Source organism: Achromobacter sp. ACM03 (assembly GCF_014851665.1).
GTDB lineage: Bacteria > Pseudomonadota > Gammaproteobacteria > Burkholderiales > Burkholderiaceae_B > Achromobacter > Achromobacter aegrifaciens.
In genome coordinates this window covers 1,312,664-1,539,090 of record NZ_JACVAD010000002.1, presented here as the reverse complement: position 1 = coordinate 1,539,090, position 226,427 = coordinate 1,312,664, and the positions used below count along the sequence as shown (strand labels likewise).

The window sequence follows — 226,427 nt, the reverse complement described above, 5'->3', positions numbered from 1 at the left end:
CGCGCGGTCTCGACTATCAGCTTCTGTTCGTCCGAAAGCGAAAAGTCCATGTGATCTATCCTTGAGTATGGGTACGCAGCAGCCGGTAGGGGTCCTGCAGCAATTCGATGACGTGATTGAGGAATTTCAGTGCGCCCGCACCGTCGTGCAGCCTATGGTCCGCTGCCAGCGCCAAGCCCATTTCGCGCCGCAGCGCGGGCGCGCCTTGCGAGTCGGGCCGGAATATCTCGCGAATGCTGCCCACGCCCAGGATCGCGGACTGGGGCGGGTTGATGATGGGCGTCATGTATGTGACGTTGAACATGCCCGCGTTGGAAATCGAGATGGCGCCGCCACTCATGTCCTCACGGGTGGCATTGCCCGAGCGCACGCGTTCGAGCAATGCATCCGACTGCCGTGCGATGCCGTCCAGCGTGGCGCCTGCCAGCCCGTGCAGGACGGGCGCCATCAGCCCGCGCTCGGTCGTGACCGCCACACCGACGTCAATGGCCTGGAACTGCACGATATGGTCGTCGTTCCAGATGCGGTTCTGTTGCGGCAAGGCCTCGAGCGCCCGCGCCACCGCGGCGATGACGAAGTGGTTCAAGGTCAACCGGGGTGCGTCAGCTTGGCCATTCAACCGGCCGCGCAAGGCGAGCAGCTCGCTGACTTCCGCTTCGGCCGAGAGATAGAAATGAGGTACCTGCTTGGCTTGCGTCATGCGGCGGGCCATGGACTGCACCAGCCCGCTGGCGGTGACTCGCTGGCCGACGTCCTTTGCCGCAACCGTCAGTTCGTCGGCGCTCTTCGCCAGCGCCGCCGGCGCTCCCGCCTGGCGCACATCGGCCGCCTTGATGCGTCCGCCAGGCCCCGTGCCGCCGACCTTCGCCAGATCCACGTCCAGTTCACGGGCCAGGCGCCGCGCCAGCGGCGTGGCCACGATGCGGCCGCCCACGACTGGCGCCGGCTCGACGCACGCCGGCACGGCCGGCTTGGTCATGACGGTTGCCTCCTCCCTGGCAGCAAGGCCGGGTTCCTGCTCCGCCCGCTGGCCCGGGCCCGTCCAACGCGCGACCACAGCGCCGACGGGAACGGTTTCGCCCGCCTGCACCAGGATCTCGCCAATCTGCCCGTCTGCCTCCGCCGCGATTTCGTTGGCGACCTTGTCGGTCTCCACCACGAACAAGGGATCGCCAGCCTTGACCTGGTCGCCAGCGGCCACGCTCCATTCGATCAACATGCCCTCGGTCATGGTCAGGCCGAGCTTGGGCATCAGCAGGTCATTCAGCGCGCCCATGGGCTATTGCCCCGCGAAGCGCGCTTCGCGCTTTTCAAGGAATGCACCGATGCCCTCATGCGCGTCGCGCGTGTCCAGCACCAGGCCTATCATGGCTTGCTCGTGCGCCAGCGCATTGGCCAGGGGCATGTCGGCGCCGTCGCGCAGCGTGCGCTTGAGCAGCTTCAACACCAGCGGCGACTTGCCTGCTATCTGCTCCGCCAGCGCCAGAGTCTGCGCCATGAGTTCGTCTTTCGGAACTGCGCGGTTGGCCAGGCCCATGCGCACCGCATCGGCGGCGCTGATGCGCCCGCCCGTGTACATCAGCTCCTTGGCCAGGCAAGGCGCGACCTGCCGGATAATGCGCTGCGTACCGCCCGCCCCCGGGAACAGGCCCAGGTTTATCTCGGTCAGCGCAATCATGGCGCTATCGGCCAGGATGCGCAGGTCCATGGCCAGGAGCAGCTCGGTGCCGCCGCCCAACGCCCAGCCGTTGACCGCAGCGATCGTCGGCTTGTCGCTGACTTCGATGCGCCGGAACACGCGATGGATATCCTCGGCGAACTCCTGGTAGTGCGCCAGCCCCTGGCGTGAATTCAGGTCGGCCAGGTCGCCTCCCGCCACAAAGGACTTATCGCCGGCGCCCGTGATGACGATGACGCGGCAGTCGTCGCTGGCTTCCAATGCTGCGAAAGCCCGTTCCAGTTCGATCAAGGTTGGAATGTCCAGCGCGTTGTGCACCTTCGGCCGATTGATGGTGATGATGCCGACGCGATTGCGGACTTCGGCAAGAATGCTGGGTTCGTTCATGCTGTCTCCTGGGTTCACGCGCAGAGCTTGCGCGCGGCGGCTATGACATCGGCCTCTTGGGGCTGGTACTGTTCTTCGAGCGATGGAGCGAATGGCACCGGAACGAAGGGCGCCGCGACACGAGCGATGGGCGCGTCGAGTTCGTCAAAACCTATGTCCGCCATTCGTGCAGCGATCTCGGCGCCGACCCCGAATGCCTCCACGGCTTCGTGCACGATGAGCAGCCGATGGGTGCGTTTGAGCGATGCCAGCACCGCCTGTTCGTCCCAGGGCTGGATGCTGCGCAGATCCAGCACCTCGGCCTCGATGCCATCGGCAACCAGGGCCTCGGCGGCCCGCAAGGCCTTGTGCACGGTCGCGCCGTAGCTCACCACGGTCAGGTCTCGGCCCGGGCGTGCAACCCGGGCGCGGCCCAGCGGTATCGGTCCGGCATCATCGGCCACCTCGCCCTTGAGGGCATACAAGGCCTTGTTCTCCACGAACACCACCGGGTCCGGATCGCGAATGGCTGACTTCAGCAGGCCATAAGCATCGGCGGGGTTGCTGGGGCACACCACTTTCAGGCCCGGAATGTGGGCAAACCATGCTTCCAGGCATTGGGAATGCTGCGGCCCCGCGCTGATGCCGCCGCCATGCGGGGTGCGCACCACCATGGGCACACTGGCCTGCCCGCCAAACATGTAGCGAGCCTTGGCCGCCTGGTTGACCAGCGCGTCCATGGTCAGCGTCATGAAGTCCATGAACATGATTTCAAGCACGGGACGCAGACCGGACAGAGCCGCTCCCACTGCCGCGTTGGCCATGGCGGCTTCGGAAATCGGCGTATCGCGGATGCGGTCCGGGCCAAAACGGGCATGCAGCCCGCGCGTGACGCCGAACGGCCCTCCGGCTTCGGCGATGTCTTCGCCGAACAGGAAGACCGTGGGATCCTCCTCCATGCACTCGGCCAACGCGCGGTTGATGGCATGGGCAAAACGTAGTTCAGCCATCTCAGTTCGCCTCGTTCATGGTGTAGACATCATTGCGCGCGTCCTCCCACACGGGCTGGCGCCCCAGGCGCGCGCGTTCGACCGCGCGTTCGACCTGGGCCTGGACCTCCTCGAACGCCTGTTCGCGCTGCGCCTTGGCGACCCCGTTCTGATCCAGCACCGCTTCGAAGCGCGCTACCGGATCATGCTCGCCCAGGCCCTCGATCTCTTCGGAAGGGCGGTACTTCTGGGGATCCCCTTCATAGTGGCCGCGCCAACGGTGAGTGATGCACTCCAGCACCCGCGGACCTTCACCGGCGCGTATGCGCGCCACGGCCGCGCTGGCGGCGTCGGCCACCCCCAACACGTCGTTGCCGTCGATTTTTTCGTGGGGAATGGAAAAGGCGGCCGATAGCTTGTCCAGCGGCGCCACGAACTGTTTGTGGGTGGGAGAAAACTCGGCCCAACCATTGTTCTCGCACAGGAACAGCAACGGCAGGCGCCACAGCGCAGCCAGGTTGAGGCTTTCATGCAGCACGCCTTCGGCCATGGCGCCGTCGCCAAAGAAGGCCACCGCCACGCAGTCCTTTTTCTGCACCTGATGGGCCAGTGCGCTGCCCAGGGCTATCGGTATGCTGGCGCCGACAATGGCGTTGGCGCCCAGCATGCCGATGGACAGGTTGGCGACATGCATCGAACCGCCACGGCCCTTGCAGATACCCTCTTCGCGTGCCATCAGCTCCAGGAAGAAATCTTCGATGTCGATGCCCTTGGCCAGGGCATGACCATGGCCACGGTGGGTCGAGGCGACGGTATCGTCCGCCCGCAGCACCATACCCATCGCAGCGGCGACGGCCTCCTGGCCGATGCTCAGATGGATGAAGCCGGGCACCTCCCCGTCCGCGAACAAGCGTCCGAGCCTGAGCTCGGCCAGCCGGATGCGCAACATGCGCCGGTATGCGTCCAGCAACTGCTCTTTGTTGGCGCTAGCCACCATTGCCTCCTCGTAACAACCGCTATTTTTGATTCCACGCCGCCTGCCTTGGCGCCATGCTGTTACATATAAGTTATCGGTCAGTTAATTTACTAACCGTACGGTTAGATGAATCATAAGCAAAGGTTCTCGAGAACGTCAATCGGGTTTTTCAGGGAGTTTTCCCGCGCTGGAAGGGGCAGCGGCCGCGCTGCCCGCACGGCGACACGGGCAGCGTGGCGTCAGCGGTGGGGAATCAGGCGCGGCCGCCCGAGAGTGCGCGGGAGATCAGCGCGGCGCGGTCGCGCAGGTCAACGCCCAGGCGCTCGAGCGCCTCGCCCGAAACCTGGGCGCTGAAGCCAACGGCGCTGATGGCCATGGCGGCTTTGCCGAATTCGTCGAGCACCGCGGCGGAAACCGTGCTGACGCCTTTGACGTAGTTGCCGGCGTCCACCGCGTAACCCTTTTCACGGGCGTCGCGCACGCCTTCCATATAGTCCTTGAAAGGCGGCTTGTCGTCCCACCTCAGGTTGTCGAAACGTTGCCGCAATTCCTTGTCATCCAGCCCGGAATGGGCCGCCATGCAGCGGCCCAGCGCCGCGATGTACATGGGCAGTCGCTGGCCCACGCTCATGTGCACGCGCACCGAACTGTCGGTGTCGGCACGGTCCACCAGCACTACGCGCTCATTGGACGTGCGCTGCCAGAGCGTCGCAGTCACGCCGTGGCTGCGCGCGATATCGCGCAAATGCGGATGCACCAGCCGCACGTAGGATCCCTGCTCCAGCGCGCCCTTGGCGAGCTCGACCAGCCCCAACGCGATGGAATAGGTTTTCGTGGCTTCATCGAACGACACCAGGCCTTCATATACCAGCGTCTTGAGGAAGTTGTAGCAAGTGCTGGAATTGAGTTGCAGGTCGCGCGCCACGCGGGTGACCCCCACGCCCGAGGGCGCCGCGCTCAGGTAGCGCAGGACGCGTAATCCGCCCACGAGAGCACCTACGAGTTTTTCCGGTTGTTCGGTCGTCATTCTGAAGACAGAGAATTTCTCTGGATAGAAAAGATCAAAAATTGTGGCATAGAGCGCCTGCCCGCACAAACCCGGCGGGCATATCAACCGGAGCGCCTGGCGCGCATGCTGGAAAGATAGCCGCGTATGGTTTCCTGCACGCCGGGCCTGGCGAAGTTTTCGTGCATCAGGGGCTCGAGCGCTTCGATGCGTCCGACGGCGCAATCGGGCGGCTCCAGCAACAAACGCGCCTTGCGGGCAATGACCAGCGCCTCGCGGCGCGCGATGTAGAACGCCAGGCGCTCGGCGGAAAGCCGCTCGAAGTCCTCGGCCGGCAACACATCGGTCACCAGTCCCAGGTCGCGGGCGGGCTCGGCCTTCAGCAGTTGGCCGCTGAGGCACAACTGGCGGGCCCGCGCGCCGCTGATCTTGGTTTCCAGCGCGGTCTGGACCATGACGGGGTACATGTTGAAAGCGATTTCCGGGCACGCGAGCGTGAGGTCCGCCGAGGCAATGACGATGTCCGTCATCGCCAGCAGGATGACGCCGGCCCCCGCCGCCTTGCCTCGGGCGACAGCCAGGACGGGAGCCGGAGAGCGCGCCATGGCGGCCATCAGTTCACGCAGGCCCTGCCCCTGCGCTTGCAACAACGCAGCACTGCGGACGAACTCCTCGATATCGCCGCCGGCACAGAACAGGGAGGGCGAAGCGCTGCGGAGAACGATCAGCCCAATCCCTGCGGCCGGGGCGCTTTCAATCGCGCGCCGCAACACGTCGAGCATTTCCACGTTCAGGGCGTTGGCCTTGGCCGCACGGTCCAGGATCAGCGTACGGACGCCAGCGGCGTCGTGAACCAGCACATGGTGCGAGGATGCCGTCATTCGAACCTGCTCACGACCGCATCGAGCACCCAGGCCTGCCCCTCGCCCACTGCCAGCGGATTGATCTCGATTTCCGCCAGGTCCGGCCGCGCCAGGAATGCTTCGCACAACCCCGCAATCTGCCGAGCCAGAGCTGGCAGGTCAACGGCGCCGCGCCCCCGAAACCCCTGCAGCAGCTTGGCCGAGCGCAGGCCCTCGATCATTTCCTGGATGCTTTGTGCGTCCAGCGGCAGCAAACGGCAGACCACGTCGGGATCGAGCTCCACTTCCACCCCGCCGCGGCCCAGCGTCAAGGTGGGGCCGAATCGGACGTCGCGGCGTAGGCCCAGCAGCAATTCGTGGTCGAAGCGCTGCATGGATTCGAGCAGGATGCCCCTCGCGTCGATGCCCCTGTCGCTGGCGATTGCGCGCAGGCGCAGCAGGGCTGCTCGCAATTGCTCGTCGTCCATGATGCCGAGCACCACGCCGCCTATGTCGCTCTTGTGCAGGACAGTACTGGCCTGCAGCTTGGCGACGACGGGGTAAGCCAAGGGCGCGGGCAAGCGGTCGGGCATATCGCCGTCCACCAGCACGCCGTCGGGGATGCCGGCGGTTCCGAGTTCGCGCAATAGCGCCTTGCTGTCCCACTCAAGCAGAAACGCGATACTAGCGGCCGGCATCGCATCGCACCGGAGTGCCGGCAACGCCGGCGCCGTCAGCGCCGCATGGCGCAAGCCGTTCAGACGCACAGCAGCGCCCAGGGCTGCAACCGCGGGCGGGATATCGCGGAACACGGGTATGCGCGCCTGCTCCAGCACACTCACCGACTCTTCCTTGGCGCCGATCCAGATCACCACGATGGGACGATGGGTACGCTGGCGCGCCTGGGCGATGGCGTCGGTAAACGCCGTGGCGATGCTGTGCATCAGGCCAACGAACAGCACGATGGCGTCGTTGCCCGGGTCTCGCGCCACGGCCTCCAGCGCCCTTGAAATGCTGGCGGTGTCCTGCACCACATTGCCGGTCAGGTCCAGCGGATTGGCCGCCTTGACGAAGGAAGGCAACACCGGCGCCAGCGCCTGGGCCGTCTGCGGCGCAAGCGCGGGCAGCTCCAGCGCCCAGCGTTCGGCTTCGTCCGCGATGAGCACGCCCGCGCCTCCCGACACGGACATGACGGCCAAGCGCTTGCCCTGCGGCACGCTGTCGAACAGGAACAGCCGGGCCACATCCATCATCTGGCCCAGCGAATCCACCCGCAGCGCGCCATGCTGACGCAGGCAGGCGTCATACAGGGCATCGTCGCCGGCCAGCGCTCCCGTATGCGAAGCAGCAGCCGCCGCGCCCGCCTGCGAGCGGCCCGCCTTGATCGCGATGACCGGCTTCCCGGCTGCCGCCGCGCGCAGCAGCGCCCGTCGGAACGCCAGGGAATCGCGGATATCCTCGACGTAAAGTCCGATGACGCGCGTCTGCGGATCGTCGGCAAGATAGGCAATGGCCGACGCCGCATCCATGTCGCACTCATTGCCGGTGGTGATCCATTTGCTGAATCCCAGGCCAGAACGCAGGCAGATGTCCATCCAGTACGCGCCCAACGCGCCACTCTGGCTGACGAAGGCGAAGCCGCCCTGCTTGATTGGCGTTTCCTCCAGTGCGGTGGTGAACGAGGCGATGAGTCCGGTGGCGCTATTGGCCACGCCCAGGCAGTTGGGGCCGAGTATCGTGACGCCTTGGGCCCGCGCTAGTTCGCCCAGCCTGCGTTGCAGCGCCGCGCCTTCTTCGCCCGTTTCGGAAAAGCCCGAAGAAAACACGACGAACGCCTTGACGCCCGCGGCCGCGCCCTCGCGGATCACATCCTCGACCAGCCCCGCCGGCGTACCGACTATGGCCAGATCCACCGGCTCGCCTATCGCGGCCAACGAGGGATAGCTCTTGAGACCCTGCACCTGATCGCGCGTCGGATTGACCGGAAACAGTTTGCCGACAAAGCCGCGCGACAGCATGTAGGCCAAAGGTCGGCCGGCGATCTTCCCCGGATCGGCTGAAGCGCCCACGATGGCCACGCTGCGCGCCTCCAGCACGGCGGCCGCGCGCGCCGCCCCTGCCAGCGCCTGCGGTGACGCGCCGCCCACGATGTTCATGTCTTCCATCATTTCAGTTCGCATCGATGCCCGCCGTCTTGATGACCTGGTCCCAGCGCTTCATCTCGCCGTCCAGGAACTCGCTGAAAGCCTTCGGCGCGGAAGCTACCGGAATGACGCCCTGCCCCAGCAGACGCTTGCGCACGACGGGATCCTCGAACTCCGCGCGCACCGCTCCCTGCAATTTGTCGACGATGTTCTTGGGCACGCCGGCAGGCGCAACCAGGCCGAGCCAGGTATTGCCGTTGAACCCCGGCAAGCCGGATTCATTCAGCGTGGGATAGTCGGGATAGGCCGGCGACCGCTCCAATCCGGTAATCGCGATCAGCTTCAGCTTTCCTGACTTTACATAGGGTTCGGCCGAAAGCGCGTCGACGAACATCACCGAAAGCGACCCGCCGAGCAGATCCGTCAACGCCTGTGCGCTGCCCCGGTAAGGCACATGCACCAGCTTGATGCCGGCGGCCTGCTGCAGCAACTCGCCTGAAAGATGATTGGATTGTCCGACGCCCGCAGAGCCGTATGTCAGGGTGCCTGGCTTGGACTTTGCCAGCGCGATGAACTCCTTGAGGTTGGACGCGGGGACCGCAGGATTGGCGACCAGGAAGTTGGTCAGCTCCACCATTTGCGTAATGTTGCTGAATCCGCGCGCGGTGTCGTACTGCAGCTTGGAATACATGCTGGGATTGATGGCGTGGCTGGTCGCTACCGCCCCCAAGGTGTAGCCGTCTCCCGGCGCGCGCGCCACTGCCTGCGTGCCGATGGTGCCGCCGCCTCCCGGCAGGTTCTTGACCACGGCAGGCTGGCCCAGGCGTTCGATGCCGTGCGCGGCCGTGCGCGCGATAGTGTCCAGGATGCCGCCCGCCGAGGACGCCACAATCACCTCTATCGGTTTGGACGGGTAGACAGGCTCGGCACGGGCCGACCCTGAGCCCAAAGCCATAAAGGCAGCCGCAGCCAGGCTGGCCGCCCGCGACGAGAATGAGGATTGAAGCAGGGGTAATCCGGTCTTCATGTTGTCTCCTTTATTCTGTATAGCGAATATTTATCTTTATAGCGAATAGAGTCTAGGATTGACCCTCCGGCTTGTCAAGGACAAAACCGCCTGATCCGATGATTGACGCATCAATGAACGCTGGCTATTATATTTTTTAACGAGAATATTATTCTCTATAAAGAATTTAAAGATACCCGACACGCCAAGGGTGACGGGCATCGCCAGCGGAGACAAAGGAGCATATCCGTGAGCTTGAGCTTTGCGTTTTCCAGTGAACACGAAGCCGTCCGCGATACCGTGCGGCGGCTTTGCCAGGATGAACTCGCCCCCCTGGTCTTCGATGCTGAAGAACAGGAAACCTTTCCGAAGCACGTCTTTGAACGCTGGGGCGATCTGGGCCTGCTGGGCGTGCGTTATCCGGAAGCCGATGGCGGCAGCGGCCTGGACAAAATCAGCGACTGCATCGTGCGCGAAGAGCTGAGTTACCTGTCCCAGGCGTTCGCCTCCACCTGGTCGGCCCATACGCATCTGGGCATCTGGCCCATATGGAAAGCAGGCACGCCGGCGCAGAAGGCGCGTTTCCTGGCGCCCGCGCTGGCCGGCCGGAAAGTGGCCGGCTTCGGCCTGAGCGAACCGGACGGCGGCTCCAACGTGCGCGCCATGAAGACCCGGGCCGAACGCGTTGAAGGCGGTTGGCGCCTGCATGGCAGCAAGCTTTACATCACGAATGCGCCCTTTGCCGACTTCCTGCTGGTAGCCGCGCGCACCAGTCCCGACCTCCGTCCTGACTCGATCAGCCTGTTCATCGTCGAACTGCCCAATCCTGGCTTCGAAATTTCCAAGCTCAAGAAGGAAGGGATACGCGCGTCGGAAACGGCGCTTATCCACATCGACAACGCCTTCGTGCCCGACGATTGCCTGCTCGGCGAAACCGAAGGCACGTATCCACTGATCCTGGAATCGCTCAGCGAAAACCGGGTCGGCGTGGCGGCCAATGCCCTGGGCATGGCGCGCGCGGCCTTTGATGCCGCCACCGCCTACGCCAACGACCGTCTGGTGGCCGGCAAGCGCATCGGCCAGTATCAGGCCATCGGCCACAAGCTCGCCGAGATGTCGGCGCAGATCGAAGCGGCCCGCTGGCTGGTCTATTACGGCGCCTGGCGCGTGGATCAGGGAACCCTGGACGCGGCCACGGCCGCGCGCGTCAAGCTGGTCGCCAGCGAAACCGCCGTTTCGGTCAGCGAGCAAGCCATCCGTATCTTCGGCGGCGCCGGCATCATGCGCGAGTATCCGGTCGGCCGCATCCACCGCGACGCGCTGGTCTACATCATCGGCGAAGGCACCAGCGAGATCCAGAAGAACATCATCGCCAACAGCCTGGGATTCAAGCCATGAACGACTATGTCCTGCGCGAGCGCCGCGGCGCGACACTCCTCATCACCCTGAACCGTCCCGAACGACGCAACGCCTTCGATCTCGAGGTGCGCCAAAGCCTGGCCGAAGCCGTGCTTCAAGCGCGCGACGACGACACGGTCAAAGCCGTGGTCATCACGGGCGCCCAGGGCGTGTTCTGTGCGGGCGGCGATCTGAAATCGCTGTCCGAGGCCAAACGGCCTGTGTACAAGGACCGGGATCGCATACGCCGTCTGCACACCTGGTTCCATGAACTGGTCAATCTGGAAAAGCCCGTCATTGCCGCGGTGGACGGCCCCGCCTTCGGCGCGGGCTTCAATCTGGCATTGGCCTGCGATTTCATCCTGGGCACGCCGGGCGCGCGGTTCTGTGCCGTTTTCGGACGCATCGGCCTAGTGCCGGACCTGGGCGGCTTTTTCCTGTTGCCGCGCATCGTCGGCCTTCAGCGCGCCAAGGAACTCGTGTTCTCGGCACGCGAAGTGGACGCCGAAGAAGCGCGCGCCCTCGGCATCCTGTACCGCATCGTCCCGCCGCAATCCCTGCTGGACGAGGCATTGGCGCTTGCCGCCCGATTCCATGCCGCATCGACCGAAGCGCTGGGCATGTCGAAGAACATACTCAACCGCTCCTTCAACCTGGACCAGAACACGCTGGCCGAACTGGAGGCCCATGCCCAGGCGCTGGCTCTGCACACGGTCTACCACGACGACGCCGTGGCGCGATTCCTGGACAAGCAGCCCCTCGCATTCAACTGGTCCGCCAAGCCCGCCAAGGACGGCGCCGCATGAGCATGAACGCCTACATCACTGGCGCCTGCGACACGCGCGTTGGCGAACTGCCAGGTTCCAGTTGCATGGGCCTGCACGCCGAAGCGGCATTCGGCGCGATACGCGACGCGGGCCTGGACCCCGGCGACATCGACGGCGTGTTGTGCGCCTATTCCTTTACCGAGCCGCACCTGATGCTCGGTTCCGTGTTCTGCGAATACGCGGGCCTGAGTCCGAACTTCTGCACCGCGATACAGGCCGGCGGCGCCAGCGCCTGCATCATGGTCATGCAGGCGGCCGCCCTGGTGGCCAGCGGCCAGTGCAACCACGTCCTGGTCGTCGCGGGCGACAACCGTCTGACGGGGCTGTCCCGCGACGGCGCGGTGGCGGCGCTGGCCGAGGTCGGCCACCCGCAGTTCGAGCGCCCCTTCGGCATCAGCGTGCCCGCTTCCTATGCGCTGGTTGCGCAACGCTACATGCACGATTACGGTGTGACATCCGAGCACCTGGCAGCAATCGCCGTGGAGCACCGCCGCCATGCCGGCCGGCATCCCAAGGCCCACAAGCGCGAGCCGATCTCCATTGAGGACGTGTTGAACTCGCGCGAGATCAGCGCGCCCCTGCGCATGCTGGACTGCTGCCTGGTTTCCGACGGCGGCGCGGCGCTGGTGGTCAGCCGCCGTCCTGCCACCAACACCAGCCACCGTGCCGTGGAGATCCTGGGTGCGGGCCAGGGCCACACGCACGAACATATCGTGTCCGCACCCAGCCTGGTCGATTTCGGCTGCAAGGCCTCGTCGGCACGCGCGTTCGCGGCGGCCGGCCTGAAGCCCGCCGACATCGACGTCGCTCTCATCTACGACTCGTTCACCATCACCTTGCTGGTCGAACTTGAATCCATTGGATTCTTTGCGCGCGGCGAAGCCGGGCCCGCCGCCCTGCAAGGCCAGTTGGGCCTGGGCGGCGCCCTGCCCTGCAATACCCATGGCGGCCTGCTGTCCTATGGCCACTCCGGCGCGGCCGGCGGCATGTTCCATGCGGTCGAGGCCGTCCATCAATTGCGCGGCCAGGCGGATGCCCGCCAGGTGGATGGCGCCAACCTGGCCTTCGTGCACGGAGACGGCGGCATCCTTTCCGCCCACTGCTCACTCATCCTGGGAGCCGCCTGAAATGGAAAAGCCGTCCATACGCCCCACCGCGGAAACGCAGCCTTTCTGGCAAGGTTGCCGCGACCGCAAGCTGCGCTACCAGACCTGCGGCGAATGCCGCGCGGTGCAGCGCATTCCGCGCAGTGTCTGCACTCATTGCCACGGACAGCAGCTGAAGTGGAACGAATCCGCCGGACTGGGCACCGTGCTCAGCCATACCACGGTGCATCGTGCACCGAACGCGGCCTTCAAGGCCGAAGCGCCCTATGTAATCGCTCTGGTCGACCTGGACGAGGGATTCCGCTTGATGGTCAACACCCGCAATGACGCCAACTCGCCGCTCGCCATCGGCCAGCGGGTGCGGATCGGATTCGAGCCCCGCGGCGACCACCTGCTCCCGATTGCCGAACCGGAGACGCCATGAGCGCGCTGTATACCTATGACAGGTTTACCCCTGGTTCCGTGCTGGGCGAATGGGAAGAGCCGCTCGACGCGAGGCTACTGGCGCTCTGGGAACGCCTGTTCGGCCAGCACGCGCAGGACGCACCGGCCAGGCAGGCCGGCCTGGCCGTCGCGCTGATGATGCGCGCCTACCTGAATGTGGTGACGCCGCGCCCGCCCGGCAACATCCATGCGCGGCAAGCGCTTTGCGTCCAAGGGCTGCCGCGCTCTGGCGAACGCGTACGTTCCACGGTGCGCTGCCTGGACAAGGAAATGCGGGGCGAACGTCGCTATCTACGACTTGAAGTCGCTGGCGAGGGCGCAACTGGACGCCCCCTCTATACCGGCCGAATGAATCTGATCTGGGCCGCCTAGGACACACCATGACGCCTACACTGGAAGAAGTATCCATGAAGGTCACTCAGGCGGACATCGATCTTTATGCCGAACTGACCAACGACTTCAATCCCCTGCACGTAGATCCGGCATTCGCCTCGGCCACGCCCATGGGTGGCACCATCGCCCACGGCACGCTGTCGGTCAACCTGATCTGGCAATCGCTGGCGCGCAGCTTCGGTGCCGCGGCGCTGGAACGATTCGACCTGGACATCCGCTTTCTCAAGCCGCTGCATGCCGGCGGCCTCATCACCGCAGGCGGCCAATGCGTGGCCGATGCGCCAGGGAGATATGACGTCTGGGTAAGAGATGCCGGCGGCGTCGCGCTGATCGCCGGCCACGTCACGCTAGCCGACGCCGGCGCGCCGGCAGCCAACTGAACCAACCGGAAACAGCCATGCACTTGACCCACGAGCATCGCGAACTCGAACGGACCACCCGCCGCATCATCGCCGAACACCTGGATCCCTATCTGGACGAGTGGGAGGCCGAGCAGATTTTCCCTGCGCACCGCGTGATGAAGGCCTTCGGATCCGCCGGGCTGCTGGGCATAGGAAAGGCTGCCGAGTATGGCGGCATGGAGCTGGATTTCAGCTACGAAATGGTCTTCGCCGAGACCCTGGGCGAAGTCCGGTCCAGCGGGCTGACCTCGGCCATCGGCGTGCAAAGCACGATGTGCACTCCGGCCTTGGCGCATCATGGCAGCGATGCGCTCAAGCGCGCCTACCTGGCGCCCACCATCGCGGGAGATCTGGTCGGCTGCATCGGCGTAAGCGAAGCCTCGGCAGGCTCGGACGTGTCGCAGATAAAGACCTGGGCGCGGCGCGACGGCGACGACTACGTCATCAACGGATCGAAGATGTGGATCACCAATGGCGTGCAGGGCGACTGGATCTGCCTGCTGTGCAATACCTCGCAGGACGGCGGACCGCACAAGAACAAATCGCTCATCATCGTGCCATTGAACGCTCCCGGCGTCAGCGTGTCGCGCAAGCTGGACAAGCTGGTGCTGCGCGCCTCCGATACGGCCGAACTGTTCTTCGACGACGTGCGGGTACCAGTCAGCAACCGCATCGGCGAAGAGAACATGGGCTTCATCTACCAGATGGAGCAGTTCCAGGAAGAACGCATGTTCGTCGCGGCGCGCAGCATGCGGTCGATGGAGCGGGCCATCGAAGAGACCATCGAATACGCCGGCCAGAGGCAAGTGTTCGGCGGCACGATCCTGTCCAATCAGGTGGTCTACCACAAGCTCGCCGAAATGCAGACCGAGATCCAGGCACTGCGCTCTCTGCTGTACCGTGCCATCGAGCAATACCTGGACGGCCAGGACATCGCCCAGTTCGCCTCCATGGCGAAGTACTACGCTGGCAAGCTGTCCATGAAGATTCCCAACGAATGCCTGCAGTTCTGGGGCGGCCAGGGCGTCATGAACGAGAACTGGATCTCTCGCGCCTATCGCGACCTGAGGCAGACGGCCATCGGCGGCGGCGCCAACGAGATCATGCTGGAAGTCATCGCGAAGACCATGGGCATACATCCCGGCAAGCGGGCGTAGCGCCGGTCCGCGTTCAGCCCGCCCCGCCCCGCTGCGCCATGTACGCATGCCGGAAATAGTCCCGCACCGCCTGCATGGCGGGCGACACTTCCGCGCCCCGGCGCCAGGCCAACCCGACGTTCATGGGCGGAATCGGGTCCTTGAGCTGTACCGTTTCAATCCGCCGCCCCTCCAGCGACCAGGGCCGGTAGACCATGTCCGACAGCAGGGCCACGCCGCTGCCGTTGGCCACCATGCTGCGCACCGCCTCGACGGATGAGGTGCGCAGCCGCACGTCGGGCTTGAAGGGGGTTTCGTTCCAGTAACGCAAGGCGGTGTAGGCCGCCTCGTCCACGGTCAGCATGATGAAGGGTTCGCGCGAGACGTCCTCCAGAGTCACGGCGTCCGCCGCAAGCAAGGGATGCCTGGCCGGCAGCCACAGGCGTCGCGGCGAGCCGAAGAAATGCTCCACCGCCAGATCCGGATTGGCGACGTTCGAGGTCAGCAACACCGCCATGTCATAGCGGTTTGCGATCAGGCCTTCCTCGATTGCGCTGCGGTTCAGTTCGTGCAGCTGGATGTCCAGGCGCGGATACAGCTGAGACAGCCGCTGCAGGTGATACGGCAGGAAGTAGCCGATCACCGTATAGGACGCCGCCAGCAACAGGCGGCCCGAGACCTCTTCCGCCGTCGCCGGCATGCGCAGGGCCTCGTCGACCGACGACAGGATGTTGTAGGCGTGGTTCAAGAAGGTGCGGCCGCTGTGAGTCAGCGTCACGCCGTGGGCGCCCCGCAGGAACAGCGCCGTGCCCACTGTCTCCTCCAGTTCGCGGATGGCGCTGGTGATGGCCGACTGGGATATCGCCAGCTGGATTGCCGCCTGCGAAATCTGGCCCAGTTCGGCTGCGGCGATGAAGTATTTGAGCTGACGTAGGGTAATCGACATGTCTGGTCTTATCTTTTTAATCGATATCTTTACCCCAGAATATCTGAATATTCTCTCTGCGATCCGATGCGTCTTATCAGGGGTATCCCTTATTTTTCATAGGAAAAACGTCGGAACGATGCTGCCAATTCGACGGATAGTTATCTAAAAAACAGATATTGATCGATCAATAAAAAGATCTTTTTGTCCCCCTCGGCCTTGGCTAATGTTCACGTCACACGCCGCGTCGAATGCGGCGAGCAACGCCAAGGAGCCTCCGGCAATGAGCAAACGCAGCATCGACCTCAACTCGGACATGGGGGAAGGATTCGGCCCGTGGACCATCGGGGACGGCGTGGACGAAGCGATCATGCCCTTGATCAGTTCGGCCAACATCGCCACGGGATTCCATGCCGGCGACCCGCGGATCATGAACCGCACGGTGTTGCAGGCCCGCGAACACGGCGTCTGCATCGGCGCCCATCCCGGCTTTCGCGACCTGGTCGGCTTCGGCCGGCGGGACATGCGCGAAAGCGCCGAAGCGCTGGTGCACGACATCGTCTATCAACTGGGCGCGCTGCGCGAATTCGCCCGACTGCACGGACTGCGCCTGCAGCACGTGAAGCCGCACGGCGCGCTGTACATGCAGGCCGCCCGCGACGAAGCCTTGTCGCGCCGTTTGATCGAAACGCTGCAGGAGCTGGAGCCCACGCTGGCGCTGTACTGCATGGAAAGCTCGGTCACCTACCGTCTGGCGCGCGAACTGAACCAGCCCGTGGTGCGCGAGTTCTACGCCGACCGCGACTACGACGCCAGCGGCTCCATCGTCTTCACCCGCTACACCCAGCCGCTGGACCCCGCCCAGGTCGCCGAAAAAGTGCTGCGCGCCTGCACCGAGGGCCGCGTGCGCACGGTCGAAGGCAAGGACATCCCCATCGACTTCGATTCCGTCTGCATACACAGCGACACACCCGGCGCCCTGTCCCTGGTGCGCGCCACCCGCGAGAAGCTGGAAGCCCACGGTATCCGGATCGCGCCGCCCAGCGTGACCGGCCCCTGACCCCCTGCCGCCCGAACGACATTCCAAGGAGAAAACCATGCCGTTGCACGATATTCCCAGCCCCCTGCCCGGAACCTTCTACCGCCGCCCCAGCCCCGACGCTGCCCCCTTCGTGGAGCGGGGCGCCACGGTCGCCGCCGGCGCCGTGATCGGCATCGTCGAGGTCATGAAGCAGTTCAACCAGATCGAAACGCCCACCGGCGGCGTGGTGGCCGAGATCCTGGTGGAAGACGGCGAGCCGGTGGAAGCCGGACAGCCCCTGCTGCGCATCGAGGGATAGGCCGCGCCATGTCCGATACCCATCTTCCCTACCGGCCGCGCAACATCCACAAGGTGCTGGTGGCCAACCGCGGCGAAATCGCCTTGCGCATCATCCGCGCCGCCCGCGAACTGGGCATGCGCACCGTGGCCGTATACAGCGAAGCGGACCGAGACGCGCTGGCCACGCGCATGGCCGACGAAGCGGTGCTCATCGGCCCCTCGCACGCGACGCGCAGCTATCTGAACACCGAAGCGCTGCTGGAGGCCGCCCGCAGCACCGGCGCCCAGGCAGTACATCCCGGCTACGGCTTCCTGTCGGAAAACGCGGCATTCGCGCAGGCCGTGAGCGACGCCGGCCTGATCTTCGTCGGGCCCGATGCCGCCACCATCCGCACGATGGGCGACAAGGCGGCGGCGCGCGCCTGCGCCCAGGCGGCCGGCGTGCCGACGGTGCCTGGCAGCGAAGGCGTGCTGTCATCGCTGGACGAAGCCCTGACCCATGCCGCCATCATTGGCTACCCGCTCATGATCAAGGCAGCCGCGGGCGGCGGCGGGCGCGGCATACGCGTGGTGCGCGACGAAGCCGAACTGCGCGCGCAGATGCCGCAGGCCCAGGCCGAGGCGCAGGCGGCCTTCGGCGAAGCCGGCGTATACCTGGAGCGCTATCTGCCGCGCGCGCGGCACATCGAAGTGCAGGTTCTGGGCGACGGCAGCAACGCCGTCCACCTGTATGAACGCGAATGCTCCCTGCAACGGCGCCGGCAGAAGGTATTGGAAGAAGCGCCCTCACCCGCCCTGAACCCCGCCACCCGGCAGAAGCTGTGCGAATCGGCGGCGCAACTGGCGCGCTCGGTCGGGTACCGGGGAGCGGGCACGCTGGAGTATCTGTACGACGACAGCCGCGGCGCCGGCGAGTTCTACTTCATCGAGATGAACACCCGCATCCAGGTCGAGCACCCCATCACCGAAGCCATCACGGGCGTGGACCTGGTGCGCGAAATGCTGCGCATCGCCGACGGCGAACCCCTGCGCTTACGCCAGCAGGACATCGCCATTCGCGGCGCAGCGATCGAATGCCGCATCAACGCCGAAGACCCCAAGCGCAACTTCGCGCCCAGCCCTGGCCGGGTGGAACACGTGCGCTGGCCCGGCGGGCCCGGCGTGCGCGTGGACTCGATGCTGTATCCGGGCTGCTCCGTGCCGCCCTACTATGACTCGCTGCTGGCCAAGCTGATCGTCTGGGACGAGAGCCGCGCGGCGGCGCTGGCGCGCATGGCGCGCGCGCTCGACGAAGTGGAACTGACGGGCGTGCATTCAACGCTGGCCCTGCACCGCGAACTGCTGGAGGATGCGGACGTGCTGGCGGGCCGCTACCACACCAATTATCTTGAAGCCTGGATGCAAAGGGACCGGGAGGAAAACCAATGAGCTTGCGCTACACCCATGGCGGCGACGAGTTCATCTTCGTCGAGATCAGCGAGGACATGTCGCTGGAATCCTTCTTCAAGGGCATGGCGATCACGCGGGCGCTGCGCGAACGCGCGGTCGACGGCGTGACCGAGATCTGCCCGGCCAACGCGTCCTATCAAGTACGGTACGACCCCGACCGCATCGCGCCGGACGCCCTGCTGGCCCTGCTGCGCGAACTGGAGGCGGGCATAGACCTGGCCAACCTGACGCTGGCCACCCGCATCATCGAAGTGCCGGTGTACTACAACGACCCCTGGACCCACGAGACCCTGATGCGGTTTCGCGAAAGGCACCAGGATCCGGAATCGACCGACCTGGAGTACGCGGCCCGCATCAACGGCCACGACTCGGTGCAGGGCTTCATCGACGCCCACTCCGGTTCGCCCTGGTTCGTGTCCATGGTGGGCTTCGTGGCCGGGTTGCCCTTCATGTACCAGATGGTGGAACGCGAGCGCCAGCTGCAGGTTCCCAAATACCTGCGCCCCCGCACCGATACTCCCAAACACACGGTGGGACACGGCGGCTGCTTCGGCTGCATCTATTCGGTACGCGGCGCGGGCGGCTACCAGATGTTCGGCGTCACGCCAGCACCCATCTTCGAACCTGCCCAGCGCCAGGCGCATCTGCGCGATTCGATGGTGTTCTTCCGCCCGGGCGACATCGTGAAGTTCAAGCCCATCACCCGCGACGAGTACGACCAGGCCACGGCGCAGGTCGAGGCCGGCAGCTTCGACCTGCGCATCCGGCCCGTGTCGTTCTCGCTGGCCGAGTTCCAGCGCGCGCCCGATGCCTGCAACGCCCAACTGCTGGAGACGCTCCATGCCTAACGATCCCATCATCGAAGTCATCAAGCCCGGCCTGGCCACTTCGGTGCAGGACACGGGCCGCCTAGGCCACTACCACCTGGGCATACCGCCGTCCGGCGCGCTCGATCAGTACGCGCTGGCCGCCGCCAACCTGCTGGTGGGCAATGCCGCCGGCGACGCGGTACTGGAATGCACGCTGCTCGGCCCGGAGCTGTTGTTCCACCGCACCGCCGTGATTGCCGTGACGGGCGCCAGCATGATCCCCAAGATCGACGGCGTGGCGCAGGCCTGCAATGTGGCGCTGGCGGTGCAGGCCGGCAGCCGGCTGTCGTTCGACTTCGTGCAGGCCGGCGCCCGCGCCTGCCTGGCGGTCGCGGGCGGCATCGACGTCCCTGTGGTCCTGGGCAGCCGCTCGACCTACGCGCTGGGCGCTATCGGCGGGCACGAAGGCCGCAAGCTGCAGGCCGGCGACCGGCTGGCGGTGGGCCGGGCGTCCATCCGCACACGCGTGGGCCGCGAACTGCCGGCCGCGTTGGCCGAGGCCCCGCCCAAGACGCAGACGCTGCGCGTGCTTCCGGGTCTATACGATCACCGCCTGGAGCCAGAATCCGCCGCCACTTTCTATGAAGACGCCTGGACCGTGACCTCCGAGGCCGATCGCATCGGCTACCGCTACAAGCAGGGCCGCCCGCTACGCTTTCGCGCCCGCGAGCAACCTTTCGGCGCGGGCGCCGATCCGTCGAACATCGTCGACGCCTGCTATCCCATCGGCTCCATCCAGGTGCCTGCGGGCGTGGAACCCATCATCCTGCATCGCGATGCGGTGTCCGGCGGCGGCTACGCCATGATAGGCACGGTCATCAGCGCCGACCTGGACAAGGTCGGTCAGATGCAGCCCAACCAGAGCGCCCATTTCGAGCGGGTGACGCTGGAGCAGGCGGTGGCCGCAAGGCGCGACTACCGCGCCCGCTTCGAGCGGCTGCATCAGGCGCTCAGCGGCTAATCCCCGGGGCGCGGCCGGTCCGCGCCCTTCTCCCGGTTTTTCTTATATCCCGGCCTTGCCCCCTGGCAAGGCCGGTGGGCGACCCGCGCCCGTTCCGCAGTCGAACCGCAGCATCCGATCCCGCCAGGAGATCCGACATGGCCAACATGACCCCACGCAAACCGTCCGATGAGACGGACAACTCGCTGCATGCCGTCGCCGACAGCGACCGCATGCCCCGCTACGCCCTCACCATGGCCTGGTGGGCCGTGTGCAGCGCCGTGTTCTACATCGTCGTCGGCGCCACGCTCGCGCTGAAATACGGCGCCCGCAACGCCATCATCGGCATGGTGCTGTCGGTGATCAGCTACGGGCTGATCAACGGCGTCATCAGCCGCTACGCCATCCGCAGCGGCCTGTCGGTGGCGCTGTTCTCGCGCCGGCTCTTCGGCACCTCGGGCGCGGCGCTGGCCACCCTGATCTTCTTCGCCACCGCCATCTACTACGCGGTGTTCGAAGGCGCGGTGATGTCGGTCGCCGCGCATCATCTTTATCCTGTCGTGCCGTACTGGCTGGTGGCGCTGGTGGTGGTCATCTACAGCGTGCTGTTGATCTTCGGCAGCGTGCAAACATGGCTCGACAAGTTCAACGGCGTGCTGCTGCCCTTCTATTTGCTGGGGTTGTTGCTGGCCGTGGTGATGGCGACGCAGGAATACGGCTACAGCGATGCCTGGCTGTCATTCGGTCCGCCCGAAGGCCCGGTCCCCGGCGGTTGGTGGGACGCCTTCGTGTACTACATGGGCGTATGGGTCCTGATGATGTTCACCTTCGACTATGCCCGCTTCGGCAAGCGCGAAGACCAGACCTACCATAGCCGCTACAACTTCGGCATGCCCTTTTATCTGGTGACCTTCCTGCTCAACGGCGTGGCCGGCATCTATCTGGTCAGCACCATCCCCAGCGACGCCGCGCTGTCGGAAGTGTCGGTGGTGCTGGCGCTGCTCAAGCTGATGGGCCTGGGCGGATTGCTGTTCGTGTGGATCACGCAGACCCGCATCAACACCGCCAACTACTACCTGGCCACCATCAACATGCAGGCATTCTTCGCGCGCTGGCCGGGCATGCGCTGGCCCAAGGCGATGTGGGCGGTCATCGTGGGCGCGGTGACGTATGCGCTGATGCTGCTGGACGTGTTCTCGTATCTGCTGCAGGCGCTCGCCTACCAGGGCATCTTTGTGGTGTCGTGGGTGGCGGTGGCCCTGGTGCACATTCTGGGCGACCAGGAGTCCGCGCCGCAACATGGCGGGGCCGCCTTCAACCGCGCTGGCCTGGCCGGCTGGTTCGCAGGCGCGATCTGCGGCCTGGCGCTGATGCACACGGAGGGTTTCGCGGCGACGCTGGCCGCGCCGGCCAGCTTCGTGGTGTCGGCGCTGGTGTACCGGATCTGCTCCACGGCGGCGGCACGGATGCAGGCGCAGGGCGGCTAAGGCCGCGCTGCGGGCAGCGCGGCAAAACGCCCGGCCCGAAAACGTCCTGTGTACACTTTCCGCTGGTCCCGAAGCTGGCGGAAGAAAATGAAGATGCGCGAAGATTTGGCGGCATTGCGGCCGCAGCTCATACAGATCGCCCAGAGCGCGGGTACCGGTGACGGCGCCCATGACCTGAGCCATCTGGAACGCGTATGGAAGGCCGCCAACAGCATGCTGGCGCACCACCCCGAAGCCGACGCCATGGTGGTCATGGCCGCCAGTTACCTGCATGACCTTGTCAACCTGCCCAAGAACCATCCCGACCGGGCGCGCGCATCGACCATGGCGGCTGACGAGGCCGTGCGTGAGCTGCAGGCCGCCGGCTATCCCTCAACCAAGCTCGCAGCCGTCCATCACGCCATCGAGGCCCACAGCTACTCCGCCAACATCCCGCCCCGGACCATCGAGGCCCGCATCGTGCAGGATGCCGACCGCCTGGATGCGCTTGGACCGGTGGGACTGGCCCGCATGTTCCATGTCGGCGGGCAACTGGGGCGGGCGCTTGCGCACCCCACCGACCCCATGGGCATGCATCGGCAACTGGACGACGGCGCCTACGCGCTGGATCACATCGAATTGAAGCTCGCACGCATCGCGGGAACCATGCAGACGGATGGCGGCCGCGCGCTTGCTGCCACGCGGCTGGACTGGATACGGCGGTTTCGTGATGAGTTCGTGGCAGATTGGTCGGCCTGATTCAGGTTCCCGCCCACGCCATCAATTGGCAGGCTGGCGGCGCCTGGCCGACAAACCACGGATCCATCACAGCACGAAGCAATCCGCCGAAGCGCGCACCGTCATGTCGCTGACCGAAACGCCCCACGGTTGATCGATGGCCAGCAGGATCGCGTCGGCGATCGAGTCAGGCTCCACCGGCATATGCGACAGGCTCTCCGGATCGCGGAGATCAGGCGGCAGGGCCCCTTCCTGCAGGCCCTTTACCATTGCCATGAATTGCTCCATGTTGTTCCCGACTCTCCCGACGGCGGCAGCGTGGTTGGCTACGGACCCGCCAAGTCCGGTGTTGGGCACTCCGGTGGGGCTGATGGTCGTAACCTTGATCTTCCCGCGCGCCTCCGTCCTCACGGCTTCCGACATGAAATCGACTGCGGCTTTGGTGGCGCCGTAGATTGCCGCGCCCACTGCGGGGAAGTCCCCATAGATGGACGAGATGTTGATGAAGTGGCCCCGCCCCTGAAAGATCATCGCATCGTGGGCGGCAATCATGCCATTGAACACGCCCCTCATATTGATGTCGATACAACGCATCCAGGCATCGTAGGCACGCGAGTGAGCCGCGACAAAAGCCAGCGGCATGATGCCTGCATTGTTGAGCATTACGTCAATCGAACCATAGCGCTGCACGCTGGCGCCGACGAGGCCTCTCAGGTCATCCAGAATGCGGACATCCGCGGCTAGGGCCTGCGCCCGGCCGCCCGCCGCGGTAATGCGCGCGACGGTTTCCACCACAGCGTCCGCGTCGATATCGCCGCACGTCACCAGCGCGCCACGGGCGGCGGCCTGCTGCGCGACTTGGCGTCCAAAGCCGCCGCCTGCCCCGGTAATGACGATGGTCTTGCCTGAGATGTAATCGCTCATGATTCTCTTCTCCAATGCCGCTATGCGAGGAGCCGCGCCATGCCGCATCGCCGCCGTGCGCATGACCTGCCGTTGCATCCACGCAAGTCGCGGACTGATCCGTGGGATACGGCAGAGCTGGCAGGAGGACCAACCCGCGGCCATATTTCGTTATCACACAATAATTAGAATTCTAATTCTATTATTGGAAGGTACTTGAGTCCCATCAACGCGAGGTTTCCCTAGGCCGAGATCAGTGCTGGGCCAAGCACCTGTGACCGCCGTTCGTCCTGCAAACAACCTCCCCGTTATGACGTGGCAGCAACAGGCGCTTGATCGATAAGAGAGCGCATCTGCTACGGCATAATGTGGCACTTCAGGTTTGGATAGATGTTGTCATGGCAGCCCCTCCATCGCAGAAAACAACTACCAAGACAACGCGCGCTTCCAGGGAGCGGAAAGCCGCTCGCCCGGTCGCGCAATCACCGGGCGTTCCGCGCCCTCCCCGTCAGTTACGCAGCGAGGAGTCCCTGGCCAGGATGATCCGCGCCGGCCGCGAATTGATAGAACGGCACGCCAACCTGGACCTGGTACTGATTGGTGACGTGATACGTCTCGCGGACACATCCATCGGCGCGTTCTATGGCCGTTTCCAGGACAAAGAGACCTTTCTTGCGGCAGTCCTGGACGCTGCCGTCACGGAAAGCAAAGCGCAAGCCGATAATCTTGTCCGCCAAGACGCCGTCTGGACCGAAGGCACCGCCTCGGATATCGTCGCAGCCATGGTGGATTTTTACGTCGATGGCTGCCGCGAAAGCCAGGGGACTTTCAAGGCCGTGCTACAGGATTTCTCGATGGCCGAACGAGAATCGAGTCCGTTGGTCATCTTGAATCGCCATATGCATGCCCTGTTCGTGCCGGCCTTGGCTCGAAAAATGCCGGTCCAGGCGGGCGTGGACACAGAATTGGAAATCCAGATCGCCATGCAGATGCTGCTGGGAACGCTCAGTGCCATGATGCTGACGGACCCGGGTCCAATGCGCCTCCCGGATGATGCAATCAAGCAGCTGCTGACGGAAAGGATGCGGCGGATGCTGGGCTTGACCTGAGGGTCGGCCCGGAAATGGCAAAAGGCCGTCAGCGACATATCGCTGACGGCCTTTCTTCATTGGTCGGGGCGGTGGGATTCGAACTCACGACCCTCTGCTCCCAAAGCAGATGCGCTACCAGGCTGCGCTACGCCCCGAAGGGTGGCAACTATACCAGATCCCGGCCCGGTTGGCCTATGCGGCTGGGCCTGCGGGGCTGTTACGCGCTGGCGGGGATGTTCATGGTGCTGATTCCCGGCCGCCATGCGGGCAACGTCCAGGAGCAGCCCCGGCGGGCTCCGAGCAGGTGCTGCTGTAACAGCAAATGAAAAACGGCGCGCTGTCCGAACAGCGCGCCGCCATTTGCAGAGCCGAAACGCAACGGTCAGCCGAAGCGGCCCGTGATGTAGTCTTCCGTTTCCTTGCGCGAAGGCTTCACGAAGATCTGGTCGGTCTGGCCGAATTCCATCAGCTCGCCCAGGTACATGTAGGCGGTGTAGTCCGAGCAGCGCGCGGCCTGCTGCATGTTGTGCGTCACGATGACGACGGTGTAGTCGTTCTTCAGTTCGGCGATCAGCTCTTCGATCTTGGCGGTCGAAATCGGGTCCAGCGCCGAGCACGGCTCGTCCAGCAGCAGCACTTCCGGCTTGATGGCCACGCCGCGCGCGATGCACAGGCGCTGTTGCTGGCCGCCCGACAGGCTGTTGCCGCTCTGGTGCAGCTTGTCCTTCACTTCGTTCCACAGCGCGGCCTTGCTCAGGGCCCATTCCACGCGCTCGTCCATTTCCCCCTTGGACAGGCGCTCGAACAGGCGCACGCCGAAGGCGATGTTGTCGTAGATGCTCATGGGGAACGGCGTGGGCTTCTGGAACACCATGCCGACCTTGGCGCGGATCAGCGAGATGTCGGTCTTGGCCGTCAGCAGGTTTTCGCCGTCCAGGATGATTTCGCCCTCGGCGCGCTGGCCGGGGTAGAGCTCGAACATGCGGTTGAAGGTGCGCAGCAGCGTGGACTTGCCGCAGCCGGACGGGCCGATGAAGGCCGTGACCTTCTTCTCCTGGATCGACATGTTCACATTGCGGATCGCATGGAACTTGCCGTAGTAGAAGTTCAGGTTCTTGACCTCGATCTTGTTCTTGACGGCGGTAGCGGTGTTTTCCATTTGGTTTCCCTTGGCTCCGGCGCGCCCGGCGCGCCGGCATAGCGATCTTTACTTGCGGAACATGTTGCGGGCGATGATGTTGATGCCCAGCACCAGCAGCGTAATCAGGGTGGCGCCGGCCCAGGCCAGGTTGTTCCAGTCCTTGAAGGGGCTGGCGGCGTACTGGTAAATCACGACCGGCAGGTTGGCCATCGGGCCGTTCATGTTCAAGGACATGAACTGGTTCGACAGCGCGGTGAACAGCAGCGGCGCGGTTTCACCCGAGATGCGGGCGATGGCCAGCAGCACGCCGGTGATGATGCCGGTCTTGGCGGCGCGATAGCACACCATGGTGATCATGCGCCACTTGGGGCAGCCCAGCGCGGCAGCGGCTTCGCGCAGGCTGTTGGGCACCAGCAGCAGCATGTTGTCGGTGGTGCGCACCACCACCGGAATCACCAGGATGGACAGCGCGATGGCACCGGCCCAGCCCGAGTAGTGCCCCACCTGGGCCACGTACACGGCGTAGATGAACAGGCCGATGATGATGGACGGGGCCGACAACAGCACGTCGTTCAGGAAGCGCGTGGCCGGCGCCAGCCAGCCGCGCTGGCCGTATTCGGCCAGGTAGGTACCGGCCAGGATGCCGACGGGCGTGCCGATGAGCGTGCCCACGCCAGCCATCATCACGCTGCCGAAGATGGCGTTGATGAGACCGCCGGTCTGCCCGGGCGGCGGCGTGATCTCGGTGAAGAGCGTGTACGACAGCGCGGGCGCGCCCTTCATCAACAGCGTCAGAATGATCCAGAACAGCCAGAACAGCCCGAACACCAGGGTGCCCAGCGACACGGTCAGCATGATGCGGTTGACTACGCGGCGCCGGCGATAGGTGCCGTTCTGCATATTGAGTACGGATACAGCCATGATCTTTTCCTTGTGCTCGCGGCGCGTCAGGTTTTCTTGCCTTCACTGGCGGACAAGCGGACCAGCAGCATCTTGGCCAGGGCGAGCACGATGGTCGTGATCAGGAACAGGATCAGGCCCAGTTCCAGCAGCGCCGACTTCTGTATGCCGCCCGCTTCATTGAATTCGTTGGCCAGCGCGGAAGCGATCGAGTTGCCCGGCGAGAACAGCGAACCGGACCACTTGAAGGCGTTGCCGATGACGAAGGTCACCGCCATGGTTTCGCCAAGCGCGCGGCCCAGGCCCAGCATGATGCCGCCGATGACGCCCGACTTGGTGTAGGGCAGCACCACGCGCCACATCACTTCCCAGGTCGTGCTGCCCAGGCCGTAGGCGGATTCCTTGAGCATCGCCGGCACCAGTTCGAACACGTCGCGCATCACCGCGGCGATGAACGGGATGATCATGATCGAGAGGATCAGGCCGGCCGTGAAGATGCCGATGCCGAAGGGCGGCCCCGCGAAGATGCCGCCGATCACGGGCAGGCTGCCCAATGTGGCGATCATGAAGGGCTGCACATACTGCTGGAACACGGGGACGAAGACGAACAGGCCCCACATGCCGTAGATGATGGACGGAATCGCCGCCAGCATTTCGACCGCTGTGCCCAGGGGGCGGCGCAGCCAGGTGGGCGACAGTTCGGTCAGGAAGATGGCGATGCCGAAGGACACGGGCACGGCGATGATCAGGGCGATGGCCGAGGTCAGCAGCGTACCGATGATGGGCACCACGGCGCCGTAGTTCGAATTGACCGGATCCCAGTCGTTGAGCCAGAGGAACGACAGGCCGTACTTGGCCAGCGATTCGCGGCTGCCGTAGATCAGGGAAACAAGAATCGCCGCCAGCAGGATGAACACCAGGAAGGCGAACAGGCGGGTCAGGTTCTTGAATAGCGCATCCATCAGCGCGTTTTTGTTTTGCTTCATAGGCGAAGGCGTGCCGGTAGTCACGGAGTCCGCCACGCTGGGCGAAAGCGGCACACTATTATCCATTACCGCGCTCATGGATGGACTTTCCTTAGGAAACCAGGGGAGAAACTTCGAAGGTCTTGCGGCGGACCGCCGCCAGCATCCCGTATCCGGAACGCCAGCGGCGGCCGCTGTGGATTGCGCGCGATGGAGATTGGCATTGTCAGCCGGCCTCCCTCGCGCTCAAGCCTTTATTGCCAGACGGCCTTGCCGTCGGCGGCCTTGACTTCGCCCCAGGCGGCGCGGATTTCCTTGGTCACGGCTTCCGGCAGCGGCACGTAGTCCATGGCTTCAGCCGACTTGGCGCCGTTCTTGAAGGCCCAGTCGAAGAATTCCAGCACGGCCTTGCCCTGCGCCGGCTTGTCTTGCGACTTGTGGACCAGGATGAAGGTGGCGGCGGTGACGGGCCAGGAATCGGCGCCCGGCTCGTCGGTCAGGACCACGCCCATGCCCGGCGCGCTCTTCCAGTCGGCGTTGGCGGCCGCGGCTGCGAACGCCTTCTGTTCCGGCTGGACGAACTTGCCGTCCTTGTTCTGCAGTTGCGTCCAGGCCAGCTTGTTCTGCTTGGCGTAGGCGTATTCCACGTAGCCGATCGAGTTCTTCAGCTGGCCGACGTAGGCGGCGACGCCTTCGTTGCCCTTGCCGCCCTGACCCACGGGCCATTTGACGGCCTTGCCTTCGCCCACGGTCGACTTCCAGTCCGGCGACACCTTGGACAGGTAGTTGGTCCAGCCGAAGGTGGTGCCCGAGCCGTCCGAGCGGTGCACGACGATGATGTCGGCGGCCGGCAGCTTCAGGTCGGGGTTCAGCGCCTTGATGGCAGCGTCGTCCCACTTCTTGATCTTGCCCAGGAAGATATCGGCCAGGACCTTGCCCGACAGCTTCAGCTTGCCGGGTTCGACGCCGTCGATGTTCACCACAGCAACCGTGCCGCCGATGACGGCCGGGAATTGCAGCAGGCCGTTCTTTTCCAGATCGGCAGCCTTCATGGGATCGTCCGAAGCGCCGAAATCGACGGTCTTGGCGATGATTTGTTGCTGACCGCCGCCCGAACCGATGGACTGGTAGTTGACGGCGCTATTGGTGGCGGCCTTGTAGTCGGAGGCCCACTTGGCGTAGATCGGGTACGGGAACGAAGCGCCGGCGCCAGTCACGTCGGCGGCCTGGACGGCAAATACGGCGGCGCTCAGCGCGACGCCCAGGGAAACTTGTTTGAAGACACGTTTGAACATCAGGGTTCCTTCTGTGCTCGTTGGAGGAGTCTGGCAGGCTTGGAAAACTGCCTGTCTTTCAGCGACCCTCGAATAATAGAAGTCCCACATGACAGGATAGTGACAGTCATGATCCTCCCGAGGCGCTGCGCGCCTCCCCCAGGGGGCGCCGGTGGCGGACCGGCGGAGCCGGATCCGCGCGGCCTGGATCTGGGGAGGATTTGCCTCGAACGCCGCCATCCTAAAAAGGGGGCGGAACAGATGGGAGGCCTTGCTTCGAAAACCGCCCCGGTCGGGGCGGCGGGCGTTACACGCCCAGCTTCTGCATCAGGTACTGGTGCACGTTGAAGGGTTCGCGACGGCTCTTGACGCGGGTGTAGTCGCCGTCGGGCAGTTGCTGCCAGGCCAGCTGGTTGTCGCGCAGGGCGTAGGTGAAGGCTTCGTCGATGACGCGCTTCTTCAGGGTCTTGTCGTATATCGGGAAAGCGATCTCTACTCGGCGGAAGAAGTTGCGATCCATCCAGTCGGCCGACGACAGGTACACGGTTTCTTCGCCCTCGGCGTAGAAGTAGAAGACCCGCGAATGCTCCAGGAAGCGGCCGACGATGGAACGCACCCGGATGTTCTCGGACAGCCCCGGCACGCCGGCGCGCAATGCGCATACGCCGCGCACGATCAGGTCGATCTTCACGCCGGCCTGACCGGCCTTGTAAAGCTCTTCGATGATCTGTTCTTCCAAGAGCGAATTCATCTTGGCCATGATGCGCGAACGCTTGCCGGCCTTGGCCGCGCGGGCCTCGGCGCGGATCAGCGCCACCATGCCGTCGTGCATGGTGAAGGGCGACTGCATCAGCGCCTTGAGCGAACGGCGCGCGCCCAGCCCGGTCAGCTGCGCGAACACCTTGTCCATGTCCTCGCACAGCTTCGGATCGGCGGTCAGCAAGCCGAAGTCGGTGTACAGGCGCGCCGTGCGCGGGTGGTAGTTGCCGGTGCCCAGGTGAGCATAGCGGCGCAGCCGCCCTTTTTCGCGGCGCAACACCACGGCCATCTTGGCGTGCGTCTTGTGCGCCACCACGCCGTACACGACATGCGCCCCCACCTCTTCCAGCTTGGAAGCCCAGTTGATGTTGGTCTGCTCGTCGAAGCGGGCCATCAGCTCCACCACCACCGTCACCTCCTTGCCGGCGCGCGCGGCGGCCAGCAGGATCTTCATCAGCTCGGAGTCCTCGCCGGTGCGGTAGATGGTCTGCTTGATCGCCATGACGTCCGGATCCAGCGCGGCGGCGGTCAGGAAGTCGATGACGGGTTGGAACGACTGGTAGGGATGGTGCAGCAGGCGGTCCTGCTCGGCCACGGCCTCGAACAGTTCGGCCGGCTTGTCGCCCACGCGGTCGAACGGCGCCGGCACGGGCGCGCGGTAATCCGGGAACAACAGATCCGGGCGCGAATCCGAGTTGCACAGCTGCATCAGGCGCGACAGGTTCACCGGCCCCGGCACGCGGTACGTGTCCTCGGCCTTGAGCGAGAACTCGCGCTGCAGGAAGTGTTCCAGTTCGACCGGCGTCAGCTTGTCGATCTCCAGGCGCACGGCGGCGCCGAAGTTGCGCTGCGACAACTCGCCCTGCAAGGCGTGGCGCAGGTTGGTGACTTCTTCCTCGTCCACGAACAGGTCGCTGTTGCGCGTGACCCGCCACTGATAGCAGCCCAGCATTTCCAGGCCCGGGAAGAGCTCGCCGACAAAGGCGCGCAGCAGCGAGGTCAGCAGGATGTAGCCCTCGGGCTGGCCCGACAGCTCCTGCGGCATCTTGATCAGGCGCGGCAAGGCGCGCGGCGCCTGCACCACGGCGATCGAGGCCTGCCGGCCAAAGGCGTCGGCGCCCGACAGCGACACGATGAAGTTCAGGCTCTTGTTGTAGACCCGCGGAAACGGATGCGCCGGATCCAGTCCGATCGGGGTCAGCAGCGGCATCACGTCGCGATTGAAGACATCGCGCGCCCATTCCTGCTGTTGCGGATTCCATTCGGACGCGTGGTGCAACGAAATGCCCTCGGCGTGCATGGCCGGCAGGATCTCGTCGTTGAGCAGGTTGTACTGGCGGTTGACCAGTTCGTGCACCGCCTGCTGCACATTGTCGAACGCCTGGTCGGGCGTCATGCCGTCGGGCCCCACCAGATTCGGCGACTGGCGCTGCTGCTCCTTCAGGCTGGAAATCCGGATCTCGAAGAACTCATCCAGGTTGGAACTGACGATGCAGACGTAGCGCAGGCGTTCCAGCAAGGGAGTCTTGGGATTCTCCGCCATCGCCAGCACGCGTTCGTTGAATTTCAGCAGCGACAACTCGCGGTTCAGAAGCAAGGGCTCGGCAGGAGGGCGTGAGGGCATACCGGATTCCATACGTAGGGAGAGCGTGGAGTTTTACTGCAAAAAAGTGACGGTTCCATGACACAGCAGCAAATACGTAGCGTACGCCAAAACCGGGACGCATAGCAGGCGGATCAGATGCCGCAAACCCCTGTTCCATAAGAAAAAAAACGTGGGCGGGGGCGCTGTCACATGGGATCTCTATAATCGGGCCACCTCTCAGACAATATTTACGAGCCGCATGGATCAACTTCTGGCCGCGGTGGACCTCGGGTCCAACAGCTTCCGCCTCTCCATCGGACGCATCGTTCAACAGGACGGTACGCCCCAGATCTATCAGATCGACCGCCTCAAGGAAACCGTCCGGCTTGCGGCCGGCCTGGACTCCGAAAAGAGGCTGGGCGACGAGGCCATCGACAGAGCCATCGCCGTGCTGGAGCGCTTCGGCGACCGCCTGCGCAGCTTCCATCCCAACCGGGTCCGCGCCGTCGCCACCAATACGTTCCGCGTTGCCCGCAACACCCGGGATTTCCTGCCGCGCGCCGAAGCCGCGCTGGGCTTTCCCATCGAAGTCATCGCCGGCCGCGAAGAGGCCCGCCTGATCTTCTCCGGCGTGGTCCACACCCTGCCCCCCTCGCCCAACAAGCGCCTGGTCATCGATATCGGCGGCGGCTCGACCGAGGTCATCATCGGCAAAGGCCACGAGCCCGGCCTGATGTCCTCGCTCTACATGGGTTGCGTCAGCTACAGCCGCCAGTTCTTCTCGGACGGCGTGGTGGACGCGCATCAGATGAAGCAGGCCGAACTGGCCGCGCGCCGCGAGATCGAAGTCATCGCCAAGCAGTACCGCAAGATGGGCTGGAAGGAAGCCTACGGCTCCTCCGGCACGGCCAAGGCGCTGTTCGCCATCCTGACCGAATGCCGCTTCTCGGACCGAGGCATCACGCGCGCCGGCCTGAACAAGCTGAAGGACCGCATCATCCGCTCGGGCCGCGTCATCCCATCCGAACTGCCCGGCATCAAGATCGAACGCTCGGACGTGCTGCCCGGCGGCCTGGCCATCATGAGCGCCCTGTTCGACGAGCTGGGCATCGACGTCATGCACACCGGCGATGGCGCCTTGCGCCTGGGCGTGCTGTACGACCTGCTGGGCCGCGATGACGAGCATGACAAGCGCGATGAATCGGTGCGCCAGTTCATGAAGCGCTACCACGTCGACGTCAACCAGGCGCGTCGCGTGCACCACGCTGCGCTGACGCTGTTCGACGCCATGTTCCCGGACGGTCCGGAACGCGCGGAGCTGCGCCCCGCGCTGGGCTGGGCGGCCGATCTGCACGAAGTGGGCCTGTCCATCGCCCACAACGCGTATCACAAGCACACCGCCTACGTGCTGGAAAACGCCGACATGCCCGGGTTCTCGCGCGCCGACCAGCAGTTGCTGGCGCTGCTTGCGCTCGGCCATCAGGGCAAGCTGACCAAGCTGGAACCGCTGGTGCGCTCGCGCCCGCAATGGAAGGCCATCCTCAGCCTGCGCCTGGCGGTGCTGCTGTTCCGCCGCCGCAATGAAATCGAACCGCTGCCGCTGACCGCGTCGGTGCGCGACAACTCGATCGTGGTGCGGGTCAACCGCGAATGGCTGGCGCAGCACCCCCTGAGCGACTTCACGCTGCGCGCGGAAGAAGCCGAGTGGAACAAGGTGGGCTTTTCGTTCGAACTGCTGGAGTTCTGAGGAACCAGCCGGGCGGCGCGCTCGCGCCGCCCTGTTCCGACCCCGCCCTGCCGGGCCGACGCGCTAGAACGGCGACAGATCGGTTTCGCGATCCAGCCGCTTGAGTTCCATGCGCAAGGGCCTGGTGGCCCGCCGTATCAACCGGATCTTCATGCGGCGGAACAGGCGGCGCATGGGGGTCTCAGCGCTGGACAGCGGCGGTTGCGGGCTGATCCAGCCCGAAATGGCGGCGGTAGCGCTCGTCCATGCGGTCCATCTTCAGCAGGACCGGGAAATCCGCGGCGTTGAAATCGGGGTCCCAGGCGGGCTCGCCACAGACCTTGGCACCCAGCTTCAGGTAACCCTTGATCAGCGGCGGCACGCGCGCCGGCAAGGTGCTGTTGAGCTTTTCCACCGGATAGCGGTGCAGCGGCGTCACGCGCGGCTCATCGCCCTGCGGCAGCTGCTTGGAAATGGTGCGCCACACTTCAGCGGCGGTGACGCCGTCGTCGCGCAGGCTGACGCTGGCGCAGCCCAGTACGTACTGGTAGCCGCCCCGGCGCAGGTATTCGGCCAGGCCAGACCACAACAGCATGATCACGCCGCCGCTGCGGTAGTCGGGGTGGGTGCAAGAGCGGCCGACTTCGACCAGCTCGTCCTGGATGGAGCCCAGCCCGGACAGGTCGAACTCGGACTGCGAGTAATACCCGCCAGCCTCTCGCGCCTTTTCCGGCGTCAGGATCCGGTAGGTGCCGACTACGCGGCCCGTATCCAGCTCGCGGACCATCAGATGTTCGCAGAACGGATCGAAGCGATCATGCTCGATGCCGTCCTGGGCGTCGGGGAACACCGCGCCCATGTCCTCGGTGAAGACGTCGTAGCGCAGGCGTTGAATCTGCTCGATTTCTTCAGCGGTGCGCGCCAAGCCCACCACCAGCACCTTGGCGGCGGCGCCGGTCCAAGGTTCCGCGGCATTACGGCTCGGATTGATGCGTGCTAATTCCAGCATTGCGCGAAGCTCCTAGAGAGTCCAGCCAGTGTGGACGCCCTGTATGTCAAAGACTTGACCAATATGTTACGTGACTATGAAGTTTAGTCTGGAGCGAATAAATCAATCCTCCGCCCAAATCGACAAAACTTTACAAATCTATACAACCCTTGAACAAACAAAGGCCACCCGTCACGCGCCGGGTGGCCTTGCTCGAAATCGTAAGGCAGCGTTTATCCCAGGCTGGCCGCAAGCTTCTCGGCGCAGGACACGGCCAGGGCTTCATCCTCGGCCTCGACCATGAGGCGCAGCTTCGGCTCGGTGCCCGAAGCGCGGATCAGGATGCGGCCGCGGCCGTCCAGCTCGGCTTCGACGGCCTTGCGCGCCGCGCTCAGGCCGGCATGCGTCTTCCAGTCCTGGCCCGGGGTCAGCGGCACATTGATCATCTTCTGCGGATACATGCGCAGATCGCTCACCCACTCCGCCAGCCCGACCGAGTTGCGGCGCAGCGCAGTCAGGACCTGCAGCGCGGCGACGATGCCGTCGCCCGTCGAATGGCAGTCCAGGCACAGCAGATGGCCGGAGCTTTCGCCGCCATACAGCCAGCCGCGCGCCTGCATCTGCTCCAGCACGTAGCGGTCGCCGACATTGGCGCGCTCGAAGCCCACGCCCAGCCGCTGCATTTCGCGTTCGAAGCCGAAGTTGGTCATCAGCGTGCCGACCACGCCGTCCACCTTGCCGCGCTGCATGCGTTCGCGGACGATGGCGTACATGAGTTCGTCGCCGTTGTAGATGCGGCCTTCGCCATCCACCATCTGCAGGCGGTCGGCGTCGCCGTCCAGCGCGATGCCCAACTGAGCGCCGCGGGCGTGCACTTCCTTGGCCAGCAGCTCGGGATGCAGCGCGCCCACACCCTTATTGATGTTGAAGCCATCCGGATTGACGCCGATGGCGTGCACTTCGGCGCCCAGTTCGCGGAACACGTGCGGCGCGATGTTGTAGGCGGCGCCATGGGCGGCGTCCACCACGATCGTCATGCCGTTCAGGTCCAGATCGTTGGGGAAGGTGCTCTTGCAGAACTCGATGTAGCGACCCTGCGCGTCGCCCATGCGGCGCGCGCGACCCAGCGCTTCCGAGGCGACGCAGCCCAGCGGCTCGTCCAGGGCGGTTTCGATGTCGGCCTCGATCTCGTCGGGCAGCTTCATGCCCTGCGCCGAGAAGAACTTGATGCCGTTGTCCTGGTACGGATTGTGCGAAGCGCTGATGACAATCCCCGCCACCAGTCGCAGCGCCCGGGTCAGGTAGGCCACCGCGGGGGTCGGAATCGGACCGGCCAGCAGCACGTCGATGCCTGCCGCCGACAGGCCGGCTTCCAACGCGGATTCCAGCATGTAGCCGGAGATCCGCGTGTCCTTGCCGATCACGACCTGCGGACGGCTGCCGCCGCGCACGGCGTGCTCACGCGCCAGGACGCGGCCGGCCGCGTAACCCAGACGCAGCGCGAATTCGGCGTTGATCACCGGACCGCCGACTTCGCCGCGGACACCGTCGGTACCGAAATATTTGCGTCGAATCATGAACTGAGTGCTCCTTGTTCTGCCGCGTGCCATACCTTGAGCGCGTCGACCGTGGCCGCCACATCGTGCACCCGCACGATGGAAGCGCCACGCGCCACGCAGGCAAGCGCCGCGGCGATGCTGCCGGGCAACCTGTCGCCCACGGGCCGGCCGGTAGCCTGGCCGATCATGGTTTTGCGCGAGAGGCCGATCAGCAATGGATAACCGGCGCTGCGCAGGCTGGACAGCCGGCGCAACAGTTGGAAATTCTGGTCGCCCGTCTTGCCGAAGCCGAAGCCCGGGTCCAGCACGATGCGGCGAGGATCGATCCAGGCCGCGCGCAGCTTGTGCGCGCGAGCCCCCAGGAAGAGTCCGATTTCACCGATCAGGTCGGTGTACTCGGGCGGGGCGGCCTGCATGGTGCGAGGTTCGCCCTTCATGTGCATCACGCAAAGCCCGCAGCGCGAATGCGCCACCGCCTCGACGGCGCCGGGCTGCCTGAAGCCGTAGATGTCGTTGATCATGTCCGCGCCGGCATCCAGCACGGCGCGCATGACTTCCGGCTTGAAGGTGTCGATGGACAGGGGCACGCCGCAATCGCGCAGCGCCTCCACCACCGGCAGCAGCCGAGCCAGTTCGTCGGCCACGGACACCGGATCGGCCCCGGGGCGCGTGGATTCGCCGCCCAGGTCCAGGATCTGGGCGCCTTCGGCGATCAATTGGCGCGCATGCGCCACTGCGGAATCCGTATCGTCATGCTGGCCGCCGTCGGAAAAGGAGTCCGGCGTGACGTTGACGATACCCATGACAAGCGGGCGCTCGAGATCAAACTCGAAGCGCCCGCAAAGGAAGTTATTTGCCATAACTCAGGATGAGCAGCCTCAGACAGCGGCAGCCGTATTGCCACCTGCCGCCAGGCCCGTGGGCGGCGTATCGGACGTATCCGACGGGCCCTGAGGCGTCTTCGGGGGACGCGGAGGACGGCCCTCGATGATGTCGTTGATCTGGTCGGCGTCGATGGTTTCCCATTCGAGCAGCGCGGAGGTCATGACTTCGACCTTGTCGCGGTTGTCTTCCAGGATCTTGCGCGCAACGCTGTACTGCTCGTCGATGATGCGGCGGATCTCGGTGTCCACCTTCTGCATGGTGGCTTCCGACATGTGCGTGGTCTTGGTGACGCTGCGGCCCAGGAACACTTCGCCTTCGTTCTCGGCATAGACCATCGGGCCCAGCTCGTCGGTCATGCCGTAGCGCGTGACGATGTCGCGGGCGATGGCGGTGGCGCGTTCGAAGTCGTTCGAGGCGCCCGTCGTCATCTGGTCCATGAAGATTTCTTCGGCGATGCGGCCGCCGAACAGCACGGCAATGGTGGACAGCAGACGACCCTTGTCCATGCTGTAGCGGTCGGTCTCAGGCAGCTGCATGGTCACGCCCAGCGCACGGCCGCGCGGGATGATGGTGACCTTGTGGACCGGATCGGTCTTGGGCAGCAGGCGGGCGACGATCGCGTGGCCGGACTCGTGGTACGCGGTGTTCTTGCGTTCCTCTTCGGGCATCACGATGGAGCGGCGTTCCGCTCCCATGATGATCTTGTCCTTGGCCTTTTCGAAGTCGGACATGTCGACCGTGCGGCCATTGCGGCGGGCGGCGAACAGCGCGGCTTCGTTGACCAGGTTGGCCAGATCGGCGCCCGAGAAGCCCGGGGTGCCGCGCGCCAGCACGGTCGCATCGACGTTGGGCGACAGCGGAACCTTGCGCATATGGACCTTCAGGATCTGCTCGCGGCCGCGGATATCGGGCAGCGGCACCACGACCTGGCGGTCGAAGCGGCCCGGGCGCAGCAGCGCGGGATCCAGCACGTCGGGACGGTTGGTCGCGGCGATGACGATGACGCCCTGGCCGGACTCGAAGCCGTCCATTTCCACCAGCATCTGGTTCAGCGTCTGTTCGCGTTCGTCGTTGCCGCCGCCCAGGCCGGCGCCACGCTGGCGGCCGACCGCATCGATTTCGTCGATGAAGATGATGCAGGGAGCGTGCTTCTTGGCGTTTTCGAACATGTCGCGCACGCGGGCCGCGCCCACGCCGACGAACATTTCAACGAAGTCGGAACCCGAGATGCTGAAGAACGGCACCTTGGCTTCGCCCGCGATGGCCTTGGCCAGCAGCGTCTTGCCGGTACCCGGCGAGCCGACCATCAGCACGCCGCGCGGAATGCGGCCGCCCAGCTTCTGGAACTTGCTGGGGTCGCGCAGGAAATCGACCAGTTCCTGGACGTCTTCCTTGGCTTCGTCGCAGCCGGCAACGTCGGCGAAGGTGATCTGGTTGGTGTTCTCGTCGAGCATGCGGGCGCGCGATTTGCCGAAGCTGAACGCCCCGCCCCTGCCGCCGCCCTGCATCTGGCGCATGAAGAACACCCAGACGCCGATCAGCAACAGCATGGGGAACCACGACACGAAGATGCTCATCAGCAACGACTGCTCTTCGCGCGGCTTGCCCGACACCTGGACGCCATACTTCAGCAGATCGGAGACCATCCAGAGGTCGCCCGGCGAAGTCAGCGTGTAGGCGCGGCCCGCGTCAGGGGTGACGTACAGCACGTCGCCCTGGACGTCGACCTTGCGGATACGTCCCGCCTTGGCGTCGTCCATGAACTGCGTGTAGGTCACGCCGTCCTGGGTCTGAGCGCGTCCGTCGAACTGTTTGAAGACGGTGAACAGCACGAGGGCTATCACCATCCAGACAGCGACTTTCGAAAATGAATTATTCAAGGTCGATCTCCTGCTTTCGATTCCGACCGGCGACCGCGCACCCGCATATGGCACAGTCACAAGTATGTCAATAGCTCATTCTACCCTGTCAGACCAGATTGCGTCCCGGGATGCCTGAGCCCCTCTGAGTTTTGTCTTATTCGCGAATTTTCTGGTCGTTGTCCCGGCAGGCTGTAGGTTTTTCGAATCCGAGGCGGCGCGCCCCGGACCCGGGCTACTTCAGATCGCGCGCAACCAGAAAGGTTTCGGAGGATTTGTCCCGCGATGCCTTCGGCTTGCGTTCGACCACCCGCTTGAAGCGCTGCTTGAAGGATTCCACGATCTGCGAAAAGCCGCTGCCGTGGAAAGCCTTGACGATCAGCGCCCCGTTGGGCTTGAGGTGGGCGCAGGAGAATTCCATCGCCAACTCGCACACATGCTGGATGCGCGCGGAGTCGGCAATACCCACCCCTGACAAGTTGGGGGCCATGTCGGAAATAACAAGGTCCACCGCGCGCGATCCGACCATGTCTTCCAATTGTTTCAAAACTTCATCTTCGCGGAAGTCGCCCTGGATGAATTCAACGCCCGCCACGGGTTCCATGGGCAGGATATCGAGCGCGATGATGCGTCCGTCCACGACCCCGCCCGGCCCCGCCAGGCGCTCGCGCGCCACTTGGGACCAGCTGCCGGGCGCCGACCCCAGGTCGACCACGAGGTCGCCCCGGCGCATCAGCTTCTCGGTATCCAGGATCTCGATCAGCTTGAAGGCGGCGCGGGCCCTGTAGCCCTTCTGTTGCGCCAGCTTCACATAGGGATCGTTGATGTGCTGGTGAATCCAGTCTTTAGAGAATTTATTCTTGGCCATTACCGTACAATTCCACGCATGCCTATATTAGAACTTACCTCTCGTGAGCGCAGCGACCTTCGGTCCGCCGCTCACCCTTTGCGCCCCGTCGTCCTGATTGGCGACAATGGCCTGACCGAAGCCGTGCTCAAGGAAATCGACCTGGCGCTGACTTCGCATGGCCTCATCAAGGTGCGCGCCGGCGGCGACGACCGCGAGGCCCGCGACGCAATGCTGTCGACCATCTGCGACACGCTTTCCTGCGCCCCGGTGCACCACCTGGGCAAGACGCTGATCCTGTTCCGCCCGCTGGCCGGCAACATCAAGCCCGCCGCGCTGGCCGCCATGGAACCCGAACGCCCTGCCAAGCGCCGCGCCTCTGAGCCGCACACGCCCAAGAAGCTGGCCGCCGAAGGCAAGACCCTGGCCAAGCGTCCGCGCCGCAGCGAATCCGAAGAGCCCAAGCCGAAGACGCGCTTCGTGCCCCAGGACCAGCTCAACAAGAACGGCAAGCCCATGCGCCCTGGCACCAGGAAGACCACCGCCAGCGGTCACGGCATTCCCCGCCGCGCCGGCAGCGCGCTCAGCCTGCGGGCCGGAGCACGCAGCGGCACCAGCCGCAAGTCGACGAAAAGGTAAGTGCAGGCACAAAAACGGGCGCTTTACGCGCCCGGTCCACCATAGCGATCCGCATTAAACCGCGGAATTCAGTCGAACGCACGGTTCGGACTATGGTGTTTTGACAACTTCCAGCTTACTACGTTGGCGTCAGATGTAGCGCACGCCCAGGACTTCATACTCGCGAACGCCAGCCGGGGCCTTGACCTCGACCACATCGCCTTCGCTTTTGCCGATCAACGCGCGCGCCACCGGGCTGGACACGGAAATCAGGTTCGACTTGATGTCGGCTTCAACGTCGCCGACGATTTGGTACGTCACACGATCGCCCGAGTCCAGGTCCTCGATGTCGACGGTGGCGCCAAACACGGCGCGGCCTTCGGCATCCAGGGCGGTAGGATCGATCAGGTGGGCGTTGGAAAGCGTGCCTTCAAGCTCGGCAATCCGGCCCTCGATAAAGCCTTGGCGCTCGCGAGCAGCGTCGTACTCGGCATTTTCCGACAGATCACCCTGCGCACGCGCTTCAGCGATCGCGTTGATAACGGCAGGACGTTCCACGGTTTTCAGCCGCTGGAGCTCTTCTTGCAAGCGCTCGGCCCCGCGCACGGTCAAAGGAATGGCAGACATGTCGTTTCCCAAACAAAAGTAGAAAACGCCCCGGACGGAGCGTTCTCGGTGAAGGTCGGAATCCTGGCGCGCGCAGGCAGCCGGGTAAAAGCAAAAACTGGCGAGCGGCGCGGACGACCAAAACAAAACCCCGGCTCGGGTCGGAACCGGGGCAATCAAGGTCATATTGTGGTCAAAGTCCACGGGAATTGCAAGCCGCCGGAGAAACCGCTGTTTTCGCCGCATTTCGCCGCTGTAACCCGCTAAAACCCGTCATTTTTTTCAGTTTTTCCTGATCCGCCCGAAAGCCGGATGGGGCAGGCCGCAATCGCGCTCCGCAGCGCAGGTGTGGCGTAAAAACTACTCTTCGATAGTTTTTTGCAACAGCCGAGGCTTACCTCTCAAAAACGCCAGCAAAAACGGACTGAATCAGTATAAAACAACAAATTGTGTCATTCATGACAATTTAATACATTGAAATCACTGCCGATTGGCCGGGCTGCTGATCGCAAGCACGTGCCAGGCGCAGGAGTCTTGTTTTTGCGGGTAGTTGCAGTGGAGGCGGACGCATCGCAGCCACCCGGCGCGACGTTCGCCATTCCGCCGCTCGGCGGGCGGCCTGGGCCGTTCCTTCGCGCGGCGGATCGCGTTCAAGAACGAGGAGCTCTCATGCTGGAAAAATTGAAAGTCCGTACTGGAATGCTGTTGGTGCTGGGCTGCTTCGTCGTCGCCCTGGCGCTGGCTTGCGGCTTGAGCTGGATGAACGCCGAAAAAAGCGTGACCGAAATCAAGGACCTGAACAATGTCGCGGTCCATCAGGTCGACCCGCTCTACGAGGCCAACGCCGCCCTGCTGCGCGCGCGACTGGCGCTCGGCGCGGGCATGGCTGCCATGCAGGCCGGCGGCATGGACCAGGCCGGGCTGGCCGGCGACGAAGCCGCCAGCCATCTGAAGCAGGCGCGCGAGCGCTTCGCCCGCTACATGGCCGTCCCCAAGAGTCCTCGCGGTCAGGAGCTGGCCCAGACGCTGCAGGGACGCTTCACCGAGTACGCCGCCATCCTGGACACACTGGAATCCGACCTCAAGGCACGCTCGCCTGCCAAGTACCGCCAGGACGAGGGGCGGCTGCCCCAGGCAGACGCCTACTTCATGAAAGACATGCAAGCCTTCCTGGCCCGGGTCCAGGAGCGCAGCGACGGCGTGCTGGCAAGCTCGGAGCAAACCTACTCCACCGCCCGGATCTCGGCGGTCGTGCTGATATCCGCCGCCCTGCTGCTGACGGCATTGTGCTGGACCTTCATCCGGCGCGCCGTGCTGCGTCCGCTGCAGGAGGCTGGCAGGCATTTTGACCGCATCGCGGCCGGCGACCTGACGAACCGCGTGGAAACCCGCTCCAACAATGAGATCGGCGTCCTGTTCGCTTCGCTCAAACGCATGCAGGAGGGCCTCACCCGCACGGTGACGTCCGTGCGCCAGGGGGTGGATGAGATCAATGTGGGCGCGGCGGAAATCGCTGCCGGCAACTCCAACCTGTCAGTGCGTACCGAAGAACAGGCCGCGGCGCTCGAAGAAACCGCATCCACCATGGAAGAGCTGGCGGTGACCGTCAAGCAGAATGCGGAAAACGCCGCCCAGGCCAATCAGTTGGCCGCGGTCAGCATGGACGTGGCGCAGCGCGGCGGCCAGAACGTGGAGCAGGTGGTGGCCACCATGCACGGCATCTCGGACAGTTCGCGGCGGATCGCGGACATCGTGTCCGTGATCGATGGCATCGCCTTCCAGACCAACATCCTGGCGCTGAATGCGGCGGTGGAAGCCGCGCGCGCCGGCGAGCAGGGCAAGGGCTTTGCCGTGGTCGCGGGCGAAGTCCGCACCCTGGCCCAGCGCGCGGCGCAGGCCGCCAAGGAGATCAAGACGCTGATCGAAGCTTCGGTGGACACGGTCGCCGCCGGTTCGGCCCAGGTCGCCGCAGCCGGGCAGACCATGCAGGAAATTGTGGATTCCGTGCAGCGGGTGGCGGCGATCATGGCCGAGATCTCGGCCGCTTCGACGCAGCAAGCCGGCGGCATAGACCAGGTCAGCCTGGCAATTTCGCAAATGGACGAGGTGACCCAGCAGAACGCCGCGCTGGTCGAGGAAGCGTCAGCGGCGGCAGCCGCGATGGAGGAACAGGCGCGGCGCCTGGCGGAAGCCACCGCAGTATTCAAGACGCAATCCGGACAGGTGATCGAGGCGGTGCCGGTGGCCGTGACCGCCACGGCCTCTGCCACGAGGCTGTCGGGCACCTAGGCGCGCTGGCCGGCCACGCGCGCGACGCCGGGTCCGCGCGTGGTCGCGCCGCTTACTTCCTGCGGCGCAGCAAGGCGTACAGGATGATGGCGCCGAAGGTGGCGGTGCCGATGCCACCCAGCGTGAAGTTACCCAACTTGACCGTGAAGTCGCCCGCGCCCAGCACCAGCGTGACCGCAGCCACGATGAGGTTGCGGTTGTCGCTGAAGTCCACTTGGTTGACCACCCAGATACGGGCGCCGGCAATGGCGATCAGGCCGAACACCACCACCGACATGCCGCCCAGCACGGGCCCCGGGATCATCTGGATCAGCGCGCCGAACTTGGGCGAGAAGCCCAGCACGATGGCGATCAGGGCGGCGACCACGAACACCAGGGTGGAATAGATGCGCGTGACCGCCATCACCCCGATGTTCTCGGCGTAGGTGGTGACGCCCGTGCCGCCCACGGCGCCGGACACCATGGTGGCGACCCCGTCGCCGACGAAGGCGCGGCCCAGATAGCGATCCAGGTCCTGTCCGGTCATGGCGCTGACGGCCTTCACGTGGCCCAGGTTCTCGGCCACCAAAATGATGGCGACAGGCACGATCAGGCCCATGGCCTCGGCCTTGAACACCGGCGCGGCGAAATGCGGCAAGCCGAACCAGGCCGCGGCGGCCACGCCCGAAAAGTCGATGGGCTTGCCCAGCCCCATGCCGTTGGCCAGGATGCCGTACACCACGCAGGCCAGGATCATGCCGACCAGGATCAGCAGGCGCTGCACCATGCCCCTGGTGAACACGGCGATGCCGCCCACGCAGAGGATGGTGACCATGGACATCACGCTGTCGAAACCGGATGCGCCCATCGCGCCCTTGGCGGCGATCGGGGCCAGGTTCAGGCCAATGACCGCAACCACCGCGCCCGTGACGACGGGCGGCATCAGGGTGTCGATCCAGTTCGCGCCGCCGCCGGCGCGCGCGTTGACGAACCAGACGATCAGGCCGATCAGCGTGTAGGCCAGGCCGCAGGCGATGATGGCGCCCAGCGCGACGCCGATATTGGCGTTCGCCCCGCCGCCGGCATAGCCGGTCACCGCGATCACGCCGCCGATGAAGGCGAAGCTGGAACCCAGGTAGCTGGGAACGCGTCCGCCCACGAACAGGAAGAAGATCAGCGTGCCGATGCCTGACATCAGGATGGCAACGTTCGGGTCAAAGCCCATGAGCAGCGGCGCCAGCACGGTGGAGCCGAACATGGCAACCACGTGCTGGGCGCCCATGGCCACGTTCTTGGGCCAGGACAGCCTTTCGTCGGGCGCGATGATGACGCCGGGCTCGGCGTCGTCCGCCAGGCGCCAGCGCGGAAAGTAGGAATTGGACATGGATATCCCAAAGTAGGTGTTGGGTGTGAGCGGGCGCCAGTGTAAAGGGGGCCGCAAACAGGGGGCAATGCTTAAGTTCACCGTCAGAATGCCGTACTAGTGAAAACCCCGAAATCCTCATAGGCGGCAGGAGCAATCATGGCGATCGATCCCATCAGCGGCAGTTCCCGAATCAACAGCCTGGCCGACCTCTGGGCCCAGAAGATCCAGGCCAACAAGGAAGCCAAGAGCGCCTCGGACGCGGAAGCGAGCACGGTGTCCGCGGACGGCAAGATCCGCGTCAACAACCCAGGCGGCCTGAAAATGGGCAACGTGCAGGAAGCCAAGGAAACCGAAGACTCCAGCAACGACGACGCCTACACACGCCAGATCAAGGAACTGCAGAAGCAGCTCAAGCGCGTGATGGACCAGATCGCCAAGGTCAAGGCCAGCAGCATGCCGGCCGAAATGAAGGCCCAGCAACTGATGGCGCTCAACGCCCAGGCGATGCAGATCCAGCAGCAGATCACCGCAGTGATGGACAAGCAGGCCCGGGCCATGCAAGGCGGCATATCCGCCACGGCCTAGCGGGCAAGGCTCGGCGCCCCGCCCGGCCGGGGCGCCCGCATTGATGGCGCGCATCAAAATTTGTGATTGGACGCTGCCCAGGCCGGCCAGTACTGTCTCCGGACAAATCTAAAACTACGGAGACAAACCATGCATGCAATGCGCACAGCCCTTGCAGGTGCGGTGCTGGCCGTTTGCGCGGCCCCTGCCCTGGCAGGCACCGTCACGGTGATCACGTCGTTCCCCAAAGACCTCACCCAGGCCTACAAGACGGCCTTCGAAAAGGCCAATCCCGGCATCACGCTGGAAGTCCTGAACAAGAACACGGTATCGGGCATCGCCTATGTGCGCGAAACGCCCGCCGGCCAGCGCCCCGAGGTGTTCTGGGCCAGCGCGCCCGACGCCTTCGAAGTGCTGGGCCGCGACAAACTGCTGGCAAGTTCCACCGACGTCGCCAACAAGCAGGTGCCTGACAAGATCGGCAACTATCCCATCAACGATCCGGGCGGCATGTATTTGGGCCAGGCCCTGGCCGGCTACGGCATCATCTACAACACCCGCTACATCGCGGCGCACAAGATCCCTGCGCCGGTGGAATGGAAGGACCTGCTGTCGCCGCAGTGGTTCGGCCATGTCGGGATCACCTCGCCGTCGCGCTCGGGCACCATGCACCTGACGGTGGAAACCATCCTCCAGGGCGAAGGCTGGGACGAAGGTTGGAGCACCTTGCTGCGCATGTCGGGCAACAGCAGCGCCGTGACCGAGCGTTCGTTCGGCGTACCCGACGGCGTGAACAACGGCCAGTTCGGCGCCGGCCCGGTGATCGACTTCTTCGGCCTGTCCAGCAAGTATTCCAAGTTCCCGGTCGAATTCGTCTACCCCTCCGAAACCGCCATCGTGCCGGCCAACATCGCGCTGATCGCCGGCGCGAAGAACTCTGAGGAAGGCAAGAAGTTCATCGCCTTCACCCTCAGCCAGGCCGGGCAGGAACTGCTGCTGGAGCCCAAGATCTCGCGCCTGCCAGTGCTGCCCTACACGGCGCTGGCCGGCAAGATTCCCCAGGGCTACCCCGACCCCGCTGAAATCGCCAAGCGCAGCAAGGTGCAATTCAACGCCGACCTGTCGCAGTCGCGCTATTACGTGGTGCAGTCGCTGTATGACCAGACGGTCACGTTCCGCCTGAAGGAACTGCAGGCCGCCACCAAGGCCATCTACGACGCCGAAGCCAAGCTGGGCGACAAGGCCAAGAGCGGCAAGGCTGCCGAACTGCTGGCGCAGGCCCGCAAGCTGACCTGGGCGCCGCTGATCGACGGAAAGAAGGCCGCCGACCCGGCCTTCCTGGCGATCTTCGCCGGCAACAAGAAGGACGCCGCCGTGAACCAGCAGATCACTCAGCTGGAAGGCGAATGGAACGGCCGTTCCAAGGCGAACTACGAAGAAGCCGTGAAGCTCGCCAAGCAGGCCGCCGCGCTCTAGGCCGCCACACCCGCAGGACGCGCAGTGGACGGGCCGGTCCCGTCCGCTGCCGCGGTTTTCCCCTGGCAACGATTTCGGGAATCTCGATGAATTCTTCGGGCCACTCGCGCCTGCCCGTCGGCCCCCTGCTGACGGCGCTACTGGTGTTCGGTTTTCTGCTGCTGTTCCTGGCCGTGCCGGTGGGCACGGTGTTCTACAGCGCCTTCGTGAACGCCGACGGCAGCTTCACCATGGGCCACTTCGGCGCCTTTTTCAACCAGCCGCTGATGAAGGAAGCCTTCTTCAACAGCCTGTACGTGGCGGGCTGGTCGGCGCTGCTGGCGTCCCTGATCGCCGTGCCGCTGGCGTACTTCACGGTGCGCTTCGATTTCCGCGGCGCGCTGCTGATCCAGACGCTGGGCGTGCTGCCGCTGATCATGCCGCCCTTCGTGGGCGCGGTCGCGATGCAGCTGATCTTCGGCCGCTCGGGCAGCGTGAACCTGCTGCTCAATGACTGGTTCGGCTTCACCATTCCGTTCATGGAAGGCCTGAACGGCGTCATCTTCGTGGAAGCGCTGCACTACTTTCCCTTCATCCTGATGAACCTGGTGGTGGCGCTGCGCAACATCGACGGCGCCATGGAAGAAGCGGCCTTCAACCTGGGTTCGCGGGGCTTTCGCCTGTTCCGCCGCGTGATCTTCCCGCTGGCCCTGCCCGGCTACGTGGCTGGCGCCTCGCTGGTGTTCGTCAAGGTGTTCGACGACCTGGGCACGCCGCTGGTGCTGGGCACCACCAACATGCTGGCGCCGCAAGCCTATCTGCGCATCACGCAGGTGGGCCTGGAGGACCCGTTGGGCTATGTGATCAGCGTGATCATGGTGGGCTTCTCGATCCTGGCGTTGTGGCTGTCGGCACGGGTCCTCAAGGGCCGCGATTACTCCACCCTGCAGAAGGGCGGCGGCTCCATCCAGAAGCGCAAACTGCGCCCGATGGAGAGCGTGCTGGCCAATGGCTGGATCATCCTGGTGCTGCTGCTGGTGCTGTCGCCGCACATGGGCGTATTGCTGCTGTCGCTGGCCAGCGTCTGGAGCTTTGCGCCGCTACCTGACGGCTACACGCTGGCGCATTACGCCGCGGTGTTCTCCGAGTCGCAAGGCATGATCGCCAACACCCTGCTCTATTGCGGCCTGGCCGCCGGCGTGGACGTGATCCTGGGGACTGCCATTGCCTACCTGATGCTGCGCACCCGCTTGCCGGCGCGCCAGTGGCTGGACTTCCTGGCTTCCGCGGCGCTGGCGATTCCAGGCATCGTGCTGGCCATCGGCTTTCTGCGCACCTTCCGCGGCATCGAGCTGCCCGGCACGGGCACGCTGCTGACCTCGTCGTGGATCATCATCATGATCGCGTACTCGGTGCGCCGGCTGCCCTACGCCCTGCGTTCCTGCGTGGCCTCGCTGCAGCAGATCAACATCTCGCTGGAAGAGGCGGCGCAATCGCTGGGCGCGACGCGCATGAGCACCATACGGCGCGTGGTGGTGCCGCTCATGGCGGGCGGCATGCTGGCGGGCTTCGTGACCAGCTTCGTGACGGCGGCCGTGGAACTGTCGGCCACCATCATGCTGGTGACCAAGGATAGCCAGGCGCCCATGAGCTACGGCATCTATCTGTACATGCAGAGCGCAGCGGGGCGGGGTCCCGGCGCCGCGCTCGGCGTCCTGGCGGTGGCCGCGGTGGCCATCGGCACGTATGTCTCGCACCTGCTGGTGGAGCGCGCCCAGTCGCGCCAGCGGCCGGCTCGCAATGAAGGGGAATCCGCATGAAGAAAGTCAGCGTCGAATGCCGCAACATCCGGCTGTCCTATGGCAAGACGGAAGTGCTCAAGGACGTCAACATCAGCATCGAACCCGGCGAGTTCTTCGCGCTGCTGGGCCCCTCGGGCTCGGGCAAGTCCACGCTGCTGCGGCTGATCGCCGGCTTCAACCGGCACAGCGCCGGGCAGTTGCTGGTGGACGGCAAGGACATCAGCGGCACGCCGCCCTGGAACCGCAACATCGGCATGGTGTTCCAGAACTATGCGCTGTGGCCGCACATGACGGTCTGGGACAACGTGGCCTTCGGCCTGGTCGAACGCAAGCTGCCGCGCGCCGAGATCCATGCCAAGGTGGAGGCCGCGCTGGACCTCGTCGGCCTGTCCCAGTATGGCAAGCGCCGCCCCAACCAGCTTTCCGGCGGGCAGCAGCAGCGCGTGGCCCTGGCGCGCACCATCGTGATCGAGCCGCAGGTGCTGCTGCTGGACGAGCCTCTGTCCAACCTGGACAAGAAGCTGCGTGTGCAGATGCGCCAGGACCTGCTCAGCCTGCAGCGCCGGCTTGGCATCACCACCATCTTCGTCACCCACGACCAGGAAGAGGCCATGACCACCGCCGACCGCATGGCGGTGCTGGACCATGGCGTGGTCCAGCAGATCGGCGCGCCCAGCACCTTGTTCGACTATCCGGTGAACCGTTTCGTCGCCAACTTCGTGGGCACGATGAACGTGCTGGAAGGCGACGTGCGCGAACGCACCAGCGGCAGCGTGGTGCTGGCGGTGGAAGGCGTGGGCGACCTGCACCTGCCGCTCACGGGCGAAGCGCCCGCCGCTACCCGGCTGGCGGCCAGCTTCCGCCCGCACACGGTACAGATCGAAATGGCGGACGGGCTGGGCGACGCGCGCTATGTGTGGCTGCCGGGCATCGTGGAAAGCAGCGAGTTCCTGGGCGAGTTCACCCGCTATCAGGTGCAGATCGGCGAGCAGCGGCTGACGGCGGACCAATCGCATCTGGCCGGGCTGTCGCCCTTCCCCATCGGCGCTCCGGTTTCCATCGGTCTCGAACCTACCCAAGTGCGGCTCCTGGCGGCCTAAACTCGGGGCCATGGAAATCTATCAGATCCGCGCCTTCGTCACCGTCGCCCGGCTGGGCAACCTGACGAAGGCGGCCGAGGCGCTGTCGCTGACCCAACCCGCCGTGACCGCGCAGATCAAGGCGCTGGAACAAAGCCTGGGCGTGGCCTTGTTCGACCGCAGCGGCGGCAGGCTGGCCTTGGCCAAGGCCGGCGAGGTGCTGCTGCCCACCGCCGAATCGCTGCTGGTGCTGGGCGCGCAGTTCAAATCCGAAGCCCAGCAGCTGCAAGGCAGCCTGCATGGGGCGGTCGAGCTGGGCGTGCCCAGCGAAAAGCCGGATTTCCTGCGCCTGGGCGAACTGGCCTCGGCCGTCACCCAGCGCCTGCCGCTGGTCGAGCTGAAGACCCAGACCCTGCCTGCCGCCGCGTTGGCGGAACAGGTCAGCACCGGCCGCCTGCCGGCGGCGCTGATCATCGCCGCGAATCCGCCGCGCGGCGTGCTTTGGCAGCCCCTGCGCAGCGTGCGCTACCGCATCGCCATGCCCAAGGAGCACGCCGCCGTGCTCAAGCGCGGCGGCTGGCGCGAGGTGGCGCAATTGCCCTGGCTGGACGGCCCCGCCGGCAGCCATACGCACCTGCTTTTGCGCGACATGTTCGAACGCCATGGCCTGTCGCCGCGCATCGTGATGCAGAATGACGACCAGGCCAACCTGGACGCGCTGGTGCGCGCGGGCGCCGGCTGCGCCCTGCTGCGCGAGGAAGCCGCGCTGGCCGGCGCGGCCTCGAACGACTTCATCGTCTGGGGCCAGGCGCGCGTGGACGCCATGCTGGGATTCATCCTGCCCTATGAGCGCGCTAGCGAGCCCGCGCTGGTCGCGTTAAGCTCGATCATTCAAACCATCTGGAAACCGCGCGCGCCCATCGCGTCCGGCCAGCTCTAAATCCGCATCAAGACCGTAATGACTGAAATCTGGTTCATCCGCCACGGCGAAACCGACTGGAACCGCCAGCGCCGCCTGCAAGGCTGGCAAGACATCCCCCTGAACGAATTCGGCGTCAACCAGGCCAGCCTGCTGGCCGCGCGCATGCGCGAAGAGGCTCGCCACACGCCCATCCACGCCATTTACAGCAGCGACCTGCAGCGCGCCCACGCCACCGCCGTGCCCGTGTCCGAACAGCTGGGCCTGCGCGTGCGCGTGGAGCCGGGCATCCGCGAGCGCGGCTTCGGCGTGCTGGAAGGCCTGGACCATGAACGCATCGATGTGCTGGCCCCCGAAGCCGCTGCCGCCTGGAAGAGCCGCGACCCGCTGCGCCCGCTGGACGGCGGCGAAACGCTGGGCCAATTCCAGTCCCGCGTCATTTCCACCGTGGACGACATCGCCAGCCGCCACGACGACGAACGCATCCTGATGTTCACGCACGGCGGCGTGCTGGACATCATCTGGCGCCATGCCTCGGGCGTGCCGTTGAACGGGCCGCGCGACGCCTCGCTGCTGAACGTCAGCATCAACCGCGTCGGCGTGCAGGGCCGTAAATGGCAGGTGCTGGACTGGGGCGACGTGGGCCACGTGACCGACGAAGTCGGCAACGACGTGGTGCCGTGAACGCTTAGCGCGCGCGGCGCGGCTTGCGCGGCGCGTTGCGCGCCAGCCTGTCGTAGACGGCATTGGGCAACAAGCGCATCAGCTTGGCCACGATGCCCATCTGCCACGGAATCACCACATAGGACGCGCCCCGCCCGATCGCGCTGCGCGCGCGGCGGGCGAAGGCGTCTGCTTCCATCAGGAAAGGCATGGAATACGGGTTGTGGGCCGTCATCGCCGTCTTGATGTAGCCGGGCGCGATCGTCACCACGTCTATGCCTTCGGCGGCCAGCTCCAGCCGCAGGCTTTCGCAATAGGTCACCACCGCCGACTTGGACGCGCTGTAGGCGCCCGCGCCCGGCAGCCCCCGCACCCCTGCCACGCTGGCGATGCCCACCAGCCTGCCCGACCCGGCCTGGCGCATGGACGCGATGAAGGGTTCGAAGGTTGCCACGGTGGCCAGCAGATTGGTGTCGACGATGGCCTTGAAGACGTCGTAGTCTTCGCCATGCTCGGTCAGGGTGCCGGCGCTGATGCCGGCGCTGGCGATGACCACGTCCACCCGGCCCTGGCAAAAGGCAATGAAATCCTGTGCCGCGGCATGCAGCGCCTGGCGGTCGCGCACGTCCACTGCATAGCAGCGGTGCTCGCCGGGCAGGCTGTCAGCCAGTTCGCGCAGCGCGTCCTCGCGCCGGCCCAGCAGGCCCAGCGTGGCGCCCGTGGACGCGTATTGCTGCGCCAAGGCGCGTCCCAGGCCGCTGCTGGCGCCGGTGATGAAGACTCTTTCCATGTGTGCCTGATGCCTGTCGTAGCGTTGCGGAATCGCGTTGCAAAAAAATAGGGCACGCTTTCGCGTGCCCTATTGTGTCGCTTGCCGGCTTAGCCTTGCAAGGAAGCGTGCAACTCCTGCAGCGGATACACCTGCAGGCCCAGGCCTTGGCGCAGGTATTGCATGCCTTCGACCGCGGCGCGGGCGCCGGCGATGGTCGTGAAGAAGGTCACGCGGGCGGCCAGCGCCTGGGTGCGGATGGTGCGCGAATCAGCGATGGCGTTACGGCGCTCTTCGACGGTGTTGATGACCAGCGAGATCTCGCCGTTCTTCACCATGTCGACGATGTGCGGACGGCCTTCGGTGACCTTGTTCACCAGTTGAACCGGAATGCCGGCGGCTTCGATCTCGGCAGCCGTGCCACGCGTGGCGACCAGCTTGAAGCCGAGCGCGTGCAGGCCGCGCGCCACTTCCACCGCCAGGGGCTTGTCCTGGTTCTTGACGCTGATGAACACCGTGCCGGATTCCGGCAGGCGCACACCCGCGGCCAGCTGCGACTTGACGAAGGCTTCGCCGAAGCTCGTGCCCACGCCCATCACTTCGCCGGTCGACTTCATTTCCGGACCCAGGATGGTGTCCACGCCCGGGAACTTCACGAACGGGAACACGGCTTCCTTGACCGAGAAGTAAGGCGGCACGACTTCCTTGGTGATGCCTTGCGCAGCCAGGGTCTGGCCGGCCATGGCGCGCGCGGCGATCTTGGCCAGTTGCAGGCCGGTGGCCTTGGAAACGTAGGGCACCGTGCGCGAAGCGCGCGGGTTCACTTCCAGCACGTAGACGTCGCCACCCTGGATCGCGAACTGCACGTTCATCAGGCCGCTGACGTTCAATGCCTTGGCCATCATCGTGGTCTGGCGCTTGATCTCGGCGATGACTTCCGCCGACAGCGAGTACGGAGGCAGGCTGCAAGCCGAGTCGCCCGAGTGCACGCCGGCCTGCTCGATGTGTTCCATGACGCCGCCGATGAAGACGGTTTCACCGTCGGCCAGGCAGTCCACGTCCACTTCGGTGGCGTTGTTCAGGAAGCGGTCCAGCAGCACCGGCGAGTCATTGCTGACCTTCACGGCCTCGCGCATGTAGCGCTCGAGGTCCTGCTGCTCGTGCACGATTTCCATGGCGCGGCCGCCCAGCACATAGCTGGGACGCACGACCAGGGGATAGCCGATTTCGGCGGCGTGGGCCAGGGCCTCGCCTTCGGTGCGCGCAGTGCGGTTGGGCGGCTGGCGCAGGCCGAGCTTGTTGAGCAGCTTCTGGAAGCGCTCGCGGTCTTCGGCCACGTCGATGGATTCAGGGCTGGTGCCGATGATGGGCACGCCGTTGGCTTCCAGGGCGCGCGCCAGCTTCAGCGGGGTCTGGCCGCCGTACTGGACGATCATGCCGACCGGGTTTTCCTTGTGGACGATCTCGAGCACGTCTTCGAGCGTCAGCGGCTCGAAGTACAGGCGATCCGAGGTGTCGTAGTCGGTGGACACGGTTTCCGGGTTGCAGTTGACCATGATGGTCTCGTACCCGTCATCGCGCAGCGCCAGCGCGGCGTGCACGCAGCAATAATCGAATTCAATGCCCTGGCCGATGCGGTTCGGACCGCCGCCCAGCACCACGATCTTCTTGCGGTCGGTGGGCGCGGCCTCGCACTCTTCCTCGTAGGTCGAGTACATGTAGGCCGTGCGGGTGGCGAATTCGGCGGCGCAGGTGTCGACGCGCTTGTAGACCGGACGCACGTTCAGCTGGTGGCGCAGCTTGCGCACTTCGGATTCCGAGGAATCCAGCAGGAAGGCCAGGCGGCGGTCGGAGAAACCGCGGCGCTTGAGTTCCCACAGCGTGGCGTAGTCCAGGTCAGCCAGCGTCTTCTGTTCCAGCGCCAGCTCGATGTCGACGATTTCCTTGATCTGCGACAGGAACCACGGATCGATGTGCGTGATGTTGTGCACTTCGTCCAGCGTGAAACCCTGCGCGAAGGCATCGCCCACGTACCAGATGCGTTCCGGACCGGGTTCGCCCAGTTCGACCTGCAGCTTTTCGCGGTCGGTGGTCTTCTGGTTCAGGCCGTCCACGCCCACTTCCAGGCCGCGCAGCGCCTTCTGGAAGGATTCCTGGAAGGTGCGGCCAATGGCCATGACTTCACCCACGGACTTCATCTGGGTGGTCAGGCGCGCGTCGGCAGTGGGGAATTTTTCGAAGGCAAAACGCGGCACCTTGGTGACCACGTAGTCGATCGAGGGCTCGAACGAGGCGGGCGTGGCGCCGCCGGTGATTTCGTTCTTGAGCTCGTCCAGCGTGTAGCCCACGGCCAGGCGCGCGGCGACCTTGGCGATGGGGAAGCCGGTAGCCTTGGACGCCAGCGCCGACGAACGCGACACGCGCGGGTTCATCTCGATGACGATCATGCGGCCGTTCTTGGGATTGACGGCGAACTGCACGTTCGAGCCGCCCGTATCCACGCCGATCTCGCGCAACACCGCGATCGATGCGTTACGCATGATCTGGTATTCCTTGTCGGTCAGCGTCTGAGCCGGCGCCACGGTGATGGAGTCGCCCGTGTGCACGCCCATCGGGTCCAGGTTTTCGATGGAGCAGACGATGATGCAGTTGTCCGCCTTGTCGCGGACCACTTCCATCTCGAATTCCTTCCAGCCCAGCAGCGACTCTTCGATCAGCAGTTCGCTGGTGGGCGAAGCTTCCAGGCCGCGGCGGCAGATGGTTTCGAATTCTTCGGCGTTGTAGGCGATGCCGCCGCCCGAACCGCCCATGGTGAAGCTGGGGCGGATCACGGCGGGGAAACCGGAGGTGCCGACTTCGGCCGCGATGCGGCGCTGCACTTCCCAGGCTTCGTCCATGCTGTGGGCGACGCCCGACTTGGCCGATTCCAGGCCGATGTCGGTCATGGCCTGCTTGAACTTCTGGCGGTCTTCGGCCTTTTCGATGGCGTGCTCGTTGGCGCCGATCAGCTCGACGTTGTGCTTCTTCAGCACGCCGTGGTGGGCCAGGTCCAGGGCGCAGTTCAGCGCGGTCTGGCCGCCCATGGTGGGCAGCAGCGCATCGGGCTTTTCACGCTCGATGATCTTTTCGACGGCTTGCCAGGTGATGGGCTCGATGTAGGTGACGTCGGCCGTTTCCGGATCCGTCATGATCGTGGCCGGGTTGCTGTTCACCAGGATGGTGCGGTAGCCCTCTGCCTTGAGCGCCTTGCACGCCTGTGCGCCGGAATAGTCGAATTCGCAGGCCTGCCCGATGATGATGGGGCCGGCGCCGATGATGAGTATGCTTTTTAGGTCTGTACGCTTGGGCATGATGCAATCTTTACTTTTGGCCGGACATCAGGGCGATGAACTTGTCGAACAGTTCAAGGATGTCGTGCGGACCCGGGCTGGCTTCGGGGTGACCCTGGAAGCAGAAGGCCGGGCGGTCGGTGAGCTCGAAGCCCTGCAGCGTGCCGTCGAACAGCGAGACGTGCGTCACGCGCGCGTTGGCCGGCAGGCTTGCCGCGTCGACAGCGAAACCGTGGTTCTGGCTGGTGATGAACACGCGCTTGGACTGGAGGTCCTGCACGGGGTGGTTGGCGCCGTGGTGGCCGGTCTTCATCTTGAGCGTCTTGCCGCCCAGCGCCAGGCCCATGATCTGGTGGCCCAGGCAGATGCCGAACACCGGCAGCTTCTTGTCCAGGAAGGCGCGCGTGGCTTCGATCGCGTAGTCGCAGGGCTCGGGGTCGCCAGGGCCGTTGGACAGGAACACGCCGTCAGGATTGAGCTTCAAGACTTCCTCGGCGCTGGTCTGGGCCGGCACCACCGTCAGGCGGCAGCCGCGGTCGGCCAGCAGGCGCAGGATGTTGGTCTTGATGCCGAAGTCGTAGGCCACGACGTGGAACTTGGACTGGTCGGGCTTGGAGAAGCCCTCGCCCAGCTGCCAGGTGCCTTCGGTCCATTCGGCGCGATCCTTGAGCGACACCACCTTGGCCAGGTCCTGGCCGGCCATGCCGGCAAAACCGCGGGCCAGCTCGACGGCGCGCTCGGCGTCGGTGCCGACGAAGATGCAGGCGCCCTGGGCGCCCTTTTCACGCAGGATGCGGGTGAGCTTGCGGGTGTCGATGCCGGAAATGGCGACGACGCCTTGCTCGGAGAGGTACTCAGGCAACGATTGCGTGGAACGGAAGTTCGACACGCGGGCGGGACAGTCGCGGACCACCAGGCCGGCGGCAAAGACGCGCTTGGCTTCCACGTCTTCGGCGTTGACGCCGGTATTGCCGATGTGCGGATAGGTCAGCGTGACGATCTGGCCGCTATAGCTGGGATCGGTGAGAATTTCCTGGTACCCGGTCATCGCGGTGTTGAACACCACTTCGGCAACGGTATGCCCAGGCGCACCGATCGACACGCCTCGAAAAATGGTACCGTCCGCCAGAGCCAGAATTGCAGGAGGGAAGCGGTTGATCCCCTCGGGAAAGAGTTGCGGCAGCACAGTAAACCCCGGTTTTAGAATCGATAATCAAACCTTCGGATTATACCTTGAGCGGCCGTTTTTCTCGGGGAACCGCGCCAAATAAGGCCGGAAACGGGGTTTTGGCCTGTTTTTCCGCGTCCCGCCGTCCCCCTCCGCCGTCCGGCCGGCAGCGCGCCTGCGGCCTCGGTGATACGCTAGGACACCTTCAACCCTAGCCTGCAGCGAGCCGTACCGTCCATGCCCAGCCAACTTGACGCCCTGCGCAACCACACCACCGTCGTCGCCGACACGGGGGATTTCGAAGCGATGAAGGCGTTGCGTCCCACCGACGCCACCACAAACCCGTCCCTAATTCTTAAGGCCGTCCAGCAGGACGCCTACCGTCCCCTGCTGGAAAAGACCGCGCGCGAACACCGCGGCGCGCCCACTGCCGAACTCATGGATCGCCTGCTGGTGGCCTTTGGCCGCGCCATCCTGGACATCGTGCCCGGCCGCGTGTCGACTGAAGTCGACGCCCGCCTGTCCTTCGACACCCGCGCCACCATCGAACGCGCCCGCAGCCTGATCGCCCTGTACGAAGCCGCTGGCGTGCCGCGCGAGCGCGTGCTGATCAAGATCGCCTCGACCTGGGAAGGCATCCAGGCGGCCCGCGCCCTGCAATCGGAAGGCGTGCGCTGCAACCTGACCCTGCTGTTCTCGCTGCCGCAGGCCGTGGCCTGCGCCGATGCCCGCGTGCAGCTGATCTCGCCCTTCGTCGGCCGCATCTACGACTGGCACAAGAAGTCCGCCGGCGCCAACTGGGTCGAGGCCGACAATGCCGGGGCGCGCGATCCCGGCGTGCTGTCCGTCACGCGGATCTACCAGTACTACAAGCACTTCGACATCCCCACGGAAATCATGGGTGCGAGCTTCCGCAACGTGGGCCAGATCCTGGCGCTGTCGGGCTGCGACCTGCTGACCATCAGCCCCGAGCTGCTGACCAAGCTGGCCGGCACCGAGGGCGACGCGCCCGCGCAATTGCGCGCCGACGACGTGCCCGCCAACATGGCCCGCATTGGCGCGGACGAGGTCACCTTCCGCACCCTGCTCAACGAGGATGCGATGGCCAGCGAAAAGCTGTCGGAAGGCATCCGCCTGTTCGTGGCGGACGCGGTCAAGCTGGATGCGTTGATCGAGGCGCAGCGCGCCTGAGCGCGACTTTCCTCTGCCACATCCGCAAGCATGCGCGCGGCCCTTGCGGCCGCGCGCGTGCGTCAGCGGTGATCGTGTGAATGCACCTGCAGCGCTTCCAGGAAGCGCGACACCATGTTGTAGGCCGCCACCGTCGCGGTCAGCTCCACGATGAGCTTTTCGGAGCCCATCGCCGCCTTCGCCGCCTGGAACACCGGTTCCGGCACCTGCACCTGTCGCGTCATGGCATCGGTGTAGGCCAGCACCGCCCTTTCGCGTTCATCGAACAGATCTGACGCTTCCCAATCATTGAGCGCGTCCAGCTGCGCTTGCGAAACGCCTTCCTTCAGCGCGATCGGCGCATGCTGGTCGGCCTCGTAGGGCGCGCCGTTGATGGCCGCCACGCGCATGATGACCAGCTCGCGCAGATCGCCAGGCAAGGTGCTGAGCTGGCGGATCGAGGTCAGGTAATTGAGCCAGCCGCCGGCCACCGCGGGGCTGTGCAGCAGCATCTGGTACAGGTGCAGGACGCTGCCGCGTTCGGCGACGATGCGGTCGACCAGAGGCTTGGCTTCGGGATGGGTCAGGTCGGCGTAGGGTAGACGGGCCATGGGAAACTCCGGTCAGATCTTTTCGGTTTCGCCGGACCTGGGCTGCCATTTCATCAGCCGCTTTTCGCCCATGCCGACGATGGCGTCCAGCACCAGCGCAAAAGCCGTGAGCACGATGATGCCCGCGAACACGGTGTTGACGTCGAAAGTGCCTTCGGCCTGCAGGATCAGGTAGCCCACGCCGCTGGCCGAGCCCAGATACTCGCCCACCACCGCGCCCACGAAGGCCAGGCCCACGGAGGTATGCAGGCTGGAAAACACCCAGCTGGTGGCAGACGGCAGGTAAACGTGCCGCAACAGCTGGCGGCGGCGCGCGCCCAGCATCCTGGCGTTGTCCAGCAAGGTGGGGCTGACTTCGCGCACGCCCTGGTAGACATTGAAGAACACGATGAAGAACACCAGCGTCACGGCCAGCGCCACCTTGGACCAGATGCCCAGGCCGAACCACATGCCGAAGATGGGCGCCAGGATGACGCGCGGCATCGAGTTGGCGGCCTTGATGTAGGGATCGAGGATCGCGCTTGCGCCGGGCGACAGACCCAGCCACAGGCCAAAGGCCAGGCCGGCGATGGTGCCGATGAAAAACGCCAGCACGGTTTCGGTCAGCGTCACGCCCAGGTGGGTATAGATGTCCGCGTTGGTCACGAACCAGGCCCAGATGCGGCCCCACACTTTCAGCGGTTCGCCGAAAAAGAAGGCCACCTTGGGATCGCGCGACGCGAAATGCCAAACGAGAAGAATGATGACGAGCAGCAGCAACTGCCAGAAGCGCAGGCTGGCCGAACCGGGTTTGATCAGCTTGGACATGGCCTAGGCTCGCTTCTGTTGGGCGTAGCCCTTAAGAACTTCTTCGCGCAGCACGCCCCAGATGGCGGAGTGCAGCTCCACGAAGCGCGGATGCGTGCGCACTTCGGCCACGTCGCGCGGACGCGGCAGGTCGATGGCGAATTCGCCGATGGGGTGCGTGCCGGGCCCTGCCGACAGCACCACCACGCGATCGCTCATGGCGATGGCCTCGTCCAGGTCGTGCGTGATGAAGAGCACGGCCTTGCGCTTGGCCATCCACAGGTCCAGGACCTCGTTCTCCATGAGCTGGCGCGTCTGGATGTCCAGCGCCGAGAACGGCTCGTCCATCAGGATGATGTCGGGATCGCGGATCAGCGTCTGCGCCAGCATCGTGCGCTTGCGCATGCCGCCCGACATCTGATGCGGATAACGGCCCTCGAAGCCGCCCAGGCCCACGCGGCGCATCCATTCGCGGCCGCGCTCCAGCGCCTGTTGCCGAGGCACGCCGGCAAAGTCCAGGCCCGCCACCACGTTGTCCAGCGCGCTGCGCCAGGGCAGCAGGGCCTCGCCCTGGAACATGTAGCCGGCCCGCTCATTGATGCCGGACAGGGGCTGCCCGAACACCTTCACGCTGCCCGAGGACGGCGCCAGCAAGCCGGCGCTGACGTTGAGCAGGGTGGACTTGCCGCATCCGGTCGGACCCACCACCGACACGAACTCCCCTGGCGCGATGGCCAGGGTCGTGTCGCTGACGGCGGTGTAGCGCTGCGAGCGGTCGTCGCGGGAGACAAAGGTGCAGCTGATGTTTTCCAGCGACAGCGCGGCTTCAGCCATTGGGGTACTTCTCGTTGGCGCGGCGCGCGTAGTCGTTGGTCCAGACCTTGGACGGGTCGATCTTGGAGCCGTCGAAATCCGCCTGGTAGGCAGCCAGCGCCTTGAGCGCAGTGGCGGCGCCATCCTCGGGGATCAGGCCGTCCGGCGACAGGCCTTCCAGGCTCTTGGCGATGGCGGCCTTGTAGACGGCCGGATCGCCCAGCAGATAGGTTTCCGGCACGACCTTGGCGATTTCGTCGGCGCCGGCCTTCTGGATCCACTTGTCGGCGCGCACCAGCGCGTTGGCCAGGGCCTGGGTGGTGTTGGGATTGGCGTCAAGGAAGGCCTGCGGGGCGTACAGGCAGCCCGCCGGCATGTTGCCGCCGAAGATTTCCTTGGTGTCCTTGAGCGTGCGCGTATCGACGATGATCTGGATGTCGCCCGGCATTTCCAGCATCGACACCACGGGGTCGGTGTTGGAGATGGCGTCGATCTGGCCGCTGCGCAGCGCGGTCACTGCGCCGGCGCCGGCGCCCACGCCGATGATGGACACATCCGAGGCCTTCAGGCCGTGCTTGGCGAGGAAGAAGCTGACCACCATGTTGGTGGACGAGCCCGGCGCGGTCACGCCGATCTTCTTGCCCTTCAGGTCGGCGGCGCTCTTGTAGTTGGGCAGGTTCTTCTTGGACACGCCCACGCCTATCATCGGCGCGCGGCCCTGCAGCACGAAGGCGCGGTAGGCCTGGCCCTTGGATTGCATGGACAAAGTGTGTTCGAACGCGCCCGACACGATGTCGGCGCTGCCTCCCACTACGGCCTGCAAGGCCTTGGAGCCACCCGCGAAGTCGGCGATGCTGACGTCCAGCCCTTCGTCCTTGAAGTAGCCGCGGGCTTCCGCGATGGACAGGGGGAGATAGTAGATCAGCGGCTTGCCGCCGACTGCGATCTGGACCTTGGTCTTCTCCAGCTTCTGCGCGCGCACGATGGCGGGCGCCATGCCCATGACGCCGGCGGCGCCGGCCATCTTGAGCAGATCACGGCGAGTGACTGACATGTGCTTGTCTCCTAGTTGTCGGGCAGACCGATAGCGCCGGTCTTTGCCAGCTCTTCTATAGCCGCTGAATCATACCCCAGCGATTTCAGGACTTCCTCGGTATGTTCCCCTAATACGGGCCCCACCCAGCGCGTCTCGCCGGGCGTCTCCGACAGCTTGGGCACGACGGCCGGCAGCTTGACCGGCGTGCCGTCAGGGAAGCGGTGCTGCTCTATCATGCGGCGCGCCAGGAACTGCGGATCGCTGAACATGTCGGCCACGCTGTAGATCTTGCCCACCGGCACGTCGGCGCCCTTCAGCGCGCCCAGCGCCTCTTCGATGCCGCGCGCGCCGCACCACTGCTGGATGGCGCCGTCGATCTCGTCCACGCGCTTGGCGCGGCCGTCGTTGCGCACCAACCCCGGATCCGTGGCCAGATCGTCACGGCCGATGGCGCGCATCAGCCGGTGGAAGATCGCGTCGCCGTTGCCGGCGATGACGATGTTCTGGCCATCGCGGGTGGTGTAGGTATTCGAAGGCACGATGCCGGGCAGCGCGCCGCCAGTACGCTCGCGCACCACGCCGGCCACGTCGTACTCTGGCACCAGGCTTTCCATCATGTTGAACACGGCCTCGTACAGCGCCACGTCCACCATCTGGCCCTGCCCCGCCTGGCACTTCGCGCCCTGCTTGCCGTTCCAGCGCCCGCCGGTGGCGTCGCGGTGCCGCAGCGCCATCATCGCGCCGATCACGCCGTGCAAGGCGGCGATGGAATCGCCGATGGAGATGCCCACGCGCAGGGGCGGCCGGTCGGGATGGCCCGACACGTAGCGCAGCCCGCCCATGGATTCGCCGATGGCGCCAAAGCCCGGCTGGTCCTTCATGGGCCCCGTCTGCCCATAGCCGGACAGGCGCACCATGATGAGCGCGGGGTTGATGGCGCGCAGCTGCTCGTAGCCCAGCCCCCACTTCTCCAGCACGCCCGGCCGGTAGTTCTCGACCACCACGTCGGCGTCCAGCGCCAGCTTGCGGGCGATCTCCCGCGCGCGTGGATCTTTCAGGTTGAGTGCGATGGATTGCTTGTTGCGGGCCTGCACCGTCCACCAAAGGGAATTGCCCTCGTGCAGATGGCGCCAGCTGCGGATGGGGTCGCCGCCGCCCGTGCCGTCAGGCCCGTGGGGCGTTTCCACCTTGATGACATCGGCGCCGAATTCGCCGAAGATGCGCGCGGCGAACGGGCCGGCAATGAGCGTGCCGAGTTCCAGGACCTTCAGTCCGGTCAGCGCTGACATGGCTTGTCTTCCTCACGGTTTTTGCCGTTGCCGATACGTTGCCGGCAAGGCGTTCTGGCACTGCGGAATCAGGTGGTCTTGCGCTCCATCAGGGCCCAGGCGATGGTCCCGGCGTCGACGTATTCCAGCTCGCTGCCGGCAGGCACGCCGCGCGCCAGCCGCGTGACCCGCAGGCCGCGCTCGCCCAGCGCTTCGCCCAGGAAGTGGGCGGTGGTTTCGCCTTCGGCGGTGAAGTTGGTGGCCAGGATGACCTCCTGCACCACGCCGTCGGTCGCGCGCTTGATCACCCGCTCGAAATCCAGCTCGCGCGGACCAATCCCTTCGAGCGGCGCGACGCGGCCCATCAGCACGTAATACAGGCCGCGATAGCCGTGGCTGGACTCGATCATGTTCTGATCGGCCGGCGTCTCGACGATGCACAGCAGCGAGGGATCGCGCTTGGGATTGATGCAGGTGCCGCAGACTTCCTCTTCCGAGAAACTGTTGCAGCGGGCGCAATGCTTCAGGTCCCGCACCGCGCCCGCCAACGCCTGCCCCAGCATGTCCGCGCCTTGCGGGTCATGCTGCAGCAGGTGATAGGCCATGCGCCGGGCAGAACGCACCCCCACGCCGGGCAGGCGCCGCAGCGCCTCGATCAGCGAGACGAGCGGCTCGGGTTCAGGCAGTAGCGGGTCCATTGCGGCCTTGGGGCTGCGTTCAGAACGGCAGCTTCATGCCCGGGGGCAGCGGCATGCCGGCGGTGACCGAGGCCATTTTTTCCTGCGAGGTGGCTTCGGCCTTGCGCAGCGCGTCGTTGAACGCGGCGGCGACCAGGTCTTCCAGCATGTCCTTGTCGTCGCCCAGCAGCGACGGATCGATGGCCACGCGCTTGACGTCGTGGCGGCAGGTCATGGTGACCTTGACCAGGCCGCCGCCGGAGGCGCCTTCGACCTGGATCTCGGCCAGCGCGTCCTGCGCCTTCTTCATGTTTTCCTGCATTTGCTGCGCCTGGCGCATCAGGCCGGCCAGTTGTCCTTTCATCATGATCGATGCTTCCTTGAACGAGGGGAATGAGAGATGGCCGCCGCTTCAGGCAGCGGCGGCGGGGGAATCTACGTGGCGGATCGAGCCGGCGACGACCTGGCCGCCGAAATCGGCGACGAGCGCCTGTACGAACGGGTCGACCGCGACCGCCTCTTCGGCGGCCTGCTGGCGGGCAGCGCGTTCGGCCTGGGCCACGGCATGCGCCGTCGCCTCGCCCGTCACGCCGACCTCGACGTCCAGCCGTATGCCCTGGCCGAAATGTTCGCACAACACCGTCTGCAGACGGACGCGGCTTTCGCTTTCGGCCAGCGTCTTGACGGCCACGCGCAGGATGACGGCATCGCCCTGCACGCCGGCCCATGCACTCTGGCGCGCCAGTTCCGCCGCCAAGCCGGTGACCGGCAGGCGCGCAGCCAGCTCGGGCCAGGTTTCCGACGTCATGTCCGTCAGGCGGGCGCGCGACGACTGCCGCTTGCGCGCGGGCGCCGGACCTTCGCGGCGGGCCGCTGGCGGCGGCGCGGCCGAGGGCGCGCTGGCCAGGGTTTCGAAATCATCGTCCTCGGGATCCGACGTAAAGCCGTTGTCCGGCGCAAAGCCGCCTTCGGCTTCGAACGGGATTTCTTCGTCGACCCAGGCGGGCGGGCCTTCGCCATCATCGGCTTGGGGCGCGGGCGCGATGGCTGCGGCGGTCGCGGGTGTGATCGCCAGCGCGGCCGAACCAGCGGTCTTGCCAGCTTCGGATTCGGACATGGCCGGCGCATCGGCAGGCAGTTCTTCCCAGGGCGGCACGCTGCCGGGCTGGGTGGCTTGCGAAGTTTGTTCCAACGCGGCCGGTTCGGGTTCCGCCGCGGCAGGCGCCGGTTCAGCCTTCTGCGCGATGGCTGCGGGAGCCGCGGACTCAGCCGGAGCAGGAGCCTGCGCGGCCACGGGCGGCGCCGGAATCGCGGCGACCGGTGCAGGCTCCGCAACCGCTGGTGCGGCTGCGGGCTGAACGGCTGCCGGCGCGGGCTGGGGCTGCGCCGCGGCGGGCGCAGGCGCGGCAACTGCCGCCGGCGCTGCGGCCGCATCGGCAGTCTGACGGGCCGGCGCGGCGGGCGCTTCGAGCGCGGTCTGCGGGCCGGCGTCGCCATTGAGCGCCAGCATGCGCAGGCAGGCCATGATGAAGCCCGCGTACTCGTCGGGCGCCAGGGTCAGTTCGCTGCGGCTGTGCACCGCCACGGAATAGAACAGCTGCACCGCGTCCGGGTGCAGAGCCAGCGCCAGCCGGGCAATGTCGCCGGCCAGCGGATCCTCGGCGGGGGTCACGCCGCGCACGCGCTGCTCGATGGCGACGCGCGACAGCAGCACGGCCAGGTCGGCCAAGGCGCCAGCATAGGACAGGCCGCGGATGGCCAGTTCATCCGCCACCGCCAGCACGCCCTTGGCGTCGCCAGCGGACAGCGCATCCAGCAGACGCACCAGATGCCGCTGGTCGATGGTGCCGAGCATGCCGCGCACGGCGTCCTCGGTCAGGTTGCCGGCGCTATAGGCAATGGCCTGGTCGGTCAGCGACAGCGCGTCGCGCATGGACCCCGCGGCCGCCTGCCCGATCAGCCGCAAGGCCGGCACGTCGAAGCCCACCGCTTCCTGGCCGAGCACGGCCTGCAGATGGCCGACGATGGAATCGGCCGGCATCTGCTTCAGGTTGAACTGCAGGCAGCGCGACAGCACCGTCACCGGAATCTTCTGCGGGTCGGTGGTCGCGAGGATGAATTTGACGTGCGGCGGCGGCTCTTCCAGTGTCTTGAGCATGGCGTTGAACGCATGCCCGGTCAGCATGTGGACTTCGTCGATCATGTAGACCTTGAAGCGCCCTGCTCCCGGCGCGTACACCGCCTGCTCCAGCAACTGCGTCATTTCCTCGACGCCGCGGTTCGAGGCCGCGTCCAGCTCGAGGTAGTCGACGAAACGCCCGGCATCGATCTCCGTGCAGGCGCGACAGACACCGCAAGGCTTGGACGTGATGCCTGTTTCGCAGTTGAGGGACTTCGCCAGGATGCGCGAGAGCGTGGTCTTGCCGACGCCGCGGGTTCCCGTGAACAGCCAGGCGTGATGCAGGCGTTGGGTGTCGAGCGCATGCGTCAGCGCGCGCACCACGTGATCCTGTCCCACGAGGGTATCGAACGATCTCGGCCGCCACTTGCGGGCCAGTACCAGATAAGTCATGGGTGGATTGTAGAGCCTGTTTCGCAAGCTGGCCCGAAATGGCCGGTCCAGCTGCCGGGGTTCGGCGCTGAGCATGGCATCCATGCTCAGCGCGGCCTGAAACGCAAAGGGGACGGGCTTATTCCCGTGGAACGTATCCTTGGAAAATAACCCCGTCCCCCTTGAAAGCGGCGACATCATGGATAGTCATGACGCGCTGCTTTGAAGAATCCGGTTGGCGAGCCTTACTCCGGCACTGACCCTAAACGACTATGGCTGCTTCGTTCCCGACCTGACCAGGTTCACCGCCGAACCATGCGGAGGGGCCCGCCAGCCGAGATTCTAGCAGAGCTGCGCTTCGCTTGCTTGCTAGCCTCTCGGCTGGCGGGCCCCGGGGGGCTGAATGTGCGCCCCCTCCCCAGCCCTCCCCCCGAGGGGGAGGGGGTTGGGACGTCGCTTCGCTGGTCCTTTCGGCTCGCTTCGCTTTGCCTCTCTACACCCTCTCTACTCCTTTTGTCTCTGCGCTATTCCTTCAGGTCGATCCAGGCGCGTGCTCTTGGGAAGTAGAGGGCGGCGCGGGCGGTGCGGCCATCCAGGGCGGTGACTTGGGCGCAGTAGCGCAGCAACTGGTCGCCGTGGCGTTGGCGCATGCGAGCAGCGAAGGCGGTGGGGGTTTCGCCGGGGTGCGGGCGGCCGGTTTTGTAGTCGACGATGAGCCAGCCGTCTTCGGTGCTGAGGGCCAGGTCGATGACGGACACCTTGCCGGCGGCGTCGATCAGGGGCCATTCGCGGCGGGCGCCGGATTGGGACAAAAGCCACAGGCCACGTTCGTCGGCCAGGGTGGCTTGCAGGGTTTCGAGCACGGCCTCGGAGGCGGCGTCGGCCTGGCTGGCGGGGATGCCTGCGCGCGTGAGTTGGCGGCGCATGGCGGGCAAGCGTTCGGCCAGCGCGTCGGCGGACCAGGCCTGAACGCCGTCCTGGCCGATACGCGCCAGCCAGGCATGCGACAAGGTGCCGATGGCGGCGTCGTAGCCGGCCTCCAGTTGCCAGGCGGGATGTTCGCCGCCATCGCCCCAGGCGCCGCGCGCTGCGGCGCCAAAGCCGGGGCTGACCGCCACGTCCGCCACGCGCGCCAATTGCGCCAGGCCCGCGCGGTCCACGCGCCGCAAGGGTTCGCCCTGCCACTCGGGACCGTCGGCTTCCTGCACCACCGTTTCGCCATCCAGCGACGGCGGTGTCGGTGTGGCCAGGCAGGGCCACAAGCGGCCCAGCAGGCTGGCGGAGGAAGGCGTCTTGACCTGACCGCTGGCTTCGTCCACCGACACGTGGCCCACGAGGTGCAGGCGCTTGCGCGCCCGCGTCGCTGCCACATACAGCAGGCGATCGATTTCGTAGGATGCGCGGCGCGCCTCGCGCGCGCCCAGGTAGCGCGACAGGGGGTCGGCCTCGGTTTCGGCGCGCGGCTTTACCGGACCGAACAGCACGCGGCCGCCGCTCTGCTCAAAGCGCACGAGCGGCGCCTGATCGCCGCGCGGCGCGCGGTGCAGGCCGTACAGGATGACGGTTTCGAACTGCAGTCCCTTGGACTTGTGCATGGTCATGATTTCGACCGCGCCCGTGTCTTCGTCCGCCGCGTCCGGCGCGGCGAACAAGCGCGCGATGCCGGCGTCCAGGGCCGCGACGTCGATGGCGCCGTGCGGCGCCAGGCGCTCGACCAGCTGGAACAGGCTTTCCGCGTCGTTGGCCACAGACAGTCCGGCATACAGCGCAGGACCGCCCAGGCGGCGCCACAGCGACTCCACCCACGCCGCGAAAGGCATGGCGCCCGAGGCGTTGCGCTTGTCGAGCAGGATGCCCGCCACCTGACGCAAGCGCTCGAACTCGTCGGCGCCGAGCACGCTTTGCGCCGATGGCGTGTCCGGCGCTGCGGGCGCCGCGTCGAACAATGACCCCTGAGGCGCGCTGGTGGCGGATGAAGGTACGGTCTGCGGCGCGATGCGCAGGGCGCGCTCCAGCAGTACCGGCACCGGCGTGATGTGGTCGTCGCCGAATAAGCGCTGCAGGGATATCAGCGTCAAGCCGCAGTACGGTGCGCGCAGCACCGACAGCCAGGCCAGACGGTCGCCTGCATGCGACAAGGCCCGCACCAGTTGCACCAGGTCTGCCACCACCGGCCGCAGGGCCAGCGGCACCAGGTCCACCGCGCGGCAGCGTATGCCTTCCTGCGCCAGGCGGCGGGTCAGGTTGCCCAGATGGCTGCGTGCCCGCACCAGCACGGCGACGGGATGCTTGGCCCCCTTGTGGTCGATCAGCGCCTGGCGTACCAGGTCCACCGCAATGTCTTCAGCCTGCGCTTCCGCGGGGGCCGCGCCCTCGCGCGACCAGGCCGGGTGAAAGCGCACAGCGGGTTCCGGCAGCGCTTCATGGAAAGCGGTGGACGGGCTGTAGGCGATGGCTCCCGCCGCCGCATCGCTGCGCCGGGGCAGCAACTGCGCAAACGACTGGTTGACCCATTCGACGATGCCCGCCTGCGAGCGGAAGTTGTCGGTAAGGTTGAGGAAATCCGGCTGCAGTTCGCCTACGCCGATGTCGGCGACTTCCAGGAACAGGCCCACTTCCGCCTTGCGGAAACGGTAGATGGACTGCATCGGGTCGCCCACCAGGAACAGGCTGCGGCCGTCGCCCTGCTGCCAGCCCGAGGTCAGCGTGCGCAGCAGGTCCAGCTGGGTCTGGCTGGTGTCCTGGAATTCGTCGATGAGCAGATGGCGGATCGAGGCATCCAGCTTCAGCAGCAGTTCGCCCGGATCGTCGGCGCTGCCCAGCGCGGCCGCGGCGCGCTGCGAGATTTCGATGAAATCCACCTCGCCCGTGTCGGCGAATCGCAGCCGCAACTGCGCCACCGCCAGCGCCAGCGTCATCAGCTGCGCGCCCAGCACTTCCCATTGCGCATCGGTGAAATGTGGCGCGGGCACGTCGCGCACCGCATGCAGGCGGCGCACCCAGACTGCGTCCGGGTCGGCGGCTTCCAGCCACGCCACGAACGGGTCCTTGTGCGCGCACTTGGCAGGAAAGCCCAGGTTCTTGTTGACGGTCTTGCGCAAGGTGCCGGTGCCCGTCAGCAGCAGATGCGCCACGGCTTGCCAGAGCTCCAGCGCTTCGGCGTCAGGCGGAGGCTCTTCTGTCCAGTCCAGCAAGGCCAGCAGCTTGTTTTCGGTCTCTCCATCCTGCAGATTGGCGGCAGCCAGCCGCGCCGGGCCGCATAGCGCTTCGGCCCAGCCATAGGGCATGGCCTCGCTGAGCGCGTCCAGGTCTTCGCCGATGGCCTCGGCCAGCATGGCTTCCATGCCCTCGCGGTCGGAGCCGTGGCGCAGCAGTGGCAGCCACTGGTCACGTTGACCCAGCATGTCGGCGATGGCCTCCTTGGCGGCCTGCACGTCCACGTCCAGATGCTTGAGGAGGATGCGCACGGCCTCGTAGTCGTCGGCAAGGTCCAGGGTGGCGCGCGCCGCCGCCTCGTAGTGGGTGCGCGCATCATCCGTGATCTCGGGCATGCCGCCCAGCTCCGACAACCAAGGCATGCTGCGCACCAGGCCCGCGCAGAAGGAGTCGATGGTGCGGATGGCCAGGCGCGCGGGATGGTCCAGCAGATGCCAGCCCTGCTCGTCGTTGCGTGCCAATGCGGCGCGCGCGAGTTCCCAGCTGCGGCGCTCGTGCATGGCTTCGGGCGGGGCATCCAGTCCGCGGCGCAGCTTGCTCAGCACGCGCGCGTGCATCTCCGACGCGGCCTTGCGCGTGAAGGTGATGGCGACGATTTCCTCCGGACGGTTCACAGTGGCCAGCAGCGCCAGGATGCGGTCCGTCAGCAGCTCGGTCTTGCCCGAGCCGGCGGGCGCCTGCACCAGAAACGAACGGGTCGGATCCAGCGCGTCGGCGCGCGCCATATGGTCATGCGGCAAGCGTTCTTGTTCAGCCATGGCTCATGCGTCCTCGTCGTCCAGATGCAAACGCAGGAACGGCAATGCATCGCAGTATTTCAGGTCGTCGCGGCGATACGCGACGTTGGCCGCGTAGCCCGCGGCGTACTCGTCGGCCAGCGCTTCGATGGCACTGCGCCAGCGCTGCCGGATCTCCGGCCAGGACAGCCCGTCGAAGTACTTGCTGTCGCTGGCCAGCGTAACGCCGGGCACGCCCAGGTCCTCGTCGGCCAGGCCTTGTGCGGCGACCTGCCGCGCATGGATCTGTGCCAGCACCAGGCCCGCCACTTCGCCGCCCGCGGCGTCCGCCAGCACCGAGGCATAGAACGGCAACTGCACGTTCACGGGGCGACTGCGCGACCAGTCGGGTTCGGGCTTGGCCGCCGCCACGCCGGTCTTGTAATCGACGATGACATTGCGGCCATCGCCGAGGGTATCGATGCGGTCCAGCCGCAGCTTCAGGTTGAGCGCGCCGCGCTGCCATTGATGGTTCTTTTCCACCTGCGCCACCGCGAAGGGCAGGCGCTGCGCTTCCATATCCAGCCAGGACGCCAGCACGGCCTGGGCGCGCTGGCATTCCAGCGTGCGCAAGGCGGGCGCGTAGTCTTTCAGTTCCTCGTCCGCGGCTTGCGCCACCGCCTGCTCCAGCAAGGCAGGCAGGCGGCCCGTGGCCATGACTTCGTGTAGCGCGTCCTGATCGGGCATCATGCCCCACACCAGTTCCAGCGCCTTGTGCAAAAACTGGCCGCGCACGTTGACCGTGGCCGCATCCGCATAGGGCGCCATTTCGCGGCCGCCCAGGCGATGCCGCACGAAGGCCCACAGCGGATTGCGCGCCTGCGTGTCCAGCACGTCCAGGCCGCCGCCGCCACGATTGCCGGCCGCCAGAGCGGGCCCTTGCGCGTCGTCCAGCGATTCCTGCGGCAAGGCCGGCAACGCTTGCGCCGCCGCGGGCGTCCAGTCCGTCAGCGCTGCCGCCGCGATCAGCGGCGACGGACGCAGCTCGCGTTCGCCGTCCATGTGCGCGTGGCTGACGATGATCTCGGGCGCGCAGCGACACAATGCCGCGTACATGCCTTCGGCCCATTCGCGTTCGCGCTCGGGCGTGGCGCGCGGCGCCTTGGCCTGGCGCAACACTGCCAGCGGCAACAGCGGATTGGGCTTGGGCGAGGCCGGCAACACGTCATCGGTCAGGCCCAACACCCAGACGCCGTCCCAATAGCCGCCCTCGGCTTCCAGCAAACCCAGCACGTCCAGGCGCGCCTGCGGATCGCGTTGCGGCTGGAACGAGGCGGAACGCGCCACGCTTTCCAGCAGGTTCACGGCGGCCACGCCGCCCAGGCGCCCGGCGGCCGGCGCCAGCGCCGAAAAACTGCCCAGCGCATCGCCCAAGGCGCCCATCACCTGATAGCCGACGCTGTCCAGCACGCCTTCGCCGGGAAAGCCCAGCGCCATCAGCGCGGCCTTCATGCGCAACATCCACACGTCGCAAGTGGCCTGGCGGCCGCCCTGCGTCCAGATTTCCATGGCCTGATTCCAGGCCTGCGCCAACGCTGGCAAGTCCGCCAGCAGCTTGCGCCAATCCTGCGGGCCGACATGCAGTTGCGCCTGGCGCCGCCAGCGCGCGTCGATCGAGGCCAGCCGCGCGCGGTCGCGCACGTCGCCCGCGCAATGCCCGCCCAACAGGGCCGCGCCCAGCACCTCCACGCCACAGCCCTTGCCCGGCGCGCATTCGGCCAGGGCGCGCAACCAAGCGAGCGCGGCGCGCGCCATCGGCCATTCGTTCAACGGCCGCCCCACCGCCACGTTGAAGGCGTACGCGGCTTCGCCGCCACGCCCGGCCAGGGCCTGGCTCAGCACCCGCCGCGCGAACGGCGATTCCACCTCCAGCTGGGGCGAGACGATGGCGTAGCGGCCATGGGGATGCATTTTCAAGCGCTCGGCCGCCCAGGCCGCGGCAGCGCGCCATTCCGCGCCTTGATCGGCGGCCTCGAACCTGCGCGCCGGCGTTTCAATGCGCTGCGCGTCGCGCCACTGCGCAACGGCCGCGCCCTGCTCTTCAAACGCCTGCAGCAGCCGGCGAAAGCGCGGCGACATGTCCGTGAATCCGGCCAGCACCAGTTGGCGCGGCACGGGCAGGCGTCCGTCCTCCAGCGCCCGCAGTACGCGCGCATAGCCCTGGTTGGCATCCTCGGCATCGATGCCGGCCAGCGCCTGGCGGTAGCGAACCCGCCATTTCGCGAAGCCGCGGTACTCGTCGGTATCCGCGCCCGAAGGCACGTGCAGTTGCCATTCGTCCATCAGCAGGTCTGCATCCATCGACAAGCGCGCGGCCTGGCTCGCATCCAACAGCACGCGCTCGGCTTCTTCAGCGCGGATCGCCTCGGTCCACACCAGTTGCGTGGCGAAACTGTCCAGCCGATAGGCAGGCACATCGCCATCCGTCTCGAACGCGAGTTCATTGGCGGCATCGGCCAGCCAGGCGGACAGCGGCAATATGCGCGGCAACTCGCTGACCTGGCGCTCCTGGCGCAGCAGGCCCGCCAGCTCCAGCGTAAGCCGGCGCGACAGACGGTTGTTCACCGTCAGCACCAGCGTGTCGGCGGCAGACATGCCGCCGATGTCCGGCAGCGATAGATCGGGATAGGAGGGCGATGAGTCCTGCATGGGCATCCGTAGCGCCCGCCCGCAGGCGGCGCGCGATGAGGGGAGAAATACCGCCGTAGGATACCGCGAGGCCGAGCGGAAAAAGCGCCTAGAAGCCGCAGAGCGCGGCCAGGTTTTCCCAGTGGATCTGCATTTCCGGCGTGGTGTAGCCCCAGAAAGCCAGGCCCAGGACGGCAACCAGGGCCAGCGCGCCAATCGCACGCCAGCCGCGATGGCGGCGGGCGGCGGGCGCGGAACGATTGGCAGGGTTCATGAACGTCTCAGGCCGCGGCCGGCTGGGCAACCGGCTGTTCGCGCACCGGCAGGCACAACAGCGCCGCGATGACGGCCAGGGCCACGCCCAGCCACCAGACGGCGTCGTAATTGCCGGTCTTGGCATAGGCATATCCGCCCAGCCACACGCCGATGAAACTGCCCAGCTGGTGCCCCAGGAAGACGATGCCCGACAGCGTGGCCGCATAGCGCAGGCCGTAGATCTGGCCGATCAGGCCTTGCGTGAGCGGAACGGTCCCCAGCCAGAACAAACCCATCCACGCGGCGAAGGCGTACAGCACCCATGGCGACAACGGCATCCAGAGCAACAGCAGAATGCCGAAGGCGCGCATGCCGTACACCACGGCGAGGAGCCGTTTCTTGCTGTACTTGCCGCCCAGCTTGCCGGCATAGAACGAGCCCAGCACGTTGAACAGGCCGATCAGCGCAATGGCGGTCGCGCCCTGCCCCGCGCTCAGGCCGCCGTCCGTGACATAGGCGGGCAAGTGCAGCGTGATGAAGGCGGTGTGGAAGCCGCAGACGAAGTAGCTCCAGAACAGGAAATGGAACGAGGGGTGGCGTACCGCCTGCTTGACCGCCGAGGCCAGCGATTGCTGCGGCCCGGTGTGGGCCTGCGGACGTCCGCGCAGGAAATACGCCAGGGGGGCGCCGCAAGCGACGAACAGCGACAGCACCCACAATGCGCCCGTCCAGTCCAGGCCGCTGATCAGCACCTGTCCCGTGGGCACCACGGCAAACTGACCGAGCGAGCCGCCAGCGCTGGCGATGCCCATCGCCGTGCTGCGGTAGGCGGGAGGAACCGCGCGGGCCACCACGGGCAGGATCACCGGAAAGGTCGTGCCGGCCTGGCCCAATCCGACCAGCACGCCGGCCGTCAGATAGAGCGTGGCTTCATCCGTGGCGAAGCGCGTGCCTATCATGCCCAGCATGTACAGCAGCGCGCCCAGCGCGATGGTGCGGCCCGAACCGTAGCGGTCGGCCATGATGCCCATGAAGATACAGGCCACGCCCCACACCAGGTTCTGCAAAGCGAAGGCCATGGAGAACACTTCGCGTCCCCAGCCTTGCGCCAGCCCCATCGGCTGCATGAAGAGCCCGAAGGTGGCGCGCACCCCCATCGCGAGCAGCACCACCAGCGTACCCACGATCAGGGTACGGATGAAATTCGTATCGGTTTGGTTAGACATGAAACCCGTTTTTCGTTGTTTTGTTCGTCGCCCCCTCCACGGGACGGTCCGGCGCGCAGCGCGGGACCCGGTCATCATATACAAATAGCCTCCGCGCTCCGGCAATAGCCACGTTGGGCGTCGGGTCCAGCGAGCCGGGTTGCAGGGCAACGGATTTGGGGCTTGCGCCGCCTGCTGATAGACTTGCGTCCTGCGCCGAAACCCGTGCCCCCAGTGATAAACTCAGGGCCGACAGAATCGTAGCGATATCAAGGCCTTAGCAAGCAAGCGCGATCACTCGACCGACGCTGCCGCCTGATCAGCAATAGTCTCGCCGTAGTTAAATGGATATAACCGGCCCCTCCTAAGGGTCAATTGGTGGTTCGATTCCACCCGGCGAGGCCATCTCTGGCGTCGGTTCCGACGCCCCCCTTCCCTGCATCCCCCTACGCGCCCGAAGCCCTGCGCTTTTGTGAGCGCGGTTTGCCTGCTCCGGCATGGACAAAAACCTCGCGCGTTCAGCCGGATGAGGGTTAATCCGGGCTACGCTCACGCGCGGCCTGCCGTTAGCTTCTCGCACTTGTCTTGTGACGAATTGAAGCTGCGTCAATACGTCACTATTATTTTTTTGGACGATGATAGCGAATCGCCTTGCGCGCAACTTGAAATTGCTGTTTAAATTCGACGCGTAAGCCTCTAATTCATCTGGACTTTTTCTGGCCCGACGAAACGCCGGCTTAAGAAACATTTACTGACAGACTGACAAGCCAGCTCAAACCATGGCATTTCCCTGGAAACGTGCGATTGCGAACGCGATAGCGCCTGTGGCGCTGGCGGTGTGCGCGCTCCTGCCCCCCGCCGCCCAAGCCGCGAAGAATACGGACCCTTGCAAGACCAACGCCAAGTCGTCGGCCTGCAAGGCGCAACAAGCAAAGAAGGCTCCGGCCCCCAAAGCCAGCTCCGGCAAGAGCGCCTCCGGCAAACAAGCCGCCTCCTCCGCCAAGAAAGCTCCCCCCAAATCCTCCTCCGGCAAGAAAGCCGCCGCCCCCAAAGGCGGCAAGCAGGTCGCAGCCAAGGGCACGCCGCCCAAGAAGGGCGCGGCCGCCGGCAAGAACGGCAAGCCAAACAAGCCGTCGCGCGCGCAACGGGCCGCCGCTGCCGCCGCAGTCGGTTCGGCCGCCATGCCGCCGCCCGCCTCCTCGGTGCGCGCCGAAGCCGCCGCCCTGCGTTCCAGCACCGCCTACGTGCAGGATCTGGAAACGTCCACGGTCATCTTCGCCAAGAACGAAAACGTAGTGCGCCCCATCGCTTCGATCTCGAAGCTGATGACGGCCGTCGTCGTGGTCGACGCCAACCTGCCCATGGACGAAATGCTGGAGATCACCGACGAAGACGTCGACGGCCTCAAGCACACCACCTCCCGTCTGCGCGTGGGCACCAAGCTGTCGCGCGGCGACATGCTGCACCTGGCTCTGATGTCGTCCGAGAACCGCGCCGCCAACGCGCTGGGCCGCCACTATCCGGGCGGCCTGCCGGCTTTCGTGGCCGCCATGAACGCCAAGGCGCAGGCACTGGGCATGACCAGCACCCGCTTCATCGAACCCACCGGCCTGTCCAGCGACAACGTCTCGTCGCCGCACGATCTGGCCCGACTGCTGCGCGCTGCCTCCCAGCGCCCGCTGATCCACCGCTACTCCACCGATACCGAGTACGACGTCGAGGTCAACAACCGCACGCAGACCTTCCGCAACACCAACCTGCTGGTGCGCAAGCCCGACTGGGACATCAAGGTGTCCAAGACCGGCTACATCAACGAAGCCGGCGAATGCCTGGTCATGCTGGCCCGCATCAACGGCCGCGATCTGGCCATCGTGCTGCTGGATTCGCAAGGCAAACTCTCCCGCATCGGCGATGCGGTGCGCATCCGCCGCATCGTGCAGAACGAAGTGGCGATGGCGTCGATCCAGTCTGGCGGCTGACCGCCTGCTGCGCTGCCTCCACATGAACAAAGGGCCCGAAAATTCGGGCCCTTTGCTTTTTGCCGTGGCGGCGGCACCAGTGTTGACGGATTAAGCGGCCTTGCGTTTCGGGCGCAGAGGCTGGGCGTCGTACAGCGTGGGCGGCAAGCCTTCCAGCACGGCCTGCGGGTTGAGCGAACGGATCGGCACGGCCGCATCCAACGGAATGCGGCCCTCCGCCTGCAACAGTTGGTAGCGCAGGCAGCACACGCGCAGGAACGACGTGAAATTGGCGGCCTCGCCGCGATACTCGATCAGTTCGTCGTACAAACGTTCGATCAGCTGCGTCACGCGCATGCCGTCCCGGCCGGCGATTTCTTCCAATACCTGCCAGAACAACTGCTCCAGCCTCAGGCTGGTAGCCACGCCATGCAGCCGCAGCGAACGGGTTTCGGGCGCGTAGGACTGCTCGCTGGCGCGGATGAAGATTTCACACATGGGAGCTCCTGGAACTCGGGACTGGGCGCGAGGCCTGGGCCGGGAGGCCTACGGCTGACTGTACGCCGTTTGCCGCGGCCCGGGCAAGGGCGCGGCGGCCGGCCTCTTTCTGCAACCACACGTTTCCGGCATCGGCGGGCAGCCCGCTCCGTTGATATAAATCATGGTCGGGAAAGCGTCCACGTTCGAGCATAAGGAATCTTGATCAGACTTCGGAGGCAGTGATGGATAAAACCATGAAAGCAGCGGTTGCACGAGCATTCGGCAAGCCCCTGGCAATCGAAGAAGTCGCGGTGCCGCGCCCGGGTCCGGGCGAATTGCTGGTAAAGATTGAAGCCTGCGGGGTCTGCCACACCGACCTGCACGCGGTCGAAGGCGACTGGCCCGTCAAGCCCAACCCGCCCTTCATTCCCGGTCACGAGGGCGTCGGCCATGTGGTCGCGGTGGGCGCGGGCGTGACCCATGTGAAGGAAGGCGACCGCGTCGGCATACCCTGGCTGTATTCCGCCTGCGGGCATTGCGAGCATTGCCTGGGCGGCTGGGAAACGCTGTGCGAAACACAGAAGAACGCCGGTTACTCCGTGAACGGCGGCTTCGCCGAATACGCGCTGGCTGACGCCAACTACGTGGGCCTGCTGCCCAAGAACGTCGGTTTCGTCGAGGTCGCGCCCGTGCTGTGCGCCGGCGTGACCGTCTACAAGGGCCTGAAGATGACGGACACCCGTCCGGGCAACTGGGTAGTGATCTCGGGCATTGGCGGATTGGGCCACATGGCGGTGCAGTACGCCAAGGCCATGGGCCTGAACGTGGCCGCGGTGGACATCGACGACGCCAAGCTGGACTTCGCCCGCCGCCTGGGCGCCGAGGTCACGGTCAACGCCAAGACTACCGACCCGGCCGCCTACCTCAAGCGCGAGATCGGCGGCGCGCACGGCGCGCTGATCACGGCGGTATCGCCCAAGGCCTTCGAGCAGGCGCTGGGCATGGTGCGCCGCGGCGGGACCGTGGCGCTCAACGGCCTGCCGCCGGGCGACTTCCCGCTGTCGATCTTCGACATGGTGCTCAACGGCGTCACCGTGCGCGGCTCCATCGTGGGTTCGCGCCTGGACCTGCAGGAATCGCTGCAGTTCGCCGAAGAGGGGAAGGTGCACGCCACTGTCGCCACCGAAAGCCTGGAGAACATCAACGACGTGTTCGACCGCATGCGGCGCGGCCAGATCGAAGGCCGCATCGTGCTCGATTTCGCCTGATTTCCAAGCCGTAAAGGAAGAGCGCCAGGGCCGCATGTTTGCGGCCCTGGCGCTTTGTGGCGTTGAAGATCAGGGCGTGATCTTCGTGCCCAACACCGCCAGGAATTGCGACATCCAGGCCGGATGCGCGGGCCAGGCCGGCGCCGTCACCAGATTGCCGTCGGTGTAGGCCTGGTCGATGCCGATCTCGGCATAGGTGCCGCCTGCCAGGCGCACTTCCGGTGCGCACGCCGGATAGGCGGAGCAGGTGCGGCCCTTCAGGATGCCGGCCGCGGCCAGCAGTTGCGCGCCGTGGCAGACCGCCGCGATGGGCTTGCCCGCCTTGTCGAAGGCGCGCACGATGTCCAGCACCTTTTCGTTCAGGCGCAGATACTCCGGCGCGCGGCCGCCCGGAATCACCAGGCCGTCGTAGGACGACGGCTCGACGCGATCGAAGTCATAGTTCAGCGCGAAATTGTGGCCGCGCTTTTCGGTGTAGGTCTGTGCGCCTTCGAAGTCATGGATCGCAGTCGCGATGGTGTCGCCCGCCTTCTTGTCCGGGCATACCGCATGCACCGTGTGCCCAACCGTCAGCAGGGTCTGGTACGGCACCATGGTCTCGTAGTCCTCGGCGTAGTCGCCGACCAGCATCAACAGTCGCTTGCTCATGTTTGTCTCCTAGGGATGGCGGAAAGCCGGTTCAGCGCCCGTGGCCGGGCTCCGGTTCTTGATCTACGCCCCTATTGTGACGCCGCCATCGGCTTGGGTGGTGGTATGGGAATACCACGCCCACGCCAGCCCGCCCTATTCCAGCGCGACGGTTACGCCCTTGGCGCCCAGCAGCGTGACCAGTACCTTGGGGTCTATGCCGATCAGATACCCGCGCCGCCCGCCGTTGATGTAGACCACCGGGTAGTCCAGCACTTCGGCCTCGACCCACACCGGCATCTTCTTGCGCGTGCCGAAGGGCGAGGTGCCACCCACCTGATAGCCCGAATGGCGCTGCGCGACCTCGGGTTTGCAGGGCTCGACGCGCTTGAGCCCGGCCTGGCGCGCCAGGTTCTTGGTGGAAACTTCGCGGTCGCCGTGCATGACCACGATGAGGGGTTTGGCGGATTCGTCCTCCATCACCAGGGTCTTCACCACCGCATGCGGATGCAGGCCCAACTGGCGCGCGGCTTCGCCCGCGCCGCCATGGTCGATGTAGTCATAGGTATGTTCCGTGTACGTCACCTTGTTCTGCTTGAGGAACTGGGTGGCGGGCGTTTCGGAAACGTGGCGGGCTTTGCTCATGGTTATGCGTGAAAGAAGAATTTCGAAGCGGCGCGCGCCGGCTAGCCGCGGGGATGGTGGGTCGCGTGCAGCGCCTTCAGGCGTTCGCGCGCGACGTGCGTGTAGATCTGCGTGGTGGAAATGTCGGCATGCCCCAGCAGCATCTGCACCACGCGCAGGTCGGCGCCGTGGTTCAGCAGGTGCGTGGCGAAGGCGTGCCGCAGCACGTGGGGCGACAGCGGCGCGCGCACGTCCGCCAGCAAGGCGTACTTCTTCACCAGTTGCCAGAACGCCTGGCGCGACATCGCTTCGGCCCGGCCGGTGATGAAGAGCGCATCGCTCACGCGCCCGGCCGCCAGCTCTGGCCGCGCGGACTTCAGGTAGCGGTCGATCCAATGCGCGGCCTCGGCGCCCAACGGCACCAGTCGGTCCTTGCCGCCCTTGCCCAGCACCACCCGCACCACGCCTTCGTTCAGGCTCACGTCCAGCGTGCGCATGCCCACCAGCTCGGACACGCGCAAGCCCGTGGCATACAGCGTTTCCAGCATCGCGCGGTCGCGCAGGCCACGGGCCTGCTCCAGGTCGGGCGCGCGCAGCAAGGCATCCACCTGCTGCTCGGACAGCGTCTTGGGCATGCGCGGCGGCTGCTTGGCCGCGATCAGCGTCAGGCAGGGATCGCGTTCGGCGCGGTGCTCGCGCAAGGCCCAGGCGTAGAAGCGGCGCAGCGCGGCCAGCCTGCGGTTGGCGGTGGTGGCGCGGGTTTCCTCGTGGCGGAAGGCGAACCAGGCTTCGATATCAGCCTTGCCGGCATCGCGCAAGGGCTTGGCGGGTCCAGCAGGCAGCGCGTGGGCCTGTGCCGCATCGCCATGGCGGTCGGCCATTTCGCGCGCATAGGCTTCGGGGTCTTCCAGCCAACGGGCAAAGCCCGTCAGGTCGCGCCGGTAGGCAGCCAGGGTGTTGGCCGACAGGCCGTCTTCCAGCCAGACGGCGTCGATGAAGGCGTCGATATCGGCCTGGGATTCAAGCGGGGGGCGGGTCGCGGGCATGCCAGGATTCTACGGCTCAGCGTCCGCCCACGCCCGCGGCGGCGGACTTCAGCCAGCTCTCGAAGAGCTTGAGCGCCTCGGAGCGTTCGCTGCGCTGCGGATAGCCGAAGTAGTAGCCCTGGCTGACCGACAGCGATTGCGGCACGGGCATCGCCAGCGTGCCCTGGTCCAGCGCGGGCTGGGCCAGGAAGCGCGGCATCAGCCCGACGCCCAGGCCGGCCTGCACCGCCGCCATCACCATGGTGAAGAGTTCGTAGCGCGGGCCGCCGGCGGCGTGCGGACCATAAAGATGGCTATTGGCCGCGTACCACTGGCGCCAGGCGTCGGGCCGTGACGCCAGGTGCAAATGGGTCATGCCGGACAAGGCGCTGGCGCCCGGCTCCGGCGTGCGTGCCGCCAGCTCCGGCGCGCACACGGGCACGAGTTCGCGCTCGGGGAACAGCAACACGCCCTGGGTGCCTGGCCACAATCCGTCCCCGTGATACAGCGCTCCGTCGAAGGGCTGGTCCTTGAACTGGAATGGCAACGTGCGCACGGACAGGCTGACCGTGATATCGCCATGCTCGCGCTGGAAATCCGCCAGGCGCGGGATCAGCCAGGTCGTCGCCAGGGTGGGCACCACGGCGATATGGATGCTGCGGCCCATGCCGGTGCGGCTGACCAGGCCGAAGGTGTCTTTTTCGATCTGGTCCAGATGGTGGCGGATGCGGCCGGCGTACTCGGCCCCATGGTCGGTCAGCACGATGCGCCGGCGTACCCGGGTGAACAGCTGCACGCCCAGGCGCGCCTCCAGGCTGGCCACCTGGCGATAGACGGCGCTGTGCGTCAGGGACAGTTCCTCGGCCGCGCGGGAAAAGCTGCCCAGACGGGCTGACGCTTCAAACGCCTGCAGGGCGCTCAGGTTGGGAATGCCGTTTCTCATATCGAGGGAACCGCCAGGTGCCGGCGGGCGTCCCCGCCGCTCGGCCGCGCGGATCTTGCCGCGGCGCAGCATGGCAGGTCGTGCCGGTGGGTCAATAGATTGTGCAATTTTATCAATTGCATTGTGCGATCAAGGAACATTATGCTCGGATGTCCTAACCTCGGCTCATCATGACTACCACCCCCATGTCCCAGCAAGAATCCCGCCTTGGCGGTCACATCCTGGTCGACCAGCTGGTTGCGCAGGGCGTCAAACATGTTTTCTGCGTCCCCGGCGAAAGCTATCTGGCAGTGCTGGACGGCCTGCACGATGCGGACATCAAGGTCACGGTGTGCCGCCAGGAAGGCGGCGCGGCCATGATGGCCGACGCCCACGGCAAGCTGACCGGCGAACCCGGCATCTGCATGGTGACCCGTGGCCCGGGCGCGTCCAACGCGCTGGCCGGCGTGCACATCGCCAAGCAGGACTCCACCCCCCTGATCCTGTTCGTCGGCCAGATCGAGCGCGGCATGCGCGAACGTGAAGCCTTCCAGGAAATGGATTACCGCGCCGTGTTCGGCACGCAAGCCAAGTGGGTCACCGAGATCGACCAGGTCGAACGCATCCCCGAACTGGTGTCGCGCGCCTTCCACATTGCCACCTCGGGCCGTCCCGGCCCGGTCGTGATCGCGCTGCCCGAGGACATGCTGGTCGAAGCCGCCAAGGTCGCCGACGCGCCGCGTTACGAAATCATTGATTCCGCCCCCACGGCCGGCCAACTGGCCGACCTGGAAAAGCTGCTGGCCGAAGCCAAGAATCCGGTCGCCATCCTGGGCGGCACGCGCTGGGACGCCCGCGCGGTGCAGCAGTTCGCCGATTTTGCGCAGCGCCATGCGCTGCCCACGGCCGTGTCTTTCCGCCGCCAGATGCTGTTCCCGGCCGACCACCCCTGCTTCATCGGCGACGTGGGCCTGGGCATCAATCCCGCGCTGCTCAAGCGCGTCGCCGACGCGGACCTGATCCTGCTGGTGGGCGGCCGCATGTCGGAAAACCCCAGCCAGGCCTACACGCTGCTGGACATACCGGTACCCAAGCAGAAGCTGGTGCACGTGCATCCCGATACCGCCGAGCTGGGCCGCGTCTACCGCCCCACCCTGGCCATCAATACCTCGCCCGCCGCCTTCGCGCAGGCGCTGGCCGGCCTGAAGGCGCCGGCTCAGCCCGCGTGGGCCGCCGGCACGCAGGCCATGCGCGAGTCGTATCTGAAATGGAGCGACCCCAGCGCCATCACGACGCCTGGCGCGCTGCAGATGGGCCAGGTCATGGCCTACCTGGAAAAGACGCTGCCGGCAGACGCCATCATGACCAACGGCGCCGGCAACTACGCCACCTGGTTGCACCGCTTCCATCGTTTCACCCGCTACGGCACGCAGCTGGCGCCGACGTCGGGCTCCATGGGCTACGGCCTGCCCGCGGCCGTGGGCGCCAAGCGCGTGTCGCCGGACAAGACCGTGGTCTGCTTCGCCGGCGACGGCTGCTTCCTGATGCACGGCCAGGAATTCGCGACCGCGGTGCAGTACGACCTGCCCATCGTCGTGGTGCTGGTGGACAACGGCATGTACGGCACGATCCGCATGCACCAGGAAAAGCACTACCCCGGCCGCATTTCCGCGACCGAGCTGAAGAATCCGGATTTCGCCGACTACGCGCGCGCCTTTGGCGGCCACGGCGAACGCGTCGAAACCACCGAGCAGTTCGGCCCGGCCTTCGAACGCGCCCTGGCCAGCGGCAAGCCGGCCATCCTGCACTGCTTCATCGATCCGGAAACCATCACCCCGGGCACGACCCTGGAAAAAATCCGCGACGCAGCGCTCAAGGCGCAGCACTGAAGGCGGGACGGAACGGCGCCGCCGCGCGCCCGCCGTTCCATTCGCCGCTTGCCGCCTGAATTATTTTAGGTTTAAACTTTCTAGCATTCCGAAATCCATAGCGGAGACCCAGCATGTCCTCGAATCCTTCCTTTCACTGGCAAGACCCCCTGTTGCTGGACCAGCAACTGACCGAAGAAGAACGCATGGTGCGTGACGCAGCCTACGCCTATGCGCAGGACAAGCTCGCCCCGCGCGTTCTGAACGCGTTCCGCAACGAACAGACCGACCCGGCCATCTTCTCCGAAATGGGCGAACTGGGCCTGCTGGGCGCCACCATCCCCGTCGAATACGGCGGCGCCGGCCTGAACTACGTCAGCTACGGCCTGATCGCCCGCGAAGTCGAACGCATCGACTCCGGCTACCGCTCCATGATGAGCGTGCAGTCGTCCCTGGTGATGGTGCCCATCAACGAATTCGGCAGCGAAGCGCAAAAGCAGAAGTACCTGCCCAAGCTGGCTCGCGGCGAATGGATCGGCTGCTTCGGCCTGACCGAACCCAACCACGGCTCCGATCCCGGCGGCATGGAAACCCGCGCCGTCAAGACGTCCGACGGCTACAAGATTTCCGGCAACAAGATGTGGATCACCAACTCCCCCATCGCCGATGTCTTCGTGGTGTGGGCCAAGTGCGTCGGCGGCGACTTCGACGGCAAGATCCGCGGCTTCATCCTGGAAAAGGGCATGAAGGGCCTGTCGGCCCCGGCCATCCACGGCAAGGTCGGCCTGCGCGCCTCGATCACCGGCGAAATCGTCATGGACGAAGTGGAAGTGTCCGCCGACCAGATGATGCCCGGCGTGTCCGGCCTGAAGGGTCCGTTCACCTGCCTGAACTCCGCCCGCTACGGCATCGCCTGGGGCGCCGTCGGCGCCGCTGAAGCCTGCTGGCACACCGCCCGCCAGTACACGCTGGACCGCAAGCAATTCGGCCGCCCCCTGGCCGCCAACCAGCTGATCCAGAAGAAGCTGGCCGACATGCAGACCGAAATCACGCTGGCCCTGCAAGGCTGCCTGCGCCTGGGCCGCATGAAGGACGAAGGCACCGCCGCCGTCGAAATCACCTCCATCATGAAGCGCAACTCCTGCGGCAAGGCACTGGACATCGCCCGTCTGGCGCGCGACATGCTCGGCGGCAACGGCATCTCCGACGAGTTCGGCGTGGCCCGCCACCTGGTGAACCTGGAAGTGGTCAACACCTACGAAGGCACCCACGACGTGCACGCCCTGATCCTGGGCCGCGCGCAGACCGGCATCCAGGCGTTCTATTGATCGCTTGTTCGGTTCCGACGAAACCGCCCTACGGGGCGGTTTTTTTTCGCCCTGCACCGACGATCGGCAAGGTCTCCCAAATTTCGTTTACAACGTAAGTCCCCCCAAAAAAAGGAAGCACACATGACTCCGCGGCAACTGGTCGAAGAATGGGTCCTACGGTTCAATGCCGCCGATGCCGCTGGCCTGGCGGAGCTTTACGATGAAGCGGCGGTGAACCATCAGGTCACCCAGGAGCCCATCGTCGGACGCGAGGCCATACGCGCGATGTTTGAACGGGAGTTCGCCCAGGCCGACATGACCTGCATCGTGGAGACGATCCATGAAGCCGGCGAGGTTGCTGCCCTGGAATGGCGCGATCCCCTGGGACTGCGCGGCTGCGGATTCTTTACGGTGCGCGGCGGCAGGATCGTGTTCCAGCGGGGTTACTGGGACAAGCTGTCCTTCTTGAAGATGCACGGCCTGCCCATCCAGTAATTGCCGCCAGGCCGCTCTCGTCCCCGCAACAACCCGCGCATTGCCGAAAGCCCGTATAGGCGAGCCCTTGCACTCGCCGTACGCTTTGCAGCATCGGCCAGGCACAGGGCCGGGCGCTCCCGCGCCCTGCCGCGTGTCCCGACCAGGTTTCCCCCCGAGCCCAGGAGCCGCGCATGCAAGGCTGTCCCACCCTCCGCCTGATGACAGGCATTGCCATGGCGTTCATGGCCCATGGCGCCTACGCCGTCACCACCCTCACGATGGCCACCGAGTATCCGGCCACCTCCATGCCCGGACAAGGCGTATCCACGTTTGCCGAACTGGTCCGCGCCAAGACCGCGGGCAACGTGGTCATCGACGCCAGCTATGACGCGTCCAAGGGGATCAAGTCGGCCGACATGATCGATGCGGTGCAAGCGCGCAAGGTGGATGCGGGCGATGCCTTCGCCGGCGCACTGGCGGCCAAGTATCCCTTGTTCGGCGTGTCGTCCCTGCCGTTCCTGGCGGACTCGTTGTCCAAGGCGCGCAACCTGAACAAGGCCGCCCGCCCCGCCTACGAGAAGCTGCTGGCGGCGCATGGGCAGAAGCTGCTGTACACCACGCCGTGGCCGGCGTCCGGCATCTGGTCCAAGCAGAAGCTGGACAGCGTCGCGGCCTTGAAGAAGCTGAGCATCCGCACCTACGACGCCACGTCGCAGGACGTCATGCAGAAAGCCGGCGCCCGCGCGCAGAACATTTCCTTCGCGGATGCGATGCCGCTGATCGCCTCGGGCGAGGTGAACGCGGTACTGTCGTCAGGCGACGGCGGCGCGGGCCGCAAGCTCTGGGAGCACCTGCCCAACTTCGCGGAAATCAACTACGCGATGCCGATCTCGGTGGCGACGATGAACCTGCAGGCGTATCAGGCGCTGGATGCGCGCACGCGCCGCGCCATCGACCAGGCGGCGGCGCAGACCGAAACCGAACAATGGAAGCGCATCGACGGCCGCCTGCAGCAGAACTACGCCAACATGCGCAAGAACGGCGTGGCGATCAATACGTCGGTGCCGCTGCCCGTGCAGCGCGCGCTGAAGGATGCCGCGGCGGACTCGGTCAAGAACTGGAAGGCAGCAGCCGGTCCTGAAGCCGCCGCCATCCTGAAGCAGACAGGCAAGCGCTAGACGGCCAGCCTCAGTTTTCGCCGGACAGATCGAACAGGCTGGTCGCGTCCAGCTCCAGCACGCCTTCGTCGTGCTGGTTCAGGACCGTCCAGGCCCAGGTAATGATGCCCAGGTCGGGACGCGACGACGAGGTGCGCACGCCCTGCACGCGCGCTTCGAGGCGCAGGGTGTCGCCCGGACGCACCGGCGTGCGCCAGCGCACCTCGCCCAGGCCGGGCGAGCCGAAGGATTCGGAATCGTGCAGCGCCGCGTCCACGGCCATGCGCATCGCCAGCGCGCAGGTATGCCAGCCGCTGGCGATCAGGCCGCCCCAGCGCCCTTCGGAGGCACGCTTGGGATCGGTGTGGAACCACTGGGGATCGAACTTGCGTGCGAACTCCAGGATCTCGGCTTCCGTCAGGGTGACCGGACCGCCCTTGATGACCATGCCGTCCTTGAACTCGGCGAACTTCATTTTGTGGATTCCCCCCGCAAATGCAATCGGCGCGCCAGTGCGCGCCGATTGCCACGCATGTTTGTGGATTCAGTACGTTTCGAAATGCAGGCGCCCTTCGCGGCGCAATGCATCATGCAGGATAGACCAATCCTGGCCCGCTTGCACCGTCACATCGCGCAGGGCGTCCAGCACGCCTACTTCCATGCCCTTCAGCCCGCACACGTAGATGCAGGTATTGCGGTCCGCCAGCAGTTCCCGCACCGCGCCTGCGCGGTCGCGGATCAGGTCCTGCACGTAGCGCTTGGGTTGCCCGGCTTCGCGCGACAGCGCCAGGTTGATGTCGATGAAATCTCGCGGCAGCTTCATTAGCGGCCCGAAGTACGGCAGTTCACGCTCGGTGCGCGCGCCGAAGAACAGCAGCAGCTTGCCGTTTTCGCCGGTCTCGATGCGGCGGCGGTAGCGCTCCGTCATCGCGCGCATGGGCGCCGAACCCGTGCCGGTGCAGATCATGATGAGATTGGCGCGGGGGTGATTGGGCATCAGGAAGGTGTGGCCGAACGGCCCGATCACCTGCACCTTGTCGTTCTTGGCCAGGTCGCACAGGTAGTTCGAGCACACGCCATGCGCGGCGGCGCCCGCATGGTCCTCGGTGACGCGCTTTACGGTCAGCGAAAGATTGTTGTAGCCGGCCCGCTCGCCGTCGCGCGGACTGGCCAGCGAGTACTGGCGCGCGTGGTGCGCCCGGCCCTGCGCGTCCACGCCGGGCGGCAGGATGCCGATGGACTGCCCTTCCAGCACGGGAAACGGCAGCTCGCCGAAGTCGAGCACGATATGGTGGATGTCGCTTTCCGTGTCGGCGCCGGTCACGCGGTAGTTGCCGACCACGGTGGCCGTCATCGGCGTCTTGTGCGTGTACAGGTTGACGTATGGATGGGCGGCGGACCAGGGCGGGACCGTTGCGCCGGGCGCGGTGGACGGCGCGGGCGCGGCAGGCTGCGGCGTATCCGGCTCATCGCAGGCCGGCGCGGCGGCAGCCGTTTCCGGCAGCGCCTTCTCGCCCGGCAGTTCTTCCCAGCCCAGTTGTTCCTGCACGCCATAGGCTTCGGCGCGTACCATCAGCCGCCAGTTGTCGATCGCCCCCGTGGGGCAAGGCGGCACGCAGGCCATGCAGCCGTTGCAGATCTCGGGATCCACCACGTAGTTGTTCGAGTCGTGGGTGATCGCCTTGATCGGACAGGTTTCTTCGCAGGTATTGCAGCGGATGCAGATCTCGGGATCGATCAGGTGCTGCTTCAGGACTTCTGCTGGTAAGGGAGCGTTCATCTCGGTCTTCCCCATGCTCCGGTAGGCGGCCGTGAAAACAGCCGCCGCCCCGCTTTAGTTGAAACGGACGTACTCGAAATTCACCGGCTGGCGGTTGACGCCCATGACGGGCGGCGCGATCCAGTTGGCGAACTTGCCCGGCTCGGTGACGCGGCCCATCAGCGATGCAACGAAGGCGCGGTCCTCGGGCGTCGGCAGCCATTTGTGACTGTTGGCCTGCCATTGCGATTCGGACAGGATCTCGCCTTCGGGCGACATGCGGATGCCGGCCAGCGTGCCGATCTGGCGATTGAAGGCCTTGTGCGGCACTTGCAGCCGGAACGGCAGGCCGCTCTTTTCGATGACCTTGTTCCAGCGCCCGATTCCAGCGACCGAATCGCGGATGAAGTCGTCGCGCAGCACTTCGTTCAGGGCGTTCAGCATCGGCACCTCGATCTCGCGCAGCCTGCCGTTTTCCACGGTCAGCACGCGGTAGGTGTCGTTCTTCAGCTGGTGGTCGTCGGTGCGCTTGCTTTCCTCGTAGCGGCCCTTCAGGCCCGAACCGTAGAAAATGGCCGCATTGGAGGACTGATCCGCGCCGAACAGGTCGATGGTGACGCTGTAGTGGAAGTTGAGGTAGCGCTGGATGGTGGGCAGGTCGATCACGCCGGCCGCGCGCACCGCTTGCGGGTCATCGGTCTTGAGCTGGTTCATGACCTCGCAGGTGCGCTGGATGACGCGCGAGATGCCGGATTCGCCCACGAACATGTGGTGCGCTTCCTCGGTCAGCATGAACTTCGTGGTGCGCGCCAGCGGATCGAAGCTGGACTCCGCCAGCGCGCACAGCTGGAACTTGCCGTCGCGGTCGGTGAAATAGGTGAACATGTAGAAGGCCAGCCAATCGGGCGTCTTCTCGTTGAACGCGCCCAGGATGCGCGGATTGTCGGAATCCCCCGAGCTGCGCTGCAGGAGCGCGTCCGCCTCTTCGCGGCCATCGCGGCCGAAATAGCGGTGCAGCAGGTAGACCATGGCCCACAGGTGGCGGCCTTCCTCGACGTTGATCTGGAACAGGTTGCGCAAGTCGTACTGCGAGGGCGCGGTCAGGCCCAGGTGGCGCTGCTGCTCGATCGAGGCCGGTTCGGTGTCGCCCTGCGTGACGATGATGCGGCGCAGGTTGGCGCGGTGCTCGCCGGGCACATCCTGCCAGACGTCACGGCCCATGTTCTCGCCGAAATGGATCTTGCGCTGCCCGTCCTGCGGCGCCAGGAAGATACCCCAGCGGTAGTCCGGCATCTTGACGTGGTCGAAGTGCGCCCAGCCGTCGGGCTGCACACTGACCGCCGTGCGCAGATAGACGTCGAAGCCGTGGGAGCCGTCGGGCCCCATGTCCTGCCACCACTGCAGGTAGTTGGGCTGCCAATGCTCCAGCGCGCGCTGCAAGGTGCGGTCGCCGGACAGATTGACGTTGTTGGGGATCTTATCGGTGTAGTTGATTCCAGACATGTCTCGCTCCTGTTCCTTTGGGGTGGCCGCGTTCACGCGGCGCGGTGACGCGGGGCCGTCAGACCCGGTTCCAGTCGAATGCGGCTTGCTCGCCCTTGCCGTAGAGCTTGAGCGCGCCCTTGTCGCCGGCGGCGTTGGGGCGGTTGAAGATCCAGTTCTGCCAGGCCGTGAGGCGGCCGAAGATGCGGGTCTCCATCGTTTCCTGGCCGCCGAAGCGCAGGTTGGCTTCCAGCCCGGTCAGGGCGTCGGGCGACAGCGCGCGGCGCTCTTCCAGCATCATGCGCACTTCGTCGTCCCAATCGATGTTGTCCGGCGCATAGGTGACCAGGCCCAGCTCCAGCGCGTCGGTGGCGGACAGTTGCTGGCCGGCTCGCGCGCGCACCGCTTCCAGGGGCGCTTCCTCTTCATAGAAGCGGCGCTGCAGGCGGCTCTGGCCGTTGACCAGCGGATAGGCGCCGAAATTGCGCTCGCCCACCACGATCTGCGCGGGCGCGGATTCGTCTTCGTTGTCCAGCATGTAGCTGCGGTCGGCAGCCAGCGCCAGTTCGAGCAAGGTGCCTGCAAAGCAGGAGCCGGGTTCGATCAGCGCGAACAGGCTGCGCGAGGTCACGTCCAGGCGCGCCAAGGTGCGGCGCAGCATGCCGGCGGTTTCGCGCACGAACCAGTGGTCCGCATGCTGTTGGAGCGCGGCATCCGCGGCCAACACCAGCGCGGCGTCGCCTTCGGTCTTGATGATCCAGGTGCCGATGTCCAGTTCGTTGGTGCGCATCGACAGGATGGCATCGTCCAGTTCGCGCGCCATCTGCAGCGGCCACCAGGCCGCGCCGGCCGCGACGATGTCCTGCAGCTCGGTTTGCACCGCGCCCTCGGGCGCGCGCACCGTCCAGGTGGCCTGGCGCTTCTCGCGGTCCAACTTGATGTCCACATAGCGATAGGACAGGCCATCGGCGCTTTCCGTGCGCTGCACCGGCGTCAACGCGATGCCTTGCTCGCCTGCCGGGCGGTCGCTGCCCTGCGCCAGCGCCTGCGCGCGCTCACGCACGGCCTCCTCGAAGCGGGCCGGCTTGACCACTTCGTCCACCAGGCGCCAATCCTTGGCGCGCTGGCCGCGCACGCCCTCGACCAAGGTGCAGAAAATGTCGGCATGGTCGTGGCGCACCCGGCGCTTGTCGGTCACGCGGGTCAGGCCGCCGGTGCCGGGCAGCACGCCCAGCAGCGGCACCTCGGGCAGCGCGACCGCCGACGATCGGTCGTCGATCAGCATGATCTCGTCGCAGGCGAGCGCCAGCTCGTAGCCGCCCCCGGCGCAGGCGCCGTTGAGCGCGGCGATGAACTTCAGGCCGCTGTGGCGGCTGGAATCTTCAATGCCGTTGCGAGTTTCGTTGGTGAACTTGCAGAAGTTCACCTTCCAGGCGTGCGAGGACAGACCCAGCATGAAGATATTGGCGCCGGAACAGAAGATGCGGTCCTTCATGCTGGTCACGACCACGGTGCGCACTTCCGGGTGTTCGAAGCGGATGCGCTGCAAGGCGTCATGCAGTTCGATGTCCACCCCCAGGTCGTAGGAATTCAGCTTGAGCTTGTAGCCCGGACGCAGGCCACCGTCCTCGGCAACATCCATGGCCAGCGTGGCGACCGGGCCGTCGAAGCTCAAGCGCCAGTGGCGGTACTGCTCGGGATCGGTCCGGAAATCAACCCGGTTGAGGGTGCTGCTCATAGTGTGTCTCCTCGTACGCCTGCCAAAACAGGAAAAATACTGCACTACATGAATTATTGTGCAGATTAGAGGACAAAAAAAGCCCCGTCAAGCGGGGCATGCACAAAAATGCATATTGCCGGCGCTGCCGGCATCGAATCCAGCTATAGCGGCAGGCCGCAAGCCTTGCGCACCTGGGTGCGCAGGCCGGCAAAGCTCTCCTGCACGTCCAGGTTGCTGGTGACCCAGGTAAGGTCGGCCTTGGCGTAGAAGGCTTCGCGTCCGGCGAGGATGCGCTTGAGGTCCGCCATGGCCTCGTTGTTGCCCGACATGGGACGGAAATCCCCCTGCGCCATGACCCGGCCCATATGCTCCTCGGGCGTGGCGCGCAGCCATACCGTGTAGCAATGCGCCAGCAGCAGATTGAGGGTGGCGGGCTCGGACACCAGCCCGCCCGGCGTGGCCAACACCATTTCCGGGTAGATCTGCACGGCCTCTTCCAGCGCCCGCCGTTCGTAGCGGCGGTAGGCATTGGGGCCGTACAGATTGTGGATTTCCAGGATGCTGCAGCCGGCCACGCGCTCGATCTCGCGATTCAACTCCACGAACGGATAACCCAGGTCATCGGCCAGCATCTGGCCCAGCGTGGACTTGCCCGCGCCGCGCAGGCCGATCAGCGCCACGCGCTGGGTGCGGTTGGGGCGCTGCGCCCCCGCCCCTACGCCGAACAGCTGGGTCAGGGCCTCGCGCGCGCGCTGCAGGTCGGATTCCGTGCGGCCGCTGAGCAGCTCGCGGATCAGCAGCCAGTCGGGCGATTCGGTGGTGACGTCGCCCACCAATTCGGCCAGCGCGCAGTTGAAGGCGCGTGCGATCTGCAGCAACACCAGGATGGAGGCATTGCCCACCCCATGTTCCAGATTGGCCAGATGGCGCTCCGATACGCCAGTCACCTGCGACAGGCTCTTGCGGGTCATGCCGCGTATGGCCCGCAGGCGGCGCACCCGCTCGCCCAAGGCCACCAGGAACGCTTCCCGCCTGGGTTCGGATGGCGCCGCATCTAGCGCTTGATTCATGTTTACGTGACTCCGCAAAAACCCTGATTACCACGTTTTATGCACTATAGTGCTTGACCATAATCAATGGAAGCACTATTTTTCCATTCAATCAGTCCAAAGCGCCTCATGTGCAAAAAAGCAGCAGTCGATTTCATGTCGATTCTGAAGCGCCGACAGTGTAAAGGAGGAGCCCGGTGAGTACGCCTGATCAATTCCATGCCCTGATGCGCGAGGTCACGCGCCTGACGCAAGGCCAGCCGCTGGACGCGGCGCTGCAGGAAAGCCTGAACCGCGAGGCCGGCCCGCAAAGCGCCCTGTTCCAGGAGATCTACGCCACCTGTAGGCAGGGCGTGGCCGAAGGCTGGATGTGCAGCCGGGAAGGCGGCGGCATCCGCTACGGCCGCGTCATCAAGCCCGCGCCAGACCTGGCGGACTGCTCGGTGGACGTAGTGGACATGAACGATCTTGCCGGCCCGCACCACGCGCACCCCAATGGCGAGATCGACATGATCATGCCGCTGACCGAGGGCGCCCGCTTCGACGGCCACGGCGCCGGCTGGCTGGTCTACGGCCCCGGCAGCGCGCACAGCCCGACCGTGAGCGGCGGCCGCGCGCTGGTGCTGTATCTGCTGCCGGGCGGCGCCATCGAATTCACGCGCACCTGAGAGGCCCCGCCCCACCCGCCGCCAGAAAAACACACACAGCGCGGCTCCCCCCACAGGACATCAGGAGACAACCGTGAACGCCTGTCCCGACGAACTCAACTTCGCCAGCCACCTGGCGGCGCTCAATGCGCCGCGCGCCGCCAAGCCGGCCTACATCGACGACACGCGCCAGATCAGCTACGGCGAACTGGCGGAGCGGGTGGCGCGCATGGCCGGCGCGCTGCGCCAGCTGGGCCTGCGGCGCGAGGAGCGCATCCTGCTGCTGATGCAGGACACTGTCGACTGGCCGGTGGTATTCCTGGGCGCGCTGCATGCGGGCGTGGTGCCGGTGGCCGTGAACACCCTGCTTACCGCCGATGACTACGCTTACATCATTGGCCACAGCCGCGTGCGCGCCGTGTTCGTATCGGGCGCCTTGCTGCCGGTGGTGCAGACCGCGCTGGGGCAGGCCGCCGCCGATGTCGAACACCTGGTGGTTTCCCAGCCGGCCGGCGCCTTGCCCGAAGGCGGGCGCGAATTCGAATCGCTGCTGGCCGCCGCCCCGCTCGCGCCAGCGGCGCGCACCCTGTCCGACGAGATCGCTTTCTGGCTGTATTCGTCGGGCTCCACCGGCAAACCCAAGGGCGTGGTCCACACCCATGGCAACCTGTGGCACACGGCCGAACTCTATGCCAAGCCCGTGCTCGGCATCCGCGAGGACGACGTGGTGTTCTCGGCCGCCAAGCTGTTCTTCGCCTACGGCCTGGGCAATGGCCTGACCTTCCCCCTGTCCGTGGGCGCGACCGTCATCCTGATGGGCGAACGCCCCACGCCGCAAGCGGTCTTCAAACGCCTGACGCAGCATCGGCCCACCGTGTTCTACGGCGTGCCCACGCTGTACGCCAGCATGCTGGCCTCGCCCGACCTGCCGGCGCGCGAACAGGTCGCCATGCGCATCTGCACGTCCGCCGGCGAAGCCTTGCCGCGCGACATCGGCGAACGCTACACGCGCCACTTCGGCTGCGAGATCCTGGATGGCATCGGCTCCACCGAGATGCTGCACATCTTCATCTCCAACCAGACCGGGCAACTGCGCTACGGCACCACCGGCAAGCCCGTACCGGGCTATGAGGTGCAGTTGCGCGACGAGAACGGCGCCCCGGTGCCGCCCGGCGCCATCGGCGACCTCTACATCAAAGGCCCCAGCGCAGCCCTGATGTACTGGAACAACCGCGACAAGACGCGCCAGTGCTTCCTGGGCGACTGGCTCAAGAGCGGCGACAAGTACACCTGCGACGCGGACGGCTACTACACCTATGCCGGGCGCAGCGACGACATGATCAAGGTCAGCGGCCAGTACGTGTCGCCAGTGGAGGTCGAGAACATCCTGGTGCAGCACGAGGCCGTGCTGGAAGCGGCGGTGATCGGCGTGCCGGACCACGACGGGCTGGTCAAGACCAAGGCCTATGTGGTGCTGCGGCCCGGCTTCGAGCCCGACGCGCAGACCGGGGCCGCGCTGCAGAACTATGTGAAACAGCATCTGGCGCCGTTCAAGTATCCGCGCCAGATCAATTTCACGGAAGAACTGCCCAAGACGGCCACCGGGAAGATACAGCGCTTCCGCCTGCGCCAATTGGAAGAGGCCACGCTATGAGCGCCTGCGCCGTGGCCGAAACCGCGTTTGCCGAGTTCCATGCCGGCGGCCGCGACCTGCGCCTGGAATGCCGGTGGATCGGGTCCGACCGTTCCGGCGCCCCGCTGCTGGTCTTTCTGCACGAAGGGCTGGGTTCCGTGTCCATGTGGAAGGACTGGCCCGACCGCGTCTGTGCGGCAGCCGGCTGCCGTGGACTGGTGTATTCGCGCTATGGCTATGGGCAATCGACGCCGCGGCCGCCTGAAGAAAGGCGGCCGGTGGATTTCATGCACATCGAGGCGCGCGAGGTGCTGCCCGCGCTGTTGATCGCGCTGGGCGTGGACGCCCGGCGCGACAAGCCGGTGCTGTTCGGCCACAGCGACGGCGGCTCCATCGCCCTGCTGTATGCGGCCATGCATCCCGACGCGGTGGCCGGCGTGGTCGCCGCCGCGCCCCATATCCTGGTCGAAGACGTGTCGGTCGCCAGCATCGCGCAGGCGCGCCAGGCCTATCTGGACACGGACCTGCGCGCCCGGCTGGGGCGCTATCACGCGGACCCGGATTCGGCGTTCTGGGGCTGGAACGACATCTGGCTAGACCCGGCTTTCCGCCGCTGGAACCTGGACGAATACCTGCCCCGCATCGCCTGTCCCGTGCTTGCCATCCAGGGCGTGGACGACGAATACGGCAGCTTGGCGCAGATACGCGGCATACGCCGGCTCGCGCCCCAGACCGAACTGCTGGAACTGCCCGACTGCGGCCACTCGGCGCACAAGGACCAGCCAGCCCGCGTTATCCAGGCCGTCGCCAGCTTTATGGGCGGCCTGGAAAAACCCCGCTGACCACTGCGTCGGCCCATAACAAGCACGGAGACTAACCATGAACCACGCCCTGACCCGGGCTGCGCTCGCCGCGGCTCTGACGCTCGCCGCCACCGGCGCCCAGGCCGCCGACAAGATCAAGGTCGGCTTCATGCTGCCCTACAGCGGCACCTACGCCGCGCTGGGCAACGCCATCGAGAATGGCTTCAAGCTGTACGTCGCCGAACAAGGCGGCAAGCTGGGCGGACGCGAGATCGAATACTTCAAGGTGGACGACGAGTCCAACCCCGCCAAGGCCGCCGAAAACGCCAACCGCCTGATCAAGCGCGACCAGGTGGACGTGTTGATCGGCACCGTGCACTCGGGCGTGGCGATGGCGCTGGCCAAGGCCGCCAAGGATGCCGACACCACGCTGATCGTGACCAACGCGGGCGCCAACGCCATCACCGGTCCGCTGTGCGGCCCGGGCATCTTCCGCACCTCGTTCACCAACTGGCAGCCGGCCTACGCCATGGGTCCAGTGGCCTTTGCCAAGGGCCACAAGACGGCCGTCACCATCACCTGGAAATACGCGGCCGGCGACGAGGCCATCGGCGGCTTCAAGGAAGGCTTCGAGAAGGCCGGCGGCAAGGTCGTGAAGGAACTGAGCCTGCCGTTTCCCAACGTGGAATTCCAGCCGCTGCTGACCGAGATCGCGGCGCTCAAGCCCGACATGGTGTTCACGTTCTTTGCAGGCGGCGGCGCCGTGAAGTTCGTGCAGGACTATTACGCCGCGGGCCTGGGCAAGACCATCCCGCTGTACGGCTCGGGCTTCCTGACCGACGGCACGCTGGAGGCCCAGGGCGCTTCGGCGCAAGGCCTGCTGACCACCCTGCACTATGCCGACGGCCTGAACACGCCTCGCGACAACGCCTTCCGCGCCGACTACAGCAAAGCCTACAAGGCGCAGCCCGACGTCTACGCGGTGCAGGGCTATGACGCGGCGCAGCTGATGCAGTCGGGCCTGGCCGCGGTCAAGGGCGACTTCGCCAAGAAGGAAGACTTCCGCAAGGCCATGCGCGGCGCCACGGTGGACAGCCCGCGCGGCCCCTTCACGCTGTCCAGCGCGGGCAACCCGGTGCAGGACATCTACCTGCGCCGCGTCGACGGGCTGGAGAACAAGGTCGTGGATATCGCCGTGAAGAAGCTGGCCGACCCGGCCCGCGGCTGCAAGCTCTGACCGCAATCCGCCACAGGGAGGCCCCATGGACATCAGCATCCTGCTCATCCAGAGCCTGAACGCTTTCCAGTACGGCTTGCTGCTGTTCCTGGTGGCCAGCGGACTCACGCTGATCTTCGGCATCATGGGCATCATCAATCTTGCCCACGGCAGTTTCTACATGATCGGCGCCTACATGGCGTTCGCGCTGGGACCGGCCGTCGACCGCTGGCTGGGCGGCGGCTTCCTGGCCACGCTGGCGGTCTGCGTGCTGGCCGCCGGCACCCTGGGCTATCTGCTGGAGGCCGCTTTTTTCAGCTACCTGTACAAGCGCAACCACTTGCAGCAGGTGCTGATGACCTACGGCCTGATCCTGGTCTTCGAAGAACTGCGCAGCATCCTGGTGGGCAACGACGTGCACGGCGTGCCCCTGCCAGCCTGGCTGCAGGGCAGCATCGCGCTGGGCGACGTCATGACCTATCCGGTCTACCGGCTGTTCATTTCCGCCGTCGGCATCGCGGTGGCGCTGTTGCTGTACTGGGTCATCACGCACACGCGGCTGGGCATGATGCTGAGGGCCGGCGCCAGCAACCGCGAGATGATCGGATCGCTGGGCATAGACATCAACAAGCTCTACCGCCTGGTGTTCGCGGCGGGCGTGGCGCTGGCGGCGCTGGCAGGCAGCATCGCCGCGCCGGTGTCCTCGGTCTATCCCGGCATGGGCAACGGCGTACTCATCATCTGCTTCGTGGTGGTGGTGATCGGCGGCATCGGCTCGATCCGTGGCGCCTTCCTGGCCGCGATGCTGGTGGGCGTGGTGGAAACCTTCGGCCAGGTGCTGTTCCCGTCCGCGGCGGGCGTGCTGGTGTACCTGCTGATGGCCTTCATACTTCTTTGCAAGCCCGAAGGGCTGTTCAAGCAGGGCTGACCATGTTGAACCGACTCTTGCCCATTGCGGCGCTGCTGGCGCTGGCCGTTTTCTCCTGGAGCGGCAGCGACTACTACACCGGCCTGGCGATCAAGATCATGATCTATGGAATCTTCGCGCTCAGCCTGCAGCTGCTGGTGGGCGGCGCGGGACTGGTCAGCCTGGGCCACGCCGCCTTCTTCGGCATCGGCGCCTACGTCGCGGCGCTGCTGTCGCCGGAATCCGAAGCCGCCGGCCTGTGGTGGCTGCTGCCGGCCGCCCTGCTCGCCGCCGCGGCCTATGCGTTGGCGACCGGCGCGCTGGCGCTGCGCACCCGCGGCGTGTACTTCATCATGGTCACGCTGGCCTTCTCGCAGATGGCCTACTACGTGTTCCACGACACCAAGATCGGCGGCGGCAGCGACGGCATCTACCTGTACTTCCGGCCCGAACTGTCCCTGGGCGGCTGGCTGCCGTTCGACCTGGGCGATGCCCGGATCTTCTACTTCTTCGTGCTCGCCTGCCTGGCGCTGACCTGGGGCTTCCTGGCGCTGCTGCGGCGCTCGCCTTTCGGCGCCGCGCTGGCCGGCATCCGCATCAACGAACAGCGCATGCGCGCGGCCGGCTACTCGACCTATCCCTACAAGCTGGCCGCCTATGTCATCGGCGCCACGCTGGCCAGCCTGGCGGGCTTTCTGTTCGCGCTGAAGGACGGCTTCGTCACGCCCGAGCTGCTGGCCTGGGAACAATCGGGCCTGGTGCTGCTGATGGTGATCCTGGGCGGCATGGGCAGCCTGGGCGGCGCGGTGCTGGGCACTGTGGCGCTGGTGCTGATGCAGGAACTGTTCCAGTCGCAGGAGATTTTTGGCGAATACGCGCGCCACTGGCACCTGCCGCTGGGCGTGGCCATCATCGCGCTGGTGGCCTTGCTGCCCAACGGCCTGGCCGGGCTGCCGGCTCAGCTGCGCCAGCGCCGCGCGGCGCACGTTGCCGCCCCCGGCCCGGACGCCGACACCGCCCGCGCCGCGCCCAAACCGGATGCCGCGCATTCCAGCCGTCAGCAGGCCCCCGCCCGCCTGCCCATCCAGGGAGAGCCCCATGTCTGATGTCCTGCTGGCCGCAAGCGCGGTCACGCGCCGCTTCGGCGGCCTGACGGCGGTGAACGGCGTGTCGCTGGAATTGCAGCGCGGCCAGGTCCACGCCGTCATCGGCACCAACGGCGCAGGCAAGTCCACGCTGATCAACATCCTGTCGGGCGAACTCGCGCCCAGCAGCGGCCAAGTCATGCTGGGCGGCCGCGACATCACGGCCTGGCGCCAGCCCGACCGCGCGCGCGCGGGCCTGGGCCGCAGCTACCAGCGGTCCACCATCTTTCCCGAACTGAGCGTGTTCGAAAACTGCAGGCTGGCCGCCCAGGCTCGCCGCCAGCGCTTCTGGCACTGGTGGCGGTCCGCCGCCGAATGCCGCCACAGCGCGGAGCTTGCGCGTCACGCGCTGGAGCGCACCGGCCTGGCGGACGACGCCGCGCGCGACGCCGGGCTGCTGCCGCATGGCCGCAAGCGCCAGCTTGAGATCGCCATGTGCCTGGCTGGCGAACCGCAGGTGCTGCTGTTGGACGAACCCCTGGCCGGCATGGGCCCCGAGGAAACCGACCGCATCCTGGAGCTGCTGGAAGCGCTCAAGCCCGGCCACGCAATCCTGCTGGTGGAACACGACATGGACGCGGTCTTCCGCGTCGCCGAAACCATTACAGTCATGGTCAACGGCGCCGCCATCGCCAGCGGCACGCCAGACGCGATCCGCGCCAACCCCGACGTGCGCACCGCCTACCTGGGCGAAGACAGCCATGGAGCCAGCGTATGACCGCTTTGATCGAAGCAGGCGGCCTGCACGTTTACTACGGCGCCAGCCATGTGCTGCGCGGCATCGACATGCATATCGCGCCCGGAGAATCCGTAGGCCTGGTGGGGCGCAACGGCATGGGCAAGACCACGCTGATCCGCAGCCTGATGGGCCATGTCAGAAGCGCCCAGGGCAGCGTGCGCGTGGACGGGCGCGACTGCACCCGCGCGCAGCCCCACGCCATCGCCCGCATGGGCGTGGCCTATGTACCCGAAGGGCGCGGCATCTTTCCCAACCTGAACGTGCGCGAGAACCTGCAGGTGGCAGCGCGCGCCGGCCGCGACGGCCGCCAGGACTGGACCTACGCGCGCGTGCTGGAGGTGTTTCCGCGCCTGCGGGAACGCCTGGGCCATGGCGGCCAGCAGCTATCGGGGGGCGAGCAGCAGATGCTGGCCATCGGCCGGGCGCTGATGACCAATCCCGAACTGCTGATCCTGGACGAAGCCACCGAGGGCCTGGCCCCGCTGATCGTGGCCGAGATCTGGAAAATCATCCGCCAGATCCGCTCCAGCGGCATGTCCACGCTGATCGTGGACCGCAATTACCGGGCGGTGCTGGAACACACCGACCGCTGCCTGGTGATGGAAAAAGGCCAGATCGTGCAGGACGGCGACAGCGCGTCGCTGGCCCGGCAGCCCGAGCAGTTGACGCGCTATCTGGGGGTTTAGATCAGGCCGCCCCGGCGGCGTCCAGGACGCTAACGACCGCGGCGTCCAGCACCACCCCGACCTCGGCGCCCTGCCGCAGATCCGGAGCGCCTTGCGAGCCGGCGACCAACTCCAGGTACAAGGGCGTGCCGCGGGGCGTGCGCAACAGATAGTTGAGCAGGTTGCCGGCATAGCTGACCGCCTCGACCCTGGCCTGCAGGCCGCCATCACCCGCCAAGGCCAGCCGCAGTTTGTGCGGCCGCACCACCAGGCTCACGCTCTCGCCCGCGGCGTAGGCGCGCGAGGCGCCGCCCACCTGGATCGTTCCCCCCTCGTAGTCCACCGCCACGCCCTCCTGCCCCGTGGATCGCACCGTGCCCTCGAGCACGTTGCTGCGGCCCAGGAACTCGGCCACGAACAGGTTCGCCGGCCGCTCATAGAGCTCGGACGGCGTGCCGATCTGCGCAATCCGCCCCTGGTTGAAAATAACGATGCGGTCCGACATGGACAGGGCTTCTTCCTGGTCATGCGTCACGTACAGGAACGACGCGCCGGACTCCTTGTTCAGCTTGCGCAGTTCCCATTGCAAATCCGCGCGCAGCTTTTTGTCCAGCGCGGATAGCGGCTCATCCAGCAGCAACGCATCGGGCCGGTACACCAGCGCGCGCGCCAGCGCCACGCGCTGCTGCTGCCCGCCGGACAGCTGCCTGGGATACCTGCCGGCATAGGCGCCCAGCTGCACCTGTTCCAGCGCGGCGCGGGCGCGAGTTCGCGCTTCGGCGCCCGAGACCCCGCGTATCGACAGAGGAAACCTCACGTTCTGCTCCACCGTCATGTGGGGAAACAGCGCATAGCCCTGGAACACCATGCCGAAACCGCGGTCCTCGGGCGGCCGGCGCGTAATGGATTCGCCCTTGTGGAAGATCTCGCCGGCGCTCGGCGCGACGAAGCCCGCAATCGACATCAAGGTGGTCGTCTTGCCGGATCCCGACGGGCCCAGTAGCGTCAGGAATTCGCCCGGCGCCAGCGAGAAATCGACGCCATCCAGCGCCACCGTCGCACCAAAGAGTTTGCGCAGCCCCTGCACGCGCAGCAAGGGTTCGGATAAAGAGTGAGACGAGTTCATGAGGATTCCCGCTTTCCTTTCCGATGCGCGAGCAGGCGCTCGACGCACAGGCAGATGAAGGTGATCAAGATCATCAGGGTGGCCACGGCCGCTATCGTGGGGTCGACGTTTTCGTTGATGCCGTCCCACATCGCGCGCGGCAGCAGATAGACGTTGCGAGTGGTGATGAACAACAACACAACCAGCTCGTCCCATGACACGATGAACGCGAAGATCGCGCCCGAAACGATGCCGGGCCGGATGCCGGGCAGCGTCACCCGCCGCAGCACCTGCAAGGGCCGCGCCCCCATGGAACGGGCGGCCTGCTCCAGGCGCGGGTCGAAGTTGGCGAGGGCCGAGCCCACCGACACAAAGACGAACGGCGTGGCCGCCACCACGTGCGCCAGCACCACGCCGGTGTAGGTATCGAGCAGCCCCAGGTCGATGTACAACCGGTAGTACGCCAGCGCACCCACGATGGTGGGCACGATCAGCGGCAACAGGGCCAGCATGCGCACCAGGCCGCCCAGCCTCGCGCCCAGCGTCCATGCGCCGATGGCGGCCGCGCACCCCAGCACGGTGGCGGCGCAGGTGGAGACCGCGGAGACGGCGACGCTCTGCAACAGGCTATCGCGCCATACCGGACTCTCCACTAGTTGCCGGTAGTGCTGCAGCGACCAGGACTCCGACGGAAACGACAGATAGCTGCGGTCAGTGAACGAAACCGGCACGACCACCAGCGCTGGCAGGAACAGGTAGGCCAGCACCAGCCCCGCGCCCAACGCCGCCAGGGCGAACCACAAGGAAGGACGTATCGTCATGGCGCACCGAACAGGGAAGGAACACGCACGCAGCGCGACATCAGGATCAGGCTCAGAACCACAGTGACCAGCAAGGCGCTGGCGAATGCGGTCGAAATCCCCCAGTTCATGGTCTCGCTGATGCCGAACTCGATGTACTGAGCCACCATCACGGTCTTGCCTCCGCCCAACAGCGCCGGCGTGATGAAGAAGCCCAGGCAGAAGATGAACACCAGCACGGCCGCGGCCAGCACGCCCGGCAGGGACAGCGGCAGGTATACGCGCAGAAAGGTGCGTACGGGTCCAGCGCCCAGCGCGCGCGACGCCGCCATCAGCGACCGGTCCATGCCCAGCATGTTGGTCAGCATCGGCAGCACGGCGTAGGGAATCATGTAGTGCACCATGCCGATCAGCACGCCGGTCTCATTGCGCAGCAACGCCAGCGGCCGGTCGACCAGGCCCAAGGCCATCAGCGTCGCATTGACCACTCCCTCCTTGGACAGCAGCAGCACCCACGCGAACGCGCGCACTAGCACCGACAGCCAGAACGGCACCAGCAGGCAGATCGTCATCCAGCTGCGCACATGCTCAGGCACGTTCGCCATGACATAGGCCACCAGATAGCCCAGCACCAATGCAATGACCGTGGTCCAGAGGCATACCCTGGCGGTCGTGGCCATGATCTTCAGGTAGAGCGGCTGCGTGAACAGCGCCACATAGTTGCCGATGCCCGCGACGGGCTCGGTGAAGCTGATCGCCAGGATGTGCAAGACCGGCAGCAGGAACAGGCCTCCCACCAGCAACACCACGGGCAGAACCAGCACGGCGGGTAAGGAACGCTGCATGGGGTCAATCCTCCTCGTGCAGTTGATCCGCCCATGATGAGAGCGGCGAGCGGAATACGGCGCGGCCGCCGACCAGCGTGGCGCGCACCGCGGCCTCCTTGATCTGGTCAGAGGGAATGCGGTACAGGTCGCGATCCAGCACAATCAGGTCGGCCAGCTTGCCCGGCGCCAGCGTGCCCTTGCTCGCGTCCTGGCGCTCGGCCCGCGCCGGATTGACGGTGTAGCAGCGCATGGCCTCGTCCACCGAAATCGCCTGAGAGGCGCCGATCACGGCCCCCGAGGCGGTCTTGCGATTGACCATCGACCACATGCCCAGGAAGGGATTGCGGTCGCATACCGGCGCGTCCGAATGCCCGCAGACCAGCACGCCCCGGTCCAACATGTCTCGGTGCGGCCAGAGCCAGGGCCAGTCGGACTCGGGCCGGTTGCGCAGATACGCATCGCCCAGGTTGTAGGCAAAGCCCGCCGCCGAGGAATCGATCACGCCCAACCGCGCCATGCGTTCCTGGATCGCGGGCGGCGCGCAGCAGCAATGCTCGATGCGCGGCGGCACCGCGCCGGGATGCGCGGCAAGCGCCTGCTCGAACGCATCCAGCGCGAAGTCGATACCGCGGTCGCCATTGCCAGTAGCTGCCGCCTGCAAGCCCGCTGCCATGACTCGGCCTACCTTGAAGGCGAGTTCCTCGGCAGAGAAATTGACGTCGCCGTACTCCTTCGGGGCATCCGTCTTGCCCGCCTGGACGGCATAGGGCTGGTAGTACGCGGCCGTGCGGCCGCTGGTGCTGCCATCCGATCCATACTCCACGCCAAGCAGGTGCAGGTATTCATCGCCAAAGCCGAAACGCAGGCCCGACCCGATGACATCCTCGACCAGAGCCTCGTCGCGCCCGTTGAGCATCATGCCCACGCGCACCGGCAGCCTGCCCGCCGCATGCAGCTGGCGGTATGCCTGCATCGCCAAGGCGCTGGTCAGGGCGTTGTGCACGCTGGTGATGCCCACCCTGGCCATCTCGCCGAAAATCGCGGGATAGCCCTCGAGATAGTCTTCCACCTGGTCACCCGCCGCGATATGCGTGGTGAAGGCGAAAACGCCGCGGCCGCGCGCCATGCCCTCGCCCTGGCTCAGGCAATGGTCCGGAACGGTGCGCGCCAGGCCGCTGGCCGCGAGAGCGTCGAACGCGGCCTTGCTGGCCACACCCACCTGCGCATCCCGCCGCAACAGGAACACCGGCCGTCCCGGCGCCGCAGCGTCCAGCGCCGCGCGCGAGGGGTAGCCGCCGATGTCGTTCTCGTCCAGGCGGAAACCCAGGTACCAGGCGCCGGCTGGAGCGCTACCGTGGAATGCCGCGACGCGCCACAGCAGCGCCGCTGGCGAATCGATGCCGGAAAGGTCCTCCCATCGCCCCGCCTTGACCGCCTGCCCGTCCGGATGGCAATGGCTGTCGTTGATGCCCGGCATGGCGAAGGCTCCGTCCAGGTCGATCTTCGCCGTGGCGGGTCCGGCCAGCGCCAGGCAGTCCGCATCCGTGCCCGCGCCGACCACGCGGCCATGCCGTATCGCCAGCGCCGGCACGACGCCCAGCGTTTCATCCAGCGTGGCGATGCGGCCGCCATGCAACACCATATCCGCGTATGCGCTCATGCTGGCGGCTCAACCCGTGATGACTTTGACGTACTCGTTGTAGATGCGATCCTGGTTCTCGCCATGCCAGGTCGCATCCGCCACGATCTGCAGGCGGAAATTCTCTTCGTCCGTAGGATTGTCCTTGCGCAATTCCGGCGGCACCAGCGCATTGGCCGCGGGGTTGGCGGGGCCATTGCCCATCAGCCGCAACAACTCGATCTGGCTTTCCGGCGATTGCGTCGACGCGATGAAATCGAACACCTTGCGTCCCGCCGGATTGCCCTTGGGTACCAGCCAGCCGGCGGGAATCAGAATGCCCTGGTTCCAGGTGAAATCGATGGTCGAACCCGGTTCCCGCCGCATCACGGTCGCCCGGGTGTGCCATACCAGCCCCATCGTGGCCTCGCCTTGCCGCAGCAATTGCTGGCTCTCGGCGCCAGTCTTCCAGAAAATCGCGTGTTCCTTGATCGCCGCGATCTTGTCCAGCGCGCGCTTCTCGTCGATGGGATAGAGCTTGGACGCGTCCGCAGGTACGCCATCCGCCATCAGCGCGGCCTCCAGCGAGGCCAGCACGCGATCCGGCAAGATGCGGGTGCCAGGGAAATCCTCAGTGTTCCAGAAGTCAGCCCAAGTCCTGGGCACGCGGTCCCCGAAGGCCTTCTTGTCGTACGCCAGCACAAAGCTGTAGATGAAGTGCGAAACCCCGTATTCGCTGCTGAAGCCCGGCCGCACCTTGCTGCGGTCGACGATCGTGTAGTCGATGGGCTCCAGGTAGCCTCGCTTGCCCAGCGAATGCGCTGCGGCCAAATTGGCATCGCAGACGTCCCACACCACGTTCTTCGATTCCACCATGGTGCGGATCTTGCCGAAAGACGGACCGGTTCCATCGAATTCGACCTTGGTGCCGGAGGCCTTTTCAAAAGGCTTGCCCCATACCGTGGGCTGATGCTTGATGGCGTCTCCGCCCCAATTGCAGACCACGATCTTGCCTGCGTCGGCATGCGCCCGGCCCAGCGGCAACATGGCCGACATGCCGGCTGCGCCCAATAGCGCCAATAACTGACGGCGGCGTGCGGAAGTCAGCGAGGGATCGCTCAGCGCAAGGTGCGCCGCATCGGTCAGGCAAGGGTCTTGCATAGGCGTCTTCATCGGCTTGCTCCTGATGGGGAGAGGGGGAGCGGGCATGATGACGGGGCCATTTCTTTCATGCAATATATGAGCTTTGCACCTATCCGTACTTCCCCTAAGCACCGCTTATGAGCCCTCGCTCGCATCTCGGACTGACCAGGTCCCATGAACCACGCGAACCAAGCTTCGCGCAGCTGGGCGTGTTCAACGCCATCATGATTTCGGGCTCCGTGTCGCGTGCGGCCAAGCTGCTGGGCATGACGCAATCGGCGGCCAGCAAGATGCTGCGCCAGCTCGAGGACGACACGGGCCTGCTGCTCTTCGAACGCGCGCATCAGCGCCTGGTGCCGACGCCGCAGGCGCTACGTTTGCAGGAAAGCGTGGAGCACCTATACGGATCCTATGGCGTGGTGCAGCGTTTGATCGGCAGCCTGGCCAATCCGGACCATGGCAACGTCACCGTGGCCGCCATACCCACGCAAGCGGCAACCTTCATTCCGCAAGCAGTCAAGCGCCTACGCGAACGCCATCCCGGCATCACCGTCACGCTGGAAATCCTGGCCAACCAGCCGGTGGTCGACCGTGTGCTGAACGGCCAGGCGGATTTCGGACTGGTGCATGACATCACCGCCTCGCCCGACACGCACAACGAGGACCTCGGGCCGCAACACCTGGTCTGCGTTGCCGCGCGCGGCCATCGCTACACGGACCTGGACCATGTCACGGCGCAGGACTTGAAATCCGAGACATTCCTGTCGTACGGCCCGCAAACGAATTTCGGCAGTTTCGTCGAGCTCGCCTTCTCCGAGGCTGGCTTGCACATGCCCGTGTCAGTCGAAGTGACCTCCTCGGCTGCGCTGTTGGCACTGATACGCGCGGGCGTGGGCGTGGGCCTGGTTGAGCCCGCCGCCATCGTGCCTTTCCCCGAAGACCAATTCGTCGTCAGGCCTTTCCGTCCCAGCCTGCTGATCCACTCGCGCATCGTGCGCTCGCGCATACGGCCGCTGACGCGGCACGCCGAACTGCTGCTCGACGAATACCGCGCGGTCATTGCCGCGCCCCAGCCCGCCTATTTCCTGGACTGAGGCGCGCAGGCCGCTCAGATCACCGCTTCAATCAGGAACGGGCCGCGGCGCTTCAGGCCTTCCTGCAGCGCGCGCGCGAAGCCTTCCACCGTATCCACGCTGACCGCTTCCACGCCCATGCCGCGCGCCAGATGCGTCCAGTCCAGGTACGGTTCTTCCAGATCCAGCATGCGGCGGGCGTTGCGCCCGGGTTCCTGTACGCCCACGTTCTTCATCTCGCCGTGCAGGGTGGCGTAGGAACGGTTGGCCAGGATCACGGTCAGGCAATCCAGGTTCTCGCGCGCCTGCGTCCATAGCGCCTGCAAGGTGTACATGCCGCTGCCGTCTGCCTGCAGGGTGACGACCTTGCGGTCCGGGCAGGCGACGGCAGCGCCGGTCGCCAGCGGCAGGCCGATGCCGATGGCGCCGCCCGTCAGCATGAGCCAATCGTGCGGCGCGCTGTTGACGCTGTAGAGCGGGAATTCGCGGCCCTGGGTGATGGACTCGTCGCAGACGATGGCCTGCTCCGGCAGATGGTGCGCGACCAGGATGTTGACGGCGGCGCCAGTCAACTTGCCGGACTGCGGCACCTCGTAGTTGGCGGGGGCAGCGGCCAGGCGCGGCGCGTCCTGGGCGATGCCGAGCTCGTCGGCCAGCCACTCCAGCGCATGCGCCAGGTCCTGCTCGGGCGTGCCCAGCACCACCTGCTTGCAGTCGGGCGGCGCCAGCAGGCTGGGCTTGCCGGGATAGGCAAAGAAGCCGACCGGCGCTTTCGCGCCCACCAGCACCAGATGGCGCACGTCCTTCAGCTTGGCCACCGCCAGGTCGATCGGATACGGCAGGCGGTCCACCGGCGTGCGCGAGCCGCCGCGCTCGATGCGGCGGTTGGAGGTTTCCGACACCAGCCGCACGCCGGTGGCGCGCGCGATACGGCCGGCGGCGTTCAGCGCGCGTTCACGCAGCGCGGAACCGCCCAGCATCAGCGTCGTGACTTCGCCCGAGCGGATCGCGGCAACCGCCGCGCGCACCGCGTCGGCCGAGGTCTGGGCCAAGGCCTCGCTCTTGGCCAGCACCGGCGCGGTGTTTTCCGGCAAGTCCGTCCAGGCCGCGTCGGCGGGCAGGATCAGCGTGGCGATGTTGCCCGGCGAGCGGCGCGCCACGCCCACGGCCTCAGCGGCGTCGGCGGACAGGTCGGCGGCCTTGGTGGTGCGCTTGACCCAATGCGACATCGGGCGCGCGACGCCTTCGACGTCGCTGGTCAGCGGCGCGTCGTACTGGACGTGATAGGTGGCGTGGTCGCCCACGATGTTGACCATGGGCGTGCGGGCGCGCTTGGCGTTGTGCAGGTTGGCCAGCCCGTTGCCCAGGCCCGGGCCCAGGTGCAGCAGCGTCGCGGCAGGCTTGTCGGCCATGCGCGCGTAGCCGTCGGCCGCGCCGGTCACCACGCCTTCGAACAGGCCCAGCACGCAGCGCATCTTCGGCTTGCGATCCAATGCCGCGACAAAGTGCATTTCGGATGTGCCGGGGTTCGCGAAGCAAACATCCACGTCGTTGGCCAGCAAGGTATCGCAAAGACTATCAGCGCCGTTCATCGTTTTTCCCTGATCATTTTCCATTGGCGGTGCATGGGCGCATGCGCGCCCGCGTGACATGCATGATAGGTAGCGTAGCCGAAACCGGCTAGAGCCATTTCAGGCCGCCGTCATGGAACCATTCCACAGGTTCCGCCAAACGGAATTTGAAAGGCCCGATCAACCCAGTATCTGCCCCAGGAAGGCCTGCGCGCGTTCGGTGCGCGGCGCGCGGAAGAAATTGTCCGGCGTGTCGGCCTCGACGATGGCGCCCTGGTCCATGAAGACCACGCGGTCGCCGACCTCGCGCGCGAAACCCATTTCATGCGTCACGCACACCATGGTCATGCCGTCGCGCGCCAGCGCCACCATGGTGTCCAGCACTTCCTTGACCATCTCGGGGTCCAGCGCGGATGTGGGCTCGTCGAACAGCATGATCTTGGGCCGCATGCACAGCGCCCGCGCAATCGCCACGCGCTGCTTCTGGCCGCCGGACAGCTGGCCCGGGTACTTGGAGGCGTGCTGCGGAATCTTGACGCGCTCCAGGTATTCCATGGCGCGGGCCTCGGCTTCCTCGCGCGGCACGCCCTTCACCAGCATCGGCGCCAGCGTGCAATTGTCCAGCACGGTCAGGTGCGGAAACAGGTTGAAGTGCTGGAACACCATGCCGACCTCGGCGCGGATGCGCTCGATGTTCTTCAGGTCGTCGTTCAGCTCGATGCCGTCGACGACGATGCGGCCTTGCTGGTGTTCCTCGAGCCGGTTCAAGAGCCGGATGGTGGTGGACTTGCCGGAGCCGGACGGCCCGCACAGGATCAGCTTTTCGCCTGGCAACACCTCCAGCGCCAGCTCGTCCAGCACCTTGAAGTCGCCATACCATTTGCATACGCCCTGCATCGTGATGATAGGGGCGGCGTAGTTCAATCCATCCATCGCATCAGGCCTTGGAAATGTCATGGTTTTCGCCCGCGCCGCTCCAGTAGCCCGGCACGGTCAGGCGCTTTTCGGAACGGCGGAACACGTAGGACAGCACGCTGCACATGGCGAAGTAGATGACGCCCACCATGGTGTAGACGGTCAGCGCCTGGAAGGTGGCGCCCGCCAGCATTTCGCCCGCGCGCATCAATTCGTAAACGCTGATGACGGCCACCAGCGAGGTTTCCTTGATCAGCACCAGCGCGTAGTTGCCCAGCGCCGGGAACACCGTGCGCAAGGCCTGCGGCAGCACGATGCGGCGCAGCCGCTGCATCTTGCCCAGGCCCAGCGCGCGCGCCGCCTCGTACTGGCCGCTGTCCACCGACTGGATGCCGCTGCGGAAGAGTTCGGCCAGATAGGCGCCGAAGTTCAGCGTCAGGCCCAACACGCCGGCAACGAAACCGTTGATGACCACGCCCATCTCAGGCAGGCCGTAGTAGATGTAGAACAGCTGCAGCAGCAGCGGCGTGCCGCGTATCACGTCGATGTAGAAACGCGCGCCACGGCTGAGCAGCCGCGACGGCGACAGGCGGCACAGACAGACGACCAGGCCCAGGGCCACCGCCAGGAATGCCGAAGAGAAAAACAGCGCCAGGGTCCAGACCGTGCCCTCGGCGAGGGGGGTCAGGTACATGCGCAGGGTCGCGAGATCCAAGTCGTACTCCTTATCCGTGCCGGTACGGCGTCACTTGCTCATCAGGTCGGCCACGCCCCACTTCTGCCCGATGGCGGCGAGCTCGCCGTTCTGTTTCATCTGTGCCAGCGCGCCGTTGACCGCCTCCAGCAGCGCGGCGTTGCCCTTCTGCACCGCCATGCCCACCTGCCACTTGCGCTGCGGCTGATAGCCCGTGTCCAGCTTCACGCCGGGGATGTTCTTGGTCTTGATCTGGTAGATGATGCTGGGCGGATCCACGATGCCGAGGTCGATGCGGCCGGCGCGCACGTCGGCCAGCAGCGTGGAATAGTCCTGGTAGGTGGACACCTTGGTGCCGGGCATGTCCTTGATCATGTTGAACTGCACCGAGTCCACCAGCACGCCGACGCGCTGGCCCTTCATGTCTTCGAACTTGGCGTACTTCTTGTCGGCCTTGTCGCTGACCACGATGCCCTCGCCCCATTCATAGACCGGCGCCGAGAAATCGATGGCGCGGGCGCGTTCCTCGGTGATGAAGAGCGGCGCGGACATCACGTCGGCGCGGCCCGAGGTCAGCGTGGGAATCAGGCCGGAGAACGGCACGTCGGACAGCTTGTCCGACACCTTCAGGTGCTTGGCCACGGCCGCGGCCACGTCCACCATGATGCCCTCCAGCTGGTTCGACTTCGGATTCTTGAAGCCGTGCGGCGGCGCGGACGCCGTGGTGACGACGTTCAGGCTCTGGTCCGCGCGGATCTCGTCCAGCGTGCGCGCCTGCGCGCCGCCCTGGGCCAGCAGGCCGGCTACAGCCAGGCCCAGCAGAATGGATTTGAGTTTCATCGTTTTCCCCTTGGATGAATTGGTTGGCGTGGCGCTGCCGGCTCAGGCCGGACGCCCCTGCGGATACTGCTGCACCGCTACCGCCGCCAGCGCGCAGAATTCCTGCATGACGGTGGCTGCCAGGAAGGCCGTGGCCCCCTGCACGTCTTGCGGCGGCGACACGGTGTTCACGTCGAACGCCACGAAGTTCAGGCCCGCGAGCTGGCGCAGCAGCGCCAGCCCTTCCTTGGCCGTAAGTCCGCCCCACTCCGGCGTGCACACGCCCGGCGCGCAAGAAGGATCGAAGATGTCCATGTCGAAGCACAGGTACACGGGCCGCTGGCCGATGCGCTGCTTGATGTTGGCCAGCGCGCCCTTCTGGTCCTGGTCGAAGTCGTCATAAGGCAGGATCGTGTAGCCGACCTCGCGCCCGAACTCCAACACGCCCGGCATGAAGGAACTGCCGCGCGTGCCGATGTGAAAGCTGGAGGCCACGTCCAGCAGCCCCTCTTCAGCGGCGCGTGTGAACGTAGTGGCCGTGTTGTAGCCAGGGATGGGATAGGTGTCGGTGTGCGAATCGAAATGCAGCACCACGAAATCCGGATGGCGGCGCGCCACGGCGCGCAGCTGCGGCAAGGTGACCGCGCCATCGCCTCCCATGGAAATCGGTATGGCGCCCGAATCCAGGATGGCGCCTATGCCGGCCTCGATCAGCGGATAGGAGGCGTCCGGATCGCCCGGATGGCAGGCCACATTGCCCACGTCGATGGCGCGCAGGAATTCCGGCGGGTTGTCGATGCCGTGGCGCCGGAAGATATCCACCGGCCGCAGCAGCCTGGACTGCTCACGGATCGCGTCCGGCCCCTGGCGCGATCCGACCCGGAACGGATGCGTGCCGCAATCGAAGGGAATGCCGACCACGCAGGCGCGCGCCGCGCCCGTGCCCGCGGCGCGGACGGCAGGCAGGCCCATGAACCCGGCGACGGGATGAAAACAGACTTCGGCTGGCTGCTGCACAACTCGGCTCCTGGGTGACGACCGCTGCCCTGGATAAGGCTGGGATCACTATTTAGATTCAATCAAATCGCTGTGCGATATGATCGTGTCGAAATAAGAGTAGCGTGCGTACAAGCATCCGGCCAATTAGGGAGTTTCCCCTAATCAGCAGTTTTATATCCGACTAAATTAGTATGAATAACGAACGCGCGTGGTCGGCGCGTCCGGGACCCGGGCCTCCTGGAATCAGGCCTCGTCGCCCGCGAACGGCATCGCGTCGCGCAGGGCGCCGCCCGGCGGCTCCATTTCATAGAAGGGGCGCGACCGCCCCAGCGTGCGCGACGCGCTGATGGCGTGCGCCGTTTCCACCACTTGCGGACCGAACACCGCCTGCGCCTGCTCGAACGACCAGCGGCTGGACGGCACCGATACGTTGACCGCGCCTACCGGCGTGCCACCGGCATCCAGCACCGCGGCGCTGACCGTGATGTCGCCCGGATAGAACTCGCCGTTGGAGCGCGCATAGCCGTGCCTGCGGGCAAACTCCAGCTCGGCCAGGAGTTCGTCCATGCTTGTGATGGTGGCGGCCGTGTAGGCCTTGCGGTCGCACCGTTCCAGGAGACCGCGCGCGACCGCGGGATCCAGCCTGGCCAGCACCGCCCGGCCCGCCGCCGTGCAGTACAGCGGCAGGCGCATGCCCACCGGCATGTTCACGAACATTTCCTTGTGGGTGGCAAAGCGCGCCACGTACGCCATGTCCAGACCGTCGGGCTCGGCCAGGCTGCAGGTTTCCTGGCTGTTGCGGTTGAGCGTGTGCAGGAAGGGATTGCCGCCCAGCACCAGCGGGCTGGTCTGCACGTACTTCATGCCCAGCTCCAGCGACCAGGGCCCCAGCGAGAACTTCTTGCTCAAGGGGTCCTTGCGCAGATAGCCCAGCGTCCACAGCGTGTGGGTGAAGCGCTGCACCGAACTCTTGCTCAGTCCGGTCGCTTCGGCCAGCTCCGGCAAGGTCATGGCGGGCTGCCCCTCGCTGAAGGCCCGCAGGACGGAGACGCCGCGCGCCAGCGCGGCGATGAACAGTGGGGAATCCTCGGCGTTTCGGGTCTGCGTCATGGCGCGTGGGCCGTCCAGTGGAAAGCGCATAGCGTACCGCAATACGGTGCAGACGTATCGCGTGGCGATGCCATAAAAAAACGGCCCGGAAATCCGGGCCGTCCTGGCTGGCGCGAACCTTAGCGGATCGGCCAGGGATACATGGCGCCGCCCTTGTTCCACAACGCATTGGTGCCGCGTTGCAGGCCGAGCTTGCTGTCCTTGCCCACGTTGCGCTCGAACACTTCGCTGTAGTTGCCCACTGCCTTGATGGCGTTGTAGGCCCACTTCTCATCCAGCCCCATGTTCTTGCCCGCCCCCGGCGTCACGCCCAGGATGCGGGCGATGTTGGGGTTGTTGCTCTTCAACATTTCGTCGACGTTCTTCTGGGTGATGCCGTATTCCTCGGCCTCCATCAGCGCGAACAGCGTCCAACGCACGATGCCCAGCCAGTTCTCGTCGCCCTGGCGCACCATGGGACCCAGCGGCTCCTTGGAGAAGCGTTCCGGCAGGATCTCGTAGTCGTCCGGCTTGGCGACCTGGGTGGCGCGCACCGCGGCCAGTTGCGAGGCGTCGTCGGTGAAGGCGTCGCAGCGGCCCGATTCGAAGGCGCGCACGACCTCGGTCACCTTGTCGATCACCACCGGCTTGAATTCGATGTTGTTGGTGCGGAACCAGTCGGCCAGGTTGAGCTCGGTGGTGGTGCCGGGCTGCACGCAGACCGTGGCGCCGTTGAGTTCCTTGGCGCTCTTGACGCCCAGCTTCTTGCTCACCAGGATGCCCTGGCCGTCGTAGAAGCTGGCCGCCACGGCCGCCAGGCCCAGCGACGTGTCGCGGGTCTGCGTCAGCGTGACGGTGCGCAGCAGCACGTCCACCTCGCCCGATTGCAGCGCCGTGAAGCGTTGCTGGGTGGACAGCGGCGTGCCCTTGAATTTGGTCGGATCACCGAACACCGCCGCCGCGACCGCGCGGCAGATGTCCACGTCCATGCCTTCCCATTCGCCCTTGCTGTTGGTCGCCGAAAAGCCGGATACGCCGTCGGTCAGGCCGCACTGCACGAATCCTTTTTTCTTCACGGCATCGAGGGTGGGCCCCGCCACCGCCGCCTGGGATGCGCAAGCCAGGGCCAAGGCGCCGGCTGCAAACAAGATGGACCGCTTCATGATCACTTCTCCTGAGTATGGATGCCGCGCCGGCTTGTAAGCCGACTGCGGTTGAAACCGAGCCCTGCCTTACTGGGCCGGCCGCCAGATTAAGCCATGTCCACGGCGTGAACAACGCGAAGGCGCCTAGTGGAAACCCGGAGGACGGGGCGCGATTCCTGAAGGTTGCAGACCTGTCCGGTGAACGAACTTTATCCGCCCGCCAGACCGCGATGGCCGCTTGCCTTGGTGCCATACTTTTTTCGCGTCCCGGGCCCGCCGCTGCCGGCGCCGCGATCTCTCAAAAAATAACGGCCGCGACTACGCGAGCGGCCGATTCATGGAGGAGACCCAACCCATGACCCATGCAAGCCACTTGCAGTCCCGCCGCAGCACCCTCAAATCCCTGCTGGGCACGGCCCTGGCGGCCGCCGGCCTGGCCGCCGGCGCTGGCGTTCACGCCGCAGACGACTGGCCCAGCAAGCCGATCAAAGTCATCGTGCCGTACACGCCGGGTGGCTCGACCGATATCGTCACGCGCATCGTGATGGACAAGCTCGGCCCGCGCCTGAAGCAGACCATCATCATCGAGAACCGCCCCGGCGCCAACAGCAGCGTGGGGGCCGCCATCGCCGCGAAGGCGGAGCCGGACGGCTACACCTTTCTTTCCATCCTGCCCGCCTACATCATCAATTTCCATCTATACAAACTGGGCTACAAGCCCGCCGACCTGACGCCCGTGGTGCAGATGGCGGACCTGCCCCTGTTCCTGTTCGTGGCCGAAGACATTCCCGTGAAGACGGTGGCCGAACTGGTCGACTATGCCCGCAAGAATCCGGACAAGCTCACCTATGCCTCCAGCGGCAACGGTTCCAGCGCGCACCTGACCGGCGCGGACTTCGCGCTGCAAAGCAAGATCACCATGACGCACGTGGCCTACAAAGGCAGCGCCCCCATCCTGGCGGACCTGCTGGGCGGCCGCGTGTCCATGGTCTTCGATCCGATCCTCGTGCCCATGCAGTACGTCAAGCAGAACCGGCTGAAGGCGCTGGCGTTCACCGGCAAGCAGCGCTGGCCGACCGAGCCCTCGATCCCGACCATGGAAGAAGCCGGCCTGCCCGGCTTCGTCACCGGTTCGTGGGCGGGCCTGATGGCGCCGGCCGGCACGCCCACGCCGGTCATCGACCGCATGGCGCGCGAGATCAGCGAGATCGTCAAGGAGCCCGACGTCAGGCAGAAATTCCTGGACGCGGGCTTCCTGCCGGTCAGCGGCACCACCGCGCAATTCGCCGACCTGATGAAGACGGACTCGACGCGCTACGCCGGGATCATCAAGCAGGCGCGTATCACCGTGGACTGAAAGCGCAGGAGCCCCGCATGATCGACAAGTTCTACGACACTCCCGAGACCGCCGTTGCGGACGTGCACGACGGCGCCACCGTGCTGATCAGCGGCTTCGGCGGCGCCGGCATGCCCACCGAACTGATCCACGCGCTGATCGCGCAGGGCGCGCGCGAGCTCACCGTGGTCAGCAACAACGCCGGCAACCACGAAACCGGCCTGGCGGCGTTGATCAAGGCCGGGCGCGTGCGCAAGGTGATCTGCTCCTTTCCCAAGGCCTCGCACTCCTGGGTCTTCGACGAGTTCTACCGCCAGGGTCGTATCGAACTGGAATGCGTGCCGCAAGGCACCATCGCCGAACGCCTGCGGGCGGCCGGCGCGGGCCTGGGCGGGTTCTACACGCCCACAGCCTACGGCACCGAACTGGCGCGCGGCAAGGAAACGCGCATGATCGACGGCCGTGGCCACGTCTTCGAACAGCCCCTGCATGGCGACTTCGCGTTGGTAAAGGCCGACCTGGCCGACCGCTGGGGCAACCTCACCTACAACAAGAGCGCGCGCAACTTCGGCCCGGTCATGTGCATGGCGGCCAAGACCGCCATCGTGCAGGTGCGCGCCCAGGTCGCGCTGGGCGAGCTGTCGCCCGAGGCCGTGGTGACGCCGGGCATCTTCGTCAAGCGCGTCACCCAGGTCGCCAACGCCGCCTTTTCCAGCTAGGGCTGGCCGAACCGCAAAGGAATCCGCATGTTCCAACCCCTGACCCGCGAGGCCATGGCGCGCCGCCTGGCCCAGGACATTCCCGACGGCAGCTATGTCAACCTGGGCATCGGCATGCCGGTGCTGGTGGCCGCCCACCTGCCCGCCGGCCGCGAGATCGTGCTGCACAGCGAAAACGGCATCCTGGGCATGGGCCCGCCACCCGCCGAGGCCGACATCAACCTGGACCTGATCAACGCCGGCAAGCAGCCCGTGACCCTGCTGGAAGGCGGCGCGTATTTCCATCACGCCGATTCGTTCGCGATGATGCGCGGCGGCCACCTGGACATCTGCGTCATGGGCGGCATGCAGGTCGCCGCCAACGGCGACCTGGCCAACTGGTCGCTGGCCAAGCCGGGAGAAGCGCCGGCCGTGGGCGGCGCGATGGACCTGGCCGTGGGCGCGCGCAGCGTCTACATCATGATGGAACACAACAGCAAAAGCGGCGAACCCAAGATCGTCGAGCGCTGCACCTATCCGCTGACAGGCGCCGGCGTGGTGGACCGCATCTATACCGACCTGGCCGTCATCGAGGTCACGCCGGACGGGCTGGTGGTTCGGGATATGATCGACGGCATGACCCTCTCAGCCCTCCAGGCGCGCACCGGCGCGCCATTGCGCGCAGCCTGATGCGGCCCAATCTTCCGCCGCCCGGCTACGCCGCGCCGCTCGCGGCGGAAGACCATCCCGACCAGCTGCGCGGCGATCCGGATTACATGCTGACGCTGGCGCGCGGGCTGCATGTGATCCGCGCCTTCGGCACCCGCCGCCATCCGCAGACCGCGGCCGAACTGAGCCGCCGCGCCGGCTTGCCGCGCGCCGTGGTACAGCGCTGCCTGCACACGCTGATCCTGTTGGGCATCGCCGAACAGCACGGCAGGCTCTATGTACTGACCCCGCGCATCCTGGGCCTGGGCTACGCCTATTTCTCGTCCACGCCCTTTGTGTCGCTGGCGCAGCCGGTGCTGGAAGAACTCAGCGCCACGATCAACGAGACCTGCGCGCTGGCCATCATGGAAGGCCACGAGATGCTGTACCTGGCGCGTTCCGAGGTGACCCGCCTGCTGGCGACCTCGATGGGGCTGGGCAGCAGGCTGCCGGCGTACTGCACCTCGATCGGCCGGGTGCTGCTGGCGCAATTGCCTGAACCCGCGCTGGCCCGCTACTTCGCCGCGACCGAGCTTCAGCCGTACACGGAATTCACGCTGGTCACCGAGGACAAGCTGCGCGCCGAACTCGCGCGCATCCGCGAGCAGGACTACGCCGTCGTCGACCAGGAACTGGAACTGAACGTGCGCGCCATCTCCGTGGCGGTGCGCTCGGCCAGCGGCAAGGCCTGCGGCGCGGTCAACGTCAGTGTCAAGGCGGCGCGGGTGCCGCTGAACCGGCTGACGGAGGAGTTCCTGCCGCCGTTGCGGCAGGCGGTGGAGCGGATCGGGGAGTTCCTGGCGGCCTGAGGCGCAAGGCCTACAGGTCCGTCGTATCCAGCGTGAAGGCAGCGGCGGCGCGGCCGATGCGGTCGTTGACCGCGTGCCAGTCATCGGTGGCAGGCGGCGCCTGCACGATGATGCGGGCGTAGCCCTGCTTGTCCAGGTCGCGCAGCAGGCCGTAAAGCGCCTGCGCATAGCGCGCCGGATCGGCTGGCACGCCCTGCCACTGCACCCGCCCGTCAAGCGCATCGGGGCGATCGCCGTAGGCGACCACCACGACCTTGCCTTCGGGCAGGCCCTGCCCCTGCACCACGTCCCGCAGGCGTGCGTCGGAAGCCAGCTCCAGCGCCGTGCGCGGCGCGTAGTGCGCCTTCAGCGTGCCCGATGCCCTGGGCGCGGCGGCGTCGGGCGCGAAGACCTGCACGCCCAGCACGGCCTCGATCTGCGCGGCGCTGATGTGGCCGGGACGCAGCAGCACGGGGCCGGCGCCGCGGTCCAGGCGCGACAGGTCAAGGATGGTGGACTCGATGCCCACTTCCGAGGCGCCCCCTTCCAGCACCGGCATGCCGGCCGCGACTTCCTCGGGGAACTCGCTGCGCACGTGCTCGGCGCGCGTCGGCGACACCTGGCCGAACTTGTTGGCAGATGGCGCCGCGACGCCGCCCTGCCCGTTGGGCTTGCCCGCGGCAAAAGCCTCCAGCAGCGCCTGCGCCACCGGATGCGAGGGGCAGCGGATGCCGATGCTGTCCTGGCCGCCGCTGACCGTGTCGACGATGTGCGGCGCGCGCTTGAGAATCAACGTGAGCGGACCGGGCCAGAAGGCGTCGATCAGCAGGCGCGCCTCTTGCGGCACTTCCGCCGCCCAGTACGACAGATCGCCTTGCGGCGCGATGTGCACAATGACGGGATGGTTGGAAGGCCGGCCCTTGGCGGCGTAGATCTTGGCGACCGCTTGCGGGTTTTCCGCGTCCGCGCCCAGGCCGTAGACGGTCTCGGTGGGAAATGCGGCCAGCTCGCCGTCCAGCATGCGCTGGGCGGCGTGGGCGATCTCCGCGGCGGTGGCGGACGCTGACGGGGACAAGGAAGTCATGGAATCCGCGCTTTACTCGGGAGCCTGCATGCCCAGCGCCGCCGCCACGCGGGCGGCGTCGTCGCGAGCCTGCTGCAGCGTGGGCGCCACGATCGTGATGTGGCCCATCTTGCGGCCACGGCGCGCTTCGCGCTTGCCGTACAGGTGCAGCTTGGCGGTTGGCACGGCCAGCGCGGCGGCCCAATCGGGTTCGCGCTGCGCCGTGGCGGTGGCCGACGGATACCAGATGTCGCCCAGGATGTTCAGCATGACGGCGGGCGCCAACAGGTCGGAGCCGCCCAGCGGCAGGCCGGCCATGGCGCGCGCCTGCTGCTCGAACTGGCTGCTGAGGCAGGCATCCATGGTGTAGTGGCCGCTGTTGTGCGGGCGCGGCGCGATCTCGTTGACGATCAGGCTGCCGTCCTTGAGCACGAAGAATTCCACGCACAGCACGCCGTGGTAGCCCAACCCCTGCGCGATGGCTTGCGCGGCCTGCGTGGCGCGGGCCTGCCTTTCGGCATGGGCTGCGTCCTGCTGCACCGGCGCCGCGGTCGACACCGCCAGGATGCCGTCGCGGTGCACGTTGCGCGCCACCGGGAACACCACGCTCGCGCCATCGAAGCCGCGCGCCAGCACCACGGAAATTTCGTAGTCCAGCGGCATCAGCGCTTCCAGCACGCAGGCCACGCCGCCGAATTCGGCGAAGGCCGCCAGCGCTTCCTCGCGCGTGTTGATGCGGGCCTGGCCCTTGCCGTCGTAACCCAGGCGCGCGACTTTCAGGATGCCCGGAAACAGCCCTTGGGGCGCTGCGCGCAGGTCGGCTTCGCTGCGGATCGCGGCGTGCGGCGCGACAGCAATGCCTTGCGAGGCAATGAACGTCTTTTCGGCGATGCGGTCCTGCACGATGGCCACGGCGTCTCCGGCCGGGCTGACGCGGCAGCGCGTGGCCAGCGTGCGCAGGCTGTCCGCAGGCACGTTCTCGAACTCGGTGGTGACGGCCTGACAGGTCTGGGCCAGGCGCTCGAGGCCAGCCTCGTCGTCATAGGCCGCCTGGATGTGCAGGTCGGCCACCATGCCCGCCGGGCATTCGGCGGCCGGGTCCAGCACCGCGACCTTGTAGCCCAGGCTCTGGGCCGCGTGGCAGAACATGCGGCCCAGTTGGCCGCCGCCCAGCAATCCCAGCCAGCCGCCGGGAGCAATCATGAAAGCAGTCGATTGAGTCATTCTGATCAGGCCTCGGGCGGAACCTTCATGTCGCGCGCGGCTTGCGTCTGGCGGGCGCGGAACGCCACCAGCTTCTTGTGCAAGCCCGCGTCCGTGCCGGCCAGGGTAGCGATCAGGTGCAGCGCGGCATTGGCCGCGCCGGCCTCGCCGATCGCGAAAGTGGCCACCGGCACGCCCTTGGGCATTTGCACGATGGACAGCAGCGAATCCTCGCCGCGCAGGTACTTGGACGGCACCGGCACGCCGAACACCGGCACTTCGGTCAGGGCGGCCATCATGCCCGGCAGGTGCGCCGCGCCGCCGGCGCCGGCGATGATGCCGCGCAGGCCGCGGGCATGCGCCGCCGCGCCGTACTCGGCCATGTCCTGCGGCATGCGGTGCGCGGAGATCACGCGCGCCTCATGGGGAACGCCAAAATCCTCCAGCATCGTGACCGCGTGCTTCATGACCTCCCAATCGCTGGAAGAACCCATAATCACGCCCACCACGGGGGTGGCCTCTGCCGCTGCGGAAGTCTTGGCTGTCATAACCGGTGTCGTAGAGTTGAGACCGCGGCGCAGGGCCGCGGAAAGTCAAAGGACCGCGGACGGATGCCGCGAAACCCGGTATTTTACCCGGCACCGGCAAGGGCTATGTCGCGGAGGCGGAATCCAGCCATTGATAGCTCGTGGGGTTGTCCGGGCAAGGCCCGAAACCGCACTCCAGCGTGGTGCTGCCCACATTGGCCAGCGCCACCAGGAAAAACAGGGCCATGACCAGCACGCCCAGCACCGACACCGGCTTGCGCAGCATGTTGTCGCCCCATTTGCGGTCGACTGCCAGCATCACGGCGCAGAACACGATGATGGCGGCAAAGGCGATGAACGCCCAGGTGTAGAAGTGCAGGCCCAGGAAGGGCGAGCCGTAGCCCGGATCGCCCGGCGCGATGTGCAGCAGCACTTGCCGGCCGGCGGCCAGCATGCCGCCCAATGCGGCCGCGATGCTCATCGCATAGTGCATGGGCGAAGGCCCCAACCGCATGTTCAGCAAGAAGCCCACGCCCGCAAGCAGCAGCGCCACGCGCTGCAACAGGCACAGCGGACAAGGCAGCTCGTCGTAGGCGATCTGCCAGAAGAAGGCCATGCCCAGGGCGCTGGTGACGCCCAGCAGCGCCAGGCCATTGAGGACGCGCGAGCCGCGCGCGGGATTGCGGGAGAAGATCATTGCCCCGCCCTCAGAACGACAAGGCCAGAGGGCTGGTCATGTGGTACTGGCACCAGCCGGCGAACAGCGCCAGCGTCAGCAGCCAGAAGGTCACGCAGGGGCGGCGCCTGCCTAGCATGCCGAACCACACCGCGATCAGGCCAGTCAGGAAAGGCAACATCATTACCATGCTGGGAGCTCCTTTCTGGGGAACGTCCCCATGCAAGCAGCCGGGAATTATAACGTCACAATTCGCAATAAATCCTATCGAAAGCCCTGATAACACTTGCAGGGCAAGCGCTTTTCGGGTCGAAAAAACCGCTCCATCTGGACCGGCCGCGGTAAGTTGGACGTAAATCCAACTTGCTGGGGGCGAAGCGGTAGGGCTTCGAGCTTGCGGGCGTCAGGGTTCTTTAGCCGCCGAGGCTGCCCTGCGCCATTCCGATGCTCGCCCCGGTGGGGCTGCGCTTCGGATGGCTTCGAGGTCCTCGGCTGGCAATCGCCTAATGCGTTGGCCTCAGACCCCGTTCATAGGTAGATGCTGTAAGCCGGTGTCCGGGTGGAGGGATCCGAAGCGCAGCCCCACCGGGGCGAGCATCGGAATCCCGCAGTCCGGACGCCGGCGACTCAAGAACCCCGCCTCACAACACCGAAGCGGCAGAGCCTCGAGCTTGCGGATGTCGGAGTTCTTTAGCCGCCGAGGCGGCCCTGCGCCATTCCGATGCTCGCCCCAATGGGGCTGCGCTTCGGATGGCTCCTGGGTCCTCGGCTGGCAGTCGCCTAATGCGCTGGCTTCAGACCCGTTCATGGGTAGATGCTGTAAGCCGGTGTCCGGACGGAGGGATCCGAAGCGCAGCCCCATTGGGGCGAGCATCGGAATCCCGCAGTCCGGACGCCGGCGACTCAAGAACCCCGCCTCACAACACCGAAGCGGCAGGGCCTCGAGCTTGCGGATGTCGGAGTTCTTTAGCCGCCGAGGCGGCCCTGCGCCATTCCGATGCTCGCCCCAATGGGGCTGCGCTTCGGATGGCTCCGGGCCGCCTCGGCTACAGTCGCCTAATGCGTTGGTTTTGGACCCCGTTCAGGGGCAGATGCCGTGAGCCGGCGGCCGGGCGGAGGGATCCGAAGCGCAGCCCCACCGGGGCGAGCATCGGAATCCCGCAGTCCGGACGCTGGCGACTCAAGAACCCCGCCCCACAAAACCGAAGTGCGATCCGGATTTTCTTCATCCAGACGCCTTGGGAGCGGGCTTTCCTTACCCGGCAGCGTTCAGGCGACCAGGCGGTCCAAGGCTTCGCGGTACTTGGCGGCGGTCTTTTCCAGCACGTCCTGCGGCAGGCGCGGCGCGGGCGGGGTCTTGTCCCAGGTCTGGGTTTCCAGCCAGTCACGCACGAATTGCTTGTCGAACGACGGGGGGCTGATGCCCACGCGGTAGCCGTCGGCAGGCCAGAAGCGCGAGGAATCCGGCGTCAGCACTTCGTCCATCAGATACAGCGTGCCGTCGTCGTCCAGCCCGAATTCGAACTTGGTGTCGGCGATGATGATGCCCTTGGTGGCCGCGAACTTGGCGGCTTCGGCATACAGTTTGAGGGTCACGTCGCGGATGCGCTCGGCCATTTCCTGGCCGACTTCCTTGACCACGTGGGCAAAGTCCACGTTCTCGTCGTGCATGCCGAACTCGGCCTTGGCGGCGGGCGTGAAGATCGGTTCGGGCAGCTGGCTTGCCTGTTGCAGGCCGGCGGGCAGCTTGATGCCGCAGACGGCGCCGGTGGCCTGGTAGTCCTTCCAGCCCGAGCCGATCAGGTAGCCGCGGGCGACCGCTTCCACCAGGATGGGCTTCAAGCGCTTGACCACCACGGCGCGGCCGCGCACCTGGTCGACTTCGTCCGGCGCGACCACGTCTTCGGGCTTGATGCCGGTGGAGTGGTTCGGCAGGATGTGGGCCAGCTTCTGCAGCCAGAACTCGGTCAGTTCGGTCAGCACCTGTCCCTTGCCGGGGATGGGGTCGTCAAGAATCACGTCAAACGCGGAGATGCGATCCGATGCGACGATCAGCAACTTGTCGTCGCCCACCGCGTACATGTCGCGCACCTTACCGCGGCCCAGCAGCGGCAAGGACTTGATGCTGGATTGATGCAAAGCAGAAGTCACGGGAATGGCCTATGGCAATAATGAAGATTCCCGCCTCGGGCAAGCGCCAGGGCGGGAAGTAGAACGGAATCCGGGAACTGCGGGCAAGGCCGGCGCGGCGCGCGCGGGTCCTGCGAAGCGCATAGGTTACTGCAAATGGGCAGGTTTTGCCGGCCCTCCCCTCGACGCCGCCCGGCGGCCGGGTTAGGCTCTTGCCTCCCCTATGATGCGCGCCGGCCGCCTCTCGCGTCACGGCGCTGACCCCAAGCCGGAGACAAAGCCGTATGCAGGATGCTTCCCTAAAACGCAGCGCCCACGCCGACGCGCAGGTACACCTGACCGGCGGTTGCCAGTGCGGCGCTGTCCGCTACGCCATCACCGATGAACCAATCATGGCGGCAACCTGTCATTGCCGGGACTGCCAATACTCCAGCGGCGGCGCCCCAGCCCATGCCCTGATCTTCCCGACCGGCTCCATCACGCTGTTGCGCGGTAGCCCCAAAGAGCACCGCTACCGCGGCGAATCCGGCCATACCGTGATGCGTAGCTTCTGTGCGGACTGCGGCACTCCGCTGTTCGGCAATTCGGCGGGCATGGGCTATGACATCGTGCGGGCCGGTTCGCTGGACGATCCGGAAGCCTTCCGCGCCCGCGCCACCCTCTGGACCGAGTCGGCCCCGTCCTGGCACCACGTGGACCGTACCGTGCCGCACTTTCCCCGCAACTCGCCGGCGCCCTAGCGGCGGCGCAGACAAAAAAAGGGCGGTCCACCTGGGTGGACCGCCCTTTTTTCGCTTTGGCGCCAGACGCCTTTTGGCGTCATGCGCCTGCGGCAGATGCTTACTGCACCACTTGAGCCAGCTTGCCCGACGCGTATTGCGCGGCGATTTCGGTCAGCGGCAGGGCCTTGATCTTGCTGGCGTTGCCGGCGGTGCCGAATTCGGTGTAGCGAGCCACACAGATCGCCTTGGCGGCGGCGCGGGCCGGCTTCAGGTATTCGCGCGGGTCGAACTTTTCCGGGTTTTCAGCGAAGAAGCGGCGGATCGCGCCGGTCATGGCCAGACGGATATCGGTGTCGATATTGATCTTGCGCACGCCGTACTTGATGGCTTCCTGGATTTCCTCGACGGGCACGCCGTAGGTTTCCTTCATGTTGCCGCCGAATTCGCGGATCTCGGCCAGCAGTTCCTGCGGCACGCTGGAGCTGCCGTGCATCACCAGGTGGGTGTTGGGCAGGCGGGCGTGGATTTCCTTGATGCGGGAGATCGACAGGATATCGCCGGTGGGCTTGCGCGTGAACTTGTAGGCGCCATGGCTGGTGCCGATGGCGATGGCCAGGGCGTCCAGCTGCGTGCGGCGCACGAAGTCGGCGGCTTGTTCCGGGTCGGTCAGCAGCTGATCCATGGTCAGCTTGCCGTCGGCGCCGTGGCCGTCTTCCTTGTCGCCTTCCATGGTTTCCAGGGAACCCAGGCAGCCCAGTTCGCCTTCGACCGTCACGCCCAGCTTGTGGGCGGTATCCACGACCTTCTTGGTCACTTCGACGTTGTAGTCGTAGTCGGCGATGGTCTTGCCGTCTTCCTTGAGCGAGCCGTCCATCATGACGCTGGAGAAGCCCAGGTCGATGGCGCCTTGGCAGATCTTGGGCGACTGGCCGTGATCCTGGTGCATGACCACGGGGATGTGGGGATAGGTTTCCACGGCGGCCTGGATCAGGTACTTCAGGAAGCCTTCGCCCGCGTATTTGCGCGCGCCGGCCGAGGCCTGCATGATCACCGGGCTGTCGGTCTCCGCAGCGGCTTCCATGATGGCCTGGACCTGCTCCAGGTTGTTGACGTTGAAAGCGGGAATGCCGTAGCCGTGCTCGGCGGCGTGGTCGAGCAACTGGCGCATGGAGACTAGGGCCATGAGTGGTCCTCCTTAGGTACTGTCTATTGAAAGATGATTGAAGACTTGCTGAATGGGGTGATTTTACGGGGGATTCGACGAAAGGTCTTGCAACCGCCCGTATCCGGTCCATTCAGATGAGCACGAAAGGCTCAGGCCAGCCTTCGGCTCCCCCGAAGGACCGATGGCGCGGCGGCTTGCGCCGCGCCAGAAACCGCCGCGCCTACGGCCGACCGGCGTGCGGCACGTCCACCCGGGTCATCAGGATGCAGCCTTCGTGCCTGGCCCGGCGGTTGGCCTCGATGAAGTCGGGCGCGGCCGCCATGAACAGGGTCCGGCCGTCCGGCCCGCCCAGGGCGGCGGCGAAGATGCCGAATTCGCCGGTGTCGATCTGCTCCAGGATCTTGCCGCCGCGCGCCACGCGCACGATGCGCTTGCCGATGGCGTCAGCCACCCACAAGGCCCCTTCCGCGTCCAGCGCGCCGCCGTCCGGTCCGATGGCGGAGGCGGCGATCAACACGCCCAGGTCGTCGCTGGCCGGCAAGGGGCCGAAATCGGCCCAGTCGCGGCGCGGCCCCAGCCCGCCATCGGCCAGGATGTCGAACTCGGAAATGCGGTTGCCGAAGGTTTCGTTGACGATCATGGTCTTGCCATCCGGCGTGATGAACGAACCGTTGGGAAAGCACAGTCCGTCGGCCACCTGGCGCGCCGAGCCGTCGGGATCGACGCGCACGATGCCGGTATTGCGGACCGGCTCGCCCGCCATCAGGTCGAAACCGAAATTGCCCACATAGGCCCGACCCTGCGCATCCACCACCATGTCGTTGACCGGGCCTCCGGTGTACGCCGACAGGTCGGCGTGCACGGCCAGCGTGCCGTCCGTCTCGCGCCGCAAGAGCTTGCGGTCCTTCATGGACGCGATCAGCAGGCGGCCGTCCGGCAGCCAGCCCAGCCCGGACGGCTGCTGCGGCACCTTGCAGATCTGCTCGACCGTGCCATCCAGGTCCACGGCGATGACCTGCTCGGTATAGAAGTCCGACGCCCACAAGCGGTTTTCGTGCCAGCGCAGCCCCTCCAGATAGGTGTATCCGGACGCCAGCACGGACAATTCGCGTTTCGGCATTGCCTGGTCTCCTTGTGCGGCCCCGCGCAGGGGCCTGTTGTTCGTGTTGCCCTGCGCCGCTGCCGCGCACGCCGGGATCGGCCCATTCTGGCATGAGCGCGAGCGATAGCGCAGCAGTTCCAAATTGATACAACTTCGACATCGCCGGTCCCGAAGCCGCTCCCGGGTAAGCCGCCTTATCCGTCCCCGATCTGACAACTACGTGTCAGGTGCGCGGCGTTAAGATCGCGCCCCAAGGGTAAACCCGGGCCTCTCGGCCTACCCTGGCATTCCCTCTCCGGATCCTCTTGCCCGCCTCTTGCCGGCGCGCCCGCCCTGCCGGGCCAGGCAAACGATCCCTGTTTTCCGTTTTGATCATGAACACTAAGAAGCTGACGCGTTACATCGGCATCGCCATGGTGCTGGGCATCGTGGTGGGCTATTTCTGCCACAACTACGCGCAGAACGAGAAAGAGGCCTTGCAGATCGCCTCGTACTTCAGTCTCGTCACCGACATCTTCCTGCGCATGATCAAGATGATCATCGCGCCGCTGGTCTTCGCCACCCTGGTGACCGGCCTGGCCAGCATGAGCGACGCCAGCGCCGTGGGCCGCATCGGCATGCGCGCCATGGTCTGGTTCATCGCCGCCTCGGCCCTGTCGCTGCTGCTGGGCCTGGCGCTGGTCAACATCTTCCAGCCCGGCGCGCACATGAACCTGGCGCTGCCGGACGCGAACCTGACCTCAGGCCTGAAGACGGGCGACTTCACGCTCAAGGCCTTCATCACGCACGTATTCCCGCGCAGCATCGCCGAGGCCATGGCCAACAACGAGATCCTGCAGATCCTGGTGTTCTCGCTGTTCTTCGGCGCCGCCCTGTCCTTCATCCGCGGCAAGGGCCACAACACCATCTACAACCTGATCGACGAGCTGGCCAAGATCATGTTCCGGGTGACGGACTACGTGATGCGCTTTGCGCCCCTGGGCGTGTTCGCCGCCATGGCCGCCGCCATCACCACCGAGGGCCTGGGCGTGCTGGTGAGCTACGGCAAGCTGATAGGCGAGTTCTACCTGGGCCTGGCGCTGCTGTGGGCCATTCTGTTCGCCGTGGGCTATCTGTTCCTGGGCAAGTCGACCTTCCGCCTGGGCGGTTTGATCAAAGAGCCCACGCTGCTGGCGTTTTCCACGGCCAGCAGCGAATCGGCCTACCCCAAGACCATCGAGGCGCTGACGCGTTTCGGCGTGCCCAAGCGCATCTCGGGCTTCGTGCTGCCGCTGGGCTACTCCTTCAACCTGGACGGCTCGATGATGTACCAGTCCTTCGCGGTACTGTTCATCGCCCAGGCCTACAACATCCAGATGAGCTTTACGCAGCAGCTGACCCTGCTGCTGGTGCTGATGGTGACCAGCAAAGGCATGGCCGGCGTGGCGCGCGCCTCGCTCGTGGTGGTGGCCGCGACCCTGCCGATGTTCCATCTGCCGGAAGCGGGCCTGCTGCTGATCATGGGCATCGACCAGTTCTTCGACATGGGCCGCACCGCCACCAACGTGGTCGGCAACAGCCTGGCCACCGCCGTGATCTCCAAGCTGGAAGGCAATCGCGAAGACACGGCCGATACCGAGTCCGCCGCGGCCGAGGAAGCCCCCGCGGGCCAGGCCGCACGCCAGAACGCCTGACGCAGCGGGCAATGAAAAACGGGCCGCATGGCCCGTTTTTTTTCATGGCTAGCGCCAGCTTGACCGGCGCCATGGCGGGGAGCAACATATAAGCCCTTCGCTTCCCATCCCGGCGCGGCGCGCATGGGCGCCACGCTCAGTCCTCATGCCATGAAACGCCTTAGCCTGCGCTGCGCCCTGGCAGCCGCGGCCCTAATGTCCGCCGCGCCCGCCTCCCACGCCTGGACCCGCATTTCCTGCGAGCTGGGCGGCACCGTGGCCAACCTGCCCGTGGTGATGCGCCAGTACCGCACCGACGGTACGGAACTGACGCAACTGATGTTTCGCTTGAAGGTCAGGAACGCGGACATCCCCGATGGCGCCCGCGCCGATACCGACTGCACCGAATTCGTCGGCCGCGAGATCGACGTGGTGCTGGAGAACACCGCCGCCAACACGGTCCGCAAGGGCAAGACCCTGAAGATGCTGTACCGCTATGACGATTCGCTGGGCCAGAGCCAGGCGACGAAGTTCGAGCTGGACCGGCCCTAGGCGCTGTACGCCCTAGTCGTTGACCGAGCACGAGACGGGCGCGCCGTCCTCGAATTCCACGTCGTAGGTGTGCACCGGATCCCAGGGCAGCGTGAACCACAGTTCATAGCCGTCGCCGTCTTCGTCGAACAGCCACAGCGCGCGCAGCACGGCATGCTGGGCCATGGCTTCGGGGGTTTCTTCCTGCAGCAGCTGGTTGTCGTCCAGGCCGAGCTTCTTGTAGTGCTCGTAGGAGTAGTTTTCCAGCAGGAATTCGGCCGCAGCCAGGATCTGGTCGTCGAGGTCATCGATGATGGCCTTGACCACCTTGGACGCGCTGCTGTCGGGTTCTTCGCCGTCAGTCTGGATCATCACGTGGATGGGCGGACGGCCCTTGCCGGCGGCGACGTTCTCCGCGGCCCACAGATCGGGTTCCTCGGGATCCTGGGTGAAATTGAATCGTGCCATCGCAAACTCCGGAAAAAGGGCCGGCGCGCCGCGGAAATCGCGGCCGCGCCTTTCCCGTCATTTAACCAGATGCACGGCCTCCCGGCTGCGCATATCGGCGATGTTTTTGCGACAGGCCGGCCTTGCGCGGACGGCGTTCAGACACGCTCCAGCGGCAGGTGCGGCAGGTCGGGCAGCGCCACGAGGATGGGATCGCCGGCGCTCACCGTGCCGCCTTCGATCACGATGCCCATGATGCCGGCGCGGCGCATCAGGCTGCCGTCCGGATGGCGGCCCAGCACAGCGGCGGTCAGGCCCTGCTGGTAGTTGTCGAGCTGGGAGCAGGGATTGCGCAGACCGGTGATCTCGACCACCGCATCCGCGCCGATATGCAGGCGCGCCCCGCGCGGCAGGCCCAGCAGGTCGATGCCACGGGTGGTGATGTTCTCGCCCATGGTGCCTTCGGCCACGTTGAAACCGGCAAGCTGCAGCTCGTCGTGCAGCTCGCCGTGGATCAGGTGGACCTGCCGCAGATTGGGCTGGGCGGGATCCGCCTTGACGCGGGAGCGGTGCTTGACCGTAACGCCCATGTGGGCGTCGCCTTCCACGCCCAGCCCTTTCAGCAACATGATGGCCGGCACCACCGGCTTGCTGAACCCGTGCGTCGGGCTGCAGGCCACGGCTGTCACGATGGGATGCAACACATCTCTCTCCAGGAACCGGTTCAGGCCGCCACGGCCTGCTTTTCGGACGCCCGCTGCTCGCTGGCGCGCACGGGCGGATAGTGCGCCGAGAATACCAGCCGCCCCGCCGACCAGGTATGGCTGATCAGCGGCTGCGTGCCCACTTGCGCCACCGCCACCAGGTCCGCGCGCAGCCCCGGCGCGATGCGCCCGCGGTCGGACAGGCCGCAAGCCTGCGCCGGATTCAGCGTCACCAGCGCGACCGCCTGTGGCAGCGTCAGGTCGGTCTGAGCCGCCACCGTGTAGGCGGCGGCGATCAACGCCGACGGCTGGTAGTCCGAACACAGGCAGCTGGCCACGCCCGCGCGTATGGCATCGATGGCGCGCATGGAACCGCTCTGGCTCTGGCCGCGCAGCACGTTGGGCGCGCCCAGGATGGTGGGCAGTCCGCAGGACACCGCGGCGCGCGCGGTATCCAGGGTGATCGGGAATTCGCTCATCGCGACGCCCAGGTTGCGCATGGTGGCGATGCGCTGGATCGAATCGTCGTCGTGGCTGGCGGTGGGGATGCCCAGTCCCTGCGCATGCGACAGCAGCGCCTCCACCCGCGCCACCGCGCCATCCTTGGCGCGCGTCTTGGCCTGCGCGGCCTCCTCGGCCTGCTCGCGGCTCATGGCATGGTTGCCCATCATGTACTGCAGATAGGACTCCAGCGTCTTGAACTGGCCCTGCCCCGGAGAATGGTCCATCACCGACAGCAGGTCCACCGCGCCCTCGTCCATCAGCGCGCGCAGCACGTCCACCGAGGAGGCGTCGGTGACTTCGTAGCGGCAGTGGACGCGGTTGTCGACCAGGCTGTGCTGGCCGAAGGCGCGCACCGTGCGCACCACTTCCGCCGCCGTCTGGTTGTTGCGCACGCCCCACTCGCTGTTGGCGAAGGACAGCGCGTGATACGGCGTGGTGATGCCGGCCGCGGCATTGCGGCGGTCCACCTGGGCCACGGCAAAATCCAGCGGAAACAACACGCGCGAACGCGGCTCGGCTTCCTTTTCGATGGCATCGCAATGCAGGTCGATCAAACCAGGCAGCAAGGTCTGGCCACGGAGATCGATCTCGCGGTCCGCGCGCGCGCCGGCAGGTTCGATGGCGACGATGCGGCCATCGTCGATCAGCACGGCGCTGTCCTCCAGGATGCGGTCCTGCAGTACCACGCGGGCATGGGTGAGATAGGTGCTCTGCATCATTGCTCCAGGTCGGCCAGGGCGGGTTGGGCGGGACGCAAGGCCAGCGTCTGCGTGGCGACTGCATCGCGCACTTCGGCGTCGTGGAAGATGCCCAGCAGGCAGCGGCCTTCTGCCATGGCCTCGCGGATCAGCGCGATCACGACCTGGCGGTTGTCCGCGTCCAGCGACGCGGTGGGTTCATCCAGCAGCAGGATGGGATGGCGCGCGATGAAACCGCGTGCGATATTCACGCGCTGCTGCTCGCCGCCCGAGAACGTGGCGGGCGCCAGTCCCCACAGGCGCGGCGGCACGTTCAAGCGTTGCAGCAGGGCTGCTGCGCGGGAGCGGGCTTCGTCGGCCTCCACGCCCGCTGCGCGCAGGGGTTCGGCCACCACGTCCAGCGCCGACACGCGCGGAATCACGCGCAGGAACTGGCTGACGTAGCCGATCACCTCGCGCCGCAAGGCCAGAATGCGTTGTTCGGGGGCGCCGGCCAGCTCCACCCATTCGTCGTTCCAGCGCACCCGGATGCTGCCTTCGGTCGCCAGATAATTGCCGTACAGGCAGCGTAGCAGGGTGCTCTTGCCGGTGCCGGACGGTCCCGCCAGCACCAGGCAGTCGCCCGCCGCCGCGTCGAAGTCGACCGACTCCAGCACGGGCAGGCGCATGCCCCCCTGGTTATGCAGGGTGAACATCTTTCCGAGGCCCCGCACCTCGATCATGGGAGTCTTTTCAGGCATGGTCAGCTCTGCAAAATGGAGGACACCAGCAACTGGGTGTAGGGATGCTGCGGATCGTCGAGGATCTGATCGGTCAGGCCGCTTTCGACCACTTCGCCGCCGCGCATCACCAGGGTCCGATGCGCCAGCAGGCGCGCCACGGCCAGGTCGTGGGTCACGACGATCGCAGCCAAACCCAGATCGGCCACCAGCTGACGCAGCAGGTCCAGCAAGCGCGCCTGCACCGACACGTCCAGCGAAGCCGTGGGTTCGTCCATGAACACCAGGCGCGGGTGCGTCACGAGGTTGCGGGCGATCTGCAGGCGCTGCTGCATGCCGCCCGAAAACGAGGTGGGCCTGTCATCCAGCCGTCCCGCGTCGATCTCCATTTTCTGAAGCCAGTTGCCAGCGGCCTGACGCAAGTCGCCGTAATGCCTGTCGCCCACGGCCATCAACCGCTCCGCGATGTTGGCGCCCGCGCTGACCTGCATGCGCAGGCCGTCGCGGGCGTTCTGCCGCACGAAGCCCCAGTCGGTGCGCGACAGCAGGCGCAGGCGTGCGCCGGGCAGCGCGGCCAGGTCGGTAAAGCCCTGGTCGCGGGTGTCGTACCAGACGCTGCCCGCGTCCGGCCTGGTCTGGTACGACACGGCCGACAGCAGCGTGCTCTTGCCGGAACCGGACTCGCCGACCACGCACAAGACTTCGCCCGGATACAGATCGAAGTTGACGTTGCGGCAGCCGTGCACGCCGTCCCAGGTGCGCGTCATGTTGCGCACTGAAAGCAAAGGTTGGGCGTTCATGCCGCGGTCTCCTGGTTGGCTTGCTGTTGCGCCTGCCGGTCGTTGCAGTACTCGGTGTCGGAGCAGACGAAGCGGCGCGTGCCGGCGTCGTCCAGGATGATTTCATCCAGATAGCTCTCGCGCGATCCGCACAGGTCGCAGCATTCGTTCCAGGTCTCGACCTTGAACGGGTGGTCCTCGAAGTCCAGGCTCTTCACCTGCGTGTAAGGCGGCACCGCGTAGACGCGCTTTTCGCGGCCCGCGCCGAACAGCATCAGCGCAGGACTGCGGTCCAGCTTGGGGTTGTCGAACTTGGGGATGGGCGAAGGCCGCATCATGTAGCGTCCGTTCACGATGACAGGATAGTCATAGGTGGTGGCGATATGGCCGTGCTGCGCGATGTCCTCGTACAGCTTGACGTGCATGCCGCCATATTCGGCCAGCGCGTGCATGGTGCGCGTCTCGGTTTCGGAAGGCTCCAGCCAGCGCAGCGGTTCAGGAATGGGCACCTGGAACACCATGATCTGCCCTTCCGCCAGCGGCGTCTCGGGGATGCGGTGGCGGGTCTGGACGATGGTGGCGGCAGAAGTGGATTCCGTCGTCGCCACGCCCGTGACACGGCCGAAGAAGCGGCGGATGTTGATCGCGTTGGTGGTGTCGTCCGAACCCTGGTCGATCACCTTCAGCACGTCGTTTGCGCCAATGATGGACGCCGTGACCTGGATGCCTCCAGTGCCCCAGCCATAGGGCAGCGGCATTTCGCGGCTGCCGAAAGGCACCTGGTAGCCGGGGATGGCGACGGCCTTGAGCAAGGCGCGGCGCAGCATGCGCTTGGTGGATTCGTCCAGATAGGCGAAGTTGTAGTGGTCGTCGCGTTCGACCGTTGCGTGTTGCGTAGTCATGGGGAAACCGCCTCGTCCATCAGATCGTTGCGCGCGGCCTCGGGCGCGGCGCGTTCGGCGCGCATGCGCCGCAACAGTTCAAGATTGGCCTGGAAGTCCACGTAGTGCGGCAGTTTCAAGTGCTGCACGAAACCGGAGGCTTCGACGTTGTCGCTGTGATAGAGCACGAACTCGTGATCATTGGCAGGCGAATCGGCGCGTTCGCCCAGGTCGCGCGCCTTCAGCGCGCGGTCCACCAGCGCCATCGACATGGACTTGCGTTCGCCATAGCCAAAGGTCAGCCCATAGCCCCGGGTGAACTTCGGGCCTTCCTCGGCGCTGCCCGCGAACTGGCTGACCATCTGGCATTCGGTGATCTCGATCTCGCCCACGGTGACGGCGAATCCCAATTCCTCGATGTGCATTTCCACCTCGAGCGCGCCGTAGCGGATCTCGGCGGCGAAGGGGTGGGTATTGCCGTAGCCGCGCTGGGTCGAATAGCCCATGGACAGCAGGAAACCTTCGTCTGCGCGCGCCAGGTTCTGCAGGCGGGCCGCGCGCGAGGCCGGGAAATCCAGCGGCTGCCGGGTCAGGTCGAAGGGTTCGGGATCGCCTTCGGGCACGGCTTCGGCGTCGATCAGGTCGTCGTGCGCCAGCAGGTCGGTGACGCGCGGCATGGCGCTATCCAGCGCCTCGCCGCCCGGCGGCAAGGCGTCGGCTTCGCGCTGCGCTTCGAGCGAGAAGTCCAGCAGACGCTGGGTGTAGTCGTAGGTCGGACCCAGGATCTGGCCGCCAGGCACGTCCTTGAAGGTGGACGAGATGCGGCGCTGCAGGCGCATGCGGCCGGTGTCGATGGGCTGGGTATAGCCAAAGCGCGACAAGGTGGTGCGGTAGGCGCGCAGCAGGAACACCGCTTCGATCAGGTCGCCCGCGGCCTGCTTGATGGCCAGCGCCGCCAGTTGCGGATCGTAGAGCGAGCCCTCCGCCATGACCCGCGATACCGCCAGCGGCATCTGTTCGCGGATCTGGTCCAGGCTCAGCTCGGGCACTTCGCGGTCGCCGCGCCGGTAGTCGTCCAGCATGCGGTAGGAATTGAGGATGGCGCGTTCGCCCCCTTTTACGGCTACGTACATGTCAGTTCTCCTTGCGCGTGCTGCGCGGCAGTGCGCAGATCCGACGCTCGTGCGTCAGGAACACGTCGACACCGAGCGGAAACCGTTGATGATTGAGACGCCACTCGCGCCAGAAACCCTCGGGCAGCCCTGCCGCATGCAGCAGCTGCTGGCTCTTGATACCCGGGCCGCTGAGGATGGCGGGTTCCCCGCCCGACAAGGATTCGACCTCGATCAGCAAGGTGGTAGACAGATCGGGATAGGCCGGATCGCCCTGGTGGCAAGCCGAAAGCGCCGGCGCCTTGCTGCCAGCCGGCACCGCGGCAAAACGCGCGAGCGAGGGCGATGGCACGATGGGGCAGGCGCAATGAAATCGCAGAAACGCGATCGCGTCCGCGCTGACGGTTTCAGGCAGCCAGAGCGGCGTGTCCACGTCCACCAACGTCAGCAGCAGCGCGGTCATGGCAGGCGACAGGCCCGCCGGCACGCCGGTTTCGATCAGGATTTCATGGATGCGGCCCGGGTGGGCCATGGCGTCCAGCGCGGCGCGGAACGTGGCCTGCGCGTCGCCGACGGGATCCGCGAATCCGGGGAGCAGCGCCCGGCCCGAGGCCGCGGCGGCTTGTATCTGTTGCTGCATGTCAGTCCTCGCCTCGCACCATCGTGAAGAATTCCACCTTGGTCTGCGCCGCCACGCGGGCCTGGCGCTCGACCCGTTCGGCATGCAGGCGGGCCAGCGGCTGGATCAGCTGTGCCTGCACCGTGTCATGCCATTCCGGCAGTTGCAGCAGGGCGTCGGCCACGGCCGCCTGCTCGGCATGGCGCTGCGAGCGGCCCTGCACATAAGCCACGCCCACCACGCCCTCGCCCATCGTCACCGCGCAACGTGTCACGCTCATTTCGCCCAGGTTGAAGCGGGCCCCAGTGCCGCCGCTGCGGGCGCGCACCATGGCCATGCCGGTTTGCGCGGGGCGCAACGTCTGGTGTTCCGGCTTGCCCGCCAGCGCGCAAAAAGCGCCATCCAGCGCGGCCGGATCGGCCAGCGCCAGCACGCGCATCCAGGCGGCGCGTTGCGCGCCCGCCGCATCCTGCCCTGTCTTGGGGTGATCCATCTTTTTCCTCTAAACGTCTAGACGACCGGATGGAGTATGATCGCTCCGAAATGGAAGTTCAACAGCCTGGCGTGAATTTTTGATGACAGTTGCAGCGCGTCCGCAGCGCCTTTGCGGCCGCCGCCGCATGGTGCACAATCACTGCCATTCTTCATGAAGCTGATGTGACAGCACGAGCACACCCTATGGTCGAAAGAGGTTCCGGCATCGCCGTCTGGCGGCAAATCGGCGAAGCGCTGGCGGACGATATCCGCAACAAGCTCTATGCGGCAGGCGAACAGCTGCCGTCCGAGCCCGAGCTGGCCGCCAAGTTTTCCGTCAACCGCCACACCATCCGCCGCGCGATGGGAGAACTCGAACAAGGCGGCCTGGTCCGCATCGAACAAGGCCGCGGCACCTTCGTCCAGGAACACGCGATCGACTACGCCATCGGCAAGCGCACGCGCTTTTCCGAGAACCTGCGCAGCCAGGGCATGCTGGGCCACCAGGAAGTCCTGGGCAGCCAGAGCCTGCGCGCCGGCGACATCGCCAAGCACCTGGGCCTGACGCGTACCGCGCCGCTGTTGCGCGTGCAGATCGTAGGCAAAGCCGAGAACCGCCCGATCAGCGTCTCGGAACATTTCTTCGACGAAAAGCGCTTCCCCGACTTCGCCGACCGCCTGGCGTCGCTGCGCTCGATCTCCAAGGTCTATGCCCACTATGGCATCGGCGACTACACGCGCAAGTGGTCGCGCATCACCGCCGCCCTGCCCACGCCCGAAATCGCCCGCCTGCTGGGCCAGCCCAAGACCCGCCCCATTCTTCAGGTGGAGGCCTTGAATGTGGACCAGGAAGGCTCGCCGCTGCAATATAGCGTGGCGCGCTTCGTGGGCGACATGGTCCAGCTGATGGTGACGGACGACAGCTGACGCAAGGCCGCCGCCTGCGCGCGCAGGCGGCGCGGAAGACTCCGGCCAACGGATTAACTCATCTAGACATCTGGTTGTAATGCAATCCCGCTAACGTCACGCCATGAACACACACACGCACGCCCCCTCGCCCTTGGCCGGTGTCACAGGCCAACGCATCCTGACGCCGCGCGGCGTCGAACAGGCCAGCCTGCGGTTCCATGGCGGACTGATCGAAGGCTCCGCCGCCGCGGCGCCGCGGGGCGCGCCCTGGTTCGACGCCGGCGATCTGCTGGTGTTGCCCGGCATCGTGGACCTGCACGGCGACGCCTTCGAGCGCGCAGTCATGCCGCGGCCCAGCGTGACCTTTCCGTACGACAGCGCCCTGTTCGACGTGGACCGCCAGCTGCTGGCCAACGGCATCACCACCGAGTTCCATGGCGTGACCCTGTCCTGGGAAGGCGGGCTGCGCGGCGAGGCTTACGCCGAACGCATGTTCGACGCGCTGGAAAGAATGCGCTATCTCATGGGCGCGCGGCACTATGTGCACCTGCGCTTCGAAACCCATCACGTGGGCGGCCTGGATATTGCCCAGCAATGGATACGCGACGGCCGCGTGCGCTTCCTGGCGCTGAACGACCACCTGCCCAGCATGGCGCGCCGCCTGGGCGATGAGCGCAAACTGATGCAGTACGCCAACCGCGCCGAGTGCGACCTCGACGTCTTCCAGGACCGGATCCGCGCCGCCATGGCCGCCGCCGATTCGGTGGCGGACGCCATGCGCGAGCTGACCAGCTGCGCGCAGGAAGCGGGCTTGAAGGTGGCCTCGCACGACGATCCGGACGCCGCCACCCGCCGCTACTACCACCAGCTGGGCTGCGGCGTGGCGGAGTTTCCGCTGACCCGCGAGGCCGCCGGCGTGGCCCGCGACCTGGGCGATTCCGTGGTCTTCGGCGCGCCCAACGTCGTGCGCGGGGGCAGCCACACCGGCGCGCCCAGCGCCACCGAAATGGTCCGCGCCGGCCTGTGCGACATCCTGACATCCGACTATTACTACCCCGCCCCGCTGGCCGCGGTGATGAAGCTGGCCAACGACGGCGTGCTGCCGCTGGCGCAAGCCTGGGATCTGGTGTCCTTGAATCCGGCCCGCGCCGCCGGCCTGAAGGATCGCGGCGCGCTGGCGCCCGGGCTGATCGCCGACGCCATCGTGGTGGATGACCAGGTGCCGGGGCTGCCCCGCGTCTGCGCCGCGATCGTGGGCGGCGAACTGCGTTACGCCACGCGCGCCTTCGACGACAGCCACAGCCAGCGCATGGCGGCCTGACCATGCCCCTCGCCCATCGCTACGCCCTGTACCTGGCGCCCACCGGCCCCTGGCGCGAACACGGCAGCCGCTGGCTGGGCCGTTGCGCCGACACCGGCCTGGCGCTGCCGCCGCGGCCGGGCCAGAACGCGGAAGCGCGCAACTGGACCGAAGCGCCGCGCCACTATGGCTTGCACGCCACGCTGAAGCCGCCCTTCCGCCTGAACCCGGGCGCAAGGCCCGAACAGGTCGACGCGGCCGCCCGCCAGTTGGCCGCAGGCGGCACGCCGTTCTCGTTGGAACTGGAATGCGAACCGCTGCGCGGCTTCCTGGCCTGGCGCATCGCTGCGTCCGACACGCAGGGACGCGTGCGGATCCAGGCCCTGGCCGAAGCCGCCGTGCGCGACCTGGATCCCTTGCGCGCGCCGCCCACGCCCGAGGAAACCGCGCGCCGCCAACCGCAATCGCTCAGTCCGGCGCAGCAAACCATGCTGGCGCGCTGGGGCTATCCGTACGTATTCGATACCTACGTCTTCCACATTACGTTGACCGGCAAGCTGCAAGGCGAGGCGCTGTCGCAAGCGCAGGCCGAAATCGCCGCGTTCGCCGATCCCTTGCGCGGGCAGCCCATGACCGTACCCGGAGTCAGCGTCTACGTGCAGCCCGCGCCGGGCGCGGACTTCGTCGCGGCGAGGCACTACGGTTTTGATGGTTCCAGCATCGATGCGGCTGGAGCCGGCTATCTGCAAGGACCGGCGGCGGCATGAGCGCCTCGGTTCCCGCCGACGGCGCCAGGCTGATCTACCTGATGGGCGCTTCGGGCAGCGGCAAGGACACCTTGCTGCGCCTGCTGCGCGCCGAGCTGCGCGGCGATGAGCCCGTGCTGGTCGCGCATCGCTACATCACCCGCGACAGCGGCGCCACCGAAGACGCGCTAAGCCTGACCGAAGACGAGTTCGGACGCCGCGCCGCCCTGGGCTGCTTTGCCCTGCGCTGGGCCAGCCACGGCCTGCACTACGGCATCGGCATCGAAATAGACGCCTGGCTGTCATGCGGCGCCGCGGTCATCATCAACGGCTCGCGCGCGCACCTGGAACAGGCGCACTCGCGCTACCCGGCCTTGACCGCCGTGGAGGTCACGGTCGATCCCGCCCAGCTCGTCCGCCGCCTGGCGGGACGCGGCCGCGAAAGCGCGGAACAGATCGCGCAGCGCCTGGCGCGGGCGACGCAGGCATTCCCCGTACCGCCACAATGCCGCTTGCTGCGCGTCAGCAACGATGCCGCCCCGGAAACCGCTGCCGCCGCACTGTTGAACATCGCCCGCGACAAGCTCAACGCCTAGCGCCGCCGTTCAACGCGGGTCGCCCTGGCCCCAGGGCGCGGCGGCGTCTCCGCACAGATCCAGCAGGATCTCCGAAAAGCATTCCTCCGCTGCGAGCGGCTGTTCGCGCTTGCGCCGTATCAGGTTGATCGGCGGCAGTTCCCAGCCGAAGTCCCAGGGCACCATGCCCAGCTTGCCGCGCTGGCAGAGTTCGCGCGCGATGTCTTCCGGCACCACGGAGATGAGGGTCTCGTTCATCGTCAGCATGCCTTCGATCACGTCGGTGGAGTACGCCTCCAGCACCGGCGATGGCGGCTGCAATTCGGCGCGGATGAAATGCTCCACGATCAGTTGCCGCGTCGGCGTGTTGGCCGCCGGCAGCACCCAGTCCATCGCCGCCACAGCGGCCCAGTCCGGCTTGCGCCGCGCCAGCCGCTGCGCAAGCCGGCCATGCGCGATCAGGCGCGGCCGCTGGCGGTACAGCACGCGGTGGATCAGATCCTCCGGCGCCACGGTCGAGGTGGCGCGGCTGATGATGCAGTCCAGTTCGTGCCGGCGCAGCATGGGCACCAGATGGTCGGTGGTGGCGCGGTGCAGGCTGAGCGTCACGCCGTGGCGCTGGTGCAGGCGGCTGATGGCCGCCGTCAGCAAGGCGCTGGACACGTAGGGCACCACGCCCACCTGCAGATGCGCGGAACGGCCGGCGTGCAGGGCCTCGACCTCGCGCGCCCACAGGTCCAGGTCGCTGAGCATGTGGCGCGCGCGCACCAGGGCCAGGTCGCCCAGCGGCGTGGGTTGCAGGCCGCGACCGGTGCGCGTGAACAGCGGCGCGCCGAAGATGTCCTCGATCTCCGTGAGCGCCTTGGTGACGGCGGGCTGGCTGATGCCGGCCGCGGCGGCCACGCGCGTGAGCGAGCCGTGCCTGGCGATTTCGATCAGCAGCGCCAGGTGGCGATGCTTGAGACGGTTGGCGAGACGGGCGGCATCCCAGGTCACGATCTTTCCTATAACCAATTGGTTATTCAATTATGCCAACAAAGGAAAAATCAGTTATTTCATGACCCTATACTGCAAGCATCCCCTGCTGCCCGGACCGGCCTCATGAGCGCATCCTTCACCACCCGCCCCGAAATACGCGGCACTTTCGGCGTGGTCTCTTCCACCCATTGGCTGGCCTCGCAAGTGGCCATGAGCGTGCTGGAGCGCGGCGGCAATGCCTATGACGCGGCGGTCGCGGGCGGCTTCGCGCTGCAGATCGTGGAACCGCACCTGAACGGTCCGGGCGGCGAAGTGCCCATCCTGCTCTGGAGCGAACGGGAACAGCGCATGCGCGCGCTCTGCGGCCAGGGCCCCGCGCCCGCGCTGGCCACGCCCGCCTATTTCCGCGGCCTGGGCCTGGACCTGGTGCCCGGCATCGGCCTGCTGCCCGCCACGGTGCCCGGCGCCTTCGGCGCCTGGCTGACCCTGCTGCGCGACTACGGCACCTGGGAACTGGCCGATGTGCTGCGCCCGGCGATCGACTATGCGCGCAACGGCTTTCCGCTGGTGCCGCGCATTTCGCAGGCCATTCTGGCGGTGCAGGCGCTGTTCCGCGACGAATGGACCAGTTCGCGCGAGGTCTGGCTGCCGAACGGCCGCGTACCTGCGCCCGACGCGCTGTTCCGCACGCCCGCCATCGCCGCCACCTATACCCGCATCCTGGACGAGGCGCACGCCCGCAGCACCGACCGGCGCGGCCGCATCGACGCTGCGCTGGAGGTCTGGTACCGCGGCTTCGTGGCCGACGCGATCGACGACTATTACACGCAGGCCGAGGTACGCGATACCACGGGCCAGCGCAACCGCGGCCTGCTGCGCAAATCCGATCTGGCCGATTGGCGCGCCACCTACGACGAGCCTCTGACTGGCCAATACGGCCGCTACACCGTGGCCAAGTGCGGGGTCTGGTCGCAAGGCCCGGTCCACCTGCAGCAACTGGCGATACTGCGGCACCTGGGCCTGGACGGGCTGGAGCCGACCTCGCCGCAATTCGTGCACTACGTGGCCGAGGCGGCCAAGCTGGCCTTCGCCGACCGCACCGCCTGGTACGGCGACCCTGCCTGCACGCAGGTGCCGCTGGCCGCTTTGCTCAGCGATGAGTACGCCCTCTCCCGCGCGGCAGGCATCGGCGCGCACGCTTCGTCCGAGTTCCTGCCGGGCAGCCCTGGCGGCCAGACACCGCGCCTGCCCGACCTGGACGCAGCCGTGCGCACCCTGGCTGCCTCCGACACCCGCTTCGGCGTGGGCGAACCGACCTTCGCCGCACTGCCGCCGGTAGCCGAATGGGCGGCGCGCGAGATCTTCGTGGGCGATACCTGCCAGATCGACGTCATCGACCGCGACGGCAATATGGTGGCCGCCACGCCGTCGGGCGGCTGGCTGTCGTCCAGCCCCGTCGTGCCCGGCCTGGGCTTCCCGCTGACCACGCGCCTGCAGATGACCTGGCTGGACGAAGGCGTGCCGGGCCAACTGCAACCGGGCAAGCGTCCCTGCACTACGCTGTCGCCCGGCCTCGCGCTGCGCGACGGGCAGCCTTACATGGCATTCGGCACGCCGGGCGGCGACCAGCAGGACCAATGGACGGTGGCATTCTTCCTGCGCCATGTCATGGGCATGAATCTGCAGGAGGCGATCGAAGCGCCCTCCTGGCATATCGATCACTTCCCGGGCTCGTTCTGGCCGCGCAGCCTTACCTTGAACCGGCTGACCGTGGAATCGCGCATGCCGGCCGCCACGCTGGAGGCGCTGCGCGCGGCGGGCCACGAGGTCAAGGTGGGGCCGGACTGGTCCGAAGGCCGCATCAGCGCCTGCACCCGCGAGCCTGCCGCGGGCGGCGGCCTGCTGCTGCGCGCCGGCGCCAACCCGCGCGGCATGCAGGGCTATGCCGCCGGCCGCTGAACCTGTTTCATTCAACCGGCATGCAGACCGGATATCAAGCAAAGGGGTAAACACCATGAAACTGCAATTCAAACGACTGCTGCGCTCGTTCGCGCTGGGGTTGGCGCTGGCCGCGCCCGCGCTCACCCACGCCGCGTGGCCCGAAAAACCCATCACGCTGATCGTGCCGTGGGCTGCGGGCGGCTCCACCGACATCCTGGCGCGCGTGCTGTCCGAAGGTTTGACCCAGTCGCTGGGCCAGCCCGTCATCGTGGAAAACCGCTCGGGCGCGTCCGGCAACATCGGCACCACCTTCGTGGCGCGCGCCAAGCCGGACGGCTACACCTTGCTGGTGGGCTCGATGAGCACGCACACGATGAACCAGGCGCTCTACTCCAGCATGCCGTTCGACGGTGTGAAGGACTTCACGCCCATCGCCGAGCTCGCGCTGGTCACCAACACCCTGGTGGTGAACCCGTCGGTCCCCGCGTCCAACGTGAAGGAGTTCATCGCCTACCTGAAGGCCAATCCCGGCACCGTGGCCTATGCCTCCGCCGGCCAGGGCTCCACCAACCATCTGAGCGCCGCGCTGTTCGAGAAGGCCGCCGGCGTGAAGATGATGCACATCCCCTATCGCGGCGGCGCGCCCGCGGTGCTGGACACCGTGGCCGGCCGCACGCAGGTGCTGTTCAGCGCCGGCACGCAGACCCTGCCGCATGTGCAGAACAACAAGCTGAAGCTGCTGGCCGTCACCGAGGAAGCGCGTTCGCCGCTGTTGCCCGAGGTGCCCACGGTAGCCGAGACCTTGCCGGGCTACGAGCTGTCGGTCTGGTACGGCGCCTTCGGCCCGGCAGGCATGCCGCCCGAACTGACCGCACGCCTGAACCGCGAGATCAACCTGATCCTCAAGCGTCCCGAAGTCATCAAGAAAATGGGCGACATGGGCGTGCTGCTGACCGAGACCACGCCGGAGCAATTCGGCCAGATCCTGGCGCGCGACGCCGACAAGTACGGCAAGCTGATCAAAGAACTGGGAATCACCGCCGAATGACCGTGAGCATCCAATCCACCGCGCCGGCGCAGGCCGGCGTGGCCGCCATCGCCCGGGCCTACGCGGCCGCCGATCCGGTCGCGGCCTTGCGCGCCATCGACGCCCATGCGCACGCCGCGCTGGCGCACACGCTGTGCACGGTCAACCGCTATGACGCGCAGGCCATGCGGGTGCTGCGGCTGTATAGCTCCAACCCCGAGGCCTATCCGCCCGGCGGCAGCAAGGACAAGAGCGGCACCGCCTGGGGCCGCCACGTCCTGCTGGAGCAAAAGCTGTTCGTCGGCGAAGGCGAGGACGCGATCCGCGAATTCTTCGACGACCATGACGCGATCCAGCGTCTGGGCCTGCGCTCGGTCATCAATGTGCCGGTGGTGTACGGCGGGGTCTGCCTGGGCACCGTCAACTTCCTGATGCCGCGCGCGGCGGTTTCGGATGCCGATGTGCAGGCCGCGCAGCTGGCGGGCCTGCTGGCGCTGCCTGCGTTCCAGGCGCTGCTTCCGCAGTCCTGAGGCCGCGGGGCCCGCCCGGGCCCCGCGCATGCTCAGATGAGCGCGCGCCGGATGCGCGCCGACGCCATGTCGATGATGACCACGAAAGCCACGATGATGATCATCACGGCGCAGGTTTCGGCGTAGCGGAAACTGCGGATGATCTCCCACAGCACGGTGCCGATGCCGCCCGCGCCGACGATGCCGACCACCGAGGCCGAACGCACGTTGGATTCGAAGCGGTACAGCGAATACGAGATCCACAGCGGCAGCACCTGCGGAATCACGCCGTAGACGATTTCCTCCAGCGCGTTCGCGCCGGTGGCGCGCACGCCTTCCACCGGACGCGGATCGATGGCCTCGACGGCTTCCGAGAACAGCTTGGCCAGCACGCCGGTGGTGTGCACCCACAGCGCCAGCACGCCGGCGAACGGGCCCAGCCCGACCGCCACGATGAACAGCATGGCGAACACCATTTCGTTGATGGCGCGGCACGCGTCCATCAGGCGTCGCATGGGCTGGTACACCCAGGCCGGCACCATGTTCGACGAGCACAGCAGCCCCAGCGGCACGGCGACCACGATGGCCAGGAAGGTGCCCCAGACCGCGATCTGCACGGTGACGATCATCTCGTCCAGGTACATGCGCCAGTCGCGGAAATTGGGCGGAAAGAAGTCGGCGGCGAACTGGGCCATATTGCCCGAATCGCGCAGCAGGTCCAGGGGCCGCATGTCGGCGCCCTTCCACGACATGACCAGCAACGCCAGCACGACGGCCCATACGAGCAGGACTGGCAGCGAGGAGCGCGGCGCGGCGGAAAGGCGGGAGGTCTGCATGGCTACGTTCATAGAAAAGGCGATCCGCTAGTTGGGTTTCAGTTGCGGGCAAGCCGGCGCGCCCCGCGGCGCGCCGGCTTGCCGCTTGCAGGCTTATTGCTTGGCGGCGGGCTGGCCCAGGCTGGCCAGCTTGCTGTCCAGCTCGGCCAGCTGTTTCTGCTTTTCGGCCTGGCCCAGCGTGGCGTCGGCTTCGACCTTGGCCTTCTCGCGCGCCAGTTCGATCTGGCGGATCGGCACCAGCTGCTGGTTGTCGGAGGCGCGGAAGCCCTGGTAGGTCAGCGCCTTCAGGTTGGCCAATTCGCGCTCGGCGTCCTTGCCCTTGCCGTAGTTGACGAAGAAGTCGCGGATGCGGACCTTCAGGTCTGCCGGCAGGTCGGTGCGCATGACCAGCGGATCGGCGGGGATCAGCGGCGACTTCCACAGCACGCGCACGCTGTCGTTGGCATCCTTGCCCGTGTTCAGGCGATAGCGCTCCAGCGCCTCGGTGTTGTTGACGGCCACGTCGACCTGCTTGTTGATGACCGACAGCAGATTGGTTTCGTGGTTGCTGGCGCGCACCGTCTTGAAGAAGGTCTTGGGTTCGATCTTGTTGGCGGCCCACAGGTAGTAGCCGGGCACAGCCGTACCCGAGGTCGAATTGGGATCGCCCGCGCCGTAGCTCAGCGTGCCGCCGCGCTTGAGCACGTCGTCCAGGGTCTTCAGGTTGCTGTCCTTATTGACGATCAGCAGCGACCAGTAGCCGGGGTTGCCGTCCTTGTCAATGACGGAGGCGAACACCTCGCCCTTGGCGCGGTCCACCGCCTCGATTGCGGACTTGTTGCCGAACCAGCCCATCTGCACCTTGTTGAAGCGCATGCCTTCGATGATGCCGGCATAGTCGGACGCGAAGAAGGGCTTGACCGGTACGCCGATCGCGCGGCTCAGGTCGTCGATGACCGGCTGCCATACGGACTTCAGGTTGGTCGACGATTCCGTCGAGATGATGCCGAAGTTCAGGGTCTTGGCGTCTTGCGCGTAGGCCTGCGCGGACAGGGCCGCGGCGGCGATCAGGGTGACAAAGGTTCTGCGTAGCATGGAAGGCTCCGGGGGGAAATGGGTCGGGATATCAGGCGGCTTGCGCCAGGCGGGACAGCGGCGCCATGCCGGGCATGGCCGGCGCTTGCGGCGCATATTCGGGAAGGAGTTCGCTCAATTCGGAGCCATACAGGTCGCTCAGCATCGAAGGCGTGAGCGCGGCGGAGGGGCCGTCATAGACGACCTTGCCATGGCGCAGCGCCACCACCCGCGGGCAGTAGCGTAGGGCCACGTCCACCTGGTGCAGCGACACCACTACGGCCACCTTGCGGCCGCGGTTGATCTGGGCCAGCGTGTCCATCACGCGGCGCGAGGATTCCGGATCCAGCGAGGCGATGGGTTCGTCGGCCAGGATGACGCGGGCGTTCTGCACCAGCGTGCGGGCGATGGCCGCGCGCTGCTGCTGGCCGCCGGACAGCGTCGAGGCGCGCTGAAATGCGTAGTCGTCTATACCAACCTGGGCAAGCGCTTCGAGGCCTTGCTGCACTTCGCCGCGCAGGAACCAGCGCGTCAGGCTGCGCCACAACGGCACGCGCGGCAGCAGCCCGGTCAGCACGTTGGTGATGACCGGCAGGCGACCGACCAGATTGAATTGCTGGAACACGAAACCGATGCCGGCGCGCGCGGAGCGCACGTCGCGGCTCAGGCGGCCATCGCGCTGGATCATGCGGCCGTTTACGGCCACGCTGCCCGAGTCGCCGGCCACGAAACCCGACAGATGGCGCAGCAGCGTCGACTTGCCCGAACCCGAGGCGCCGAGCAAGGCCACCATCTCGCCGTCGGCCACTTGCAGGTTCACGGCGTCCAGCGCCTTGGCGCCGGCGTGGAAGCTCTTGCTGAGCCCTTGTACTTCGATGGCGTAGGTCATCGTTGAATCCCCTTGGATGTGTTCATGGCGGCATTCTGTTTTCGCGGCATGACAGCACGATGACCTGGGAATCGATTCATTTGGCTGAAAATAGGGACACTGGAACGATCTGAAAGACGTTCGTCACAAAGGCCGTCTCCAGCCCGGCGCGCCGCAGGTATATTGGGGATATTCCCCACCAGCCTGGCGTTCATCATGATCAAAGGTTCCTGCCTGTGCAGCCGCGTCGCCTACGAGATCACGGGTCCGCTCACCGACGCCCTCAACTGCCATTGCACGATCTGCCGCAAGGCGCATGGCGCGGCATTCCGCAGCCGGGCGACGGTCCAGGTCAAGGACTTCGCCTGGACCCGCGGAGAAAACCACGTCACCTGGTACTGCTCGTCCCCGGGCAGCTACCGCGGCTTTTGCGAAGCCTGCGGCACGCCCCTCCTGACCCGCTTCGACCAGACGCCGGACGTCTACGGCCTGCCTCTAGGTCCGCTGGACGACGACCCGGGCATCAAGCCGGCAGCCCACTGCCACGTGGCCAGCAAGGCGCCCTGGTTCGACATCACCGACGGCCTGCCGCAGTACCCCGATGCGTATGGGGCGATGGAAGAAGACCATCCGCAGGCGGTTACATAAAAATTCAACCGAGTAGTTGAATTTTTTGGCGAGGCCAGACTATATTCAACCTCATGGTTGAATCTATTCCCTCCCCCGTCCTCGATGCCGTCTTTCGCGCGCTGGCCGACCCCACGCGCCGCGACATGCTGCGCAGCCTGGCCGGTGGCGAGCAGACCATCGGCGAACTGGCGGCGCCCCACAGCATGAGTTTCGCGGGCGCCTCCAAGCATGTGCAGGCCCTGGAACGCGCCGGTCTGGTGCGGCGCTCCATCCGCGGCCGCACGCACGTATGCAGCCTCAATCCCGAACCCATGGCCGAGGCCATGCAGTGGCTGCGCTTCTATGAGCAATTCTGGTCGGGCAAGCTGGGCGCGCTGGAAGCCGCGCTCGCCGCCAGCCGGTCCCCGGCCGCGTCTTCTGGAGAACCACATGAGTGATCACGGCGTCGTTCTGGACCCCACCTCCATCCGCTTCACGCGGATACTGCCCGCCAGCGTCGACGAGGTCTGGGCTTTTCTCACCGAATCCGAAAAACGCGGGCGCTGGCTGGCATCCGGCGACATGGAACTGCGCGAAGGCGGCGGCGTGACGCTGCGCTTCGTGCATGCGGACCTGTCCTCGGTGGCCGAACCAGTGCCTGACGCCTACAAGCCGTACGAAGGCGGCGTCACCACGCAAGGCGTCATCACCCGCTGCGAACCGCCGCATTTGCTGGCTTTCACCTGGGGCGGCTCCCCCGGCCATCCTTCCGAGGTCACCTTCGAGCTGTCGCCTCAGGGCGAGGAAACGCGCCTGGTGCTGACCCACCGCAAGCTGTCCTCGCGTGACGGCATGGTGGACGTGGCTGGCGGCTGGCATGTGCACCTGGGCGTGCTCGAAGCCCGCCTGGCCGGCCGTGCCCCCGGTCCGTTCTGGTCCGTGCTTAACCGGGTGGAAGCCGAATACCGTGAACGGATCCCGGCTCGCTAGAGTCGTTGAACAGCAACTATCGCAGCGCGGCTACAGATAAATACTGGCTAAATATTGCGCTTTGCAGTACCATAAGTCCGTGATTTTTCCGCAAAAACCGGGCTTCGGTCACTCTGCGTGCCAACCTGTACCGCCTGCGGGCAATGCTCCGGGGCAACCCAGGACGTGCCTGATTTTTCCGGAAAAACCCCTCCGCCACCGGGCGCGCCTCCACCTCCATAGTTGCGCGGCCTGGCAGCACAAGCTCCACCCCGCTTCTTCCGGCGATTTGCGCAAAACGCGCCGCCGCGACCAAGCCGCGCACCGCGCGCACACTGCCCACGCGGCGCGAGTATCCGTCATTTCAGACATCCGCTTCGGATGCCGTGGCCCTTACCCGCGCTTGCCCGGACGTTTTACGTTCAAACCGCTGGACCCGCCCGTTCGGGTCCGACGCGCTTGCCGCCTCGCGCGGCGCGCCATGCCGTCGGTATGGCTGCGCGTTTTGATAGGAGAAAAGAATGGCTAAAGAAGAACTTATCGAACTGGACGGCATCGTTGACGAAGTGCTGCCCGATAGCCGCTACCGTGTGAAGCTGGACAACGGCATCGAAGTCGGCGCCTACGCCTCCGGCCGCATCCGCAAGCACCGCATCCGCATCCTGGCCGGCGACCGCGTCACCCTGGAAATGTCGCCGTATGACCTGACCAAGGGCCGCATCAACTTCCGCCACAAGGACGAGCGCGGTCCCGCGCCGCAGCGTCCCCAGCAATTCCGCCGCTAAGCCAGGGCGACAGGGCCGGCCCTGCGCCGGCTCCCTTTTCGCGCCAGCCTTAAACCTGGGCCGCGCGATGCCGTAATGCGTGGAGCGCCCGTTCATGAAAGAATGGCGCCCTCTGCCCGGCGCGACGCCCGGCAGGATGAGCATGAAGCAAGATGGACCTGACACAAGATCTGCAAGCCGCCGCTGACCAGCTTGCCCTGGCGCGAAGAAAATTCGTCAAGGGCGAGGAAGGCCTGCGCCTGCTGCATCAGTCGCGCGAGGCCTTCATCAACAGCCTTCGCAATACCGGCCTCACCTACGCCGAGGCCAAGACCAAGTACGACAACTGCCTGGACGAGCAGGAAGCCGAGCAGCTCGAAGTGCGGCAGCAGATGGACTATGCCGAGCGCGTGCATCAGCACGTGCTGCAACTGATCGCGCAGCAGGCCGCAACGGCCTGAGGGCGCGGGTCCGCGCCCCCATCCCGGGACAGGATCAGGGCTTGAACGCCCCGATGAAGATGGCCGGATCGACGCGCGCGTCGTTCAGGCTGACGTTCCAGTGCAGGTGCGGGCCGGTGGCGCGGCCGGTGGCGCCCACCTTGCCCACCAATCCGCCGCGCGGCACTTCGTCGCCGACCTTCACGTCGATCGCCGACATGTGGCAGAACATGCTGACGAAGCCCTGGCCATGGTCCAGGAACACCGTCTTGCCATTGAAGAAGTAATCCCCCACCAGCACGACCACGCCAGCGGCCGGCGCCTTGATCGGCGTGCCCGAGGGCACGGCGAAATCCAGGCCCGAATGCGGATTGCGCTCTTCGCCATTGAAGAAGCGGCGCAGGCCGAAGGGACTGGACAGGCGGCCGCCGTTCACCGGGCGATCCAGCAGCAGGTTGCTGGGCGTGATGCCAGCGCGGTAGGCGCGGTTGGCGGCGGCCTGCTCGGCCTGCTCGCGTTCGATGCGCTTCATGTCGTCCGGATCCGGATTGACCTGGCGCGGATTCTTCAGCGTGATGTGCTGGGCCTTGTATTCCTTGGCGCCGACCTTGAAGGACACTGAACGCTTGCCTTGCGCGTCCTTGATATCCACCTGCTGCTCGCCCGGCTTCACGCTGAGCGGGATGCCGACCACGGCGATCCACTGCTTGCCCTCTTCACGCACGACCAGCACGCGCCGGCCCAGGAAGCTGACCTCGGGCGCGCGTTCGGCATTGCCCAGGCCCAGGACGGCGACGCCGCCAGGCACGGGAACGTTTAGCTTGCGGCTGATGAAACCGCTCTGCTGCTGCGCGCGGGCCGGCAGGCCCAGGCAAAGGGCGGCCGCGGCCAGGCCCAGCCGCAGGACGTCGCGACGATGCTGCATGGCGTTCACAGGCACAGGTTGGCGGGCTCGATGATGCTTTGGTCGCGGCGGGCGATGCGCGTGGACAGGCGCGCTTCGGTCTTGCCCTTCCAGTGCGTGGTCGTCAGCACGGCTTCGACACCCAGGCTGTCCTCCTGGATCAATTCAAAGCCGTTGCGCACCGCCTTCTGCTGGAAATTGATGCCCAGGTTCTTCCAGGATTCGGCGACGCAGGCCGTGTAGTCCTCGGGCGTACGTTGGGTGGAACCGTAGAAGACCGGATCGCGGTCGCGCACGTCTTTGACGTTGGCGCAGGCCGACAAGGCTGCCAGGACAGTAAGGGACAAAGCGGTGCGGACCTTCATGGCGATGGAACTCTCGAGCGGTTGGAGGTGGATGGGGCGGCCAATATAACGCAGCGCCAGGTCAAGCCTGCGGCGCGCGCCGGGCCGATTTGGGACGGAAGGCCGCAATGACTTCCGGCCGGGTTTCGGCGTATGGGCCGCCGATAAGATCGATGCAATAGGGAATGGCGGCGAAAATCCCCGGCACCTGCACGGCGCCGTCCTCGCCCTTCAGTCCTTCCAGCGTTTCGCGGATGGATTTCGGCTGGCCGGGCAGGTTCACGATCAGGGCGGCGTGCGCGGGCGTTTCCCGGATGACCGCCACCTGGCGCGACAGGATGGCCGTGGGCACGAAGCGCAGGCTGATCTGGCGCATCTGTTCGCCGAAGCCGGGCATTTCCTTGGTGCCGACGGCGAGCGTGGCCTCGGGCGTGACGTCGCGGCGCGCCGGACCGGTGCCGCCGGTGGTCAGGACCAGGTCGCAGCCGCAGCCGTCCACCAGTTCGATCAGCGTCTGGGAAATGCGTGCGGGTTCGTCGGGGATCAGGCGGTCCACCGCCTGCCAGGGCGAGGCCAGGGCGCCGCCCAGCCATTCGCGCAGCGCGGGCAGCCCCAGGTCCTGATAGGTGCCGCTGGAGGCGCGATCGGAAACGGACACCAGGCCCACGATCAGTTCGTCGGGGTGCTTGCGGGCGATACGGGTAGTGGCGGTCATGGGCTGCGCAATCTTGGTAAGAAACTGTCGGGCGGCGCGGATGCGGCCGTGGGCGAGGTCAATCATGGAAATCCAGAAGAGGCCCGCCAGAGCGATGCTATCGCATTCCTTCCCTGCGGGAATCGCGTCAGCAGGCAGCGCGCCGGCGGCGGCCCCTGTCGCAAAAAGGCGAATCGGCTTTGGCCCCGCTTTCCCGCGCTTGTTCCGGACATGTCCGCTCGATAACATCCGCTAACAAACCTATCCCAATAAAGAGGGCCCCGAGCGGCATTGGTTCCCCATGTTCAAACGCACACTACGGCAGCATGCGCTGGCGGCGGCGCTGGCCCTGGCCGCGGCGGCGGCCGCCGGATGGGGCGCCCTGCACTCCCTGGCGCTGAAGACGGAACCCGTGCCGGCGGCCGCTCCGGGCATCTACATCCCCAACCTGGGCAATACGCTGGAGGAACAGACGCGCAACCTGTCCCGCATGAGCCATGCCTTGCGCACGGGCGACAGGCTGGTGATCCTGGGTTCGTCGGAGCTGACCAGCAACGACCTGCGCTTCGTGCCGTACCGCTACCTGGCCGACGAATTGCAGATGCCTGTGCTGGCTTATGGCCATTCGGGATTCCAGTCTCTGGGCATGCAGCTGGTGCTGGCGGCGATGGCCGAGGACCTGTCGCCAGCCTCGCGCGTGGTGGTGATGCTGTCGCCGGGCTGGTTCGACGGCGACGGCGGGCTGGGTCCGGACGAATTCAAGGAACACGCCAATCCGCTGCTGCCCCGCCTGCTGCGGCAGCCCGAGGGCCGGGCGGAGGTGGTCCGCTGGCTGCAGGCCAAGGGCGACGCGGGCGTCGCCTGGTCCATGGCGGCCGAGCAGGCCTACGTCTTCCGCCAGCGGCTGGTCAACCTGTGGGCGCCCGTCCACGCAGCGCCTGCGCCCGAGCGCGAGCGCGAGGGGCCGCCCGCGGCCGCCCGGGTGGTGGACTGGGAGGCGCTGGCTGCCGAAGCCCAGGGCGCAGAACAGGCCCTGATGGGCGGCAACCGCTACGCCGTGCGCGATGAATTCTTCAATAAATACCTGCGCAGCATTCCCGAGGGCGGCAAGACCGCCTATCTGCCCCAGCCGCTGACCGGCCGGGACGAGCTGCGCGAACTGGACGCGCTGATGGCGCTGCTGCGGCAGCGCAGCGTCAATGCCCTGTTCGTCATGCAGCCGCTGCATCCGCTGGTGTTCAAGGACCTGGACCGCTTCGGGCCGGTGCAGCGGGAAGTCGCGGCGCTGTGCCAGCGCTATGCCATGCGCTGCATGGACATGTACAGCGCCCCCTTCGAGGTGGGGATGCTGCGGGACGTACAGCACCTGGGGGAACTGGGCTGGCTGCGCGTGAACCAGAAGATCGCTGAAGTGTTCTACCCATGAAGGATGGCCGGCAATGAAACGAACCCTGTGGCTGTGCCTGCTCTACCTGGGCGTCCTGGCGGTGATGGTGATCCAGGCGGATACCTCGGCGAACCTGGGCAAACCGATGGAAATCGAGTTCCAGTATTCGAAATTCTGACCCCGGGCGGGGTCGGCTGGCCGCACTTGGTAGCCGCAAGCAACCAGTGACAGGTCACAAATCTGCAATAATCGGCTCCTCTCGCCGGAACCTCCCCCGCCTCCATGTTCGACCTCTTCCACGGCCTAGACCTCTGGGTCGGCCTCAGCCTTGCGCTGGCCCTGACATTCGTCCTGGCCTTCGAATTCATCAACGGATTCCATGACACGGCGAACGCCGTGGCCACGGTCATCTACACCAAGGCCATGCCGCCGCATCTGGCGGTGGTGCTTTCCGGCATATTCAACTTCCTGGGCGTGCTGCTGGGCGGGGTGGGCGTGGCCTATGCCATCGTGCACCTGCTGCCGGTGGAGCTGCTGATCAACGTGGACACGGGCCGCGGGCTGGCCATGGTGTTCGCCATGCTGGCCGCGGCCATCGCCTGGAACCTGGGCACTTGGTACTTCGGCATTCCGGCGTCCAGCTCGCACACGCTGATCGGCTCGATCCTGGGCGTGGGCCTGGCCAACGCGCTGATCACCGACCTGCCGCTGGCGGACGGCGTCAACTGGGGCAAGGCCATCGACATCGGCCTGTCGCTGGTGGTGTCGCCGGTGGCCGGCTTCCTGGTGGCGGGCGGCCTGCTGCTGGCGCTCAAGCGCTGGCTGCCGCTGTCCAAGATGCACAAGACGCCGGAACAGCGCCGCGCCATCGACAATAAAAAGCATCCGCCCTTCTGGAACCGCCTGGTGCTGGTGCTGTCCGCCATGGGCGTGAGCTTCGTGCACGGCTCCAACGACGGACAGAAAGGGATTGGCCTGATCATGCTGGTGCTGATCGGCATCGTGCCCGCCAACTTCGTGCTGGACACCAACAGCACCACCTACCAGATCGAGCGCACCCGCGACGCCGCCAACCACCTGAACGTGTTCTACCAGCGCAATGAAGCCATGCTGGGCGAATACCTGGCGCTCAAGCGCGTGGACGCGACCACCGAACTGCCGCGCAACTTCCGCTGCGACCCCGAACTGACCATGCCGACCATCGCCGCGCTGCAGGCCGATCTGCACGGCGTGTCCAACTACGCCGACCTGTCGGCCGAGAAGCGCATCTCCGTGCGCCGCTACCTGCTCTGCCTGGACGACACGGCCAAGAAGGTCGCGCGCATCGAAGGGCTGCCGGCCCGCGAACGCGCCGACCTGCAACGCCTGCGCGCCGACCTGACAGCCACCACCGAATACGCCCCCTTCTGGGTGATCGTGGCAGTCGCCCTGGCGCTGGGCGCGGGCACCATGGTCGGCTGGCGCCGCGTGGTGCTGACGGTGGGCGAGAAGATCGGCAAGCAGGGCATGACCTATGCGCAGGGCATGTCCGCACAAGTCACCGCCATGGGCGCCATCGGCATCGCCAACGTCTTCAGCCTGCCTGTTTCCACCACCCACGTGCTGTCCTCGGGCGTGGCCGGGACCATGATCGCCAACAAGAGCGGCCTGCAAGGCAGCACCGTACGCAACATCCTGATGGCCTGGGTGCTGACCCTGCCCGCCTCGATGCTGCTGGCCGCCGGCCTGTTCTGGATCGGCGTGCAGATCGCTGGCTGATGATTCGCGGCCGTGCAGGCAATCTGCACGGCCGATGCAACACTCTGGCTATCCCGCCAGGCTTCCTGCCAGCCGTGCCCGCGTCTACCATGGCGCCATGGCTACCTCGAATCCCACCCTGCATTACATTTTCGACCCGCTCTGCGGCTGGTGCTATGGCGCCGCGCCGCTGGTGGAGGCGGCTCGAGCCGTCTCCGGGCTGGACATCGCGCTGCATGGCGGCGGCATGATGACGGGCGGCAACCGCCAGCCGGTCACCGACAGACTGCGCCGCTACGTCATGCCGCATGACGAGCGCATCGCCGGCCTGACCGGCCAGCCCTTCGGCGAAGACTATTTCAACGGCCTGTTGCGCGATGAGGGCGCGGTGTTCGATTCCGAGCCGCCCACCACTGCCATCCTGGCCGCGCAGACGCTGGCCGGTCGCGGCCTCGACCTGCTCAAGCGCATCCAGCGCGCCCACTACGTACAGGGGCTGCGCATCGCCGATCCGGCCGTACTGGCCTCCCTGGCGGCCGACATCGGCCTGGACCCGGCAGCCTTCCGCGCAGCCTATGACGCAGCCCAGGGCGCCGAAACCGCCACGCACATCGCCGCCAGCCGCAGGCTGCTGGCGCAGGTCGGCGGCAGCGGTTTTCCCACCCTGGCACTGGAACGCGATGGCGTCTACGAGATGCTGGAGCCCAGCCGCTACCTGGGCCGTCCGCAGGAATGGCAGGCGGACCTCGGCGCGCGCATCGGCCGCGCTTGAAGGCGGGCGCCCCGCGTCAGGCTTCTTCGATGTCCCCGTCGCGCTGCAAGGCGCGGTGCATGGCCGGACGGTCGCCCAGCCGCTCCGCGTAGGCGGTGAACACAGGGGTCTCGGGCAGAACCTTCACCTGCATCATGTATTGCAGGGTGCCGCCCAGCACGATGTCCGCGGCCGAGAACTTGTCGCCCAGGAAGAACGGCCGCGCCTGCAAGACCCGGGTCAGCACCTGCTCGACCTCCTCGGCCGAACCCCAGCCCAGCGCGCCGCCCGGATGCGGCGTCTTGAAGGCGCGCTCGGCCATGGCCGGTTCGAACACGCCGGTGGAATAGGCCAGCCAGGTCAGGTATGGCCCGCGCAGCGGGTCGCCCACCACCGGACCCAGCCCCGCTTGGGGGAACAGGTCGGTCAGGTAAAGGGCGATTGCCGGCGTCTCGAACACGGGCACGCCGTCGTGCACCAGGGCCGGCACCTTGCGATGCGGGTGGATGTCGATGTAGTCCGAGGGCATGTGGCCCGCGCTGTCGGTGCCGCGGATGGACACCATTTCGGTGTCGTAAGGCACGCCTAGTTCCTCGAGCAGCCAAAGTATCCGGAACGAGCGCGAACGCGGCGCATGATAAAGCGTAAGCATGGTCGGTCTCCGTGGAAGTCCGACCATTTTGCCCCGCGGGTCTTACGCCGCCAAGGCCAGCAACACCCCGTATCCCGCCATGCCCAGCAGCACCGCGACGCCGGCATTGCTGACCAGGCGGGCCGCCACGGCGGTCACGACCAGGCCGCCTGCGTAGGGGCCGAGGTTCGCCGCCTGGTCGCCGGCGGCCAGCAGGTCGGGCACGATCACCGCCGCGGCGATCCCAGCCAGCAGCGACGGCCCCAGGGCGGCCAGCGCCGAGCCTTCGCGCGACAGGTGGCGCAGCAGGCGGCTGCGCTCGGACAGCATGAAGGGCAAGGCGCGCGTCAGATAGGTGATGGCCGCCATGGCGATCACCGCGCCCCAGAAACCCAGTCCGTCGGTGTTCATGCGGGCCTCCTCATTCGATACGCCACGCAGCCGATGATCGCGCCGGCCAGGATGGCCAGGCTGGTATGGCCCAGCGCGGCCACGGCCCCGGCTCCGGCCACCGCCGCAACGATGGGCAGGCCCATGCCGCGCTTCGCGCTCTGGCACACCAGGGCCATGAACAGCGCCGGCAGCGCAAAGCGCATTACCTGTGACAGCATGGGGTAGTGGCGCTCCAGGCCGTCTCCCGCATAGACGCCGACGGCCGTGCCGGCGATCCAGGTCAGCCAAGCGCCCAGCCCCAGCGCGATCATCCAGCGCTGGCGGCCCGCGGGCTCCACGGTCTGCAAACGGTTGAAAGCGGTGGCGAAGACTTCATCGGTGAGCAGGAAGGCGACCTTCAGGCGCTCATTCAGTCCCGCCGGCAGGAACCGCGACAACAGCGGGCCGTACAGCAGATGGCGGGCGTTGAGCAGCGAGCACAGCGCCACCACCCACAGCCACGGGGTGCCGGCCTTGATGGAAGCGAGCAGCAGGAACTGGCTGGCGCCGGCATAGACCAGCACGGAAATCAGCACCACCTGCAGCGGAGACAGGCCCGCGGCCACGCCCGCGATGCCGAAGGTCACGGCCACCGGGAAGTAGCCGATCATGACGGGCAGGCAGGATTTCAGGCCGTCGATGCGGGCGCTGCCCGCCAGAGCGGGCGCATGGGCTGGAGGGGTCTGCAAGGTGTTCCGCTGGTCTCTTCAACAACCAGCTAGTTTACCCACCCGCGCACGGCCTACTTGTCCTCCAGGCCCAGCGCGCGCAGCTGCGCCTTCAGGCGACGGACTTCCTGGCTCAGGTCCAGGATCAGCGCCGCAGCGTCCAGGCCGGCGCCGTAATCCCGCACCAGGCGGCGGGCGTCCAGCGCGCGTTGCAGGTCGGCGCTGTAGAAGCGCCATTCGGCGGGCCTGGGACCGCTGGCATTGACGATGCCGACTTCGACCAGCCTGACGACCCATTCGACTTCTTCGCCGCAGGCGCGGGCCAGGTCGTCGGCGGAAAGCGGCCGGGACTTGCCCACGACCGTGGCGGTGGTGACGACTATTTTTTTCATGGTCATACCCCCAGGTGGCGCCGCGGATTGAAGGGCAGGTCCTGCTGCAGCTTGCGGTAGGCCTCCTTGGCCGCTTCGCTATCGGCGGGCGGCAACACCAGGTCCAGCACCAGGTAGAGGTCTCCGGGCGGATCGCCCGGAATGCCGCGGCCGCGCAGGCGCAGCTTGCGGCCGTTGGCGGACCCCGCGGGGATCGACACTTCGACCGTGCCGCCCGGCGTGGGCGCATGCACGCTGGCGCCGAGTGCCGCTTCCCACGGCGCCACCGGCAGCGTCATGTAGAGGTCGCGGCCGTCGGCGCGGTAGCGCGGATGCGGCTTGAAGCGGACTTCCAGATAGAGATCGCCGTTCTCGCCGCCGCCGTAGCCGGGCATGCCCTGCCCGGCCAGCCGGATGTACTGGCCTTCGCGCACGCCGGCGGGGATGCGCACGCTGAGCGTGCGGGTCTGCATGTGGGGGCGGCCCTGCTCGTCCATCTGCATGGAACGCAGGCTGATGTCGCGCGTGGCGCCCTTGAGCGCGTCTTCGAGGTCCACCTCGATCGCGGCGTGGTGGTCCTCGCCGCGCGCGCGGAATTCCTGTTGCTGCTGCGCCCCGCCGCGCCGGTTGCGGCCGCCGAACAGCGAAGAGAAGAACTCGCTGAACTGGGCCTCGTCGCCGGGCGCGGCGCCGCGGTGGAACTCGAAGCCTTCGTCCCAGCCGGGCGGCGGCTGGAAGCTGCCCTCGGGCGAGACGCCTGCGGCCAGATTGTCGTAGGCCTGGCGCTTTTCCTTGTCGCGCAGCACGTCATAGGCTTCGTTGACGTCGCGCATGCGCGTTTCGGCGTCGCTTTCCTTGCTGACGTCGGGATGGTATTTGCGGGCGAGCTTGCGGTAGGCGCGCCGGATGTCGTCTTCGGAGGCGTCCCGCTCCACGCCCAGCATGCTGTAGTAGTCCTTGAACTCCATGTGCAGCCCTTGGCAAAGCGTTGCGGCCGCTTCCGGTTGCGCCGGGTCCGGCCTGGGATATCAAGAAGATAGGGGTTATGGGGCGATTTTTCAATGCGCCTTGTCAGGCGTCGGGCATCGCGCATAATGTCCGATTGGCGCCCGGATGCGCCAGCCCCGACCACGACAGGCCCACAGGAACAGATCGTGCTGGAAATCATCGACGCAGACTTCAACAATCCCGAACACGGCCGCCAGGTGCTGGCCATGCTGAACGAGTACGCCAGCGGCCCCATGGGGGGCAACGCTCCCCTGCCCGCCTACGCACAGCAGAACCTGATCGCCGAACTGGCCCGCCGCCCGACGGCGCGGGCGCTGCTGGCCCGCATCGACGGCGAAGCCGCCGGCGTCGCGGTCTATCTCGAAGGCTTCTCCACCTTCGCCTGTCGCCCGCTGCTCAATCTGCACGACCTGGGCGTCGCGGAAAAATTCCAGGGCCGCGGCGTTGGCAAGGCCCTGCTGTCGGCGCTGGAAGAGCGGGCGCGTGACCTGGGCTGCTGCAAGATCACCCTGGAAGTGCTGGAAGGCAACGCGGTCGCCCAGGGGCTGTACCGCAAGCTCGGTTTCGAAGGCTATGCCCTGGACGAAACCACCGGCCGCGCGATGTTCTGGCACAAGAAACTGCCCGCGCTGGCGTAGTCTCCATTCTTTGGCGGACGCCATTGCGTCCGCGTCACAACGCAGGAATCACCATGAAGATGAGCAACATCCCCTTCGGCACCACCGACTGGTCCGAGGTCGAGCGCACCGAACACGCTGGCGAGACCGGCATGGCCTATTGGCGCACCCGGCAGTTCGGCGACCTGCGCGTGCGCATGGTCGAGTACACGGCCGGCTACCTGGCCGACCACTGGTGCAGCAAGGGCCACATCCTGTTCTGTCTGGAAGGCGAACTGCACACCGAGCTGGAAGACGGCCGGCAATTCGTGCTGACGCCGGGCATGAGCTACCAGGTCGCCGACCAGGCCGAACCGCACCGCTCATCCACCGCGACCGGCGCCAAGCTCTTCATCGTCGACTGAAGCCCCCCCCGGCGCGACAGCCCGGCCGTAGATGCGTTACGCTTTGACGTATCCGCGGCCCGCCGCCGCGGCACATGCCGTTACCCGTCAAACCGGAGACTAGATTTTGGGCGCCCCGCTTACGCTATTCGTCGATTCCCTGTTCCTCAGCCCCTACGCCATGTCGGCCTATGTGGCGCTGACTGAAAAACAGCTGCCGTTCGAGGTGCGCCCCATCGATCTGGAAGCGGGCGAGCAGCGCATGCAGCCCTACCAAAGCCGCGCGCTGACCTCGCGGGTGCCGGCCTTGACCCACGCGGATTTCAGCCTGACCGAATCCAGCGCCATCACCGAATACCTGGAAGACGCCTTCCCCGCCCCCGAGCACCCGGCGCTGTATCCGCGCGACCTGCGCCAGCGCGCCCGCGCCCGCCAACTGCAGGCCTGGCTGCGCAGCGACCTGGGAGCGCTGCGTCAGGAACGCCCCACGGAAACCGTGTTCTACGGCGCCGCCGGCCTGCCGTTGTCGGACGCCGCCCATGCCGCCGCGGCCAAGCTCATCCACGTGGGCGCCCATCTGCTGGGCGCGGACCGGACCTCGCTGTTCGATGAATGGTGCATCGCCGATACTGACCTCGCGGTCATGATCAAGCGCTTGTTCCAGGACGACCTGCCCGACGCCCTGCGCGCCTACGCCGACGCCCAGTGGCAGCGCCCCTCCGTCCAGAAATGGCTGGAGCACAACGCCGCCGCGCGCGCCTGAACCGCCCGGGAGCCGCGATGCAACTGCTGGATCACGTCTCCATCACCGTTTCCCGCCTGGACGCCGCCCGCCCCTTCTATGACGCCGTCATGCAGGCCTTGGGCGCGGCCAAGGTCTATGACCGCCCCGACGCGCTAGGCTACGGCGAGCGCTGCCGGGCAGGCAGCAGCCAGCACAGCTATCTCTCCGTGTTCGCCGATGACGCAGCCGCCCCCGCGGCGCGCCGGCACTGGTGCTTCAAGGCGCCCAGCCGCGCCGCCGTCGACGCTTTCCATGCCGCCGGCATGGCCCACGGCGGACGCGACGACGGCGCCCCGGGCTTGCGCGAGCACTACCACCCGCAGTATTACGCGGCCTTCCTGCTGGACCCTTCCGGCAACCGCATCGAAGCGGTGTGCCACGACCCTGACTGAACCGCTGCCCGGCTGACCAGTCCTAAAGGGGACGGATATATCGGCCACTGCTTGACCTGCATCAAGACACTTGATGTTGCACCGCAACATCAGTTGCGGTGTAATGGGGAGGTCAACTCGGCCGGTTCCACTCTGAATCGGCGCGGCGGCCCGCCGCCGCAAGCAACCTACAGGAGATCGCCATGGCCGGATCTGGCAACGATCGCGTACCCGCCCCGCCCTTCAACCCCTGGACTGCCGCCTACGAATACGCGGTGGACGCCTGGCAGCGCGGCGTGCTGTACGCCGATGTGATGCGCCAGCGTGGCAACCAGTACCACGAGCACATGGCCAAGCGCGCGCCCAACGTGCTTAGCATGGAGTCCGAACTGGTCATGGACGGCCGCTGTCTGCCGCGCCCCGTCAATTACGGCCTGCTGCGCATCAAGCCGCCGGAAGGCGTGGAAACCGACCCCATCAAACGGCCCTTCCTGGTGGTCGATCCGCGCGCCGGGCACGGCCCCGGCATCGGCGGCTTCAAGCCTGAAAGCGAGATCGGCGTGGCGCTGCGCGCCGGCCACCCCTGCTACTTCGCCACCTTCCTGCCGCAGCCCATGCCGACCCAGACCGTCGAGGACGTGATGATGGCCGAGGCGCGCTTCCTGGAAGAGATCATCGCGCTGCACCCCAACGCCGAAGGCAAGCCGGTGGTGGTCGCCAATTGCCAGGCCGGCTGGCAGATCATGATGACCGCCGCGGTCCGTCCCGAACTGTTCGGCCCCATCATCGTGGCGGGCGCGCCGCTGTCCTACTGGGCGGGCTGGCGCGGCATGAATCCCATGCGCTATGCCGGCGGCCTGCTGGGCGGCAGCTGGCTCACCGCCCTGACCAGCGACCTGGGCGACGGCAAGTTCGATGGCGCCTGGCTGGTGCAGAACTTCGAGAACCTGAATCCAGCCAACACCCTGTGGTCCAAGCAGTACAACCTGTACTCCAACGTCGACACCGAGGCCAAGCGCTACCTCAGCTTCGAAAAATGGTGGGGCGGCCACGTCTTCCTGAACGGCCCGGAAATCCAGTACATCGTCGACAACCTGTTCGTCGGCAACCGCCTGGCTACCGCCGGCCTGGTGACCTCGGACGGCATCCGCATCGACCTGCGCAACATCCGCTCGCCCATCGTGGTGTTCTGCTCCAAGGGCGACAACATCACGCCCCCGCCGCAGGCGCTGGGCTGGATCCCCGATCTGTACCAGGACGAATCCGAAGTGCTGGCGCACGGCCAGACCATCGTCTATGCGGTGCACGAAAGCATCGGCCATCTGGGCATCTTCGTGTCCGGCAGCGTGGCGCGCAAGGAGCACCAGGAATTCACGTCCAACATCGACATGATCGACGTGCTGCCGCCGGGCATCTACCAGGCGGAGATCGCCGACAAGACGCCCGACACGCCCAATGCCGACCTGGCCTATGGCAACTACGTGCTGTCGTTCGAGCAGCGCACGCTGGATGACGTGCGCGCCATCGTCGAGCGCAACGAAGAGGACGACCGCCGCTTCGCCGCCGTCGCCCGCATTTCCGACATCAACCTGGGCATGTACCGCAGCTTCATGCAACCCTGGCTGCGCGCCCTGGTGACGCCGCAATCGGCGGAATGGTCGCAGCGCCTGCATCCGCTGCGCCTGCCCTATGAACTGATCTCCGACCGCAATCCGGCCATCGCGCCGATTGCCCAAGTCGCCGAACAGGTGCGCGAACACCGCCAGCCGGTGTCGGCCGACAACCCCTTCCTGATGGCCCAGGAAATGTTCTCGAACCTGATCGAGACCAGCCTGAACATCTGGCAGGAACTGCGCGATTCCGCCGACGAACGCACCTTCATGGGCGTTTACGGTTCGCCGCTGGTGCAGGACCTGGCCGGCCTGGGCGCGCGCTCCGGCCCGCCGCGCAAGCATCCGGGCGTGTCGCCCGAGCATCGCCGCTTCATGGAAGAGCGCGCCGCCGAGCTGCGTTCGCTGATGCTGGAAGGCGGCCTGCGCGTTGCCGCGATCCGCATGCTGCTGTATGTGTCGGGCGCCGAAGGCGGCCTGGACGAACGCAGCTACGCGCTGATCCGCAAGATGCGCGCCGAATCGGACACCGCGCTGTCGTTGCAGGAATTCAAGGACATCATCCGCGACCAGGCTTTGATGATGACCCTGGACGCCGCCGGCGCCATCCAGGCCATACCGCACCTGCTGGACAACGCGCCCGCCGCCGCAATCCGCGAAACGCTGGACACCATGAAGCATGTGCTGGAAGCCGCCGAGCCCCTGAGCGAGGCCGCCCGCATCAGCCTGGACGAAATGGAACGCATCTTCGAGTACGCCGAACGCCGTGCGCAGAAGCGTGAGGAGGCTCAACAGCCGGCGCCCAGGAAAACGGCGACCGTTGCACGCAAATCGGTGCGCGCTGCGGCGGCCAGGCCCGAAGCGGCCTCGGCCTCGGCCTCGGCCGCGGCCGAGCCTGCCGTCCCGGTGCGCGCCAAGAAGCGTAGCGCCTCCGCCAAACCCGCCGCGCGTCCCGCGCGCAAATCCGCCAAGGCGAAATCCGCATGACGCTGCCTCCCACCTCCCACTACGACAGGCTCATCGCGCGCGCGCAGACGCTGGCGCCGGCGCATTGCGCCATCGCCCACCCCTGCGACGAACCCTCGCTGTCGGCCGCGCTCGAAGCCCGCGACCTGGGCCTGCTCAAGCCCATCCTGGTGGGCCCCGAGCAGAAGATCCGCGCCGTCGCTGCCGAGCACAAGTTCGACCTGGGCGATGCGCGCATCGTCGACGCGCCGCACAGCCACGCGGCAGCCGAATGCGCGGTCGCCCTGGTACGCAGCGGCGAAGCCGAACTGCTGATGAAGGGCAGCCTGCACACGGACGAACTCATGCACGAAGTGGTGGCGCGCAACACCGGGCTGCGCAGCAGCCGGCGCATCAGCCACGTCTTCATCATGGAAGTGCCGACCTACGCCGAACCGCTCTTCATCACCGATGCGGCGATCAACATCTTTCCGGACCTGGAAACCAAGGCCGACATCATCCGCAACGTGATCGACCTGCACCACGGCCTGGGCCTGGGCGAGCCGCGCGTGGCGATCCTGTCGGCGGTCGAACAGGTCAACCCCAGCATCCCCAGCACCATCGAAGCCGCGGCGCTGTGCAAGATGGCCGACCGCGGCCAGATCGAGGGCGGCCTGCTGGACGGCCCGCTGGCGCTGGACAACGCCATCAGCCCCGACGCCGCGCGCATCAAGGGCATACGCTCGCCGGTGGCCGGCGTGGCCCAGGTGCTGGTGGTGCCCGACCTGGAAGCCGGCAACATGCTGGCCAAGAACCTGACCTTCCTGGCCAATGCCGAGGCAGCCGGCATCGTGCTGGGCGCGCGCGTGCCCATCATCCTGACCAGCCGCGCCGACAGCCCGCGCTCGCGCCTCGCGTCCTGCGCGGTAGCCGCCATCTACGCCCACCACCTGGCCCAGCAACAGGCCCGCCCGCTCGCTTGAAGCGCCCCTCGGAATCCGGAATCACAGCGCCATGACCGACACCATCCTCGTCATCAACGCCGGCAGTTCCAGCATCAAGTTCTACCTGTACGACATCGACGGGGCGCAGGAGCTGGCCCCGCGCCTGGGCGGCCAGCTCGAAGGCATAGGCACCTCGCACCCGAAGCTGAAGGTGCGCGACGCCGCCGGCCAGACCCTGGTCGAACGCGAAATCGCGCCCAGCCACGCGCCCGACGTGCCCAACGGCCAGGAAGTCGTCGGCACCTGGCTCAGCGGCCACCTGGGCGGCGCCCCGCTGGCGGTAGGCCACCGCGTGGTGCACGGCGGCCCCGAGCTGTCCGAGCCGGTACTGATCGACGACGCCATCCTGGCCAAGCTCGACACCTTCACGCCGCTGGCGCCGCTGCACCAGCCGAACAACCTGGCGCCCATCCGCGTGATCCGCGAGCGCCGGCCCTGGATTCCGCAGGTCGCCTGCTTCGACACCGCGTTCCACCGCAGCCACTCCGACGTGGCCGACCGCTACGCGCTGCCGGAACGGCTGTACCAGGAAGGCGTGCGCCGCTACGGCTTCCATGGCCTGTCCTACGAGTACATCGCGCAGCGCCTGAAGAAAGCGCTGCCGGACATCGCCGACGGCAAAATCATTGCGGCCCATCTGGGCTCGGGCGTTTCCGCCTGCGCCATGCATCACGGCAAGAGCGTGGACAGCACCATGGGCTTCACCGCGCTGGAAGGCCTGCCCATGGGCACCCGCCCCGGCCGCCTGGATCCGGGCGTGGTGCTGTGGATGATGGAACGCGGCATGACCCATGACGAGATCGAGCACCTGCTCTATCACGACTGCGGCATGAAGGGCCTGTCCGGCATCAGCAACGACATGCGCGAACTGCTGGCCAGCGACGCGCCCTCGGCCAAGCTGGCGCTGCAGTACTTCGCCTGGCGCGTGGCCGAAGGCATGATAGGCCTGGCCTGCGCCATGAACGGCGTGGACGGCATCGTCTTCACCGCCGGCGTGGGCGAGAATTCCGCCGAGATCCGCCAGGCCATCAGCGAGCACTGGGGCTGGCTGGGCATCAAGCTGGATCCCGAACGCAACGCCCGCCATGGCCCCCGCATCTCGGCCGACGACAGCCGCATCGGCGTCTACGTGGTGCGCACCAACGAAGAACTGATCATCGCCCAGCACACGCTGGAACTGGTGAGGCAGCGATGAGCGCGCTGCTGCCGCTGGCGGGCAAGCGCGGCCTAGTGACGGGCATCGCGAATGCGGATTCGATCGCCTGGGGCTGCGCCAAGGCCTTCCGCGCCCTGGGCGCGGAGCTGGCCGTGACCTACCTGAACGACAAGGCCCTGCGCCACGTGGAGCCGCTGGCCCGCCAGGTGGAGGCGCCGCTGCTCTTGCCGCTGGACCTGATGCGCGAGGGCCAGCTCGAAGCCGTGTTCGACAGCGTCGCCGCCGAATGGGGCCAGCTGGATTTCGTGCTGCATTCCATCGCCTTCGCCCCGCGCGACGACCTGCATGGCCGCGTGACCGACTGCTCGCGCGAGGGCTTTGTGCAGGCCATGGATGTGTCCTGCTGGTCCTTCATCCGCATGGCCAAGCTGGCCGAGCCGCTGATGCGCAACGGCGGCGCGTTGTTCTGCATGAGCTACTACGGGTCGCAGATGGTGGTCGAGCACTACAACATGATGGGGCCGGTAAAGGCCGCGCTGGAGTCCGCCACCCGCTACCTGGCGGCGGAACTGGGCCCGCAGGGCATACGCGTGCACGCGATATCACCAGGGCCGCTGAAGACGCGCGCCGCCTCGGGCATCGCCGAATTCGATACGCTGCTGGACCGCGCCCAGTCCAAGGCTCCCGCGCGCAGCCTGGTGTCCATCGACGACGTGGGCGAAGCCACCGCCTGGCTCGCGACCGACGCCGCCCGCCGCATGACGGGGCAGACGATATACATCGACGGCGGCTACCACATCATCGATTAAGCCAAGGCGCCCAGCCGGGGCGCCTTAGCCCAGCGCCGCGGGCGGTGCCTGGCGCCAGCGTTCGATCGCTTCCACGGCCTGCTCGGGGCTGCCGAAGATCTTGTCGCGGCCGATCTTCTTGACCAGGCCGGAGCGTTCCAGCGCGGTGCGGAACTGGCCGTGTCCGCCCGCCACCAGCAGCGTGATGCCGCGCTCGTCCAGCACATGCTTCAGTTCATACAGCGCCTCGACCGCGTCGGCATCAGCCTGGGTCATGGCTTCGGCGTCCAGCACGAACCAGCGCACGTCGCCTGCCTGCTCGATGACCTCGCGCGCACGCCGGCGGAAGGCGTCGGCGTTGAAGAACCACACCGAAGACTCGAACAGCCAGATCACCGTGCCCGGTACCGGCTGGGCCTCGGGATTCAGGTGCAGCTTGCCCAACACCGTTTCGCCGGGCAAACGGCCCAGCAAGGCGTCGCGCGGATTGCCCGACACGTACATCGCATACAGCAGCGTGGCGCCCACCGACACGGCCACGCCCTGCAACACGCCAAAGCCCACCACGCCCACCGCGGCAAGGATGCCGAACGCCAGCTCGATGCGCGAGATGCGCGCCAGGCGCATGAAGGCGTGCCCATCGAACAAGCTGATGGCGGCCAGCAGCAGGATGGCCGACAGCACGGCCTGCGGCAGCCAGAACAGCGGCCCGCTCAAAAGGCTCACCACCACCGCCAGCGCCAGCGCCGCGGTGACGCTGACCAGCGGCGAAGAACCACCAGCCACCAGTCCCACCGCCGTGCGCGAGTCCGCGCCCGTCACCACGAAGCCCTGGAACAGGCCCGCCGCCATATTGGCCGCGCCAAAGCCCACCAGCTCGCGGTTGGGATCCACGTGTTCGCCCGTGCGTGCGGCGAAGCTGCGCGCCGTCACGATGCCGCTGGAGAAGCTCACCACCAGCACACCCGCCGCGCCCAGCAGGATGCCGTCCACGCCCTCCAGGCGCACCGGCAGGCTCAGGGCCGGCAAGCCGGCAGGCACTTCTCCCACGACGGCGATGCCCAGGCCGGGGAAGTTGAACAGCCAGGACAGCACGCAGGCCAGCACCACCAGCAGGATGGGGCCGGGCCAGTTCGGCCGCCAGCGCTTGACCGCCACCAGCAAGGCGCAGGACGTCAGGCCCAGGATCAGGGTGGGAATCTGGATTTCCGGCAGGCGCCGCGACAGCTCCAGGAACGGATGCACCAGTCCGCTGTTGCGCAGGCCCACGCCAGTCAGGCCGCTCAACTGCGACAACGCCAGCGTGATCGCCACGCCCGCCATGTAACCGATCAGCACCGGCCGCGACAGCAGGTTGGCCAGCACGCCCAGCCGCAGGGCGCGCGCGATCAGGCAGCCCACCCCCACCGTCAGGGCGATGCCGGTGGCGGCCACCAGCCGGTCTTCCGGCGTGGTCAGCGCCATGCCGGTCAGGGTGGCGGCAATCAGGGTGCAGGTGGCAGTATCGGGCCCGACGATCAAGGTGCGCGACGAGCCGAACAAGGCATAGCCCAGCATCCCGGCGATAGCCGCCCACAGGCCCGCCACCGGCGGCACGCCCATCATGGCGGCATAGGCCAGGCCCACCGGGAGCGCCACCGCCGCCACGCTCAGGCCGGCGGTGATGTCACGCCGCGCCGATTCCCGGGTGATGCCGCGGAAATTGTTGAGGCCGGGAATGAAGCGTAGGTTCATGGTGCTGCGGAGAAATCGGGGATGAAGCGAGCCCGGGGCGCGCCGGTTTGCGCCAGGGCTACACCAAGCCGGCCAAACCTGGGCAGCCTGGATCAAGGCGCCGGCATAAAAAAAGCCGCCCCATCGGGGCGGCTTCGGCCTTGCATGGCAAGACGTATTACTTGGCGTAGCGGGCTTCCAGCACGGCCACGGCAGGCAGGGTCTTGCCTTCCAGGAATTCCAGGAAAGCGCCGCCGCCGGTCGAGATATAGCCCACCTGCTCGCCGATGCCGTACTTGGCAATGGCGGCCAGGGTGTCGCCGCCGCCGGCGATCGAGAAGCCTTCCGATTCGGCGATCGCGCGCGCCACCACTTCGGTGCCGTTGGCGAACTGGTCGAATTCGAACACGCCCACCGGGCCGTTCCACACGATCGTGCCGGCCTGCTTCAGGATCTCGGCCAGTTGCGCCGCGGTCTTGGGACCGATGTCCAGGATCATGTCGTCGTCGGCCACGTCTTCGGCCGCCTTGACGGTGGCTTCGGCGTCGGCGCCAAAGGACTTGGCGCACACCACGTCCACCGGAATCGGCACGGCCGCGCCGCGCTGCTTCATGATGTCGATCACGGCGCGCGCCTGGTCGACCTGATCGGGTTCAGCCAGCGACTTGCCGATGGACAGGCCGGCAGCCAGCATGAAGGTGTTGGCGATGCCGCCGCCCACGACCAGCTGGTCGACCTTGTCGGCCAGCGATTGCAGGATCGACAGCTTGGTCGACACCTTGGAGCCGCCCACGATGGCGACCAGCGGACGCTTGGGCTCGTGCAGCGCGCGGCCCAGGGCTTCCAGTTCGGCGGCCAGCAGCGGGCCGGCGCAGGCCACGGGTGCGAAACGCGCGATGCCGTGGGTGGTGGCTTCGGCGCGGTGGGCGGTGCCGAACGCATCGTTGACGTAGACGTCGCACAGCGCGGCCATCTTCTTGGACAGCGTTTCGTCGTCTTTCTTTTCGCCGACGTTGACGCGGCAGTTTTCCAGCAGCACGACCTGGCCGTGATCGACCTGGACGCCGTCGACCCAGTCGCGCACCAGCTGCACAGGCATGCCCAGCAGTTCGGACAGGCGCTGGCCGACCTTGGCCAGCGAATCGGCTTCGGTCAGCACGCCTTCCTTGGGACGGCCCAGGTGGGAGGTGACCATGACAGCGGCGCCGGCGTCCAGCGCCATGCGGATGCCGGGCACCGAGGCGCGGATGCGGGTGTCTTCGCTGATGCGGCCGGCGTCGTCGAACGGCACGTTGAGATCGGCGCGGATGAACACGCGCTTGCCGGACAGGGCGCCGGACTTGGCCAGCGCGGACAGAGTGTTGACCTTGGACATATTTGGATTCCTACGATGGGCGTACAAAGGGGACGAACCCATTTTCCGCATACGCGGAAAACAAATCCGTCCCCTCTATCTAGCCGTGTTGCTTACTTGGCCGACATCAGCGCGACGGTGGTGTCGAGCATGCGGTTCGAGAAGCCCCACTCGTTGTCGTACCAGGACGAGACCTTGACCAGACGGCCCGAAACCTTGGTCAGCGACGCGTCAACGGTGCTGGAGGCCGGGTTGTGGTTGTAGTCGACCGAAACCAGGGGCTCGGTGTTGTAGTCCAGGATGCCCTTGAGCTCGCCTTCCGAGGCGGCCTTCAGGATGCCGTTCACTTCTTCGGCGGTCGTGTCGCGGCTGGCCACGAACGACAGGTCGACCAGCGACACGTTGATGGTCGGGACGCGGATGGCGTAGCCGTCCAGCTTGCCGTTCAGTTCCGGCAGCACCAGGCCCACGGCGGCGGCAGCGCCGGTCTTCGTGGGGATCATGCTCATGGTGGCCGAACGCGCGCGGCGCAGGTCTTCGTGGTAGACGTCGGTCAGGACCTGGTCGTTGGTGTAGGCGTGGACGGTGGTCATCAGGCCGTTTTCCAGGCCCAGCTTGTCGTTCAGCGGCTTGACCAGCGGGGCCAGGCAGTTGGTGGTGCACGAAGCGTTGGAGATGACGGTGTCGGTGGCCTTCAGCACGCCGTGGTTCACGCCGTACACGATGGTGGCGTCAACGTCCTTGCCGCCGGGGGCCGAGATGATGACTTTCTTGGCGCCGCCCTTGATGTGCGCGCCGGCCTTTTCCTTGGTCGTGAAGAAGCCCGTGCACTCCAGCACCACGTCGACCTTCAGCTCGCCCCAGGGCAGCTCGGCCGGGTTGCGGTTGGCCAGCACGCGGATCTTGTCGCCGTTGACGACCATGAAGTCGCCGTCGACTTCGACGGTGCCCGGGAACTTGCCGTGGGCGGTGTCGTAGCGCGTCAGGTGCGCGTTGGTCTTGGGATCGCCCAGGTCATTGATGGCGACGATTTCGATATCGTGCTTCTTGCCACCTTCGTAGTGGGCACGCAGGATGTTGCGGCCGATGCGACCGTAACCGTTGATGGCGACGCGAATGGTCATGACTAAGCTCCTTTTTACAAAACTTGCTTGACGGTCTCGGCCACCTTGTCGGCGGTCAGCCCGAAGAACTTGAACAGTGCGCCGGCCGGCGCGGATTCACCGTAGCGGTCGATGCCGACGACGGCGCCTTCCAGGCCCACGTACTTGTGCCAGAAGGCGGTAACCCCGGCTTCGACGGCCACCCGCGGCAGGCCCTTGGGCAGCACGGATTGCTTCCAGGCGGCGTCCTGGCGGTCGAACACGTCGGTGCTGGGCATGGAGACCACGCGCACGGCGATGCCGTCCTTGGCCAGCTGCGCCTGCGCGTCCAGCGCGATGGCGACTTCCGAGCCGGTGGCGATGATGACGGCGCGGGCGCCTTCGGCATCGCGCAGCACATAGCCGCCGCGGGCGATGGCCTCGACGGTGGCGGCGTCGCGCTGCACGAACGGCAGGTTCTGGCGCGACAGCAACAGGGCCGTCGGGCCGCCGTCGTGCACGTCCATGCCGATGCTGGTCGGGCGCGTCACGGCCGCGTTCCAGGCCACGGCGGTTTCAGCCGTATCGCAAGGACGCCACAGCGACAGGTTGGGGATCAGTCGCAGGCTGGCTGCGTGCTCGATCGACTGGTGGGTCGGGCCGTCTTCGCCCAGGCCGATGGAATCGTGGGTGAACACGTGGACCACGCGCTGCTTCATCAGCGCGGCCATGCGGATGGCGTTGCGCGAGTAGTCGGAGAACGTCAGGAACGTGCCGCCGAACGGCAGGTAGCCGCCGTGCAGGGCCACGCCGTTCATGATGGCGGCCATGCCGAATTCGCGCACGCCGTAGTTGATGTGGCGGCCGAACTGGATGCCCTTGTCGCCGGCGCGGACGGCGGCAACGCCCTTCCAGTCGGTGAAGTTGGAACCGGTCAGGTCGGCCGAGCCGCCCAGCATTTCCGGCAGCAGCGGCGCCAGCGCGGTGATGGCGAACTGCGACGCCTTGCGGGTGGCGACGGTTTCGGCCTTTTCCAGCGTGGCGTCCAGGAACGCCTTGAACTGTTCGGCGTAGCCGGCGGGCATTTCGCCCTTCATGCGGCGCTTGAATTCAGCGGCTTCGGCGGGGAATTCGGCGGCGTAGGCGTCGAACGCCGACTGCCATTCAGTCTGGGCGGCGGCGCCCTGCTTGCGGCCATCCCAGCCGTCGTAGATGTCTTGCGGAATCTGGAACGGTTCCGACGACCAGCCCAGCGCGGCGCGGGTGGCGGCGATCTCGTCCTTGCCCAGCGGCGCGCCGTGCACGTTGTGCGTGCCGGCCATGTTGGGCGAACCCTTGCCGATGACGGTGCGGCAAACGATCAGCGTGGGTTTTTCCGATTGCGAACGCGCGGCCTTGATGGCGGCGTCCACGGCGGCGACGTCATGGCCGTCGATGCCGCGGATCACGTTCCAGCCGTAGCCTTCGAAGCGCTTGGCGGTGTCGTCGGCAAACCAGTGTTCCACGTGGCCGTCGATGGAAATGCCGTTGTCGTCATACAGCACGACCAGCTTGCCCAGCTTCAGCGTGCCAGCCAGCGAGCAGACTTCGTGCGAGATGCCTTCCATCAGGCAGCCGTCGCCGGTGAAGGCGTAGGTGTGGTGGTCGACGATGGTGTGGCCGGGTTTGTTGAATTCAGCAGCCAGCAGCGCTTCGGCCAGCGCCATGCCCACGGCATTGCCCAGGCCCTGGCCCAGCGGACCGGTGGTCGTTTCCACGCCCGGGGTGATGCCCACTTCGGGGTGGCCTGGCGTCTTGGAATGCAGCTGGCGGAAATTCTTCAGTTCTTCGATCGGCAGGTCGTAGCCGGTCAGGTGCAGCAAGGCGTAGATCAGCATCGAGCCGTGGCCGTTGGACAGCACGAAGCGGTCGCGGTTGGCCCAGGCGGGATCCTTGGGATTGTGACGCAGGTTGCCGGCCCACAGGGCTTGGGCGATTTCCGCCATGCCCATGGGAGCCCCCGGGTGCCCGGAGTTCGCTTGTTGCACGGCGTCCATCGCGAGGGCGCGGATGGCATCCGCCAAGGCAAGTTTAGGGGCGGTCGGATTGCTCATTCGGAAGGCTCTTTGAAGCTGGCGGGCCTACGGTCAAAATAGGGGCCAGTTGAGTAGGTTGCGAAGCATGGGATTTTAGCATCCAGGGGTTTCCCCGACGCCATCGGCCATAAGGCGGCCCGTGCTAGGCTAGCTTTCTGAGGACAAGTGCCCCCACGCCGCGCCCGCTGCGCGGGCTAGCTGCCCCCCAAGGGGGCGTTTTTGCCTTGGGACGGCCCGGCGGCAAAAGTATCCTTCTCCACATCAAATCAGTTCTCGCACATTTATGTCAGCCCCCCGCTTCTTCTGCGATATCCCCATGAGTACCGGCGCCCGCGTGGCGCTTCCCGAAGCCCTGGCGCACCACGCGCTGCGCGTGCTGCGCCTGCGCGCGGGCGAGGCCGTCGCGCTGTTCAACGGCCAGGGCGGCGAGTATCCCGCCACGCTCGAAGTGGAAGGCAAGGCTGGTTTTGCCCAGTTGGGCGAATTCCTGCCGCGCGAGGCCGAACTGGGCGGACGCGTCACCCTGGTGCAGGGCCTGCCTTCCGGGGACAAGATGGACTGGGTGGTGGAAAAGGCCGTGGAGCTGGGCGCCGCGCGCGTCAGCCCCATCGCCGCCCAACGCAGCGTGCTGCAGCTGTCGGGCGCCCGGCTCGACAAGCGCGTGGCGCATTGGCAGCGCATCGCGCAGTCCGCCAGCGAACAATGCGGCCGCAACCGGCTGATGACGGTGGACGCGCCGCTGACCCTGGCCGAATGGCTGCAACAGCCCGCCGAGGGCCTGCGCCTGCTGTGCCACCCGGAAGCGCAGGACGATCTTGCCGGCGCGCTGCGGGCCGCCCCCGGCCTGCAGGCGCTGACCCTGCTGGTGGGGCCGGAAGGAGGATGGTCGGACAAGGAATTGGCCCAGGCCCGCGAGGCGGGCGTGCAGGCGGTGCGATTCGGCCCCCGGGTGCTGCGCACCGAAACCGCGGGGCTGGCGCTGCTGTCAGCGGCCAGCGCGCTACTGGCCTGGTAGAACGGCCGGGTCAGTGGTCTTCGCCGTAGGGCGCTGCCGCTACCCCGGGCTCGGGGTCCGGATGGCGTCCGGCGTGTTCGATGACATACGAAAAAACGCGGCCGTTTTCGCGGGCGAAATCGGCCGCGTCGGAGCAGACGGTTTCGATGCGGCCCGAGTCTTCTTCCAGTGCCGGATCGCCCGAATGCAGCTTGTACAGCCACAGCACCACGCCGGTCTTGTGGTCCAGCACGGTATCGCACAGGCAGTCGTAGAGGGCGTCCAGGTTGCCGCCGAAGTATTCGGGGAAATCCACTGCCTTGACGATGGCGCGCAGCACCGCGGAACGGCTGCGGGCAGGATCGCAATTGGCGACGAACAGGGCCAGGCCAAGCTCATGGGCGGCGTCCACCACGGCCTTCTTGTCCAGCCCGTCATGGGCCAGCGCACCGCCGCGCATCAGTTGCCGCTGCAGAGTAGATTGGCCATTGCGCGTCATGCCTGAGCCCCCTTGAAAAAGGCGATCACTTCGTCGTTACGCTGCATCGTATCGGCATAACCCAGTTCAATCAATCGCTTGGTGTAGCTGGATTCAAATAAGAGGTAGGACATCAGCGAACCGCCGCCGGGACGGTCTGGATCGGACGATACACCGAGTACGCGGAAAAGAGCACGGGCCTGGGCCGGCATATCCTGCAAATGTTCCAGCGCCATGACGTCCAGCGACTGGCTGGGCGTGATCGTCAGGACCTCGATGCGGCGCGCATGCCCGTGCTGCGCGCCTTCCGGGCCGGACTGATCCATCAGGAAGTTGATGCGCTCCAGGCGCTCGACGTCGGCCGACAGGCCGTCCAGGAAGATGCTGGCCAGCGCATGCCCGCCGACCTGGGCCAGCGAGGGATAAGGCGGCGAGTCCTCGCGGTTTTCCGGGTGGGTTTCGTCGCGAAAACCCGTGCCGATCACCAGCACGCGATGCGCGCCCAGGTGGATGGCCGGACTGATGGGCGCCAACTGGCGCATCGAGCCGTCGCCGCACCACTCACCTTTGCCGTGCACCTGCACCTGCCGGGCCGGAAAGACGAAGGGGATGGCGGACGAAGCCATCAGGTGGTCGATGCCGATGGGCGTGGGCAACGCCAGGCGCAGATAGCGGTGCCAGGGCTCGATGGGCGTGTGCGCCTGGTAGAAGGTCAGGTGCTCGCCGCTGGTGTAGCCCGAGGCCGTGATCGCCAACGCCGACAGCGCGCCGGTTTCCAGGTTGGTGCGCAGATGCTGGAAGTCCAGCACCCGCTCCAGCAGAGCCTGCATGGGGCTGTTGTCCAGCAGCGAATGGGGCCGCTTGCGCGTCAGGCCCGAGTACATCCACCCCAGCGACAGCAGGCCCAGCCAGCGCACGCCGGTACGGATCAGGCCGGGCGCGTCGGCCCGGTAGATCATGTCGGTATTCAGGGAAGACCACAGCCGGCGGATGCGGCGCACGCCCAGATGGGGCCGGTCGGCGCGGCAGGCCAGCGCGGCGGCATTGATGGCGCCGGCGGACGTGCCGCAGATGATGTGAAAGGGATTCTGGAAACGCGAATGCCAGTCCGGATCCAGCAATTCCATGATGGCGCTGAGCACGCCCACCTGATAGGCGGCGCGAGCGCCGCCTCCGGTCAGGACCAGGCCGGTCGGCGTGCGCGGGCACGCCGGACCGGGTGGCGTCACGTCAACGCGGCGTATTGACATCGACCACCGTCATCGCGGTCATGTTGACGATGCGGCGCACGGTGGAGCTGGAGGTCAGGATGTGCACCGGTGCGTTGGCGCCCAGCAGGAACGGACCCACCGCAACGTTGCTGCCTGCGGCGGTCTTCAACAGGTTGTAGGCGATGTTGCCCGAGTCCACGTTCGGGCACACCAGCAGATTGGCCTGACCCTTGAGCGTGGACGACGGCAGGATGCGCATGCGCAGCGCTTCGTCCAGCGCGCAGTCGCCGTGCATTTCACCGTCGATCTCGAGTTCCGGCGCGGCCTGGCGCACCAGTTCCAGCGCGCGGCGCATCTTCGCGCCCGAGGCCGAACTGCCCGAACCGAAGTTCGAGCGCGACAGCAGCGCGACCTTGGGCGCCAGGTACATGCGGCGCATCTCGTTGGCGGCGGCGATGGTGAATTCGGCGATCTGCTCGGCCGAAGGTTCATCGTTGACGTGCGTGTCCACCAGCACCACCGTGCGCTCGTTGAGCAGCAGGATGTTCATGGCGGCATACACGTTGTGGCCGGGACGGCGGCCGATGACCTCGTCCACGAAGCGCAGGTGATCATGGTAGGCGCCGACCGAACCGCAGACCATGCCGTCGGCGTCGCCCAGGCGCACCATCATCGCGCCGATCAAGGTCATGCGGCGGCGCATTTCCACACGCGCCATTTCCTTGGTGATGCCGCGGCGGCACATCAGCTCCCAGTACGTGGTCCAGTACTGGTGGAAGCGTTCATCGTATTCGGGATTGGTGACTTCGACGTCTTCTCCGAGGCGCAACCGCAGGCCCAGCTTTTCGATGCGGGTCAGCAGTACCGACGGACGGCCCACCAGGATGGGACGGGCCAGGCCTTCATCGACGATCACCTGCACCGCGCGCAGCACGCGCTCGTCTTCGCCTTCAGCGAACACGATGCGCGCTGGGCCGCCCTCGCGCACGATGCGCTTGGACGCCGAGAACAGCGGCTTCATGAAGACGCCCGAGTGGTACACGAACTGCTGCAGCTGCTCTTCGTAGGCTTCCAGGTCCGCCAGCGGACGCGTCGCCACACCGCCTTCCATCGCGGCCTTGGCCACCGCCGGGGCGATGCGCACGATCAGGCGCGGATCGAAGGGCTTGGGGATCAGGTATTCGGGGCCGAACGAAATATCGAAGGTGCCGTAGGCCGCGGCCACGACTTCGTTCTGCTCTTCTTCCGCCAGCTCGGCGATGGCGTACACCGCCGCCTTTTCCATTTCACGGGTGATGGTGGTGGCGCCCACGTCCAGCGCGCCGCGGAAAATGTACGGGAAGCACAGCACGTTGTTGACCTGGTTCGGATAGTCCGAACGGCCGGTCGCCATGACCACGTCGTCGCGCACCGATTGCGCCAGTTCCGGCAGGATCTCGGGCGTGGGATTGGCCAGCGCCAGGATCAGCGGGCGCGGACCCATGGCCGCGACCATTTCCGGCTTGAGCACGCCGCCCGCCGACAGGCCCAGGAACACGTCGGCGCCCTGGATCACTTCGGCCAGCTTGCGGGCGTCGGTCTTTTGCGCGAAGCGCGCCTTGTCCGGATCCATCAGCGCCGTGCGGCCTTCGTAGACCACGCCTTCGATGTCGGTGACCCAGATGTTTTCCAGCGGCAGGCCCAGGTCCACCATCAGGTCCAGGCAGGCCAGCGCGGCGGCGCCTGCGCCCGAGGTCACCACCTTCACCTGCTTGATGTCCTTGCCCACGACCTTCAGGCCGTTGATGAAGGCGGCGGACACACAGATCGCGGTGCCGTGCTGGTCGTCGTGGAAGACGGGGATCTTCATGCGCTCGCGCAGCTTGCGCTCGACGGTGAAGCACTCCGGGGCCTTGATGTCTTCGAGGTTGATGCCGCCGAAGGTGGCTTCCAGGCCCGCGATGATCTCGACCAGCTTGTCCGGGTCGGTCTCATTGATTTCGATATCGAAGACGTCCAGGCCGGCGAACTTCTTGAACAGCACCGCCTTGCCTTCCATCACCGGCTTGGAAGCCAATGCGCCGATGTTGCCCAGGCCCAGCACCGCGGTGCCGTTGGTGATCACGCCCACCAGGTTGCCGCGCGCCGTGTAGCGGTACACATTGGCCGGATCGGCCACGATTTCTTCGCAGGCCGCCGCCACGCCAGGCGAGTACGCCAGGGCCAGGTCCCGCTGGTTGGTGAGCTGCTTGGTCGGCGTGACCGAGATTTTGCCGGGGCGTCCAAGCTCATGATATTCAAGGGCGGCTTTGCGGAGATTGGCATCCATAGGGGCGGCTACTGGCTAGAGTGTGTGACACGAAAGGGGGGAATTCTATTCCGATGGCGGGCGCCGCGATACCTCGGCAATGCCCGCCTGCCCCTTGGATAAGCGGGCTCGTCCCATGTTAGCGCTGGCTTACAAATTGTCGCTATTCCGCGATGTGGAATGAGAGAAAACGTCCATCGGGGTCGAACAGGGCCTTCACCCGAGAGTCCAGGCGGGTGGTAGCCAGCCCCGGCGGCTCGTTCGGGCAGGCAGGAGCGTGCGGCGCCGGCCCGGCGTCTGCCAGTGTCACCGACTGCACCCAGGCCAGCGTGCCGCCGTGCCCCAGCAGCAGATGCGCCAGGTTGACGGTGGCGGGCGCTTCCGGCTTGAGCGCGTCCAGCCGGTAGCGGCCCAGCCAATGCTCGCCGTCCCGGGTGGCGAAGGCGTCCCCCCCCGACGCCAGCTGGAACAGCGCCGGCACCAGGCGCTGCACGGTGGCGGAACGCAAGGGCTGGACGTCCGACTCGCCGAACGGCCCCAACGTTTCCTCTATGCCGTCAGCCAGCATCACGTCCAGCGCCACCACGCCGGAGTCGGCGCAGCGCCCGGCGGGCCAGTGGGCCTTGGCCGCCAGCCATGCAGCCAGCGTCAAACCCCCGGGCAGGCCGGCGAACTGGCGCAGCCCGGCCTGCGCCAACATCGCCAGCGGCGTGCCCGGCTGCGCGCGCCAGCGCCCGGTTTCGCCGGACAGGCGCACCAGGCCGGTCATGGCGGACGGGTCCACCGTGAGGAGCGGACCATGGACGGTCTCGAAAGGCCCTTCGGCGCCCGCCAGCGCCAGCGTCACGCGGTACTCGGCGCACAGCGTGCGCGCGTGCGCCACATCCGCGTCGCGCGCCGGCGTCAGCAGGCCCCGCGGGCCGCCCTCTCCCGCCTCGCCCGAATCTCGGACAGATCCCTGACAGAGCAGGCTCAACCGCTCCATGAAGGCCGACCACGGGCTGCGGGCCGGACGACGGCCCAGGAGGAAAGCGCGCCGGGATGGCTGCATGACTACAATTCCTTTTTCGCTACAAACGCCTTCGAGAATCCGATGCCCCGCCTTGCCCATCGCACCAATGACTTCCTGACCTTCCAGGTAATGGAACTATTCAAGCAGGCGCAAGCGCTGCAGGCGGCCGGCAAGGACATTATCAGCCTGGGCATCGGCGAACCGGACTTTACCGCGCCCCCCCAGGTCGTGGAAGCGCTGGAGCGCGCGGCGCGCGCCGGCCTCAGCGGCTACAGCCCCTCGGCCGGCCTGACGCCGCTGCGCGAGGCCATCGCCCAGTTCTACCACGAGCAGTTCGGCGCCAGGATCAACCCGGCTCGCGTGATCGTCACCGCGGGCGCCTCCGGCGCCCTGACGCTGGCCTGCGCGGCGCTGGTCAACCAGGGCGGAGAAGTGCTGATGCCGGATCCGTCCTACCCCGCAAACAGCAATTTCGTGCTGGCGGCGGGCGGCGTGCCGCGCCTGATCCCCAGCACGGCGGCCAAGCGCTTCCAGCTGTCGGCGCAGGACGTGGCCAGCCACTGGACGCCCGCCACCCAGGGCGTGCTGGTCGCCTCGCCCAGCAACCCTACCGGCACCTCCATCGACCATGGCGAGCTGGCCGAGCTGCTGGCGCAGGTCCGCGCCCGCGACGGCTTCGCCATCGTCGATGAAATCTACCTGGGACTGTCCTATGAAGGCCAGCCGCGCTCGGCCCTGACGCTGGACGACGACGTCATCGTCATCAACAGCTTCTCAAAGTACTTCCACATGACGGGCTGGCGCCTGGGCTGGATGATCGTGCCCGAGGACATGGTGGCGCCGGTGGAGAAAATCGCCGCCAGCCTGGCGATCTGCGCGCCCACGCTGGCCCAGCATGCCGCGCTGGCCTGCTTCCAGCCAGGAGCAATAAAGACCTTCGAGCACCGCCGCGAGGCCTTCAAGCAGCGCCGCGACTACCTGCTGCCGGAATTCGAGCGCATGGGGATCCAGGTGCCGGTGAAGCCCGACGGCGCCTTCTATATTTATGCCGACATCGCCAACCTGGGCATGGATAGCGCCGCGTTCTCGCAGCGCCTGCTGCTGGAGGCCGGCGTGGCCGCGGTACCGGGCCTGGACTTCGGTCCGGCCCACGGCAAGCACACCATGCGCTTTTCCTATGCCACGGGCCTGGACCGTCTGGAAGAGGCCGTCGCCCGCATCGGCCGGTTGCTGCAGGGCTGAGTCCGACAGCCAAACCGCGAAAAACAAAGCGCGTCCCTAGGGACGCGCTTTGCATTCAGGCCAGGACGGGAATCAGTCGCGCGCCAGCGCGATCCCGGAGGCCAGCGCCAGGCGGCGGCGTTCCGCCTGCACCTTGGCGCCGTAGCCGTTGTCGTCCGGTCCGGTGGCGCCGACGTAGCATGCCAGGCCGCCATCGACCGAGCCGCGGCGATTGATGCAATCGCGCAGGATCGTGGCTCCGACCCCGATATTTGCGGCCGGGTCCAGCGCGGTCTTGCCGACCGCGTCGAATTTGTCCTGGTGCACGCTGGTCATCACCTGCATCAGTCCCTGGGCGCCCACGTGGCTTTCGGCCAGCGGGTTGTAGCGGGACTCGATGGCGATCACGGCCAGCACCAGCAGCGGGTCCAGCTTCTTTTCGCGGCTTACCTTGTACACGGTATTCAGCAGCGGGCCGGTGGCGTCATACGCGACCTTGTACTTGCGCGAAATATAGTTGCGCAAGGCTTCTGCCTGCGGGCCAGTGGCGCTCATCGCAACGGGCTTGGGCGCCGCAGGCGCGACACGGGCGGGCCCCAGCATGCCGGTGGCATTGCTGGCGGGAGCAGAAGGAACGGCCATGGCAATTGCCGACGACATGTCGGAACCCAGTTCGGAACCGGCTTCGGATTCGGTGCCGGTTTGCATGGATGTAGGCGCTAGGGCGGTCAACAAGGCTTTGTGCACTTGCAATGCCTGGTCGCGCAAACCAGGCAGGGCGAATCCCATGCTTACCGTCACAATGACCGCAATGCCCAGATAAACGGAGCAAATGCGCAGGGACTCGGCAAGATATTGGTGCACTCCTTGGGCCAGGCTTCGGAACAGGCTGGCCACTGACGCATCGGGCATAAAACCTCCTGCGTTAAAAAGAGGGAGTCAATGTTAACCTCTCTGTCTACCCAATATGTAACCAAATAGCTGGGATCTGTAGTGAAATACCGCGACCTTAGAGACTTCATCGCCCAACTTGAACGCATGGGCGAGCTCAGACGCATCGCTGCGCCGGTGTCCACCCGGCTGGAAATGACTGAAATATCCGACCGTGTCCTGCGTGCGGAAGGCCCTGCCCTGCTGTTCGAAAACGCGCAGCACAATGGCCAGACGGCGCAGATGCCGGTGCTGGCCAACCTGTTCGGCACCCCGGCCCGCGTCGCCCGCGGCATGGGCGCCGACGACGTCAGCGCCCTGCGCGACATCGGCGAACTGCTCGCTTCGCTGCGCGAGCCCGAAGCGCCCAAGGGCCTGCGCGATGCGTTGGCCAAGGTCTCGATGCTGAAGTCCGCGCTGTGGGACATGAGCCCCAAGAACGTCAAAAGCCCCGCCTGCCAGGAAATCGTCTGGGAAGGCAAGGACGTCGACCTGAACCGCCTGCCGATCCAGACCTGCTGGCCCGGCGACGTGGCGCCGCTGTTGACCTGGGGCCTGGTGATCACGCGCGGCCCCAACGCCCGCCGCCAGAACCTGGGCATCTACCGGCAGCAATTGCTGGGCCCCAACAAGCTGATCATGCGCTGGCTGTCGCACCGCGGCGGCGCGCTGGATTTCCGCGACCACGCCCTGGCGCATCCCGGCACGCCCTTCCCCATCGCCGTGGCCCTGGGCGCCGACCCGGCCACCACGCTGGGCGCGGTCACGCCGGTGCCCGACAGCCTGTCCGAATACCAGTTCGCCGGCCTCTTGCGCGGATCCCGCACCGAGGTTGCCAAGGCGCTGGGCAGCGACCTGTCCGTGCCGGCCTGGGCCGAGATCGTCCTGGAAGGCCACCTGCTGCCGTCATCCGACCCGCGCGCCATCGCGCCCGTCGTGCCCGAAGGCGTCAACCCGCCGCCGAACACCGATTACGAGATGGCGCTGGAAGGTCCCTACGGCGACCACACCGGCTACTACAACGAGCAGGACTGGTTCCCCGTCTTCACGGTGGAGCGGATCACGATGCGGCGCAATCCCATCTACCACTCCACCTACACCGGCAAGCCGCCCGACGAGCCCGCCGTGCTGGGCGTGGCGCTCAACGAGGTCTTCGTGCCGCTGCTGCGCCGCCAGTTGCCCGAGATCGTGGACTTCTACCTGCCGCCGGAAGGCTGCAGCTACCGCCTGGCAGTGGTGTCGATCCGCAAGCAGTATGCCGGCCACGCCAAGCGCGTCATGTTCGGCCTGTGGAGCATCCTGCGCCAGTTCATGTACACCAAGTTCATCGTGGTGGTGGACGAGGACATCAATCCGCGCGACTGGAAGGAAGTGGTCTGGGCGATGACCACCCGCATGGACCCGGTGCGCGACACCTTGCTGGTGGAAAACACGCCCATCGACTACCTGGACTTCGCCTCGCCGGTCTCCGGCCTGGGTGGCAAGATGGGCATGGACGCCACCAACAAATGGCCCGGCGAGACCAATCGGGAATGGGGCACCCCCATCACCATGGATGCGGACGTCAAGAAGCGGGTGGATGAGATGTGGGGGCAGCTGGGCCTTTGAGTTCCAGGCTCGCATCATAAAAAAACCCGCCTTCATGGCGGGTTTCTAATTGGACAAGGCCGCAACTTCAGCGTTGCCCACCTGACGGATCATCATCACGGCGCGAGTTCTGCCAGGCCTTGAACAATTGCCAGCCGACAAAGGCGCCGCCGGCGATCTTCAGAAGCTTGGAGCGCTTGCCGCCGCGCATGATCATGGCGGACAGCGATGAACTGACGATGGGATAGCGACGCGCCAGGCTGATTGCCTGCAAGGCCCAGCGCGATGCGCCTCCGGAAGCCAGACCCGGCAGCAGCCCCTTGAGGAGCGCGGCCGGTTCCAGCTTGCGTCCGGTGGACGCGATGCTCTGCGCCAGTGATTCGCGTTCGATGGCGGCGCGGGCGCGCAGCAGTTCGATGCGCACGGCGCGGTCGACGGTGGGAGACCTTTTCGTCATGCTTCAGCCCTCCTCGCGCCGGCGCGCCTGCGCTTCGTCGTCGTCCTGCGCGTCGCGCACCCGATCCAGCAATTCAGCGTCGCGCCCAAGCTCTTCGAGCGTGGCCGCGAACGGCGGCGCGCCGTAGACCAGCCCGCGGCGCACCGCCACCAGCAAGGCCACGCCAACCAGACCGTAGAAACCCGCCAACAGGCCCAGGGCCAGATAGCGGTCTTCAGTGGGCCAGAACGCCACCGCGACCGTGACGGTGAAGACCAGCACCGCCAGCGTCAGGAACAGCAGCGCAGCAAACGCCATGCCCAAGAGCTTGAGCAGGCGCGCCTTTTCGTCCGCTGCTTCCAGCGCCAGCAATTCCAGGCGCGTGCGCAACAGCCCGACCACGCTGGAGGCAACGCCGAAAACAGATTTTCGTAGACCCATGGCTGAGAAGGACGCCGGGCGGGAAGCGCGGCCTTGCGCCCGCGCCGCCCGCCCGGATGTCCTGCCCTATCAGCGGCGGCTGATCAGCAAGCCGAGCAGCAGGCCGGTCACGCCTGCGATGCCGATGGCTTGCCAGGGATTGTCGTGCACGTAGTCGTCGGTCGCGCGGGCAGCCTTGCGGCCGCGTTCCAGCACGGCGTCCTGCGCTTCGTACAGGGCTTCACGCGTGCGCTTCAGGGACGTCAGTGCACGGTCGCGCAATTCGTTGGCCTTGTCGCCCGTGCTGCTGGCAGCTTCGCGCAGCAGGCTTTCGGCGTCATTCAGGCTGGACTTGACACTGTCGATGAGTTTTTCTTTTGCGACTTCTTCGGATTTTCTCGTGGCCATTATTTGAGCTCCTGTTGTGTGTCAATGACGGAACCATCATACCAGCCGCCATGCGGGAGACACGGCGCGCTTGCTACGGTGTGCTACTTGATTTGCGTAATCTCAACGGCGGATTTGACGCCGCCCTGATCGATGTCCTGCTTCATCACCAGATTGATCGCCGGACAGTACCAGTCCGTCACGGTGGTGTTCATGCCCGGGATGGGAATGGTCAGGCCCTGGAACGTGGCCATGGTGGGATCCGAATTGCGGGTGTAGGTAATCGGATGGCAGGACTGCGCGCCCAGCGCGGTGCTCACCGAAGTCTTCTGCCCCACGGTTTTCTCGCCGATGCGCACCGTGGTGCTGGGCTGGCCGCCGACGGGCGCCTCTTTGCCAATCTTCAGGCGGAACGACGAGCCAGGCAATTTCTGGCCGGCGCTGAGTTTGCCGTCATAGGCGAAGAGACCCAGCATGCGCAGGTCGAACTGGCCTTCGGAAGGCTTGGGCGCTTCGCCCGCGGAGGCATAGCGCAGGAAGGTAGCCTGGCCGCCCTTGACCGTCATCAGGTAATCCAGCTTGGACTTGCCCGGGGGCAGGCCCGCATAGCTGAACGTGGCCACGCCCTGCACGCGCGCGCGGCAGTTGTCGCCATTGCTTTTTGTAACTTCGGCGAAAGTAAGGTCGGCGCCCAGCGCCAGATTGCCGCTGCCGGTCAGTTGCACCGCGCCGCCGTCATGCATGAACTGCGCATCGCACACGCCGGCCTGCGCCGCAGCGGCCGCGCCCAGCGCGCCCACCGTAAAAACCAGGGATGCCATTTTTCGCATCGTCACAAGCCACTCCATGAATCCGGATAAAAACCGCCCGCGCCTGGCGCATGGCTGGCTTGATACTACACCGGTTGCGAGACGCGGCGCGTGTCGGAACGTGTCGGCCGCAGCCAAGCTGGCGGCGGCTATGCCGGTGCGGCGGCGCGCGCGGCGCGGCCGATCAGGGCCTGGATCTCCGGCACGCAGGAACCGCAGCCGGTGCCGCAACCCAGCGCAGTCTTCAAGGCCGCCAGATCGCAGCCCCGGGCGATGCCGGCAAGGATCGCGGCCTCGCTCACGCCATTGCAGACGCAGACCGTGCGCGAGCGGACCGCGCCCGCAATCCGTCCGGTCAGCAGCGCCGCCACGCTGGCCGGCGCATCGCCGCCGCCGGCCCAGGACAACAGCGCATCCTGCGCCCGCAGATCGCCTGCCAGCAGAAAGCCGCGCAAGGCGCCTTGCTCCACCTTCACCCTGCGCATCTGGCCGCGCGCGGGATCGTCGAAAGCCACGTCGGGCAGGCGCAGGTCCAGCGCATCCGCCATCGCATCCAGGACCTCTGCCGACGGCGCGGCGGGGGCTGCCAGACGCATCCGCACGCCACCTGCGCCCGCCGGCAGCACGACCGCGTAGTCGAAGCGCCGCAGCCAGGGCTCCAGCCGCGCGCGCAACACGACGCTGTCGCCCTGCAGCCAGCCTGCGGCCTGCCACGCCAGGCCGGCCGGTTCGGCGGACACGGCGCTGTGCTTGAGTTCCGGCTGGCGCGACAGGGGATCGGCAGCCGGATTGGTCAGCGCGTTGACCCCATGTCCCGCCATGTAGGCGCTGCCCCAATGCATGGGCAGGAACACCAGTCCCTCTGCCAGCGAGTCGTCTTCCTGCACGGGTAGCACCACACTACCCCGGCGCGATGCCAGCCTGGCCAGCGCGCCGGCTTCGAGCTTGAGCCGGCGCATGTCCTCGGGATGCATGGACACCCAGGGTTCCTCGACATGCTGCGTCAGCGCGCGGGCCAGGGATGTGCGCGCCATGGTGTGCCAGTGGTCGCGCAAGCGGCCGGTGGTGAGCCGCAGCGGATATTCCTGCGTAGCGGCTTCGGCGACTGGGCGGTAATCCACATCGCAGAAACGGGCGCGTCCGCTGGCGGTGGGGAACATGCCATCGGCATACAGGCGCGCAGTACCCTGCCCTTGCCGATACGGCCATTGCTGCGGTCCGTGCGCATGCAGCGCCGCGTAATCCAGCCCGCTGTAATCCAGATCCCGGCCCGCGGTCGTGCGGGCATGCTCGGCAAAGACCTCGCTTTCATCCCGGTAGGCGAATAGCGCCGCCTTGGGCGGGGCCATGCGGGCGGCCAGGCGCAGCGCGACCTCCTGTGCCAGCCGCCAGTCCGGCAGCGCGTCGCCAGGCGGATCGATCGCGGCGTGCACCCGGCTGATGCGCCGTTCCGAATTGGTCACGGTGCCGGACTTCTCGGGCCAGGTCGCGGCGGGCAGCACCAGGTCGGCGTAGGCCAGGGTCTCGGTGCCTGCATACGCCTCCTGCACGATGACGAAGTCGGCGCGCTCCAGCGCCGCGCGCACCCGGGCCTGGTCCGGCAGGGACTGCGCCGGGTTGGTGGCCGCGATCCACAGCACCTTGATGCGCCCATCCAGCGCCGCGTCGAACATCTCCAGCGCGGTGACGCCCGGCGCCTGCGGCAAGGCGCCCACGCCCCACAGTGCGGCCGTCGCCTCACGGTCGGCCGCGGACGCGGGATCGCGGTGGCCCGGCAGCAGCGTGGCCATGCCGCCCGCCTCGCGCCCGCCCATCGCGTTGGGCTGCCCCGTCAGCGAAAACGGCCCCGCCCCCGGCTTGCCGATCTGCCCGGTCGCCAGATGCAGATGTATCAGGGCGGCGTTCTTGTCGGTGCCGCTGGTCGACTGGTTCAAGCCCATGGTGTAGAGCGACAGCGCCGCGCCGGCCGCGCCGAACCAGCGCGCCGCCTGGACGATGTCCTCCGCCGGCACGCCGCAGATCTCTTGCGCCGCTTGCGGCGTGTACCGCCGCGCGCGCGCCATCAAAGGCTCGAAGCCTTCCGTATGCCGCTGGATGTAGCCGTGGTCCAGCAACCCCTCCTGCTCCATGACATTGAGCATGGCGTGGAACAAGACCACATCCGTACCCGGCGCCAGCTGCAGGTGCAGATCGGCGAAGGCCGCGGTATCGGTGCGCCGCGGATCCGCGACGATCACCTTGATGCCAGGACGCCGCGCCCGCGCGGCCTCCAGCCGCCGGAACAGCACGGGATGCGCATAGGCCATGTTGGAGCCGGCGATCAGCACCGTGTCCGCCAGGTCCAGGTCCTCGTAGCAGGCCGGTGGCGCATCCGCGCCGAGCGTGCGCTTGTAGCCCGAGACCGCGCTGGACATGCACAGGCGCGAATTGGTGTCGATGTTGTTGGTGCCGGCCAGCGCGCGAGCCAGCTTGTTGAAGACCGCGTAATCCTCGGTCAGCAACTGCCCCGACAGGTAGAAGCCCACCGCGTCCGGGCCATGCTGCGCGATGGCGTCGGCCAGCCTGGCCGCGGCGATATCCAGCGCCTGGTCCAGCGCGATGGCGCGCCGGGGGTGGGCACGCGTCTCGCGCCATTGCGCCGACAGCACACGCGCGCCATCGCGCCGCACCGTGTCCGCCAGCGCCAGGCCCTTGCTGCAGAGCCGGCCATGGTTGGCGGGATGCTGCTCGTCGCCGCGCACGCGCAGCACCGCGCCATCGCGCGCTTGCACCCGCACGCCGCAGCCGGTGCCGCAATAGCAGCATACCGACGCCACTTCGCGCACGCCTTGCGGCGCTGCGTCCGCGATATCGATCCGGCGAATCATGGGCGCGTCCATCTCTTATTCCTCCGCCGCGCCTTCGCCGTGCATGAGCCGCTCGCGCAATGCGCCGATGCGCCGGCCCTCGCGGATCAAGCGCACATACCAGGCGCTATCCGCCGTGTCGCCGTACAGGCAGGCGCCCACCAGCTTGTCGTCGCGGATCACCAGTTTCTTGTAGACGCCGCCAGGCGTATCGGCCAGCGTGATCGACTCGGTCTGTTGCCCTCCGGCGAAATCGCCGGCGGAAAACAGGTCGATGCCGGTGACCTTGAGCCGGGTCGACGTCACGCTGCCTTCGTAGCGGCCAATGCCGTGCAGCGCCAGATGGTTGGCCGCCACCTTCGCCTGCTCATACAAGGGCGCGACCAACCCATAGGCGGTGCCGCGATGGCTCACGCACTCACCCACCGCGTAAATGCGCGGGTCATAGGTCTGCAAGGTGTCGCTGACCACCACGCCGCGGTTCACATGCAGCCCGCAACGTTCGGCCAGTTCCGTGTTGGGTCTGACGCCCACCGCCATCACCACCAGGTCCGCCGGAATTTCTGCGCCGTCCGCGAAGCGCAGCGCACGCACCCGCCCGTCGGCCCCGCCCAGGATCTCGCGGGTCTGGCGCCCCAGCAGGAACTTCAGGCCGCGCGCCTCCAGGCCGCGGCGCAGCATGGCCGCGGCGCCGCCGTCCAGCTGCCTGTCCAGCAGCGCTTCCCCCAGATGCACCACGGCCACGTCCATGCCGCGCGCGGCCAGGCCGTTGGCGGCCTCCAGGCCCAGCAGGCCGCCTCCTATCACCACTGCGTGCCGGTAGCGCGAGGACGCCTCTATCATCCGGTTCACGTCGCCGATATCGCGAAAGGCGACGACGCCGTCCAGATCACTACCGGGCACCGGCAGAATGAACGGATTCGAGCCCGTGGCCAGCAACAGCCGGTCATAGGGCGTCTCTGACCCATCGTCCGCCAGCACGGTACGACGGGCGCGGTTGACGCCCACGACCTTGCGGTTCAACAACAGGCGGATGCCGTGGCGGACGTACCAGTCCTCATCGTTGAGCACGATATCCCGCAAGCTCTGTTCGCCGGTCAGCACCGGCGACAGCAGGATGCGGTTGTAGTTGGGATGCGGCTCGGCGCCGAATACCGTGATCTCGTACAGGTCGGGCGTCAGCTTCAGCAGCTCTTCCAGCGTGCGTATGCCCGCCATGCCGTTGCCGACCACCACCAGCTTCTGCTTCGCATCCATGGCGGTCCCTACGCGGCGGCGCGCGACGCCCCGGCCTCGGCCAGCGGCTGCGGGTCCGCATCCAGCGCCGCGTTGGCCTGGAGCGCCGCCTGCGAGCGCTCGGGATTGCCATGGCGGCGATGCAGAAAGTCGACCACCGCGGCCCGGCACGCCAGATAGGCCGCGTCATTGGCCAGCCGTACGCGGTCGCGCGGACGGGACAAAGGCACTGGCAGGATTTCGCCGATGGTCGCGGCCGGGCCGTTGGTCAGCATCACGATACGGTCGGACAACAGTACGGCTTCGTCGACGTCGTGCGTGACCATGACGGTGGTGGTGTGCGTCTTGGCGACGATCTTCAGCAATTCGTCCTGCAGGTGCGCACGGGTCAGCGCGTCGAGCGCGCCAAAGGGCTCGTCCATCAGCAGCACGCCCGGTTCGATCGCCAGCGCACGCGCGATGCCGACGCGCTGCTTCATGCCGCCGGAAATCTCGCGCGGCAGCTTGTTCTGCGCTGGCAGCAGGCCCACCAGGTCCAGCGCCGCGCGTGTGCGCTCGACCAGCTGCGGGCGCTTCTCCTTGGCGCCGAACACCCGCTCCACCGCCAGGTACACGTTCTGGAAGCAGCTCAGCCAGGGCAGCAGCGAATGGTTCTGGAACACCACGGCGCGGTCCGGGCCGGGGCCCGTGATCTCGCGCTCCGCGCACAGCAGCACGCCGCTGGTGGGGCGGGTCAGGCCGGCGATGAGATTGAGCAAGGTCGATTTGCCGCAACCGGAATGGCCGATCAGCGTGATGAACTCGCCCTGCTCCACGGTCAGGTCGATGTCGCGCAGTGCCACGAAAGCGCCCTTGCGGGTGTTGAACGTCTGGCCCACGCGCTCGATGCGTACGTATTTCTTCATGGCGCTATTCCTCGGTATAGGTGTAGCGGCGGGCCAGGGCGACCAGCAGGGTTTCCAGCAACAGCCCGACGATGCCGATCACGAAAATGGCGATGACGATGTGCTCCACCTTCAGGTTGTTCCATTCGTCCCAAAGCCAGAAGCCGATGCCCGTGCCGCCGGTCAACATTTCCGCCGCCACGATCACCAGCCACGCGGTGCCGATCGACAGGCGCACGCCGGTCAGCATGTAGGGCAGCACGGCGGGCAGCAGCACCTTGGTGGTCACCTTCCATTCGGACAGGTTCAGCACCCGCGCCACGTTCAGGTAATCCTGCGGCACGCGCGCCACGCCGACCGCGGTGTTGATGATCATCGGCCAGATCGAACAGATGAAGATGGCCCAGATGGCGGCCGGGTTGGCCGCCTTGAACAGCAGCAGCCCCAGAGGCAGCCAGGCCAGCGGCGACACCGGCCGCAGCAGGCTGACGATGGGCGAGAACATTGCCCGCACCGCCGCATAGCGGCCGATGGCGAAACCCGCGGGGATGCCGACCAGCGCGGCCAGGCCGAAGCCCACCGCCACGCGCTGCAACGATGCCAGCAGGTTCCAGCCTATGCCTTTGTCATTGGGGCCGTTGTCGTAGAACGGATCGGAAAACAGCTCGACGGCGGCGCGCCAGGTCACGCCTGGCGTGGGAATCTCCGGTATCCGCATCGCCACCACCTGCCACACCAGCACAAACAGTGCGAAGCCCGCCACGGGCCCCACCACGGCCCGCAACGCGGATTCCAGGCGCTCGCGCCAGAGGGCGAGGAGTTCATCGCCGCGGCTCATACTCGTTGCGTCAGACATTGCATGCCCCTTTCGTATCGGCGCTCAGGCCTTGACCTTGAATCCGTCGGCGTAGGCGGCAGGGTTGCTGCCGTCCCAGACCACGCCGTCGATGAGTTTCGAAGTCCGCATCTCGCTGGCCGGCAACGCCGCGCCAGCGGCCTGCGCGGCCTGCTTGTAGAGGTCTATCCGGTTGATCTGTTTCGCCATCGCCAGATAATCGGGATGCTCCTTCAGCAACCCCCAGCGCTTGTGCTGCGTCAGGAACCACATGCCGTCGCTCAGGTACGGGAAATTGGCGGCGCCGTCGGCGTAGAAGCGCATGGCGTGCTCGTCCGTCCAGCTTTTCCCCAGCCCATCGTCATAGCGGCCCAGCATGCGATCGACGATGCCGCTCGCGTCCGTGTTGACATAGGACTTGGCCGCGATGGTCTCCGCGGTTTTCTGGCGGTTGGCGGGCGAGGCGTCGATCCATTTGCTGGCCTCCAGGATGGCGGCCGTGACTGCGCGCGCGGTGTTCGGGTGGCGCGACACGAAGTCCGCGCTCGTGCCCAGCACCTTTTCGGGATGGTCGGTCCAGATGCCCTGCGAAGTGACGGCGGTGTAGCCGATCTTGTCCAGGATGGCGCGCGCCCCCCAGGGTTCGCCCACGCAGTAGCCGTCCATGTTGCCCACGCGCATGTTGGCGACCATCTGCGGCGGCGGCACGGTGATGACCTTGGCGTCCTTCATGGGATGGATGCCGTAGGTCGCCAGCCAGTAGTAAAGCCACATCGCGTGCGTGCCGGTGGGAAAGGTCTGCGCAAACGTGTACTCGCGCTTGTCGGACGCCATCAGCTTGGCCAGCGATTCGCCGTCGCGCACACCCGCCGCCAGCAGCTTGTTCGACAGCGTGATGGCCTGGCCGTTCTGGTTCAGGCTCATCAGCACGGCCATGTCCTTCTTCGGCCCGCCTATGCCCAGGTGCACGCCGTAGACCAGGCCGTACAGCACGTGGGCCATGTCCAGCTCGCCGTTCATGAGCTTGTCGCGCACGGCAGCCCAGGACGCTTCCTTGGACGGCGTGATCGTCACGCCGTGCTTCTTGTCCAGGCCCAGCACCGAAGCCATCACGACCGAGGCGCAGTCGGTCAGCGGAATGAAGCCGATCTTGACCTCGGTCTTCTCGGGCGCGTCGGTGCCGGCGGCCCAGGCGCCGGCACGCACCAGCGGATCGACCAGCGACAGCAGGCTGGCGCCGGCCACCGCGCGCGCCGTGCCGCAAAGCCATTTACGGCGTGCGGCGTTGGCGCTGAGATCCCCGGCCGCGGCGGCTTCTGTGGAGGGGCTACGGGTCGATGGCGTCATGCATGGCTCCTGGCAAAAAAAAACGTCCCGCGCGCCCCGGATTCCCATCCGGTGGCGCTGCGGAACGTCGTTGTCCCTTGCCGCAGGTCGCGGCGCGTTGCGTCGGGCAACCTTCGTTGGCCGCCCGATTTCACTGAAGCAAACGCTGTGCCAGAAAGAAAAAAACATGGCCGGAAAGGCCGCCAGCCCGCGCCCCCGCTGACGCTGCCTCGCCAATCGGCGCGCACTCCGCGTTGACGGAAAACAGGGTGCGACCCAACTTGGTGCACCTCCGGCTGCGGCAGTGCACCATCCGCGTGCGGAGTGCGCTCCGCGGCTGTGCGCGACTGGCGGCCCGCGCGGCGCAACACGATGGCATGGAACTTGCATGACTGAAAGCATCAGGGGGAATCTCATGCTCAAGGTCATGCTGCTCAACGATGGCGAGGGACGCGCGGCGTCGCTGCGGCAAACGCTGGCCGCAGCCGGCGTACATGTCGTGGCCGAAATGGCGCCGGACATGGATCTGGCCGCCGCCATCGCCCAAGCTGCACCCGATGTGGTGTTGATAGACAGCGACGCCCCCGGCCGCGACACGCTGGAGAACGTATGCGTGGCCAGCGAACACAGCGACCGCCCGGTCGTGATGTTCACCGACAACGGCAATCGCGAAACCATACGCAGCGCCTTGCGCGCAGGCGTCGCGGCCTACGTGGTCGGCGACGTGCCTGCCGGACGCATCGAGCCGCTGCTGACGGTGGCGATCGAGCGCTTCGCCATGGAGAAGTCGCGGCGCGAAGAACTGCGCGAAGCGCAATTGCGCCTGGCCGACCGCCAATGGGTGGAAAAGGCCAAGGGCATCCTGATGAAGGCGCGGGCGATTTCCGAGGATGAGGCCCACGGCCTGTTGCGCCAGCGCGCCATGCAAAGCCAGAAGCGGCTGGGCGAAGTCGCGCGGGAGGTCGTGGAAATGAGCGCGTGGCTGGGCAAGGCCACTTAATAAGCTTTGGTTATATGGAACAAAGAAATCAAAAGTTGTGGGGATGAAGCCCCCTTCCTATGATCCAACGACACTATGCCGGGTACGCCCGAGGCTGGCATTCATGAAGCTTTTCCCGATTTTTGCCGATTTGAAAGACAGGCTGGTCCTGGTGGTGGGCGGCGGCGCCGTCGCCGAACGCAAGACGCTGTCCCTGCTGGAAGCCTCCGCCGACGTGCTGGTGGGAGCGCCGGAACTGACGCCCGCCCTGGCCGCGCTGGCCGCCGAAGGCCGCATCCGCCATTTGTCCGGCCGATTCGATCCCGCCTGGCTCGACGAAGTCTGGCTGGCGGTCGCCGCCACCGACGACCGCGAGACCAACGCCGCCGTCTCGGAGGCTGCCGGCGCCCGGCGCATCTTCAGCAACGTGGTGGACGATCCTGAGCTGTCGTCCTTCCAGGTGCCCTCCATCGTCGACCGCTCGCCCGTGATCGTCGCCATTTCCTCGTCCGGCGTGGCGCCGGTGCTGGCGCGGCGCATCCGGGAACGCATCGAATCGCTGTTCGACCATACCCTGGGCCAGTTGGCCGGACTGGCCGCGAACTACCGCAAGCGCATCCGCGCCAGCCATCCCGACCTGGGCGCGCGCCGCCGCTTCTACGACTGGCTGCTGGACGGCCCGGTGGCCGGCTTGCTGCGCCAGCAGCAGCCGGCCCAGGCCGAAGCCGCGTTGGCGGGGGCCTTGGCGACGCCGCGAACGCCCGACGCCGGCAGCGTAGTGCTGGTGGGCGCCGGCCCCGGCGACCCCGGCCTGCTGACGCTGAAGGCATTGCGCGCGCTGAACGAGGCCGACGTCATCCTGCACGACCGTCTGGTCAGCGCCGACGTCATGTCGCTGGCGCGCCGCGACGCCGAGCGCGTATCGGTCGGCAAGCTGCCCGGCGAAGACCATAACGCCACCCAGGCCCGCATCCACAGGCTGATGGTCGAGCACGCGCGCGCCGGCCGCCGCGTGGTGCGGCTCAAGGGCGGCGACGCCTTCATCTTCGGCCGGGGCGGAGAGGAACTGGAATACCTGCGCGCGCACGGCGTGCGTTATGAAGTGGTGCCCGGCATCACCGCCGCGCTGGCCTGTGCGGCCTATGCCGGCATCCCGCTGACGCACCGGGAACACGCCCAGTCCGTCCGCCTGGTCACCGCGCATTGCCGCGAAGACGAGGACAACCTGGACTGGCCTGCCCTGGCCCGTGAAAAGCAAACCCTGGCTTTCTACATGGGCGTGGGGCAACTGGATCTGCTGACCGGCCGCCTGCTGGCCCACGGCCGTTCGCCCGACACGCCGTTCGCGCTGATCGAGAACGGCAGCCGGCCCGAGCAACGCGTGCTCTCGGGCACGCTGGAACAACTGCCGGCCCTGGCCGCCGAACACGCGATCCGCTCACCCGCGCTCTTGATCGTGGGCGAAGTGGCGGGATTGGCTTCGCAATTGCAGTGGTTCGGCCAGCACCTGGACGGACGCCTGGAGCGTCTGGCAGCCTGAGGGGCCGGGGGCCCAATGCAAAACGCCAGCCTGCCGGCTGGCGTTTTTGTTCGTGGCCGTACCCCGGCCGCTATTCCGTCTTCTGCGTGGTGCCGAAGATGCGGTCGCCGGCGTCGCCCAGGCCAGGCATGATGTAGCCGTGTTCATTCAGGCCGTCGTCGATGGACGCGGTGTAGATGTGCACGTCGGGGTGCTTGGCCAGCACGGTATCGATGCCCACGGGCGCGGCGACCAGCACCAGGGCGCGGATTTCCTTGCAGCCCGCGCGCTTGAGCAGGTCAATCGCGGCGACCATCGAGCCGCCGGTGGCCAGCATCGGGTCGACGATCAGCGCCAGGCGCTGGTCCAGTTCGCCCACCAGGCGTTCCAGGTAGGTATGCGCTTCCAGCGTTTCTTCATTGCGGGCCACGCCCACCACGCTGACCTTGGCGCCCGGAATCAGGCTGAGCACGCCGTCCAGCATGCCGATGCCGGCGCGCAGGATGGGCACCACGGTGACCTTCTTGCCTGCGATCTTTTCGACTTGCACCGAACCGCACCAACCTTCGACGGTGGCCGGCGCCAGCGGCAGGTCCTTGGACGCTTCATAAGTGAGCAGCGCGCCCACTTCCTGGGACAGCTCACGGAAGCTCTTGGTGCTGAGGTCGGCGCGGCGCATGATCCCGAGCTTGTGGCGGATCAGCGGATGGCGGATTTCGTGCACGGGCATGTGCGTAACTCTCCAGAGTATTGATAGACAGGGTATTCGCCTCAGGCGGAACCATGACGGCGCGGCGCGCTTTGCATCGCCCAGCCGTCGAGCCACATTTGAGGATCGTAATCGGTTTGGAAGGGAATTGTTATTGACCGCCCGCAGGATGATCCGAAGATACTCGCCGGCGAGGCGGAGGCATGTTTATTGTTCAGTGAGCCAGGCGATCAGGGCGTCGTCGAAGGCCCGCACGGCGCCCGCCTGTTCATGGTTGACGATGCTGACCACCACATAGCGCTTGCCGCTGGCGCCCAGCACGTAGCCCGCGATGGAACGCACGTCGCGCAGCGAGCCTGTCTTCAGGTGGGCCATGCCCGCCGTGCCGTCGCCCTTGAGGCGACGACGTACCGTGCCGTCCACTCCCGCGATCGCAAAGGATGAAATGTACTCGGGCATGACCGGCGAGTTCCAGGCCACGGTCAGCATCGACGCCAGGCTGTCGGCCGACACCCGCGCGTCGCGCGACAGGCCGGCGCCGTTGTCGATGACCAGCTCGGGCATGTCCAGGCCCTGCCTGGCCAGCAGCCCCTTGGCCACGGCTTCGCTGCTGGAGACCGTGGCGGGCCGGCGGCCGCGCTCGGCGCCCAAGGTCAGCAGCAAGGTGCGCGCCATGACGTTGTTGCTGCGCTTGTTGATCTGGCGGATCGCCTCGGCCAGCGTGGGCGAATCATGCGAGGCCAGCACCACCGCGTCGGGCGGCACCATGCCGGAACGGACCTGGCCCTTGAAAGTGCCGCCCAGCTCCTTCCAGAGCATGCGGAACACTTCGGTGGCGTACTCGGGCTGGGACAGCGCCAGGCGATACAGGCTGAATTCGCCGCAGGAGCCGGCCACCTTGCCGTTCACGCGGATGGTCACGCCCTGCTGGGTGATCACCGGCTCGGTCGTCACCACCGGGGGGCCCGGGCAACGGGCATCGCTCCATTCGACGCGGCCCTCGATCTTCAGGCCCGGCAGCGGCGGATCGATCAGTGGCACCCATTTATTGGCGGCGGGGTCCGGCGTGAAGAGCAGCCGCATCGCGCCAAAACCCACCATCAGGGCGTCCGGACTGGCGTTGTAGGCCCGGTCCGGGGCGCCGTCGAAGGCGCCCGGGTCGGTCGCGACCTGGCCGAAGATGCTGCGGTCGATGACCAGGTCATTGATCTGCTTGACGCCGCGCAGGCGCAGTTCGCGCAGCAGCACCCACAGGTCCTGCAGCAGGAATTGCGGATCGCCGCCAGCCCGCAGGTACAGCGGGCCGCTCAGCACACCCTTGGCGTCGGGACGCGCGCCCGGCGCCGTCATGAATTCGGTGCGCCAGACGTAGTTGGGCCCCAGCTCGGACAACGCGGCCCAGGTCGTGACCAGCTTCATCACCGAGGCGGGATTGCGCGACTCCTTGGCGTTCAGCGCCACCAGGCGCGGTCCGCCCACCTCCTGCACCACCAGGGACAGGGAACTGTCGGGCAGCTTGCTGGCTTTCCAGGCGTTCACCACGTTGGGCGGCAGGCCGGGCACCTGCGCCCAGGCCGCGCCCGCCACCGCGGCCAGCAGCCCGCCGGCCAGCCATCGCTTCAGCCCGCCCATACGCTTATACGCTTGTCCCGTCATGCCACGCCCACCCGGTTGCTCGTCCTGCAAAACCGAGAGCATACAAAACCTGGACGGGTTGCGGCGCGGAGGCCGTTTCCCCGCCGGGCCGCCCCAAGGGGAAACGCCCCCCTCGGGGGGCAGCAAGCACGCATAACGGGCGCGGCGTGGGGGCCTTCTACTTTTATTTCTGCAGCCTCCACTTGCCGGAAGCCACGGTCGCCATCACCAGCGCCCGCTCGTCCAGCCCGTTGTGGTCGGTGGGACTCATGTTGACCACGCCGGTCGCGGTGGGCAGGTTCTTGACGTTCTCCAGCGCATCGCGCAGCGCCGCCCTGAATTCGGGCGTGCCGGGCTTCGCGGTCTTCAGTGCCACCGGGATGGCCTGCTGCAGCAAGAGGCCGACGTCCCAGGTATAGGCGGCGAACAGGGACACGCTGCCCGCGCCGTTGGCCGCTTCATACTTCTTGGCGAAGGCCTGGGCGGCGGACTTGACGGGGTTGGTATCCGGCAGCAGGTCGGCCACCATCACCGGTCCCACCGGCACCCAGGCGCCCTCGCAGGCATCGCCGCAGACCCGCAGGAAGTCGTTGTTGGCCACGCCGTGGTTGAAATAGATCTTGCCCTTGTAGCCGCGTTCGCGCAGCGCCCGCGCCGGCATCGCGGCGGGCGTGCCGGAGGCGCCGACCACCACGGCGTCAGGCGCCGCGCCGATCACCTTCAGGGTCTGGGCCACGGCGGACGTGTCGGTGGGCGCGAAGGCTTCCTTGCCCACCACCTCGATGCCATGCTTCTTGGCCGCCTTCTCGATTTCCACCCAGAAGGTTTCGCCCAGCGCGTTGTTGAAACCGATGAAGGCCAGCTTCTTCACGCCGTTGGCCGCCGCATGCCGCGCGATGCCCTCGGCCATCAGCGAATCGGAGTGCGGAGTCTTGAACACCCAGCGGCGCTTGTCGTCCATGGGCTCGATCAGCCGCGCCGACGAGGCCAGCGTAATCACCGGCGTGGCGCCGCTGGCCACGGTGTCCAGCATGGCCATGGTGTTGGGCGTGGTGGTGGACCCGACGATCAGGTCCACCTTGTTCTCCGAGATCAGCTTGTGGGAATTGCTGACGGCGCGAGTGGTGTCGGAAGCGTCGTCCAGCACCACGTACTCGACCTTGACGCCCCCGATCTCGGTGGGCAGCAGGCTGATCGTGTTGCGTTCGGGGATGCCCAGCGAGGCCTGGGGACCGGTGGTGGACAGGGTGGCGCCGATTTTCACCTGGGCCAGCGCGGGCGCGGCGCCCGCTGCCAGCAGGGCGGCCAGCGCGGCGGCCATGAGGGTACGACGAGGGGTCATGCGGAGTCTCCTTGGATACGCGGATGTCTTATGCTTTGCGCCGATCCGCTACGGCGTGGAACTCTGTTTATACGGCGGGGAACCCGGCTGGCGGGCGCCTCGGTGGCCCGCTGCGGGTTTGTCCGCACGGCCTCGCAGCGCGGCGCGGCTGCGTTCTTGCTGGTCTCCACGTTGCCAGTGACTGGCAAGCGCTGTATTTTTTAGTGATACACGTATTCTAATAAGAGACAAACTCATGTCAACAGATAGCAGCACGGGGATCCAATCAGCCGAAATCGCCCTGGACGTGCTGACGCGGCTGGCCGAATTGGGCGGCGCCCTGTCCGTGTCCGAGCTCGGCCGCAGCCTGGACATGCCGCGCGCCAAGGTGCACCGTTACCTGGTGTCGCTGGAGCGGCGCGGCTATGTGGAGCAGGATGCGGCCAGCGCCCGCTACCGGCTGGGCCCGCAGGCGCTGCACACCGGACTGGCGGCGCTGGCCGAAGTGGATTTCGTGAAGCTGGCGGCCGGCAGCCTGGACGGCCTGAGCGCCGCCATCGGCCAGACCGTGTTCATCTCGGTCTGGGGCCAGCACGGTCCCACCATCGTGCAATGGCGCGACGCGCGGCTGCCGGTGACCGTCAACGTGCGGGTGGGCTCGGTGCTGCCGCTGCTCAACAGCGCCACCGGCCGGGTCTTCGCCGCGTGGCTGCCCGAAGCCCTGGCCCTGCCGCGGGCGCTGTCCGAATGGGAGGCGCTGCAGGCGCATGATCCCGAGGCCGCCCGCAAGCTGGATGCGACTGAACCGCCCGCCGATCTCGCCGCCGCGCTGCGCCGCCAGTGGCAGGCGACCCGCAAGCGAGGCTACGCCAGCGTCAGCGGTCACCTGCTGCACGGCATCAATTCGGCCTCGGTGCCGGTGCTGGATGCCCAGGGTCATCTGGCCGGCGCCATCACCAGCCTGGGACTGCACGGGGGATTCGACCTGTCGGCCGACGGCGAACCTGTGCGGGCGCTGACGGCGGCGGCCGCGGATTGCTCGCGCCGGCTGGGCTGGAGCCCGGCGCGCTGAACCCAGCCGGGAGGCCCATCCGTCCCCAGGACCGGCAGCCCGATCTTGCGGGCGCTTTACAATACAGGGTTGCCCCGGGCCTGCCTGGCCCGTTTCCGCCCTCTTTTTGCCGCCCTTGCCGGACGGATAGCCGCGTGTCCCAGCCCCTCACCGTCGCCGATTTCAATTACGAACTGCCGCCCGAGCTCATCGCCCAGGCGCCCGCCGCCGAACGCACCGGCAGCCGCCTGCTGCACCTGGACGGCGCGGGCCAGCTGCACGACCGGCAGTTCGCCGACCTGGCCTCGCTGCTGCGTCCGCAAGACCTGCTTATCTTCAACGACACCCGCGTCATCAAGGCGCGGCTGAACGGCCACAAGATCACTGGCGGCAAGATCGAGGTGCTGGTCGAACGCATCACCGAACCCGACCGCGTCCTGGCCCATGTGCGCGCCAGCAAGTCGCCCGGTCCGGGCATGGTGCTGCGCCTGGCCGACGCCTTCGAAGCCACCGTGCTGGGCCGCGAAGGCGAACTCTTCGACATCCGCTTCCCAGGCCCCGTGCTGGACCTGCTGGACGCGCACGGCGCCACCCCGCTGCCGCCCTACATCACGCACGAAGCCGACACCGGCGACGACGAGCGCTACCAAACGGTCTACGCCCGCGAGCCCGGCGCCGTGGCCGCGCCCACCGCCGGCCTGCATTTCGACCAACCCACGCTGGACCGCCTGGCCGCGATGGGCGTGGAACGCGCCTTCGTCACGCTGCACGTGGGCGCGGGCACCTTCCAGCCGGTGCGCGTGGACAACCTGGCCGACCACGTCATGCACGCCGAATGGTTCACCGTGCCGCAAGCCACGGTCGACGCGATCGCCGCCGCCCGCAGCCGCGGCGGCCGGGTCATCGCCGTCGGCACCACCAGCGTACGCGCCCTGGAATCCGCCGCCGCCCAGACCGAAGGGCGCACCGCCCCCGGCCTGCCGCTGGCCACCGCCCAGGGCGATACCCGCCTCTTCATCACCCCCGGTTACCGGTACCGCGTCATCGACGCCCTGGTCACCAACTTCCACCTGCCCCAGTCGACCCTGCTGATGCTGGTGTCGGCGCTGGCCGGCGTAGAACCGATACGCCGCGCCTACGCCCACGCCGTTGCCGAGCGCTACCGCTTCTTCAGCTATGGCGACGCCATGTTTATCGAGTCCCCCGCCCCATGACCGGACTGAATTTCGAACTGCTCGCCACCGACGGCGGCGCCCGCCGCGGCCGCATCACGCTGAACCACGGCGTGGTCGAGACGCCCATCTTCATGCCTGTGGGCACCTATGGCAGCGTCAAGGCCATGATGCCGCACGAACTGAAAGAGATCGGCTCGCAGATCGTGCTGGGCAACACCTTCCACCTGTGGCTGCGCCCGGGCACGGAAATCATGGAAAAGCATGGCGGCCTGCATGGCTTCATGCAGTGGGACAAGCCCATCCTGACCGACTCCGGCGGCTTCCAGGTGTTCAGCCTGCAAGGCATGCGCAAGATCACCGAGGAAGGCGTCAAGTTCGCGTCCCCGATCGACGGCGCGCGGCTGTTCCTGACGCCGGAAGAATCCATGCGCATCCAGCGCTCGCTGAATTCCGACATCGTCATGGTGTTCGACGAGTGCACGCCCTATGAAATCGACGGCCGCCCCGCCACCGTCGAAGAGGCCGCCCGCTCCATGCGCATGTCGCTGCGCTGGGCGCGCCGCTCACGCGAGGAGTTCGACCGCCTGCAGAACCCCAACGCCCTGTTCGGCATCGTCCAGGGCGGCATGTACGAAGCCCTGCGCGACGAATCCCTGGCCGGGCTGCAGGAGATCGGCTTCCACGGGTACGCCATCGGCGGCCTGTCGGTCGGCGAGCCCAAGGAAGACATGATGCGCATCCTGGCGCATGTCACGCCCAAGCTGCCGGCCCAGGCGCCGCGCTACCTGATGGGCGTAGGCACGCCGGAAGACCTGGTCGAAGGCGTGAGCCGCGGCGTCGACATGTTCGACTGCGTCATGCCGACCCGCAACGCCCGCAATGGCTGGTTGTTCACGCGCTTTGGCGACGTCAAGATCCGCAACGCCAAGTACCGCGACGACACCCGACCGCTGGACCCCAGCTGCAGCTGCCATACCTGCGCGAATTTCTCGCGGGCCTACCTGCACCACCTGCAGCGCGCCAACGAAATCACCGGCGCGCGCCTGAACACCCTGCACAACCTGCATTTCTATCTGACCATCATGAAGGAAATGCGCGAAGCCATCGCCGAAGGCCGCTTCGACGCCTGGCGCGCGCAGTTCGCGGCAGACCGCGCGCGGGGGGTGGATTAGAATTTCAGGACCTATATACAATAGTCGGCTTGCCCTATCCATGGCTCGCGCGGGGATGGGCGCAGAAAAACACTAGATACAAACACCCAAACAGACTAAACGCAGGAGAATTCAATGTCCGTTATCGATACCGCCAGCCTCGTCGTGGCTCAGGCCGCCGCCCCCGAGGGTAACGCGCTGATGGGCATGCTGCCCATCATCCTGATGTTCGTGATCCTCTACTTCCTGATGATCCGTCCCCAGATGAAGCGCCAGAAGGAACACCGCAACCTGATCGCCGCCCTGGCCAAGGGCGACGAAGTGGTCACCGCCGGCGGCATGCTCGGCAAGGTCACCAAGGTCAACGACAGCTACGTCACCGTCGAAGTCTCCGAACTGGCCGACAAGCCGGTCGAAGTGATCATGCAGAAGTCCTCGGTCTCGACCGTGCTGCCCAAGGGAACCATCAAGGCCCTGTAAGCGTCCCACAGGAGCCCCCATCGGGCTCCTGTTGCTTGATGGCCCTGTCGCCGCCCGCCGCGCTTGCCGCCCGGGCGGCCCTTTCATCACTTTTACATGAAGTAGCCGGCAATGAACCGCTATCCCCTTTGGAAGTACATTACGGTCCTGGTCGCGGTCATCATCGGCCTGCTGTACACGCTTCCCAACTTCTACGGCGAATCCCCGGCCGTCCAGGTTTCCAGCGCCAAGGCCACGATCAAGGTCGATCCCGCCATGCTGAGCCGGGTCGAACAGATCCTGACCGACGCCAAGATCCCCAATGAAGGGGTCTATTACGAACAGAACGGCACGCTCGGCACCGTGCGCGCCCGCTTCACGTCGACCGACCTGCAGCTGCAGGCGCGCGACCTGATCGACAAATCCCTCAACACCGTCGCCGGCGACCCCCACTACACGGTCGCGCTGAACCTGCTGCCCGCTTCGCCCGCCTGGATGCGCGCGCTGGGCTGGTTCGCGCCCAAGCCGATGTACCTGGGCCTGGACCTGCGCGGCGGCGTGCACTTCCTGCTGCAAGTGGACATGCAGGGCGCCCTGACCGCCCGCTACGACTCCCTGGCCGCCGACGTGCGCTCCGTGCTGCGCGACCAGAAGGTCAACGTGGCCGGCGTCGAACGCTCGGGCATGGCCATTGCCGCCACCTTCGCCAATACGGATGACCGCGACCGCGCCATTTCCACGCTGCGCAGCCGCCTGCCCGACCTGGAATTCACCGAGCGCATGGAAAACGGCAAGCCGCTGCTGATGGCTGCGCTGAACCCGGCCGCCGTCACCCGCGTGCAGGATTCCGCGCTCAAGCAGAACATCAACACGCTGCACAACCGGATCAACGAACTGGGCGTGGCCGAACCGGTCATCCAGCAGCAAGGCGCCGACCGCATCGTGGTACAGCTGCCCGGCGTGCAGGACGTGGCCAAGGCCAAGGAACTGCTGGGCCGCACCGCCACGCTGGAAATCCGCATGGTCGACGACTCCCCCGCCGCGCAGGCCGCGCTGCTGGGCGGCAGCGTGCCTTTCGGCCTTGAACGCTACAACGACCGCGACGGCCGTCCCATCCTGGTCCGCCGCCAGGTCATCCTGACCGGTGAAAACCTGCAGGACGCTCAGCCCGGCCGCGACTCGCAGACCCAGCAGGCCGCCGTCCACCTGACCCTGGACTCCAAGGGCGCCCGCATTTTCCGCGACGTCACCCGCGACAACATCGGCAAGCGCATGGCCATCCTGTTGTTCGAAAACGGCAAGGGCGAAGTGGTCACGGCCCCGGTCATCCGCGGCGAAATCGCCGGCGGCCAGGTGCAGATCTCGGGCAGCATGAGCTCCGAAGAGGCCGCCGACACCGCGCTGCTGCTGCGCGCCGGCGCCCTGGCTGCGCCCATGTCCATCATCGAGGAACGCACCATCGGCCCGAGCCTGGGCGCGGACAACATCGCCAAGGGCTTCTACTCGACGCTGTACGGCTTCCTGGCCATCGCTGCCTTCATCATCCTGTACTACCACCTGTTCGGCGTGTTCTCCACGATCGGCCTGACCATGAACGTGCTGCTGCTGCTGGCGCTGCTGTCCATGCTGCAGGCCACGCTGACCCTGCCGGGCATCGCGGCAATCGCGCTGACGCTGGGCATGGCCATCGACTCGAACGTGCTGATCAACGAGCGGATACGCGAGGAACTGCGCGCAGGCGCAAGTCCGCAGCAAGCCATCCATCACGGCTTCGAACGCGCCTGGGGCACCATTCTCGACTCGAACCTCACCACGCTGATCGTGGGCCTGGCGCTGCTGGCCTTCGGTTCCGGCCCGATCCGGGGCTTCGCCGTGGTGCACGTGCTGGGCATCCTGACCTCGATGTTCTCGTCGGTGGTGGGTGTGCGCGCGCTGGCCAACCTCTGGTACGGCCGCAAGAAGAAGCTCACGTCGATCTCCATCGGTGAAGTCTGGAAACCGAAGACCAACTGAACATGAGCGCGGGCGGCCCGGCCGCCCGCCACAGATAAAGCCTAAGGCGAAAAATGGAATTTTTCCGTATTCACCGCACCATCCCGTTCATGCGCCACGCGCTGGTGCTGAACATCATCAGCCTCGTCACATTCCTGGCGGCTGTTTTCTTCATCGTCACGCGCGGCTTCCACCTGTCGATCGAATTCACCGGCGGCACGGTCATGGAAGTCAACTACGCCCAGACGGCGCAGCTTGAAAACGTGCGCGGCGTGGTCTCCAAGCTGGGCTACACCGACTTCCAGGTGCAGAACTTCGGCACCTCGCACGACGTCATGATCCGCCTGCCGTTGCAGGAAGGCCAGACCTCGGCCACGCAGAGCGAAACCGTCATGGCCGCGCTGAAGACCGCCGACTCCGGCGTCGAACTGCGCCGCGTCGAGTTCGTGGGCCCGCAGGTGGGCCAGGAGCTGCTGCACAACGGCCTGATGGCCCTGCTGGTCGTGGTCATCGGCATCATGGTCTACCTGGGCTTCCGCTTCGAATGGAAGTTCGCCGTCGCCGGCGTGATCGCCAACCTGCACGACGTGGTGATCATCCTGGGCTTCTTCGCCTTCTTCCAGTGGGAATTTTCGCTGTCGGTGCTGGCGGGCGTGCTGGCGGTGCTGGGCTACTCCGTGAACGAATCCGTGGTCATCATGGACCGGATCCGCGAGAACTTCCGCAAATACCGCAAGGCGGACGTGCACGAAGTCATCAACAGCGCCATCACGCAGACCATCTCCCGGACCATCATCACCCACGGTTCCACGCAGATGATGGTGCTGGCCATGCTGTTCTTCGGCGGCCCCACCCTGCACTACTTCGCCATGGCCCTGACCATCGGCATCTGGTTCGGCATCTACTCGTCGGTGTTCGTGGCCGCGGCCCTGGCCATGTGGCTGGGCGTCAAGCGCGAAGACCTGGTCAAGCCGGTCAAGAAGGAAGGCGAGGAAGGCGAAGCCGCCTGATCCGTTTCCGCTTGAAGACAAACCCGCCGCAATCACGGCGGGTTTTTTATTTCACGATGACATCCACACCGTCCTCCGCTGCACTTTGCTCAAACCCGATATAGCAGGTTTATCAATCACTTAGGCGAGTTCAGCATATGACGGTGCTTTCTCAACCCTGACCCGGTTCTCTCTCTGGTGGCCCCTGGCTGGCTCTTGGAATCCGGGTCTTTCCGAGGAGTCATCGTGGCCAAGATCAAATTGACCAAGAGCGCGGTGGATGCCGCGCAAGCCCAGGCGCAGGCCGTCGAGTTGCGCGATACGCTGGTGCCCGGTTTCTTGTGCAAGGTTACCCCAGCCGGGCGCAAGGTGTTCATGCTCCAGTACCGCACCAACGCGGGCGAGCGCCGCAAACCGGCCCTGGGGCAGTATGGCGAACTGACCGTCGAGCAGGCCCGTTCGCTCGCGCAGGAGTGGCTGGCCCAGGTTCGCCGGGGTGGCGACCCCGCCGCCGACAAGGCGGCCGCTCGCAAGGCCCCCACGGTCAGCGAACTGTGCAAGAAGTTCATGGAGGACTACTCCAAGCTGCGCAACAAGCCCAGCACGCAGCGGGGCTACCTGGGGAACATCAACCGCAACATCATCCCGATGTTGGGCCGCATCAAGGTGCAGGACGTCAAACGCGCGGATATCGCGGCCATGATGAAGAAAATGGCCTATAAGCCCGCCGAGGCCAATCGCACGTTCGGCGTCATGCACAAGATGTTCAACATGGCCGAAGTCTGGGGCTACCGGCCCGACGGCACCAATCCGTGCCGCCATGTGCCGATGTACCCCAATGGCAAATCCACCCACCTCATCAGCGACGAGGACATGGGCAAGCTGTTCCGGCACCTGGCGACCATCGAGGCCGAAGGGCTGGAGAACTACGTCATTCCCCTGGCGATCCGTTTGCAGTTCGAGTTTGCCGCCCGCCGCTCGGAAATCATTACCCTGCAATGGGATTGGGTCGATCTGGAAAACCGCCGCGTGGTCTGGCCTGACAGCAAAACGGGCGGTATGTCCAAACCCATGAGCGAGGAGGCGTACCGGCTGCTTTCGACCCCGCCCAGGCGGGAAGGTTGTCCCTACGTCCTGCCGTCGCCCATGCACGAAGGCCAGCATCTGACCGAGGGCGAATACTACGGTGGCTGGTGCCGGGCGTTGAAGGCCGCTGGTGCCGTTCACGTGGGCACCCACGGCATTCGGCATCGCTCCGCGACCGACATTGCCAATTCGGGCATTCCGATCAAGGTGGGCATGGCGTTGACGGCGCACAAGACCGTGGCGATGTTCATGCGCTACGTGCATACCGAAGATGATCCGGTTCGCCAGGCCGCCGAGGTCGTGGCTTTGCGGCGCAAATCGGTGGTTCAGGGCAAATCTCCCCGTTACCACGAAGACCGGGCGGCGACCGGCTGATGACTATTGCTGAACCCGGGTTTGCCTTGATTTCCCTGGGTTTGGCCAGTTATCCCCAGAATCGGCGTTCTCTTATAACTAAGTTAAGAATTTAAGTTAATAAGTTACGGAGGATGCCGACCCGCATGAATACTGGCTCTGCGGCCGATTTTGTTGCCTGATAGCACGATAGTTCGTTGCCTGACAGCACGATACCGGAGTTGCCTGATAGCACGAGTCTATTCACAGTATATCCACAGGGTTATGCACAGGCCGTGTGGACAGCTTTCCGATCCAGTCCGATCCCTTGATATGGGCAGACAGGCCGCATCCCCAGGCAATTTTCAGCAGAAATTCCCGCTCAATCCCACCGGCTGCGCCCTGGCGCGCTGAGGCGGGTTGTGTGTCGGCGTGTGCGCCGCGACCCTGGCAGGTAGTCCTGCAACCGGAGTCCAGGGCGGCTCAGACTTGCGCCGTCACGCCTCATGGCGCACCCCGATCACGCCAACCGCCTGCCCGCGCCACAGCCGTCGCGACGACCGCCGTCTGCGCCTATCGGCATCGCGTCGATGGTGGTGGAACCAACGCGTGTGCCGGCAGCCGCAGCACCGTCCGAGCGCATGCAACTGGCGCTGTTTCGGGCACTGCCCAGCGACATGGCTCCGCGCGATGCGCAGGACCTGATGGCGTATCCCTTTTTCTCGCTCTCCAAATCCCGGCGCACCGCACCCATCGACTTTCGCAGTGGCGATGTCTCGGTCAACGTCGAAGGTACGCACAAGTACGGCATCGCGACCATCTGGGATGCGGACATTTTGATCTGGGCGGCGTCACAGATCGTTGCCGCCCGCGATGCAGGCCTATCTCCCTCGCGCCTGATCCAGGGCACGCCTTACGAGATTCTGCGTTTCATCGGGCGCGGTGTCTCGCAGCGTGACTATCAGCGGCTGAAAGCCGCGCTCGATCGCCTGCAATCGACGACCATCGAAACATCCCTCCGCTGTGCAACGGGCGGGCGATTACAACGCTTTTCGTGGATCAGCGAATGGCATGCCGTCAGCGATGCGCGCGGCATCCCGCAAGGCATCGAGTTAATCCTGCCCGAGTGGTTTTATGCGGGCGTACTCGACGCCGGTCTGGTGCTCACGATTGACCCAGCATACTTCCGGCTCAGCGGCGGCATCGAGCGCTGGCTATACCGCGTGATACGCAAGCACGGCGGTCATCAGCCCGACGGCTGGCGGTTCACGTTCGCGCAGCTTTATCGCAAATCGGGCAGCATCGCTCGCTACTATGATTTTGCAGCCGATCTGCGCGTCCTGGTCGCTAAGCAATCCCTGCCCGGCTACGTGCTTGGCATCGAGTTTGCAACCAGCATCGGCGCGGATGTGTTGACCTTTCGGCCAGTCTAAACATCACATGGCCAGCTGCATCCGTGGCTAAATCCGATTGTACGCAGGGGTGGCAGATAGAGTTATGTACCGTGCGCATACTCTGTTGCCGAGCTACATCAAAACCCGTCACCTCCAACCGTCACGCTACGGCACCGCCATTGCACAGCGTTGCGCATGGGTTCCGCCGTGCTTTATGCACGCGGGCGTGCATAAAGCACGACGGCCTGGTTGCACGAATCCGTGCAATGTCCGATGCAATGCCGCTGCACCGGGCGATGCCATCCCCCATGTCCAACTCGTGCCAGGCTATGTTCCGTCCACCATCAGCGCCCGAGGGCGCTGCGCCGCCAACTGCGTGCCGTCAGGCACAAGGCGGCGGAAGACAAGATAAAAGGTCGCGGCACGTCGCCGCGAGGAAAGCGGGTCTGCACATGGGGTTGGTGCGGCACGCTCAAACCGGGGCATCGTGCTGCGAGGGCACGAAATGCCGCGTGGGCATTGACGAAAGTGCGTGCCTGCCACGGGCAGCAAGCTGTTCGGGGCGGAAGCCAAGCATTCCATGGCCAGCTCTATATTTACATGCTAGATTGCGTCTTTGCGATTTAATACGACTTTGTGCCGCCACTTCATTGGCGCTGGAGCAGCCGTGACCGAGCCTTGGGTATCCGTTGAACAGGTCGCCGAACACTTGGGCGTGACGCGCGATTCCATCTATCGCTGGATCGACCGCAAGAGCCTGCCTGCGCATCGCGTGGGGCGGCTGTGGAAGTTCCAGGTGTCGGAGGTGGACGAATGGGTGCGCGCCGGGGGTGCGGATGAAGGTGCCGCACAATACGAAAAATCAGCAACCTCGCGCCGCAGTTAAGAGGGGCCAATGGACAAATACCAGCTCAGCGAGCGCGACATCTGCACTAAGTTCATCACACCGGCTATTCAGCAGGCGGGGTGGCAACAGCACCAGTTCCGTGAAGAGGTGAGCCTCACCGATGGCCGCGTGATGGTGCGTGGCAAGCTGGCGTCTCGTATCAAGAATCCCGATGCCAAAGGTGGCCCCAAGCGGGCTGACTTCGTACTTTACGGCCGCCCCAACGTTCCCATTGCCGTCGTAGAAGCCAAACAAGCCAAGTTCTCGGTCGGCCACGGGATGCAACAGGCGCTGGCCTACGCCGAAATGCTCGATGCCCCATTCGCCATCAGCAGCAACGGCGATGGCTTTCTGCTGCATGACCGCACGGGTTTGACACAGCGCATTGAGCGCGAGCTCCCGCTCACCGAGTTTCCCACGCTGAACGACTTGTGGCCGCTGTACCAGCAGTGGAAAGGCTTGGCCGAAGCCTCCGCCGTAAAACTGGTTGAACAGCCGTTCTATTCCGATGGCAGTGGCAAAGAGCCGCGCTATTACCAGCGCGTCGCCATCAACCGCGCCATTGAAGCAATCGCCAAAGGGCAGCAGCGCGTACTTCTGGTCATGGCCACCGGCACTGGCAAAACCTACACCGCTTTCCAGATCATCTGGCGCTTATGGAAGGCCAAGGCTAAAAAACGCATCCTTTTCCTGGCCGACCGCAACATCCTTGTTGATCAGACCATGCAGCAAGATTTCGCGCCGTTCGGCGAAGTGATGCACAAGGTCACCAACCGAGAGGTGAAGAAGAATTACGAAATCTATCTGGCGCTCTATCAGGCAGTGACAGGTCGTGAGGAGTGGAAGCAGATCTACCGCCAGTTCCCTGCGGATTTTTTCGACTTGGTTGTGATCGACGAATGCCATCGAGGCAGTGCCGCCGATGATTCCGCCTGGCGCGATGTGCTCGACTATTTCAGCAGTGCTACGCACCTGGGCTTGACCGCTACGCCGAAGGAAACCAAGGACGTCAGCAACATCACCTATTTTGGCGATCCGGTCTATACCTACTCACTGAAGCAAGGCATTGAAGACGGCTTCCTCGCACCCTACAAGGTGATCCGCATCGCCACCGATGTCGATGCCGTGGGCTACACCCCAGAGAAGGGCAAGGTCGACAAGTTGGGCCAAACGGTGGAACAGCGCCAGTACAACACCAAGGATTTCGACCGCAATCTGGTGCTGGAAAAACGCACCAAGCTCGTCGCCAGCAAGGTATGGGAATACCTCAGGGCAACCGACCCAATGGCCAAAACCATCGTTTTTTGTGACGATCAGGATCACGCCGAACGCATGCGCCAAGAGTTGGTCAAGCTCATTCCAGCCGCTGCGAGCAACCGCCGCTATGTCATGCGCATCACAGGTGATGACAACGAAGGCAAGGCGCAGCTTTCCTACTTCATCGACAACGACGAACCCTATCCGGTCATCGCCACCACGTCCAAGCTGCTCACCACCGGCGTGGATGCAAAGACTTGCAAGCTCATTGTGCTAGACCAGAACATCAATTCGATGACCGAGTTCAAGCAGATCATCGGTCGTGGCACCCGTCTGCGTGAGGACTACCAGAAGCTGTACTTCACCATCATGGATTTCAAGGGTGCCACGCGCCTGTTCGCCGATCCTGACTTCGATGGCGAACCCGTGGTGATTTACGAGCCCAACCCTGACGAGCCTGTGGTACCGCCCGACACCGAGCTGCCAGAAGGCGCCAACCCGCCAGGCATTGGCGAACCCGAACCGCCACCTTATGGCTCGGACCCAACCGGTGGTGACGACACGCCATCTGGTGGCGATACGGGAGGTGGCGGAGGTGGTGGTGAAGGCCGCGTCAAATATGTGATCGACGACGTCAACGTGCGCGTGGCGGTAGAGCGCTCCCAGTATCTGGACGCCGACGGCAAACTCATCACTGAGGACTACCGCGTATTGCTGAAAGACGACATCAAGAAAGCGCTGCAGGCAGAATTCGGTAGCATGACCGACTTCCTGCGCCGCTGGAACAGTGCCGAACGCAAGCAGGCCGTCTTGGAAGAACTTGCAGATCACGGCGTGCCGCTCGAAATCCTGCAGCAGGCCGTGGCCAACGGCAGCGAACTAGATGTATTCGATCTGGTGGTCCACGTCGCTTTCGACCAAAAACCCCTCACCCGCCGCGAACGCGCCAACAACGTCAAAAAGCGTGATGTGTTCGGCAAATACGGCGAACAGGCCCGCGCCGTGCTCGATGCCCTGCTCGACAAATTCGCCGACCACGGCGTGCAAGACATCGAAGACGCCAAGGTGCTGGAGTTGCCGCCGTTTGACCAGTTCGGCAGCAAAACCCAGATCCGGCGTGGCATTTTCGGCAGCATCGAGCAATACACCCAAGCCGTGCAAGAACTTGAGCACGCGCTCTACGACCAGAACGAATTGAAACAAGCCTGATCGCGCCTCAGGCCACGTACATCGAGAACGACAAGATGAATCTCAGCAGCACCATCAAATCCATTCAGGACATCATGCGCAAGGATGATGGCGTTGACGGCGACGCCCAACGCCTCGGCCAGCTCACCTGGATGCTCTTCCTCAAGGTATTCGACCAACGCGAAGAAGAATGGGAAGACGACAATGCCGACTACCAGTCGCCGCTGCCCGAGCGCTTCCGCTGGCGCAACTGGGCGGCATACAAAGCCGATGCCGATGGCAAGAAAAAGCCGCAGATTGCAGGCAGCGAGTTGATCAGCTTCGTCAATAACGACCTGTTTCCCGCACTCAAAGACCAGATCGACGCTGACCGCAGCCCCCAGCACAAGGTCATCCGCGAAGTGTTCCGCGATGCCAACAACTACATGAAATCCGGCCCGCAAATGCTGGCCGTGATCGAAAAGCTGGAAGACGCCATCAACTTCCACGACTTCAAAACCCGCGCCAACCTGGGCGATGTCTACGAGCAAATGCTCAACGACCTGCGCGGCGCGGGCAATGCGGGCGAGTTCTACACCCCACGCGCCATCACCGCCTTCATGGCTGGTCGCGTCAACCCACGCCTGGACAAGCGCGAAACCGTGATGGACCCCGCCTGCGGCACGGGCGGCTTTTTGACCGCCGCCATCGACCACTTTCGCAACCAGCTCACCACCAAGTCCAGCGCCGAAGACAAGCGTGCCATTGAAGACCTGATCCACGGCATCGAGAAGAAGCAGTTGCCCCACCTGCTGTGCACCACCAACATGTTGTTGCATGGCATCGACGTGCCCAGCCAGATTGAGCACAAAAACACGCTGGGCATCGGCTGGAACGAATGGAGCGCCAACGACAAGGTCGATTGCATCGTCACCAATCCGCCGTTTGGCGGTTATGAGGACGATGGCGTCGGTAGTGACTACCCGGCGGACCTGCGCACCCGCGAAACAGCCGACATGTTTATGGCGCTCATCATCAAAAAGCTGCTGAAAGCAAATGGCCGCGCTGCCGTGGTGCTGCCAGATGGCTTTTTGTTTGGTGATGGCATCAAAGGTACGCTCAAAAAACTGCTGCTGCGTGACTGCAAGCTGCACACCATCATCCGCCTGCCCAAGGGCGTGTTCGCGCCGTACACCACCATTAAGACCAACCTGCTGTTCTTTACCAAGGGCAGCACGGTGGATGACGGTACCGAGCACTTCCACACCGACACCATTTGGTTCTACGAGCACCCCTACCCACCGGGCTACAAGAGCTACTCCAAAACCAAGCCCATCCGGCTGGAGGAATTCAAGTCCGAGCAAGACTGGTGGGGAGATGAGGCAAACGACTTCGCCGACCGGGTGGAAAACGAATTCGCCTGGAAGGTCGATTTCAAGGCCAAGCGTGAACAGGCTGAAGCCGCTGCACAACCGCATTGGCAACGCGCCGAAGAACTGAACAACCAGGCTGTTGCACTGGAGGCCGAGACCAAGGAGTTGCGCAGTAGTCTGATCGGTAGCACCGACGCAGCCTACCGCGAAAAAGTCGAGGCGCAGATTGCCGATCTGCGCACCCAAGCCGAATCCCTGCGCCTGCAAGCACGCGATGCGCAGGCGGCAGGTGATCGCCTCTACTGGCCTATTTTCAATCTCGATCTGAAAAACCCGAATGCGCCGGAAGAAGAAACCCACGACCCGGACCTGCTGCTGGAGAAGTACAAAAAACTGCTGGGTGAAATCGAAGAGACCGAAAACCAACTCAAAAGCGAACTGGCTGCCGCACTGGCGCATCACTTCGTCAGTGAGGATGCCTGATGGATGCGCAGCAGTTTTTGGCGGAGTTCGGGCATATTGCCAATGCGCCGGGGGGCGTAGAGAGGTTGCGGGAGTTGATGCTGCATCTTGCTGTATCAGGCGATCTGACAGTTACGGAATCACCCGTTGATGCAGCACCTTTACTCGACTCTATTGCAAGGCAGAAACAAGGTCACAGGGAAAAGAAAAAAGTCATTTCAAAGCAATCTTCTATTTCGCGTGAGGTTGTCAAAGCTCCGCCCCACTGGGCTGTTTGCCGCTTGGGCGACTTGGCATTGACTGTAACTGGTGGTGGAACACCGTCCAAAAATAACCCCGCTTATTGGGGGGGGGATATTCCTTGGGCGAGCGTGAAGGATTTGAAGGAGCTGAAGTTCCTGGATGACACAGAAGACCACATCACGAAAGAAGGGCTAGAGAACAGCTCTTCAAACCTGATTCCACCTGGCCGAGTAATCGTTTGCACGCGTATGGGTCTTGGCAAGGTTGCAATTAACCGTGTTGCAATTGCAATCAACCAAGACCTGAAGGCATTGGAATTGCCGAAGGAAGTAAACGCCGATTTCTTCTTGATTCTTTATCGGACTCGTCAGGTAACAGGCACTGGAACAACAGTTTCTGGTATCAAGCAGGATCAGTTATTGGCGTTGCCCGCTGTGTTGCCGCCAGTCAAAGAACAAACCCGCATCGTCGCCAAAGTCGATGAGCTGATGGCCCTGTGCGACAAGCTGGAAGCGCAACAGCAAGCCCGCCGCAAACTGCAAAACGCGCTGCGCCAGTTCACCCTGCAAGCCGTCGCTAACAGCCAAAGCCCGCATGAGCTGCAAACTAATTGGGCGCGCCTAGCCGACAATTTCGGGGGACTGTTTCATGCACCGGAGGATGTGGCGACGTTCAAGGGCTTGGTCCTTGACTTAGCAGTGAGTGGCGAATTACTGAACGTTGAGCATCGCCATGCTGCTACGGGTGCCAACTTGCTCGACGCCATCGCAGCGAAGCGCATTGAATGGTCACGGGAATCAGAGGGACAAGAGAAGAAAGAATCTTTAGCGATGCTGAAAAAGCTCCGTATTCAGCAAGTAAATATTCCAGAAGATCGATTGCCCGAGCACTGGGCATGGGCGTCACTGCTTGAGGTTTCACAAGTCATTATTGACTGTGACCACAAGACACCAGCCTACTCTGACAGCGGAATTCACCTTATTCGCACTACTGACATTCGCAATGGTGAAATGCGGCTTGATGCCACAAAAAAGGTTTCCAGGGAAAGCTATCTTGCTCGTTCGCGACGATTAACTCCGCAGGCTGGGGACATATTTTTCACGCGCGAAGCCCCGATGGGTGAGGCTGCAATAGTTCCTAATGGGCATGTTGTCTGCCTTGGCCAGCGGCTCATGCTCATCAGGCTTTTTACCGAGTTGTTTAGCAACAGATTCCTCATTTACGTAATTCAAAGCCCGAGCTTTCAAAAACGATTGCAGGCATCGGCCATCGGCATGACGGTGAAGCACATAAATGTTGGTGATGTCGAAAATCTAGTGCTTCCGGTTCCACCCAAGGCAGAACAAGATCGAATTGTTGCAATCGTCGATGGGCTTTTCCGCATGTGTGATCACTACGCAGATCAACTTTCCCGAAAACAGCGCATAGCGACCAATCTTGCTGCTAGCGCGGTTGCCAGTCTCACCGGAATCGCCATCGAACAAGAAGAGGAACCCATGAAAGCCCCGCAAACCGAGTTGATTGCCCCGCTGCGCTTGGGCACCACCCCCGACATCAAAGCGCAAGCTCCGCTGGCAACCATTCTGGTCCGTCACCGTGGCGAAATGAGCGCAAAGGACTTGTGGCAGCGCTACGGCGGCGAGATTGATGCTTTTTACGCGCAACTAAAAATCGAAGTGGCACATGGCTGGATTCAGGAACCCGCGCCCGCCAAAGTGCGCGAGAAGCCCGCCGACACGGTGAGCGCCTGATATGCAACTGCTGCGCATCCGTATTCCCGCCTTTCGCAACCTGCGCGATCTCGACATTGCGTTTGACTCGCACTTGCCACCTGCTACCGGTGCAGCATCGGATGCGCCGCGCAAGCCCATTCGCAGCCACGCGCTGATCGGTCAAAACGGCACCGGAAAATCGAATCTGATCGAGGCGCTGATCACCATCTTTCGCGACGTGGATCTGGATCGCGAAGCGGCCTTCGATTACACGCTGGAGTACAGCATCCGTGACCATACGGTGCGCATCGAAGCTGATACCGCCAAGCAGAAGCGCCCCTATGTGTGGGTGGACGGCAAGACCGAATCGCAGGGCTATTTGCTGAAGAACCGCGAACTGCTGCCCGCGCACATTTTTGCCTATTACTCTGGCCGCAATGAACGCATCGAGGCGCTGTTTCAAGAGCATCAGCGCCGATTCAACCAACGCCAGGAAATCACCACCGACGAGGTGCTCCCCGAACAACTTCTGGAAAACTTTACCGGCTCGGATGCAGATATCCGCGCGGTGGAAGAAGCCAAACGCCGCCGAGAAGCGCGCTTGAAGCAAGCCGGCGACGACCGCCTGCGCCGTCTGTTCTACTGCCGAGGCGGCCACAGCCAGTTGGTGCTGCTGGCGTGTTTGCTGTCCGACGACCCGGTGTTTCAAAAGGTGCTGAAGAACCTGCATATTGAGTCGTTGGAATCCGCCTTGTTTGTATTGAAAGAGCCGCATCGCCTGCGCGAAAAGCGCCGGAGTGGCAGGTTTGACGAAAACGAACTCAACGAAGGCGACCCGCGTTTCTGGTACGCGCGCGGCAATGTGGTGAGCGAGTTTCTCGACAAGCTCTGGCAGGTATCCTGGGCTCCGATCGAGCAGGAAGCCACCACACAGATCGACTTCCGTGGCCGAACCGAAAAGCAGAAGCAGCTTTATCTGTTCGTGCCGAATCAGGACAAGCTCAAGCAACTTGGCGAACTGGTCGGCAGCACCGACAGTTTTTTCCGCTACGCCGAAGGCGCCTACATCGGTGACTTGATCGACGAGGTGCGCATCACAGTGAAGAAACGCGATGAGCATGGCGGCAAGATGAGCTTCACGCATTTGTCGGAAGGTGAGCTACAAATGCTCACCGTTCTGGGCTTGATGCGCATCACTCGCGAAGACCACTGCTTGTTCTTGCTCGATGAGCCGGACACCCACCTGAATCCGATCTGGAAGCTGCGCTATTTCGACGACATCGAAGGCGTGCTGAGCGATGCTCGTGAAGGTGAATTCGATAGCGATGCGTTTGATCGCAGTGCCTTTGATGCCTCGGCTGGGCAATCGCAAATTCTCATCACCACCCACGACCCGATGATGGTGGGCAGCCTCAAGCGCGAGCAGGTTCACATTTTGCGCCGCGATGGTGCTCGCACGGTGGTGGATGTGCCCGATGAGCACCCACAAGGCATGGGCGTGACAGGGCTGCTTAAGAGCGAACTGTTCGGCCTTTCATCCACACTGGACATAGAAACCGAGCGGCGCTTGTTCCGCCGCAATGAGCTATTCGTGAAGTCTCCACGCACTGCGGAGGAGGATGCGGAGCTGAGTCGTTTGTCTGCTGAATTGGCTGATCTAGGATTTTCGACCGCTGATTTCCGCGACCCGGACTACGCGCTCTTTGTACGCAAAATGGCGCAGCACCGCCGCTTCCGCAAACCAACCCTTACGCCACAGGAGCAGGCCGAGCAGGATGCAATTGCCGATTCCATCATCGACGAAATCTTGCGCGAGGAGGATAGCCGGTGATCTTCATTGATCTGGAAAACAAGTTGCCGACCGATACCGACATCCCAAACTGGACACCGTGGACTCAAGCGCAGTGGGATGCCTGGATGGCGAAATCCGCCCAATTGGTGGAGAATTTGGCTGCGCTGGACACAGCTGGCAAGTGCGACGAGCGCAACGCACTGATTGATGCGAATAGTGCGCACTGGGGCGCTTTGAAGGAATGGCTGTTGGCTCTGTCGGCGGGAAAATGCTGGTTTTCGGAAGTGCGTGAGTTGTACTCGCACTATGACGTTGAACACTTTCGTCCCAAGAAAGAAGCCAAGGCACTGGATGCCAGCCTGCGCGACGGCTATTGGTGGCTGGCCTTCGACTACATGAACTTCCGCGTCTGCGGCAATGTCGGTAACCGCAAAAAAGGCGGATGGTTTCCGCTCAAGGACGGCTCTTTGTGCTCCACCGCCGCCGCTCGCTGTGAGGAATCGGAAACACGCTATCTGCTCGACCCGATTGATGATGATGACGTTGCGCTAATTGCTTTCGACGAAGAGGGCAAGGTTATTCCCATTCCAGGTTCCTCTGCGTGGGAACAAGAGCGTGTCATCGAAACAGTTAAGCGGCTCAAACTCAATGAGCATGCTCCGTTGGCAGAAGCGCGCCGCAAGGTATGGCAACAAGTGGATAGGTTGATCGACGACTTTACAAAAGCCAAGGCCCGATGTGGCGCAGGCAATAACCCAGCAGCCAAGGCAAAACTAGCCGAGGTTCGCACGAAGGTGCGCAAGATGACGAATCCAGCTGCAGAGCTGTCAGCGGTCGCTCGCTGGTGCCTGCTGGTGCGCAATGATCCACAACTTTCCAGACTGGTCGGGTGAGCGGTTGAAATGAACAAACTCCCCATCAACCTTGACGACCTGCTGCGCCAACGCACGGTCGAGGGCGAACGCATCGAGTACAAGGCCGGCTGGAACCCGGACGCGATCATCCGCACCCTATGCGCCTTCGCCAATGACTTCGAGAACCTGGGCGGCGGCTATGTGGTGATCGGGCAGGACTGCGATGCCAACGGCCAGCCCGTCTTTCCGCCGGTTGGCCTGCCCGACAACCAGCTCGACAAAATCCAGCGTGAACTGCTGGCGCACTGCCAATTGATCCAGCCGCCGTATTTCCCGGTGTTGAGCATCGAAGTGGTCGAAGGTCGCAACCTGATCGTGCTGCAAGCGCCGGGCGGGCAGACCCGACCGTACAAGGCACCCGAAGCCGTCACCGCCAACAAGAAAACTTGGCGCTACTACATCCGTCGCTACAGCAGCACGGTCGAGGCCAAGAGCGACACCGAACAGGAATTGTTGAGCCTGGCGGCCAAGGTGCCATTCGACGACCGCTTCAATCAATTCGCGCGCGTCGATGATCTTGCCAAACCCTTGATGCAAGAGTTCTTGCAGGAAGTTGGCAGCGCACTGGCGGCGGATGCACCGGGGCTTTCCGTCGAGGCGCTGGCACGTCAGATGAACGTGGCGGGCGGCCCTACTGAATCGCCCTGGCCAAAGAACGTGGGTCTGCTGTTTTTCAACGAAACGCCGGAGCGCTTCTTCCCCAGCTTGCAGATCGACGTGGTCTGGTTCCCCGAAGGCGCGGGCGGCGACCGCTTCGACGAGAAGATCTTCAAGGGGCCGGTGGCGCGGATGACGCGCGAGGCGCTGGGCTACATCCAGCGCAACTTTCTGCGCGAGACGGTCATCAAGCATCCCGACCGTGCCGAGGCCACGCGGGTCTGGAATTTCCCGTTCGCCGCCATCGAAGAGGCCGTGGTCAACGCGGTCTATCACCGTTCCTACGAGGAGCGCGAGCCCATCGAGGTGCGCATCAGCAACGATGAACTAACTGTCCTCAGCATCCCAGGCCCGGATCGGTCGATCCGGATGGAAGATCTGAAGGCGGGCCGTGCGGTCAGCCGGCGCTACCGCAACCGGCCGCATCGGCGAGTTCCTCAAAGAGCTGGACATGACCGAGGGGCGCTCCACCGGCATTCCGAAAATCCTGAAGGAAATGGCGGCCAACGGCTCGCCCGCACCACTGTTCGAGACGGATGATGATCGGCTTTCGTTCGTGATCCGACTGCCGAGGCATCCGCTGGCGCTTGTTCCGACCCCGGAAGTCACCGGGGAAGTCACCGGGGAAGTCACCGGGGAAGTCACCGGGGAAGTTGAGCGCCTGCTACGCATTCTGGCCGGAGAGATGTCCCGGCAGCAGTTGCAGGAGGGGTTGGCGCTCAAGCACGAGGATCATTTCCGCAAGGCCTACCTGCTCCCGGCCCTTGCATCAGGACTGGTCGAAATGACCCTGCCCGACAAGCCGCGCAGCAGCAAACAACGATACCGGCTGACGGATGCAGGGCGACGCTGGCTGGCGCTGCGGCCCGATGGCTCTTCGAGCTAAGCCCGAGCCGTCATGCGCCGCAGCGCGCCATGACTTGGAACGCGACGGCTCCCAGCTGACCCTTGCCAATCCAACCCAGGGACTCCACGTGCGGGGCGCTAAGCGTAACGTCCTGTCATGCCGCAGTTTTTCAGGCCGAGTCTATGGCCTGAAAAGCTTGACGGTGGACATTTTTTATTGCGCGGCGCTTGCCGTCTTACGCCTGGCCAGGCGCCGCAGGGCCAAACCGCTCGGAACCACGGCGAATTGCAGCAAGCCGGCGTAGAGCCAGGCCCAGGTCCAGCGGAAACGCCACGGAATGAATTCAGGCACCCCGTTGTCGTCGAAGTACGGGTCATGAATGACCAGCGCCAGGCCGACCAGATACGAAAGCACAAGGCATCCCGCCACGAACAGCCACCGCCGCGTAGCCGGGGCCTTCCAACCATGACGCCGGCCATGCACGGCGCCGGCCGCCAGGCTGATCAGCAGGCTGGCCGCGAACAAGACGGGGAATAGAAGAAAAGCCACGGCGTCGCTCCCGACTGCAGGTCCGGCGCCATTGTGCCAGCCGCGATCGCAAATGGCTCTCGGACGCGCACAGGGTGCTTTCCGCTTGACCAATACATAAGTATTGACTAATGTATTGTCATGCTCGAAACCGACATCTTCAAGGCCCTGGCCGATCCGACCCGCCGTGCCATCTTCGAAAAGCTCGCCGCCGGCGGCATGAACGCCAGCGCCCTGCGCGTCGGCATGGAGATCAGCCAGCCAGCCATGTCGCAGCACCTTGCGGTGCTGCGCAAGGCCCGCCTGGTGCGCGAGGAAAAACAAGGCCGTTTCGTGAACTATGAAGTCGACCCCGACGGGCTTGCGCTCATCGCCGGATGGCTGGCGAAGTACCGCGCCTACTGGCCGGCCCGCATCGAAGCCCTGAACGCCCTGCTCAAGGACATGGACCAATGAAGCCGACCGCGCCGCAAGACTCGCCCCAGGACATCGTGCTCGAATACGAACTCGACGCGCCGCCCGAAAAAGTCTGGCGCGCCATCAGCATCCCCGAATTCCGCGAGCAATGGCTGCCTGGACGGGCGCTGGCCAGCGCCGAACCCGCGGACGCGACGCCTGCCGAAGAAATCCAATACCGCATGCGCGACGAGGAGCCGCCTTTCCTCGAAAGCCTGGTGACCTTCCAGATCCGGCCCGTCGCCGACGGCCGCACGCTCCTGCGCATCATCCACGCGCTGGACGACGCGCGGTTCGAACGCCGCGGGCGCCCAGCCGCCAACGACGCCGGCCCCTTCCTCATGCGCGCCGCCTGAACCCGGCCCAAGCGCAAGGCAATCGCAACCCAGGAGATTCGTCCATGCAGGACGTGATGCAATACGTACCCATGGTGGTCGAGCAGTCCGGCCGCGGCGAGCGGTCCTTCGACATCTATTCGCGACTGCTGCGCGACCGCATCATCTTCCTGAACGGCGAAGTCAACGACTCGGTGTCGGCGCTGGTCTGCGCCCAGCTGCTGTTCCTGGAATCCGAGAACCCCACCAAGCCCATCCATCTCTACATCAACTCCCCTGGCGGCGTCATCACCAGCGGCCTGGCCATGTACGACACCATGCAGTTCATCACTGCGCCGGTGCACACGCTGTGCATGGGCACGGCGCGCTCCATGGGCTCGTTCCTGCTGATGGCGGGCGAACCCGGCGAACGATGCGCGCTGGCCAATGCCAGCGTGCACGTGCATCAGCCTTTAGGCGGCTTCCAGGGCCAGGCCTCGGACGTGCTCATCCACGCCGAGGAAATGCGCAGGACCAAGGACCGCGTCACGCGCGTCTACGCCCAGCACTGCGGACGCAGCTACGAAGACGTAGAGCGCACACTGGACCGCGACTGCTACATGAGCGCGGAGGAAGCGCTGGAATGGGGCCTGATAGACCGGGTGCTGAAGCGCCGGGACCTGGGCGTCTGACACTGTACCGCCCGCCCCCGTCGCGCTGTACGGGTACGGATCCGCGCGGATTCGCTACCATAGCCGGACCATGAAACTCGTCATCGATCACCTCGTCATCGCCGCCGCGGACCTGGACAGCGGCACCGAATACGTCGCAGCACTGCTCGGCATCACCCCCTCGGGCGGCGGCGCGCATCCGCGCATGGGCACCCACAACCGGGTGCTGGGCATGGCCGGCGGCATCTACCTCGAAGTCATCGCCATCGATCCTCAGGCCCCGGCGCCTGCGCGGCCACGTTGGTTCGGGCTGGATCAGGACGCCGTCCGCGCCCGCATCGCCCAGGGTCCCTACCTGGCGCATTGGGCGGCGCGGGTCGAAGCGCCGCTGGATCTGACGCGTATGCAGGCGGAGCATCCCGCACGCATCCCGCCCGCCATTCCCATGGAACGCGGGCAGTTGCGCTGGCGGCTGACGGTGCCCGACGACGGCAGCCTGCCCGCCTGGCGCGAAGCGGGCCATGCGGCCGGCGACGGTCTGCTGCCCACGCTGATCCAGTGGGACGTGGCCGACTACCCCGGCGTCAGCCTGCCGCGCCAGCACCTCACACTCAAGCAACTGTCCGGCAGCCATCCGCAGGCCGGGCTGCTGCGCCAAGGGCTGGCCTGGCTGGGCGCGGACCACCTGATCCAGGTGGAACAGGTCGACGGCCCGCCGCGCCTGAGCGCACAGATCGAAACGGCCGGTGGCCTGAAGATCCTGGCCTGATCGTCCGCCCCGCCTTGCAAAAAAACCAGAACATCCGGAGACCCTTTACATGAATGCCACCCGCAAGCGATTCGACGAAGACCCTTACCTGGACCAATGCGAGGCCACCGTGATCGCGGTCAGCCCCGAGGGCGTCGAACTGGACGAGACTGTCTGCTACGCGCGCAGCGGCGGCCAGGCGGGAGACAGCGGCACCTTGACGCTGGCCGACGGCCGCGCGCTGACGCTTGCCGACACCGTCTACGCCGAAGACCGCAAGCGCATCCTGCACGTGCTGGAAGGCGACATCGCCCCGCAAATGGGCGAGCGCGTTTCGGTGGCCATAGACTGGCCTCGCCGCCACCGCCTCATGCGCCTGCACACCTGTCTGCATCTGCTGGGCTCGCTGGTGCCCGCGCCGGTGACCGGCTGCAATATTTCGCCCGACTCCGCCCGCATCGACTTCGACCTGCCCGAATCCACACTGGACAAGGCCGACCTGACCGAACGCCTGAACGCCCTAATCGACGCCCGCACCGGCGTCAGCATCAACTGCATCACGCCCGAGGAACTGGCCGCACAACCCGATCTGGTGCGCACCATAGGCGCCGCGCCCCCGGCCGGCACGGCCAGCATACGCATCGTCGAGATTCCCGGCGTGGATCGCCAGCCCTGTGGTGGCACGCACGTGGCCAACACCGGCGAGATCGGCGCGGTGATCGTTACGAAGATCGAGAAAAAGAGCCGCACCAACCGGCGCGTGGTGGTGAATTTCGCGTAAGGCGTAGTCTGGAGCCCGCCCCTGGCCGGAATCATGTATGTGTTGTTCGGCCGCCCGCGCGGCCGAACAACACGGGCAGCCCACGACTCGCCCCCGACCACAGCTCCAGCAGCGCAACTAGCCAAGACGCACGTAGCCCGTCGTCGCGGGCGGCGTGGCGGCTCGCAACCTCGATGCGCCCGAGGGAATCTGAAGGAAAGGCCGAAGGCCTTGACGAAGATGACGACGGGGGGGGGCCGCCGAGGCCAGTCCGGAGCGAACGCTCCGGACCGCAATCGTGGGCGCGAGCCGCCACGCCGCCCGCGACGACGGGCGACCTACGAAGCACAACCCAACGCCAGCAACAGCAAACCTTACTTCTTCCACCAGCGCCAGGGCGCGCGCAGGGGCCACTGATATCCGGCGCCCAGCACACGGGGCGCCAGCACGTGCCCGACCAGCACCGCAATGCCCGCGGCCGTCATCACGTCCGACAGATAGTGGTCCAGGTTGACCAGCCGGCTCATCGCCACCAGCGCCGCCAGCAGCAGGAAGACCCAGCGCCAGCGCGGCGCCAGGATGCCCAGCACCACTGCCACGGCAAATGCCGCATAGGTGTGGCTGGAGGGGAAGGAGTTGTACAGCTGGGCGCGCGAGAACGACTCGCCCACCCCGTAGATGCCTTTTTCGAAGAACAGCTCGGGACGCGCCCGCGCCACCGAACGCTTGAGCACCAGCACCACCAGTCCGCCGACCGCCAGGGTCGACAGCATCAGCAGGCTGCCGCGCGCCATGCTGGCGTAGCTCATGCGCACCGGATTGCGCCAGCCGCGCGCCAGGCCGACCAACCCGATCACGTAGAAGGCCAGCGCCACGCCGATATAAGGGCCGCTTTCGCCGAGTTCACCGATCCATTCGAAGGATTCGTTCACGCCTTCAGATACCGACTGCTTGATCCACACCGCCAGCGGCAGGTCCACCCACAACGCGCACGCGCTGGCGGCCAGCGCCAGGGCGCAGCCCAGCAGCACCCAGGTCAGCGCGGAAAAGGGGTTGCGGAACTGGTCCGGCGTGAGGCTGGCTGAGGCGTCGGATACGGGAGCGGCCGCCGAAGGCGTCAGGGGATTGCTGTTCATCGATACCGCTATCGGGAAATGAGAAACGTTCCTGGGCTGCAAAATCAGCCCAGCACGCTATCGTAACGGCCTGCGCGCGCCAGACCAAGAAGCAAATGCGGGCAAGGGTTAAAATCCCGGGTTTCCTACCATTCTCTGCCCCCGGGATCTACACCCGTCACGGCGACCATCATGCAAGAAACCACCCTCAAGCGCGCCGACGCCGCGCCCGACGGCGCCAGCGCCGCCCTCCCCGCCGCGGACGCCGGCTCCCCCCGCAAGCTGTACATCCGCACCTTCGGCTGCCAGATGAACGAGTACGACTCGGACAAGATGGCCGACGTGCTGCGCGGCGACCAGGGCCTGGAACTCACCGACAACCCGGAAGACGCCGACGTCATCCTGTTCAACACCTGTTCGGTGCGCGAGAAGGCGCAGGAAAAGGTCTTCTCGGACCTGGGCCGCGTGCAGCACCTGAAGAAGACCAATCCCAACCTGGTGATCGGCGTGGGCGGCTGCGTGGCCAGCCAGGAAGGCGAAGCCATCGTCAAGCGCGCGCCCTACGTGGACGTGGTGTTCGGTCCGCAGACGCTGCATCGCCTGCCGGACCTGATCAAGCGCCGCCGCGACGAAGGCCGCTCGCAGGTGGACATCAGCTTCCCCGAGATCGAAAAGTTCGACAACATGCCGCCGCCCCGCGTGGACGGCGCCACGGCGTTCGTCTCCATCATGGAAGGCTGTAGCAAGTACTGCAGCTTCTGTGTCGTGCCCTACACGCGCGGCGAGGAAGTCTCGCGCCCCTTCGAGGACGTGCTGGTGGAGGTCGCCGACCTGGCCGACCAGGGCGTGAAGGAAGTGACGCTGCTGGGCCAGAACGTCAACGCCTACCGCGGCCGCATGACCGACAGCGACGAGATCGCCGACTTCGCCATGCTGCTGGAATACGTGCACGAAATCCCGGGCATCGAGCGCATCCGCTACACCACCTCGCACCCCAAGGAAATGACCCAGCGCATGGTGGACGCCTACGCCCGCCTGCCCAAGCTGGTGTCCTTCCTGCACCTGCCGGTGCAGGCCGGCAGCGACCGCGTGCTGGCGGCCATGAAGCGCGGCTACACCACCCTGGAATTCAAGTCGGTGGTGCGCCGCCTGCGCGCCGCCCGCCCCGACCTGACGCTGTCCTCGGACTTCATCGTGGGCTTTCCCGGCGAAACCGAGGAAGACTTCGAAAAGACCATGAAGCTGATCGAGGACGTCGGCTTCGACACCTCGTTCTCGTTCGTGTATTCGCGCCGCCCGGGCACGCCCGCCGCCGACCTGCACGACGACACGCCGCAAGACGTGAAGCTGCGCCGCCTGCAGCGCCTGCAGGCGCTGATCAACGAGCAGGCGGCCACGATCGCCCGCAACATGGTCGGCACGCGCCAGCGCCTGCTGGTCGAAGGCCCCTCGCGCCGCGACCCGAACGAACTGATGGGCCGCACCGAGAACAACCGCATCGTGAACTTCGCCGCGCCCGCGCGGCTCATCGGACAAATGGTCGACGTCATCATCACCGAAGCGCACACCAATTCGCTGCGCGCCCGGGTCGCCGACGTGGACCGCACTCCCCAAGAGGCCGAATGACCACTCCCCGCTCCCGCGCCCGCCGCAGCATGCCCATCGTCGTCACCCTGGACGGCGACAACACCCATCTGGCCAATCTCTGCGGCCCGCTGGACGAAAACCTGCGGCAGCTGGCCGACGGCATGAACGTCAAGCTCTCGCGCCGCGGCAGCCGAGTCACCATCGAAGGCGAACTCGCGGAACTCGCCGGCCGGATACTGCGCCGCTTCCACGAACAGGCCGTGCACCGCGCCCTGTCGGTCGACGACATCCAGCTCGGGCTGGTCGAGATCGGCGTCGGGCGGCAGGAACAGGAACTGAAGGAAGAGCAGGCCCGCGAGGCCGACCCGCTGCCCGCCCTGGACGACGAAAGCGACAGCATCGCCCTGCGCACCAAGCGCAGCGACCTGCGTCCGCGCACGCCGCGCCAGCGCGACTACCTGAACAACATCCTCAAGCACGACATCACCTTCGGCGTCGGTCCCGCCGGCACCGGCAAGACCTGGCTGGCCGTGGCCTGCGCCATCGACGCAATGGAGCGCGACACCGTGCAACGCCTGGTGCTGACACGCCCCGCGGTCGAAGCCGGCGAACGCCTGGGCTTTCTGCCCGGCGACCTGGCGCAGAAGGTGGACCCGTACCTGCGCCCGCTGTACGACGCGCTGTACGACCTGATGGGCTTCGAAAAGGTGCAGCGCCTGTTCGAAAAGCAGACCATCGAAATCGCGCCGCTGGCCTACATGCGCGGCCGCACGCTCAACCACGCCTTCGTCATCCTGGACGAAGCGCAGAACACCACGCCGGAACAGATGAAGATGTTCCTGACGCGGATCGGCTTCGGCAGCAAGGCGGTCATTACCGGCGACCCGTCGCAGGTGGACTTGCCGCGTGGCCAGGACAGCGGCCTGGCGCATGCGGTGAAGGTGCTGCACGACGTGCAGGGCATCGCCACCACCCGATTCACCAGCCGAGACGTCGTGCGCCATCCCCTGGTCGCCCGCATCGTCGACGCCTACGACCGCGCCACCGAAGATGAAACCTGAACTGTCCCTGTCCGTGCAATACGGCGTCGAGGAAGCCCGCCTGCCCCGCTGGCGCCTGCGCCGCTGGGCCGAACGCGCGCTGGCGGGCGCGGCCGACGACGGCCTGGTCGCGTTTTCCGCGGCGGAGCTGAGCTTGCGGCTGGTTGGCGCGGCCGAAGGCCGGCGCCTGAACCGCGACTTCCGCGGCCGCGACTATGCCACCAATGTGCTGACCTTCGAATACGGCGTGGATCCGCTGGGCGTTGCGCGCGGCGACATCGTCATGTGCGTGCCGGTGCTGGTGCGCGAGGCCCGCGAACAGCGCAAGGCGCTCCTGGACCACGCCGCCCATCTCACCATCCACGGCGTGCTGCACGCGCTGGGCTACGACCACATCAAGGCCCGCGACGCCAAGCGCATGGAGGCCCTGGAGACCGCCACGCTGGCCGCCATGCGCATCGCCGATCCTTACGTGGCAGCCTGACGCGCGGACTCGGGTCAACCCTGAGAAAAATTGGCCCCCACGCTGCGCGCCTTAGGCGCTTGCTGCCCCCCGAGGGGGCGATTTTTGCCTTGGGGCGGCCCGGCGGCAAAAATTGCCGCAAAATGGCGTCCAGCAAGGCGCAGATGGCGGCGGTTCCCCTCATTTTGGGGGCCGCCGTTACAAATTGCAGGCCAGTATCGGTTATGCTGGGCCCTCCATAACTTGTCCTCCCGGACGATGTCTGACCCTTATCCTGCTCCCGAAGCGACGCCTGCTCGCTCCTCCAAACCTGCCGCCAAATCCCTTCTAGACCGCCTGCTTTCCCTCGTGCGCCGCGAGCCTGAGGACCGCGAAGGCATCAAGGCCGTTCTGGAAGCCGCGCACGAACGCCAACTGCTCGACGCGGAATCCTACAAGATGATCAAGGGCGCGCTCGCCGTGTCCGAAGGCACCGTGGGCGACATCATGGTCCCGCGTTCGCGCATGGATCTGCTGGACGTCACGCAGCCCATTCCCTACCTGGTCGCCTCGGTCATCGAGACCGCCCACTCGCGCTTCCCCGTCTACGAAGGCGATCGCGACAACATCATCGGCATCCTGCTGGCCAAGGATCTGCTGCGCTGCATGCTGGAACCCGGCATCGAGGTGCGCACGCTGGTGCGGCCCGCCGTCTTCATCCCCGAATCCAAGCGCCTGAACGTGCTCCTGCACGAGTTCCGCGCCAGCCGCAACCACCAGGCCATCGTCATCGATGAGCATGGCGGCATTTCCGGCCTGGTGACGATGGAAGACGTGCTGGAACAGATCGTCGGCGATATCGAAGACGAATTCGACGAAACCGAGGAAGACTCGATCTTCCCCGAAGGCGAAAACCAGTGGCGCGTCCTGGCGGCCACCGACATCTCGCACTTCAACGACGTGTTCGGCTGCCAGTTGCCCGACGACGAGTACGACAGCGTCGGCGGCTGGATGGGCGGACAGCTGGGCCGCATCCCGCGCCGCGGCGACATCGCCGAATTCGACGGCCTGCGCCTGGAAGTGGCCCGCGGCGACGCGCGCCGCGCCATCTGGCTGCGCGTCAAGCGCAACGCCGCACCCCAAGCCCCCCGCTCCTCCGAAGACGCATGACCCAGTCCCCGCGCAGCCATAAACTGCGCGGCGCCGCCGGCCTGGTGCTGGCGGGCGCCGTGCACGCCCTGACTTTTTCGCCCGGTCCCCTGCCGGATTGGGCCTTGGCGGCCACACAGGTCCTGATGCTGGCCATCGTTGCGCGCGTGACCCTGTATGCGCCCTCGGCCAAACAGGCCTGGCTGCGCGGCTGGCTGTTCAGCTTCGCCAGCTACTCGCTGGGCCTCTACTGGATTTTCATCAGCCTGCACCGCTACGGCGATCTGGCCGCGCCGCTGGCCGTGGCCGCGGTGCTGGCGCTGTCGGCCTTCCTGGCGCTGTTCCCGGCCACGGCCAGCGCGCTGGCGCGCCGCTACGCGCCGTTGGAGCCGGGCTCTCCGCCCTCCCGCATACTGTCGGGCACGCTGGCCTGGGCTGCGATGTGGGCGGCCTTCGAATGGCTGCGCGCCGTGCTGCTGACGGGCTTTCCCTGGCTCAATATCGGTTACGCGCAAGTCGATAGCCCCATCGCAGGCTGGGCGCCGCTGCTTGGCGTGCACGGCATGGCCTTCCTGGCCGCCTTCGTCGCCGCTGCCCTCGCCAGCCTCTGGCAGCCCTCGCGCAAAAGCGGGACTGGCTCGCGCCACGCCCTGGCCGCCGGTATCGCGCTGGCCCTGGCCGCCGCTGGCTGGCCGCTGTCCCGCATCGACTGGTCCACGCCGTCCGGCGATCCGCTGAACGTGCGCCTGGTCCAGGGCAACATCGAGCAGTCGCAGAAGTTCGACCCTGCCCTGCTCGACCAGAGCCTGGTGCGCCACCTGGACCTGGCAGCCATGCCGCCGGCTCCCGGCGTGCCCGCGCCGCAGTTGATCATCTTGCCGGAAACCGTGCTGCCCATCTTCCAGGACCAGCTGGATCCGCGCGTCTGGGCGGTCTGGCGCGACCTGGCCGCCCAGCGCAATACCACCATCGCCATGGGCGTGCCGCTGCACGACCGCGTCAATGGCCGCGAGCGCTACACCAACAGCGTCATGGGCTTTGACGGCAATACCCCGGTCGAACAGCTCGTGGCCGGCACCACCGCCATGCGCTACGACAAGCGCCACCTGGTGCCCTGGGGCGAATACGTGCCGCCCGGATTCCACTGGTTCGTCGACATGCTGAACATTCCGCTGGGCGACTTCGATCGCGGCGCGGTACGCCAGACGCCCTTCGCGGTCGGCGGCCAGCACATCGCGTTCAACATCTGCTACGAAGACCTGTTCGGCCCCGACCTGTTGCCCGCGCTGCAACCCGGCCCCAACGGCGAACCGGGCGCGACGATACTGGTGAACGTGAGCAACCTGGGCTGGTTCGGCGACTCCTGGGCCTTGCGCCAGCATCTGCAGATCGGCCGCGTGCGCACCATGGAAACGGCGCGGCCCATGCTGACCTCCACCAACACCGGCATCACCGCCGCCATTGACGCCAAAGGCCGCGTCGCGGCCCAGCTCGCGCCGCTGCAGGCCGGTGTGCTGCCGGTGGCCGTGCAAGGCATGACGGGGCTGACGCCATACGCGCGCTTTGGCGACAAGACGGCACTGGCCCTGATCGGCCTGGCGCTGATCGCCGCGTTCGGCAGCGGCCGCAAGACGCGTCGCGCCTGAGGCGCCCTCAAGCGAACAGATTCGCCGGCAGCGCGCCGCTCTCCCCGGGCGGGCGCAGCGGCCCGCTTCCGGCGCCGGTACGCTCGATCGCGTCCGCGATGGCGTCCATGTCATCGCCATCCAGTTCCAGCGACGCTGCGCCCAGCAGTCCATTCACCTGAGCCGCGCTGCGGGCGCCCACGATCGCGCCCGTGACGCCCGGCCAGGCCAGCGTCCAGGCCGCCGCCACGGCCGCCACCGTGGCGCCGTGGCGTTCGGCGATGGGCTTGAACGCATCGGCCAGCGCCAGGTTGCGCTCGATGCCGGGCGAGGCGAACTCCGCGTTGCGCGCGCGCCAATCATCCGCCGGCAGAGCGCGGGCGCGCTCCACGCTGAAGGCGCCGGTCAGCAGGCCGGACTGCATCGGGCTGTAGACGATCACGCCCGTGCCGTTACGTTCGCACCACGGAATCAGCTCCGCGCCCGCGACGCGCTGAATGGCCGAAAACGGCGGTTGCAGCGTATCCACATGCCCCAGCGCTTCTGCCTGCTGCAGCTGCGCAAGATTGTGGTTGGACAGGCCCACCGCCCTGACCTTGCCCTCCCGCTTCAGATCCAGCAGTTCCTGCCAGTACAGTTC

214 protein-coding genes, 2 tRNA genes, 1 other RNA gene and 1 pseudogene (2 of these 218 running past the window's edge) are annotated in these 226,427 nt (G+C 66.0%); 103 read left to right on the top strand and 115 right to left on the bottom strand.

Annotated elements, in window-relative coordinates:
- The 9 genes from IB257_RS15355 to IB257_RS15315 all read right to left on the bottom strand — a co-directional run.
- A protein-coding gene (locus IB257_RS15355) for an acyl-CoA dehydrogenase family protein (RefSeq protein WP_175161576.1) crosses the window boundary here: on the bottom strand, positions 1–50 show its start. The gene continues 1,126 nt to the left of window position 1, outside the view; 50 of the gene's 1,176 nt are visible here — the first part of the coding sequence; it begins with the start codon at positions 48–50; its stop codon lies off the left edge, out of view.
- A gap of 5 nt (positions 51–55) precedes the next feature.
- Positions 56–1,276, bottom strand: coding sequence for a dihydrolipoamide acetyltransferase family protein (locus IB257_RS15350; protein ID WP_192492508.1), 1,221 nt, complete (start codon positions 1,274–1,276; stop codon positions 56–58).
- A 3-nt stretch (positions 1,277–1,279) separates the two neighbouring features.
- The gene (locus IB257_RS15345; protein WP_119450631.1) at positions 1,280–2,065 is read right to left on the bottom strand and encodes an enoyl-CoA hydratase/isomerase family protein; all 786 of its coding nucleotides are present in this window, start codon (positions 2,063–2,065) and stop codon (positions 1,280–1,282) included.
- Between the two features lie 14 nt (positions 2,066–2,079).
- The gene (locus tag IB257_RS15340; protein WP_175181983.1) at positions 2,080–3,054 is read right to left on the bottom strand and encodes an alpha-ketoacid dehydrogenase subunit beta; all 975 of its coding nucleotides are present in this window, start codon (positions 3,052–3,054) and stop codon (positions 2,080–2,082) included.
- Position 3,055: 1 nt separating this feature from the next.
- On the bottom strand, positions 3,056–4,027 hold the full coding sequence (locus tag IB257_RS15335) for a thiamine pyrophosphate-dependent dehydrogenase E1 component subunit alpha (protein ID WP_175182009.1): 972 nt from the start codon (positions 4,025–4,027) through the stop codon (positions 3,056–3,058).
- Between the two features lie 235 nt (positions 4,028–4,262).
- Entirely contained in the window at positions 4,263–5,036 is a 774-nt protein-coding gene (locus tag IB257_RS15330) for an IclR family transcriptional regulator (RefSeq protein ID WP_054457855.1), read from the bottom strand.
- 83 nt (positions 5,037–5,119) lie between these two features.
- Complete coding sequence (locus IB257_RS15325) at positions 5,120–5,896, bottom strand: enoyl-CoA hydratase/isomerase family protein (protein WP_054457856.1); 777 nt, start codon at positions 5,894–5,896, stop codon at positions 5,120–5,122.
- Positions 5,893–8,037 (bottom strand): acetate--CoA ligase family protein, encoded by a 2,145-nt coding sequence (locus IB257_RS15320; RefSeq protein ID WP_370540108.1) that lies wholly within the window; start codon positions 8,035–8,037, stop codon positions 5,893–5,895. Before IB257_RS15320 ends, IB257_RS15325 begins: the two co-directional genes overlap by 4 nt.
- Positions 8,027–9,028 (bottom strand): tripartite tricarboxylate transporter substrate binding protein, encoded by a 1,002-nt coding sequence (locus IB257_RS15315; protein ID WP_054457858.1) that lies wholly within the window; start codon positions 9,026–9,028, stop codon positions 8,027–8,029. The genes IB257_RS15320 and IB257_RS15315 overlap by 11 nt, the downstream gene beginning before the upstream one ends.
- A 228-nt stretch (positions 9,029–9,256) precedes the next feature.
- Here IB257_RS15315 and IB257_RS15310 point away from each other — a divergent pair, with 228 nt between their 5' ends.
- From IB257_RS15310 to IB257_RS15280, 7 genes are read left to right on the top strand one after another with little or no spacing between them, the layout of a single operon-like run.
- Positions 9,257–10,405 carry an acyl-CoA dehydrogenase family protein gene (locus tag IB257_RS15310; RefSeq protein ID WP_119450627.1) on the top strand — a complete coding sequence of 383 codons (1,149 nt, stop codon included), beginning with the start codon at positions 9,257–9,259 and terminating at the stop codon, positions 10,403–10,405.
- Positions 10,402–11,211 (top strand): enoyl-CoA hydratase/isomerase family protein, encoded by an 810-nt coding sequence (locus tag IB257_RS15305; protein WP_175161589.1) that lies wholly within the window; start codon positions 10,402–10,404, stop codon positions 11,209–11,211. The genes IB257_RS15310 and IB257_RS15305 overlap by 4 nt, the downstream gene beginning before the upstream one ends.
- Entirely contained in the window at positions 11,208–12,359 is a 1,152-nt protein-coding gene (locus IB257_RS15300) for a thiolase family protein (protein ID WP_119450626.1), read from the top strand. The genes IB257_RS15305 and IB257_RS15300 overlap by 4 nt, the downstream gene beginning before the upstream one ends.
- A gap of 1 nt (position 12,360) precedes the next feature.
- On the top strand, positions 12,361–12,762 hold the full coding sequence (locus tag IB257_RS15295; protein WP_175181979.1) for a Zn-ribbon domain-containing OB-fold protein: 402 nt from the start codon (positions 12,361–12,363) through the stop codon (positions 12,760–12,762).
- Entirely contained in the window at positions 12,759–13,154 is a 396-nt protein-coding gene (locus tag IB257_RS15290) for a hypothetical protein (RefSeq protein ID WP_192492506.1), read from the top strand. Before IB257_RS15295 ends, IB257_RS15290 begins: the two co-directional genes overlap by 4 nt.
- Positions 13,155–13,162: 8 nt before the next feature.
- Positions 13,163–13,555, top strand: coding sequence for a MaoC family dehydratase (locus IB257_RS15285; protein WP_119450623.1), 393 nt, complete (start codon positions 13,163–13,165; stop codon positions 13,553–13,555).
- 17 nt (positions 13,556–13,572) lie between these two features.
- Positions 13,573–14,733, top strand: a complete 1,161-nt coding sequence (locus IB257_RS15280; protein ID WP_054457865.1) for an acyl-CoA dehydrogenase family protein — start codon at positions 13,573–13,575, stop codon at positions 14,731–14,733.
- Between the two features lie 13 nt (positions 14,734–14,746).
- On the opposite strand, the gene IB257_RS15275 is transcribed toward IB257_RS15280, so the two are convergent.
- Complete coding sequence (locus tag IB257_RS15275; RefSeq protein ID WP_054457866.1) at positions 14,747–15,658, bottom strand: LysR family transcriptional regulator; 912 nt, start codon at positions 15,656–15,658, stop codon at positions 14,747–14,749.
- 262 nt (positions 15,659–15,920) lie between these two features.
- Between IB257_RS15275 and IB257_RS15270 the strand changes: the two genes are divergently transcribed.
- The 7 genes from IB257_RS15270 (at position 15,921) to IB257_RS15240 (ending at position 22,441) form a co-directional block, all read left to right on the top strand.
- Positions 15,921–16,697 carry a 5-oxoprolinase subunit PxpA gene (locus tag IB257_RS15270; protein ID WP_054457867.1) on the top strand — a complete coding sequence of 259 codons (777 nt, stop codon included), beginning with the start codon at positions 15,921–15,923 and terminating at the stop codon, positions 16,695–16,697.
- Positions 16,698–16,734: 37 nt separating this feature from the next.
- Positions 16,735–16,977, top strand: coding sequence for an acetyl-CoA carboxylase (locus IB257_RS15265; protein ID WP_119450622.1), 243 nt, complete (start codon positions 16,735–16,737; stop codon positions 16,975–16,977).
- 8 nt (positions 16,978–16,985) lie between these two features.
- On the top strand, positions 16,986–18,386 hold the full coding sequence (locus IB257_RS15260) for an acetyl-CoA carboxylase biotin carboxylase subunit (RefSeq protein WP_192492505.1): 1,401 nt from the start codon (positions 16,986–16,988) through the stop codon (positions 18,384–18,386).
- Positions 18,383–19,255, top strand: coding sequence for an allophanate hydrolase subunit 1 (locus IB257_RS15255; protein WP_119450620.1), 873 nt, complete (start codon positions 18,383–18,385; stop codon positions 19,253–19,255). Before IB257_RS15260 ends, IB257_RS15255 begins: the two co-directional genes overlap by 4 nt.
- Entirely contained in the window at positions 19,248–20,237 is a 990-nt protein-coding gene (locus IB257_RS15250; protein WP_054457871.1) for a biotin-dependent carboxyltransferase family protein, read from the top strand. Before IB257_RS15255 ends, IB257_RS15250 begins: the two co-directional genes overlap by 8 nt.
- 137 nt (positions 20,238–20,374) lie before the next feature.
- Positions 20,375–21,703, top strand: coding sequence for a cytosine permease (locus tag IB257_RS15245; protein WP_192492504.1), 1,329 nt, complete (start codon positions 20,375–20,377; stop codon positions 21,701–21,703).
- Between the two features lie 87 nt (positions 21,704–21,790).
- Complete coding sequence (locus IB257_RS15240) at positions 21,791–22,441, top strand: HD domain-containing protein (protein ID WP_192492503.1); 651 nt, start codon at positions 21,791–21,793, stop codon at positions 22,439–22,441.
- A 66-nt stretch (positions 22,442–22,507) separates the two neighbouring features.
- Here IB257_RS15240 and IB257_RS15235 read toward each other — a convergent pair whose 3' ends face one another.
- Positions 22,508–23,344 carry an SDR family oxidoreductase gene (locus IB257_RS15235; RefSeq protein ID WP_192492502.1) on the bottom strand — a complete coding sequence of 279 codons (837 nt, stop codon included), beginning with the start codon at positions 23,342–23,344 and terminating at the stop codon, positions 22,508–22,510.
- 518 nt (positions 23,345–23,862) lie between these two features.
- On the opposite strand from IB257_RS15235, the gene IB257_RS15230 reads away from it, so the two are divergent.
- Positions 23,863–24,432 (top strand): TetR/AcrR family transcriptional regulator, encoded by a 570-nt coding sequence (locus IB257_RS15230; RefSeq protein ID WP_225588910.1) that lies wholly within the window; start codon positions 23,863–23,865, stop codon positions 24,430–24,432.
- A gap of 60 nt (positions 24,433–24,492) precedes the next feature.
- On the opposite strand, the gene IB257_RS15225 is transcribed toward IB257_RS15230, so the two are convergent.
- The 6 genes from IB257_RS15225 to ppk1 all read right to left on the bottom strand — a co-directional run bounded on the left by IB257_RS15225 (position 24,493) and on the right by ppk1 (position 31,077).
- A tRNA-Pro gene (locus tag IB257_RS15225) sits at positions 24,493–24,569 on the bottom strand.
- 227 nt (positions 24,570–24,796) lie between these two features.
- Entirely contained in the window at positions 24,797–25,573 is a 777-nt protein-coding gene (gene pstB, locus IB257_RS15220) for a phosphate ABC transporter ATP-binding protein PstB (protein WP_006221056.1), read from the bottom strand.
- Positions 25,574–25,621: 48 nt separating this feature from the next.
- Positions 25,622–26,476, bottom strand: coding sequence for a phosphate ABC transporter permease PstA (gene pstA / locus IB257_RS15215; protein WP_082400756.1), 855 nt, complete (start codon positions 26,474–26,476; stop codon positions 25,622–25,624).
- 26 nt (positions 26,477–26,502) lie between these two features.
- The gene (pstC, locus tag IB257_RS15210) at positions 26,503–27,519 is read right to left on the bottom strand and encodes a phosphate ABC transporter permease subunit PstC (protein WP_054451356.1); all 1,017 of its coding nucleotides are present in this window, start codon (positions 27,517–27,519) and stop codon (positions 26,503–26,505) included.
- A 155-nt stretch (positions 27,520–27,674) separates the two neighbouring features.
- Positions 27,675–28,715: a phosphate ABC transporter substrate-binding protein PstS gene (pstS, locus tag IB257_RS15205; protein ID WP_054451357.1), complete on the bottom strand. Its 1,041-nt coding sequence runs from the start codon at positions 28,713–28,715 to the stop codon at positions 27,675–27,677.
- Between the two features lie 286 nt (positions 28,716–29,001).
- Positions 29,002–31,077: a polyphosphate kinase 1 gene (gene ppk1, locus IB257_RS15200; protein WP_054451358.1), complete on the bottom strand. Its 2,076-nt coding sequence runs from the start codon at positions 31,075–31,077 to the stop codon at positions 29,002–29,004.
- A 220-nt stretch (positions 31,078–31,297) separates the two neighbouring features.
- On the opposite strand from ppk1, the gene ppx reads away from it, so the two are divergent.
- Complete coding sequence (ppx, locus tag IB257_RS15195; protein WP_054451359.1) at positions 31,298–32,785, top strand: exopolyphosphatase; 1,488 nt, start codon at positions 31,298–31,300, stop codon at positions 32,783–32,785.
- A gap of 181 nt (positions 32,786–32,966) precedes the next feature.
- On the opposite strand, the gene IB257_RS15190 is transcribed toward ppx, so the two are convergent.
- The 5 genes from IB257_RS15190 to IB257_RS15170 all read right to left on the bottom strand — a co-directional run bounded on the left by IB257_RS15190 (position 32,967) and on the right by IB257_RS15170 (position 38,923).
- On the bottom strand, positions 32,967–33,773 hold the full coding sequence (locus IB257_RS15190; protein ID WP_054451360.1) for a GNAT family N-acetyltransferase: 807 nt from the start codon (positions 33,771–33,773) through the stop codon (positions 32,967–32,969).
- Between the two features lie 212 nt (positions 33,774–33,985).
- Positions 33,986–35,329 (bottom strand): phosphoglucosamine mutase, encoded by a 1,344-nt coding sequence (glmM, locus tag IB257_RS15185; RefSeq protein ID WP_119450615.1) that lies wholly within the window; start codon positions 35,327–35,329, stop codon positions 33,986–33,988.
- Positions 35,326–36,171, bottom strand: coding sequence for a dihydropteroate synthase (gene folP / locus IB257_RS15180; RefSeq protein ID WP_054451362.1), 846 nt, complete (start codon positions 36,169–36,171; stop codon positions 35,326–35,328). The genes glmM and folP overlap by 4 nt, the downstream gene beginning before the upstream one ends.
- Positions 36,172–36,189: 18 nt before the next feature.
- Positions 36,190–38,076 carry an ATP-dependent zinc metalloprotease FtsH gene (gene ftsH, locus IB257_RS15175; RefSeq protein ID WP_054451363.1) on the bottom strand — a complete coding sequence of 629 codons (1,887 nt, stop codon included), beginning with the start codon at positions 38,074–38,076 and terminating at the stop codon, positions 36,190–36,192.
- A 214-nt stretch (positions 38,077–38,290) separates the two neighbouring features.
- Complete coding sequence (locus tag IB257_RS15170; protein ID WP_054451364.1) at positions 38,291–38,923, bottom strand: RlmE family RNA methyltransferase; 633 nt, start codon at positions 38,921–38,923, stop codon at positions 38,291–38,293.
- Positions 38,924–38,941: 18 nt separating this feature from the next.
- Here IB257_RS15170 and IB257_RS15165 point away from each other — a divergent pair, with 18 nt between their 5' ends.
- Positions 38,942–39,541 carry a YhbY family RNA-binding protein gene (locus IB257_RS15165; protein WP_054451365.1) on the top strand — a complete coding sequence of 200 codons (600 nt, stop codon included), beginning with the start codon at positions 38,942–38,944 and terminating at the stop codon, positions 39,539–39,541.
- Between the two features lie 129 nt (positions 39,542–39,670).
- Here the strand turns inward: IB257_RS15165 and greA are convergent, their stop codons facing one another.
- The gene (gene greA / locus IB257_RS15160; protein ID WP_054451366.1) at positions 39,671–40,147 is read right to left on the bottom strand and encodes a transcription elongation factor GreA; all 477 of its coding nucleotides are present in this window, start codon (positions 40,145–40,147) and stop codon (positions 39,671–39,673) included.
- Positions 40,148–40,795: 648 nt separating this feature from the next.
- On the opposite strand from greA, the gene IB257_RS15155 reads away from it, so the two are divergent.
- Complete coding sequence (locus IB257_RS15155) at positions 40,796–42,415, top strand: methyl-accepting chemotaxis protein (protein ID WP_192492501.1); 1,620 nt, start codon at positions 40,796–40,798, stop codon at positions 42,413–42,415.
- A 52-nt stretch (positions 42,416–42,467) separates the two neighbouring features.
- Here IB257_RS15155 and IB257_RS15150 read toward each other — a convergent pair whose 3' ends face one another.
- Positions 42,468–43,778 carry a solute carrier family 23 protein gene (locus IB257_RS15150; protein ID WP_054451368.1) on the bottom strand — a complete coding sequence of 437 codons (1,311 nt, stop codon included), beginning with the start codon at positions 43,776–43,778 and terminating at the stop codon, positions 42,468–42,470.
- A gap of 138 nt (positions 43,779–43,916) precedes the next feature.
- On the opposite strand from IB257_RS15150, the gene IB257_RS15145 reads away from it, so the two are divergent.
- The 6 genes from IB257_RS15145 to IB257_RS15120 all read left to right on the top strand — a co-directional run bounded on the left by IB257_RS15145 (position 43,917) and on the right by IB257_RS15120 (position 50,263).
- Positions 43,917–44,345 carry a hypothetical protein gene (locus IB257_RS15145; RefSeq protein WP_054451369.1) on the top strand — a complete coding sequence of 143 codons (429 nt, stop codon included), beginning with the start codon at positions 43,917–43,919 and terminating at the stop codon, positions 44,343–44,345.
- Positions 44,346–44,474: 129 nt separating this feature from the next.
- Positions 44,475–45,800: an ABC transporter substrate-binding protein gene (locus IB257_RS15140; protein ID WP_054451370.1), complete on the top strand. Its 1,326-nt coding sequence runs from the start codon at positions 44,475–44,477 to the stop codon at positions 45,798–45,800.
- An 86-nt stretch (positions 45,801–45,886) separates the two neighbouring features.
- Positions 45,887–47,599, top strand: a complete 1,713-nt coding sequence (locus IB257_RS15135; RefSeq protein ID WP_192492500.1) for an iron ABC transporter permease — start codon at positions 45,887–45,889, stop codon at positions 47,597–47,599.
- Positions 47,596–48,681, top strand: a complete 1,086-nt coding sequence (locus tag IB257_RS15130; RefSeq protein ID WP_054451372.1) for an ABC transporter ATP-binding protein — start codon at positions 47,596–47,598, stop codon at positions 48,679–48,681. The genes IB257_RS15135 and IB257_RS15130 overlap by 4 nt, the downstream gene beginning before the upstream one ends.
- 10 nt (positions 48,682–48,691) lie before the next feature.
- A complete protein-coding gene (locus tag IB257_RS15125; RefSeq protein WP_054451373.1) occupies positions 48,692–49,600 on the top strand; it encodes a LysR family transcriptional regulator in 909 nt (302 codons plus the stop codon).
- Between the two features lie 18 nt (positions 49,601–49,618).
- A complete protein-coding gene (locus IB257_RS15120) occupies positions 49,619–50,263 on the top strand; it encodes a histidine phosphatase family protein (protein WP_013395601.1) in 645 nt (214 codons plus the stop codon).
- A 4-nt stretch (positions 50,264–50,267) separates the two neighbouring features.
- Here the strand turns inward: IB257_RS15120 and IB257_RS15115 are convergent, their stop codons facing one another.
- From IB257_RS15115 to carA, 3 genes are all read right to left on the bottom strand, one after another.
- Entirely contained in the window at positions 50,268–51,032 is a 765-nt protein-coding gene (locus tag IB257_RS15115) for an SDR family oxidoreductase (protein WP_054451375.1), read from the bottom strand.
- A gap of 89 nt (positions 51,033–51,121) precedes the next feature.
- Positions 51,122–54,361: a carbamoyl-phosphate synthase large subunit gene (carB, locus tag IB257_RS15110; RefSeq protein WP_054451376.1), complete on the bottom strand. Its 3,240-nt coding sequence runs from the start codon at positions 54,359–54,361 to the stop codon at positions 51,122–51,124.
- A 10-nt stretch (positions 54,362–54,371) separates the two neighbouring features.
- On the bottom strand, positions 54,372–55,526 hold the full coding sequence (carA, locus tag IB257_RS15105; RefSeq protein WP_059380170.1) for a glutamine-hydrolyzing carbamoyl-phosphate synthase small subunit: 1,155 nt from the start codon (positions 55,524–55,526) through the stop codon (positions 54,372–54,374).
- Positions 55,527–55,745: 219 nt separating this feature from the next.
- Here carA and tal point away from each other — a divergent pair, with 219 nt between their 5' ends.
- Positions 55,746–56,699 carry a transaldolase gene (gene tal / locus IB257_RS15100; protein ID WP_192492499.1) on the top strand — a complete coding sequence of 318 codons (954 nt, stop codon included), beginning with the start codon at positions 55,746–55,748 and terminating at the stop codon, positions 56,697–56,699.
- A gap of 62 nt (positions 56,700–56,761) precedes the next feature.
- Here the strand turns inward: tal and IB257_RS15095 are convergent, their stop codons facing one another.
- From IB257_RS15095 to IB257_RS15035, 13 genes are all read right to left on the bottom strand, one after another.
- Positions 56,762–57,289, bottom strand: a complete 528-nt coding sequence (locus tag IB257_RS15095) for a carboxymuconolactone decarboxylase family protein (RefSeq protein ID WP_054451379.1) — start codon at positions 57,287–57,289, stop codon at positions 56,762–56,764.
- A 12-nt stretch (positions 57,290–57,301) separates the two neighbouring features.
- Positions 57,302–58,096, bottom strand: coding sequence for an ABC transporter permease (locus tag IB257_RS15090; RefSeq protein WP_054451381.1), 795 nt, complete (start codon positions 58,094–58,096; stop codon positions 57,302–57,304).
- A 3-nt stretch (positions 58,097–58,099) separates the two neighbouring features.
- Positions 58,100–58,909 carry an ABC transporter ATP-binding protein gene (locus tag IB257_RS15085; protein WP_054451383.1) on the bottom strand — a complete coding sequence of 270 codons (810 nt, stop codon included), beginning with the start codon at positions 58,907–58,909 and terminating at the stop codon, positions 58,100–58,102.
- Positions 58,902–59,942 (bottom strand): ABC transporter substrate-binding protein, encoded by a 1,041-nt coding sequence (locus IB257_RS15080; RefSeq protein ID WP_054451384.1) that lies wholly within the window; start codon positions 59,940–59,942, stop codon positions 58,902–58,904. Before IB257_RS15080 ends, IB257_RS15085 begins: the two co-directional genes overlap by 8 nt.
- Positions 59,943–59,953: 11 nt before the next feature.
- Complete coding sequence (locus IB257_RS15075) at positions 59,954–61,213, bottom strand: CaiB/BaiF CoA-transferase family protein (protein WP_192492498.1); 1,260 nt, start codon at positions 61,211–61,213, stop codon at positions 59,954–59,956.
- Positions 61,214–61,281: 68 nt separating this feature from the next.
- Positions 61,282–61,890: a recombination mediator RecR gene (gene recR, locus IB257_RS15070; protein WP_054451387.1), complete on the bottom strand. Its 609-nt coding sequence runs from the start codon at positions 61,888–61,890 to the stop codon at positions 61,282–61,284.
- A gap of 19 nt (positions 61,891–61,909) precedes the next feature.
- A complete protein-coding gene (locus IB257_RS15065; protein WP_042794716.1) occupies positions 61,910–62,236 on the bottom strand; it encodes a YbaB/EbfC family nucleoid-associated protein in 327 nt (108 codons plus the stop codon).
- A 45-nt stretch (positions 62,237–62,281) separates the two neighbouring features.
- A complete protein-coding gene (locus IB257_RS15060; protein ID WP_192492497.1) occupies positions 62,282–64,441 on the bottom strand; it encodes a DNA polymerase III subunit gamma/tau in 2,160 nt (719 codons plus the stop codon).
- Positions 64,442–64,654: 213 nt separating this feature from the next.
- Positions 64,655–64,752, bottom strand: an RNA gene (ffs, locus tag IB257_RS15055) — signal recognition particle sRNA small type.
- A 192-nt stretch (positions 64,753–64,944) separates the two neighbouring features.
- Complete coding sequence (locus IB257_RS15050) at positions 64,945–68,394, bottom strand: exodeoxyribonuclease V subunit beta (RefSeq protein WP_192492496.1); 3,450 nt, start codon at positions 68,392–68,394, stop codon at positions 64,945–64,947.
- Positions 68,395–68,397: 3 nt separating this feature from the next.
- Positions 68,398–71,061, bottom strand: coding sequence for a PD-(D/E)XK nuclease family protein (locus IB257_RS15045; protein WP_192492495.1), 2,664 nt, complete (start codon positions 71,059–71,061; stop codon positions 68,398–68,400).
- An 88-nt stretch (positions 71,062–71,149) separates the two neighbouring features.
- On the bottom strand, positions 71,150–71,314 hold the full coding sequence (locus tag IB257_RS15040) for a hypothetical protein (protein ID WP_166738338.1): 165 nt from the start codon (positions 71,312–71,314) through the stop codon (positions 71,150–71,152).
- 7 nt (positions 71,315–71,321) lie between these two features.
- On the bottom strand, positions 71,322–72,521 hold the full coding sequence (locus tag IB257_RS15035; protein WP_119450599.1) for an MFS transporter: 1,200 nt from the start codon (positions 72,519–72,521) through the stop codon (positions 71,322–71,324).
- Positions 72,522–72,830: 309 nt separating this feature from the next.
- On the opposite strand from IB257_RS15035, the gene IB257_RS15030 reads away from it, so the two are divergent.
- Together IB257_RS15030 and pbpG are read left to right on the top strand one after the other, a co-directional pair.
- Positions 72,831–72,905 (top strand) — tRNA-Arg (locus IB257_RS15030).
- Positions 72,906–73,279: 374 nt separating this feature from the next.
- Positions 73,280–74,479: a D-alanyl-D-alanine endopeptidase gene (pbpG, locus tag IB257_RS15025; protein ID WP_225588909.1), complete on the top strand. Its 1,200-nt coding sequence runs from the start codon at positions 73,280–73,282 to the stop codon at positions 74,477–74,479.
- 90 nt (positions 74,480–74,569) lie between these two features.
- Here the strand turns inward: pbpG and IB257_RS15020 are convergent, their stop codons facing one another.
- Positions 74,570–74,956, bottom strand: a complete 387-nt coding sequence (locus tag IB257_RS15020) for a ribbon-helix-helix domain-containing protein (RefSeq protein WP_054451398.1) — start codon at positions 74,954–74,956, stop codon at positions 74,570–74,572.
- 224 nt (positions 74,957–75,180) lie between these two features.
- Between IB257_RS15020 and adhP the strand changes: the two genes are divergently transcribed.
- Entirely contained in the window at positions 75,181–76,206 is a 1,026-nt protein-coding gene (gene adhP, locus IB257_RS15015) for an alcohol dehydrogenase AdhP (RefSeq protein WP_054451403.1), read from the top strand.
- Positions 76,207–76,275: 69 nt separating this feature from the next.
- On the opposite strand, the gene IB257_RS15010 is transcribed toward adhP, so the two are convergent.
- The 4 genes from IB257_RS15010 to IB257_RS14995 all read right to left on the bottom strand — a co-directional run bounded on the left by IB257_RS15010 (position 76,276) and on the right by IB257_RS14995 (position 79,425).
- Positions 76,276–76,854 carry a DJ-1/PfpI family protein gene (locus IB257_RS15010; protein ID WP_054451405.1) on the bottom strand — a complete coding sequence of 193 codons (579 nt, stop codon included), beginning with the start codon at positions 76,852–76,854 and terminating at the stop codon, positions 76,276–76,278.
- A 135-nt stretch (positions 76,855–76,989) separates the two neighbouring features.
- The gene (gene ybaK / locus IB257_RS15005; RefSeq protein ID WP_192492494.1) at positions 76,990–77,478 is read right to left on the bottom strand and encodes a Cys-tRNA(Pro) deacylase; all 489 of its coding nucleotides are present in this window, start codon (positions 77,476–77,478) and stop codon (positions 76,990–76,992) included.
- Positions 77,479–77,519: 41 nt separating this feature from the next.
- Positions 77,520–78,503, bottom strand: coding sequence for a site-specific tyrosine recombinase XerD (xerD, locus tag IB257_RS15000; protein WP_119450596.1), 984 nt, complete (start codon positions 78,501–78,503; stop codon positions 77,520–77,522).
- 16 nt (positions 78,504–78,519) lie between these two features.
- Positions 78,520–79,425 carry a LysR substrate-binding domain-containing protein gene (locus IB257_RS14995; protein WP_054452202.1) on the bottom strand — a complete coding sequence of 302 codons (906 nt, stop codon included), beginning with the start codon at positions 79,423–79,425 and terminating at the stop codon, positions 78,520–78,522.
- Between the two features lie 185 nt (positions 79,426–79,610).
- Here IB257_RS14995 and IB257_RS14990 point away from each other — a divergent pair, with 185 nt between their 5' ends.
- The 4 genes from IB257_RS14990 to IB257_RS14975 all read left to right on the top strand — a co-directional run bounded on the left by IB257_RS14990 (position 79,611) and on the right by IB257_RS14975 (position 84,237).
- Entirely contained in the window at positions 79,611–81,293 is a 1,683-nt protein-coding gene (locus IB257_RS14990; protein ID WP_054452204.1) for a thiamine pyrophosphate-binding protein, read from the top strand.
- Positions 81,294–81,406: 113 nt separating this feature from the next.
- Positions 81,407–82,600, top strand: a complete 1,194-nt coding sequence (locus IB257_RS14985; protein WP_054451413.1) for an acyl-CoA dehydrogenase — start codon at positions 81,407–81,409, stop codon at positions 82,598–82,600.
- 123 nt (positions 82,601–82,723) lie between these two features.
- On the top strand, positions 82,724–83,077 hold the full coding sequence (locus IB257_RS14980) for a nuclear transport factor 2 family protein (protein WP_054451417.1): 354 nt from the start codon (positions 82,724–82,726) through the stop codon (positions 83,075–83,077).
- A gap of 173 nt (positions 83,078–83,250) precedes the next feature.
- Positions 83,251–84,237 carry a TRAP transporter substrate-binding protein gene (locus IB257_RS14975; protein WP_054451421.1) on the top strand — a complete coding sequence of 329 codons (987 nt, stop codon included), beginning with the start codon at positions 83,251–83,253 and terminating at the stop codon, positions 84,235–84,237.
- Positions 84,238–84,247: 10 nt separating this feature from the next.
- Here the strand turns inward: IB257_RS14975 and IB257_RS14970 are convergent, their stop codons facing one another.
- From IB257_RS14970 to IB257_RS14950, 5 genes are all read right to left on the bottom strand, one after another.
- Positions 84,248–84,691 (bottom strand): MaoC family dehydratase, encoded by a 444-nt coding sequence (locus IB257_RS14970; RefSeq protein WP_054451423.1) that lies wholly within the window; start codon positions 84,689–84,691, stop codon positions 84,248–84,250.
- Positions 84,692–84,760: 69 nt separating this feature from the next.
- Positions 84,761–85,996 (bottom strand): benzoyl-CoA 2,3-epoxidase subunit BoxA, encoded by a 1,236-nt coding sequence (gene boxA, locus IB257_RS14965; RefSeq protein WP_192354045.1) that lies wholly within the window; start codon positions 85,994–85,996, stop codon positions 84,761–84,763.
- A gap of 54 nt (positions 85,997–86,050) precedes the next feature.
- Positions 86,051–87,478, bottom strand: a complete 1,428-nt coding sequence (gene boxB, locus IB257_RS14960) for a benzoyl-CoA 2,3-epoxidase subunit BoxB (RefSeq protein WP_054451425.1) — start codon at positions 87,476–87,478, stop codon at positions 86,051–86,053.
- A gap of 58 nt (positions 87,479–87,536) precedes the next feature.
- Entirely contained in the window at positions 87,537–89,195 is a 1,659-nt protein-coding gene (boxC, locus tag IB257_RS14955) for a 2,3-epoxybenzoyl-CoA dihydrolase (protein ID WP_054451427.1), read from the bottom strand.
- Between the two features lie 143 nt (positions 89,196–89,338).
- A complete protein-coding gene (locus IB257_RS14950) occupies positions 89,339–90,247 on the bottom strand; it encodes a helix-turn-helix transcriptional regulator (RefSeq protein WP_042794737.1) in 909 nt (302 codons plus the stop codon).
- Positions 90,248–90,423: 176 nt separating this feature from the next.
- Here IB257_RS14950 and IB257_RS14945 point away from each other — a divergent pair, with 176 nt between their 5' ends.
- The 8 genes from IB257_RS14945 to IB257_RS14910 all read left to right on the top strand — a co-directional run bounded on the left by IB257_RS14945 (position 90,424) and on the right by IB257_RS14910 (position 98,002).
- Entirely contained in the window at positions 90,424–90,894 is a 471-nt protein-coding gene (locus IB257_RS14945) for a DUF4863 family protein (protein ID WP_054451429.1), read from the top strand.
- Between the two features lie 73 nt (positions 90,895–90,967).
- Positions 90,968–92,527: a benzoate-CoA ligase family protein gene (locus IB257_RS14940; protein WP_192329093.1), complete on the top strand. Its 1,560-nt coding sequence runs from the start codon at positions 90,968–90,970 to the stop codon at positions 92,525–92,527.
- Positions 92,524–93,348, top strand: coding sequence for an alpha/beta fold hydrolase (locus IB257_RS14935; RefSeq protein ID WP_192492493.1), 825 nt, complete (start codon positions 92,524–92,526; stop codon positions 93,346–93,348). Before IB257_RS14940 ends, IB257_RS14935 begins: the two co-directional genes overlap by 4 nt.
- A 37-nt stretch (positions 93,349–93,385) precedes the next feature.
- Positions 93,386–94,546 carry an ABC transporter substrate-binding protein gene (locus IB257_RS14930; RefSeq protein WP_054451436.1) on the top strand — a complete coding sequence of 387 codons (1,161 nt, stop codon included), beginning with the start codon at positions 93,386–93,388 and terminating at the stop codon, positions 94,544–94,546.
- A 25-nt stretch (positions 94,547–94,571) separates the two neighbouring features.
- Positions 94,572–95,453 carry a branched-chain amino acid ABC transporter permease gene (locus IB257_RS14925; protein ID WP_192492492.1) on the top strand — a complete coding sequence of 294 codons (882 nt, stop codon included), beginning with the start codon at positions 94,572–94,574 and terminating at the stop codon, positions 95,451–95,453.
- A 2-nt stretch (positions 95,454–95,455) separates the two neighbouring features.
- Positions 95,456–96,538, top strand: a complete 1,083-nt coding sequence (locus tag IB257_RS14920) for a branched-chain amino acid ABC transporter permease (protein WP_192492491.1) — start codon at positions 95,456–95,458, stop codon at positions 96,536–96,538.
- A complete protein-coding gene (locus tag IB257_RS14915; protein ID WP_175214357.1) occupies positions 96,531–97,295 on the top strand; it encodes an ABC transporter ATP-binding protein in 765 nt (254 codons plus the stop codon). The genes IB257_RS14920 and IB257_RS14915 overlap by 8 nt, the downstream gene beginning before the upstream one ends.
- Positions 97,292–98,002 (top strand): ABC transporter ATP-binding protein, encoded by a 711-nt coding sequence (locus tag IB257_RS14910; protein WP_175214358.1) that lies wholly within the window; start codon positions 97,292–97,294, stop codon positions 98,000–98,002. Before IB257_RS14915 ends, IB257_RS14910 begins: the two co-directional genes overlap by 4 nt.
- Position 98,003: 1 nt before the next feature.
- On the opposite strand, the gene IB257_RS14905 is transcribed toward IB257_RS14910, so the two are convergent.
- From IB257_RS14905 to IB257_RS14885, 5 genes are read right to left on the bottom strand one after another with little or no spacing between them, the layout of a single operon-like run.
- On the bottom strand, positions 98,004–99,107 hold the full coding sequence (locus tag IB257_RS14905; RefSeq protein ID WP_192492490.1) for an ABC transporter ATP-binding protein: 1,104 nt from the start codon (positions 99,105–99,107) through the stop codon (positions 98,004–98,006).
- Positions 99,104–99,907 (bottom strand): ABC transporter permease, encoded by an 804-nt coding sequence (locus tag IB257_RS14900; RefSeq protein ID WP_192492489.1) that lies wholly within the window; start codon positions 99,905–99,907, stop codon positions 99,104–99,106. The genes IB257_RS14905 and IB257_RS14900 overlap by 4 nt, the downstream gene beginning before the upstream one ends.
- Positions 99,904–100,731 (bottom strand): ABC transporter permease, encoded by an 828-nt coding sequence (locus IB257_RS14895; RefSeq protein WP_192492488.1) that lies wholly within the window; start codon positions 100,729–100,731, stop codon positions 99,904–99,906. The genes IB257_RS14900 and IB257_RS14895 overlap by 4 nt, the downstream gene beginning before the upstream one ends.
- A gap of 4 nt (positions 100,732–100,735) precedes the next feature.
- Entirely contained in the window at positions 100,736–102,373 is a 1,638-nt protein-coding gene (locus IB257_RS14890; RefSeq protein WP_192492487.1) for an amidohydrolase, read from the bottom strand.
- Between the two features lie 9 nt (positions 102,374–102,382).
- Entirely contained in the window at positions 102,383–103,504 is a 1,122-nt protein-coding gene (locus IB257_RS14885; protein ID WP_192492486.1) for an ABC transporter substrate-binding protein, read from the bottom strand.
- Between the two features lie 107 nt (positions 103,505–103,611).
- Here IB257_RS14885 and IB257_RS14880 point away from each other — a divergent pair, with 107 nt between their 5' ends.
- On the top strand, positions 103,612–104,568 hold the full coding sequence (locus tag IB257_RS14880; protein ID WP_192492485.1) for a LysR family transcriptional regulator: 957 nt from the start codon (positions 103,612–103,614) through the stop codon (positions 104,566–104,568).
- Between the two features lie 14 nt (positions 104,569–104,582).
- On the opposite strand, the gene IB257_RS14875 is transcribed toward IB257_RS14880, so the two are convergent.
- The 7 genes from IB257_RS14875 to IB257_RS14845 all read right to left on the bottom strand — a co-directional run bounded on the left by IB257_RS14875 (position 104,583) and on the right by IB257_RS14845 (position 111,797).
- The gene (locus IB257_RS14875; RefSeq protein ID WP_054451445.1) at positions 104,583–106,139 is read right to left on the bottom strand and encodes an acetolactate synthase large subunit; all 1,557 of its coding nucleotides are present in this window, start codon (positions 106,137–106,139) and stop codon (positions 104,583–104,585) included.
- 159 nt (positions 106,140–106,298) lie between these two features.
- Complete coding sequence (locus IB257_RS14870) at positions 106,299–107,051, bottom strand: amino acid ABC transporter ATP-binding protein (protein WP_054451448.1); 753 nt, start codon at positions 107,049–107,051, stop codon at positions 106,299–106,301.
- Positions 107,052–107,055: 4 nt separating this feature from the next.
- A complete protein-coding gene (locus tag IB257_RS14865) occupies positions 107,056–107,748 on the bottom strand; it encodes an amino acid ABC transporter permease (protein WP_175162083.1) in 693 nt (230 codons plus the stop codon).
- Between the two features lie 30 nt (positions 107,749–107,778).
- The gene (locus IB257_RS14860) at positions 107,779–108,567 is read right to left on the bottom strand and encodes an ABC transporter substrate-binding protein (protein ID WP_054451452.1); all 789 of its coding nucleotides are present in this window, start codon (positions 108,565–108,567) and stop codon (positions 107,779–107,781) included.
- A gap of 42 nt (positions 108,568–108,609) precedes the next feature.
- Positions 108,610–109,518 (bottom strand): arginase family protein, encoded by a 909-nt coding sequence (locus tag IB257_RS14855; protein WP_175214363.1) that lies wholly within the window; start codon positions 109,516–109,518, stop codon positions 108,610–108,612.
- Between the two features lie 270 nt (positions 109,519–109,788).
- On the bottom strand, positions 109,789–110,655 hold the full coding sequence (locus tag IB257_RS14850; protein WP_192492484.1) for an IclR family transcriptional regulator: 867 nt from the start codon (positions 110,653–110,655) through the stop codon (positions 109,789–109,791).
- A gap of 119 nt (positions 110,656–110,774) precedes the next feature.
- A complete protein-coding gene (locus tag IB257_RS14845; protein ID WP_054451454.1) occupies positions 110,775–111,797 on the bottom strand; it encodes an amino acid ABC transporter substrate-binding protein in 1,023 nt (340 codons plus the stop codon).
- A 337-nt stretch (positions 111,798–112,134) separates the two neighbouring features.
- Here IB257_RS14845 and IB257_RS14840 point away from each other — a divergent pair, with 337 nt between their 5' ends.
- Genes IB257_RS14840 through IB257_RS14825 form a run of 4 tightly spaced genes read left to right on the top strand, consistent with a single transcriptional unit; the run spans position 112,135 to position 115,330 of the window.
- Positions 112,135–113,136, top strand: coding sequence for a tripartite tricarboxylate transporter substrate binding protein (locus tag IB257_RS14840; RefSeq protein ID WP_054451456.1), 1,002 nt, complete (start codon positions 112,135–112,137; stop codon positions 113,134–113,136).
- Between the two features lie 17 nt (positions 113,137–113,153).
- Entirely contained in the window at positions 113,154–113,834 is a 681-nt protein-coding gene (locus IB257_RS14835) for a 3-oxoacid CoA-transferase subunit A (RefSeq protein WP_175162088.1), read from the top strand.
- 27 nt (positions 113,835–113,861) lie between these two features.
- Positions 113,862–114,503 carry a 3-oxoacid CoA-transferase subunit B gene (locus tag IB257_RS14830; protein ID WP_054451459.1) on the top strand — a complete coding sequence of 214 codons (642 nt, stop codon included), beginning with the start codon at positions 113,862–113,864 and terminating at the stop codon, positions 114,501–114,503.
- A complete protein-coding gene (locus IB257_RS14825) occupies positions 114,503–115,330 on the top strand; it encodes an IclR family transcriptional regulator C-terminal domain-containing protein (RefSeq protein ID WP_054451462.1) in 828 nt (275 codons plus the stop codon). Before IB257_RS14830 ends, IB257_RS14825 begins: the two co-directional genes overlap by 1 nt.
- 10 nt (positions 115,331–115,340) lie before the next feature.
- On the opposite strand, the gene IB257_RS14820 is transcribed toward IB257_RS14825, so the two are convergent.
- From IB257_RS14820 to IB257_RS14795, 6 genes are all read right to left on the bottom strand, one after another.
- Positions 115,341–116,393: an L-threonylcarbamoyladenylate synthase gene (locus IB257_RS14820; RefSeq protein ID WP_119450583.1), complete on the bottom strand. Its 1,053-nt coding sequence runs from the start codon at positions 116,391–116,393 to the stop codon at positions 115,341–115,343.
- A gap of 12 nt (positions 116,394–116,405) precedes the next feature.
- Positions 116,406–117,596: a 5-(carboxyamino)imidazole ribonucleotide synthase gene (locus IB257_RS14815; protein WP_054451466.1), complete on the bottom strand. Its 1,191-nt coding sequence runs from the start codon at positions 117,594–117,596 to the stop codon at positions 116,406–116,408.
- Between the two features lie 5 nt (positions 117,597–117,601).
- The gene (gene purE, locus IB257_RS14810; RefSeq protein WP_054451468.1) at positions 117,602–118,123 is read right to left on the bottom strand and encodes a 5-(carboxyamino)imidazole ribonucleotide mutase; all 522 of its coding nucleotides are present in this window, start codon (positions 118,121–118,123) and stop codon (positions 117,602–117,604) included.
- A gap of 103 nt (positions 118,124–118,226) precedes the next feature.
- Complete coding sequence (locus tag IB257_RS14805) at positions 118,227–118,799, bottom strand: disulfide bond formation protein B (RefSeq protein ID WP_175214361.1); 573 nt, start codon at positions 118,797–118,799, stop codon at positions 118,227–118,229.
- A gap of 10 nt (positions 118,800–118,809) precedes the next feature.
- A complete protein-coding gene (locus tag IB257_RS14800) occupies positions 118,810–118,968 on the bottom strand; it encodes a DUF5993 family protein (RefSeq protein ID WP_367648236.1) in 159 nt (52 codons plus the stop codon).
- A 1,079-nt stretch (positions 118,969–120,047) separates the two neighbouring features.
- On the bottom strand, positions 120,048–120,929 hold the full coding sequence (locus IB257_RS14795) for a phosphoribosylaminoimidazolesuccinocarboxamide synthase (RefSeq protein ID WP_049075485.1): 882 nt from the start codon (positions 120,927–120,929) through the stop codon (positions 120,048–120,050).
- 263 nt (positions 120,930–121,192) lie between these two features.
- Between IB257_RS14795 and IB257_RS14790 the strand changes: the two genes are divergently transcribed.
- Complete coding sequence (locus IB257_RS14790; RefSeq protein WP_054451472.1) at positions 121,193–121,648, top strand: GFA family protein; 456 nt, start codon at positions 121,193–121,195, stop codon at positions 121,646–121,648.
- 100 nt (positions 121,649–121,748) lie between these two features.
- On the opposite strand, the gene fba is transcribed toward IB257_RS14790, so the two are convergent.
- Positions 121,749–122,813, bottom strand: a complete 1,065-nt coding sequence (gene fba, locus IB257_RS14785; RefSeq protein WP_013395676.1) for a class II fructose-bisphosphate aldolase — start codon at positions 122,811–122,813, stop codon at positions 121,749–121,751.
- A gap of 202 nt (positions 122,814–123,015) precedes the next feature.
- Positions 123,016–123,915: an SMP-30/gluconolactonase/LRE family protein gene (locus tag IB257_RS14780; RefSeq protein ID WP_175181922.1), complete on the bottom strand. Its 900-nt coding sequence runs from the start codon at positions 123,913–123,915 to the stop codon at positions 123,016–123,018.
- 356 nt (positions 123,916–124,271) lie between these two features.
- Here IB257_RS14780 and IB257_RS14775 point away from each other — a divergent pair, with 356 nt between their 5' ends.
- Both IB257_RS14775 and IB257_RS14770 read left to right on the top strand, forming a co-directional pair.
- Positions 124,272–125,570 (top strand): dicarboxylate/amino acid:cation symporter, encoded by a 1,299-nt coding sequence (locus IB257_RS14775; RefSeq protein WP_119450666.1) that lies wholly within the window; start codon positions 124,272–124,274, stop codon positions 125,568–125,570.
- Positions 125,571–125,720: 150 nt separating this feature from the next.
- Complete coding sequence (locus IB257_RS14770) at positions 125,721–126,101, top strand: hypothetical protein (protein WP_125470418.1); 381 nt, start codon at positions 125,721–125,723, stop codon at positions 126,099–126,101.
- Between the two features lie 12 nt (positions 126,102–126,113).
- Here IB257_RS14770 and IB257_RS14765 read toward each other — a convergent pair whose 3' ends face one another.
- From IB257_RS14765 to phnG, 9 genes are all read right to left on the bottom strand, one after another.
- Positions 126,114–126,548, bottom strand: a complete 435-nt coding sequence (locus IB257_RS14765; protein ID WP_054451475.1) for a hypothetical protein — start codon at positions 126,546–126,548, stop codon at positions 126,114–126,116.
- 137 nt (positions 126,549–126,685) lie between these two features.
- Complete coding sequence (locus IB257_RS14760; protein ID WP_119450665.1) at positions 126,686–127,228, bottom strand: MOSC domain-containing protein; 543 nt, start codon at positions 127,226–127,228, stop codon at positions 126,686–126,688.
- A gap of 23 nt (positions 127,229–127,251) precedes the next feature.
- Complete coding sequence (locus IB257_RS14755; RefSeq protein ID WP_054451477.1) at positions 127,252–128,451, bottom strand: alpha-D-ribose 1-methylphosphonate 5-triphosphate diphosphatase; 1,200 nt, start codon at positions 128,449–128,451, stop codon at positions 127,252–127,254.
- Positions 128,451–129,173, bottom strand: coding sequence for a phosphonate C-P lyase system protein PhnL (phnL, locus tag IB257_RS14750; RefSeq protein WP_054451479.1), 723 nt, complete (start codon positions 129,171–129,173; stop codon positions 128,451–128,453). The genes IB257_RS14755 and phnL overlap by 1 nt, the downstream gene beginning before the upstream one ends.
- 2 nt (positions 129,174–129,175) lie before the next feature.
- On the bottom strand, positions 129,176–129,952 hold the full coding sequence (gene phnK / locus IB257_RS14745; RefSeq protein WP_013395684.1) for a phosphonate C-P lyase system protein PhnK: 777 nt from the start codon (positions 129,950–129,952) through the stop codon (positions 129,176–129,178).
- A complete protein-coding gene (locus tag IB257_RS14740) occupies positions 129,949–130,833 on the bottom strand; it encodes an alpha-D-ribose 1-methylphosphonate 5-phosphate C-P-lyase PhnJ (RefSeq protein ID WP_054451481.1) in 885 nt (294 codons plus the stop codon). Before IB257_RS14740 ends, phnK begins: the two co-directional genes overlap by 4 nt.
- Entirely contained in the window at positions 130,830–131,945 is a 1,116-nt protein-coding gene (locus tag IB257_RS14735; RefSeq protein WP_054451483.1) for a carbon-phosphorus lyase complex subunit PhnI, read from the bottom strand. The genes IB257_RS14740 and IB257_RS14735 overlap by 4 nt, the downstream gene beginning before the upstream one ends.
- A gap of 1 nt (position 131,946) precedes the next feature.
- A complete protein-coding gene (gene phnH, locus IB257_RS14730; protein ID WP_054451484.1) occupies positions 131,947–132,564 on the bottom strand; it encodes a phosphonate C-P lyase system protein PhnH in 618 nt (205 codons plus the stop codon).
- A gap of 1 nt (position 132,565) precedes the next feature.
- The gene (gene phnG, locus IB257_RS14725; RefSeq protein ID WP_088142251.1) at positions 132,566–133,036 is read right to left on the bottom strand and encodes a phosphonate C-P lyase system protein PhnG; all 471 of its coding nucleotides are present in this window, start codon (positions 133,034–133,036) and stop codon (positions 132,566–132,568) included.
- Positions 133,037–133,221: 185 nt separating this feature from the next.
- On the opposite strand from phnG, the gene phnF reads away from it, so the two are divergent.
- The 4 genes from phnF (at position 133,222) to phnN (ending at position 136,568) form a co-directional block, all read left to right on the top strand.
- Positions 133,222–133,944: a phosphonate metabolism transcriptional regulator PhnF gene (gene phnF / locus IB257_RS14720; RefSeq protein ID WP_054451488.1), complete on the top strand. Its 723-nt coding sequence runs from the start codon at positions 133,222–133,224 to the stop codon at positions 133,942–133,944.
- Between the two features lie 103 nt (positions 133,945–134,047).
- Complete coding sequence (locus IB257_RS14715) at positions 134,048–135,247, top strand: alpha-D-ribose 1-methylphosphonate 5-triphosphate diphosphatase (RefSeq protein WP_192492483.1); 1,200 nt, start codon at positions 134,048–134,050, stop codon at positions 135,245–135,247.
- Between the two features lie 2 nt (positions 135,248–135,249).
- The gene (locus tag IB257_RS14710) at positions 135,250–135,993 is read left to right on the top strand and encodes a DUF1045 domain-containing protein (protein WP_192492482.1); all 744 of its coding nucleotides are present in this window, start codon (positions 135,250–135,252) and stop codon (positions 135,991–135,993) included.
- A complete protein-coding gene (gene phnN / locus IB257_RS14705; RefSeq protein WP_192492481.1) occupies positions 135,990–136,568 on the top strand; it encodes a phosphonate metabolism protein/1,5-bisphosphokinase (PRPP-forming) PhnN in 579 nt (192 codons plus the stop codon). Before IB257_RS14710 ends, phnN begins: the two co-directional genes overlap by 4 nt.
- A 9-nt stretch (positions 136,569–136,577) precedes the next feature.
- Here phnN and IB257_RS14700 read toward each other — a convergent pair whose 3' ends face one another.
- Positions 136,578–137,543, bottom strand: a complete 966-nt coding sequence (locus tag IB257_RS14700) for a LysR family transcriptional regulator (RefSeq protein WP_175181917.1) — start codon at positions 137,541–137,543, stop codon at positions 136,578–136,580.
- Positions 137,544–137,648: 105 nt separating this feature from the next.
- On the opposite strand from IB257_RS14700, the gene IB257_RS14695 reads away from it, so the two are divergent.
- Genes IB257_RS14695 through IB257_RS14685 form a run of 3 tightly spaced genes read left to right on the top strand, consistent with a single transcriptional unit; the run spans position 137,649 to position 141,023 of the window.
- Positions 137,649–139,484, top strand: a complete 1,836-nt coding sequence (locus tag IB257_RS14695; RefSeq protein ID WP_192492480.1) for a gamma-glutamyltransferase family protein — start codon at positions 137,649–137,651, stop codon at positions 139,482–139,484.
- A gap of 55 nt (positions 139,485–139,539) precedes the next feature.
- The gene (locus IB257_RS14690) at positions 139,540–140,514 is read left to right on the top strand and encodes a tripartite tricarboxylate transporter substrate binding protein (RefSeq protein ID WP_054451502.1); all 975 of its coding nucleotides are present in this window, start codon (positions 139,540–139,542) and stop codon (positions 140,512–140,514) included.
- On the top strand, positions 140,511–141,023 hold the full coding sequence (locus tag IB257_RS14685) for a GAF domain-containing protein (protein WP_192329107.1): 513 nt from the start codon (positions 140,511–140,513) through the stop codon (positions 141,021–141,023). Before IB257_RS14690 ends, IB257_RS14685 begins: the two co-directional genes overlap by 4 nt.
- 32 nt (positions 141,024–141,055) lie before the next feature.
- Here IB257_RS14685 and phnE read toward each other — a convergent pair whose 3' ends face one another.
- The 3 genes from phnE to phnC form a co-directional block, all read right to left on the bottom strand.
- Positions 141,056–141,850: a phosphonate ABC transporter, permease protein PhnE gene (phnE, locus tag IB257_RS14680; RefSeq protein WP_054451506.1), complete on the bottom strand. Its 795-nt coding sequence runs from the start codon at positions 141,848–141,850 to the stop codon at positions 141,056–141,058.
- 81 nt (positions 141,851–141,931) lie between these two features.
- Positions 141,932–142,912 (bottom strand): phosphonate ABC transporter substrate-binding protein, encoded by a 981-nt coding sequence (phnD, locus tag IB257_RS14675; protein WP_054451508.1) that lies wholly within the window; start codon positions 142,910–142,912, stop codon positions 141,932–141,934.
- 31 nt (positions 142,913–142,943) lie between these two features.
- On the bottom strand, positions 142,944–143,780 hold the full coding sequence (gene phnC / locus IB257_RS14670; RefSeq protein WP_192492479.1) for a phosphonate ABC transporter ATP-binding protein: 837 nt from the start codon (positions 143,778–143,780) through the stop codon (positions 142,944–142,946).
- A 195-nt stretch (positions 143,781–143,975) separates the two neighbouring features.
- On the opposite strand from phnC, the gene IB257_RS14665 reads away from it, so the two are divergent.
- The 5 genes from IB257_RS14665 (at position 143,976) to IB257_RS14645 (ending at position 146,562) form a co-directional block, all read left to right on the top strand.
- Positions 143,976–144,407 carry a GFA family protein gene (locus tag IB257_RS14665; protein ID WP_054452219.1) on the top strand — a complete coding sequence of 144 codons (432 nt, stop codon included), beginning with the start codon at positions 143,976–143,978 and terminating at the stop codon, positions 144,405–144,407.
- Positions 144,408–144,460: 53 nt separating this feature from the next.
- The gene (locus tag IB257_RS14660; protein WP_054451512.1) at positions 144,461–144,826 is read left to right on the top strand and encodes a helix-turn-helix transcriptional regulator; all 366 of its coding nucleotides are present in this window, start codon (positions 144,461–144,463) and stop codon (positions 144,824–144,826) included.
- Positions 144,819–145,358 carry an SRPBCC family protein gene (locus tag IB257_RS14655; protein WP_054451513.1) on the top strand — a complete coding sequence of 180 codons (540 nt, stop codon included), beginning with the start codon at positions 144,819–144,821 and terminating at the stop codon, positions 145,356–145,358. Before IB257_RS14660 ends, IB257_RS14655 begins: the two co-directional genes overlap by 8 nt.
- A gap of 500 nt (positions 145,359–145,858) precedes the next feature.
- On the top strand, positions 145,859–146,122 hold the full coding sequence (gene infA / locus IB257_RS14650; RefSeq protein WP_013395703.1) for a translation initiation factor IF-1: 264 nt from the start codon (positions 145,859–145,861) through the stop codon (positions 146,120–146,122).
- A 152-nt stretch (positions 146,123–146,274) separates the two neighbouring features.
- Complete coding sequence (locus IB257_RS14645; RefSeq protein WP_054451514.1) at positions 146,275–146,562, top strand: hypothetical protein; 288 nt, start codon at positions 146,275–146,277, stop codon at positions 146,560–146,562.
- 34 nt (positions 146,563–146,596) lie between these two features.
- On the opposite strand, the gene IB257_RS14640 is transcribed toward IB257_RS14645, so the two are convergent.
- The 3 genes from IB257_RS14640 to mog all read right to left on the bottom strand — a co-directional run bounded on the left by IB257_RS14640 (position 146,597) and on the right by mog (position 148,504).
- Entirely contained in the window at positions 146,597–147,466 is an 870-nt protein-coding gene (locus IB257_RS14640) for a peptidoglycan DD-metalloendopeptidase family protein (RefSeq protein WP_054452221.1), read from the bottom strand.
- 5 nt (positions 147,467–147,471) lie between these two features.
- A complete protein-coding gene (locus IB257_RS14635; protein WP_054451515.1) occupies positions 147,472–147,810 on the bottom strand; it encodes a hypothetical protein in 339 nt (112 codons plus the stop codon).
- A 61-nt stretch (positions 147,811–147,871) separates the two neighbouring features.
- Positions 147,872–148,504, bottom strand: a complete 633-nt coding sequence (gene mog / locus IB257_RS14630; protein ID WP_192492553.1) for a molybdopterin adenylyltransferase — start codon at positions 148,502–148,504, stop codon at positions 147,872–147,874.
- Between the two features lie 280 nt (positions 148,505–148,784).
- On the opposite strand from mog, the gene IB257_RS14625 reads away from it, so the two are divergent.
- The 4 genes from IB257_RS14625 (at position 148,785) to IB257_RS14615 (ending at position 152,379) form a co-directional block, all read left to right on the top strand.
- A complete protein-coding gene (locus IB257_RS14625; RefSeq protein WP_192492478.1) occupies positions 148,785–149,909 on the top strand; it encodes a D-alanyl-lipoteichoic acid biosynthesis protein DltD in 1,125 nt (374 codons plus the stop codon).
- 13 nt (positions 149,910–149,922) lie between these two features.
- Positions 149,923–150,048 (top strand): hypothetical protein, encoded by a 126-nt coding sequence (locus IB257_RS31720; RefSeq protein WP_008162923.1) that lies wholly within the window; start codon positions 149,923–149,925, stop codon positions 150,046–150,048.
- A 104-nt stretch (positions 150,049–150,152) separates the two neighbouring features.
- Entirely contained in the window at positions 150,153–151,628 is a 1,476-nt protein-coding gene (locus IB257_RS14620) for an inorganic phosphate transporter (protein ID WP_054451517.1), read from the top strand.
- Positions 151,629–151,725: 97 nt separating this feature from the next.
- Entirely contained in the window at positions 151,726–152,379 is a 654-nt protein-coding gene (locus tag IB257_RS14615) for a DsbA family protein (RefSeq protein WP_119451067.1), read from the top strand.
- Positions 152,380–152,395: 16 nt separating this feature from the next.
- Here IB257_RS14615 and IB257_RS14610 read toward each other — a convergent pair whose 3' ends face one another.
- From IB257_RS14610 to IB257_RS14590, 5 genes are read right to left on the bottom strand one after another with little or no spacing between them, the layout of a single operon-like run.
- Positions 152,396–153,010, bottom strand: a complete 615-nt coding sequence (locus IB257_RS14610) for a glutathione S-transferase family protein (protein WP_054451518.1) — start codon at positions 153,008–153,010, stop codon at positions 152,396–152,398.
- A gap of 42 nt (positions 153,011–153,052) precedes the next feature.
- The gene (locus tag IB257_RS14605; protein WP_054451519.1) at positions 153,053–153,400 is read right to left on the bottom strand and encodes an AzlD domain-containing protein; all 348 of its coding nucleotides are present in this window, start codon (positions 153,398–153,400) and stop codon (positions 153,053–153,055) included.
- Positions 153,397–154,110 carry an AzlC family ABC transporter permease gene (locus IB257_RS14600; protein WP_119451054.1) on the bottom strand — a complete coding sequence of 238 codons (714 nt, stop codon included), beginning with the start codon at positions 154,108–154,110 and terminating at the stop codon, positions 153,397–153,399. The genes IB257_RS14605 and IB257_RS14600 overlap by 4 nt, the downstream gene beginning before the upstream one ends.
- Positions 154,111–154,163: 53 nt before the next feature.
- Complete coding sequence (locus tag IB257_RS14595; protein WP_054452227.1) at positions 154,164–154,481, bottom strand: chaperone modulator CbpM; 318 nt, start codon at positions 154,479–154,481, stop codon at positions 154,164–154,166.
- 2 nt (positions 154,482–154,483) lie between these two features.
- Entirely contained in the window at positions 154,484–155,428 is a 945-nt protein-coding gene (locus IB257_RS14590) for a DnaJ C-terminal domain-containing protein (protein WP_119451053.1), read from the bottom strand.
- Positions 155,429–155,614: 186 nt separating this feature from the next.
- On the opposite strand from IB257_RS14590, the gene IB257_RS14585 reads away from it, so the two are divergent.
- From IB257_RS14585 to fabI, 8 genes are all read left to right on the top strand, one after another.
- Positions 155,615–156,106: a GNAT family N-acetyltransferase gene (locus IB257_RS14585; protein WP_119451052.1), complete on the top strand. Its 492-nt coding sequence runs from the start codon at positions 155,615–155,617 to the stop codon at positions 156,104–156,106.
- 53 nt (positions 156,107–156,159) lie between these two features.
- A complete protein-coding gene (locus IB257_RS14580) occupies positions 156,160–156,489 on the top strand; it encodes a DHCW motif cupin fold protein (RefSeq protein ID WP_054451523.1) in 330 nt (109 codons plus the stop codon).
- A 106-nt stretch (positions 156,490–156,595) separates the two neighbouring features.
- Positions 156,596–157,231 (top strand): glutathione transferase, encoded by a 636-nt coding sequence (yfcF, locus tag IB257_RS14575; RefSeq protein ID WP_054451524.1) that lies wholly within the window; start codon positions 156,596–156,598, stop codon positions 157,229–157,231.
- A gap of 17 nt (positions 157,232–157,248) precedes the next feature.
- The gene (locus IB257_RS14570; RefSeq protein ID WP_119451051.1) at positions 157,249–157,644 is read left to right on the top strand and encodes a VOC family protein; all 396 of its coding nucleotides are present in this window, start codon (positions 157,249–157,251) and stop codon (positions 157,642–157,644) included.
- 182 nt (positions 157,645–157,826) lie between these two features.
- Entirely contained in the window at positions 157,827–160,220 is a 2,394-nt protein-coding gene (locus tag IB257_RS14565; protein WP_192492477.1) for a DUF3141 domain-containing protein, read from the top strand.
- A complete protein-coding gene (locus IB257_RS14560; RefSeq protein ID WP_054451527.1) occupies positions 160,217–161,161 on the top strand; it encodes a phosphate acetyltransferase in 945 nt (314 codons plus the stop codon). The genes IB257_RS14565 and IB257_RS14560 overlap by 4 nt, the downstream gene beginning before the upstream one ends.
- A 31-nt stretch (positions 161,162–161,192) precedes the next feature.
- A complete protein-coding gene (locus IB257_RS14555) occupies positions 161,193–162,377 on the top strand; it encodes an acetate/propionate family kinase (RefSeq protein ID WP_054451528.1) in 1,185 nt (394 codons plus the stop codon).
- Complete coding sequence (gene fabI / locus IB257_RS14550) at positions 162,374–163,147, top strand: enoyl-ACP reductase FabI (protein ID WP_192492476.1); 774 nt, start codon at positions 162,374–162,376, stop codon at positions 163,145–163,147. Before IB257_RS14555 ends, fabI begins: the two co-directional genes overlap by 4 nt.
- 24 nt (positions 163,148–163,171) lie before the next feature.
- On the opposite strand, the gene IB257_RS14545 is transcribed toward fabI, so the two are convergent.
- The 4 genes from IB257_RS14545 to tkt all read right to left on the bottom strand — a co-directional run bounded on the left by IB257_RS14545 (position 163,172) and on the right by tkt (position 169,368).
- Positions 163,172–164,860 carry a SulP family inorganic anion transporter gene (locus IB257_RS14545; RefSeq protein WP_082400760.1) on the bottom strand — a complete coding sequence of 563 codons (1,689 nt, stop codon included), beginning with the start codon at positions 164,858–164,860 and terminating at the stop codon, positions 163,172–163,174.
- Positions 164,861–165,017: 157 nt separating this feature from the next.
- Entirely contained in the window at positions 165,018–166,214 is a 1,197-nt protein-coding gene (locus IB257_RS14540) for a phosphoglycerate kinase (RefSeq protein ID WP_119451049.1), read from the bottom strand.
- Between the two features lie 92 nt (positions 166,215–166,306).
- The gene (gene gap, locus IB257_RS14535; RefSeq protein ID WP_013395726.1) at positions 166,307–167,317 is read right to left on the bottom strand and encodes a type I glyceraldehyde-3-phosphate dehydrogenase; all 1,011 of its coding nucleotides are present in this window, start codon (positions 167,315–167,317) and stop codon (positions 166,307–166,309) included.
- A 14-nt stretch (positions 167,318–167,331) separates the two neighbouring features.
- Positions 167,332–169,368 carry a transketolase gene (gene tkt / locus IB257_RS14530; RefSeq protein WP_192492475.1) on the bottom strand — a complete coding sequence of 679 codons (2,037 nt, stop codon included), beginning with the start codon at positions 169,366–169,368 and terminating at the stop codon, positions 167,332–167,334.
- A 265-nt stretch (positions 169,369–169,633) separates the two neighbouring features.
- Between tkt and IB257_RS14525 the strand changes: the two genes are divergently transcribed.
- Positions 169,634–170,365, top strand: coding sequence for a 16S rRNA (uracil(1498)-N(3))-methyltransferase (locus tag IB257_RS14525; RefSeq protein WP_192492474.1), 732 nt, complete (start codon positions 169,634–169,636; stop codon positions 170,363–170,365).
- Between the two features lie 10 nt (positions 170,366–170,375).
- On the opposite strand, the gene IB257_RS14520 is transcribed toward IB257_RS14525, so the two are convergent.
- The 4 genes from IB257_RS14520 to IB257_RS14505 all read right to left on the bottom strand — a co-directional run bounded on the left by IB257_RS14520 (position 170,376) and on the right by IB257_RS14505 (position 175,371).
- On the bottom strand, positions 170,376–170,843 hold the full coding sequence (locus IB257_RS14520) for a barstar family protein (protein WP_054451534.1): 468 nt from the start codon (positions 170,841–170,843) through the stop codon (positions 170,376–170,378).
- Positions 170,840–172,072 (bottom strand): patatin-like phospholipase family protein, encoded by a 1,233-nt coding sequence (locus tag IB257_RS14515; protein WP_082400761.1) that lies wholly within the window; start codon positions 172,070–172,072, stop codon positions 170,840–170,842. The genes IB257_RS14520 and IB257_RS14515 overlap by 4 nt, the downstream gene beginning before the upstream one ends.
- Positions 172,053–174,341 (bottom strand): NADP-dependent malic enzyme, encoded by a 2,289-nt coding sequence (locus tag IB257_RS14510; RefSeq protein WP_192492473.1) that lies wholly within the window; start codon positions 174,339–174,341, stop codon positions 172,053–172,055. The genes IB257_RS14515 and IB257_RS14510 overlap by 20 nt, the downstream gene beginning before the upstream one ends.
- Before the next feature lie 142 nt (positions 174,342–174,483).
- Positions 174,484–175,371 carry an FAD-binding protein gene (locus IB257_RS14505; RefSeq protein ID WP_175181906.1) on the bottom strand — a complete coding sequence of 296 codons (888 nt, stop codon included), beginning with the start codon at positions 175,369–175,371 and terminating at the stop codon, positions 174,484–174,486.
- 42 nt (positions 175,372–175,413) lie between these two features.
- Here IB257_RS14505 and IB257_RS14500 point away from each other — a divergent pair, with 42 nt between their 5' ends.
- On the top strand, positions 175,414–176,574 hold the full coding sequence (locus tag IB257_RS14500; RefSeq protein ID WP_192492472.1) for a pyridoxal phosphate-dependent aminotransferase: 1,161 nt from the start codon (positions 175,414–175,416) through the stop codon (positions 176,572–176,574).
- A gap of 72 nt (positions 176,575–176,646) precedes the next feature.
- Here the strand turns inward: IB257_RS14500 and IB257_RS14495 are convergent, their stop codons facing one another.
- The gene (locus tag IB257_RS14495; RefSeq protein ID WP_054451537.1) at positions 176,647–177,465 is read right to left on the bottom strand and encodes a lytic transglycosylase domain-containing protein; all 819 of its coding nucleotides are present in this window, start codon (positions 177,463–177,465) and stop codon (positions 176,647–176,649) included.
- Between the two features lie 81 nt (positions 177,466–177,546).
- Between IB257_RS14495 and ubiD the strand changes: the two genes are divergently transcribed.
- The gene (ubiD, locus tag IB257_RS14490) at positions 177,547–179,091 is read left to right on the top strand and encodes a 4-hydroxy-3-polyprenylbenzoate decarboxylase (protein ID WP_054451538.1); all 1,545 of its coding nucleotides are present in this window, start codon (positions 177,547–177,549) and stop codon (positions 179,089–179,091) included.
- Between the two features lie 67 nt (positions 179,092–179,158).
- On the opposite strand, the gene IB257_RS14485 is transcribed toward ubiD, so the two are convergent.
- From IB257_RS14485 to IB257_RS14445, 9 genes and pseudogenes are all read right to left on the bottom strand, one after another.
- Positions 179,159–179,527 (bottom strand): hypothetical protein, encoded by a 369-nt coding sequence (locus IB257_RS14485; RefSeq protein ID WP_175212462.1) that lies wholly within the window; start codon positions 179,525–179,527, stop codon positions 179,159–179,161.
- A gap of 3 nt (positions 179,528–179,530) precedes the next feature.
- Complete coding sequence (locus tag IB257_RS14480) at positions 179,531–179,947, bottom strand: phage holin family protein (RefSeq protein ID WP_054451540.1); 417 nt, start codon at positions 179,945–179,947, stop codon at positions 179,531–179,533.
- Positions 179,948–180,016: 69 nt separating this feature from the next.
- The gene (locus IB257_RS14475; RefSeq protein WP_013395739.1) at positions 180,017–180,334 is read right to left on the bottom strand and encodes a YqjD family protein; all 318 of its coding nucleotides are present in this window, start codon (positions 180,332–180,334) and stop codon (positions 180,017–180,019) included.
- 83 nt (positions 180,335–180,417) lie between these two features.
- A complete protein-coding gene (locus IB257_RS14470; RefSeq protein WP_082400762.1) occupies positions 180,418–181,143 on the bottom strand; it encodes a hypothetical protein in 726 nt (241 codons plus the stop codon).
- A 128-nt stretch (positions 181,144–181,271) separates the two neighbouring features.
- Positions 181,272–184,001 (bottom strand): nitrate reductase, encoded by a 2,730-nt coding sequence (locus IB257_RS14465; RefSeq protein WP_192492471.1) that lies wholly within the window; start codon positions 183,999–184,001, stop codon positions 181,272–181,274.
- Positions 184,002–184,022: 21 nt separating this feature from the next.
- Positions 184,023–185,225: pseudogene (locus IB257_RS14460) on the bottom strand (NAD(P)/FAD-dependent oxidoreductase); the annotation flags it as partial.
- Between the two features lie 8 nt (positions 185,226–185,233).
- Positions 185,234–186,109: an ABC transporter ATP-binding protein gene (locus IB257_RS14455; protein ID WP_125473315.1), complete on the bottom strand. Its 876-nt coding sequence runs from the start codon at positions 186,107–186,109 to the stop codon at positions 185,234–185,236.
- Positions 186,110–186,113: 4 nt separating this feature from the next.
- Positions 186,114–186,944 (bottom strand): nitrate ABC transporter permease, encoded by an 831-nt coding sequence (ntrB, locus tag IB257_RS14450; protein ID WP_054451543.1) that lies wholly within the window; start codon positions 186,942–186,944, stop codon positions 186,114–186,116.
- A 24-nt stretch (positions 186,945–186,968) separates the two neighbouring features.
- Complete coding sequence (locus tag IB257_RS14445) at positions 186,969–188,270, bottom strand: CmpA/NrtA family ABC transporter substrate-binding protein (protein ID WP_175163578.1); 1,302 nt, start codon at positions 188,268–188,270, stop codon at positions 186,969–186,971.
- 367 nt (positions 188,271–188,637) lie between these two features.
- Between IB257_RS14445 and IB257_RS14440 the strand changes: the two genes are divergently transcribed.
- Both IB257_RS14440 and cysG read left to right on the top strand, forming a co-directional pair.
- Complete coding sequence (locus tag IB257_RS14440; RefSeq protein WP_225588907.1) at positions 188,638–189,249, top strand: ANTAR domain-containing response regulator; 612 nt, start codon at positions 188,638–188,640, stop codon at positions 189,247–189,249.
- A 103-nt stretch (positions 189,250–189,352) separates the two neighbouring features.
- On the top strand, positions 189,353–190,768 hold the full coding sequence (gene cysG, locus IB257_RS14435; RefSeq protein WP_192492470.1) for a siroheme synthase CysG: 1,416 nt from the start codon (positions 189,353–189,355) through the stop codon (positions 190,766–190,768).
- Between the two features lie 70 nt (positions 190,769–190,838).
- On the opposite strand, the gene upp is transcribed toward cysG, so the two are convergent.
- From upp to IB257_RS14420, 3 genes are all read right to left on the bottom strand, one after another.
- On the bottom strand, positions 190,839–191,477 hold the full coding sequence (upp, locus tag IB257_RS14430) for a uracil phosphoribosyltransferase (RefSeq protein WP_054451547.1): 639 nt from the start codon (positions 191,475–191,477) through the stop codon (positions 190,839–190,841).
- Positions 191,478–191,663: 186 nt separating this feature from the next.
- Entirely contained in the window at positions 191,664–193,088 is a 1,425-nt protein-coding gene (gene dacB, locus IB257_RS14425) for a D-alanyl-D-alanine carboxypeptidase/D-alanyl-D-alanine-endopeptidase (protein WP_370127277.1), read from the bottom strand.
- 187 nt (positions 193,089–193,275) lie between these two features.
- Entirely contained in the window at positions 193,276–194,433 is a 1,158-nt protein-coding gene (locus tag IB257_RS14420) for an ABC transporter substrate-binding protein (protein ID WP_192492469.1), read from the bottom strand.
- A gap of 235 nt (positions 194,434–194,668) precedes the next feature.
- Between IB257_RS14420 and IB257_RS14415 the strand changes: the two genes are divergently transcribed.
- The 16 genes from IB257_RS14415 to IB257_RS31550 all read left to right on the top strand — a co-directional run bounded on the left by IB257_RS14415 (position 194,669) and on the right by IB257_RS31550 (position 215,391).
- A complete protein-coding gene (locus IB257_RS14415; RefSeq protein WP_054451550.1) occupies positions 194,669–195,484 on the top strand; it encodes an IclR family transcriptional regulator in 816 nt (271 codons plus the stop codon).
- A 134-nt stretch (positions 195,485–195,618) separates the two neighbouring features.
- Positions 195,619–196,677, top strand: coding sequence for a tRNA preQ1(34) S-adenosylmethionine ribosyltransferase-isomerase QueA (gene queA / locus IB257_RS14410; protein ID WP_192492468.1), 1,059 nt, complete (start codon positions 195,619–195,621; stop codon positions 196,675–196,677).
- On the top strand, positions 196,674–197,810 hold the full coding sequence (gene tgt / locus IB257_RS14405; RefSeq protein ID WP_054451552.1) for a tRNA guanosine(34) transglycosylase Tgt: 1,137 nt from the start codon (positions 196,674–196,676) through the stop codon (positions 197,808–197,810). Before queA ends, tgt begins: the two co-directional genes overlap by 4 nt.
- Positions 197,811–197,924: 114 nt before the next feature.
- Positions 197,925–198,269 carry a preprotein translocase subunit YajC gene (gene yajC / locus IB257_RS14400; RefSeq protein ID WP_054451553.1) on the top strand — a complete coding sequence of 115 codons (345 nt, stop codon included), beginning with the start codon at positions 197,925–197,927 and terminating at the stop codon, positions 198,267–198,269.
- A 111-nt stretch (positions 198,270–198,380) separates the two neighbouring features.
- On the top strand, positions 198,381–200,261 hold the full coding sequence (secD, locus tag IB257_RS14395; RefSeq protein ID WP_054451554.1) for a protein translocase subunit SecD: 1,881 nt from the start codon (positions 198,381–198,383) through the stop codon (positions 200,259–200,261).
- 53 nt (positions 200,262–200,314) lie between these two features.
- Positions 200,315–201,250 carry a protein translocase subunit SecF gene (secF, locus tag IB257_RS14390; RefSeq protein ID WP_054451555.1) on the top strand — a complete coding sequence of 312 codons (936 nt, stop codon included), beginning with the start codon at positions 200,315–200,317 and terminating at the stop codon, positions 201,248–201,250.
- A 225-nt stretch (positions 201,251–201,475) separates the two neighbouring features.
- Entirely contained in the window at positions 201,476–202,690 is a 1,215-nt protein-coding gene (locus IB257_RS14385; RefSeq protein ID WP_192492467.1) for a site-specific integrase, read from the top strand.
- A 548-nt stretch (positions 202,691–203,238) separates the two neighbouring features.
- Complete coding sequence (locus IB257_RS14380) at positions 203,239–204,081, top strand: replication initiator protein A (RefSeq protein WP_192492552.1); 843 nt, start codon at positions 203,239–203,241, stop codon at positions 204,079–204,081.
- 628 nt (positions 204,082–204,709) lie between these two features.
- Positions 204,710–204,928: a helix-turn-helix domain-containing protein gene (locus tag IB257_RS14375; RefSeq protein ID WP_192492466.1), complete on the top strand. Its 219-nt coding sequence runs from the start codon at positions 204,710–204,712 to the stop codon at positions 204,926–204,928.
- 9 nt (positions 204,929–204,937) lie between these two features.
- Entirely contained in the window at positions 204,938–207,394 is a 2,457-nt protein-coding gene (hsdR, locus tag IB257_RS14370) for an EcoAI/FtnUII family type I restriction enzme subunit R (RefSeq protein WP_192492465.1), read from the top strand.
- Positions 207,395–207,429: 35 nt separating this feature from the next.
- Entirely contained in the window at positions 207,430–209,208 is a 1,779-nt protein-coding gene (locus IB257_RS14365; RefSeq protein WP_192492464.1) for an N-6 DNA methylase, read from the top strand.
- Complete coding sequence (locus IB257_RS14360; protein ID WP_192492463.1) at positions 209,208–211,181, top strand: restriction endonuclease subunit S; 1,974 nt, start codon at positions 209,208–209,210, stop codon at positions 211,179–211,181. The genes IB257_RS14365 and IB257_RS14360 overlap by 1 nt, the downstream gene beginning before the upstream one ends.
- A gap of 1 nt (position 211,182) precedes the next feature.
- Positions 211,183–212,973 (top strand): AAA family ATPase, encoded by a 1,791-nt coding sequence (locus IB257_RS14355; protein WP_192492462.1) that lies wholly within the window; start codon positions 211,183–211,185, stop codon positions 212,971–212,973.
- Positions 212,970–213,827, top strand: a complete 858-nt coding sequence (locus IB257_RS14350; RefSeq protein ID WP_192492461.1) for a hypothetical protein — start codon at positions 212,970–212,972, stop codon at positions 213,825–213,827. Before IB257_RS14355 ends, IB257_RS14350 begins: the two co-directional genes overlap by 4 nt.
- Positions 213,828–213,836: 9 nt before the next feature.
- On the top strand, positions 213,837–215,045 hold the full coding sequence (locus tag IB257_RS14345; protein ID WP_225588905.1) for a helix-turn-helix domain-containing protein: 1,209 nt from the start codon (positions 213,837–213,839) through the stop codon (positions 215,043–215,045).
- Positions 214,957–215,391, top strand: coding sequence for a Fic family protein (locus IB257_RS31550; RefSeq protein WP_225588904.1), 435 nt, complete (start codon positions 214,957–214,959; stop codon positions 215,389–215,391). The genes IB257_RS14345 and IB257_RS31550 overlap by 89 nt, the downstream gene beginning before the upstream one ends.
- A gap of 174 nt (positions 215,392–215,565) precedes the next feature.
- Here IB257_RS31550 and IB257_RS14340 read toward each other — a convergent pair whose 3' ends face one another.
- Positions 215,566–215,901, bottom strand: coding sequence for a hypothetical protein (locus IB257_RS14340; RefSeq protein ID WP_156337323.1), 336 nt, complete (start codon positions 215,899–215,901; stop codon positions 215,566–215,568).
- Positions 215,902–216,021: 120 nt separating this feature from the next.
- Between IB257_RS14340 and IB257_RS14335 the strand changes: the two genes are divergently transcribed.
- The 5 genes from IB257_RS14335 to IB257_RS14315 all read left to right on the top strand — a co-directional run bounded on the left by IB257_RS14335 (position 216,022) and on the right by IB257_RS14315 (position 218,850).
- Entirely contained in the window at positions 216,022–216,336 is a 315-nt protein-coding gene (locus IB257_RS14335; RefSeq protein ID WP_054451557.1) for a helix-turn-helix transcriptional regulator, read from the top strand.
- Positions 216,333–216,692 (top strand): SRPBCC domain-containing protein, encoded by a 360-nt coding sequence (locus IB257_RS14330; protein WP_192492460.1) that lies wholly within the window; start codon positions 216,333–216,335, stop codon positions 216,690–216,692. Before IB257_RS14335 ends, IB257_RS14330 begins: the two co-directional genes overlap by 4 nt.
- 44 nt (positions 216,693–216,736) lie before the next feature.
- Complete coding sequence (locus IB257_RS14325; protein WP_054451559.1) at positions 216,737–217,342, top strand: ATP-dependent Clp protease proteolytic subunit; 606 nt, start codon at positions 216,737–216,739, stop codon at positions 217,340–217,342.
- A 70-nt stretch (positions 217,343–217,412) separates the two neighbouring features.
- The gene (locus IB257_RS14320; protein ID WP_192492459.1) at positions 217,413–218,090 is read left to right on the top strand and encodes a VOC family protein; all 678 of its coding nucleotides are present in this window, start codon (positions 217,413–217,415) and stop codon (positions 218,088–218,090) included.
- A 49-nt stretch (positions 218,091–218,139) separates the two neighbouring features.
- Positions 218,140–218,850 (top strand): alanyl-tRNA editing protein, encoded by a 711-nt coding sequence (locus IB257_RS14315; RefSeq protein ID WP_192492458.1) that lies wholly within the window; start codon positions 218,140–218,142, stop codon positions 218,848–218,850.
- 353 nt (positions 218,851–219,203) lie between these two features.
- Here the strand turns inward: IB257_RS14315 and IB257_RS14310 are convergent, their stop codons facing one another.
- The gene (locus tag IB257_RS14310) at positions 219,204–219,965 is read right to left on the bottom strand and encodes a phosphatase PAP2 family protein (RefSeq protein WP_175181896.1); all 762 of its coding nucleotides are present in this window, start codon (positions 219,963–219,965) and stop codon (positions 219,204–219,206) included.
- A 171-nt stretch (positions 219,966–220,136) separates the two neighbouring features.
- Here IB257_RS14310 and miaB point away from each other — a divergent pair, with 171 nt between their 5' ends.
- The 5 genes from miaB (at position 220,137) to lnt (ending at position 225,808) form a co-directional block, all read left to right on the top strand.
- Complete coding sequence (gene miaB / locus IB257_RS14305; protein WP_054451562.1) at positions 220,137–221,570, top strand: tRNA (N6-isopentenyl adenosine(37)-C2)-methylthiotransferase MiaB; 1,434 nt, start codon at positions 220,137–220,139, stop codon at positions 221,568–221,570.
- Entirely contained in the window at positions 221,567–222,592 is a 1,026-nt protein-coding gene (locus tag IB257_RS14300) for a PhoH family protein (protein WP_192492457.1), read from the top strand. The genes miaB and IB257_RS14300 overlap by 4 nt, the downstream gene beginning before the upstream one ends.
- Positions 222,582–223,055 carry an rRNA maturation RNase YbeY gene (ybeY, locus tag IB257_RS14295; protein WP_175181895.1) on the top strand — a complete coding sequence of 158 codons (474 nt, stop codon included), beginning with the start codon at positions 222,582–222,584 and terminating at the stop codon, positions 223,053–223,055. The genes IB257_RS14300 and ybeY overlap by 11 nt, the downstream gene beginning before the upstream one ends.
- 237 nt (positions 223,056–223,292) lie before the next feature.
- Positions 223,293–224,183 carry an HlyC/CorC family transporter gene (locus IB257_RS14290; protein WP_054451565.1) on the top strand — a complete coding sequence of 297 codons (891 nt, stop codon included), beginning with the start codon at positions 223,293–223,295 and terminating at the stop codon, positions 224,181–224,183.
- On the top strand, positions 224,180–225,808 hold the full coding sequence (gene lnt / locus IB257_RS14285; protein WP_119451033.1) for an apolipoprotein N-acyltransferase: 1,629 nt from the start codon (positions 224,180–224,182) through the stop codon (positions 225,806–225,808). Before IB257_RS14290 ends, lnt begins: the two co-directional genes overlap by 4 nt.
- A gap of 7 nt (positions 225,809–225,815) precedes the next feature.
- On the opposite strand, the gene IB257_RS14280 is transcribed toward lnt, so the two are convergent.
- A protein-coding gene (locus IB257_RS14280) for an aldo/keto reductase (RefSeq protein ID WP_192492456.1) crosses the window boundary here: on the bottom strand, positions 225,816–226,427 show its 3' portion. Its footprint extends 444 nt past the window's final position; 612 of the gene's 1,056 nt are visible here — the last part of the coding sequence; its start codon lies off the right edge, out of view; its stop codon occupies positions 225,816–225,818.

Coding starts and splice junctions, on each gene's coding strand:
- IB257_RS14890 (WP_192492487.1), bottom strand. CDS start 102,373: ATGAGCGCATACGCGGATATGGTGTTGCATGGCGGCCGCATCGCCACG.
- IB257_RS14975 (WP_054451421.1), top strand. CDS start 83,251: ATGCAAGGCTGTCCCACCCTCCGCCTGATGACAGGCATTGCCATGGCG.
- IB257_RS15330 (WP_054457855.1), bottom strand. CDS start 5,036: ATGACGACCGAACAACCGGAAAAACTCGTAGGTGCTCTCGTGGGCGGA.
- IB257_RS15090 (WP_054451381.1), bottom strand. CDS start 58,096: ATGTCCAAGCTGATCAAACCCGGTTCGGCCAGCCTGCGCTTCTGGCAG.
- IB257_RS14880 (WP_192492485.1), top strand. CDS start 103,612: ATGAGCCCTCGCTCGCATCTCGGACTGACCAGGTCCCATGAACCACGC.
- IB257_RS14315 (WP_192492458.1), top strand. CDS start 218,140: ATGAATGCCACCCGCAAGCGATTCGACGAAGACCCTTACCTGGACCAA.
- IB257_RS15130 (WP_054451372.1), top strand. CDS start 47,596: ATGAAGAAAGTCAGCGTCGAATGCCGCAACATCCGGCTGTCCTATGGC.
- IB257_RS14510 (WP_192492473.1), bottom strand. CDS start 174,341: ATGGATGCCAATCTCCGCAAAGCCGCCCTTGAATATCATGAGCTTGGA.
- IB257_RS14845 (WP_054451454.1), bottom strand. CDS start 111,797: ATGAAGCGGTCCATCTTGTTTGCAGCCGGCGCCTTGGCCCTGGCTTGC.
- IB257_RS14355 (WP_192492462.1), top strand. CDS start 211,183: ATGCAACTGCTGCGCATCCGTATTCCCGCCTTTCGCAACCTGCGCGAT.
- IB257_RS14475 (WP_013395739.1), bottom strand. CDS start 180,334: ATGGCCACGAGAAAATCCGAAGAAGTCGCAAAAGAAAAACTCATCGAC.
- IB257_RS14415 (WP_054451550.1), top strand. CDS start 194,669: ATGTCAACAGATAGCAGCACGGGGATCCAATCAGCCGAAATCGCCCTG.
- cysG (WP_192492470.1), top strand. CDS start 189,353: ATGAAGCTTTTCCCGATTTTTGCCGATTTGAAAGACAGGCTGGTCCTG.
- IB257_RS14815 (WP_054451466.1), bottom strand. CDS start 117,596: ATGACTCAATCGACTGCTTTCATGATTGCTCCCGGCGGCTGGCTGGGA.
- IB257_RS14590 (WP_119451053.1), bottom strand. CDS start 155,428: ATGGAGTTCAAGGACTACTACAGCATGCTGGGCGTGGAGCGGGACGCC.
- IB257_RS14765 (WP_054451475.1), bottom strand. CDS start 126,548: ATGGCACGATTCAATTTCACCCAGGATCCCGAGGAACCCGATCTGTGG.
- IB257_RS14900 (WP_192492489.1), bottom strand. CDS start 99,907: ATGACGATACGTCCTTCCTTGTGGTTCGCCCTGGCGGCGTTGGGCGCG.
- IB257_RS14840 (WP_054451456.1), top strand. CDS start 112,135: ATGACCCATGCAAGCCACTTGCAGTCCCGCCGCAGCACCCTCAAATCC.
- IB257_RS31550 (WP_225588904.1), top strand. CDS start 214,957: ATGACCGAGGGGCGCTCCACCGGCATTCCGAAAATCCTGAAGGAAATG.
- pstS (WP_054451357.1), bottom strand. CDS start 28,715: ATGTTCAAACGTGTCTTCAAACAAGTTTCCCTGGGCGTCGCGCTGAGC.
- IB257_RS14595 (WP_054452227.1), bottom strand. CDS start 154,481: ATGAAAAAAATAGTCGTCACCACCGCCACGGTCGTGGGCAAGTCCCGG.
- IB257_RS14800 (WP_367648236.1), bottom strand. CDS start 118,968: ATGGTAATGATGTTGCCTTTCCTGACTGGCCTGATCGCGGTGTGGTTC.
- IB257_RS15085 (WP_054451383.1), bottom strand. CDS start 58,909: ATGGCTGAAGCCGCGCTGTCGCTGGAAAACATCAGCTGCACCTTTGTC.
- IB257_RS15140 (WP_054451370.1), top strand. CDS start 44,475: ATGCATGCAATGCGCACAGCCCTTGCAGGTGCGGTGCTGGCCGTTTGC.
- IB257_RS14560 (WP_054451527.1), top strand. CDS start 160,217: ATGACGCTGCCTCCCACCTCCCACTACGACAGGCTCATCGCGCGCGCG.
- IB257_RS14885 (WP_192492486.1), bottom strand. CDS start 103,504: ATGAAGACGCCTATGCAAGACCCTTGCCTGACCGATGCGGCGCACCTT.
- IB257_RS14320 (WP_192492459.1), top strand. CDS start 217,413: ATGAAACTCGTCATCGATCACCTCGTCATCGCCGCCGCGGACCTGGAC.
- IB257_RS15150 (WP_054451368.1), bottom strand. CDS start 43,778: ATGTCCAATTCCTACTTTCCGCGCTGGCGCCTGGCGGACGACGCCGAG.
- carB (WP_054451376.1), bottom strand. CDS start 54,361: ATGCCCAAGCGTACAGACCTAAAAAGCATACTCATCATCGGCGCCGGC.
- miaB (WP_054451562.1), top strand. CDS start 220,137: ATGCAAGAAACCACCCTCAAGCGCGCCGACGCCGCGCCCGACGGCGCC.
- xerD (WP_119450596.1), bottom strand. CDS start 78,503: ATGCCCGCGACCCGCCCCCCGCTTGAATCCCAGGCCGATATCGACGCC.
- IB257_RS14780 (WP_175181922.1), bottom strand. CDS start 123,915: ATGCCGAAACGCGAATTGTCCGTGCTGGCGTCCGGATACACCTATCTG.
- phnN (WP_192492481.1), top strand. CDS start 135,990: ATGAGCGCCTCGGTTCCCGCCGACGGCGCCAGGCTGATCTACCTGATG.
- adhP (WP_054451403.1), top strand. CDS start 75,181: ATGGATAAAACCATGAAAGCAGCGGTTGCACGAGCATTCGGCAAGCCC.
- phnK (WP_013395684.1), bottom strand. CDS start 129,952: ATGAACGCCCAACCTTTGCTTTCAGTGCGCAACATGACGCGCACCTGG.
- IB257_RS14775 (WP_119450666.1), top strand. CDS start 124,272: ATGAACACTAAGAAGCTGACGCGTTACATCGGCATCGCCATGGTGCTG.
- ppx (WP_054451359.1), top strand. CDS start 31,298: ATGGATCAACTTCTGGCCGCGGTGGACCTCGGGTCCAACAGCTTCCGC.
- IB257_RS14820 (WP_119450583.1), bottom strand. CDS start 116,393: ATGACTTCCTTGTCCCCGTCAGCGTCCGCCACCGCCGCGGAGATCGCC.
- phnE (WP_054451506.1), bottom strand. CDS start 141,850: ATGAACGTAGCCATGCAGACCTCCCGCCTTTCCGCCGCGCCGCGCTCC.
- IB257_RS14345 (WP_225588905.1), top strand. CDS start 213,837: ATGAACAAACTCCCCATCAACCTTGACGACCTGCTGCGCCAACGCACG.
- IB257_RS14985 (WP_054451413.1), top strand. CDS start 81,407: ATGTCCTCGAATCCTTCCTTTCACTGGCAAGACCCCCTGTTGCTGGAC.
- IB257_RS15340 (WP_175181983.1), bottom strand. CDS start 3,054: ATGGCTGAACTACGTTTTGCCCATGCCATCAACCGCGCGTTGGCCGAG.
- IB257_RS14920 (WP_192492491.1), top strand. CDS start 95,456: ATGTTGAACCGACTCTTGCCCATTGCGGCGCTGCTGGCGCTGGCCGTT.
- IB257_RS15145 (WP_054451369.1), top strand. CDS start 43,917: ATGGCGATCGATCCCATCAGCGGCAGTTCCCGAATCAACAGCCTGGCC.
- IB257_RS15040 (WP_166738338.1), bottom strand. CDS start 71,314: ATGAACCCTGCCAATCGTTCCGCGCCCGCCGCCCGCCGCCATCGCGGC.
- IB257_RS14935 (WP_192492493.1), top strand. CDS start 92,524: ATGAGCGCCTGCGCCGTGGCCGAAACCGCGTTTGCCGAGTTCCATGCC.
- IB257_RS14640 (WP_054452221.1), bottom strand. CDS start 147,466: ATGCAGCATCGTCGCGACGTCCTGCGGCTGGGCCTGGCCGCGGCCGCC.
- pbpG (WP_225588909.1), top strand. CDS start 73,280: ATGGCATTTCCCTGGAAACGTGCGATTGCGAACGCGATAGCGCCTGTG.
- tal (WP_192492499.1), top strand. CDS start 55,746: ATGCCCAGCCAACTTGACGCCCTGCGCAACCACACCACCGTCGTCGCC.
- IB257_RS14555 (WP_054451528.1), top strand. CDS start 161,193: ATGACCGACACCATCCTCGTCATCAACGCCGGCAGTTCCAGCATCAAG.
- IB257_RS14440 (WP_225588907.1), top strand. CDS start 188,638: ATGACTGAAAGCATCAGGGGGAATCTCATGCTCAAGGTCATGCTGCTC.
- IB257_RS14735 (WP_054451483.1), bottom strand. CDS start 131,945: ATGTACGTAGCCGTAAAAGGGGGCGAACGCGCCATCCTCAATTCCTAC.
- recR (WP_054451387.1), bottom strand. CDS start 61,890: ATGGACCCGCTACTGCCTGAACCCGAGCCGCTCGTCTCGCTGATCGAG.
- secD (WP_054451554.1), top strand. CDS start 198,381: ATGAACCGCTATCCCCTTTGGAAGTACATTACGGTCCTGGTCGCGGTC.
- IB257_RS15240 (WP_192492503.1), top strand. CDS start 21,791: ATGAAGATGCGCGAAGATTTGGCGGCATTGCGGCCGCAGCTCATACAG.
- IB257_RS14770 (WP_125470418.1), top strand. CDS start 125,721: ATGAAACGCCTTAGCCTGCGCTGCGCCCTGGCAGCCGCGGCCCTAATG.
- pstC (WP_054451356.1), bottom strand. CDS start 27,519: ATGAGCGCGGTAATGGATAATAGTGTGCCGCTTTCGCCCAGCGTGGCG.
- IB257_RS14570 (WP_119451051.1), top strand. CDS start 157,249: ATGCAACTGCTGGATCACGTCTCCATCACCGTTTCCCGCCTGGACGCC.
- IB257_RS14565 (WP_192492477.1), top strand. CDS start 157,827: ATGGCCGGATCTGGCAACGATCGCGTACCCGCCCCGCCCTTCAACCCC.
- IB257_RS14915 (WP_175214357.1), top strand. CDS start 96,531: ATGTCTGATGTCCTGCTGGCCGCAAGCGCGGTCACGCGCCGCTTCGGC.
- IB257_RS14860 (WP_054451452.1), bottom strand. CDS start 108,567: ATGAAACTCAAATCCATTCTGCTGGGCCTGGCTGTAGCCGGCCTGCTG.
- IB257_RS14740 (WP_054451481.1), bottom strand. CDS start 130,833: ATGACTACGCAACACGCAACGGTCGAACGCGACGACCACTACAACTTC.
- ppk1 (WP_054451358.1), bottom strand. CDS start 31,077: ATGCCCTCACGCCCTCCTGCCGAGCCCTTGCTTCTGAACCGCGAGTTG.
- IB257_RS15120 (WP_013395601.1), top strand. CDS start 49,619: ATGACTGAAATCTGGTTCATCCGCCACGGCGAAACCGACTGGAACCGC.
- IB257_RS15245 (WP_192492504.1), top strand. CDS start 20,375: ATGGCCAACATGACCCCACGCAAACCGTCCGATGAGACGGACAACTCG.
- IB257_RS15020 (WP_054451398.1), bottom strand. CDS start 74,956: ATGTGTGAAATCTTCATCCGCGCCAGCGAGCAGTCCTACGCGCCCGAA.
- fabI (WP_192492476.1), top strand. CDS start 162,374: ATGAGCGCGCTGCTGCCGCTGGCGGGCAAGCGCGGCCTAGTGACGGGC.
- phnL (WP_054451479.1), bottom strand. CDS start 129,173: ATGCCTGAAAAGACTCCCATGATCGAGGTGCGGGGCCTCGGAAAGATG.
- IB257_RS14335 (WP_054451557.1), top strand. CDS start 216,022: ATGCTCGAAACCGACATCTTCAAGGCCCTGGCCGATCCGACCCGCCGT.
- IB257_RS15075 (WP_192492498.1), bottom strand. CDS start 61,213: ATGTCAGCGCTGACCGGACTGAAGGTCCTGGAACTCGGCACGCTCATT.
- IB257_RS15275 (WP_054457866.1), bottom strand. CDS start 15,658: ATGTCGATTACCCTACGTCAGCTCAAATACTTCATCGCCGCAGCCGAA.
- IB257_RS14605 (WP_054451519.1), bottom strand. CDS start 153,400: ATGAACACCGACGGACTGGGTTTCTGGGGCGCGGTGATCGCCATGGCG.
- IB257_RS14620 (WP_054451517.1), top strand. CDS start 150,153: ATGTTCGACCTCTTCCACGGCCTAGACCTCTGGGTCGGCCTCAGCCTT.
- pstB (WP_006221056.1), bottom strand. CDS start 25,573: ATGGAAAACACCGCTACCGCCGTCAAGAACAAGATCGAGGTCAAGAAC.
- greA (WP_054451366.1), bottom strand. CDS start 40,147: ATGTCTGCCATTCCTTTGACCGTGCGCGGGGCCGAGCGCTTGCAAGAA.
- IB257_RS14925 (WP_192492492.1), top strand. CDS start 94,572: ATGGACATCAGCATCCTGCTCATCCAGAGCCTGAACGCTTTCCAGTAC.
- fba (WP_013395676.1), bottom strand. CDS start 122,813: ATGGCCCTAGTCTCCATGCGCCAGTTGCTCGACCACGCCGCCGAGCAC.
- IB257_RS14470 (WP_082400762.1), bottom strand. CDS start 181,143: ATGCGAAAAATGGCATCCCTGGTTTTTACGGTGGGCGCGCTGGGCGCG.
- IB257_RS15230 (WP_225588910.1), top strand. CDS start 23,863: ATGATCCGCGCCGGCCGCGAATTGATAGAACGGCACGCCAACCTGGAC.
- IB257_RS15325 (WP_054457856.1), bottom strand. CDS start 5,896: ATGACGGCATCCTCGCACCATGTGCTGGTTCACGACGCCGCTGGCGTC.
- IB257_RS15060 (WP_192492497.1), bottom strand. CDS start 64,441: ATGACTTATCTGGTACTGGCCCGCAAGTGGCGGCCGAGATCGTTCGAT.
- IB257_RS15155 (WP_192492501.1), top strand. CDS start 40,796: ATGCTGGAAAAATTGAAAGTCCGTACTGGAATGCTGTTGGTGCTGGGC.
- IB257_RS15190 (WP_054451360.1), bottom strand. CDS start 33,773: ATGCTGGAATTAGCACGCATCAATCCGAGCCGTAATGCCGCGGAACCT.
- IB257_RS14790 (WP_054451472.1), top strand. CDS start 121,193: ATGCAGGATGCTTCCCTAAAACGCAGCGCCCACGCCGACGCGCAGGTA.
- IB257_RS14495 (WP_054451537.1), bottom strand. CDS start 177,465: ATGCCCGATGCGTCAGTGGCCAGCCTGTTCCGAAGCCTGGCCCAAGGA.
- IB257_RS14525 (WP_192492474.1), top strand. CDS start 169,634: ATGTCAGCCCCCCGCTTCTTCTGCGATATCCCCATGAGTACCGGCGCC.
- IB257_RS14485 (WP_175212462.1), bottom strand. CDS start 179,527: ATGACGAAAAGGTCTCCCACCGTCGACCGCGCCGTGCGCATCGAACTG.
- IB257_RS15305 (WP_175161589.1), top strand. CDS start 10,402: ATGAACGACTATGTCCTGCGCGAGCGCCGCGGCGCGACACTCCTCATC.
- IB257_RS15095 (WP_054451379.1), bottom strand. CDS start 57,289: ATGGCCCGTCTACCCTACGCCGACCTGACCCATCCCGAAGCCAAGCCT.
- dacB (WP_370127277.1), bottom strand. CDS start 193,088: ATGGGCGGGCTGAAGCGATGGCTGGCCGGCGGGCTGCTGGCCGCGGTG.
- IB257_RS14540 (WP_119451049.1), bottom strand. CDS start 166,214: ATGTCCAAGGTCAACACTCTGTCCGCGCTGGCCAAGTCCGGCGCCCTG.
- boxB (WP_054451425.1), bottom strand. CDS start 87,478: ATGTCTGGAATCAACTACACCGATAAGATCCCCAACAACGTCAATCTG.
- secF (WP_054451555.1), top strand. CDS start 200,315: ATGGAATTTTTCCGTATTCACCGCACCATCCCGTTCATGCGCCACGCG.
- IB257_RS14710 (WP_192492482.1), top strand. CDS start 135,250: ATGCCCCTCGCCCATCGCTACGCCCTGTACCTGGCGCCCACCGGCCCC.
- IB257_RS15255 (WP_119450620.1), top strand. CDS start 18,383: ATGAGCTTGCGCTACACCCATGGCGGCGACGAGTTCATCTTCGTCGAG.
- IB257_RS15300 (WP_119450626.1), top strand. CDS start 11,208: ATGAGCATGAACGCCTACATCACTGGCGCCTGCGACACGCGCGTTGGC.
- phnC (WP_192492479.1), bottom strand. CDS start 143,780: ATGACCTACGCCATCGAAGTACAAGGGCTCAGCAAGAGCTTCCACGCC.
- IB257_RS15315 (WP_054457858.1), bottom strand. CDS start 9,028: ATGAAGACCGGATTACCCCTGCTTCAATCCTCATTCTCGTCGCGGGCG.
- phnG (WP_088142251.1), bottom strand. CDS start 133,036: ATGGATCACCCCAAGACAGGGCAGGATGCGGCGGGCGCGCAACGCGCC.
- IB257_RS15260 (WP_192492505.1), top strand. CDS start 16,986: ATGTCCGATACCCATCTTCCCTACCGGCCGCGCAACATCCACAAGGTG.
- IB257_RS15035 (WP_119450599.1), bottom strand. CDS start 72,521: ATGTCTAACCAAACCGATACGAATTTCATCCGTACCCTGATCGTGGGT.
- mog (WP_192492553.1), bottom strand. CDS start 148,504: ATGACCGCCACTACCCGTATCGCCCGCAAGCACCCCGACGAACTGATC.
- IB257_RS14610 (WP_054451518.1), bottom strand. CDS start 153,010: ATGCTTACGCTTTATCATGCGCCGCGTTCGCGCTCGTTCCGGATACTT.
- IB257_RS15250 (WP_054457871.1), top strand. CDS start 19,248: ATGCCTAACGATCCCATCATCGAAGTCATCAAGCCCGGCCTGGCCACT.
- IB257_RS14695 (WP_192492480.1), top strand. CDS start 137,649: ATGAGCGCATCCTTCACCACCCGCCCCGAAATACGCGGCACTTTCGGC.
- IB257_RS14290 (WP_054451565.1), top strand. CDS start 223,293: ATGTCTGACCCTTATCCTGCTCCCGAAGCGACGCCTGCTCGCTCCTCC.
- IB257_RS15295 (WP_175181979.1), top strand. CDS start 12,361: ATGGAAAAGCCGTCCATACGCCCCACCGCGGAAACGCAGCCTTTCTGG.
- IB257_RS14660 (WP_054451512.1), top strand. CDS start 144,461: ATGGTTGAATCTATTCCCTCCCCCGTCCTCGATGCCGTCTTTCGCGCG.
- IB257_RS14930 (WP_054451436.1), top strand. CDS start 93,386: ATGAACCACGCCCTGACCCGGGCTGCGCTCGCCGCGGCTCTGACGCTC.
- pstA (WP_082400756.1), bottom strand. CDS start 26,476: ATGGCTGTATCCGTACTCAATATGCAGAACGGCACCTATCGCCGGCGC.
- IB257_RS15265 (WP_119450622.1), top strand. CDS start 16,735: ATGCCGTTGCACGATATTCCCAGCCCCCTGCCCGGAACCTTCTACCGC.
- IB257_RS14715 (WP_192492483.1), top strand. CDS start 134,048: ATGAACACACACACGCACGCCCCCTCGCCCTTGGCCGGTGTCACAGGC.
- IB257_RS15080 (WP_054451384.1), bottom strand. CDS start 59,942: ATGTCAGTCACTCGCCGTGATCTGCTCAAGATGGCCGGCGCCGCCGGC.
- IB257_RS31720 (WP_008162923.1), top strand. CDS start 149,923: ATGAAACGAACCCTGTGGCTGTGCCTGCTCTACCTGGGCGTCCTGGCG.
- IB257_RS15290 (WP_192492506.1), top strand. CDS start 12,759: ATGAGCGCGCTGTATACCTATGACAGGTTTACCCCTGGTTCCGTGCTG.
- IB257_RS14300 (WP_192492457.1), top strand. CDS start 221,567: ATGACCACTCCCCGCTCCCGCGCCCGCCGCAGCATGCCCATCGTCGTC.
- IB257_RS14515 (WP_082400761.1), bottom strand. CDS start 172,072: ATGTCAATACGCCGCGTTGACGTGACGCCACCCGGTCCGGCGTGCCCG.
- IB257_RS14545 (WP_082400760.1), bottom strand. CDS start 164,860: ATGAACCTACGCTTCATTCCCGGCCTCAACAATTTCCGCGGCATCACC.
- IB257_RS14990 (WP_054452204.1), top strand. CDS start 79,611: ATGTCCCAGCAAGAATCCCGCCTTGGCGGTCACATCCTGGTCGACCAG.
- IB257_RS14895 (WP_192492488.1), bottom strand. CDS start 100,731: ATGCAGCGTTCCTTACCCGCCGTGCTGGTTCTGCCCGTGGTGTTGCTG.
- phnF (WP_054451488.1), top strand. CDS start 133,222: ATGGTCGAAAGAGGTTCCGGCATCGCCGTCTGGCGGCAAATCGGCGAA.
- IB257_RS14330 (WP_192492460.1), top strand. CDS start 216,333: ATGAAGCCGACCGCGCCGCAAGACTCGCCCCAGGACATCGTGCTCGAA.
- IB257_RS14505 (WP_175181906.1), bottom strand. CDS start 175,371: ATGCAGCCATCCCGGCGCGCTTTCCTCCTGGGCCGTCGTCCGGCCCGC.
- IB257_RS14445 (WP_175163578.1), bottom strand. CDS start 188,270: ATGACGCCATCGACCCGTAGCCCCTCCACAGAAGCCGCCGCGGCCGGG.
- IB257_RS15280 (WP_054457865.1), top strand. CDS start 13,573: ATGCACTTGACCCACGAGCATCGCGAACTCGAACGGACCACCCGCCGC.
- IB257_RS15135 (WP_192492500.1), top strand. CDS start 45,887: ATGAATTCTTCGGGCCACTCGCGCCTGCCCGTCGGCCCCCTGCTGACG.
- IB257_RS14455 (WP_125473315.1), bottom strand. CDS start 186,109: ATGAAGAAATACGTACGCATCGAGCGCGTGGGCCAGACGTTCAACACC.
- IB257_RS14910 (WP_175214358.1), top strand. CDS start 97,292: ATGACCGCTTTGATCGAAGCAGGCGGCCTGCACGTTTACTACGGCGCC.
- IB257_RS14645 (WP_054451514.1), top strand. CDS start 146,275: ATGGACCTGACACAAGATCTGCAAGCCGCCGCTGACCAGCTTGCCCTG.
- IB257_RS14465 (WP_192492471.1), bottom strand. CDS start 184,001: ATGGACGCGCCCATGATTCGCCGGATCGATATCGCGGACGCAGCGCCG.
- IB257_RS15350 (WP_192492508.1), bottom strand. CDS start 1,276: ATGGGCGCGCTGAATGACCTGCTGATGCCCAAGCTCGGCCTGACCATG.
- IB257_RS14830 (WP_054451459.1), top strand. CDS start 113,862: ATGTTCCAACCCCTGACCCGCGAGGCCATGGCGCGCCGCCTGGCCCAG.
- IB257_RS15345 (WP_119450631.1), bottom strand. CDS start 2,065: ATGAACGAACCCAGCATTCTTGCCGAAGTCCGCAATCGCGTCGGCATC.
- IB257_RS15285 (WP_119450623.1), top strand. CDS start 13,163: ATGACGCCTACACTGGAAGAAGTATCCATGAAGGTCACTCAGGCGGAC.
- phnD (WP_054451508.1), bottom strand. CDS start 142,912: ATGCTACGCAGAACCTTTGTCACCCTGATCGCCGCCGCGGCCCTGTCC.
- purE (WP_054451468.1), bottom strand. CDS start 118,123: ATGACAGCCAAGACTTCCGCAGCGGCAGAGGCCACCCCCGTGGTGGGC.
- ntrB (WP_054451543.1), bottom strand. CDS start 186,944: ATGTCTGACGCAACGAGTATGAGCCGCGGCGATGAACTCCTCGCCCTC.
- IB257_RS15235 (WP_192492502.1), bottom strand. CDS start 23,344: ATGAGCGATTACATCTCAGGCAAGACCATCGTCATTACCGGGGCAGGC.
- IB257_RS14835 (WP_175162088.1), top strand. CDS start 113,154: ATGATCGACAAGTTCTACGACACTCCCGAGACCGCCGTTGCGGACGTG.
- IB257_RS14580 (WP_054451523.1), top strand. CDS start 156,160: ATGAAGATGAGCAACATCCCCTTCGGCACCACCGACTGGTCCGAGGTC.
- IB257_RS14690 (WP_054451502.1), top strand. CDS start 139,540: ATGAAACTGCAATTCAAACGACTGCTGCGCTCGTTCGCGCTGGGGTTG.
- gap (WP_013395726.1), bottom strand. CDS start 167,317: ATGACCATTCGCGTCGCCATCAACGGTTACGGTCGCATCGGCCGCAAC.
- ybaK (WP_192492494.1), bottom strand. CDS start 77,478: ATGAGCAAAGCCCGCCACGTTTCCGAAACGCCCGCCACCCAGTTCCTC.
- phnH (WP_054451484.1), bottom strand. CDS start 132,564: ATGCAGCAACAGATACAAGCCGCCGCGGCCTCGGGCCGGGCGCTGCTC.
- yajC (WP_054451553.1), top strand. CDS start 197,925: ATGTCCGTTATCGATACCGCCAGCCTCGTCGTGGCTCAGGCCGCCGCC.
- IB257_RS14825 (WP_054451462.1), top strand. CDS start 114,503: ATGCGGCCCAATCTTCCGCCGCCCGGCTACGCCGCGCCGCTCGCGGCG.
- IB257_RS14950 (WP_042794737.1), bottom strand. CDS start 90,247: ATGAATCAAGCGCTAGATGCGGCGCCATCCGAACCCAGGCGGGAAGCG.
- IB257_RS15065 (WP_042794716.1), bottom strand. CDS start 62,236: ATGATGAAAGGACAACTGGCCGGCCTGATGCGCCAGGCGCAGCAAATG.
- IB257_RS14310 (WP_175181896.1), bottom strand. CDS start 219,965: ATGAACAGCAATCCCCTGACGCCTTCGGCGGCCGCTCCCGTATCCGAC.
- IB257_RS14665 (WP_054452219.1), top strand. CDS start 143,976: ATGATCAAAGGTTCCTGCCTGTGCAGCCGCGTCGCCTACGAGATCACG.
- ybeY (WP_175181895.1), top strand. CDS start 222,582: ATGAAACCTGAACTGTCCCTGTCCGTGCAATACGGCGTCGAGGAAGCC.
- IB257_RS14755 (WP_054451477.1), bottom strand. CDS start 128,451: ATGCAGAGCACCTATCTCACCCATGCCCGCGTGGTACTGCAGGACCGC.
- IB257_RS14520 (WP_054451534.1), bottom strand. CDS start 170,843: ATGACGCGCAATGGCCAATCTACTCTGCAGCGGCAACTGATGCGCGGC.
- infA (WP_013395703.1), top strand. CDS start 145,859: ATGGCTAAAGAAGAACTTATCGAACTGGACGGCATCGTTGACGAAGTG.
- IB257_RS15170 (WP_054451364.1), bottom strand. CDS start 38,923: ATGGCCAAGAATAAATTCTCTAAAGACTGGATTCACCAGCACATCAAC.
- tkt (WP_192492475.1), bottom strand. CDS start 169,368: ATGAGCAATCCGACCGCCCCTAAACTTGCCTTGGCGGATGCCATCCGC.
- IB257_RS15045 (WP_192492495.1), bottom strand. CDS start 71,061: ATGCAGGACTCATCGCCCTCCTATCCCGATCTATCGCTGCCGGACATC.
- IB257_RS14905 (WP_192492490.1), bottom strand. CDS start 99,107: ATGAACTCGTCTCACTCTTTATCCGAACCCTTGCTGCGCGTGCAGGGG.
- IB257_RS14980 (WP_054451417.1), top strand. CDS start 82,724: ATGACTCCGCGGCAACTGGTCGAAGAATGGGTCCTACGGTTCAATGCC.
- folP (WP_054451362.1), bottom strand. CDS start 36,171: ATGGCAAATAACTTCCTTTGCGGGCGCTTCGAGTTTGATCTCGAGCGC.
- IB257_RS14615 (WP_119451067.1), top strand. CDS start 151,726: ATGGCTACCTCGAATCCCACCCTGCATTACATTTTCGACCCGCTCTGC.
- IB257_RS14995 (WP_054452202.1), bottom strand. CDS start 79,425: ATGAGAAACGGCATTCCCAACCTGAGCGCCCTGCAGGCGTTTGAAGCG.
- IB257_RS14480 (WP_054451540.1), bottom strand. CDS start 179,947: ATGGGTCTACGAAAATCTGTTTTCGGCGTTGCCTCCAGCGTGGTCGGG.
- IB257_RS14420 (WP_192492469.1), bottom strand. CDS start 194,433: ATGACCCCTCGTCGTACCCTCATGGCCGCCGCGCTGGCCGCCCTGCTG.
- IB257_RS15125 (WP_054451373.1), top strand. CDS start 48,692: ATGGAAATCTATCAGATCCGCGCCTTCGTCACCGTCGCCCGGCTGGGC.
- glmM (WP_119450615.1), bottom strand. CDS start 35,329: ATGATTCGACGCAAATATTTCGGTACCGACGGTGTCCGCGGCGAAGTC.
- IB257_RS14635 (WP_054451515.1), bottom strand. CDS start 147,810: ATGAAGGTCCGCACCGCTTTGTCCCTTACTGTCCTGGCAGCCTTGTCG.
- upp (WP_054451547.1), bottom strand. CDS start 191,477: ATGCCCGTGCACGAAATCCGCCATCCGCTGATCCGCCACAAGCTCGGG.
- IB257_RS14805 (WP_175214361.1), bottom strand. CDS start 118,799: ATGATCTTCTCCCGCAATCCCGCGCGCGGCTCGCGCGTCCTCAATGGC.
- IB257_RS15050 (WP_192492496.1), bottom strand. CDS start 68,394: ATGGCTGAACAAGAACGCTTGCCGCATGACCATATGGCGCGCGCCGAC.
- boxC (WP_054451427.1), bottom strand. CDS start 89,195: ATGAGCAGCACCCTCAACCGGGTTGATTTCCGGACCGATCCCGAGCAG.
- IB257_RS14500 (WP_192492472.1), top strand. CDS start 175,414: ATGCCCCGCCTTGCCCATCGCACCAATGACTTCCTGACCTTCCAGGTA.
- lnt (WP_119451033.1), top strand. CDS start 224,180: ATGACCCAGTCCCCGCGCAGCCATAAACTGCGCGGCGCCGCCGGCCTG.
- IB257_RS15270 (WP_054457867.1), top strand. CDS start 15,921: ATGAGCAAACGCAGCATCGACCTCAACTCGGACATGGGGGAAGGATTC.
- IB257_RS14970 (WP_054451423.1), bottom strand. CDS start 84,691: ATGAAGTTCGCCGAGTTCAAGGACGGCATGGTCATCAAGGGCGGTCCG.
- IB257_RS15010 (WP_054451405.1), bottom strand. CDS start 76,854: ATGAGCAAGCGACTGTTGATGCTGGTCGGCGACTACGCCGAGGACTAC.
- IB257_RS14325 (WP_054451559.1), top strand. CDS start 216,737: ATGCAGGACGTGATGCAATACGTACCCATGGTGGTCGAGCAGTCCGGC.
- IB257_RS14655 (WP_054451513.1), top strand. CDS start 144,819: ATGAGTGATCACGGCGTCGTTCTGGACCCCACCTCCATCCGCTTCACG.
- IB257_RS14870 (WP_054451448.1), bottom strand. CDS start 107,051: ATGGATGGATTGAACTACGCCGCCCCTATCATCACGATGCAGGGCGTA.
- hsdR (WP_192492465.1), top strand. CDS start 204,938: ATGGACAAATACCAGCTCAGCGAGCGCGACATCTGCACTAAGTTCATC.
- IB257_RS14360 (WP_192492463.1), top strand. CDS start 209,208: ATGGATGCGCAGCAGTTTTTGGCGGAGTTCGGGCATATTGCCAATGCG.
- tgt (WP_054451552.1), top strand. CDS start 196,674: ATGACCGGACTGAATTTCGAACTGCTCGCCACCGACGGCGGCGCCCGC.
- boxA (WP_192354045.1), bottom strand. CDS start 85,996: ATGAACGCTCCCTTACCAGCAGAAGTCCTGAAGCAGCACCTGATCGAT.
- IB257_RS14855 (WP_175214363.1), bottom strand. CDS start 109,518: ATGGGCCTGCCTGCCGTCCGCGCCGCGGGCACGGGCGCGGCGCGCGCC.
- IB257_RS14875 (WP_054451445.1), bottom strand. CDS start 106,139: ATGAACGGCGCTGATAGTCTTTGCGATACCTTGCTGGCCAACGACGTG.
- IB257_RS14850 (WP_192492484.1), bottom strand. CDS start 110,655: ATGACGCAGACCCGAAACGCCGAGGATTCCCCACTGTTCATCGCCGCG.
- IB257_RS14685 (WP_192329107.1), top strand. CDS start 140,511: ATGACCGTGAGCATCCAATCCACCGCGCCGGCGCAGGCCGGCGTGGCC.
- IB257_RS15115 (WP_054451375.1), bottom strand. CDS start 51,032: ATGGAAAGAGTCTTCATCACCGGCGCCAGCAGCGGCCTGGGACGCGCC.
- IB257_RS15320 (WP_370540108.1), bottom strand. CDS start 8,037: ATGCGAACTGAAATGATGGAAGACATGAACATCGTGGGCGGCGCGTCA.
- IB257_RS14380 (WP_192492552.1), top strand. CDS start 203,239: ATGGTGGTGGAACCAACGCGTGTGCCGGCAGCCGCAGCACCGTCCGAG.
- IB257_RS14625 (WP_192492478.1), top strand. CDS start 148,785: ATGTTCAAACGCACACTACGGCAGCATGCGCTGGCGGCGGCGCTGGCC.
- IB257_RS15165 (WP_054451365.1), top strand. CDS start 38,942: ATGCCTATATTAGAACTTACCTCTCGTGAGCGCAGCGACCTTCGGTCC.
- IB257_RS14365 (WP_192492464.1), top strand. CDS start 207,430: ATGAATCTCAGCAGCACCATCAAATCCATTCAGGACATCATGCGCAAG.